Below are 230686 nucleotides of genomic sequence, written 5' to 3'. Positions count from 1 at the left end.
AACGACGTCTCCGCCCGCGACCTCCAGTTCGGCGACGGGCAGTGGGTGCGCGGGAAGAGCCTGGATACGTTCTGCCCGCTGGGTCCGGTCCTGGTCACTCCCGACGAGGTGGCCGACCCGCAGGCGCTCGCGCTGCGCACGCGGGTCAACGGGCAACTCGTGCAGGACTCCTCGACCGCCGAAATGCTGTTCGGCATCGCCGAGTTGTTGTCGTACTGCTCTCGGGCCTTCACCCTCGAACCCGGCGATCTCGTGCTCACCGGCACCCCCTGGGGCTGCGGTGCGTTCATGGACCCGCCGCGCCGGCTGGCACCGGGCGACGTGCTGGAGACCGAGATCGAGGGCATCGGCGTACTGGTCAACCCGGTCGTCGGAGCCGAGGCCCGACCGGGACGTCCGTGACCCTCGGCGGTTCCGTCCCCGGCGCGGGGGCGGGGCCGGTCCCGCTGTCGCCGCCGGCGGCCACACTCGGCGAGAGCCCGTGCTGGGACGCGCGCAGCGGCCGGCTCCTGTGGGTGGACATCCCGGCGGGCCGGGTCCACTACCTGATCCCCGACACCGACCTATACGGCTGGTACGACATCGGCCGACCGGTGACCGCGATCGTCCCGCGCGAGGTCGGCGGCTTCGGCCTCGCCGTGCGTGAGGGGTTCGCCGTCCTGGAGCCGGACGGCACGGTCCGGATCATCGCCCCCGTGGAGGCCGACCGACCCGGCAACCGGATGAACGACGGGGCCTGCGACCGGGCCGGCCGCTTCTTCGCCGGCACCAAGGCGGAGGACGACACCCCCGGTGCCGGCGCGCTCTACCGACTCGACCCGCCCGACAGCGCCCATCCGAGCGAACTACCGCGACTCGTGCGGGTGTTCGCCGACGTGACCAACTCCAACGGGATCGCCTGGAGCCCGGACGAGCGACTTGTCTACTACGTGGACACCGGCACCGGTCGGATCGACGTCTGCGCCTACGACCCGGCCGACGGCACCGTCTCCGACCGCCGACCCTTCGCCGAGATCCCGGCGGAGGCGGGCCTGCCCGACGGCCTGACCGTCGATGCCGACGGCGGCGTGTGGGTCGCGCTGTGGGAGGGCGGGGCGCTGCGCCGCTACACCCCCGACGGCCGGCTCGACCGCACCGTGCCCGTGCCGGTACGGCGGGTGACGAACTGCGTGTTCGGCGGTCCCGACCTGGACGTGCTCTACGTGACCACGGCCGCGACCGACGACCGGGAACCGCTGGGCGGCCGGTTGTTCGCGTTCCGCCCCGGGATCCGCGGCCTGGCCGCGCACCCCTACCGAGGCTGACCTCCCTTCGCGGCCGACCACTACCGCGACCGGCCCACCACCCCGCGACCCGCAGCCCACCACCGCCGCGACCGCGTCCACCACCCCGCGACCCGCGGCCGCGACCCCACGATCGACCCACACCCGCCCCAGGGCGAGATGGAGAGTGCACGTGAAGGCCAACCAGTACACCGGCGACGCGGCGACCCAGGGGGCACGGCGATGAGGGCGCTCGTGTTCACCGGACCCGCCACCGTCGAGATGGACGACGTGGCCGAACCCGAACCGGCCGAGGACGAGGTACTGATCCACGTACGCAGCGCCGGCATCTGCGGCAGCGAACTGCACGGCGTACGCACCCCCGGCTTCCGCGTCCCGCCCCTGGTGATGGGGCACGAGTTCGCGGGCGTGACCGACGACGGAACCTCGGTCACCGTCAACCCGATCCTGTCCTGCGGCACATGCGACCTGTGCCGGGGCGGCCTGCGCCAGGTCTGCCGCGACCGTCGGATCATCGGCGTACACGTGCCCGGCGGCTTCGCCGAGCGCGTCGCGGTACCGCGCTCCGCGCTGCACAAGCTCCCCGACGACATGTCGTGGGAGGCCGCCGCCGTGATCGAGCCCGCCGCCAACGCGGTACACGCCTGGCGGCTCGCCGACGTCGCGCCCGGTGCCCGGGTCGGCGTGATCGGCGCCGGCGCGATCGGCCTGGTCTGCGTCCTGGCCGCCGTCGGCGAGGAGACCGCGAGCATCGCCGTCGCCGACCGCTCGCCCGAACGCCGCCGGATCGCCGCCAAGTTGGGTGCCACCACCGTGGCCGGCGAACTCACCGGCGAGTTCGACGTGGTCTTCGACGCGGTCGGCAGCAGGGAAACCCACGAGCAGTCGGTGCGCCTGCTGCGTCCGGGCGGCGTGGCCATCTGGCTCGGCCTGGCCGGCGCCGAGGCCGGCTTCGACGCGACCGTGCTGGTCCGTACCGAAAAGCGCGTGCTCGGCTCGTTCGCCTACACCAACGCGGAGTTCGAGCGCGCCGTCGACCTCGTCGGCGGCTGGGGCCTGGGCTGGACCGCGAGTTACCCCCTGGAGTCGGGCGCGGAGATCTTCACCGACCTCATGCGCGGCGGCAGCCACCCGGTCAAGGCGATCCTGCGCCCCTGACCGGCCGACCCGCGCGCCCGACCACCCGCGCGCCCGCCCACCCCACCACCCGGGCCCCACCCCGAAGCCGCACAGCGAGGTGACCGCACCATGGCAAGGATCGTGCTCATCGGAGCCGGCAGCATCACGTTCGCCAAGAACCTGCTCTCCGACCTCCTGACCTACCCCGAACTCGCGGACGAGATGACCGTCGTCCTGCACGACATCGACGTCGAACGGCTCGACACCGCCGAGCAGATGACCCGTTGGATGATCGACACGCTGGGCGTCGGCGCCAAGGTGGAGGCCCACCTCGTCCGCCGCCGCGCCCTGACCGGCGCCGACTACGTGATCAACGAGATCGCGGTCGGCGGCGTCAAGGCCGCGCACATCGACTTCGAGATCCCCGCCCGCTACGGGCTGCGCCAGACCATCGGCGACACCCTCGGCATCGGCGGCATCTTCCGCGCGCTGCGCACCATCCCGGTCATGGTCGGCATCGGCAGGGACATGGCCGAACTGTGCCCCGACGCGATCCTGATCAACTACACCAACCCGATGTCGATGATCCCGCGCGCGGTCTACGAGGGCGCCGGCCTGAAGAAGGTCGTCGGCGTGTGCCACTCGGTCCGCGACACCGAGGCCACGCTGGCGCGCCTGGTCGGCATCCCGAAGGAGGAGATCTCCTTCCGCACGGCCGGCGTCAACCACCAGGCGTTCGTCCTGCGCTTCGAACACCGCGGCGAGAACCTCTACCGGCGCCTGGACGAGGTGATCGAGGCCGACCCGGAGATGCGGCGCCGGGTACGGGTCGAGGTCTACCGCCGCTTCGGCTACTTCCCCACCGAGTCCAGCGAGCACGGCTCGGAGTACCTGCCCTGGTTCCTGCCGCACCAGGACCAGGTGGACCGGTTCCGCCTGCCGATCGGCACCTACCTGGACTGGCTCCAGGACAACCTCGACACCTACGAGGCGCTGGTCGCCGGGCTGCGCGCGGGCAACGGCGTGGAGATCGCGCCCGGCAACGAACTCGCCTCGCTGATCATCCACTCCATCGAGACCGGCACCCCGCGCGTACTGCACGGCAACGTGGTCAACGACGGACTGATCGGCAACCTGCCGTCCGACGCGTTCGTCGAAGTCCCGTGCCTGGTCGACAAGGCGGGCGTACAGCCCACCAAAATCGGCGCGCTGCCGCCGCAACTGGCCGCGCTCAACCGGAATTACCTCAACGTCGGCGACCTGACCCTGCACGCCGCCCTGGAGGGCCGCCGCGACCACGTCTACCACGCCGCGATGCTCGACCCGAACGCGTCCGCGACCCTGACGCTGCAACAGATCCAGGATCTGGTCGACGAGTTGATCGTCGCGCACGGTGCCTCGCTGCCCGACGGCATCCGCAACTGATCCGCCCGACCCAGACAGGGAGCGAGTAGATGATCCCGCACTTCCCCCACGAAACCGTCGTGCCGGCGCACCTGAAGGATCTGCCGCTGGCACGGTACACGCCGCGCTCGCGGCTCGTCGTCGGGGCGCACGAGATCGAGCGGGCCTCGCTCCCGGTCGTCGACGCGCACATCCACCTCGGCCGCTGGCTCAGCGAGGACGGCGGCTGGGTGGTGTCCGACGTCGGCGCACTGCTCGCGATGATGGACGAGTTGGGCATCCGCGGCATGGTCAACCTCGACGGTCGTTGGGGCACCGAACTCGACGAGAACCTGGCCCGCTACGACCACGCCCACCCCGGCCGGTTCGCCACCTTCTGCCACGTCGACTGGCGCGAGTTGGCGACCCCCGGATTCGAGAAGCGGATCGCCGCCGGGATCCGCCGCGCCGCCGAGACCGGCGCGGTCGGACTCAAGGTCTGGAAGGACCTCGGTCTGCAACTGCGGGACCACACCGACACCTTGGTCATGGTCGACGATCCGCGCCTGGACACCCTGTGGGCCACCGCCGGCGAGGTCGGCCTGCCGATCTGGATCCACACCGCGGACCCGGTCGCCTTCTTCGACCCCATCGACGAGCACAACGAACGCCTCGAACTGCTCCTGGCCCGCCCGGACTGGTCGTTCGCCGACGACCGTTTCCCCACCTTCGAACGACTGGTCCAGGCGCTGGAGAACACGGTCGCCCGGCACCCCGGCACCACCTTCGTCGGCGTGCACATGGGCTGCTACCCGGAAAACCTGCAATGGGTGGGCCGGATGCTGGACACCTACGCCAACTTCCACGTCGACATCGCGGCTCGGATCGCCGAACTCGGCCGCCAGCCCAGGGCCACCACCGAGTTGATCCTGCGCCACCCCGACCGGGTGCTGTTCGGCACCGACGAGATCCCGCCCGACCGGGCCTCCTACCAGCGGCACTTCCGCTTCCTGGAGACCGCCGACGAGGGTTTCCCGCACTCCGACCAGGACCCGCCGCTGATGGGCCGCTGGGCGATCAGCGGGCTCGACCTGCCCCAGGACGTGCTGGCCAAGGTCTACGCCGACAACGCACTGCGACTCGTCCCCAGGCTGGCCTCATGAGCATGACCCTCGGCCGGCGCAAGGGCAGACCCGCCCGCCCCGCCCGCCCCCAAACCGCCGGCCGCGCGCGGTCGAAGGAGAATCGGGCCGCCGGCCTCTTCCTGCTCCCCGCGTTCATCGGCTTCGCCGTCTTCTACCTCTACCCCACCGGTCGCGGCATCTGGATCTCGCTCACCGACTGGAACCTGCTCTCCGACCCGACGTACGTCGGCGCCGACAACTACGTCGAGGTGGCCAAGGACCCGCTGTTCTGGAACGCCCTCAAGGTCACCGCCTACTTCGTCTTCATCACCCTCGGCGTACAGGTCGGCGTGGCCCTGCTGCTCGCCGCGATCATGGTCCGGCTCACCGGATCCGTCGTGGTCCGCGCCCTGCTCCTGGTGCCCTGGCTGGTGCCGAACGTGACCATCGGGCTGATCTGGCTGTGGATGCTCGACGCCAACCTCGGCTTCGTGAATCACCTGATGGGCAAGACCGGGAGCGACACGCACGGCTTCTTCGCCTCGCCGGACGAGGCCCTGCTGAGCGTGTCCGCGGTCAACATCTGGGCGGGCACCGGATACGTGGCGCTGCTCCTGTACGCCGGGATGTTGCAGATCCCGGGCGAGCTGTACGAATCCGCGTCCCTGGACGGCGCGGGCGAGATCCGGATGTTCTTCAAGATCACCCTGCCGCTGCTCCGGCCGATCCTGGCCCTGGTGATGGTGGTCTCGGTGATCGGCTCGTTCCAGATCTTCGACACGATCGCGGTGACCACCAAGGGCGGCCCGGTCGACGCCACCCGCGTCGCCTACTACTACATCTACCAGGAGGCGTTCACCCACTTCCGCATGGGCTACGCCGCCGCGATGGCGCTGTGCCTGGTGGTCGTGCTCGGCGGGCTGACCTACCTCCAGATGCGCCTGCTGCGCGCCTCCACGTCCGACCTGGCCTGAGGGGTTGACCATGTCCACATCCACCCAGGCTCGACCGAGCGCCCGGGCCGCATCCTCGAATCCGGCCGCCGGCGAGGGCGAACCCCGCCCGCCGCGGCGGAAGTTCGGCCTCGGACGCGCCCTGGCCTGGCTGGTGCTCGGCGTCTCGCTGCTGATCACCCTCTTCCCCTTCTATTGGATGTTGCGCACCGCGCTGACCGACGGCAACCACCTCTACTCCGACAGCACCTCGCTGTGGCCCGAGCACTTCACCTTCGCCAACTTCAAGCGGGTGCTCGGTCTCGCGTCGGACGAGGAGAGCCGCGCGGCCGGCGGCTCCGGCGCCGACCTGGACTTCCTGCTGTACACCCGCAACTCGATCATCTACACCACGGCGATCGTGGTCGGGCAGACCCTCTCCTGCGCGATGGCCGGCTACGCGCTCGCCCGACTGCGCTTCCGGGGACGTGAGTTCGCCTTCGCCGTGGTCGTGGGCGCGCTGATGGTGCCGCCGATCTTCACGCTGCTGCCCAACTTCGTGACGGTCAAGGACCTGGGCATGCTGAACAGCTTCGCCGGCATGGTCGCACCGACACTGCTGATGACCCCGTTCACGGTGTTCTTCCTGCGCCAGTTCTTCATGTCGATCCCGCGTGAGATCGAGGAGGCGGCGATGCTCGACGGCGCCGGCCACTGGCGGATCTTCTGGCGGGTGGTGCTGCCGATGAGCAAGGGCCCGATCCTGACCATCGCGCTGACCACCGCGGTATGGGCGTGGAAGGACTACCTGTGGCCGCTGTTGGTCGGCAACGAACCCGACAACCGGGTACTGACCACCGGCATCGGCGTGTTCCTCCAGCAGTCGCCCAACGCCCGTCCCGACTGGACCGGCCTGATGGCCGCCTCCACGCTCTCGGTCATCCCGATGCTGATCCTGCTGGTGGTCTTCGGTCGACGGATCGTCAACGGCCTCAACTTCACCGGCCTCAAGTGAACCCCCCGAGTTTCCCTCCGAGGAGATGCCCATGTCCCGTTCCGTGATCCGCCGTTCGCTGAGATCGCCCGCCGTCCGCACGTCCGCCGTGGTCGCCAGTGTGGTGCTCGTCGCCGCCGGGTGCGGCTCCGGTGGCTCCTCGGGGGACGGCGGTGGGGGCTCGGTGAAGCTGAAGTATTCGTTGTGGGACGACAACCAGCTCCCGCAGTACAAGAAATGCGCGGAAGCCTTCCACGCCAAGAACCCGAAGATCACCGTCGAGGTCACCCAGACCGCGTGGGCGCAGTACTGGCAGAACCTGACCACGCAGGTCGTCTCCGGGACCGCGCCGGACGTGTTCACCAACTCCGTCCTGTACTTCCCGCAGTTCCAGAAGAACAACCAGATCCAGGACCTGACGTCCTACATCCAGCGCGACACCGTGGATCTGCAGCAGTACCAGGCCAACCTGGCCGACGTGTGGACACGTGACGGAAAGCGCTACGGCCTGCCCAAGGACTGGGGCACCATGGGCGTCGCGTACAACAAGGAGATGGCGCAGCGCGCCCAACTCACCCCGCAGGCACTCGACGCCTGGAACTGGAACCCGGTCGACGGCGGCGACTTCGGCCGCGCGGTGGCCGCGATGACCGTCGACGAGAACGGCCGCACCGGCCTGGAGCCGGGCTTCGACAAGAACAAGGTCAAGACCTACGGTCTGGCCATCGCCTACGAGGGCGGCGCCGTCGGCCAGGACTCCTGGGGCCCGTTCGCGGTCTCCAACGGCTTCCAGTACGTGGACAAGAACCCGTTCGGCACCAAGTACAACTACACCGACCCCAAGCTCACGCAGACCCTCGACTGGTTCGCGGGGCTGATCAAGAAGGGGTACATGCCGGCGTACGACAAGCAGTCGACGGTCGGCGCCGACGGGCTGCTCCAGTCCGGCAAGGCCGCGATGACCATCGCCGGTTCGTGGATGGCCAAGACCTACATGGCCGGCGGCAAGGTCGCCTTCGCCGGCATGCCGACCGGTCCCACCGGGCGCAAGACGCCGATCAACGGCCTGTCCGACGCCGTGTACGCCAATGGCAAGCACAAGGAACAGGCGTGGCAGTGGGTGAAGTTCCTGGCCTCCACCGAGTGCCAGGACATCGTCGCCGGCGAGGCCGTGGTCTTCCCGGCGATCACCACGTCCTCGGCCAAGGCCGAGGCCGCGCAACTGGCCGCGGGCCGCGACATGCGGATCTTCACCCAGCCGGTGGCAACCCCCGGGCAGACCTTCGTACTTCCGGTCACCGACCAGGGCGACCGGATCCTGGACATCGTGCAGAGTGCCGTCGACCGGGTCTGGCTCGGCCAGGCCGACGCCAAGTCCGCGCTCGGTCAGGCGAACAGCGATGTCAACGCCCTACTGAAGAAGTGAGCCACCGTCCCATCCGGAAGGCCATTCCAGAAGGAGTACGCATGCGCACGGATTCTCGTGCCCGCTCGTGGAGAGCGCGCACTGCCGCGGCGGGAACCGCCGCCGCCGCACTGCTCGGCGCCTCGCTGATCGCGACCGCGCCGGCCGCCCAGGCCGACCCCGGCCCGGGTATCAACCAACAGGTCGGTGTACCCGCCTACTTCCACCCGGGCGTCCCGTCCGGCGGGACGGCCTGGGCCACCCTCGCCAGTGGTACGGGCACCCCGGGGCTGACCGTCGTCAACATCGCCAACGGGCCGAACTTCGAGGAGAACGCGCCCAACGAGACGTTCAAGACCGCGATCCGGCAGGTGCGTCAGGCGGGCGGCAAGGTGATCGCCTACGTGGACACCGGCTACTTCGGCACCAACACCATCGGCGCCCCGAAGACCACCCGGCTCGGCGACACGAGCATCGCGGCGTGGCGGATCCAGATCCAGCACGACGTGGACAAGTGGTACCGGCTCTACGGCCCCGAGATCGACGGCATCTTCTTCGACCAGGGCCAGAACAGCTGCGGGCCGAACGGGACGAACGCGTACGCCGATGAGTATCGAGCGTTGACCGCGTACACCAAGCGCAACCACCCGGGCGCGCTGGTGGTGGACAATCCCGGCATCGACATCCCGCAGTGCTACGAGGACGCGGCCGATATCCAGGTCACCTTCGAGGGCAGCTACACGGACTACCAGGCGTTCAATCCGCCGCAGTGGGAACTCGACGCCGACCCGGCCAAGTTCTGGCACCTGATCTACGAGACCACCGAGGCGCAGCTGCCGTCGGCGGTGGCGCAGAGCAAGCAGAAGAACGCCGGCACGGTCTACGTCACCCCGGACCAGCTCGACCCCAACCCGTGGGACAGCCTCCCCGGCCCGTCCTACTGGTCGACGGAACTGGCCGCGGCCAAGGTCGCCCCGACCGCCGCTCCGGCGACGCCGGCGCAACCCGCGGCCGTCACCACCTCGGCCACGTCGGTACAGCTGAGCTGGCCGAACTCGGGCCCGAGTACGGTGGCCGGCTACGACGTCTACCGCGACGGCGTCCGGATCGGTTCGGTACCGCACCGCACCACCGGCACCTCGCAGTTCACCGCGACGGACCTGAACCCGTCGACGACCTACGCGTTCACCGTTCGCGCCCGCAACGACGCGGGGGTGTTGTCGGCCGCGAGCCCGGCGCGCAGCGTCACCACCTCGGCGCCCGGCGCCAACCCGCCGGGGGTGCCGGGGTCCTTCACCGGCGCCACCGCCGGTCCCACCTCGGTGCAGCTGTCCTGGACCGCGTCGACGCCGGGTTCGGCCGCCGTCGTGGCGTACGACGTCTACCAGGACAACGCCCGGATGGCGACGGTGCCGGCGAGCCAGATCTCGGCGCGGCTCGGTGACATGACGCCCGGTACGACCCACACGTTCGACGTGGTCGCCCGGGACGGCACCGGTCGGGTCTCGGCGCACACCGCGCAGGTCTCGCTGACTCCGCCGCCGCCGGTGGGCGGCCCGATCGTGGACGTCTCGGCGACCCTGACCGCCGCTCAGGCCGAGTACAAGGCGACCTACCAACTGCCGTTCGGCACGCACCGGGTCTTCATCGACGCGGACAACAACCCGAAGACCGGCTACGTCACGGGCCCGGTGTGGCCGGGCGTCGGGGCCGATTTCATGCTTGAGAACGGTTTCCTGTACAAAGCCACCAAGGATGGCATGGATTGGACCGGGATGTGGCAGTCGGTGTCCCTGCCGCAGTCACCGCTGATCTCCAGCACCAACGACCAGTACCTGTGGCGGATTCCGACCTCGGTGTTCGGCACGCTGAACGGGGGCACCCAAAAGCTGGCCTTCCAGGGCGGCGAGCCGAGCACCTGGGCGGCCTCCTACCTGACCATCGTCCAGCAGTAACCCCATGAACGGGCATCCCGGCCGCCGTCCTCGGTCGGGATGCCCCCACCGAACGGCGTCACGCCGCGAACCGCCCGCCCCGCCCCCGCCCCGATTCGGGGATGGGGCGGGCGTCGTGCGTCACAGGCCGATGGCGGACAGCGTCTCGAAGTCGTCGTCGGTGAGCCGGATCCGGGCCGCCTCGGTGTTCTCCTCCAGGTGCGCCACGCTGGATGTGCCCGGGATCGGGAGCATCACCGGCGAACGACGCAGCAGCCAGGCCAGCGCCAGTTGCGCCGGGGCCACCCCCCGTTCCTTGGCGAGGGTGTCCAACGGCCCGTCCGGGCGCGCGAGTTGCCCGGTGGCGATGGGGTACCACGGGATGAAGGCGATCCCCTCCGTCGTGGCGTAGTCGAGCACGGCCTCGGCCTTGCGGTTGACCAGGTTGTACAGGTTCTGCACGGAGACGATCTCGACGATCTCGCGTGCCTCGCGCAGTTGCTCGACGGTGACCTCGGACAGGCCGATGTGCCGGATCTTGCCCTCCTCGCGCAGCCGGGCCAGTTCGCCGATCTGGTCCGCGAGCGGGACCTGCGGGTCGATCCGGTGCAGCTGGTACAGGTCGATCCGCTCCAGGCCCAGGTGACGCAGGCTCAGTTCGGTCTGCTGGCGCAGGTATTCGGGGCGGCCCAGCTCGTGCCACTCGCCCGGGCCGGTGCGGGCGAAGCCGCCCTTGGTGGCGATCACCACGTCGTCGGCGTACGGGTGCAGGGCCTCGCGGATCAGTTGTTCGCTGACGAACGGGCCGTAGGAGTCGGCGGTGTCGATGAGGTTCACCCCCAGTTCGACGGCGCGTCGCAACACCCGGATCGCCTCCGGGCGGTCCTTCGGCTCGCCCCAGACACCGGCTCCGGTGAGCTGCATGGCTCCGAATCCGAGCCGACGCACCGGCAGGTCGCCGCCGATCGAAAAGACACCGGACGCCTGGGCGGGGCCGGACGCGGACGAGACGGTCATGGGTTCTCCGTTGGGGTCGGGCGGCCCGGCGGGCCGGACGGCACGGACGAGGTCGAAGCCCATTCTGCCCCCACGGACCGCCCGAACGCGGGATCAGCAACTCTGGTACAGGTACCCGCCCCCGCCGGGCGCCGTCACCCCCTTGTCGCGCAGTACGATCGACAACGTGGCACCCCAACCCCGGCACGCGGTGTCGAAGTCGGCCCTCGTGTACTCGACCACGTAGACCCGGCCACCGAACGCCGCGGTGTACGACCCGCATTCGTGAAAGCGACCGCACTCCTCCGCGACCGCGAAGTCGAAGCCGATGTCGGTGCGACGAGCGGCCATCTCGGCGGCGTTCTTCTGGCCGATGGCCAGTCCGGCCGCGTGTGCGCGCCGGGTGAGCAGCCGGGCGAACGCCACGTCGTGCTCGGCGGTGAGCCGTCCGGCCGAGCGGCTGTACGAATCGAGGTTGTCGGGCTCGATCGCCTGGAATCCGCGACGCGCGCAGTCGTCGATCCACCCGCCGACCACGTCGGCCAACGCGGCGCGCTTGGCCTCGGTGGAGACGTCGAGCACGGCCTCGCCCCACTCCTCGTCCATCACCACCTTCCCGTCCTTGCGCAGCAGCAGGTCGGGGTGTTCCTTCTCCCACCAGGGCAGCGCGTCGGGCTGGGCCTGGAAGGCGTTGACGTAGCAGATGTTGTACAACCCCGGCTCGGGCTGCGCGCCCCGATCGCGCACCACCACGCGCACGTCGGGGCGGGGCCGGTACGGTCCGCCGATCTGGTAGTCGAACCCCGCGTCGGGGGCGGGCAGCACGACCCCCTTGGCGGACGGGGCGGCGGGCGGGGCGGTGGGCGCACCGGTGGCCGGGGCACCCGTCGCCGGCTTGCCGCCGGCACTCGGCGCACCCGGCGCGGTCGTCGCGCTGCCGGACGGCCCCGCCGGGGTGGGGACGGGCAGCGGTGTCTCGGCGAAGTAGGCGGTCGTCGAAGCACCGCCGGTGGAACCGGACGGCGTCGTCGCCGCCGAGTCGGAACCGTCGCCGCAGCCCGAGGCCGCCACGGCCAGGACAAGGGCCAGTGCGGCGGCCGAGCCGCCGGCCGTACGTCGACCGCGGGAAAGGAATGAATGGGGCAACAGATGCTCCTTGCGAGGCGGCGAAACCGACCTATCGCCACCCGATGGATGCGACACCGGTAGATATTTGCTTCCGATAATACTGCGGCGTTCGAATGCCCGGGGTTCGGTTCTCTGTTTCGGACGTTCGATTTCTGGAATTCGCCGACGGAGACCATCATGCCAAAACAACCGTCGATTCGATGATCGACTCGTCCGAAATCCGCCTGCACTCGCCGGAATACGTCGGTTCAGACCCGCACCGGCGCGGCGGAAAGGGACGTCGGGTCGAAGCCGCTCGCGGTGATCGTGCCGGTCTCGTCGATCAGGCCGAACACCGGATATCCGGCGACCGCGAATCCCAGGCCGAGGGGACCGCCGACCGGCTCGACCACGACCTCGGCCACGCCTGCCAGCGCGGCCACCTGCTCACGGGTCTCCGCCTCGTCGCCGTGCACCACGGCGAGCACCCGCCGACCGTGCTCGCCCGCCCGGCGCGCGACCTCCAGGAATGCCGGCATCCGCTCCTTGCACGCCGGGCAATTCGGTGAAAAGAAACCGAACAGGGCGGCGCCGAGCCGCTCCCGGGACACGGTCTTGCCGGCGACGGTGACCGCGGCGAACTCGGGCGCGGTCGAGCCCACCGGCAGCAGCAGGTCCGCCGGGTCGAGGTCCGCGCCCGCGCCCGCCGCGCCCCCGGCACGGAGCTTGCGCACGATTCCGAAGGTGAGCAGCAGGTTCAGCACGGTCAGTGCCGCGAGCAGAACGACGGCGGAAATCAGGATGGGCATGCGGATTCTCCCGACATGGCGAAGGATGCCCGCCGGTACGGAGAGTACGAACCCGGCCGACGCGCGGGGCCGAAGAAATGTAACCCCGACCGCGCCGATTGCAACAGGCCACTTCGGTTTCGCCGTGGAATATCGACCCACGCATCGATTTCGATTTCTCGACTTCTCTTGCCGGCGTGCGCCGAACGGGTTTAGCGTCGCGGTCGGCGGAAGCACGAACCGCTTCCGCCGAATCGACCCGGTAAGGGAAGGTCCACGATGAACCGTGTGATCGGCACCATGGGCGACAAACTGTTGGGATTCGTCCTTCGAGAGCAAAAGGCCGGGGCGTGCATCCCGGAGCACGGGCAGTGGTGCGCCTGTCGGAACAACTACCGCTACGTGCTCAGCTGCACCGGCCAGTGCGTCAACAGCGGTCTCTCCTGTTGGCAGTGATCGGCTCTCCATCCCCACCCCTCACCAAATCTCCGGAGGTATGACATGAAGCGAGCCGTCGACAGGATGGGCGACCGGCTCCTGAGCCTGGTCATGCGGGAAGAGCGCGCGGGAGCGTGCGTCGAGTACGTCAACCAGCTGTGCTACTGCTACCTGGGCTACCAGTGGCGCTACAACTGCAACGGCGTGTGCACCTATCGGCAGGGCTACTCCTGTTGATCCCGCACTCCGACGGGACCCCGGAGGGGAGCACGCCTCCGGGGTCCCGGTTGCGTCCGCGCGCGGTGAAGGTGGCGCTCGCGCTCCAGTTCCGGGCCGCGCCCGTGGGCGCCGTGGCGTTGTTGGCGGGCACCGTGCTGATCGGCGTACTGCCCGCCATGACGGCATGGCTGACCAAACTGCTCTTCGACGAACTGGGTCGAGGCGAGCGGGTCGACTCCGGGCGGGCCGTGGCGCTGAGCCTCGCGATCGCGGGTCTCGCCGCGTTGCTCGCGGTGCTGATGCAGGTGACGAACCACCTCGACGAGGTGGTCCGGCGCCGCCTGGTAATCACCGTAGAGCGTGAACTGTTCGCCAAGGTCAATGAGTTCCGCGGGCTGCGCCGCTTCGAGGACCCCGCCTTCCACGATCGGCTGCGGCTGGCCCAGCAGGCGTCCGAGGACGCGCCGCACAACATCACCATGTTCAGCCAGGAGGTGGTGCGTTCGGCCGCCGCGCTGAGCGGGTTCACCGGCGTGCTGCTCGCGGTGTGGCCGCCGATGGTGGGGCTGCTGTTCCTGGTCGGCGTCGCCGCGCTGCTCGCCCGGTTGTCGATGGCCCGCCGACAGGTGGCCGTACTGGAGCGGACCTCCGGCAGGCAGCGCCGCCGACTGTTCTACCGATCGTTGCTCACCGATCCGCGCGCGGCCAAGGAGATCCGCCTGTTCGGGCTCGGCGACTTCCTGCACGCTCGCCTGGTAAGCGCGCTCGCGGAGGCCACCGACGCCGAACTCGCGGTGGCACGAAGGGCGATGCTGGTTCAGGCCGGCTTCGCCGCGTTGAACGCGGCCGTGTCCGGGCTCGGCATGGTCGTGGTGGTGGCCGGCGCCGCGGACGGCCGGTTCACGGTCGGCGACGTGGTGTTGTTCACCGCCGCCGCGGCGGGCGTACAGGGCGCCTTCACGGGTGTGGTCGTCCAGGCCGGCGTGGCCGCCCAGGCGGTGCGTCTGTTCGGCCACTTCCTGGATCTGATGGACACCCCCGACGACCTGACCGGCGGCACCGACCCGGTGCCGGCGCTGCGCGGGCGACTGGAGTTCGACAACGTGTGGTTTCGCTACGACGAGCACGGGCCGTGGGTGCTGCGCGGGGTCGATCTGGTGATCCCGGCCGGCACGGCGATGGGCCTGGTCGGCCGCAACGGCACCGGCAAGAGCACGCTGATCAAACTGCTCTGCCGGTTCTACGACCCGCAACGCGGCACGATCCGCTGGGACGGCGTGGACATCCGCATGATGGACGTGGCCGCGCTGCGCCGCCGGATCGGGGTGACCTTCCAGGACTACATGACCTACGACCTCTCGGCGGCGGAGAACATCGGCATCGGCGACCTGGCCCACCGCGCCGATGTGAATCGGATTCGGGCCGGCGCGGTCCTGGCGGGGATCGACGCCGACCTGTCCGCACTGCCGGACGGCTACCGGACCCAGCTCAGCCGGGTGCACCTGGACGAGGACGACGAGCGCACCGGCGTCACCCTGTCCGGCGGCCAGTGGCAACGCGTCGCGCTGGCTCGCTCGTTGATGCGCGTGGACGCGGATCTGCTGATCCTGGACGAGCCGAGCTCGGGCCTGGACCCGGAGGCGGAACACGACGTGCACCGCACCCTGCGCCGACACCGGGCCGGGCGGACCGGCCTGCTGGTGTCGCACCGCCTCGGCGCACTGCGCGACGCGGACACCATCGCCGTGCTCGCGGACGGGCGGATCACCGAACTCGGGCCGCACGACCGGCTGATGGCGCTGGCCGACGGGCACTACGCCAGGTTGTTCGGCCTTCAGGCGGCCGGATACGTGGACCGGCGGGACGACTCGACGAGGATCGCGGAGGATGCGCAGTGAACCGGGTCGGACGTGGCGTGTCGGTGGCCGCCGGGTTGGGGGCGGGTGCCCTCCTGGGCGTGTGGTCGGTGCGGTCCCGGATCGCGCTGATCCGGGTGACCGGGATGAGCATGGCGCCCACCTTCGTGGACGGCGAGCGGCTCGTCGTGCGTCGCGCGGCCACCGTGCGGCGCGGCGACGCGATCGTCTTCCGCAACCCCGTGCGCCGCGGCGACACCGACGGGTTGCGCTGGTTGGTCAAGCGGGTGATCGCGGTGCCCGGCGACCCGGTGCCGCACGAGGTGCGGGCGGCGGTGCGGGCGGCGACGGGGGCGATGGTGCCCCCGGGATCCCTGGTGGTGCGTGGGGACGCCCCCCGGTCCCAGGACTCCCGACACTTCGGCTACGTCCCGACCACCTCCGTCCTGGGCGTGGTCCGCGACGCCCCCCGGCGTTCCCGGTCTTGACGCGCTCTCGGTGGGAGACGTACGTTCGCTGCCAGCGATTGAAACGTTTCATTCTTGGTGTCAGGAGCCCCCATGCAGGACATCGAGGCGGTGCGGGCCGCCCTGCGCGCCCAGCGGATCGAGACGCCCTCGTGGGCCTACGGCAATTCCGGTACACGCTTCAAGGTGTTCGCCCAGGAGGGCGTCCCGCGCGATCCGTACGAGAAGATCGCGGACGCGGCCCGGGTGCACGCCCTCACCGGCGTGGCGCCGCTCGTGTCCCTGCACATCCCCTGGGACCGGGTCGACGACTACGCGCACCTGGCCGCGCACGCACACGACCACGGGGTGCGGATCGGCGCGATCAACGCCAACGTCTTCCAGGACGACGCCTACCGCCTGGGCAGCGTGACCAACCCCGACGCCCGGGTGCGCCGCAAGGCCGTGCACCACCTGCTCACCTGTGTGGACGTGCTGGACGCCACCGGCTCCCGCGACCTGAAGCTCTGGTTCGCCGACGGCACCAACTACCCGGGCCAGGGCGACATCGCCACCCGACAGGGGTACCTGGCCGAGGCGTTGGCCGAGGTGTACGCGCGTCTCGGCGCCGACCAGCGCATCCTGCTGGAATACAAGCTCTTCGAACCCGCCTTCTACATGACCGACGTCCCCGACTGGGGCACCGCCTACGCGCACTGCCTCGAACTCGGGCCCCGGGCCGTGGTCTGCGTGGACACCGGGCACCACGCGCCGGGCACCAACATCGAGTTCATCGTCGCGTTCCTGCTGAGTCGGGGCCGGCTCGGCGCGTTCGACTTCAACTCGCGCTTCTACGCCGACGACGACCTCATGGTGGGCGCCGCCGACCCGTTCCAACTCTTCCGGATCATGCACGAGGTGGTGCGCGGCGGCGGCCTCGACCCGGCGGCGGGGGTGAACTTCATGCTCGACCAGTGCCACAACATCGAGCCGAAGATCCCCGCCCAGATCCGCTCGGTCGCCAACGTCCAGGAGGCCACCGCCAAGGCGCTCCTCGTGGACGCCGAGGAGTTGGCCGCCGCCCAGCGGGCGGGCGACGTACTCGCCGCCAACGCCGTGCTGATGGACGCCTACGCGACCGATGTCCGGCCGCTGCTCCGGGAGTTGCGCGAGGAGCAGGGCCTCGCGCCCGACCCGGTGGCCGCCTACCACGCCTCCGGCTACGCGGAGCGCATCCGCGCCGAGCGCGTCGGCGGTACACAGGCCGGCTGGGGCGCCTGATCCCGTCGGGCCCCGCCGACCCATTCCGCTCCATCCCCGTCCCGACCCCGTCCATGTACGAGGAGACCCGCCGATGTCCGGCACCCCACCCGAGGTCGAGCACCTGCTCCGTCGCTCGCACACGCTCGGCGCGGATCCGCGCAACACCAACTACGCCGGGGGCAACACCTCCGCCAAGGGCGTCGGCACCGACCCGGTCACCGGCACCCCGGTGGACCTGCTCTGGGTCAAGGGCTCCGGCGGCGACCTGGGCACCCTCACCGAGGACGGCCTCGCGGTGTTGCGCCTGGACCGGCTGCGCGCGTTGAGGGCGATGTACCCGGGGGACGACCGTGAGGACGAGATGGTCGCCGCGTTCGACTTCTGCGGGCACGGTCGGGGCGGCGCCGCGCCGTCCATCGACACCGCGATGCACGGTCTGCTCGACGCCGCGCACGTGGACCACCTGCACCCCGACTCGGGCATCGCGCTCGCCACCTCCGCCGACGGCGAGAAGCTGACCGCCGAGTGCTTCGGCGACACCGTGCCCTGGGTGCCGTGGCGTCGACCCGGCTTTCGGCTCGGCCTGGACATCGCGGCGATCCGGGCGGCGAACCCGCAGGCGATCGGGTGCGTCCTCGGCGGGCACGGGATCACCGCGTGGGGCGGGACCAGCGCCGAGTGCGAGCGTAATTCGCTGCACATCATCCGCACCGCCGAGGAGTTCATCGCGGCCCGATTCGACCCGGCCCGCCATCCGTTCGGCGAGCCGCTCGCCGAGCCGCTTCCCGGACTCGAACGCCGGGCCAGGGCCGCCGCGTTGGCCCCGCTGCTGCGCGGCCTGGCCTCGACCGACGGCGCCCGGGTCGGGCATTTCACCGACACCGCGCCGGTGTTGGAATTCCTGTCCCGCGCCGAGCACCCCCGCCTCGCCGCGCTCGGCACGTCCTGTCCCGACCACTTCCTGCGTACCAAGGTCCGCCCGCTGGTGCTCGACCTGCCGGCCGACGCGCCGCTCGACGAGGTCGCGGCCCGACTGCGCGAACTGCACGCCGACTACCGGGCCGACTACGCCGCCTACTACGCGCGCCACGCCGAACCCGACTCGCCGGCCATGCGCGGCGCCGACCCGGCGATCGTCCTGGTGCCCGGGGTGGGCATGTTCTCGTTCGGCGCGGACAAGCGCACCGCCCGCGTGGCGGGCGAGTTCTACCTCAACGCGATCAACGTGATGCGCGGCGCCGAGACCGTCTCCACCTACGCGCCGATCGACGAACGGGAGAAGTTCCGGATCGAGTACTGGGCCCTGGAGGAGGCCAAGTTGGCCCGCCTGCCCCGGCCGCGCCCGCTGGCCGCCCGGGTGGCCCTGGTCACCGGCGCCGGTTCGGGCATCGGCCGGGCCATCGCCGAACGCCTGGTCGCGGAGGGCGCGTGCGTGGTCGTCGCGGACCGGGACGCGGCGAGCGCGACGGCGGTGGCCGCCTCGCTCGGCGGCGCGGACCACGCCGTGCCGGTGACCGTGGACGTGACCTCCGAGGCGGGCGTCGCGACCGCGTTCGCCGCCGCCGCGCTGGCGTTCGGCGGCGTGGATCTGGTGGTCAACAACGCCGGACTGTCCATTTCCAAGCCGCTGTTGGAGACCACCGCACAGGACTGGGACGTGCAGCACGACGTGATGGCGCGCGGCTCGTTCCTGGTCGCGCGCGAGGCGGCCCGGACCATGATCGAGCAGGGCCTGGGCGGCGACATCGTCTACATCGTGTCCAAGAACGGCGTCTTCGCCGGCCCGAACAACATCGCCTACGGCGCCACCAAGGCCGATCAGGCGCACCAGGTACGGCTGTTGGCGGCCGAACTGGGCCCGCACGGGATCCGGGTCAACGGCGTCAACCCCGACGGCGTGGTGCGCGGATCCGGCATCTTCGCGGCCGGGTGGGGCGCGCAACGGGCCGCGGTGTACGGGGTCGAAGAGGAGAAGTTGGGCGAGTACTACGCGCAGCGCACCCTGCTCAAGCGGGAGGTCTTGCCGGAGCACGTGGCCAACGCGGTGTTCGCGCTGACCGCCGGCGACCTGTCGCACACCACGGGCCTGCACATCCCCGTCGACGCGGGTGTCGCCGCGGCGTTCCTGCGATGAACACACGCAACCGGAAGGGGCGTTCCCGGGACGTCTTCGCCGCCGTCGATCTCGGCGCCTCCAGCGGCCGGGTGCTGGCCGGGCGCGTGGGCCCCGAGGTGTTGAGCGTCACCGAGGCCCACCGCTTCGTCAACCGTCCGGTGCGCGTCGGCGGCACGCTGTACTGGGACGTCCTGGCCCTGTACGGCGGCGTCCTGGACGGCCTGCGCGCCGCCGGCCGTACCGCGGGCACCCCGACGAGCATCGGAATCGACGCATGGGCCGTCGACTTCGGACTGCTCGACGCGAGCGGCACACTGCTCGGCAACCCGGTGCACTACCGCGACGAGCGCACCACGGGCATCCCCGAACGAGTGCACGCCCGCGTTTGCGCCGAGCGGCTGTACGCCGTGACCGGAATCCAACACGCGAGCTTCACCACCATCCACCAACTCGTCGCGGCCGCCGACACCCCGCAGTTCGGCCCGGCCCGGCGGGCGCTGCTGATCCCGGACCTGATCTCCTACTGGCTGACCGGCGAGGCCGGTACCGAACTGACCAACGCCTCCACCACCGGACTCCTCGACCCGGACACCCGGCGCTGGTCCACCGGGATCATGGCCGAACTCGACCTCGATCCCGACCTGTTCGCCCCACTGCGCGCACCCGGCGCGGCGGCCGGCACGCTCACCGACGACGTGTCGGCGGAGACCGGACTGCCCACCGGGGTCCGGGTCACCGCCGTCGGCTCGCACGACACCGCCTCGGCCGTGGTCGCCGTCCCCGCCCGCGACGAGCGCTTCGCCTACATCTCCAGCGGGACCTGGTCCCTGGTCGGCGTCGAACTCGACGCGCCGGTGCGCGGCGAGGAGAGCCGCCGGGCGAACTTCACCAACGAACTGGGCGTCGACGGCACGGTGCGCTATCTGCGCAACGTGATGGGCCTGTGGCTGCTCCAGGAATGTATGCGGCACTGGGACCGCCTCGGCCGGCCGCAATCCTTGGACCGGCTGCTCGACGACGCGGCGCGGGTGGCGCCGCTGCGCTTCCTCGTCGACGCGGGCGATCCCGTCTTCCTGCCGCCCGGCGACATGCCCGAGCGCATCGCGGCGGCCTGCCGCAGGGCGGGCGAGCCGGTCCCGCGGACGCCGGGGGAGACGGTGCGCTGCATCCTGGACAGCCTCGCGCTCGCCTACCGCCGGGCGGTGCGGGACGCGCAACGCCTGTCCGGGCGCGCCGTCGACGTGGTGCACGTGGTCGGCGGCGGCGCGCTGAACACGCTGCTGTGCCAGGCCACCGCCGACGCGTGCGCCCTGCCGGTGGTGGCCGGCCCCACCGAGGCCGCGGCGCTCGGCAACCTGCTCGTCCAGGCCCGGGCCGCCGGGACCGTGCCGGGCTCGCTCGCGGATCTGCGCGCACTGGTCCGGACCACTCAGCCGCTGCGCCGCCACGAACCCCGCCCCGACGCGGGCGACTGGGCCCGCGCCGCCGATCGCCTGCCGAAGCGCGCCGAGTCGCCGGTCTGACGCCATCGCCGGTCGCGGTTCGGGGATCCGCCCCGGCACCGCATAGGCTGCCCGGGTCGGACCCGCCGGCCCGACCCCGGACCGGCCTGGAGAAGCGGATCGATCCCGGATGACGACGTCGAGCATCAAAGAGGTGGCCCACCGGGCCGGTGTGTCGGTGGGCACGGTGTCCAACGTGCTCAACCACCCCGAGCGGGTGGCCGAGTCCACCCGCAACCGGGTGCTCGAAGCGGTGGAACTGCTCGGTTTCGTACGCAACGACTCGGCCCGGTCGCTGCGTTCGGGCGTGGCCAACACGGTCGGCCTGATCGTCCTGGACGTGGCCAACCCGTTCTTCACGGACGTCGCGCGCGGCGTCGAGGACGTCTGCAACGAGTCCGGTTCGGTGGTCATCCTCTGCAACTCGGACGACTCCGGAACCAAGCAGGAGCGATACCTGCGCGTGCTCCAGGAACAGCGGGTGCGCGGCGTGCTGGTCACCCCCGCGCGTGATGCGGAACTGCCGGTGGCGGACCTGCGCGCCCGGGGCCTGGCGGTGGTGCTGCTCGATCGCGGCGGCGACCGTGCGGACCTGTGCTCGGTGGCGGTGGACGACGTGCTGGGCGGCCGGTTGGCCGCCGAGCACCTGGTGGCGGCCGGCCGGCGCGAGTTCGCGTTCGTGTCCGGCCCGCTGTCCATCCGCCAGTGCGAGGACCGCCGTCGCGGCATGCGCGCCGCGCTCCGCGAGGCGGGACTGCGGCTCGGTACCTCCACCCGCGACGTCACTGTCCCCGCGATGAACGCGAGATCCGGCGCCGAGGCGGCCCGGCGCCTGCTCGACGCGGGCCCCCCGCCGGCGGCGATCTTCTGTGCCAACGACCTGCTGGCCCTGGGCCTGATGCGCGAGTTGCTGCGCGCCGGCGTGCGGATCCCGGAGGACGTCGCGGTGGTGGGCTACGACGACATCGAGTTCGCCGCGGCCTCGGCGGTCCCGCTGACCTCGATCCGCCAGCCCACCTACCGCCTCGGCCGTACCGCCGCCGAACTGCTCCTCGAAGAGAGCGAACACCCCGACACCCACACCCACCGCCAGGTGGTCTTCCGCCCGGAGTTGGTGGTCCGCGAATCCACGATCGACGGCGGCGAGGCCCGGTAGGACCCCGCCGCCGCGGTCCGCCCGGTGCGCGTCGTGGGCGCGCCGGGCGGGGTCGGTCAGTAGCTCGTCGTCACCGAGGTGCCGGCGAACGCCTGCTGTCCGTAGAGGGAGATGTAGTGGTAGCCCTCGGGCGGTGCGGTGATGGTCAGGGTCTCCGCGTTGCCCGACTGGGTGGACTTGGCGGTGTAGGCGGTGGGCGTGGCCCAGTTGTCACTGTTGTAGTAGAGGTCGGCGTTGCCGGTACCACCGGCGGTGACGATGTTCAGGCGCGCGGTTCCCGCCGGGATGTAGATGTAGAACCAGGCCGTTCCGTTCGCGCCCGCCGACACCGAGGTGCGGCTGCAGTTCTTGCCCAGGACGCGGGTGTCGGGGTCGGTGCACTCGGTGGCGCCTCCGCCGCCGGTGACCGTGACGGTGTGGCTGACGGTCGCGGTGGCGCCGCCGTTGTCGGTGACGGTCAGCTTCACGGTGTAGGTGCCGGCCGTGTACGTCTTGGTCGGGTTGGCCGCGGTCGAGGTGGTGCCGTCGCCGAAGTCCCAGGCGCGGGAGGCGATGGTGCCGTCGGAGTCGGTGGAGGTGTCGGTGAAGGCGACCGACGTACCGCTGACCGCGCTGGTGAACTCGGCCGTCGGCGGCCGGTTGGTGGGCGTGCCGCCGCCGCACGCGCCCGCCGCGCAGGCGGCCAGCCAGGTGTACCAGTCGCTGTCGTAGCGGGTGCCGATGGTGGAGGTCAGGAAGGTGCGCGCGCCGGCCCAGTCACCGGTGCGGTAGTAGCCGAGCAGGCGGGTGACGTCCGCCGGGTGCTTCTGCAGCATGTAGCGCACACCGAGGTAGCCCCAGCGGTAGATGCGGGTGGTGTCGTTGGAGTAGGTGGTGTCGAAGACGGTACTCAGCGCATAGGTGTGCTTGCCCGCCTCGGTGATCGCGGCGTCGTAGGGCAGGTTGCGGTAGGAGTAGGAGACGTACTCCGCGAAGCCCTCGATCCACCAGATGGTCGGCGTGCTCACGCCCGCGTTGAAGTCGCCGAACATGTCGAACCGGCCGTCGAGGTAGTGCGTGTATTCGTGGTTGAGGTTCCAGATCTCGAACGCGGGCCGGGTCCACTCGGCCTCGTAGGCGATGAACCGCGGCTGGTTGCCGGCCGCGCTCGGGTCGCCCTCGAGGTACATGCCGCCGTTGTTGGTGTCGATGCCGAAGATGGCGCCGGCGTACGTCTGGTAGTCGGAGCTGGAGTGGAAGACCACCACCTCGATCGTGGTGTTGTGGTCGTTGGCCACCGCGCCGCTGTCCTTGACCACGCCGTGGAAGTACGAGTCCTGGTTGCGCAGGCTCGTGCAGGCGGCGGCGAGGTTGGCCTGGCTGATCTCCTGGGCCCGGATGCGGATGCTCGGGCTACAGGTGTAGTCGATGGTCAGCACCGCCGCGGTCAGCCGCGCCTGGAGGTTGCAGGTGTCGTAGTAGGCGCACTGTGCCTTGTCGTAGTAGTCGGTGCCCTCAGCCAGCGCGACCCACATCGCCGCGGTCGGCCCGGTGATCGAGGTGGCGCTCAGGTGGGCGCGCACCATCGGGCGCACCCGGGCCTGGAGGCTCGCGTACTGGAGGAAGCGGGCCAGTTCGCGGCCGGAGTTGACGGTCAGGTAGGCACGGTCGGTGCCGAGCAGGTCCCGGTGTGCCCTCGCGAAGGCGTCGACCGCGTCGACGGTGCTCGGGTCGGACTGCACGGCGGTGACGAACTCGGGTACCTGGTGGCCGCGGAAGAGCACGGTGAAGACGTTGTTGACCGAGGCCTTCATCCACCACGACGCGTCGTACGAGCTGTTGTAGCCCGCCAACAGCCGCTTGACCATGTACAGATAGCGGGCGTTCTCCTGGGCGCTGTCGATCAGGGTGACCGCCTCGGCCAGCGTCTCGCCGTTGGCGTCGGTGACGTCCGAGGAGTGCGAGTTGGCGAAGAAGGCGTCCAGACCGGAGCGGATCGCGGTCTTGAGCGCGGGACCGTACGTGCCCACCGTGGTCGGGTCGTACCACTGCACGTAGTAGCCCGCGCGCAGGAACAGCACCACCTGCGGCGCGTTCGTGCTGCCGTTGCCGGGGTAGGAGCCGGCGAGGTCGCGCAGAGCGTAGGCGACCGTGGTCATCTGCTCTTCGCGGAAGATCGAGCGGGCGTCGGTCCCGGAGACGGTGAACAGGGTGTTCACGCATTCCGTCGTCGACGACTTGATCTGCGTGACCAGCGCGGCGCCGGTACGGCTCGCGAAGTCGGCGACCGAGCAACCGGCCACGGCCGCCTGCCGGTTCGTCGCGGCCATCGACGGCCGGGTCGGCCGGGCGGCCGACGCCGGGTCGTCGTAGTCGCGCCGGGCGTTGTCGGACACGTTCGCGGACAGCGGCGGCCGGTCGGGGACGGGCAGCGGCTTCGCCTGGGTGTGCGGGGACTGGTCGGCCGAGGCGCTGGGGGGCGCGCCGAGCGGTGCGGCCACGGGGATCGGGGTCGCCGCCGCGCCGGGATCGGCGGGGGCGGCCGATCCGGGCTGGGTGAACAACCCGAAGCCCATGGCGAGTGATATGGCAACCACCGCGACGCGGCGGAGTCTTCCCTGTCGTGGTGCCGAATGGGTCGATCGATTGGTTCGCAAAGACCGTCTCCTTGCGGAACAGAGGGCACGCGCACGCGCGCCTCCGATGAGGGGTGGTGCAACGGCATGAGCGGTTTCGTCGCCGGCCCCGTTTCGGGGAGAGAGGCGGAGCCGGCGCGTGCGTGGTACTGCTCGCTGTCTTGCCGGAAGAGCCAACGGTGGCAAGGCAGTTGGTGCCGCCGTGGACCGGAAGGGGAGCGTCCGGGCCGCTGCGTGACATGTACCATGTCACAAATCACATTTTGCGTGAAGGGGTATCGAAGACCGAGTGCGGCCAACGAAACGGCAGCGGGCGCAGGGGGGTTCGGGCGGACCGATTTTGCCGGGACTTGCCGGCACCTCGCGGCTACTGGTCTAGACCTTGATTATTGGTCCAGACCTTCATTACGCTCGCCCTACTGTGTGAGCCGGACAACCCGGCTCATTGTGGGGCACAGGTTCTCCGTCGGATCCCGAAATCCAGGAGCACCCATGGCCATCGAAACCGTGTGGCGCACCAAACGCACCAAGCCCGGCAAGAGATTCATCGCCATCTGTGCGAGCCTGCTCCTCCCGCTCGCCGCGATGGTCGGTCTGTCCGCCGCACCCGCGCAAGCCGCCGAAGGCGCCACCGCGACCTTCGCCAAAACCTCCGACTGGGGGAGCGGTTTCCAGGGGGAGTGGACGATCAAGAACACCGGTACCACCGCCGTCACGGCCTGGACCGTCGAGTGGGACTTCCCCGCCGGCACCTCCGTGGGCGCGTACTGGGACGCCTTGATCACCTCGTCCGGAACGCACTACACCGCCAAGAACCGTAACTACAACGGCTCGGTCGCGCCCGGGGCGAGCGTCAAGTTCGGCTTCGTCGGCTCCGGCCCCGGAAGTCCCAGTGGCTGCAAGATCAACGGCGGCCCCTGTGACGGCGTACCGCCGACCGACAACCCGCCGAGCGCGCCCGGCGTGCCGAGCGCGACCGCGACCACCTCGACCTCCATCTCGCTGAGCTGGGGCGCGGCCACCGACGACCACGCCGTGAAGAACTACGACGTCTACCGCGGCACTTCCGTGGTCGCCACGGTCACCGGCACCGCGTACACCGACAGCGGTCTGAGCGCCGACACCGCGTACACGTACAAGATCGTGGCGCGGGACAGCATCGACCAGACCGGACCCGCATCGCCGACCGCCACGCTGCGCACGGCGCCCGGCGGCGGCACCGACACACCCCCGACGGCCCCCGGCACACCGACGGCGAGCAGCGTGAACGACACGTCGCTCACCCTCAACTGGACGGCGGCCACCGACGACCACGGCGTCAAGAACTACGACGTCCTGCGCGGCGGCAGCAAGATCGCCACCGTCAACGGGACTTCGTACAACGACACCGGCCTGACCGCGAACACCACCTACACGTACACCGTGGTGGCTCGCGACACCATCGACCAGACCGGCCCGGCCAGTGCGCCGCTCACCGTCAAAACCACCGGCGGCGGCACCCCGGGCGGCGAGTACTTCCGCGTGGGCTACTTCGTGCAGTGGGGCATCTACGGCCGCGCCTACACGATGAAGTCGCTGGACACCACCGGTGCCGCGGCCAAGCTCACGCACCTCAACTACTCCTTCTCCAACATCGACCCGGTCAACCTGACCTGCCTCAACGGCGTCACCAAGGCCACCACCCCGGGTCCGCAGGACCCGAACCAGGGTGACGGCGCGGGCGACTCGTGGGCGGACTACGAAAAGGGCTTCAGCGCCGGGGAATCCGTCAACGGCAGCACCGACACGTGGGACCAGCCGTTGGCCGGAAACTTCAACCAGCTCAAGCAACTCAAGGCGAAGTACCCGAAGTTGAAGGCGCTGATCTCGGTCGGCGGCTGGACGTACAGCCGGTACTTCTCCGATGTCGCCAAGACCGACGCGTCGCGGCAGAAGTTCGCCAAGTCCTGTGTGGACATGTACCTCAAGGGCAACCTGCCGGTGACCAACGGACGCGGCGGCAACGGCGTCGCGGCCGGGATCTTCGACGGCTTCGACCTCGACTGGGAGTGGCCGGGCGCCGAGGGTCACGCGGGCAACCACATCTCCGCGGACGACAAGAACAACCTGACCCTGCTGATGGCCGAGTTCCGCAAGCAGATGGACGCGTACGGCCAGACCACGGGCAAGCACTACCTGCTCACCGCGTTCACCCCCGCCGACCCCGGCAAGCTGGACGTGGGCTGGGACATCACCACGCGCGACGGCACGCCCAGCGTGTTCGACTACATGGACTACGCCAACGTGCAGGGCTACGACTTCCACGGCTCCGGCAGCGACAACAGCTGGGAACCGAACCGCACCGGGGACCAGGGCAACCTGTACCAGGACGCGGGGGACCCGTACCCGACCAAGTTCAGCGTGGAAACCACCGTCAACTACTACCTGAACCAGGGCGTGGACCCACGCAAGCTCGCCCTCGGCCTGGCCTTCTACGGCCGCGGCTGGCAGGGCGTCGCCGACGGTGGGGCGCACGGCGAATGGCAGGAGGCGCACGGCGCCGCACCGGGCCAGTTCCCGGAGGAGGCCGGCACCAGGGGCTACGCCAACCTGATGTCGTCGGTACCGAACCTGACCGTCTACCACGACGAGCAGTCGGTCTCGACCTACGGCTTCACCGGCAACAACGGCCAGTGGTGGACCTTCGACGACGCATGGTCCATCGGGAAGAAGACGGCCTGGCTCCGTTCGAAGAATCTCCTGGGCGCGATGATCTGGGAGATGAGCGGGGACACCGGGGTGTTGATGACCGCGGTCGACAACGGGCTGAAGTAACGGCCCCCTGATCGGAAGGCCGGGAGGCGGTGAGTGGCTGCCTCCCGGCCTTCCTTGTCGTCCGCTGTCGTGCGCGCCTCGTCGTGGGCGGTGCCTCCGGGCGCGCCCGCCGTCGACCCGTCAGCCGGCGTGCGGGGCGTCGGCGGCCGGGAGTTCGGGTGCGGTCCAGTCGGCCAGGATCCGCAGCGCCTCGGCGGTGGGGGAGGCCGGTTCGACGTTGTAGACGCACAAGGTCTGCTCCGTGTCGCCCGGGACCTGGAAGGACTCGTAGGCGAAGTGGAGGTCCCCGACGAGGGGATGGCGGTAGTGCTTGGCGCCGTGGGTGCGGCGCAGCACCCGGTGGTCGTTCCACCAGCCGCTGAACTCGGGAGACTTGAGCGTCAGTTCGCCGACCAGATCGGCGAGCCGGCGATCGTGGGGGTGGCGGCCCGCCTCGAACCGGAGCATGGCGACCGTTTCCGCGGCGAGACGTTCCCAGTCGCCGACGCGCTCTCGGGCCTCGGGGTCGAGGAGGTAGTACCGGGCCAGGTTGCGCCGGGTGGCGGGCAGCGCGTCGAAGTCGGTGAGCACGGACCTGGCGAGCCGGTTGGTGGCCAGCACGTCGGTACGCCGGCCCAGGATGAACGCCGGCACCCGATCGAGGGTCTCCAACATCAGGTACAGCCCCGGCCGCACCCGCTGGGCGGCCCCGGCCGGCGCGCGCCGCACGGTGCGGGCGTCGGAGCCCAGCAGGTCGGTGAAGTGTTCACGTTCGGTGTCGTCGAGCCGCAGCACGCGCGCGATCGCCGCCACGACCTCGGTGGAGGGGTTGTGCGCGCGCCCCTGCTCCAGGCGCGTGTAGTACTCCGTGCTCACGCCGGCCAGGCGGGCCACCTCGTCCCGGCGCAGGCCGGGTACGCGGCGGACCCGGCCGTCGGCGGGCAGTCCGGCCTCCGCGGCGGTGATTCCGGCGCGTCGTGAGCGCAGGAATCCGGAGATTTCCTTGGTGCGGTCCATGGGACCAGTGTGCGCAGGTCGCCGGTGCCGTATCCGCACCGGGCCGGCCCTGTCGGTACCTGTTTCGGCAGGGCCATTCATGGCGTCCACACGGGCTCGTGGGGGTGGTGTGCTGGATGAGCGGTCGAGAGGAACCGACCGCGGCCCACTTTGCTCACCCGTGGAGGGTACGCACCATGTCCATGAACACCATGTCCCGCCCGCTCGCCCGTCGCGTCGCGGTCGTCACCGGCGCCTCCAGCGGTATCGGTGCGGCGTCCGCCGAGAAGCTGGCCGCGCTGGGGGCCCGCGTCGTCGTCCTGGCCCGGCGGGCCGATCGGTTGGCGGATCTGGTCGCCCGCATCGAGCGCGACGGCGGCAGCGCGCTGGCGATCGCCGCCGACGTGACCGACGCCGCGGCGTTGGCGGACGCCGCCGCCCGGGTGGCGGCCGAGTTCGGCGGCGCCGACCTGCTCCTGAACAACGCCGGCGTCATGCTGCCCGCCCCGATCGAGGAGTTGGCGGCCGACCAGTGGAAGCAGCAGATCGATCTGAACATCACGGGGCTGATGAATACGATCGGCGCGTTCACCCCGCAGCTGATCGCGGCCGCCGCCGAGCGTGGGGTGGCCGACCTGATCAACACCTCGTCGATCGCGGCGCAGAACATCTTCCCGAATTTCGCCGTCTACTCCGGGACCAAGGCGTACGTCACCCACCTGTCCCGGCACCTGCGCGCCGAGTTGGGCGCGCGGAACGTGCGGGTCTCGGCGCTCGAACCGGGCATCGTCGGCACCGAGTTGCAGAGCCACGTCACCGACCCGGGCGCGCGGGAGTGGCTGGCGGGCGCCAAGGAGAGCATGGAGTGGCTCACGCCGGAGGACGTCGCGGAGACCGTCGGTTTCATCGCCACGATGCCGCCCCGGGTGAACTTCCAGCAGATCACCATCATGCCCACCGGACAGGCCGCCTGACCTGTCGTGCCGCGGCGGTGTGTCACCGCCGCGGCACGAACGGGTGTACTAGCCGGCGACGATGTTCTCCGCCTGCGGGCCCTTCTGGCCCTGGGTGACGTCGAACGTCACCTTCTGGCCCTCCTGCAACTCGCGGTAACCACTGCCGGAGATGTTGGAGTAGTGGGCGAAGACGTCGGGGCCGCCACCGTCCTGCTCGATGAAGCCGAAGCCCTTCTCACTGTTGAACCACTTCACGGTGCCACTGGCCACGCCGAACTCCTCGTTCAGAAAAATGGAACCGTGCCGCGCAAGATGCGGGCCCGGAGGTGCTCACCGGACCCGAAGCGGCTGTGCACAGCAAAATCGCCCGTGATCGCGATCACGGGCGAACGAACTTCGGGCCACGACTACTTGGGAACCGAAGGTACCCGAGCCCGCCCTCCCGCGCCACGCACCCACCCGAACTCGCCCCCGACGGCCGGACATCGCCCGCCGAAAGCGGCACTGATCCGCGCCCCGGGGCCGCGCCCGCTATCGGGCGGCGGCCCCCGGCTCCGGCGGTGTGGCGTCGCGCAGCGCCCGCTTGAGGATCTTGCCGGTCGGGCCCAGCGGGAGGGCGGGCATCGGGTGGAAGACGCGGGGGTACTTGTGCCGGCCGAGGTGTTTGCGGGACCAGGCGATCAGGTCCTCGGGCGTGGGCGGCTCGGTGCCGGGCGCGGCGGGGCGCAGTACGACGGCCGCGTGGATCTCCTCGCCGAGCGCCTCGTGCGCGGTGCCGTAGACCGCGACCTGGGCGATCGCGGGGTGTCGGGCCAGGACCTCCTCGACCTCGCGCGGGTAGACGTTGTACCCGCCGCGGATGACCAGGTCCTTCTTCCGGTCCACGATGCTCAGGAAGCCGTCGTCGTCGACCGCGCCGAGGTCGCCGGTGCGGAACCAGCCGTCCACGATCGCGGCGGCGGTCGCGTCCGGGTCGTCGAGGTAGCCGGCGAACACGTTGTGGCCCCGGACCACCACCTCGCCGACCGCCCCGGCGGGCAGCAGTTCGATGCGCTCGTCCACCTCGGCGGCGGCGATCGCGACCTCCACCCCGCGAATCGCGTGGCCGACGGTGCCGGGCCGGCGGCCGAGCAGGCGCTGGTTGAACGTGGCCGCCGGGGACGTCTCGGTCAGCCCGTACCCCTCGAACACCCGCGTCCCGAACGTGGCCTCGAAGCGCTCCAGACCGGCGACGGGCAGCGCGGCGCCGCCGGACACGGCCAACCGCAGCGTGGGGGCGCTCGCGCCGGACGCCCGCGCCGCCTCGGTGAGCGCGTGGAACATCGTCGGTACGCCCATGAACACGCTCACCCCCTCCGCGGCCATCAGTTCCAGCGCGGCGGCGGCGTCGAAGCGCGGCATCAGGACCAGCGTCGCGCCGGCGCGCAGCGCGGCGTTCATCGCGCAGGTCTGGCCGTAGCTGTGGAACAGCGGCAGGCAGCCCAACACCACGTCCTCGGGCGACAGTTCGTGCAGGTCCTGGGCGCAGACCGTGGCGTTGAGCACGATGTTGAGGTGGGTCAGCCGGGCGCCCTTGGGCCGGCCGGTGGTGCCGCTGGTGTACAGGATGGCCGCGATGTCGTCGGCCGCGGTCGGGTGCGCGGCGGTCAGCGGCGCGCCGGGGTGTTCGTGGTCGGCGGCCAGCATCGGTATCCCGGCCGCGTCGGCGGCGGCCCGCGCGGTCGGCCACAACGCGCCGCCGCTGATCGTGAGCACCGATCCGCTGTGCCGCAGCACGAATTCGACCTCCTCGGCGACCAGCAGCCCGTGCACCGGCACGACGGTGGCACCGGCGGCGATCACCGCGTGGTAGACGCGGGGGAACGCCGCGATGTTGGGCAACATCACCGCGACCCGATCACCGGGCCGTACGCCCCGCTCGCGCAGCGCGGCGGCGTAGCGCAGCACGTCGGCCCACAGGTCGCGATAGGTGATCCGGGTGTCTCCCTCGACCACTGCGGTGCGGTCGGGGAAGCGCAGCGCGGTGTCGCTCAGCAGAGCGGCCACGCCGAGGTGTTGGTGCACTCGGGACTCCAAAGTTGGGTGGCGGGGCCGACGGGCAGGCCGGACGAGGCCGTCGCTCGGGTGGGAGCGCGGCCGGGCGCGGACGCCGGTGTCCGGTATTTCGTTACGCGTATTGTTAAGTTGGTACCCCGGAATCGTCAATGCCGCGCCCGCCGCGACGGTGCGGCGGGGGTCACACCGGTAGCGCGGCCAGGTCCGCGTCGAAGGTGCCGGCCGGCCGGTCGGTGACGGTGCCGTCCGGGGCCACGAGCCGCACCGGGACCGGGGACTCGACATGCACGCGGGTGCCCTCCACCGCGACGTGGACGAGCCCGTACGGGGTGGGGACCGCGCCCTTGACCCACTCCAGGTCGCCCGGGCGCGGGGCGATGCGGACCGTCGTGTAGCCGGGCTCGGCGGGGGTGATCCCGAGGGTGTACACGAGCAGGTCGCGGGTGGGGGTGGCGGACCAGCCGTGGCAGTAGCTGCCGCCCTCCCAGGTCTCCCGCCACGCGGTGGGGCCGGAGGCGAGCAGGTGCCGCCAGTCGCGGCACAGGTCGGCGATCGTGTCGGCGGCGCCGAGCAGGGCCAGCGCGTCGTGCACGACGTAGCGGAAGAAGGGCTGTGCGCCGACCACTTGGTGCCGCGCGTCCCAGGTCACGGCCGGCGGGGTGAAACGGGCCACCTGGTGCCCCGTGGGTGCGCCGTCCGCGTCCGCGCCGTGCGCGGCGACCGGCGCCAGGGTGAACATCACGTCGCGCGCGAGCAGGAACCTCCGCACCCGATCCGCGCGTTCGGCCGGCACCAGGTCGGCGCACACCGCCGCTGCGGTGGTGTGCTCGCTCATCGCGGGCCGCACCACGTCGTCCACCGCGTGATCCCGGTAGCCGCCCCGCTCCTCGTCCCAGAACACCTCGAAGCCGACCCGCACCGACTCGCGCAACTCCCGTGCCCAGGCGGCCCGGTTGGCATCGCCCAACCAGTGTGCCATCTCCGCGAAGTCGCCCAGGGCCCGTGCCCACAGCGCGTTCAGCGCCGCGCTGGTGCCCTCGACCTGCACCGGCGACCAGTCGATCAGCACCCAGCCGGTCACGTCGTGCACGAGGCCGTCGGCGCCGAGGAAGGCGGTGAACCAGTCGAGCACGGTTTCGGCGGCGGGCAACAGCCGGGCGATCAGCGCCCGATCGCCCGTGTAGCGGTGGAGGTTGTACACCGAACGCACCCAGTGCAGCGACCAGTCGGGAATGCTGACCAGCTCCGGATCACCGCCGTCGCCGGCGGCCACCATCGGCAACAGGCCGTCGCCGCGCGGGGTCGCGGTGAGCACGGGTTGGTGCCGGGCCAGGCTCCAGTCGGGGTTGGTGACCAGGTCGACCGACTGGTGCACGACCGCGTCGCCGGTCCAGGCCCGCTGCTCCCGGCTGGGGCAGTCGATGTAGGCGTCTTGCGCGGTCAGGTCCACGGTGCGCAGGCCCACCCGGTGGATACGGTCCAATAGTGGGTCGGAGCAGGCGAAGTACGGCCCGGCCGGGCGCGGCCGGAGCCGTTCGAGCACGGCGGGCGCGAGCCGCACCGGCCCGGTGGCATCCACCACGAGGACCAGGTAGCGGCCCCCGGCCGGGTCGCCGAGCCGGAACCGCTCGCCCGCCTCGTCCCCGCGCGCGGTGTAGGCGAAGCACGCGGCACCGGCGAGCGCGGCCGGGGTGGGCGACTCGGTGAGCGCGCCGAACACCACGGTTCCCGGGGCCGCTTCGAGGTCCAGGCACACCGTGCCGCCGACCATGCGGCCCAGATCGGCGATCACCAGTCGGCGGCCGGCGGGCAGCGCGAGCGTGGCCGAGGGGGCGGCGTTGCCCGGGTCGGGGACGGTGTCCGGGCATGCCTCGGGCCGGATCGTGGTGAGCGCGCCGTGCAGCGCGGCCTGTACGTCGGCGGACGCCGGCGGGCCCACGGGGCGCGGCGCGGCGGGCAGCGGCGCGGAGTGGAACGCGGCCGGTGTGCGGGTGGCGCCGCCGAGTGCCGGCAGCGGGTTCGGCAGCAGCGCGCCGTACGGTTCGGCCGGTGGCCGGGTGGCGCCGGTGCTGCCGACGTGGGCCGCGGGCAACACCGTCGCGGCGTCCCAGAGTTCGTCGTCGAAGTCCGGGTGCGTCCAGGCCGGGTCCAGCCGGCGTGCGTCCAGGATCTCCGGGATCTGCGGGGACACCGTGGACTGCGGGGCACACGGCGTCCAGGCGTCGGCGACCCGGCAGCGCCAGGCGGCGTCGGTACCGATCCAATGCTCCGCGCCGAGGCCGAACTCGGCGACCAGCGCGCCGCCGCCGAGGCTGTACGTGGTCGGCGAGGGCACCCACCACGCGGTGCGGTGGCCGTAGAACCGGGCCGACACCGCGATCACGTTCCGGCCGGGGCGCAGCGCCGCCGCCGCGTCGCCGAAGTCGTAGTACAGCCGCCGGCCGCCGTGCCGGATCGGACCGCGGGCGAGTTCGACGCCGTTGACGTAGAGCACGTGCCGCGAATCCGAGCTGATCCGGAACGGCGCGTGCTCGGGCATCTCGGCCGGCTCGAACGTGCGCCGGAACAACACGCGGCGGTCGAACCGCTCGGGGTCGAGCGAGCCGTTCATCGGATTCTCCCGGGACGGCGCGCCCACCGCGGTGTGCTCGGCCCAGATCCACTGACCCCGCCATCGACGGTTCGCGAACGTCTCTCGCATGGTGCGTGTCCTTCCGCTCGGCGGCACACACCATAACCGCGTTTTTTACTGACCACTAGATAAAACTGCTAGCCTGCGTTCCGTGACCCCGACGACACGCGAAGACGACGACCCGACGCGCTCCCTCCGCCCGACCCGGCAACCCCGCAGGGGCCCGGGCCGCAGCGAGCGCGGCGCCCGTCGACGCGAGGAACTGGTCACCATCGCCAGTGAGTTGTTCGCGCGCAGCGGCTTCCGGGGCACGGGCCTCGCGGAGGTGGCGGCCCGCGCCGGGATCACCCAACCGGCGCTGCTCTACTACTTCGGCAGCAAGGAGGGCCTGCTCCAGGCGGTGATCGAGCACCGCGGCGCGCAGAGCATCGAGTTCGCGCAGGAGTCGGTGGCCATCGGCGGGCTGCGGGCGATCCGGGAGATGCCCGCCTCCGCGCACCGCAACGCGCGCGAACCGGGCCTCGCGCGCCTGCTCGCGGTGCTGACCATGGAGAATCTGGACCCGCAGGATCCCGCCCACGACTACTTCGTACAGCGCTACCGGCGGCTGCGCGAGTTGATCGCGCGGATCATCACCGACGCCCAGGCGACCGGCGAGATCCGCGCCGAGGTCGACCCGGGCCTCAAGGCCGCCGAACTGCTCGCCACCATGGACGGTCTACAGATGCAGTGGCTCCTCGACCCGGGCGAGGTCGACCTGGTCACCGCCATCGAGTCCTACGCCCTGACCCTGATCCGCGACCTGGCCGCCGACCCGGCGGCCTACGCGACCACCGTCACGAGCGAGACCACGAGCCACGAGTGACACCGGGCCGGCGGGCCCGGGCGCATGAGCCGCCCGGCCCCGCCGCAAGCGGTGTCGCGCGGTGCCGTTCCCGCAGCTGACCGACCGCGAGCGTGAGGTCCTCGACCTGCTCGCGCAGGGGTTGGACAACGCCTCGATCGCGCGGCGGTTGATCCTTTCGGAGAAGACCCTCCGCAATCGGGTGAGCGACGTGCTGACCAAGCTGCGCGCCCGCAGCCGCGCGGAGGCGGTGGCCATCGCCGGCGACGCGGGGTTGGGTGGTTGAGGGCGCACCTCGCGGCCCCCGGCGGCCCGCACGCGCACGGGTCGGGTCGTCCCCCGTGTGGGGGTCGACCCGACCCGTGTGGTCACGCCGTGGGACACCGGGCCGCGCGCCCGACTACTCGCCGTCGTACGCCTTGCGGATCGCGGCGATGTCCAGGCGCTTCATGGTGTACATGGCACTGGTGGCCCGGGTCGCCTTCGCGCCGTCCGGGTCGCCGATCATGTCGATCACCTCGGTCGGCACGACCTGCCAGGACAGGCCGAACCGGTCCTTGAGCCAGCCACAGGGGCCCTCCTCGCCGCCGTCGGCGGTGAGCAGGCCCCAGTAGTGGTCGACCTCGTCCTGGTCGGCGCAGTGGATCTGGAACGAGACGGCCTCGTTGAACTTGAACTGGGGCCCGCCGTTGAGCGCGACGAACTTCTGTCCGTTGATCTCGAACTCGACCACGAGCACCTGGCCGGCCTGGTCCGGGTTGGCCTCGTTGTAGTAGCCGACGCGGCCCTGCTTGCCGTCCTTGAACACGGACAGGTAGAAGTTCGCGGCCTCCTCGGCCTGGCCGTCGAACCACAGGCAGGTGGTGAATCCCTGGGCGGGCATGGAAACCTCCGGTACTCCGTAATGGACGCTCTCACCAGTACCGACCCGTCCCGAGGCACAAACTCATCGGTGTCGGGCGGAGGATTTCCACTTCGGGTCCGGAGGTGCCCGGTCAGCCCTTGCGGGCGGCGTCCAGCACGTCGCGGATGCCGTCGGCGGAGGTCACCCGGCGGGCGTATTCCGGTTGGCGCAGCGCGCCGCCCATGTACGGGTGCGGGTTGCGGTGCGTGGCGGGGCTCTCCAGGATCGCGCCCGCCGCGAAGTGCACCTCGTGCGCGCCGGTGGCGGCCAGTACCCGGTCGATGTTGCGCGCGGTGATGCCGCCGCCGGGCATCACCACGATCCGGCCGGCCGCCTGGGTGACCAGGCGGGCGATCAGCGGCGCGCCCTCCAGCACGCTGCTGTCCTGCCCCGAGGTCAGCACCCGGTCGATGCCCAGCTCGATCAGCTCCTCCAGGGCCGCGTGCGGGTCGCGGGTCATGTCGAAGGCGCGGTGGAAGGTGACCGACAGGTCGCCGGCCGCGGCCAGCAACGCCTCGATCACCGGACGGTCCAGGTCGCCCTCGGGGGTCAGCGCGCCGATCACCACACCCTGCGCACCGGCGGCCCGGATCGCCTCGACGTCCCGACGCATCGCGGCGGCCTCGTATTCGTCGTAGACGAAGTCGCCCCCGCGCGGACGCACGATCACATGGACCCGGATCGCCTCGACGGCGGCCAGGGTGGTCTCGATCAGGCCCAGGCTCGGCGTGATGCCGCCCTCGAACAGGTCCGCGCACAGCTCGACGCGCTGCGCACCCACACGTTCCGCGGCGAGCGCCCCCGGCACGTCGTCGATGCAGATCTCGAAGGCGGGCGCGGGGGTGGGGCCGGCGTTGACGGTCATGACGCGAACTCCTGATGGTGCGAAGGGGGGTGGGGTGGGGTGGCGTACGGTGCGCTACGCCAGATGGGATGTCACGCGGACCTCGCCGACCGGCAGGCCGCCGCCGAGGACCGGTACGGTCGTCCATTCGTGGGCCGCCGAGACGTCCACGCCGAGCGTGTGCAGCGCGGCCAGCGCCAGTGCGGTGGTGGCCCGGGGGCTGCCGTCGATCACCTTGACCGCGACCGCGTGTCCGGCGGTGGTCGCCGCCACGAACACGCCCTCGGCGCCGCCCTTGACCAGGACGCCCGGGAGCAACCGCATCACCTCGGTGTTGGCCTGCCCGTCCCCGCCCACGTACGCCGGGTGTTCGCGCATCGCCTTGGCCACCACGCGCCCGGGCCCGGTGGTCGCGGTGGCCAACGCGCGTACGCCCCGGGCGAGTCCGGTCAGGGTCATCGCGAACACCGGTGCGCCGCAGCCGTCCACGGCGGTGTGCGCGACCGACTCGCCGGCCAGTTCCTCGATGCCCTCGCGGACCAGCACCTGCAGCGGATGCCCTGGGTCGAGGTAGCCCTCGGTCGGCCACCCCGACGCGACGCAGGCCGCCAGCATCGCGGCGTGCTTGCCCGAGCAGTTCATCCGCTCGCGGGTGTTCTCCTCGCCGCGCGCGATCATCTCCCGGTACGTGTTCTCGTCCTCCGGACGGTCGGGCGGACACCCCAGCGCGTCGAAGGTCAGCCCCGAGCGGGTGAGGATGTCCTCGACCGCGTCCACGTGGAAGTCCTGCCCGGTGTGGCTGCCCGCCGCGATCGCCACGTGCGCCCCGGACAGCGGCGCGCCCGCCTGCAGGCAGGCCAGCGCCTGGAACGGCTTGGCCGAGGAGCGCGGTACCACCGGCTCGTTCGGGACGCCCAGTTCGAGCGCCGGCCGGCCGTCCGGCGCGAGTGCGACCAGGCTGCCGAAGTGCCGGCTCTCCACGAACCCGGACCGCACCACCTCGGCGAGTTCGGCGTAGCGCGTGGTCGATTCGTGGGGCACGGTGTCCTCCGGTCGCATGGGGTCCTCCGGGATGGGCCGAGCGGTGCGGCCGTCGAACAGGGAAGTCGTCACAGGGGTCGGCTCGTTGCCGTCACAGCGGTTGGTCCGCCGCCGCCTTGGCCCGGACCAGTGTGCGCAGCCGGCGTCGGCCGGCGGAGCGGAAACCCTGCCGGGCCTCCAGGGTGCGGGCCAGCTTGGACAACGACGCGTTGAGCACGATGTAGACCAGCGCGATGATGATGTAGGTCTGGATCAGCAGCCGGTTGTAGGTGGCCAACACCCGCCCGCTGTACAGCAGTTCCGAGTAGCTGACGATGAAGCCGAGCGAGGTGTCCTTGAGCAGCCCGACGGACTGGCTGACCAGCGACGGCAACAACCGGCGGACCGCCTGCGGCAGCACGATCAGCCGCATCGTCTGACCGTCGGTCAGCCCGACGGCGAGCCCCGCCTCGCGCTGCCCACGATCCAGGGACAGGATGCCCGCCCGGAAGATCTCCGCGAACACCGCCGACGCGGACACCGAGAGCGGCAGGACCAACTTCCAGAACAGCGGCAGATCCACGCCGTAGTGCGGCAGTCCGAACAGCACCAGGTAGACCAGGAGCAGCACCGGAACCGTGCGCATCACCTCGATGTACACGGTGGCCGACCAGCGCAGCGCCCGCTGCCGGGACAACCGGCCCAGGGCGAGCACGATGCCGCCGACCACGGACAGCGCGGTGGCCACGGCGGCGGCCCGGACGGTGGCCCACAACCCTTCCAGCAGATACCGCCACATCGGCCAGGTGGTGTACGGCCGCCACTTGTCCGCGTCCAACTGGCCGTGATCGGCGAACCGCTTCACGGCCACGGCGAGCAGCGCGGCCACCGCGACGCCGACCACGATCGTGGCGATCCGCATCCGGCGCCGCGCGATCGGGCCGGGTTCGTCGAACAACACTCGGGACGCGCTCATCGAACGATCGCCACCTTCCGCTCGATCATGCCGGTGACGATCCCCGCCGTGGCGCAGATGAGCATGTAGCCGATGCCCGCGCCGACGAATACGGGGATGGGTTGCGCCTCCATGAGGTTGACCCGGTTGGCGGCGGAGGTCAGTTCGACCACGCCGACGGCGGCGGCGAGCGAGGTGTTCATGGTCAGCGCGATGAAGATGTTGCCGATCGGCTGCACCACGCCGCGCAGCGCCTGCGGCAGGATCACAAGGCGCAACGACTGACCGAACGTCAGCCCCAGGGCCCGGGCCGCCTCGGCCTGGCCGATCGAGACCGTGTTGATCCCCGAGCGCACCGCCTCGGCGATGTAGGCCGCCTCGTAGAGCGCGATCACGATCACCGCCGTGGTGAACAGCGGGAAGATCACCCCGACTTCGGGCAGGCCGAAGACGAACAGCACGAGCAGGACCAGGAGCGGGGTGTTCTGGAAGGTCTCCACGTACACGGTGCCCACGCCGCGCAGGGCGGCGACGGGGGACACCCGCATGGCGGCCACCACGACGCCGATCAGCAGCGCGCCGAGAAAGGAGAGCGCGGTGAGTTCGAGCGTGGTGACGATGCCGTCGGTGAAGGCGGAGAGATGTCGCAGCACGACATCCATCGGCGAGGACCTTTCGCGAGGGGGTGGGCGGAGACGAGTCCGGGCGAGGCGCGGCGAGCGGGGGGCTCGGCGGGGCGCGCGGCGGGCCGGGCCCAGGGCCGAGGGCTCCTCCGGCGCGAGGGCTGCGGAGGGCGACGAGGGCCGAGAAGGCCGGGAGAGTCGAAGGCCGGGAGGGTCGGGAGGGCGGCACGCCCTCCCGACCCCGGGGCTCAGGAGCCGGGGACGCCGCCGATCGCGGGCGGCGTCGGCGGGTTGCCCTCGACGACCGTGCCGAGCGTCTGCTTCCAGACCGTCTGCCACGAACCGTCCTGGCCGATCTTGCGCAGCCAGTCGTTGACGAACGTCTTGAACGCTGCGTCGTCCTTCTTCAGGCCGATGCCGTACGGGTCGGAGGTGAACGGCTCGCCCACGACGGTGGTGTCGGGGTTCTGCTTCACGTCGGCCACCAGCAACGCCTGGTCCTGCACGTACGCGTCGCCCCGGCCCTGGCGCAGTGCCGTCACGCACTCGGGGTCGCTGCCGAAGGTGACCACCTTCGCGTCCGGCGCGACCTGCTTGATCGCGGCGATCGCGGGCGTGTTGGCGCCGGCGATCACGGTCTTGCCGTTCAGGTCGGCGGGCGTCTTGATCCCGCTCGCGCCCTTCTTGGTCAGGATGGCCTGGCCGGAGGAGTAGTACGGGCCCGCGAAGGCGACCTGCTCGGCCCGCTTCGGGGTGATCGTGTACGTCTGGAAGACCACGTCGACGGTGCCGTTCTGCAGCAGCGCCTCACGGGTCTCGGTGGCCGAACTGACGATCTTCACCTCGGGCTTGCCGATGATGTACTTGGCCAGCAGTCGGCCCATCTCGGCGTCGAACCCGTCGGTCTTGCCGGATATCGGGTTGAGCTGCGACCACAGCGGCGCGTCCTGGGAGCCGCCGACGATCAGGTAGCCGCGCTCCTTGATCTTGGCCATCGTGGAGCCGGGCAGGATCGCGGCGTCGGGCGCACCCTCGGCCTTCTTGGCGACGTCCTCACCGGCCGGCTTGCCGCCGGGGACGGCGTCGGACGAGGAGTCGCTGGAACAGGCGGCCAGCACGCTCAGGGACAATGCGGCCAAAACGGCCGGAACGGCGGTACGCAGCCGACGCGATGACGCGCCGGAGCGCGGGCGACGCAGGGGGAAGCCGGACATCGGGGCCTTCCTTTGCAGCTAGGCAGGGGTACAGAGGGGACGGGACGGACGGGCCCGGCGGAGCGCGGGCGTCAGTGGCTGAGCACCTTGGACAGGAAGTCGCGGGCGCGGTCGGTGGTGGGGGCGGTGAAGAAGGTGTCGGGCGTGCCGACCTCGACGATCTGACCGTCCGCCATGAACACGACGCGGTCGGCGGCCCGGCGGGCGAAGCCCATCTCGTGCGTGACCACGACCATGGTCATGCCCTCGCGGGCCAGGTCGACCATGACGTCCAGGACCTCGTTGACCATCTCCGGGTCGAGCGCGCTGGTCGGTTCGTCGAACAACATCACCTTGGGCTGCATGGCCAGCGCCCGGGCGATGGCGGCCCGCTGCTGCTGGCCGCCGGAGAGCTGGGCCGGGTAGTGGTCGGCCTTGTCGGCGATGCCGACGCGGTCCAGCAACTCCCGGGCCCGGCGCTCCGCGTCGGCGGCGGACAGACCCTTGACCCGGGTCGGGCCGAGGGTGACGTTCTGCAGCACGGTCTTGTGTGCGAACAGGTTGAACTGCTGGAAGACCATGCCCACTTCGGTGCGCAGCCGGGCCAAGGCCCGACCCTCGGCGGGCAGTTCCTCGCCGTCCAGCAGGACCACGCCCGAGTCGACGTTCTCCAGCCGGTTCAGGCAGCGGCACAGCGTCGATTTGCCCGCGCCCGACGGGCCGATCAGGACGACGACTTCGCCGGCCGCGACGGTCAGGTCCACGTCGGTCAGCACGCGGACCGCGCCGAACGACTTGTTGATGGCCCGCGCCTCGACCATGGGCGTCACTACGGCGGAAGAAGGCGACGCGGGCTTCATCAACGCTCCATCTTTGTTCGGAATCGAAGTTTCAGGTGACAGTAGAAGCGAAATTCGAATAAAGTCAATGCCTTGCTGGTTATTACGGGGTGTGCTATTCCTGTCACTGCCGTACCGCAGCAGGTGTGCCTCGAACGGGAGTGGAACGTTGGGTGGAAGCGCGGGTGACCTGGTGCGACTGGTGGCCAAGGGGCACGGTCGATCCCGGGCGGAACTCGCCCGGTTGAGCGGCATGGCACCGTCGAGCGTGTCGCTGCGCGTCGAGGAGCTGATAGAGGCCGGCCTGCTCCGCGAGGACGGCGAGGGCGCCTCCCGGGGCGGCCGCCGGCCCCGGCAGCTGCGCCTGCACGAGAACGCGGGCGTCGTGGTCGCCGTCGACGTCGGCACCCACCACGTGCGCATGGCGGTGCTCGACCTGGCCGGACGGGTGCTCCTGGAACACGAACTCCCGGGCGAGATCGCCGAAGGCCCCGAGCGGGTGATCGAACGACTCCTGGACAACCTGCGCATGACGCTGCGTCAGGCCGAGGTCGAGCACCTGCCGCTGCTGGGCGTCGGCATCGGCATGCCCGGACCCGTCGACCCCGGCGAGGCCAAGGTGGTCGCCCCGTCCCGGATGCCCGGCTGGAACGACTTCCCGATCGGCCGCCGGATGAGCGAACTGCTCGGCGTACGCGTGGTGGTGGAGAACGACGCCAATCTGATGGCGGTCGGCGAACACCGCTACGGCTGGCCGGACCGGGACAACCTGATGGCGGTCAAGGCCGGCACCGGCATCGGCTGCGGCATCATCGTCTCCGGCCGACTGCATCGCGGACGCGGCGCCGCCGGCGACATCAGCCACGTCCCCGTACACGTGCCCGAGCCGGTCACCTGCTCGTGCGGCCACTCCGACTGCCTGGAGGCGCACGCCAGCGGCGCGGCGCTGCGCCGCATACTGCGCGCGCAGGGCATCGAGGTCACCTCCTCGCGCCACCTGGTCGAACTGGTCAACGACGGAGTGCCGGAGGCGACCACGCTGGTCCGCAACGCGGGCCGGCTGGCCGGGCAGGTGCTGGTCCCGCTGGTGAACTTCTTCAACCCCGACGTGCTCGTCCTGGGCGGCGGCCTGTCCGCCGCCGAGCCGTTCGTGGCCGCCGTACGCGGGGCGATCTACGAGCGCTGCCTCCCGCTGGCCACCCGCGACCTGGAGATCGCGACGGCGGTCACCGGCCGGGACGCGTGCATGCTGGGCGCGGGCAGTCTGGTTCTGGATGAGGTGCTCGCGAGCGAGTGGGTGGACGACACACTGGCGGCGCGCTGACTCCGGCTCCGGCTCCGGCTCTGTCCCGGGAACGGATCTTCTCAACCTCGGGATATAGAGCTACTGTGGCGTCCGTCAATTCCACGCCATATCCAGACGGTGTCGAGGAGGTCCGCGTCATGGGCTACCAGGTGAGTACCGTCGATCCGGCGCGCACCGCGCTGATCGTCGTCGACGTGCAGCACGACTTCATCTCTCCCGGTGCGCCGCTGGAATCGCCCGCCGGGCGCGCCATGTTGCCCACCCTCGCCGGCCTGCTCGACCTGTGTCGCAAGGCCGGGATCATGGTCGTCTACACCGCGCACGTACACCGCGCCGACGGCTCCGACCGGGGGCGCTACGGCGACCTGTACCCGCCGATCGCGTCGGGCGAGGCACTGGTCGACGGCACGCCCGGGAGCGAGATCCACCCCGACGTGGCGCCCGCCGAGGGCGAGGTGGTGGTCAAGAAGCACCGCTACAGCGGATTCCACGGCACCGATCTGGACATGCTGCTGCGCGGTCGGGGCATCACCACTGTCGCGGTGACCGGCGTGACCACCGAGGACTGCGTGCACGCCACCGCCCGGGACGCGATGTTCCGCGACTACTGGACGCTGGTGATCGCCGACGCCTGCGCCACCTACGACCACCCCGACCTGGGCTGGGGCGCGATGTCGGCCGAAGAGGTGCACCGCGCGGCGCTGGTGGTGCTGGCCCAGTCCACGGCCGACGTGGTCACCTCGGAGCAGTTCGCCGAACGGGTGCGCGAGGCGGGCGTGTAGGCCCTCTCGGAGTGCTGTGATTTAAAAGTTGCGCAAGTACGCAACTATCGGAGCTTCGTGCGCGTTCCTATCTGCGACCGCACATCTCCGAAAGGAAAGCACCAGATGGTGTTCAACCGTGTTCTCGATGCCATCGGCGTGGGCGCCCCCGACGTACGGACGACGTTGTCGACGCCCGTGACCCGGCCCGGTGAAACCCTCCGGGGCCGGGTCACCGTCGTCGGCGGCAGCCGCCCGGCCGAGGTCGGCGGCGTGACGTTGTCCCTGGTCCTGTCGACGGCGGCCGGCATCGGGCGTCCCGCCGGCGCGGGCGAGGGCCCCATCCCGTTCGCCGACGCCGTGGTGAGCGGCCCGCTGCGGCTGGCCGCGCGGGAGGAGCGGGAGTTGCCTTTCTCGTTCCCCGTGCCCTGGGAAGCGCCGTTCACCACCATCGCGGGGCAACGTCTGGCGAACCCGGCGGTGGGGCTGCGCACGCTGATGGCCCTGGACGGTCGTCGCCAGCGGCAGGCCGCCGACGCGGTCGACATCGAGCCGCTGCCGGTGCAACAGCGGGTCCTGGAAGCGGCGTTGGCGCTCGGCTTCACCTTCAAGGACGCCGATCCGACGATGGGTCGGTTCGACGCCGAGCAGGACCTGCCGTTCCGCCAGGAGGTCGCGTTCCACGCTGCCCCGCGCTACGCCGACAGGTGCGGGGAGGTGGCGTTGTCCTTCCGCTCCAGCCCGAACGCCACCCACGTCTCGGTGCGCGTGGGCCCGCGCGGCGAAACGTTCGGCCCGGGCCCGGGCCTGGGCGTCGACACCGGCACCCGCCTCGACCACACCGACCTGAGCAAGGACCTCGCGGGAACCGTGGACACCTGGATCCGGCGCGCCGTCGAGGAGTACGCGGCACGTACCCCGCACGGCGGTTCGTCGTACGACGCGATGCGGCCGAGCCCCTGGGTGAACACCGGCGGCGAGGCCGGATCGCGGGCCGGCGCGCGCGGCGGCGGCTCCGGCCTGGGCGGGATGGTCGGCGGCATGGCGACCGGCGCGGCGGCGGGCTTCCTGGGCGGCATGTTCGCGGAGGAGGTCTTCGGCGACGACGACGATGACTGAGCCCGAGCCCCGAGCTTGAGCCCCGAGCCTGAGCCCCGAGCCGACGCCGGCCTCGGCCTCGGCGGCCGACTCCTCGGCGCGCAAGCCCCGTATACCCCGGCCGGCGATGGCGCGGGCGGCGTGTCCGAAGTCCTTCGAACCCTCGGTTGATAGCGGCGCGGCTCGATCATGGTTCGACAGGAGACGAGAACCCGAGATCTGAATGTCGCATTAAAGAATCATCCGATTACAGGTAGTGCTGAGACCCTCGGGATGGGGTACCTATCGACGTGCTTGGCGGGCACCTCAAGCGCGTCGGCACAGACTGGGGGCGGACATGATCAGGGTTCTCTTGGTGCACGACACGGAGTTGATGAGATCGGCGCTGACCGCGCTGCTCGATCGGGAGGAGGACATCGAGGTGGTCGCCGAGAGTTGGGAGAGCGCTCCCGACCGGGCGCGCGCCCAACGTCCGCACGTATGCGTGGTGGACGTGGACTGTCCCGGCGCATCCCGTTTACCGAGTCGTCCCGTCGACCGGGACTGCGCATTGCTGGTACTGGCCACCACCGCGCGGCCGGGCAGCCTGCGCCGGGCAGCGGAGGCCAAGGCGCTGGGCTTCGTGGACAAGGACGCCCAACCGCTGCAACTGCCGCGCGCGATAAGACTGATGGCCAATGGCCGCCGCTACGTGGACGGTACGCTCGCGCTCGACCTGCTGCGCGCCGCGACCGCACCGCTGACGCCCCGCGAACTGGGGGTGCTCTCGCTCGCCGCGAAGGGCGCCTCGGCCCCGGAGATCGCCCGCAGCCTGCGGCTGAGCATCGGGACGGTACGGAACTACATGTGCGCGATCACCCGCAAGACCGGTGCCCGCAACCGGATCGACGCGATCCGCATCTCGCGCGACGCCGGGTGGGTCTAGCGTCCGTTTCTCTTGTGGCGGACTTGGCGGGGCCACGCCTCCTGGCCCCGCACGCCGCCGCCCCCGGAGCCCGGACGGCCGATCAGATGCGTTCCGCGTGCCAGTGGCCGACCAGGTCGCGGTACAGCGGTGATCCGTCCAGGAGTTCCCGATGCGTCCCGCACACCGCGTGCGCCCCGTCCAGCACCAGGATCCGGTCGGCCCGATGCGCCGAACTGATGCGGTGAGCCACCACGACCAGCGTCCCGGGCCGTTCGGCGAAGGCCCGTTCGGCCCGATCCTCCGCCGCCGGATCGAGATGGCAGGTGGCCTCGTCCAGGAGCACCAGGGGCGCGGGTGACAGGTACGCCCGGCCGAGTGCGAGCAACTGGCGCTCGCCCTGGGACAGGGAGGCGGGGTCCACCGGCGCGTCGAAGCCGCCCAGCCGGTGGACCAGGGGCAGCAGACCGACCTCGGCCGCGCTCGCGGTCAGCGCGGCGGGCGACGCGCCGTCCGGACACAGGTACAGCAGGTTCTCCCGGACGCTGCCGGTGAACACGTACGCCTGCTGCGGGATGAGCACACGTCGGCGGGAGGGTTCGGCGGCGATCGGCGCGACCGGTCGTCCCGCCACCCGGATCTCGCCTCGGTCGGGTTCGAGCAGGCCGGCGATCAGCGCGGTCAGCGTCGACTTGCCGATCCCGCTGGGGCCGACCACCACGAGGTGCTCGCCGGGTTCGACGGTCAGATCCAGGTCGCGCAGAACCGGCTGGGCGGTCGGACCGTACGCGAAGGTGAGCCCGCGTATCTCGACTCGGGCGGGGGCGCCGCGTTCGGCCGGTGGGCAGTCCGCTTCGACAACCGGCGTGCCGGGCGCGGCACTTCGCGGCCCGGAGGTCAGTCGATCGAGAACCACCAGCAGCCGCGTGCCCGCCGCGCCGAGCGCGTTCATCAGGGTGTGCAGGGCCGGCAGCAGGGCCTGGGTCAGGTAGGTCAGCGCGCCCAGCAGGGCTCCGGCGGTCAACCCCTGCCGCAACAACCAGGGCGCGGTGACCAGGAGCAGCAGCACCGGCAACTGCCCGGCCACACCCAGCGCGACGGTACGGGCCGCGGCCCATCGGGCCAGGACCCGCGCCGCCCGGGCCTCGGCCTCGATCAGGGCACGCGTCCGAGCCGCGACCGACTCCCCGGCGCCCGCCGCCACCACGTCGCGCAGCCCCTCGGCGACCGCGCCGAGCTGCGTCGACAACGCCTCGTCGGCGTCGAGGAATACCCGCTGCCGGGCCGCCATCGGCGCCAGCGTGGCCAGGAACAAGGCCAGGCCGATTACCAGCGGGGGCAGCACCACGATCAGCAACTCCGGGGCCAGCGCACCGAGTCCGAGCAGCACGCCGAGCACGGTGAAGACGAACGAGCGGGCCACCAGGACCAGTCCGGCGAAGCTGTCCCGGGCGAGTTCGGTCTGATTGGTCAACCGCGACACCACCGCGCCGTCCGCCGCACGCGACGGGGCCTCGATCGCTTCGGTCAGGGCCCGGTCGGCCACCCGGCGGATCAGCCCGTCACGCAACGGCTCGACCAGATCGGCCAGTCCGCGAAACACCCCGCCGGTGGCCGCCCCGCCGCAGATCACCGCCACCGCCGCGACCGCCAGCCAGGCGAGGCCGGTACCGGTGTGACCGGCCAGGAAACCGTGGTCGAGCGCCATCGCCACGCCGTAGCCGCCGAGAAAGGTCTGCGCCGATTCCAGGAGGGACCATGCGCCGAGCCGGACCAGCACCCGTTTGCGTCGGGCCAGGAAACGCCGGGCCAGGGCGGGCACCCCGGAACGGTCCTCGGTCACCTGCCCTCCCAGGTCGAATCCCCGTCCCCGGTCGGGCCATACTTCGATGTCCCGGTCGAATCCCGGGTCGAACCAGGCCCCGGCGACGCGTCGTCCGGCTCGGCGGCGACGAACACCGCCCGGTAGTCGGCCTCTTCCCACAACCGCTCGTGTGTTCCGACCGCGCGCACCCGGCCCGCCTCCAGCCACGCGACCAGATCGGCCCGGGCCGCCGAGGACACCCGGTGGGCGATCAGCAGCCGGGTACCCGCGCGGACGTCGTGGACCAGGGCCCGATCCACCCGCAGTTCGGTGACGCTGTCCAGGCTGGAGGTCGCGTCGTCCAGCACCAGCAACCGGCCCGCGTGCGCGAAGGCGCGGGCCAGGCCGAGGCGTTGCAGTTCGCCGCCGGACAACGGCGCGCTCGCGCGCGGCGCGGCGTACCCGCCGGGCAGCAGGCGGATGAAGGTGTCCGCGCCGGCCGCGGCGGCGGCGGCCTCGATCCCGGCGGGCTGCGGTCGGTAGGGCCCGAAGGCGATGCCGTCGGCGATCGTCTCGCCGAACAGGGCGGGCCGTTCGAAGGCGTAGCCGACCTCGCGGCGCAACCGCGCCGGATCGATCTCGGTCAGCGGCACGCCGTCGAGCAGCACCACGCCCGCGTCCACGTCGCACAACCGCCCGGCGACCGCGGCGAGCGTCGACTTGCCCGCGCCGGAGCGCCCGACCACGGCCATCGTGGTGCCGCCGGGCACGACTAGATCCACGCCGCGCAACACCGGCTCGCCGCCCCGGAGTACGGTGACCCCGCACAGTTCGAGCCGACCGGGACCGTAGGCCGGCAACGCCCGGGTGCCGTGCCGCATCGGCGGGATCGCGAGCAGTTCGGCGGTGCGCCGCGCGGCCGAACGGCTGCGCACCAGCGCGTCGAGGCCGCCGACCGCCACGCCCAGCCCGGCGGCGAGCGCGGTGTAGCGCGAGGCGGCGAGCAGTTCGCCCACGGTCAGGTGCCCGCCGGCCAGCCGTACGCCGCCGACCGCGAGCACCGCCGTGCTCAGCAGCGGGACCAGGATGCCCGCACCCGCCATGGCCCGCCCGTACACCTGCCACATCCGCCGCCCCTGCGCGTTCAGCCGGGGCAACGGGTCGAGGATCCGCCCGAGTTCGCGGGCCGAGCCGCCGGCTGAAGCGATACTGCGGGCGCCGCCCAGGGCCTCGACCAGTCGGGTGGCGATCTCGCCCTGGACCTTCTGGTAGCCGGAGACGCTCTCCGAGGAACCGCGGGCGAAGGCACGCAACAGCCAGATCAGCAGCGGTACACCGGCCAGGAACACCGCGAGCAGCCACGGGTCGATCACGCCCAGCGCGACCAGACCGCCGATCGGGACGAAGAGCGCGGCCAGTCCTGCGGCGGCGGTGGTCGGCGCGGTGCTCGCCTCGGCAACGTTGCCGGTGAGTCGGGTGACCAGATCGCCCGGGGCGTGTTCGCCGGCCCGGTGCGGGGCGAGCGAGAGCAGGTGGTCCACGCCGAGTCGGCGCAACCAGGCGGCACTTCGGGCGGTGACGACCCCGCCGAGCAGGGCCTCCAGGGCGGTGCAGATGATCTCGGCGACGATCAGCGCCGCGCACAGGACGACCGCGCCGTGCAGGCCGTCGGCGTCGTCGAGCAGCAGGTCGAGGGTGTGGCCCAGGACGGCCGGGAGCACGATCGCCACGCCGGCGGCGACCGCGCTGCACAGGAAGACGGCCGCGGTGCGACCCGGGCTGTGGCGCACGGCGCCGGCCAGCAGTTGGGCGGTCCCGGGGGGCGCGGCCGATGCGCCGTCGGGGGTGCGGTCCGTGGCGGCCATGCCGGCGCGGTTCCTCGCTTTCGTCGCTGGGGTGTTGGGGGTGTTGGGGGTGTCGGGGTGCGGGGATACTGCACGAACGGCGGTCCCGGGCGGAATGCCGCCGCCCGGGACCGCTGTCGACTCGCCCTGGCTACCTCGGGGTGCTCAGAGGCATGCTCGGAGCCTCCCGAAGAGAGTCAGAGGTCAGTGGCACTGAAGCAGGCTCAGGCTGCTGTTGCCACACAGCAGGAGGCTCACGTTGCTGTCGCCGCCGTGGCCGCCGCCGCCGAGCTCGGTCTCCTCCGCCGCCATCGTCTGCAGGTCGAGAAGTGCCATGGTGATCATTCCTCTCGGTAGTGGAACGGGATGGTGCCGCGGCCCGCCCGATGGGTGGGCCGATTCTGCCTCGGTCCGCGAAGAACGGGACCGGCTTCAGGGCCGCCGAGGCGGCGGGAGGAAGGGCAGGTGCACGGGATGGTCGTGCAGGGAGCTGCCCAGTGCGAGCAGGCAACCGGCGGTGCCGGTGCCCAGGTCCATGGAGAGCCGCATCATCTGGTCGCCGGCGAAGGCGAGTTCGCCCCGGTAGGGGATCGCGCCCCAGGAGAGCGTGTCGGTCAGCCGACGCAGGTCGGCGGCACGGGTGTCGGGTGTGTCCGATGCGTCGGGTGTGTTGGGCGTGTCGGGTTCGTCGGCGGTGGTGCGGCTCAGGTGCAGGATCATCCCCGCGGTACCCCGGAACAGGCCGGGGTGGGCGTAGAACCGGGCTCGGGCGGCACGGGCGATCTCCAGCCGGGCGGCGGCGAATTGCTCGTCAGGCCGGTGTGCGAGGTAGTCGTCGAGGACCATGGCGATGCCGACGCTGCCGGCGCCGAGGTAGGGCATCGTACGGCGGCCCTCGCTCACGTGCAGGGCGCCGCCGATGGCGACCACGCAGCGGGCCAGGTCACTGCGCAGTGCGTCCGCGGCGGCGTCCAACAGGCCCGGGTCGCGCAGCCGTTCGTACAGGCGCAGGAAGAGGAGGGCGCCGCCGGTGGCACCGTACAGGAGGCCGGCTCGGGCCGACGGGGGGCCGGTGCGGATGCGGTCGGCGACCTGTTCGGCCCAGGCCAACGCCCGGTCGTGCAGGGCGTGTTCGCCGGTGGTGCGGGCGAGGTCGTCCAGGGCGAGGCCGAGTCCGGCCAGTCCGCTGTGCAGGTCCACGCCGAGGCCGTGCCGGTTCTGACCGAGGATCAGGTCGACCAGGTCGAGGGCGCGATCGCGGTGACCCAGGCGCTCCATCATCCAGGCCACGCCGGACAGGCCGTCGTAGAAGCCGGGCGGGTTGCCGGCGGGCGGGTTCTTGGTCGCGCGCAACAGCCATTCCTCACCCGCCGGGTGGCGTTCGGCCCCGGTCTCGGCCAGCGCGTACAGCACGCCGGCGGCCCCGGAGCCGAGGCACGCGCCGCCGCCCGGGACGGCGAACTGGGCGATGTCGCCCGGGTAGCAGCGGTCCTCGCGGTCGGGGGTGGCGGACAGGATGATCGCCCGGGCCATCGAGTCGCGGCAGCGCGGCCAGTCGGCGAGGTCTACGGGGAGGTAGCCGGCGGAGGGGGAGGCGGAGGCGGTGGGCGAACTGTTGGGCGTGGTGGTCCCCACCCGGTTCGGCTCGGGGGTCGAGGCGTTGGCGCGGGCGTGTTCGGGCTTGGGGATGTCGGCGCGGGCGTGCTCGGGGGGCGTACCGGATTCCCGCTCGGGAGGCGTACCGGATTCGCGTTCGGGTGCCGGGTCGAAGCCGCGCAGGATCTCCTCGACCGCCGGGTCCAGCCAGCCGGCCGGGATCGGGAACTCCGTGAGCGCGACCTGGGCCAGGTGCCGGGCCTTGTTCCGGTCCACCGCGAACAGGCTGGTGAGAGGCAGGAACAGGGCGATCCGCAGACAGGCGAGCGCATAGCGGTCTATGTCGAAGCCGCGTCGGTCGGCGGGCGCCACGAAGCCGGGGCTGGCGACCACCTGACGGCGCGTGTCGTCGTCGATGGCGGCGGCCTCGAAGTCGAGGAGTGTGACCGACTGTTCGTCCTCGGGGATCATGATGTTGAACAGGTGCAGGTCGTTGAAGACCACGCCCCGCGCGTGGATCGCCTCGACGGCGTCGGCCACGAGGCCGTAGATCCGCATGGCCCACGCGGTGTAGTCGGCCAGGGACTCCGGCGTGGGGTCGGTCTCGATCAGCGGGTGGCGGAGTGCGAAGAGGGTGTTCAGCGGGCGGCCCTCGACGAACTCCAGGACCAGGAACCGGTGATCGCCGAGGGTGAACCAGTCGCGCACCTCGGGTGTGCAGGCCAGTCCGCTCAACCGGCGTAGGGCGTCGCGCTCGCGTTCGAGGCGGGTGACCGCGTCCGCGCCGTCGGCGCCCAGTCCGGCGTGCGGGCGGGCCTCCTTGAGGACGACCTGCTCGTCGGTGCGCGGATCCCGGCCCAGGTAGACCCCGCCGCCGTTGGAGAAGTGCAGCGCACGCTCGATCCGGTACGGGAGTTCGCCGACCGTGGTCGCGGCGCGGGCGGCCAGGTGGGGCTCCAGGAACGCGGGCAGGTCCAGCCACGGCGGTACCTGGAACGAGGGTTCGCGCCGATCCGGGACGAGCGTGCCGGTGTCGTCCTCGATCGCCGGACACAACTCGCCGCGTGCGTCGTGGCAGTTGCGCTCGGTGAAGCTGCCGTAGCGCAGGAACACCGGCCCCACGCCCCAGCGCAGATCGCTCAGGATGTACGGCCCCGGCTCGCCGGCCAGAAGGGCGGACAGCTCCTCCGCGACCACGCGACACTGCTCGTCGTCGGCGGGGTAGACGGTGACGAACTTGCCGCTGGCCGCGCGGTCGGCGTACTTGCCGTTGCGGTTGTGCAGCAGATACGGGCTCGGCATGCACTTGAACGCGATGCCGCGCGGGATGCAGTAGTCCCAGACGACGGTCAACACCCGCTCGGCGTTGGTGTGTACGGCGGAGATGTGGATCTTCCAGCCCTGCTCCGGCAGTTCGCACGGATCGGGCCGGAACGCGAGCCAGTCGCCGGAGGGATTGCGCAGCCAGCCGTCGGGGAGTGCGCGGTTCAGCGCGGCGTAGTGCGTGGCCAGGCCGGCGTCGTCCGCGCGGAGCCGATACGGCGCGTCGTAGAACAGCCGATCGGCGTCGCAGAAGACCGCGTATCCCTGATTCATCGCACTCCTTTTCCATCCGGAAGCCCGGGTGCCAACCGGAACACTGCCGGCGCCCCGAGGCCGCCGAAAGTCGCATTCGTCATCAATGCGGAGTGAGGAATTCATGGGTGAGGGTGTGATGAACTCATGGACAAATCGGGCGAGCTGCTGGGTGGGTGGGGGTGATGTGCAAGCGGCTGGGCCGGGCCGCGAAGGCGGGCTCGGGGCTGCTACCGGCGAGTAGGCGTCCGGGTGGGGAGTGGGGAAGGGGTGGGGAGGGAGTGGGGAGGGGGTGGGGATGTGGCGACGGCGGCGGCTCACCATCGACTCTGACCAGTCCCGCACCGGCCACCCGCAGTCGAACGCGCAACGCTCGTTGGGAACGCCCGACCCACTCGGGAAGGTCCTTCGGAGGACTCGACCCGAGCGCTCTCTCCCCGCCGCTGCCGGCCGGGGTTCGCCGAGCAACACACCCATCTCGCCGGAAGCCCCGGGTCGGCCGCCGTCGGCGTGCCGGGCTCCGGGGCCGGCCCAGGGCTGGTGGCGGGGCGTGCTTGTTGGTCGGGGGGAACCGGCCGGCAGCGGCGGGGAGGGTGCGGTTGCCCCCGCCAGGGGCCTTTCCGGGTGGGTCGGGCGTTCGTGGCGGGGTGCGTCTCGGCTGGGTGGGGCCGGGTTTGGGTGGGCTTGGGTGGCCCGTTTGTGGGGGGCTTTTTTGGGGTTGGAACGGCCGCGTGGGGTTGGGGTTCAGTGGGTGGTGGGGGTGAATCTGACTGGGGTGCCCGGGGTTGCTTGGGCGGCGGCGGGTAGGTGTTCCTCGGGGACGACGCCGATTACCGGGTAGCCGCCGGTGACCGGGTGGTCGGCCAGGAACAGGACCGGGCGGCCGTCGGGCGGGACCTGTACCGCGCCCAGCACCATGCCCTCGCTGGGGAGTTCGTCGGTGCGTGCCCAGGCCAGGGCGGGGCCGTCGGTGCGTAGTCCGATTCGGTTGCTTGCCGAGGCCACGGTGTAGTGGGCGGCGCCGAGGGAGTTTCGGGCGGCTTCGGTGAACCAGTCCTGCCGGGGGCCGAGTACCAAGGGGAGTACCAGTTCGGTGGGCGGGCCCGATCGGCGGTGGACGTCCGCGCCCGGTGGGGCGGGGCCGGTGGGCTCGCCGAGCGGGAGCAGGTCGCCGTCGGCGAGTGGGGGCGGGCCGAGTCCGGACAGGAGGTCGGTGGATCGGCTGCCCAGGACCGGTTCGACCGCCACGCCGCCGGCGAGTGCCACGTACGTGCGCAGGCCGGCGGTGGCCGGGCCGACCTCGAGGACGGCGCCGGCCGGTACCCGGATCGCCGCGCCCCAGGCGACGGGGCGACCGGCGACGCGGACCGGGCAGGGTGCGCCGACCACCGCGGCCACGGTGGTTCGGCGCACCCGCACGGCGGTGCCCGTCAGAGTGGTCTCCAGGGTTGCCGCCTCGGGGGGATTGCCGACCAGGCGATTGGCGAGGCGGTGGGCCGGCTGATCGAGTGCGCCCGAGCGTGGTACGCCCAGGTGTGCGAAGCCGATTCGCCCCAGGTCCTGGACGGTGGTGAGCGCGCCGGCTCGCATCACCTCGATCGTGCGTGATGCGTCACTCACGTGGGTGACCCGAGGCCCCTCCGACCCCGGATCGCGCTGCACCGCCTCACCGCGACCGGCTTCCCGCCGGCGAGCCTCGCCCCGACTCGCCTCGGCCCGGCGCGGCTTGTCCCGCTCCGCCCGCCTCGCCTCGGCTCCGCCCACGCCACCGCGTCCCGTGCTCACGGCTCCACCGCCACGAAGCGGACGCGGACACCGGGAGCGAACAGGGCGGCCGGCTCGCGGTCGGCGTCCCACAGGACCGCGTCGGTGCTGCCGACCAGTTGCCAGCCGCCGGGCGACGAGCGCGGATATACGCCCGCGTACTCCCCGGCGAAGCCCACCGAGCCGACCGGGACCGCGGTGCGCGGGGTGGCCCGGCGGGCCAGGTGATAACGCTCGGGCAGGCCGGTCAGATAGCCGAAACCGGGCGCGAAGCCGCAGAACGCCACCCGGAAGGTGATCGCCCCGACGATCTCGGGGATGCGCTCGACCGGCTCCCGCCACAGTTCGGCGATCTCGGCCAGGTCCGGCCCGTCGTAGCGGACCGCGATCTCGATGTGCTCGCCCGCCTCCGGCGACAGCGGCGGGATGCGCCAGCCCGTGACGTCCGCGGCCAGCGCGGCGGGGTCGGCGAGCCCGTCGAGCAGGACCGTGCGGGCCGCCGGGACGATCTCCCGGACGGCCGGCAGCGTACCCGCCGCGCGCCGCCGCAGCAGTTCGGCGTGCAGTGCCTCGGCCCGGTCGGCCGTGTCCACTTCCAGGAGCAGTGCGTGTCGGCCCACCGGCAAGGTCCTCACGCGAACGGCTCCAGGGACACATCGGCGGCCAGCAGCGCGCGGCGGACCCGCAGCGCCGACTCGGCCGCGCCCGGGGTGTCGCCGTGCAGGCACAGCGACCGGGCCGAGACGGCGACCCGCTCTCCAGTGATGGCGACGACGGCGCCCTCACGCGCCATCGTCAACGAGCGGGCCACGACCCGGTCGCCGTCGTGAACGACGGCACCGGGTTCCGCGCGCGGCACCAGGGTGCCCCGCGCGGTGTATGCGCGGTCCGCGAACGCCTCGGGTACACAAGGCAGTCCGGCGGACTCGGCGGCTTCGAGCAGGCGCGAGCCCGGCAGCCCCAGGACCGGCAACGCGCCGCCGGCCAGGAGTACGCCGGCCACCACCGCGCCGGCCTGGTCCGCATCCCACACGGTGCGGTTGTACAGCGCCCCGTGCGGCTTGACATAGGACACGCGCGAACCGGCGGCGCGCGCGAACACCTCCAACGCGCCGATCTGGTACGCGACTTCGGCGGCCAGTTCGGTGGCGGGCACGTCCATGGCCCGGCGCCCGAAGCCGGCCAGGTCGCGGTAGGAGACCTGCGCGCCGATCCGCACACCGCGCTCGGCGGCCAGCTCGCACACCCGGCGCATGGTGACCGGATCCCCGGCATGGAAGCCGCACGCGACGTTGGCACTGGTGACCACGGAGAGCAACGCCTCGTCGTCGGTGAGCTGCCACCGTCCGAAGCCCTCGCCGAGATCGGCGTTGAGGTCGATCACGACGGAGCCCGAGTTCGAGTTCGAATCCGAGCCGTCGCCCGTCGGGGCCGCGTCGGCGTTCACGCTCATGCGCCGTCCATTCGCATCGCGGTGCAGATCATCTCGCACGCGTCGTCGAGATACCGGTCCAGAACCACCGTCGCGCCGTCGAAGTCGCCGCCCGCGAGCAGGTCCACGATCTCCCGGTTGCGCCGCAGAAACGGTTCGTGCAGCGCTCTCGCCGAGGGCATCGCCAGGAAGGCCAGGCGCAGTTCGGCGATCAGGCGGGTCATGTACTCGTCGAGCCGCGGACTGCCCGCGAGCGCCACCAGGGCCCGGTGGAAACGCAGGTCGGCGGTGCCCACCTCGGCCCAGTCACCCGCCTCGGCCGCCGCCTCGCCGCCCGCGACCGCGGCGTGCAGGGCCGCGATCCGCTCCGGCGCCGCCGTACAGACCGCCCGCAGGCCGGTGCCTTCGAGGGCGCGTCGGACGGCGTAGATGTCGGTCACGTCGTCGGGGTCGAGCATCCGGACGAAGACGCCCCGGTTCATCTCGTGCACCACCAGGCGATTGTCGACCAGCGTGCGGAACGCCTCGCGCAGCGTGTTGCGGGAGACGCCGAGGGCGGCGCCCAGGGCCTGTTCGGAGAGTCGGGTGCCGGGTGGCAGGGCGCCCTCGGCGATCCGATCCCGCAACACCTCCGCGACGCGCTGCGCGGTGCCGGCGCGACCGAGGAGGTCGCGGTCGGCGGCCAGACGGCCGAGTGTATCGTCGCCGGAAGTCCGGGCAAGGTCGACATCTTGGGTCATACGGTGGAGTCCCCCAGAGTGCGACGAGCGGTGCGGGAGGAGTACACCAATTTCCCGCGCCGTTCACAAGGTCTTGTGGGATTGTTCAACAATAGCCTAGCCTCCTCGGCACCTCCTCGTCCCCACTGTTCGAGGACCCGAGCGTGGAAGGCTGCGCAATGATTGTGCTCCTCGGCGTCCTACTGGTGATCGTAGGGTTCGCCACCCGACGCAACCCCCTGTTGGTGGTCGGTGTCTCCGGTGTGGCCACCGGCCTGCTGGGCGACCTGTCGCCGCGTGAAGTGCTGGCCGCCTTCGGCAACGGCTTCGCGTCCAGTCGCGGCGTGACGATCTTCGCCATCACCCTGCCCGTCATCGGGCTCCTGGAACGCAACGGCCTCCAGGAACAGGCCCGTACGCTGATCGCGCGCTTCGGCAAGTTGACCACCGGCCGCTTCCTGGTGCTCTACCTGGGACTGCGCCAAATCACCGCCGCCGTGGGCCTGGTCAGCCTGGGCGGCCCGGCCCAGACGGTACGCCCGCTCGTGGTGCCGATGGCCGAGGGCGCCGCCGAGCGCAGCCACGGCCCGCTGCCCGAGAAGACGCGCGAGAAGATCCGCTCGCACTCGGCGGGCGCGGACAACGTCGGCCTGTTCTTCGGTGAGGACTGCTTCCTGGCGGTCGGTTCCATCCTGCTGATCACGGGCTTCGTGAACACCACGTACCACCAGCACATCGAGCCGCTGCACGTGGCGCTGTGGGCGATCCCCACCGCCGTCTTCGCGTTCCTCATCCACGGCGCCCGACTGCTGCGCCTGGACCGCACGTTGGCCCGGGACTTCGCCGCGGCGCCGGCCGGCACGGGGGCCGTCCCCGCCATGGCGTCCGCCGTCGACTCCGCCGCCGAGGGGAAGCTCAAGTGATCAAGGTCGAATGGTTCTTCTGGCTGGTCGGCGCCGTCTTCCTGGTGATGGCCGCGCAGATGCTGGTGGATCGCAGCAATCCCAAGCGCTTCGGCAGCGCCGCGTTCTGGGGCCTGCTCGGCGCGGGTTTCATCTACAGCACCCGGGTCGTGGAGAAGACCTCCCCGGCCGAACCGCTGGGCGTGGCCGTGCTGGTGATGGTCTGTCTGGCCGGCTTCGGCTTCACCGGCAAGGGCACCGTGCCCACCACCAGCCGTGAGCAGCGGGTCGCCATCGCGTCCCGGCTCGGCAGCCGCATCTTCATCCCGGCACTGACCATCCCGGTGGTGGCGATGGTGTGCGCGGTGTTCGTGAAGAAGTGGCACATCGGCACCGAACCGGTGCTGCAGAAGGGCAGCGAGACCATCCTCGGACTCGGCGTCGGCGCGATCGTCGCGCTCGTCGTGGGCATGTCGGTGGTCCGCGAGAAGCGGATCAGCGTCCCCGTGCACGAGGGCCGGTCGATGCTGGAGGCGATGGGCTGGGCGCTGCTGCTGCCCCAACTGCTGGCCACGCTCGGCTCGATCTTCCAGGTGTCGGGCGTCGGCAAGCAGGTCGGCGTGATCACCTCGAAGGTGTTGCCGGACGGCAAGATCTACGTCGCGGTGATCGTGTACTGCCTCGGCATGTTCCTGTTCACCATGATCATGGGCAACGCCTTCGCCGCCTTCCCGGTGATGACCGCGGCGATCGGCTGGCCGGTACTGGTGGTCGAGGGCGGCGGCGATCCGGCCGTGGTGCTCGCGCTCGGGATGCTCGCCGGCTTCTGCGGCACGCTGTGCACACCGATGGCGGCCAACTTCAACATCGTGCCCGCGGCGTTGCTCGGGCTCAAGGACCAATACGGGCCGATCAAGGCGCAGTTGCCGACGGCGGGTGCGCTGCTTGTGGTCAACATCGGCATCATGTCGGCTTTCGCGTTCTGACCTCGCGTTTCGAGGTTTTGCGTTCCGAACTCGCATTTCGACGCTTCGCGTTGCGGCTTTGCGATTCGTCCTCGCGTTTTGTTCTCGCGTGCTGTTCTCGCGTTCCGATCGGGCGCTTTCGTCACCCGCTTTGCTCCGCCGTTCCAGGAGGCATCACCAATGACCCGCGTACTCCTCACCGGATTCGACACTTTCGCCGGCGAGGCGAGCAATCCGTCGTGGGAGGCGGTGCGACTGGTGGCGGCGAAGCCCGGGGCTGCGGCGGACCTGGAGGTGACGGCGGTGCGGTTGTCCTGTGTATATGGGACCGCGCTCGACGAACTGCGGTCCGCTGTGGAGCGGGTCGACCCGGACCTGGTGGTGTGCGTGGGCCAGGCCGGCGGCCGGCCGGACGTCACCGTGGAGCGGATCGCGATCAACGTCGACGACGCCCGCATCCCGGACAACGCCGGCCGACAGCCGATCGACGTGCCCATCGTCGAGACCGGGCCCGCCGCCTACTTCGCCGGCCTGCCGATCAAGGCGTGCGTCGCGGCGGCGCGCGCGGCGGGTGTACCGGCGTCGGTGTCCTCGACGGCGGGCACCTTCGTCTGCAACCACGTGTTCTACGGCCTGATGCACCTGATCGCCACCGAACGCCCCACCACCCGGGGCGGCTTCGTACACGTCCCCTTCGCCTCCGAACAGGTGGCCGACCGCGCCGTCGCCTCGCTCCCGCTGCCCGCCATCGCCGACGCGCTGCGGGCGATCGTGACCACCGCCGCCACCCGTACCACCGACATCACCGCCCAGGGCGGAAGCACCCACTGACGCTTCCGGACCCGAGCCGTCGCGGCGTCATCCCACACACGGGGGTGGGATGCCGCCGCGACGGCTCGGGCCGGGCATGCACGCGGGTCACCCGTTCGGGTAAGCGGGGGCGGAAATGTGTGACCGGTTCGTCGGGGCCGTGGGGGCGGGGGAACCGGGAATCCCATGCTTACGGAGCGTGGCTGTTCGACCCTGTTTCGGGTGATTTCGGCGTGCGCGAGGGTATCCGCCCGGCTTACCTGGAAGTCGCGAGCACGGCTGTCCCAGCGGTAGGCCGCTACCGCGTCCGCGCTCGCCGGAGGTTCCATCATGCGTTCGATCCATAGGCTGCTCGGCCCGCCGCTGCTCGGCGCGAGTCTCGCCCTGGCCGCCCCGGCGCTCGCCTACGCCGCCCCTGCCTCGTCCCAGAGCGATCCGGCGGAGTGCGCAAAGGCGGTTGCCGCCGCCGCGAAGGCGCAACTGGCGTACGACGCGGCCGTCGCCGACTACGGCAAGGACACCGCCGCGGCCGCCGGCCGACCCGACAAGTCCCACCAGGACCAACTCGAACGCGCCAAGAACGAAATGACCACCACCGCCTCGAACGCCGCCAAGCAATGCCCGGACACCAAGGCCGCCGATGGCAAGGGTGCGGATGGGAAAGCTGCCGACGCCAAGGTTGCGGATGGCAAGGCCGCCGACGCCAAGGCCGCCGATGGCAAGGGCGCGGATGGCAAGCCCGAGTCGGCGCACGACAACGCCCCCGGCCACGAGGACGCACACGCCGCAGCCCCCTCGGGCAGCATGCACACCGGCGCGGGCGGTACGTCCGATGGCTCCGGCGACGCCGACACCAACACCGACATCGCCCTCGGCGCAGGCATGTTCGCCGCCGGCGCGGGCCTGATCGTGCTGCACCGCCGCCGCAGCGCAGGCAAGCCCTGACCCCCACGCACCAGGTGCCCGCGCCGCCCGACCCACATCGGCGACGCGGGCACTCGGACGCCGCGGACGAGGGGGATGTGGCCCGCGCTCGGGTCGGAAGGGCGGGTGCCATCAAATGATGCTTCGCGCGCTTGCCACCAAGGGCCCGCGCGACCAGCGATGCCTTGCCCATGCGACTCGGCGGGCTGCGCTCCCGACGGTGCCCCACTCACCCGGGTCGCTGGAATCGGTGCCACCGAGAGTGCGCAGCCCACCTTGTAGGGGCCTGTGCGGCGGCGCGGCTTGGGCGCCGACGGTGTATCACCCACCTGCGCCCCGTCGACCGCGGATCACCCACTCACGTCAGTGAGGACGTCCAGAAGGCCCGGGGTCGATGTCGACCCACCTCGATCGCAGTGACGGGAGGTTTTGTGGAGCCAGAGGTCGCGGCCGAGGAGCGTGTGGCGAAGCGGGGGATCGGGCCCGTCGGGGCGGGGGTGGTGGCGATGTGTCTGGGGGTCGCGCTGCTCGTCAACGGCACCGGGACTCCGGGGCCGCCGCCGCAGCCCGGTGTCGCGGACGTGTACCCGGACGAGGCCCGACCCGCGCCGCACGATCCGCCGCCGCTCGCCCCGCTGCCCACCGCCGCGCCGACCCGTGTGCGGATCCCGGCCATCGGTGTGGACGCCCCGCTGACCGGCCTGGACCTGGAGAGCGGCGGCAGGCTCGCGGCCCCGCCGACCGACGAGCCCAACCTCGCGGGCTGGTATCGAAAGGGCACGCCGCCCGGCGCCGGCGGCACCGCGATCGTGGCCGGACACGTGGACACCGACCAGGGCCCGGCCGTCTTCTACCACCTCGGGGCGCTGCATCGCGGTAATACGGTCGAGGTCGACCGCGCCGACGGCGGCACCGCGGTCTTCACGATCGACGCGATCGAGGTCTACCGCGCCGAGCACTTCCCCAACCGACGCGTGTACGGCGCCACCGGGACAGCGGAACTCCGCCTGATCACCTGCGGCGGCGGGTTCGACCAAACCACCCGGCGCTACGTGGGCAACGTAGTCGCCTTCGCCCACCTCACCAGCCACCACACATAACCGCCGACGGAAAGGCAACCACGCCCGCCGACGGCGCGCCGTCCGGTGATTCCTCGCGGCGGTGGTTCGACCGGGCCGAGCAGCGCTGGTCGGGCCGCGTGACGGCCTTCGCCCACTGCACCGACCGCCACGGGTGTAGCCGCCGGCGGGGAGGGACCACGGTCCGTCGATGGAGTGCCGCCCGGTGATCCCTCGCGGCGGTGGCTCAACCGGGCCGAGTAGCGCTGCTTGGGCCGCGTGACGGCCTTCGCCCCTCTCACCTGCCCCCATACGTAGTCGCCGCGGGGCGGGGACCACGCTCGTCGATGGAGTGCCGTCGGGTGATTACTCGCGGCGGTGGTTCGACCCGGTGGAGCAGCGTTGCTTGGGCCGCGTAATGGGCTCGCCCCCTCGCCTGCCACCATGCGCAGCCGCCGGTGGGGTTATGGAGTTTCCTGCCGGCGCGGTGACGCCCCAAGGGTCACCTGCTGCGGCGGCTTCGAGCGTTCGACAGGGCTACCCGGCCATGTGGTGGCGCCCGCCCGCACCTTGTCGGGCGGCCGGTGAGCCACCAGCGAGGGGTGGGCATCGAATCCGTCGACGGGGCGGTGTCCCGATGGCCACCTTGGGCGGTGGCCTCGACCGGGCCACGGCGTTGCTTGGGAATGTGGTGGCCTCGGCCCATGTCGCCGGCCGCCACGTGTAGCTGCCGGCTGGGTTGTGGTGGGGCATTCGTTGGCGCAGCGACGTCGCCCTGACATCACCTGCAGCGGTGGGTTGGAGTTGGACCCGGTCGAACAGCGCTTCCGCTGCCTGGGACGTGGGATGGCGTTTGCGCACCTGACCGGGCGGCGTGCGGGTTGCATCCTTGACAGGGCAGCGCTCCGATGGCCGACGTTGGCGGCGGTCCCAATCCCGCCGACAGCGCTGCCTGGGCAATATGTCGTGGCGTTTGCCGGTCTCACCGGGCGCTGTGCGGAGCTGCCGCAGGCAATGGCCTTGAGCGTACTTTGGGCTGCGGCAACGCGGTTGGTCTCCAGCGGCGGGCCTGGGCTGTGACGGTCTCCGCTTGGGTGGGGCCACTTCGAGCCGGCTTCGAACATCTGCGGGCGTTGGGTGGGATCCGTTCAAGTGGGCCAGACCCGGCCGGGCGGCCCAGCCGCCGAACACCCGCTGGGACGTGCGCGAGGTGCTGGACGCCGCGTGGCGTTACGAGGGTTTCACCGGTCGCGGGGTCTCCATCGAGTACGTGCTGGACATCAAGCCCGGCCATCAACCACGGCACGGTTAGCGCGGCCCCGATCAGCACCGCGGCGTATCCGCCGCTCGGGTCGAGTCCGCCGGCGAGCCTTCCCAAGTGGGCCTGGCGCTGCCGGCGCGCTTTGCGCCTTGGGTTGCGGGTTGCGGGTGGCCGGTGCGGGGCCGGTCAGAGTCGGTGGTGGGCCGCCGCCGGCGTGCGGGGCTCCAAGACGTGGGGCTCCCGACGAGACGGGTGTGTTGCTCGGCGAAAACCGGCTGACAGCGGGGGAGCGGGTGGGTGGTCGGGTCGGGTTCTCCGGGGGCCTTCCCGGGTGGGTCGGGGCGTTTCGGGGGTGTTTGGAGGGGAGTTGGGGTTCGAAACCGGATCGGGGTGGGTGGTTGTGGGCTTCAGGCTTGGGTGACCTGCGGTTTTGTGGGGTCGGGGTGGAAAGTCGGGCGTCGAGTGCCGGTTTCGTGTGCTCCGGCCTCTTGCACCGCCGTTGTGGAGACCGAAATTGCCCGGTCGGGGTCGGCTTCGGGCGCTGCGGCCTCGCAGAGGCCATTGAGGAGACCGAAAGTGCCCAGTGGGCGCCGAAACCGGATGCCGAGGCACTGCAGAAGCGCTCTCCGCGCGCTGACCTGCGGTTTTCTATCGCGCTGAGTCCACGGCACCTCACGCCGTCCGGTTTCGTGAACTCCCGCCCCCACACGCCCAACAGCACCTCGAAATGCCCTGCCCGACCGGCTCGGGAAGGTTCTCCGGCGGACCCGACCCGAGCGCCCTCCCTCCCCGCCGCTGCCGGCCGGTTTTCGGTGAGCAACAAGCCCGTCTCGTCGGGAGCCCCGGGTCTCGCGGCCCCGTACGCCGGCGGCGGCCCACCACCGACTCAGACTCGCCCCGCACCGGCCACCCGCAACCGACGGCGCAACGCTCGCCGAAGGCACCCGGCCCACTCGGGAAGGCTCCCCGGCGGACTCGACCCGACCTGTGTCCCTCCCCGCTGCTGCGGCTCGTTCCGCGTCCCAGGACGACCGGGTCGCAGGTTGGTGGGCGGCCGGCTGCGGTTCGCGGGGGAGTGCGATCGCCTTCGGCCCAGGCGCGGTTGAGGATCGGCGGGCCGCAGGTTGGTGGGTAACGGGTGCGGTTCGTTGTGGGGTGTGATTGCCTTCGGCCCGGCCGCGCTTGAGGACCGGCGGGCCGCCGGCTGGTGGGCAACGGCTGCGGTCCGCTTTGGGGAGCGATCGCCTCCTGTCCGGCCGTGGTTGAGGTCCGGCGGGCCGCAGGGGGTGGGCGATGGCTGTGGCTTCGTCCGCAGTGCGCGTGCCATCGGTGCGACCGGCGTTCGATGCGGATCGGTTGTCGGGTGGCGGGTGGGCGTTCGAGTCCAATTGGACCGACTGATGCCACGGCGCCCCGACGGCGGGTGGGCCGTCGGGGCGCAGTGGTGCGAGATCCTCCGGGTGCGGGAGGTCAGTGGGCTACCGCTGCCCAGGCGGGGGCGGGCTCGGCCGACGCCGGTTGGGCTTCGCCGCCCTCCGGGTTCGCAACCTCGGCGGCCACTGCCCCGGCGGCCATGGCCCCCGTACCCTCGCTCTTGCTCGGGGCGTCCTCGGTCCTCGCGCCCACGGCGCCTTCGGCCTCTGCGCGCTTGCCCTCGCTGTGGGCCTTGGCGCTCCCGGCCACGGTGCCCACCGGCCCTGTGGCCACGCTCCCCTCGCTCTGGGCACCTTCGGCCACGGTGCCTACGGCGCGTGCGGCCACAGCCCCCATGCCTTCGGCCACAGCGCCGATGACCTTGACGCTTTCGGCCACAGCGCCCACGGCCTTCACGCTTCCGGCCACGGCGCCCACGGTCCCCGCACCCGTGCCCTGGCCCTCCGCGCCCGTGCCCTGGCCCTCCGCGCCCGTGCGCTCGGTCTCCGCACCCGTCCCCCGGCCCTCCGCGCCCGTGCGCTCGGTCTCCGCACCCGTCCCCCGGCCCTCCGCGCCCGTGCGCTCGGTCTCCGCACCCGTCCCCCGGCCCCCCGCGCCCCTGCGCTCGGTCTCCGCACCCGCCCCCGCGGCCTCGCTGCTCCCCGTCTGGTCGCGGATCAGCAGCAGTGCGAGGGCGGCGGCGGCCAGTATGCAGGTTGCGGCGGTCCAGAAGCCGGCGGACATTGCCGTGGTGAAGGCCTCGCGGGCGGTGTTCGCCAGGTGGTGGTCGCCGGCGGTGTCGGCCATGGTGAGTGCGTCCGAGATGGACTGCTTGGCCTGTTCGGGGGCCGTGTCGGGCATGGCGCCGGTGTAGGTGCCGGACAGGATGCTGCCGAGGACGGCCACCCCGAGCGCCGCGCCCGCCTGCTGCACCGTGTCGTTGAGCGCCGAGCCGACGCCGGCGTGCTCGGCCGGTACCGCACCCATCAGCGCCGCCGTCGCCGCGGGCATCGCCAACCCGCTGCCGATCCCGATCAGCACGGTCGCGGCGGAGAGCAGTGCGAAGCCGGCGTCCGACGGCAGGCTCGCCACCGTGCCGAAGCCGACCGCGATGACCACCAGGCCGACCGCCGTCATCGGCCGGTTGCCGATCCTGTTGCCGAGCGTGGCGCCGATGCCGTTGAACAGCAGCGAGGCGACCGCCATCGGGGCGAAGGCCAGACCGGTCTTGCTCGGCGAGTAGCCCAGCACGAACTGGAGGTACTGGGTCAGGATCAACATCAGGCCGCCGTTGGCGAACGTCAGCAGCACAAGCGAGAAACTGGCGCCGCTGAACACCCGGTTCCGAAACAGCGCGAGCGGGACCATCGGGTGCGCGGTACGGGTCTCCCAGAAGCCGAAGGCCACCAGCGCGACGACCGCGACCACGAGCGAGATCCGCGTACCCGGGTGCGACAGGCCGCCGTTGGCCGACTCGATGATCGTCCACACCAGCGAGGTCATGCCGACCATCGACAGCCCCATGCCCAGCGGGTCGGACCTGCGCCACGGCCCCTTCGACTCCGGCATCAGCACGAGCGCGGCGATGATCGCGACGATCGCGATCGGCACGTTGATCAGGAACACCGCGCCCCACCAGAAGTGCGCGATCAGCACGCCCCCCACCACCGGCCCGCCGACCAGACCCACCATGGCCACCGCACTCCACGCGGTGATCGCCTTCCGCCGCTCCTCGTCGTCGAACACGGTGATCAGGATCGACAGCGTGCTCGGCATGATCAGCGCCCCGCCGATGCCCATCAGCACGCGACCGGCGATCAGCTGCTCCGGGTTGGCGGCGAACGTCGCGGCCAGCGAGGCGCCGCCGAAGATCGCCAACCCGACGATCATGATCCGCCTTCGACCGAACCGATCGGACAGGCTGCCCGCGGTCAACAACAGGCCGGCGAACACCAGTACGTACGACTCGATGATCCATTGGATCTCCTGGGCGTTCGCCCCCAGGTCGGTCGCGATCGGCGGGACCGAGACGGTCAGCACCATGTTGTCCACGACCAGCACCAGCGTGCTCAGGCACAACACGATCAGGATCAGCCAGCGGCGCGGATTGCGGTGGTTCTCCATGGTGGACCCCTCGAGTTCTCGGCTTCACAGCACGGCTTCTCGGCGCAGCGGACGATGCGTGATGCGTACGCCGTGCTCCCGTTGCGAACACCGTACGCATCGTGGAACAGTGTGCGCAAGTAGTGAACACTGTCCGCGTGCGCTCCTGGATCAGGTGTACGCAGAATGCGAACGGTGTGCGCTACGGTGGCTCGGAGACAGCGATTCACGCGGTACGGAGAGACGAGGGGCGCCATGGCGGCCGATGAGAAGCCGATCGAATCCGTCTGGACGCGCCCGCGTCGCCAACGCGAGCAGCTGAGCCGGGAGCAGATCGTGGCCGAGGCGGTGCGGCTGCTCGACACCGAGGGGCTGGAGGCGCTGAGCATGCGGCGCCTGGGTACCCGCTTGGGCGCGGGGGCCACCTCGCTGTACCGGCACGTGGCCAACAAGGACGAGCTGATCGAGCTGGTCGTCGACGAGGTATACGGCGAGTTGACCGTGCCGGAGCCGGGCGATCCGACGAACTGGCTGGCCGGGATCGGGAGTTGCGCGTACAGCCTGCGCGCGATGGTGCTGCGCCATCCCTGGGTGGCCGCGGTGCTCGGCCAGGTGGGACTGGCCTACCTGGGGCCGAACGTGATCCGGCTGTCCGAGCGCATGCTCGCCGTGGTCGAGGGCGCGGGCTTCGCCGTCGAGGAGAGCGATCAGGTGATGAGTACGGTCCTGGCCTATGTGATCGGCATGGCCACCAGCGAGGCGGCGTACCTGTCCATGCTCGCCCGCAGCGGTCGGACCGAACAGGAGTGGATGGAGAGCCTGCAACCCAGCGCCGAGGAGGCGATGCGCGACCATCCCCGGGTCCGGGAGAGCCAGTCGGCGATGCGCGGCAGGGATCCCGAGCAACTGCGCGAGGCGAACTTCGACTACGGCCTCCAGCGCATGCTGGACGGCCTGGCGGTCCGCCTCGAACATCTCGCAACCGGCTGACACGCGAGGGAGTTCGCGGCGGCCGGTGTACCCGCCGCGCCGGATGTCGGGCCCGTCGGGGCGGGTGCCGGAGTCGCCGGCGGGCGGCGGACGGGGGTCGGGTTCCGGCGGCTATCCTGGCCGCTCCGGCCTCGGGTCGAGCGGGCCGGGAATCGTGCTCCTGGTCGCTCGGCCGGTCTGGGGAACCCCTTGTCGTCGTTACCGTCGTCGGCGGACATCAAGTCCGAGCAGATCGCCGCGGAGATCCGCGACGCGATCCGGCTCGGCACACTGCAACGCGGGACGCTCTACTCCGCACGGGAGTTGGGCGAGCGGTTCGGTGCCTCCCGGACGCCGGTACGGGAGGCCCTGCTCAAACTGGCGGACCTGGGACTGGTCCGGATCGAACGCAACCGCGGCGCGCGCGTGCTCGGCCCGGACGGGCGCGGCGTGGTCGAACTGTGCAGCCTGCGCGTGTTGTTGGAACCGCCGGCGTGCCGCAGCGCCGCAGCGGTGATGACCACCCGCGACGACGAGGAACTGGCCGCCCAACTTGCGATCATGGCCGCGCACCCCGACGCCGGCCCCGAGTACTTCGCCGCCGACGAGAAGCTGCACGACGTGATCCTGCGGGCCGGCGGAAATCGGCGACTGGCCAAGTTCGTCGGCGAGTTGCGCCAGACCTTGGCCCTGGACGGGCGGCTCAGCGTACCCAGGTACCAATCGGTGGAGACCGCGCTCCGGGAGCACACCGACATCGTCGAGGCGCTGCGCCGGCGCGATGGGGTGGCCGCGGAGAGCGCGATGCGCAAACACGTCGTGCGTTCGGGGGAGTTGCTGGTGGCCAACACCAGCGAGGACAGCTGGGGCCTGGTCGCGGAGTGGCGCCGCTGGGTGGGCATCGCGGGGACGACGGGCGAGCGCCCGCTCTCCTGATCGGGCGTATGCCCCCGGCTCGGCCTCTTCGTCGACCGCATCTCCGGATCCGATCCGCACCTGCCGGTCGGCGGGCCGAGTGTGCTCGGCCACATGCGGATCCAGGCCCGGACGGGGATCGGGCCCGGACGGGGATCGGGCCCGGATGGGGATCGGGCCCGGATGGGGATCGGGCCCGGATGGGGATCGGGCCCGGATGGGGATCGGGCCCGGACGGGGATCCGGTGCGGATCGCCGGCCGCAGCGGACCGGCCCCTACCGGCGACGGGGTCGACGTCCGGGCAAGGGACGTCGACCCCGTCGCCGCCCCCGGGTCAGTCCCCCCAGTGCGAGCTCTTGACGTCGACGAAGATCGGGTTGCTGTAGAACCAGATGTCGCGCCACGGGTCGCCGTCGTTGTTCGGGTGCTGGATCGGGCCGGCCGGGTCGACGCCCGCGCCGAACGGGCCGACGCCGTGCCGGTTGCCGTCGCTGCCCCGGAGCCGGACGTAGTACGGCTTGTTCCGGCGCGGCAGTTGCACCTTCAGGGTGTAGGTGCCGGTACGGCCGGCCACGTCGATGCGCTTGGTCACCCGCGCGTCGGGGGCCTGCCAGGCGTCGGCGTCGCGGGACTTGCCGGTGACCGTGCCGGTGATCACGTCGACGTGCGCCAGGGTCGGCACCACGCCGTGGTAGTTGGGCCGGCTCGCGGTGGTGACCCGGATGTAGAGCGTGGCGCCCCGGTTCGCCGCCAGCGGCAACCGGCCGCCCAGGGTGACCGGTTCGCTGTGGCCGTTGTCCGCGACCATCCACACGTCGAGGCCGTCGAGCAGCTGGCCGTGGTCGACCCACACACGCCCGGCGCGCAGGCCGTTCATCACATCGCGGTAGCCGAACCGCTCCACGCCCACGTGGGTGCGGCTGAACTGCCCCGGCCAGAAATCGCTGCCGGGCTGCGGGACACCGGTGTCCTTGGGCAGCGGCTTGGAGCCGAGGTCGTCGAAGCCCTTGCCGGGCGGGTAGTCGCCGTCGGCGTAGGTGTCGAACATGGTGCGGTGGTTGTCCGAGTTCGAGGTGACCGACCACAGCCGGCCCTCGGACAGCAGCGCGTCCCACATGCCGCCGACCGTCGCGGTCATCCAGTCGAAGCCGCCGAACGTGCGGTAGCTCTCGATCGGATAGCGCGGCCAGCTCTGCGGCGACGGCGCGTTCTGGTACTCGCCGCGCTGGAAGGTGCCCGGACCCGACTGGCCCTCGCGATACTTCACCCACGCCGGGTCGGCGTTGGCCTGCGAGCCGGGCGCGCCCTCGAAGCCGAGGAAGATCGACGGGTCGGCGTCGTGCCAGGCGCGCAGCTCGTGCGGGGAGACGATGCCGAGCCGGCTGGGGTGGTTGGCCAGCACCAGGACATCCTCGACGAAGCCCTCGCGGCGGCGCTGTCCGAGCCAGCGGATCGCCTCCACCGCCTTGGCCTCGTTGGCGGGCGTCTTGGGGTCGCCCACCGCGCCCACGTCGAACTTGTTCAGCTTGGCGTCGAAGGTCAGCTCGAACTGCCGCAGCAGCTCCACCTCGTTGCGGCCCGGCGCGACCATGATGGTGGCGTGCTCGGCGGCGGGGACGTACCACTCCAGGCCCTGGAAGATCAGCACCCGCGGGTTTTCCTGACGGGCCTTGAGGATCTCCGCGTGCTCGCGCTCCGCGCCGCCGGCGTTGGCGTGGCCGAAGTTGGCGTGTTCGGTGTAGACGATCCAGTCCAGGCCGAACTGCCGCCCCTGTGCCGCCGACTGGGCGAAGCCGTACTTGGCGTCGTGGCTGTAGACGGTGTGCACGTGGTGGTCGCCCACGAGGTAGACGTACTTGCTCGGCGGGCCGTCCTGGCCCGGGCGCGAACTCGCCTGCACCGCGTCGTCGGACTCGGCCGCCGCCGCCACGCCCGCGCCGGTCATCCCGAGTGCCGAGGCACCCAGGAATCCGGCCCCGAACAGCCCGGCTCGACCGATCAGCCCTCGGCGCGACACCCCCTGCGCGTCGAGTCGGTCCTCGGCCACCTCCGGGTCGGCCCACTCGGGCAGCTGCGGTAGGGGCCGATCGGCCGGAAGCGAGTGGTCCTCGGTCGCCATGTGGGTTCCTTGCGCTCGGGGGGAGGGGCGAATACCGGCCAGACGCTATGAGGCAAAGGTGGCGCGCGGGCGACGCGCAGACCTTGATCACATGACGGGCGGGATGATCTTTCGGGGCGCGCGGGAGCGGAGGAGCCATTCGACCACGATCAGGTTGGGCACCCAGCACAGAAAGGGAACGAACGTGTACGCACGGTCGAAGTCGCCCGTCAGCGACAGGAGCAGGATCAGCCACAGGCGCAGCGTCACCGCGGCGTAGGTGAACGCGAAGGCCCGGTGCATCCAGCGGCGATGCAGGGTCGGATCGCCGCGCCGGATCGCCCGCAACCCGAAGCCGGCGCAGCCCATCCACAACACCGCGAGCATGCCGAAGCCGGCGGTGCCCACCGCGCCCGCGTGGTTCATCGGCGCGAGCACCAGGCCGGCGACGCCGCCCACGGCGATGCACAGCAGGACCAGTCGGCCGCAGGCCCGGTGCAGGCGGGGCGCGCGCAGCCGTATTCGGCTCGCGAGCTGGACGGGGGACAGCAGCAGGGCGAGGCCGGCGGCCACGATGTGCGTGTAGAGGAATGCCTGCTGCCACTTCGGCCGGTACGCGTAGTTGCTCGCCATGTCGGAGTCGTCGCGGGCGAGGGCGACCAGGGACTCGGTCAGGTAGGGCAGCGGAGCGAATACGGCGATCGCCAGAGCGCTCAGCGCGAGCCACCAGACGCCCACGGTGCGGCGTCGGGTGGAGTCGGGGCGGCGCGCGGTGGTGGTCGTGGTGGTCGTGGTCATGTCGGGGCGTCCTTTCGCGGCATGTCACCACGCTAGGAAGCGGAGGGGTTCGCGCTCGCCCCCCGGAACGGGGAATCCCCTCCCTCGTGCGAGGGAGATCGTTCTCGGCCGTGCGGGGGTGGACCGGGGTTGGGCGGGCCGGTGCAGGATGGGGCATGCGCACTTCCGACGTTTGGCTCACGCCGGCGTTCGTGGCGGGCGCGGTCGCGGTGACCGTGCTCGCCCCCGCCGACCCGCCCTACCGGGGGCTGGACGCGGTCGGTCTGTGCCTCGCGGTCGGGTCCACGCTGTGTCTGTTCCCGCGCCGGGTCGCGCCGGTGGGGGTGGTGGTCGCCACGTCGTTGCTCGTGGTGGTCAACGCGGCGGCCGGCTATTCCACCACGGTCACCCAGTGGCCGGTGTGGATCTCGCTGTTCACCCTGTTCTCGCTGCGCGGGACCACCGCCCGGGTGACGGGCGTGGCTGTGATGCTCGCCGCGGTGGGCGGCTACTTCGCGGTCGACCGGGCGCCGATCGGGCCCACCGACGTGTTCAACGTGACGGTGTGCTTCCTGGTCGCGATGGTCGCGGGCGACGCCGCGCGCAGCCGGCGGGCCGCGGCGGTCGCCGAGCACGCCCGGGTCCGGGCCGAGGAGCGCACCGAGCTGGCCCGCGAACTGCACGACTCGATCGGGCACGCGGTCAACGTGATGGTGATGCAGGCCGGGGTGGGGCGCCGGGTGTTCGCCGAAGACCCGGCCTTCGCCCGGGAGGCGCTGGGCAACATCGAGAGCGTCGGGCGCGACGCGCTGGGGGAGCTGGACCGGCTGGTCCGGGTGATGCACGCCGACCGGCCGACCACCGACCTGTCCGCACTGGTCGACGGGGTCCGGGCGGCGGGCCGCGAACTGCGGCTGACCACGGAGGAGATACACGTGGGCGCCACGGTCGCGCAGGCGCTGCACCGGATCGTCCAGGAGGCGCTGACCAACGCCCTGCGGCACACCGACAGCGGCCGGATCGACGTCGAGCTGGCCCAGGTCGACGACACCGTGGTGCTCGAAGTGGTCAACGAGGGCCGCCAGTTGCAGGTGGGCCGGCCCGGGCGCGGGCTGGTCAACATGCGCGAGCGGGCCCGGTCGGTCGGCGGTGAGGTGGAGGCCGGCCCGGTGCCGGCGGGTTTTCGGGTACGGGCGACGCTGCCGGCGCAGGTGCGTTCGTGATCCGGATGCTGCTGGCCGACGACGACGCGCTGGTCCGGAGCGGATTGAAGGCCCTGCTGCGGGCCGAGCCCGGGATCACCGTGGTGGGGGAGGCGGCCGACGGCGCCGAGGCGGTGCGGGCCGCGCTGGAACATCGGCCCGACGTGGTGGTGATGGACATCCGGATGCCGGTCCGCGACGGCGTCTCCGCCACCCGCGACCTGATGGCGGTATCGGATCGGCCGCGCGTCCTGGTGCTCACGACGTTCGACCTGGACGAGGTGGTCGACGACGCGATCGCGGCCGGCGCCGACGGCTTCCTGCTCAAGCGGGCCACGCCGGAGGAGCTGATCGCCGGGATCCACGCGGTCGCGGCCGGCGACGCGGTGGTCTCACCGGCGGTCGCCCGCCGCCTCTTCGCCTCGCACGCCGCGCGAATCGGCCCCGACCACATGCGCGCGGGCCGCCTCACCGACCGCGAGGCCGACGTACTGCGCGCGATGGCCCGCGGCCTGTCCAACACCGAAATCGCCCACACACTGCACCTGTCGGTGGAAACGGTGAAAACCCACGTCAAACACATCCTGGCCAAACTGGATGTCCGCGACCGCACCCAAGCCGTCGTCTGGTCCTACCGCACAGGCTTCGCCTACCGAAGCGACCGACCGGGCGGCGGTGCTTGAACGGCGGGGGCGGCGGGGCGGGGGCGCGCTGGGTGATTCGGGGTCGGCCGGGGTCGTGGGATGGGCCGCCGCCGGCGGTGCGCTGGGCGCCGAGACGGGCGCGTTGCCTGGCGAAATCCGGCCGGCAGCGGGTGAGGGGTCGGGTCGAGTTCTCCCGGGGGCTTTCCGAGTGGGTCGGGTGTTCTCGGCGGGCGTTGCGCTTGTGGTTGCGGGTGGCTGGTGCGGGGCTGGTCAGAGTCGACGCTGGGCCGCCGCCAGCGTGCGGGGCTCCAAGACCCGAAGCTCCCGACGAGGCGAGTGCATTGGTCGGCGAAAACCGGCCGGCAGCGGGGGCGGGGAGGGCGTTCGGGTCGAGTCCTCCGGCCGGGCCTTCCCGAGTGGGTCGGGTGTTCTCGGCGGGCGCTGCGCTTGTGGTTGCGGGTGGCCGGTGCGGGGTCGGTCAGAGTCGACGCTGGACCGCCGCCAGCGTGCGGGGCTCAGAGATTCGGGGCTTCTGGCGAGGCGGGTGTGTTGCTTGGCGAAACAGGCTGGCAGCGGCGGGGAGGGTGAGGGGTCGGGTTGGGTGCTCCGGGGGCCTTCGCGAGTGGGTTGGGGTGTTTGGAGGTGTTTGGGGTGGGGTTGGGATTCGGAACCGGATCTCGGTGGGTGGTTGTGGGGTTCGAGCTTCGGTGACCTGCGGTTTTGTGGGGTCGGGGTGGAAAGTCGGGCGTCGAGTGCCGGTTTCGTGCGCTTGGGCCTTTTCGATGCCGGTATGGAGACCGAAACCGCACAGTCGGAGCCGGCTTCGGGCACTGCGACCGCACAGAGGCCATCGAGGAGGCCGAAAGTGCCCAGTGGGAGCCGAAACCGGTTCCCGAGGCACCCGAAACGGCACCCGTCTGCGCTGACCTGCGGTTTTCCTTCGGACTGAGGCTTCGGCAATTCACTCGATCCGGTTCGTGAACCTTCATCACCCGCATGCCACCGCTTGCCGGAAACAGCCGCCCCACTCGGGAGATCGGTCGGAGGACTCGACCCGACCACCCCTCGCCCTGCTGCCGGCCGGTTTTCGGTGAGCAACGCCCCCGTCTCGTCGGGAGCTTCGAGTCTCGGAGTCCCGCACCCTGGCGGCGGCACAGGATCGACTCTGACCAGCCCCGGACCGGTCATCCCGCAGCCCAAGGCGCAGCGCGTGCCGGGAACGCCCAGCCCACTCGGGAAGGCCGGCTGGAGGACTCGACCCGAGCGCCCTCCTGCTCCCGCTGCCGGCCGGTTTTCGCCGACCAATGCACTCGTCTCGTCGGGAGCTTCGGGTCTTGGAGCCCTGCACGCTGGCGGCGGCGCACCATCGACTCTGACCAGCCCCGCACCACCCACCCGCAGCCCAAGGCGCGACGCGTGCCGGGAACGCCCGGCCCACTCGGGAAGGTCGGCTGGAGGACTTGACCCGAGCGCTCTCCCCGCCGCTGCTGCCGGCCGGGTTTCGGTGAGCAATGCACTCGTCTCGTCGGGAGCTTCGGGTCTTGGAGCCCCGCACGCTGGCGGCGGCGCACCATCGACTCTGACCAGCCCCGCACCACCCACCCGCAGCCCAAGGCGCGACGCGTGCCGGGAACGCCCGGCCCACTCGGGAAGGTCGGCTGGAGGACTTGACCCGAGCGCCCTCCCCGCCCCTGCTGCCGGCCGGGTTTCGGTGAGTAACGTGCCCGTCTCGTTGGGAGCTTCGGGTCTTGGAGCCCCGCACGCCGGCGGCGGCCCACCATCGACTCCGACCAGCCCCGCACCAGCCACCCGCAACCACAAGCGCAACGCCCGCCGAGAACACCCGACCCACTCGGAAAGGTCGGCTGGAGGACTCGACCCGAGCGTCCTCCTGCTCCCGCTGCCGGCCGGTTTTCGCCGACCAATGCACTCGCCTCGTCGGGAACTTCGAGTCTTGGAGCCCCGCACGCCGGCGGCGGCCCACCATCGACTCTGACCAGTCCCGGACCGGTCACCCCGCAGCCCAAGGCGGGACGTGTGCCGAGAACGCCCGGCCCACTCGGGAAGGCCCGGCCGGAGGACTCGACCCGAGCGCCCTCCCCGCCCCCGTTGCCGGCCGGGTTTCGCCGAGCAATGCGCCCGTCTCGTCGGGAACCCCGGGTCTTGGAGTTCCGCTCGCCGGCGGCGGTACATCGCCGACTCGGACAGGCCCTGCACCAGCTGCCCGCGACCGCGAGCGCAGCGCATGCCGGAAGCGCCCCCGGGCCGGCGGTGACCCACCCCAGGCCCGTGCCCCGCCCGCCACCCGGGGCGGGGTCCCGGGTGGCGGCGGAGTGGGGGCTTTCCTCCTTTGTTATCGGGCCTCCGTTGGCTTTGGGCTGTGGGTTAGGCCGTGGTCGTTCCCGTGGGGATTTCGGGGGTCAGGTGGGGTGGGACCCTTGTGTAGGAGTGGAATTCCATTGTGTAGCTTGCTCGGCCGGAGGTTCGGCTGCGTAGGTCGCCTACGTAGCCGAACATTTCGGCGAGTGGGACCAGTGCGGTGATCACCTTTGCGCCGGAGCGGTCGGTCAGGGACTCGACCTGGCCGCGTCTGGCGTTGAGGTTGCCGATGACGTCGCCCAAGTGGTCCTCGGGTGTGGTCACCTCCACCGCCATCACCGGTTCGAGCAGGGTTGGGCGGGCCAGTCGCGCGGCCTCCCTGAAGGCCAGTGAGCCGGCGATGCGGAAGGCCGTTTCGGATGAGTCGATCTCGTGGAACGCGCCGTCGAGCAGGGTTACCCGCAGGCCGGTGAGCGGGTAGCCCGCGAGGACCCCGAGTTCCATCGCCGCTCGGCAGCCGGCGTCCACCGAGGGGATGAACTCCTTCGGGACGCGGCCGCCGACGACCTTGTCGACGAACTCGTAGCCGTCTCCCTCCAGTGGTTCGATGGCGATGCGGACCTTGGCGAACTGGCCCTTGCCGCCGTTTTGTTTGCGGTACGTGTAGTCGTGCCCGGGCACCGGCGCGCTCACCGTTTCGCGGTAGGCGACGCGCGGTCGACCCACCGAGGCGGCCACGTCGAACTCCAGCCGCATACGGTCGACCAGTACCTCCAGGTGCAGTTCGCCCATGCCGGAGACGATGGTCTGCCCGCTCTCCCGGTCGGTCTTGACCCGGAAGGACGGGTCCTCCTCGGCCAGTCGTTGGATCGCGACGCCCAGCCGCTCCTGGTCGGCCCGGGACGCGGGTTCGATGGCCACCTCGATCACCGGGACCGGGAAGTCCATCGACTCCAGCACCACCGGGTGCGCCGGATCGCACAGGGTTTCGCCGGTGGTGGTCCGGCGCAGCCCCATCACCGCGACGATGTCGCCCGCGCCCACGGCGGCGATCTCCTCTCGCTTGTCGGCGTGCATGCGGTAGATCTTGCCCACACGTTCGGTGCGGCCCTTGATCGAGTTCTGCACCTGGTCGCCGGCGGTCAGGCTGCCGGAGTACAGCCGCAGGAACGTCAGCCTGCCCAGATGCGGATCACTTGCGATCTTGAACGCCAGTGCCGCGAGCGGCTGTTCGGGTGACGGTGTGCGTACGACGGCCGTCTCGGGCGCGCCGACCGCGTGGCCCTGGATCGCCCCCACGTCCAGGGGCGACGGCAGGTAGCGCGCCACGGCGTCGAGCAGCGGCTGAACCCCCTTGTTCCGGAAGGCGGTTCCGCACAAGACCGGCGTGACGGTGGGACCGTCGCCGCGACCGGAGGCGATGGTGATCCGCCGGATCGCGGCGTGCAGTTGTGCCTCGGTGGGTTCGGTGCCCGCCAGGTACGCCTCCATCATCGCGTCGTCGTGCTCGGCGACCGTCTCGAGGAGCCGTTCGCGCCATCGGCGGGCGTCCGCGAGGTATGCGGCCGGGATCTCGACGTCGTCGTACGCCTCGCCGAGTCCGGTGTCCGCGGACCAGACCAGGGCACGCATCCGGACCAGGTCGACCACCCCGCGAAAGTCCGCTTCGGCGCCGATCGGCACCTGTACGACCATGGCCACCGCGCCCAGTCGTTCGCCGATCATCTCGACGCAGCGATGGAACTCGGCACCGGTGCGGTCGAGTTTGTTGACGAAGCAGATTCGGGGTACGCGGTAGCGGTCGGCCTGGCGCCACACCGTTTCGGACTGCGGCTCGACGCCCGCGACGCCGTCGAACACGGTGACCGCGCCGTCGAGGACACGCAGGCAACGTTCGACCTCGATGGTGAAGTCGACGTGTCCCGGCGTGTCGATGAGGTTGATCCGGTGTGCGACGCCGTCGAGCGTCCAGTCGCAGGAGATCGCGGCGGAGGTGATGGTGATGCCGCGATCGCGCTCCTGGGGCATCCAGTCGGTGGTCGCCGCGCCGTCGTGCACCTCGCCGATCTTGTACGAGACGCCCGTGTAGAACAGGATCCGCTCGGTGGTGGTGGTCTTGCCCGCGTCGATGTGGGCCATGATCCCGATGTTGCGGACGGTGGCGAGGTCGAGGTGGCGTGCGGTTCTGGTCATGACGGCCTGAAGCCCTCTCTTATGTCTCATACGAAGGGGTGCAACGGGTGGTGCCGAAATCCGGGCAGCACACGGCGATCCGTCGACTCCGTACGGGTGTTCGCACACCACGCACGGGGCAGCGGAGAGCACCGGTGAGCACACCGGGGATGGATGGCGAACGGCCGCCGGGGCCGGTCGAGTTGCGACCGAGCACACCCCATCGACCCATGGGCGCACCGCGCGCGCAGGGTTCGACGACACCGGGCAGGCCGAAGGAGGGCGGCATGACGGTACGCCGAACCGCTGCGGCGCGACGGCGCGGCATCGGCGGATCGGTGGGGGATCGGCGTGCGACGGGCGGAGCCGGAACGGATCGGGACTCGGCGCGCGGCGGCGGCCTTTGGGTCGGCTCGGGGGGCGGCGGCGATACGGCCGCGCGTCGGCGGGTGGGTCGACGGTCGCCGACCCACCTATTACCTACGGCCGGGACCGTTTCCGGTCACGACACGACGACGCAACGACACGACGACGCAACTACCTACACCAGCGCAACAGCGCGAAGGTGCAGCCGTGCGATGACGCGACAACGCAACAACGCGTCAATGCGTCGACACGACCACGCGCAACGGCGCAGAACGCGGCTCAGCCGCGAGGCGACCCGGAGCGATCGGGCCAACGGCCCTTCCACGGCTCCCGGTTCGACGTCGGATGGGCGCTCCGCGGTCGGGTGCCGAACGCGTGGCGTCGCGCACCGATTCGCTTGAACGTGACATCCATGCGCCCACCGTAGATCACGAACTCGCCTGCGGTCATCCGGATTTCCGGCGCCCGGTTCAGACCAGGTCGCGCATCCGCCGGATCGGGCCCGCGCCCAGCACCACCGGAGTCAGCAGCGCGACACCGAACATCGTGCCCAGCGCGCCCCGATTGCCCAGCCATGTGGCGGCCAGCCCTGCGGTCAGCGCCCCGAACGGGATCGCGCCCCAGGATACGAAGCGGACCGTGGCCATCACCCGAGGCAGCAACTCCGGCGGGGTCACGGTCTGCCGGTGGGTGCGGGTGATGATGCTCATCATTACGACCGCGGCGCCGAACGCGGCGTTGGCCGCGGCGAAGACGAGCAGTCCGAGCCCGTGGCCGGCGAACGGCATGCAGCCGACCGCGACGGGCGTCAGCAGCCCGGCCCCGATCAGCGTCCGGGCGCTGCCGAAGCGGGCGACCAGGCGCGTGGTCAGCGCGGCGCCGATCAGGCTGCCGAGGCCCTCGGTCGCGATCAGTACGCCCACCAGCGCGGTCGGTGCGTGCAACGTGCGCACGAGCAGGGCCGGGACGAGCGCCATCAACGCCCCGCAGACGAAGTTCACGGCCGTCACCGCCGTGACGCACGGCCGGATCGCCGGATGCCGGCGCACGTAGCGCAGGCCCTCGGCCATCCGCGTCCGCAACGAGGGGCCGCCATCCGAGGGTGCCTGCCGGGCCGGGCGGGGCAGCGTGCGCAGCAGCACCGCGGAGAGCAGGTAGCTGACCGCGTCCACGAGCAAACCGCTTGCCGCGCCGCACAGTTGCACCAGTACGCCGGCGAGCGACGGGCCGCCGAGCTGGGTGGCGGCGACCGAGCCGGAGGTGAGGCTGTTGCGGGACGTCAACTCCTCCTTGCTCACGATCGACGGCAGCAGCGTCGAGTTGCCCACGTCGAACACCACACTCGCCAGGCCGATCACGAACGCGACCACCACCAACTGCCACAGGCCCAGTACGTCCAGCGCCCAGGCGATCGGGACGGAGGCGATCGCGACCGCGCGCACCACGTCCATCGCGACCTGGGTCCCGCGCAGCGGCAGGCGCTGCACGATCACCCCGGCGGGCAGCCCGATCAGGATCCAAGCGGTGTACTGCGCGGCGGTGATCAAACTGACCTGGAGACTCGTCGCGTGCAGGCCGCGAAGCGCGATCAGCGGCAGGGCGACGGCGGTGACCGCGTCCCCGGCGTGGCTGATCGTCAGCGCGGCCCAGTAGCGCCAGAACGCACCACCCCCACCGACCGGCCCACTCCCACGACCCGAACCGACCGGCGCCACGCCGCTCACCGCGCCCGAACCGCCGGCCGCCCCGCCACCTGAACTGCCGCCCAAACCGCCCGCCGCGCCCGGCGCCGCCCCCGCCAACCCCGTCGCATCCACGTTGCCCGACATCCGCACCCCCGTGCCCCGCAGCCATCAAGTGAGTAACCAATGGAAACTCACTATAGTGAGCGCATCGACGCAGGCAAGACGAGGTGACATGCGATATACCGATCTGGCGGACGCCGACTGCGCCATCACCCAGGCGCTCGGCGTCGTCGGCGACTGGTGGACCCTGCTGCTCGTGCGCGATGTGGCGGCGGGCGTACACCAGTTCGGCGCGCTCCACGAACAGGTCGGGATCAGCCGCAAGGTGCTGGCCCAGCGGCTCAAGGCCCTGGTCGAACACGGCGTGTTGGAGAAGCGGCTCTATCACCCGCACCCGCCGCGCTACGAGTACCACCTCACCGACGCCGGGCGCGGCCTGCTCCCAGTCCTGGTCGCCCTACAGAACTGGGGCACGCGGTTCGTGCTCGGCGACGGCACGCTGACCGCCACCGGCGAGGCCGACTCGGCCGAGGCCCGCCAGGCGCACGCCCTGGTCGGCACCAAACTGCCCGCGCTCACCCTCCGCCCCGCCGCCGCGTCCGAGGTCAGCGCCACAGCCCCCGCCAGCGCCGAGCGCGTCGACCCGATCGCCGACACCCCGTGGACGGTCCTGTACTGCTTCCCCGGCGCCTACGCCCCCGGCGTCCAGGGGCATCCCCCCGGCTGGGACCAGATCCCCGGCGCCCCCGGCTGCACCCTGGAATCCGCCACCTACCGCGACCGCCTCACCGAATTCGCCGCCCGCGGCGCCACCGTGCTCGGTGTCAGCACCCAACGCCCCGACCAATTGGCCGCGTTCGCCGCGCACGCGAACATCCCGTTCCCGCTCCTGTCCGACGCCGACCTCGAACTGGCCGCAGCGCTACGCCTGCCCACCTTCCGAGCCGCGGGCGTCGACCGCCTCAAGCGGCTCACCCTGCTCCTCGACGACACCCGCACCGTGCGCGGCGTCCTGTACCCGCTCCCCGACCCGGCCGGCTCGGTCGCCGACGCGCTGGCCCTGATCGACGCCCGAACCCGCCCCACCCCCGCCGCCGGGTAGGAGACACCGGCTCCACCCCGGGGCGGACCCGCAACCACCACCGACACCTGCGGCCTACTGCCCACGCACGACGTACAAGCCGAACGATCCCCCAGGGCGTGTCTTCAATCTCCCGCCGAGCTCCACGACGCCCGGCACCGCACCTGGCCGCCCCGGAGAAACAGGCGAATAGAACCACTATGCACCTGCTTCTCCGGCACGCCGATGCACGGCACCGGACGCCGCGGAGCCCGACGGGAGATTGAAGACACGCCCTAGTCTCGCGGCATGCGACCACGATCCTCGCGAGCGTCCGCATGAGGACGAACTCGCCACGCAGGCCACGATTTCGGTACCCACCGCACCCACCGCGCGGGCGCGCACGCGGCTCGACAGCGCTCGCGACGATCCTCGTCGGCGTGAGCGTCGCCGTGCTCGCCGCCGCCGCGCCCTCCGCCCGCCCCGCAGACCTCGCTGACCCCGCACGCCCCGCACGGGCCGACCTCGCCGCCCCGACCCCCCCGATCGCCTGGCAGCCGTGCCCCCAGGACCCCACCGCCGACTGCGGCACACTCACCCTGCCCGTCGACTGGAGCAAACCGCGCGGCGCGACCTTCGAGATGGCCGTGGCCCGACGCAAGGCGACCGACCCCACCCGCCGCATCGGCTCCCTCGTGCTGAACTACGGCGGCCCCGGCTCGCTCGGCGTCGACGACGTGGTCGGCACGTACAAAAACTTCTTCTCGGCGGAGATCGACGCCCGGTTCGACCGGGTCGGCTTCGATCCGCGCGGCTGGGGCCGCAGCGCCCCGCTCGACTGCCCGCAGGCCGGCCCCCGGCCCACCGCCGACCCCACCACCGCGGCCGGATTCGCCGCGTTCGCCGCCGACAACCGCCGACTGGCGAACGGCTGCCGGGTCGGCACCGGCCCGCTGTACGACCACCTCGACACGCTCGCCGTGGTCCGCGACATCGACGCGCTGCGGGCCGCGCTCGGCGACGCGCGTCTCAGCTTCTGGGGCGTGTCCTACGGCACGCTGATGGCGCAGCAGTACGCCGAACTCTTCCCGCACCGCTTCCGCGCCCTGGTGGCCGACAGCAACATGGACCACTCGATCGACGGCGCCGAATTCCTGGAATCCGAGGCCGCCACCGCCGAGGACTCCTTCACCGAATTCGTGAAGTGGTGCGCGGGCAGCACCGATTGCTCGCTGCACGGCCGCGACGTCGAGGCCCTGTTCGAACGGCTCTACGCCCGCGCGCAGGCCGGCACCCTGTACGTGCCCGGCGACCCGACGCACGGCCTCGGGCCGGACAACCTGCTGTCGGGCGTGCAGTTCCTGATGTCGTACCTGAAACACGATCCCGCCGAGACGCTCGCCGTCGCCCGGAACCGGGTCGCCGACCTGCTCGCGGGCATGGACGCCGCCCCGCCGCTGCCCGCACCGCCCCCGCCGTACGTCCCCGACCTCGACGCCCGCACCTCGCAGGCCGTGCTCTGCTCCGACTGGAGCCTGGACGTCCCCGACCCCGACGCGCTCGCCGCCGTGGACCGGCGGTCGAAGGCGCTCGCACCGCACATGCGCCGCAACATCCAGGCCTGGAAAGCGATGACGTACTGCCTGGGCCGACCCACCCCCGTGACCAACCCGCCACACCCCTACCGCGTGGCCGGCAGCGCACCGATCCTCCTGGTCAACAACCGGCACGACCCGCAGACGCCGCTGTCCTGGGCCGTACACGCGGCGCGACGGATCCGCGGCGCGACCCTGGTCACCGCGGCCGGCTGGGGGCACATGGGCTACGACAAGAACCGCTGCGTGGCGGCGGTCACCGACCGCTATCTCATCGACCCGCGCACACCCGTGCCGACCACCCACTGCGCCCCCGACTGACCGAGCGCGGCACACCGAGGCGACCCGCCCCGCTACAACCCCATCCGGCTCACCCGCGCGGACAGTTCCGCCGCCGACGCGCGGACCGCCGTGACATAGTGCGGCACCTGCTCGTCGGGGATGCGGTGGGACAGCGCGGCGATGCTGACCGCCGCGACGATCGCGCCGTCCTCGCGATGTACGGGGGCGCCGATGCCGAGCAGGTCCGGGTCGAACTCGCCGCGGGCCACCGCGTAGCCCCGGGCCCGGATCCCGGCCAGGCGTACCCGCAGTTCGTCCGGGTGGGTGATGGTCGCGTCGGTGAAGCGCGGCAGCGGGCGGGCCAGTACCCGTTCGATGTCGGCCTCGGGCGCCCACGCCAGCAGGGTCAGCGCGGCGGCGCCGGCGTTGACCGGGAACACCTGGCCGCGCTCGTAGGACAGGCGCAACGTGTGCAGCGCCTCCTCGCGCTCCAGACACACCACCGAATCGCCGGTGCGCCGGGTGAGCAGCACCGGCTGGCCGACCGCGAGCGCCAGTTCGCGCATCACCGGGCGGGCCAGTTCGGACAGCCCGACCCCTTTGCGCGCCAGCCGGGCCAGGTCGAGCACCCGCGGCCCGAGCCGAAAGCCGACACCGCCGTCGTTCTCCTCCAGGAACCCGTTGGCGGTCAGGCTCTGCAGATAGCGGTACGCGGTGGACCGGGCCACCCCCAGATGCCCCGCGACCTGCGACGCGGTCAGCGCGAGCCGGTCGTCGCGGAACAGCAGCAGGATGTCGAGGGCGCGGTCGGCCGTGGAGTTGCGCCCACGATGGCCCGACCCGTGGTCGGCGTCCCGGGGGGTGGTTCCTGGCATCCGGGAACGCTATCAGGGGCCGCCGACACGGGCCGGGGACGGCCGCAGGCACCCGATCCGGGCCGCGTGGCGAGGGGTCGAAAAACGGCCGCGCGCAGCCGCGTGCTCACTCAGCTCCGGACAGCAGCAGTTCCGCCCAGATCGTCTTGCCGTCGGTGGTGTAGCGGGTGCCCCAGCGCTGGGTGAACTGGGCGACCAGGAACAACCCGCGTCCGCCCTCGTCGGTGGTCCGCGCGTGCCGCAACCGGGGTGTGGTGCTGGTCGCGTCGGACACCTCGCAGATCAGCGTGGCGTCGCGGATCAGCCGCAGCCGGATCGGCCCGGAGGCGTATCGGATGGCGTTGGTGACCAGTTCGCTGACCACCAGTTCGGTGGTGAAGGCGATCTCGTCCAGCCCCCATTCGGCGAGCTGCCGGCCCGCCAGGGTGCGGGCCTCGGCGACGAAGGCGGGGTCGGCCGGGAGGTCCCAGGACACCACCTTCGAGGAGTCCAGCTTGCGGGTGCGCGCGATCAGCAGCGCCACGTCGTCCTGCGGCGGGTTCTGCGGCAGGATGCCGAGCACCGACCGGCACAACTCGTCCAGCGGCCGGTCGGGGTCGGCCAGCGATGCGCGCAGCCGGTCCATCCCGGACTCGACGTCACGATCGCGCCCCTCGACCAGGCCGTCGGTGTAGAGCACGAGCAGGCTGCCCTCGGGCAGTTCCAGTTCGGTCGCCTCGAACGGCAGTCCGCCCAGCCCGAGCGGCGGCCCGGCGGGCAGGTCCGGGAACTCCACCGTGCCGTCGGGGTGGACCAGCGCGGGCGGCGGATGCCCGGCACGGGCCATCGTGCACAGCCGGCTCACCGGGTCGTAGACCGCGTAGAGGCAGCTCGCGCCCAGCGCGGTGGTGTCCACGCCGCCCTCGCCGGTGCCCTCCTCGTCGACGAACCGGATGACCAGGTCGTCCAGGTGGGCGAGCAGTTCGTCGGGGGACATGTCCAGGTCGGCCAGGGTGTGGACGGACGCGCGCAGCCGGCCCATGGTCGCCGCCGCGTGCATGCCGTGCCCGGCCACGTCGCCGACCACGAGCGCGACGCGCGCGCCGGACAGCGGGATCACGTCGAACCAGTCGCCGCCGACCCCGGCCCGGTCGTCGGCGGGCAGATAGCGGCTGGCCACCTCGACCGCGGTCTGCCGGGGCAGTCCGTGCGGGAGCAGGCTGCGCTGTAGGGCCAGCGCGGCGGCGTGTTCGTGGGTGAAGCGGCGCGCGTTGTCGATGCACACCGCGGCGCGGGAGACGAACTCCTCGGCCAGGATCAGGTCGTCGCTCTCGAACGGGTCGGGGGTGTCGCGGCGGAAGAAGTGCGTCACGCCGAGGATCGTGCCGCGGGCCCGGATCGGTACGACCATCATCGAGTGCAGGCCCACCCGGCGGGTGCGGTCGGTGGAGACGCGGTCCTCGGCGAGCCACGGCAGCAGGTCCGGATCCAGGAGCGGTTCGAGTACGGCCTTGCCGTCGACCAGGCAGCGGGCGCCGGGGGAGTTGCGGGCCACCGGGGCGCGTTCGCCGATCCGGGCGATCGACTCGACGAGGTCGTCGTCCACGCCGCCGTGCCGGCCCTCGCGCACCGAGCGCTGGCCGACCCGGATCAGGTCGGGGTTGGCCCGGCGGACCGGGCCGGGCTCGGGCTCGACGCCGCCGAGCACCGGTTCGAGCAGGTCCACCGCGACGAAGTCGGCCAGGTCGGGGACGGCGACGTCGGCCAGCTCCTGGGCGGTGCGCGCGACGTCCAGGGTGGTGCCGATCCGGGCGCCGATGTCGCTCAGCAGGGCCAGCCGTTGCCGGGCCCGCCATCGGTCGGTGACGTCGATGACGAGGTAGCAGACCCCGGCCGCGCGCCCTTCGCTATCCTCCAGGCGGAAGAACGAGGTCGAGTAGGCGTGCACGTGCTCCGGATCGCCGGCGGTGCGGCCCTGGTACTCGTGGTCGATCAGCGGCACCCCGGTCGCCAGGACCTCGCGCATCCGCGCCTCGATGTGCTCCGCCGGGAGCCCGGGCAGCATCTCGCTGAGCCGCCGGCCCAGGCGTTTCTCGCGCGGGATGCCGCCGCGCTCCTCGAGCTGGTCGTTGATCCACACGCAGCGCAGGTCGCGATCGACCACCGCCATGCCGATCGGGGCCCGGTTGAGCAGATGGTCGAGGAGTGCCCGGTCCGCGCCCCAGGGCACGGCGGAAGAGGCGTCGCCGGCGTCGTCGGCACCGGCGGTGTGCGGTGTGCCCATCAAGCCCTCCTGTCCTCCTCATTCCATGGTCGCGCGTTTGCCGCTCAGCGCAGATCGGCGACGGGTCCCGTGCCGGGGGCGGGACCGGGGTTCGGGAGGGGGCCCGTGGCCGGGGCGGACCCCATGCCCGGGATCGGTCGCAGTCGGCGGGTCAGCAGAACGGCCACGTCGTCCGCCCGCTCGGTCAGTCGGCCCGCGTCGCGCAACATGCGGTCGGCCACGTCGGAGAGGCTGGCGTCGGCGGCGTGTGAGAGGGAGGCGCGCATGCGGTCGATGCCCCGGTCCAGGTCCACGCCGACCTCCTCGACGAGGCCGTCGGTGTACAGCGCCAGGACCGAGCCGGGCTCCAGGGCCATTCGGGTCACCGGATATTCGGCGGCCCGGTCCACCCCGAGCAGCGGGCCGCCGGGCAGTTCGACCACCCGGGTACGGCCGTCGGCACCGCGCAGCAGCGGCGGCGGATGTCCCGCCCGGACCGCCTCGGCCCGCCCGCTCGCCGGGTCCAGTTCGATATAGCAGCAGCTGGCGAACAGGCCGGGATCCAGATCGGCGAGCAGCCGATTGGTACAGCTCACCACCTCGTCGGGTCGCTGCCCCCCGGTGGCGAACGCCCGTACCGCGCTCCGCAGTTGGCCCATCGTGCCGGCCGCGGCCACGCTGTGCCCCTCGACGTCGCCGATCACCAGGCCGACCGCGCGGCCGGTGTCGATCACGTCGTACCAGTCGCCGCCGATCTCCATGCCCTGGGTGCCGGGCAGGTAGCGGGCCACCACCTCCAGGTTCGGCAGCGTCGGCAGCCGATGCGGGAGCAGCGCGTGTTGCAGGCCCCGGGCGAGGGCGAATTCCGCGTCGTAGAGCCGGGCCCGCTCCAGGGCCTGGGCGATCAGGCCGCTCAGCGCGGTGAGCACCGAGCGCTCCTCGGGGGTGAACGTGTGCCGCCGGTCGAAGCCGAGGATGCAGCTGCCGACCGCCCGGTCGGAGGCGATCAGCGGCAGGAAGGCCCACGCGGACATCTCGTCCAGCGGGATCCCGGGATACGCCGCGGTCAGCTCCTCCGCTGACTCGAAGAAGATCGGTACACCCCGGGTCAGCGCCTCCACACCGGGCAGCGCCGCGTCCAGCGCGACGCCCTCGAAGCGGTCCAGGAACCCCTCGGGGTAGCCGCTTTCGAGGGCCAGGAAGAAACGTTTGTCACGGACCACGTAGATGGCCAGCTCCCGGCCGCCGAACGCGGGCAGGATCTGGTCGGCGACCACCTCGCACACCTCGCCGACGGATACCGCCTCGGTGAGCGCGCCGGCCATCTGGAGCACGTGGTAGATCGCGCCGAGCCGGGGCGGGGCGGCCTCGGCCTCCGGCGCTCCGGTCGGGCGGGCGGCCTCGGCGCCGTCCGCCGCGTCGCTCGCGCCGGGCGGCGGGGCGACCGGGACCACCTTGCCGGTCAGGCCGTACGGGTCGGGGTAGAGCGAGAACGCCAGCCAGCGGTCGCGCGGGGTGCGGGCCAGGAACGAGCCGGGTTGCTGGGAGAGCATCGCGGCCCGGTAGCGGTCCTCGTACGCGGGGTCGGCGAGCCACGGCAGCGCGTCCCACGGGGCGCGGCCGAGCACGTCCTCCAGGCGCACCCCGAGCAGGTCGGCCAGATTGCGGCTGGCGTAGGTGACCCGGCCCTCGCCGTCGAGCGAGAAGACGCCGTCGCGCAGCCGCTCCACGGCCTCCGCGGCGGCGGCCCCGGTGCCGAGGTCCAGGACGGCGCCGACCAGGTGCCGGGCCCGGCCGCCGGTCTCGTCCTCGGGGATGCGCCCCCACACCTCCAGCGGCCGGCGCGTGCCGTCGGGGCCGGCCACCTGGAGGCGCCAGGCCAGTACCCGACCGGTCTCCACAGCCCGATGCGCGGCCTCGCGGAACTCGCGCCCGCCACCGGAGACCACCCGGGCGGCCAGCGTGGCCGCGCGGCGGTCGAAGTCGGCCGGGGCGATGCCGAACAACTCGCACAGTTCCTCGTCGGCGTCGAAGTCGCCGGTGTTCACGTTCCAGTCGAACAGGCCCACCCGGATCAGCGGGAAGGTGTCGGTGGGCAGCAGGGTCACGGTCGGCGGACCGTCGTAGGCGATGTCGGTGCCGGGACCGCTGCGGGCGCTCAGGGCGTTGCCGAGCCGTTTGGCCGCCGCGCGCAGGCGGCGCCTTCGGGCGGCCGGCAGCCCGCGCCCGGGGGAGGCGGGCCACATCAGCGCGACCACGCCGAACGTCTCGCCGCCGTTGCCGTTGCCGCGGCCGCGGACGGGGGCCGAGGCGGACGCGTAGGCGTACGGCATGCCGAGCGCCAGCTGCGGGAAGCGCCGCATGGTGTCGCCGTCGTCGGCCAGGAACACGATGCGGCCGGTGCGGTACGCCTCCGGCGCGGGCAGCGCGCCCGTGACCGGGACCCGGCTCCACGGGCCGAGCAGGGACACGGCCAGGCCCGCGACCTTGGCGAGGACCAGCGAGCGGCGGTCGGGCGAGCGCAGATAGACCACCCCGGCGTAGGCCCCGGTGGCCCGCACCGCCGCGTCCAGGCAATTGGAGCAGTCGGCCAGAATCCCGTCGACGTGGTCGTTACGATCGGCGCCGCTCCGGATCACGGGCAGGGGGAGGGGTCCGGTATGGGCCCCGTGACCGCTTCCGCTCATCGGCGCCTCCCTCGTCCCGTCCGGTGCAGCGACCACTCCGCGGGTTGCGCGCACATAGTCTCGGAGTACGCCTGCCCGGAATCAATGTCAAACGGGCAAATGCGGACAAATTGAACAAACCCCAACTCCGCCGGCAACTCGACCCCGCCCCCACCAGAAGCCCGGTCACCGCTCCCACCCAGGTCACACCCACCCCGCCGGACCTTTCCCCGTCCCCGCCCGGCCCGCCCAGCCCGCCGGGTCCGGCTCGGCCTCGCCCGGCGGTTGCCTGGTTCCATTCGGCCCCACCTGGCCCCCGCCCGGCTCCGTTCGGCCTCCGCTCGGCCCCGCCCGGCCCGGTCCTGGCCGGATCGGCCGCGCTTGGTTCCGTTTGGGCTTTGCCTGGCTTCGGTCGGTTGCGGTTGGGTCCGGGGGGGCTCTGGGGGTGGGTTATTTGGGTGAAAACGGGGCCTGGTGGGGCGTGTCGGCGTGGGAGGGGTGGGTGAGGACTGCACGGTCTGAATGTCCCATTTTCAGGTGATGCGACCTAAGTCGTTCGCCCTCATCGTGGAGTGCCCATCGTGATGCCATCCCTACGCAGTTCGACCACCCGTCTCCGGCGGCCGACCGTCGCGGCGATCGCGCTGGGCGCCGCCGTGTTCGCCGGCGCCGGCCCGGCGTACGCGTTGCCCCTGGCGCCGGGGGACAACGGTGACGTCAAGGTGCACTCGAGCACCACCCCGCCGACCGACCAGCGGGACGAGACCAAGGTCTGCCTGTTCAATCTGGCGGCGTTCAACTTCGACACCGTGCAGCAGGTCACCTACACGATCGCCGCGCAGCCGCCCAAGGCCGACGGCCCCGTCCTCGGGGGATCCATCACCCTCACCGACGGCACCGGACACACCGGGACCCTCACCCTGCCCAACGGCCAGTACAAGCTCGTGTGGACCTTCGCGGGCGAGAACGGGACGGGCAAGCAGAAGGTCTTCAAGGTCGACTGTCCTCCCGGGACGACCGGCGGCGTCACCACGGCCGGCAGCACCGGCGGACGTCCGGCCGGCAGCGTCAACGCCGGTGGCGGCGGCGGTGCCTCGACGTTCGACGCGGGCGAGGTGACCGTCGGCGCGGTGGTGGCCGGTGCCGCCCTCGCCGGCTTCGGGATCCACCTCGTCCGTCGTCGCCGGGCCACGGGCGATGGCACGTCCTGACACACGGTCGGCGCACCGTACCCGTCGCTCCGGCCCGCTGGCGGCCGGAGCGACCGCGCTGGCGCTGATCGCCGGACTGTGGTTGGTCCACCACGGTTCGGGGGACGGCGGCGTCGAACGGCCGCCGGCTCCCGTCGCGGACGTGGCCGCCGTCCCGCACGCCCGGGTGCCCGCCGACGGGCCGCGCCGGGTGGACGCCGCACCGCTGCCCGAGTCGGTGCCGGTCAGGATGCGGATCCCGGCGATCGGCGTGAACGCGCCGATGGGCACGCTCGGCACCGGCCCGGACCGCCGACTGGCCACCCCGCCGGTGAGCAACAGGAACCTGGTCGGCTGGTATCGCGACGGGGTCGCGCCGGGGGCTCGCGGCAACGCCGTCACCGTCGGCCACGCGGACACCCGCTCCGGCCCGGCCGTGTTCTTCAAGCTCGGCCTGCTGCGTGTCGGCGACCGGATCGAGGTCCAGCGCCGGGACCGCAAGACGGCGGTGTTCAGCATCGACGCCGTCCGGTCCTTCCCGAAGGACGCCTTCCCGGACGACGTCGTCTACGGCGCCACCGACGCCGCCGAACTACGCGTGATCACCTGCGGCGGCCACTACGACAAGCGCACCGGCTATGCCGCGAACGTCGTCGTCTTTGCCCATTTGACCGCCACTCGATAGCCCACTTCCGGCTCCTGGTAACCCCACACCGACCCGCACTCACGCCCCCGTGAGGCGGGATCGGGGCAGGGGCGGGTCGTGGGCTCAGGCGGTCGCTTTGCGGAACCAGGACAGGGTTTCGGCGATCGCCGTCGTGTGGGGGGTTGGGGGGAGATCGCCGAAGGTGTCGGTGAAGCTGGTGGAGTCGACGACGAAGGGGCGGTCGCGTTGGTACCAGGTTTCGCCCAGGGCGCGCACCGTCGGGTTCACCAGGCCCAGTAGGCGCTGGGCGGTGTGGCTCACCGCTGCGGACTTGCCGGGGCGGCCCAGTTCCGCGAACAGCAGGTCGAGGAACTGTTTGCCCGTCAGCGGCTCGGCCGTGGGTACGTGCCAGGCCCGGCCGTCGGCCCTGGCGTCCTCGCCGAGCACCGCCAGGCCCTTGGCGAAGTCGGGCAGGTAGCTGAGCGAGTGCGGCTGGTCCAACGAGCCCACCCACCGCACCACCTTGCCCCGCACCGCGGCGCCGAACACCGTGTCGCCCACCGTGCTGTTCACCCCGCGCGGCCCGAAGTAGTCGGAGGCCCGCCCGATCGCCACCCGCAGTTCGCCGGCCTCGTGCGCGGCCAGCAACGACCGTGCCATCGTGGCCCGCACCCGCCCCTTGGGGTTCTCCGCGGCGTAGGGCATGTCCTCCGTCATCGCGCCGCTCACCGGCCCGTACATGTAGAGGTTGTCGGCGAACACCAGCTTGGCCCCGGCCGCCGCCGCGCCCCGGCGGATCGCGTCGGTCAGCGGCGGGAACTCGCTCACCCAGGCCGTATAGGCCGGCGCCGCGCAGTGGTAGACCACCGCGGCCCCGGTGCACGCGGCGGTCGCGCCGTCCGGCGTGGTGACATCGCCGCGCACCACCTCGACGCCTTCGGGCACGGTGAGCCCGCCGCTGCGGTTGACGGCCCGGATCCGCCGGCCGCGAGCGTGCAGTTCGTCGACGAGTGTGGCGCCGACGGCACCGCCGGCGCCGAGGACCACGTGCAGTTCGGACGCGGTGGACATGTGGACTCCCGAGAGTGGCCCCGACGCGGCGGCGGACGACCCGTCCCGGCGAGGGTGACTTTGATTACAGTGTTATGTAACAGCGTTGCGTTACAGTTGTCAACATGGGACGGCCACGTACGCGCGATTGGGACGAACTGCGTCGCGCATTGATCGACGCCGCCGGTCGACTGCTCGCCACCGAGGGTCCACAGGCGCTCAGCACCCGGCGGGTCGCCCACGAGGTGGGCACGTCGACCACCGCCGTCTACAACCTCTTCGAGGACAAGGCGGGCCTGCTGCGCGCGATGTTCCTGGACGGCTTCGCGGCGCTGGAGGAGCGGTTCGCCCGGGTGCCGGTGGACGGCGACCCCGAGGCCGACCTGCTCGCCCTGGGCCACGCCTACCGCGCCGCGGCCCGGGCCAATCCGCACCGCTACGACCTGATGTTCGGCCGACCCATCGCCGAATTCCGCCCCGACGAGGCGGACCTGGCCCGGATCGGCGGCACCCACGACACGCTGCTGCGCGCGGTCGCCCGCTGTGTGGACGCCGGCCGGTTCGGGCCCGCCGACCCGGCGGACATAGCCGCCCACATGAGCGCCCTCGTCCACGGGTTGGCCAGTCTGGAACTGCGCGGCGCGCTGGGCGACGAGGAGTGCGCCGACCGCCGCTGGCGCCTGGCCCTGGAGGCCGCCTGTCGCGGCCACCACCCCGAGCCGGCCGGGTAGGCGGGCCGACCGAACCGAAGCCGAATAATCCGGTCGCCGTTGTCGGTGGGCTTGCCTACGCTCGTCCCATTACCACGCGACCTCACCTCGGGGGAACCCTCATGAGCATGCCGAATTACACCCAGGACCCGCTGGTGCGCCTCGACCGCCACCAAATCGAGTTCACCACCTACCCCGGCGACCACCACGCACTCGGTTTCGTCGCCACGCGCGCCAGGTGCTCGTGCGGTACCTGGGAGTCCAACCGCCCCTGGGCGCGCGCCGATCACCTGCGGGCGTTCGGTCGGCACATGGGCGACGTCCAGGTCATCGCGCACACCGTGCCCAGGGAGTACGAGCGCCTGGCCGTGGTGCCGTTGCGCTGCGTGGACGCCGAGCACGCCGCCGCCGTGGTCCGCGAGTGGCCGGAGCCACAGGACGCCGAACACGGCCTGTTCCGACGCGAGGAAACCATCTACATCGCCTACGGGGACAGCGAGTTCCCCTGCTCCGTCGCGGTCTGGGCACACCTGCGCGGACACGTGAGCGACGTCTACGCCGGACGCATGTTGCGCGATGTGGCCTGACCCGGCCCCGCGTCCGGCCCCCCACCCGATTTCGCGACCGGTGGATAGGCTGCACGACATGCGTTGACGCCTGCCCGCGCCCCGGGCACCCCCGTGACTCCTTCGGACCCGCACGAAACCCGGATCTCACGAAGGAGACAACCGAAATGACCACGTCGACACCCCTCGACGTCCCCGACACGTTCGCCGCGGCGCATGGCAGGACCGCCGCCGGTCGAGCCTGGATCGCCGCGCTGCCGACCCTGGCCGCCGACGTCATGGACCGCTGGTCCCTGCGTCCGGACGGCCCCGTCGCCCACGGCATGGCCGCCGTCGTGCTCCCGGTGACCCGCGCCGACGGTACGCCCGCCGTACTGCGGCTCCAGCAGGTCGCCGAGGACAACGCCGGCGTCGTGCCCGGCCTGCGGGCCTGGCGGGGCGACGGCATCGTGCGCCTGCTCGACCACGACCCGGACACCGACGCCCAACTCCTCGAACGCCTCGACGCGACGCGCACGTTGGCGGCGCTGCCCGACGACGCCGTCGCCACGCAGACCCTCGCCGAGCTGATGGCCCGCCTGGTCGCGGTGCCGGCGCCCGCCGGGATGCGCCGACTGGCCGACATCGCTTCGGCCATGCTCGACGACACCCCCCGCGCGGTGGCGGCGCTGGCCGACCCGACCGAACGCCGGCTCGTGCGCACCTGCGCGTCGGCCGTGGCCGAACTCGTTGACGAACCCGGCGATCGCCTACTGCACTGGGACCTGCACTACGACAACGTCCTGGCCGGCGAGCGCGAGCCGTGGCTGGCCATCGACCCCGAACCGCTGGCCGGCGACCCGGGCTTCGACCTGTGGCCCGCGCTGGACAGCCGCCTGTCCGAGGCCGTCGCGACGGGCGAGGTGGCGCGCACGGTGTACCGCCGCTTCGACCGACTCACCGAGGTGGTCGGCCTGGACCGACAACGCGCCGTCGGCTGGACCCTCGGCCGGATCCTGCAGAACGCGCTGTGGGACGTCGAGGACGGCAACACCGCCCTCGACCCCGCCCAGGTCGCACTCGCCGAGGCCCTGCTGCGTCGTTAAGCCGTGTCCTTCGCGCGGAACGGGCCGTCCAGGGCCGCCCATTGCAGCAGCATGATGGTTTTGGCGTCCGCGATCCGCCCGTCCCGGATCATCGCCAACGCCTCGGTGAACGGCAGTTCCAGGGTGTCGATGTCCTCGCCCTCGGCGGCGATCCCGCCGCCGAGGCCGGCGGCCGTGCCGGGGCCGTACGGGGCGGCGAAGAAGTGCAGCCGCTCGGTGACCGAACCCGGGCTCATGTAGACGTCGAAAACGTGTTCGGGCGTACCGACGACGTGTCCGGTCTCCTCGGCCGCTTCGCGGCGGATGGCCTCCTCGGGGGCGTCGCCGTCGAGGAGGCCGGCGGCGGTCTCGATCAGGAAGCCGTCCGGGTGCTCGTTGACGTAGGCGGGCAGCCGGAACTGGCGGGTCAGCAGCACCGTGCGCTGCTCCACGTCGTAGAGCAGGATCGTGGCGCCGTCGCCCCGGTCGTAGTTCTCGCGCTGCTCGCGGCTCCAGTGACCGTCGGCGTGTCGGTAGTCGAAGGTGGTCTTGCGCAGCACGTACCAGTCGCAGGACAGCACCTCCACGTCGTGGATCCGCACCCTCGGGTTGCGGGTGAGGTCGCGGCCGTAGCGGTCGAGGCCGGTGCGACCGCGCCGGTCGGGGGTGTCGATGCCGTCGGTCATCGGGTGACCTTTCGTCTCGTGCGGTGCGGTGCGGTGCCGTGGAGAGGAGCGAGGCGGGGCGGGGCGTGACGAGGTGGGTCCGGGTGGTCGGGTCGGGGTGCCAGGATGCCGGCCGGACTTCGGGAGACGTGCGGTGGCATTCGGTGGCCAGGGGTTTCCGGAGGCCTGTCTATAGTTGTTAGTGAGATGACTGACTCGGTGCAGAAGAAGAGCCGGAGCCGGGCCGACGGCAGGCCCGGAAAGCGGGAGCGGTTGGTCGCGGCGACCGCGCAGGTCGTGTATCGGCAGGGGGTCGAGCGGACCACACTGGCCGACATCGCCGCCGAGGCCGACGTGCCGGTGGGCAACGTCTACTACTACTTCCGGACCAAGGACCAACTCGTCGAGGCCGCCGTCGGCGACCACGAGCGGCGGCTGCGCGAACTGATCGCGGCCCTGGCCGAACTGCCCACCCCGCGCGAGCGGTTGCGTGCCCTGGTCGAGGGCTGGGTGGGGGAGCGCGAACTCGCGGTGCGGTACGGGTGCCCGTTCGGCACGCTGGTGTCGGAGTTGGACAAGCGCGAGGACGAACCGGCTCGGCTCGCCGCCGACGTCATGCGGCTGCTGCTGGACTGGGCCGGGGATCAGTTCCGGGCGATGGGTCGCGGGGACGACGCGCGCGAGTTGGCGATGACCCTGGTCGGCGCCTACCAGGGCATGTCGTTGCTGACCAACACGCTCCGGGATCCGGAGATCATGGTCGTGCAGGGGGCACGGCTGCTGGAGTGGATCGACGGGTTGGGCGAGGGGTAGCGCACGCGCCAGGGGCGGCGAAAAAAGTTTCGCCGGTCGTGTCGATCCGGCCGTCTCTCGTTCGTCGTTCCGGTGTGCGGCAGGCCGGCCCGGGCTGCCGGGCGGGACACCATCGGACAAAACGGGAGTCGGACCATGAAATACATGTTGCTGATCCACAGCGGTGCGGTCGACGCGGAGGGCGGGGCCCCCGAGTGCGGCGTCGAGGAGTGGATGGCCTACGACAAGGAAGTCAAGGACGCGGGCATCTTCGTGTCCGGGGAGTCGTTGGCGGACCTGGTCACCGCGACCACGGTGCGGGTCGGCGAGGCCGGTGAGCGCACCGTGACCGACGGGCCGTTCGCGGAGTCCCGGGAGGTGCTGGGCGGGTTCTACGTGATCGACGTGCCGGATCTGGACGTCGCGCTGGACTGGGCCGCGCGGTGTCCCGGGGCGCGGGGCAGCGGTGCGATGGTGGTCCGGCCGATCGCCGACTTCTCGGTCTGACCGCGATGGACGAGCGAGCCGCCGGCCCCGACGAACCCGGGAGGGCGGGCGTGGACGCCTCGGTAGAATCGGTGTTCCGCGAGGAACGGGGCCGGTTGCTTGCCTCCCTCGCGCGCCGCTTCGGTGATCTGGACCTGGCCGAGGAGGTCGCCTCGGAGGCGATCGAGGCCGCGCTGGTGCACTGGCCGGTCGACGGCGTACCGACGCGCCCCGGAGCCTGGTTGTTGACCACGGCCCGGCGGCGGGCGGTGGACCGGCTGCGTCGGGACCGGACGTACGCCGCGCGGCTGGCCGTGTTGCAGGTGGAGGCGGACCGGGCCGATCCGGCGCCCTCGGCCGACGCCGACGGCGAGTTGCCCGACGAGCGCCTCCAGCTGTTCTTTACCTGCGCGCACCCCGCCCTGCCCGCCGAGGACCGCGGGGCGCTGACGCTGCGCTGCCTGGCCGGGCTGACCACACCCGAGGTGGCCCGCGCGTACCTCGTGCCGACCGCGACCATGGCCCAGCGGATCGTCCGGGCGAAGAAGAAGATCCGCGAGGCCCGCATCCCGTTCCGGGTGCCCGGCGTCGACGAGTTGCCGGCCCGGTTGCCGGGTGTGCTCCAGGTGCTCTACTCGATCTTCACCGAGGGGTATGCGGCCAGCTCGGGGCCGACGTTGCAGCGGTCGGACCTCGCGGAGGAGGCGATCCGGCTGGCCCGGATCCTGCGCCGGCTGCTGCCCGCCGAACGGGAGCCGGCCGGGCTGCTCGGGCTGATGTTGCTGATCCACGCGCGCCGCGCGGCGCGGGTCGACGCGGCCGGGGCACTGGTGTTGTTGGCCGATCAGGACCGGGGGCGGTGGGACCGGGCGATGATCGAGGAGGGCCGGGAGCTGGTCCGGGTGGCGCTGACGGGTGGGCCGCCCGGGCGGTACGGGGTGCAGGCCGCGATCGCCGCGCTGCACGACGAGGCGGCGGATCCGACCACGACGGACTGGCCGCAGGTGGTGGCGCTGTACGACGTGCTGTTCGCGCTCACGCCGTCGCCGATCGTGGCGCTGAACCGGGCGGTGGCGGTGGCGATGCGGGACGGGCCGGAAGCGGGGTTGGCGCTGCTGGACGCGCTGGCGGACGAGCCGAGGTTGCGGGGGCATCATCCGTATCCGGCGGCGCGGGCGGAGCTGTTGTACCGGTGCGGGCGGTTCGCCGAGGCGGTGGTGGCCTATCGGGAGGCGTTGGAGCACGTGGGCACGGATCCGGAACGGGCGCATTTGTTGCGGGCGCTGGCGGCGGCGGAGGCCGGTTCACGGGACGGGTGAGCTTCGTCCGGCGCGGCTCGGGCGGGTGGCGGCGGCGCCGGCGCGATCATGGAGGCGCGGTCGGGCTCGGCCGTCCCGGGCGGGGATCGCCCCGGGTGGTCGTGGCGAGGGGTGCGGGCGTGGAGGATCGGGCCGAGCGGCTTGCGCGGGTGGCACGGGGCTGGGACGAGGCCGCGGAGGGGTACGACGCCTACTTCGTGCCCCGATTCGCGCCGTGGGTACGGGCGGCGGTGACCGCGGTGGGGTCGTTGCCGGACGGGCCGATCCTGGTGCCGTGTTGTGGCACGTTTCCCGAACTCGAACTGCTGACCGAGGACTTCGACGACCGGGAGATCGTCGGTATCGACCTTTCCCCGGGCATGGTGCGACTGGCTCGGGAACGGGTGGCCGGCCGGCCCGGCGTCACGGTCGTCGAAGGCGACGCCTCGACCCTGGACGCGCGGTGGTCGGGCCGGTGTGCGGCGATCGTGTCGGTGTTCGGGCTCCAGCAGTTGCCCGAGCCGGATCAAGCGCTCGCATCGTGGGTCGGGGCGCTGCGTCCGGGCGGTCGGCTCGCGGTGGTCTTCTGGCCGGACGGGATCGAGGAGACCGGCCCGTTCGCGCTGCTCGGCGAGGTGATGCGGGCCCGGATGCCGGCGTCCGACCGCTCCTGGGAGGGGCGCCTCCTCGCCGCGATCACGGGGCGGGGCGCGACCATCGAGCGGGACGTGGACCTGGTGTACCCGATGTCCCACCCGGACGCGGCGGCCTTCTTCGACGCGTTCACCCGCTCCGGTCCGCTGCGCGCGCTGACCCTGGCCCGGGGCGAGGCGTTCATGGCCGAGCTGCGCGAGGAGTTCCTGCGTCGGGCCGTGGCGGGGGAGTGGCATCACGAGCCTCGGGCGCGGATGTTGGTGGCGCGTCGCTGAGCGGGCTTCGGGGCGGTGTGGGAGGTGGGGTGCGGTGTTGCCCGGTCCCTGCCCGACCCTCGGTCGGTCCTCGCCCGGTCCTCGGTCAGTCCTCGGTGTCGCCGAGGAATTCCATGCCGTCGAGGACCGTCACCACGACGACGACCATGACACCGCGCAGGACGCCGTACTCGATGAGCAGGGCGGGTGCCACCATCGCCTGACGGGTGTCGTCGTCGGGGCCGATCGGGGCGGAGGCCTTGGTGTACGGGTCGCGGGCGAGTACCTGGAGGGCCTTGGTGAGCTGCGCGCGGCGCTCGGGCGGCAGTGAGTCGCGGACGGCGGCGGCCGTCTCGGTGTACTCCACGCGGTACGGGCCGCTCGGATGAGCCTTCACGGCGCTCCCCTCCGTTGGCGTTCCGGTCCTGAGGGGACCGTAGCCGCCGGCCGACGCGCTGACCAGACCGGGGCGGGGACGGGTGGGCGGGCTCCGGTCAGCCCTCGGGTGCCTCGGGGCGGTGCGGGCGGCCGCGGCGGCGGTACTGCTGGACGCCCTTGCGGTCGCGGACGGCGAGACCTCGGGCGCGGAGATCGTCCAGGGCCTGCTCCGCCGCGCCGGGGTGCTTGTCGGTCAGGGCGCGCTTGCGGGTGCGCAGCAGGGCGTGCGCGGCTTCGTCCAGGTCGGGGGTGCCGTCGACCCATGGGGTGAAGTCCGCCTCGCGCGGGTCGGTCGTACCGCGCCAGGGATAGGCGAAGCGGGCGAAGGCGTCGCGCAGGTGTTCGGTGGACAGGTCGCCGGCGCGGACCCGGATCAGTTCGGTCTCGGCGGCGTCGAGGACGACCAGGTCCCGGCCGTCGGTGAACACGGCGTCGATCCGGTCCCGACGCACCTGGAGGCCGGCGCCGTCCACGTGGATCGCGATGTGGTCGGCGGTCACCGTCACGACGGGGCTCTCCCGGTGGGCGACGGCCGCCATCCAGGCGCCGATTGCGGCGCCGAGCAGGGTCAGCGCCGGTACCGCCCACACCGTCGGCAGGCGCGCGGCCAGACGCAGCGGGGCGGGGGCCGAGCCGGTCAGGTCCAACAGGGCGCGTACCAGCGGGCCCACCCCGAATCCCGCGCCGAAGCCGAGCAGGGCGGCGCCGACGCCGATCAGCCACAGCCACAGCCGGGGCATCCGGATCGTGACGGCTTGTTTGTCGACCGCTGTCGCGTCCATGGTCTTACTTCGTCTCGCTTTCTCGGGTGTTGTTCGTCGGGTCGGGATCCGGCTCCGGGGCCAGGTAGCGGGCAACGGTGCGGCGCAGGGCCGGTGTCGCGTCGCGGTCGGGGTGGGCGCCCAGGTAGACCGCGTCGACCAGGTTCCGAATCCAGGTCGCCGTCTCGGCCGGGTCGAGCGCGGCATCGATGGTGCCGTCGGCGATCCCGCGGGTGATCAGGCCGACCAGGCCCTCCTGGACCACGGCTTCGGTGCGGGCGATCACCTCGACCAGTTCGGGGTCCCGGTCGATCTGGCGCAGCAGTTCGACGAGGATTCCGGCCGCGTGCGGGTCCCGGGCGTCGGCCGCGAGGTCGGTGACCAGGTCGAGGATCGCCTCGGCGGGGTGCGCGGCGCCGGCGTGGCGGTCCATCAGCGTGCGCGAGAGGGGCAGGTCGCGTTCGAAGACGGCCCGGAAGACGGCGCGTTTGTCGGGGAAGTAGTAGAAGACGCTCGCCGCGCTCATTCCGGCGGCCCGGGCGATGTCGGCCACGGTGGTCGCCTCGAACCCCTGCTCCGCGAAGCGCGCGGCGGCGGCGACGGCGATGGTTTCGCGCCGCTGGGCGACTCGTTCGGGGTCCGTGGTGCGGGCCACGGGATCGCCGCCTTTCCATGACTGATCGGTCAGTCAGAGAATAGCATCGGTGTTGCCTTCGGCGGCATGGCTCGCCACGTCGATGCTCGCGTGGGGCTCGGATGGGGGCTCGGATTCGGATTCGGATTCGGATTCGGATTCGGCGAGGTAGTCCTCGTAGACGCCGATCTTGTAGCCGATCAGGTCCATGCACTGGTGCAGTTGGGTGATCTGGCCGGCGATTCGGGTCTTGTGCTCGCGGAGGATGGCCAGGCGTTCGCGTTCGGTGCCCTCGCCGGCGCGAGCCAGTTCGGTGTAGTGGCGGATGGCCGGGATGGGCATGCCGGAGCCGCGAAGGACGATGCACATGTTCAGCCAGGCGATGTCGTGTTCGGCGTAGCGGCGGCGTCCGCCCGGGCCGCGCCGGACCCGGTTGGCCAGGATGCCCTCGCGTTCGTAGAAGCGCAGGGTGTCGATGGTCAGGCCGGTACGGGCCGCGACTTCGCCGATGCTCAGGTCGCCGGTGGTGTCCGGGGCGTCGTCGCCCGAGTGCTCGGCCGGCCGGTCGTCCGTGGGGTTGTTTCCGGGGTTCTCCGTCACGTGCCTCAGGATGGGGCTTGACCTGGAGTCGGGTCCAGCTCATAGATTGCCGGGCACCGGAGCGGGCCTCGCGCCGGCCCGCCGAGGGGCGGGTCGGGCCGTACGAGCGTGCCCGCCGCCGGGTATCACCGGCAGTCGGGGGACCCCGGCCGGGAACCCAGGAACAAGGAGCACGACCATGCGATACCGCCCGCTCGGCCGCACCGGGATGCACGTCAGTGTGCAGGCGCTCGGCACGATGATGTTCGGCGCGGTGGGCAACCCCGATCACGACGACTGCGTCCGGATCGTGCACGCCGCGCTGGACCAGGGCATCAACTTCGTGGACACGGCCGACATGTACTCGGCCGGCGAGAGCGAGGAGATCGTCGGCAAGGCGCTGCGCGGTCGCCGGGACGACGTGGTGCTGGCCACCAAGGGGCACTTTCCGATGGGCGAGGGGGTCAATCGTGGAGGCAACTCGCGGCGTTGGATCCTGACCGCGGTCGAGGACAGCCTGCGTCGGCTCGGGACGGATCGCATCGACCTGTACCAGATCCACCGCCCCGACGACTCGACCGACATCGAGGAGACCCTGGCCGTCCTGACCGATCTGGTCCGGCAGGGCAAGATCCGGGCGTTCGGCTGCTCGACGTTCCCGGCCGAGGACGTGGTGGAGGCGTATCACGTGGCGGAGCGGCGTGGGCTGTACCGGTTCCGGACCGAGCAGCCGCCGTATTCGATCCTGGCCCGGGGCATCGAGGCGTCGCTGCTCCCGGTCTGCGAACGGTTGGGCATGGGCGTACTGACCTGGGGCCCACTCGCCTCCGGGTTCCTCACCGGCCGTTATCGCAAGGGCGCGCCGATCGACCTGCCCTCGGGTCGGGCCCGGCTCAACCCCGGGCGGTTCGATCCGACCCTGCCGGTGAACGTCACCAAGCTCGACATCGTCGAGCGACTGGTCGAGTTGGCCGAGGAGATCGGCTGCACGCTGCCGGAGCTGGCGGTGGCGTTTCCGACGGCGCACCCGGCGGTCACCTCGGTCGTCATCGGGCCGCGCACCATGGAGCAGGCGATGGCGGCGATCAATGGCGCCTCGCTGGTGCTGGACGACGCGACGCTGGACCGAATCGACGAGATCGTGCCGCCGGGGACGAATGTCTACCACCCGGACGGCGCGTGGACCCATCCGGCGGTGGCCCGCAGCGCGCTGCGGCGGCGGGCGGTGGGGGAGCGGGCGGCGGGGTGACGCGTGTCGGTGCCGAACTCGCTCTCTTCGGTGTTCGAACCCCCTTTCTCTTCGGTGTCGAACCTCCTGTCTCTTAGGTGTCGAACCCGTTCTCCTCGGGAACTTCCCGGTCGTCCCGCCCGACTGACTCCCCGGGTCCGCCTTCGCGGGCCGCCTGACGGTACTTCTGGGGAGCGAATCTGTGCGGGCGAGCAAGGTGTGCGGCGTGGCCGCCGTGGTGGCGTTGTTCGCGGCGGGGTGTGGCGGTGACTCCGGCAGGACGGCCGAGGTGGGGTCGGGGGCGTCCGCCTCGGCGGCACGGTCGGGCGACGCCGGGTCGGCCGGCTTCCCGGTGAAGGTGACCGACTGTGCCGGGGCCGAGACGACGTTCACCGCGGCGCCGAAGAAGGTGGTCACGAGCAATGCGTCCAGCCTGGAGATGTTGTTCTGGCTCGGCGCGGGCGATCGTGTGGTGGGCACCGGATTCCCGCCGGGCAAGGGCACCATGCCGGCGCCCTTCGCCGCGCAGGCCGAACAGGTCAAGGCGCTCGGCGACATGGTCATCCCCAAGGAGCAACTGCTCGGCTCAGGCGCCGACTTGTACATCGACACCTTCGCCGACATGAGCGGCATGGGGGCGATGGGCTCCGGGCCGTCGCCGAAGGAGTTCGCGGCGGCCGGGATCAAGCACATCTACCTCAAGTCCACCGCGTGTGCGAGCAAACGTGCGGGCGCGCAGGAGGATCTGGCCGAGGTCGAGGCGGACATCAGGCAACTCGGCGCGGTCACCGGCACTTCGGCCCGGGCGGAGGAACTGGTCGCAGGCATGCGGCAGACCGTCGGCACGGTTCGCGGCGCGCTCGCCGGCGTGCCGCAGGACCGGCGGCCCACGTACTTCTTCTTCGACTTCGACGCCGGGACCAAGCAGCCGATCGCGGTCTGCGGCAAGCAGGTCGCCAACGCGGTGATCACCCAGGCGGGTGCGCGCAACGTGTTCGCCGACTGCGCCGGCGACTTCAAGCCCGTGTCCTGGGAGGACGTGGTCGGGAAGAACCCGGACTGGATCCAGCTCGGTGTGCGGGACAAGGGCGGCGCGGACGCCAACGCGAAGGCGTTCGACGAGGCGGAACGTTTCCTGCGCACGTTCGATGCGACGAAGGGGCTGCCGGCGGTCAGGGACGGGAAATTCGTCCGGGTCGGGTCGGAGCGGACGACGATCGCGGGGGTGCGGAACGCGGACACGGTGCGGGAGATCGCGGGCCGGATTCACCCGGACCTGGTCAAGCCGGGCGCGGGGTCCGGAGCCGGGCCCGGGACGGCTTCGGCTTCCGCTTCGGCTTCCGCGCCGGCGGCGGGGTAGGCGCGGGTGCGTTCGGTGTCCGAACTGCGGAGCCGCCGTCGTGCGGGCGGGGGTGTCGTTTCGGCGGGGTCCGCCGATGTCTCCGGCTCCGGCCGTGCGGGTGATTCGGCCGGTCCGACGCGGACGGCCCGTACGGCGTGGGTCGTTGCGGTGTTGGCGGTGTTGCTGGTCGTCGCGTTGACGTCGGCGGTGTCGTTCGGGTCGGTGGACATCCCGTTCGGCGAGGTGTGGTCGGTGGTCGGGCGGCGGTTGCGGGGTGAGCAGCCGGAGGCCGGTACGCGGGACCTGATCGTGTGGCAACTCCGGCTGCCACGCGCCCTGTTGGCCGCCGTGGTGGGTGCGGGGCTGGGCCTGGTCGGCACCGCCGTGCAGGCCCTGGTGCGCAATCCGTTGGCCGATCCGTACCTGCTCGGCATCTCCTCCGGCGCCTCGCTGGGCGCGATCGCGGTGATCGTGCTCGGGGCGGGCACGGGCGGTGTGCTCGGCTGGGGCCTGTCCGTCTCGGCCTTCGCCGGCGCGCTGGCGGCCTTCGCGCTGGTGTGGGCGCTGGCCCGGCGCGGCGGCGGATTCTCCCCGCTGCGCCTGGTGTTGGCCGGGATCGGGGTGGGCCAGTTCCTGTCCGGGTTCACCAGTTTCCTGGTCCTGCAGGCGGGCGACGAACAGCAGACGCGCGGTGTGCTGTTCTGGCTGATGGGCAGTCTGAGCGGCGCCCAGTGGGAGCAGTTGGCGCTGCCGACGGCCGCCGTCGGGCTCGGCCTGATCGTGCTCCAGGCCCGCGCCCGCGCGCTGAACGCGCTCCTGATGGGCGACGAGACGGCCGCCGGGCTGGGTGTGGACGTGGCCCGGCTGCGGCGCGAACTGTTCGCGGTGACCAGCGTGTTGACCGGTGTGCTGGTCTCGGTGTCGGGGGCGATCGGCTTCGTCGGGCTGATGGTCCCGCACGTGTGCCGGTTGCTGATCGGCGGCGACCATCGTCGATTGTTGCCGGTGTCGGCGCTGTTCGGCGCGGTGTTGCTGGTCGCGGTCGACACCCTGGCCCGAACGGCGATCGGCACCCAGGAGTTGCCGATCGGCGTGGTCACGGCCGTGATCGGCGCACCGGTGCTGCTGCTCCTGCTCGATCGACGGTTGGAGACCCGATGAGTGGTGAGGCAACGGCCGCCGCCGACGACGCGATGCGGATCACCGTCGAGGACCTGCGGGTCGTGCTGGCCGGGCGGGACATCCTGGCCGGCGTCGAACTGATCGCCGCCGCCGGGGAGATCACCGGCCTGGTCGGCCCCAACGGCAGCGGCAAGTCCACCCTGCTGCGCACGGTCTACCGCCACCTGAAGCCGCAGGGCGGCCGGGTCCTCCTCGGCGAGCGCGACCTGCGGTCGATGACCCCGGCCGCGGCGGCCCGGCACGTGGCGGCCCTGCCGCAGGAGCGGGAGAGCGACTTCGAGTTCACGGTGCGCGAGGTGGTCGCGATGGGACGCACCCCGTACCAGAAGGCGTTCGCGGGGGACAGCGCCGCCGACCGCGCGGCGGTCCTGATCGCGCTGGTGCAAACCGGCGTGGAGGAGCACCAGGGCCGCCGGTTCGCCACCCTGTCCGGTGGCGAACGCCAACGGGTGCTGCTGGCCCGGGCGTTGGCCCAGGAGCCGGATGTCCTGGTCCTGGACGAACCGACCAACCACCTGGACGTGCGCCATCAGGTCGAACTCCTCACCCTCCTCCGGGCCCAGGACCGCACGACGCTGATCGCCCTGCACGACCTCAACGCGGCGGCCTCGGTCTGCGACCGCCTGCACGTGCTGCACGAGGGCCGGGTCCGCGCGTCGGGCACCCCGAGGGAGGTGCTGACCCCGGCCCTGCTGGCCGAGGTCTTCGGCATCAGGGCGGCCGTTCTGGACCACCCCTTGACGGGTGACCTCCTGATCGCCGTCGACCACCGGAGCACGGCCCCGCCGGCGGCGATGGCGGTCGAATCACCCGGCCTGCGCCGGTGACACCGGGGCGGGGGTGATGTGCAGGTGCGCCGGGCCGTTGACCAGGAGGGAGGGGACCGGGGGCGGGGGAGGTCCCGGTGGGTCAGGGTCAGGTGGGGCAGGCGGTCGAACAGCGTGGTCAGGGCCACTTCGGCTTCCAGGCGGGCCAGGTGGGCGCCCAGGCAGTAGTGCGGGCCGTGGCCGAAGGCCAGGTGGGACTTGTCGGCGCGGGTGGGGTCGAAGGTGTCGGGGGCGTTCGGATGCACGGCGGGGTCCCGGCCGGCGGCGGCGAAGCCGATGATGATCGGGTCGCCCCGGGGGATGGTGACTCCCTCGCCCAGGTCGATGTCCTCGATCGCGTAGCGCATGGGGAGGAACATGACCGGGCCGTTGTGGCGCAGGGTTTCCTCGATGATGTCGTCCCAGTCGATGGCCTTCGCCCGGAGCCGGTCCAGGTGTTCGGGGTGGGAGAGCAGCGAGTACAGGGCGCTGGTGATCAGGTTCACCGAGGTTTCGTAACCGGCGCCGAGCATGAGGAAGAGCGAGTCGAGCAGTTCCTGACGAACGGGTCGGGTCGTGCCGGTGGTGGCGCCGGCGGTCCGGTCCTCCGTCGTGGCCAGGAGGTCGGTGGTCACATCGAGGCCGGGGTTCTGTTGCTTGTAGTCCAGCAACTCGTTCAATCTGGCCTGGAGTTCGATCTGGTAGGCGATTGCCGTGGCGGCGTCGGCCGCGGTGTCCAGGATCGCGTCGATCGCGGCACCGAGGGTGTGGCGCATGCTGTCGGGCACGCCCAGCAGGTCGCAGATGACCGTCATGGTCAGCGGCAGGGACAACGTGCGGCGGATGTCGACGCTCTCCCCGGGCGGCACCGCGGCGATCGCGTCGACCAGGCGATCCGCGGTCGCCTGGACCTGTGGCCGCATCCAGTGCACGCGGCGCGGCGCGAACGACGGGGCGACGTGGGCGCGTCGGCGGCGATGGTCCTCGCCGTATCTGTTGACGAAGCCCTGCTGGAGCGCGACCGGGGCGAGTGGCCATCCGGCGGGTACGTCGGCCAGTCCCGGCCAGTGCCGACGGAAGTCGCGGGAGACTCGGGGGTCGAGCGTCAGCGCCTGGATGACGCTGTGCCGGGTGATGGCCCAGGCCTTTACGCCGCCCGGGAGTTCGATCAGCACGGCCGGGCCCCGCGCGCGCAGCGCGGCGGCCTCCGCGTGTGCGGCTCGGGCGGTGGGGTCGAGAACGGGGCATCGATGGACGGGCTCTGCCGACATGCCTGGCTCCCTTCGCGGGGAACGTCCGGGATCACCGCCGGGCCGAGTGGCACTTGGTGACGGAGTTCGCGAAGCGGAGCGCCAAGCACACCGAATCCCCCCGGCGGTGCGTTGCTCTCTCTTCTACGCCTCGCGGCGAGGTATGACAACCGTGCGAAGACATCGAATCGGTGCGAATCCGGCGGGAGGGGTGGCGAGCGGGGGCGGCCGGGAATCAGGTGAGGGTCGGGATCGCGCCGCCGTCGGTGTGGGTGAGGGTGACGCCCGGCAGGGAACGGGACCAGCGGTCGGTGCACTTGGTCAGGTCGGCGGCGATGGGCGGGGCCGCACCGAGGCCGATGGCGTAGCGGGTGCCCGCGTCGAAGGGGCGGGGCCAGGCGTGGGCGTCCCGGATGCCGGCCTCCTCGAGGAGTCTGAGCAACGAGCGCACGCGGCCCCGAAGTCGCCCGGTCGTGGCGGCGAACTCGTCGGGGGAGGAGGGGAGTACGGTCAGGACCAGCCAGGCCGCGTGGCGGCGGTGCAGCGGGGGTGGTTCGGTCGCCTCGGACCACGGGCCGGTGCCGTCGGACTCCGCGCCGGTCAGGATCTCCCACGCGCGGTACAGCTCGTCGGTCAGGAGGTCGCGGCCGCCGGAGCCCACCTGTTCGGTGCAGGAGCGCACCGGGTGACTCGGTGTCAGGATCGACATCGGTGCTTCGGCGCGGGCGGTGCCGGCCGGTTCCGGGTGGGTGCCGCGGTGGGTGAGGCTTACCGGGGTGCGCCAGTCCCATGCGGCCCAGCCGGCGAAGAAGTCTCGGAGCAGGTCGCCCTCGGTGGCGTCGGGCGCGGCGTCGATGGTGGTTCGGGCGGCGAGTATCGACCAGGCCACGCCCGGGAGTCCGCCGAAGGGGGCCGAGTCCAGGCCGCGTGCGTGCGCCCAGGCTTTGACCTGCCGGGACAGGACGGCGAACCTCGCGTGTGCCGCGCCGACCGCGCTCAGGATCGCGTCGGCGTCGGTGACCGCGCTCAGCGCGACGGCGGCCGGTTCGGGCAGTTCGGCGCGGCGGTCCACCGCGGCGGCGGGCGGGATGCGTCCGGTGCCGACCAGTACGAGGTCGGTGGTCATGGCGCCGACGCCCAGTCGCAGTCCGGGCACGCGGGCGCCGATCACGGGACGGATGCCGCCGGCCTCGGGCAGGGCGGTGGCGACCCGGGCCGCCACCTCGCCGAGGTCGATCGTGCCGGGCAGGGCCAGGACGAGGTCCAGGTCCGCGTCGGGGGCGGCGCAGCCCATCCGCCGGGAGCCGACCACGGACACCACGCCCTCGTCCAACGCCCCCGCGATGCGGCGAGCGATCCGCCGCGCGTGTACGTCCCGTTCGGGATCGGTGGGCAGGGACGGCCCGTGCATGTCGGCGTTGGTGTCCGGGTGTTCCGGTAGCCACCTCAGGGCTCCCGTGCCCAGGGTCAGGAGGGCCCTGGGGCGCATGGGCTCGTCACCTCGGCGGGAGAGGAGGACCAGGGTGTCGACCCGGGCGGACGTCGGGCTCAGGCGAGCCGCGCACGTGGCCGCCGTTTGCCGGGGGTTGTCGCTGCGGCCCAGGGTCAGGTGCGGGATGTAGGGCCTGCCGTGCGCGTGGCAGTTGGGGAAGTGGCGGGCGAAGGTCTGGTGGAGACGCGCCCACGCGTCCTCGTCGGCCGCCGCCGGGTCGAGCCAGACGGTGGCGTCCTCGCGATGGCCGAAGGTGTGTACGCCGGACAACTCCGCGACGAATGGCGCCACTTGCGCTGCCGCGGCGGTGAGCAGCGGGGCGGCGCGGGTGAAGGCGGCCTCCGGGACGAAGCCGAAGAGGATGTTGACGTGCGGCGGCCAGCGGTCCACCTGCGGGTCGTGGGCGCGGCGGAGGGCCTGGAGGTCCGGCCACAGGTGTTGTGGGGGCAGCCACGCCAGTGCGGTGCGTGCCGTCGGGGCCGCGTCGAGGACGGCGGTGCGGGTGTCGGCGCCGGTCACGAGGTCGGCCTGGACGCCGAAGTGGTCGGAGATGTACAGGCCGTCGGGGTCGGGTTCGTCCCCTCGGAGCACCGCCGTTTCGGTGCGCCAGGTGCCCGTGCGGAGCAGGATTCGGTCCAGGCGTGCGGCGCGGCCGGTGCGGGAGCCGATGGCCGCGAGCGGGTTGGTGCCCGGGTCGAAGGTGGGTGTGTGGTCGTCGGGGCCGTGTACCTGCGTCCACGCGTCGGTCAGCCCGAGCGCGGCGGCGGGGCCGGTCGGGCCCGCGGCGCCGTCGTTGAAGTCGCCGACCACGACCAGGTCGTCCGGTACGCCCGCGAACCCGTCGGCGAGCGCGGCGAGTTCGACGCGGCGGCGGCCGGGGCCGTCCTGGGCGTGGTCGCTGGTCAGATGGGTGACGGCGAGGACCAGCGGCGTGGCGCCGGTGTCCACGGTGATCGCCGCCACGGCCTTGAACGGGCCCAGTACGTGCCGTCCGGCCTCGCGCACCGGCAGCCGGCTGAGCAGGACCAGTCCGCTGTCGGCGATGTCCCGGCCGGCGGGGTCGGTGTCCATCGTGTATGCCGCGCGCAGCCACGGCTCCGCGGTGAGCAGCGCGATCAGGTCGGGTTCGGCCTCCTGGAGCGCGATCACGTCCGCGTCGGCCGCCGCCAGTGCGGTGAGCAGGCGCGGTCGGCGGCGGGCGGTGTCGATGCGGTCGGCGTCGTAGCGGTCCCAGAGGGTGTTCCAGGTCAGCACGCGGATGCGGGCGGGGGCACCGGGGTCGGGTGCGGCTGTGGTTGTCGGTGCGGGTGCGGGCAGCCAGCGGCCCTTGGCCGGGTCGAACGTGTACGGTTCGCGTGCGGTGAAGAAGGGTGCGCGCAGGCGGCGCGGGTCGTGTGCGCGGCCGACGGTGCAGGTGTCGATCCGGTCCACACGTTCGGCCCGGTCCCACACCACCTCGCCGTCCGCCTCGATGCGCAACACCCGATGCCACGGGATGTCGCCGCCGGGGACGAACGCGGGCAGCGCGATGCGTTTCGGCTCGGCGCCGCGCCGGCTGACCGCCAGGACGAAGCGGGCCGGGTCGAAACGGGGGTCCCAGCGCACCCGGTGGTAGATCTCCTCGCTGGTACGCATCACGCCTCCTCCTCGTCCAGGGAGCCGGCGACGTCGTCGACGGTGCCGCCGGCACCGATGTACCGGGTCCGGCTCGCCTGTCCGGGGTAGGGCGGGGCGAACCGGCGTCCCTGCGCGGCGAGTACGGCCGGCGGGATCGGGTGTTCGCGCGTGGCGTTGCGAGCGGTCAGCTCGTCCTCGCCGACCAGCACGACGGTGTGTGTGGTCAGCGCGTTGCGGCGGTGCGCGATGGCGGACACCGCGGTCCGTTGCGGGCCGGTGAGCGAGGTGGCGTCCCAGACCACCGTACCCCCGGCGGCGAGCGCGGCGTCGAGGCGATCCAGGCCCTCGCGCAACACGTCGCCGTTGGCGCGCTGGTCGGCCCGGGCGCCGCGGGCCTCGCGCAGGTCGTCGAGGGCGATGTGGGCGGCGACGTCGGGGAGTCGGCGGGCGTAGGTGCTCTTGCCGCTGCCCGAGCGGCCGATCAGGTGCACCAGCCGGGGGAAGTCCCCGGACCAGTGCCGGCGGGTCGCCTCGGGCGGCATGGCCCAGCCCTTGGCGTGGGCGTCGCGCAGTTCGGCCCAGCAGCGGTCGGCCACGTCCGGCGGCAGGTCGGCGAACGCGGCGCGGGCCCGGGTACGCAGCGGGGCCAGGGGGGCCTCGTCGGTGAGGCCGGCGTCGGCGGCGAGCAGCGCCGACCACTCGACCCGCTCGTACTCCGCGGCGGCGTCCGCCGGGGTGGTGTCGGGGTCGGTCCGGGCGGCCGACACGGCGCCGGCGACCGCGTGCAGCACGCCCAGGTCGGCGGCGACCGCCAACCTGGCCAGTCCGCGCGGGCGTTCGTCGTCCGGGAACGGGCGGCGCAGCAGGGTCTGGAGGCCGACCAGGTCGGCGATCCGGCGGGCCGCGGGCATGCCGAGGGCCGCCGCCGATTCGGCGGCGAGGGCGGCGCGGGGCTCGGTGTGCAGGGCGGCGGCGAGTACGCCGGTCAGTCGGGCGTCGCCGGAGCGGCCCAGGACGTCGACGCGGGCGCAGGCGTCGGCTGCCAACTCGATCGTGGCGGGGGTGGGTTCGTCCCGGCCCAGGAGGCGGAACAGGGCCGGGAGGTCGGGCTCGGTGCCGGAACGCACGTCCCAGAGCGCGGCGTTCGGGCCGAGGCCGTTGGGGATCACGGCGGCGTGCATCCAGTGTGTGTCGGTCTGCACGTGGCCGCGGCGCACCCATTTGGTCACGCGTCGGCCGAACTCCGCGCGGGGGAAGCCCTCGACGGAGCGTACGACGAAACCCTCCTGACGCGCGGGGTCGAGCCGGATCGCGCGCAACGCGCGTTCGTCGAACACGCCGCGCCACAACACCGGCGGGGTCGGTATGCCCAGACGGCGCAGGAAGCGCGTGCTCTCGTCCCAGCCGAGGCAGTCGTCGCCGGCCCAGACCGAGAAGCCGTAGAACCAACTCGCCAGCGTGTCGTAGCCGAGCGAGTGGCGTGCGTACATGTTCTCCCCGCACACCCGCCACCCGGCCGGGATCCGCGCGCCGATCCGGCCCTGGAGCCCCTTGACCCAGGTGCGGGAGGGGTGGTGCTGCGAGTCGAGCGAGCGCGCGTGCAGCCCGTCGGAGTAGAGCGTGGTGTTCTCGCCGTCGAGCTTCTCGGTGACCACGACCTCGAGGCCGCGGAGCGCGGACAGATCGCCCGACCGGATGTCGTCGGCGCCTGCGCCCGGGGACCAGGGGACGTGGGGGGTGCGGGGATAGTGCGTACGCATGTCCCCTCCGCTCCTGTATCCCCCGCGCCCGATGCGGTCCCGAGCCTTGCGGGAGCCTCGGTCACTGTAGGAGGCGGGGTGGGGTGGGGCCATCGAATTTCGGCCGGGTGGGGCGGGCGGAGTGGGGCGTGGGGCGTCGGGGCTTGGGGCGGGGGCGTGGTGGGTGAGCGCGCGAAGGCGGGTGCTTCGCGCGCCGGCGCCGTGGGCGGGTGGGGTGGGTGTTGCGGGCTCGCGGGCTCGCGGCTTGCGGCTTGGGGTTGACGGTTTACGGCTTTCCGACCGACGTGAGGAGCTTTTCGGATTCGGAGATCGCGGCGGCTGCGGTCTTGCCTCGGTGCTGGGACATGACCGCGCCGATGATCAGGTGCTTGCGGCCGTTGAGTTGGCGTTCGGCGGCGAAGACCAGGTTGGCGCCGGCGGGGGTGGTGAAGCCCGTTTTGCCGGCTACCACGCCGTCGTGGCCCAGGAGGGAGTTCCCGTTGGGCTTGGTGGCTCGGGCGGAGTCGGTGTAGGAGGGGACGCCGGCGATCGAGGCGAAGCCCGGGTCGCGCATGGCCGCGCCGAACAGCTTGACCTGGTCGGCGGCGGTGCTCACGGTGGCCGGATCGAAGCCGCTGGGGTCGGTGTACGTGGTGTTCGTCATGCCCAACTCGCGGGCGGTGCGGTTCATTCGGGCCACGAATGCCGCGTCGCCGCCGTCGACCCAGCGGGCGATCTCGTGGGCGATGTTGTTCGCCGACACCACCATCAGCGCCTCCAGAGCCCGACGTTGGGTGAAGGTCTCGCCCGCCGTGATCGGGGTCAGGCTCTCCGAGCGACGCAGCCGGTCGGCGGAACGGGCGGCCTCCTCGGCGGAGATGGTGAAGGACGGTCCCGAGCTGCCGGCCGCGAGCGGCTTGGCCTTGAGAAAGACGTACGCCGTCATCACCTTGGCCACACTCGCGGTCGGCGTCGGCTTGGCGGTGCCGGAGGTGAGCGGCGTGCGGGCGCCGTCCACGGACAGCGCCGCCTGGCCGTCCTTGGGCCAATCGGGTTGGAGCGTGAGGTCGCCGTCGGTGGCGGAGACGGTCGCGGTCACCGGCGCGGTACGGGTGGCCGGCCCGGCATCGTCCGCACAACCGGCGACCAGCGCGATCAACGCCCCGACGACGAGCGCGGTGGGACCTCGCAACGACCGACGGCGACCGGCGAGAGCGGCGCGGCGCTTCGCGGAGGCGCGACGGTTGGCGCCGGCGGCGGCGGCCGGGTCGGGGACAAGGGCGGCGGTGACCGGGACCGACGTGGGAGCCGAACCCGCGACGTGGTCGGTGATACGGCCGGCGGCCGCCCCGACCCGGGCGGGGCCGGAGACCCCGGCGTGGTGGGCCCTGCTGTCGTTGCGTGCGTCGGCGCCGGCTTTCGTTGTTTTCGGGGTGGTCGCCTGCGTGGCGGCGATGTCGTGAGGCTTCATGGGGTCGACCATGGCGACCTCGGATGACCGCATTCGGCCGGGAACAAGACCGTTGTGTCACAACCCGCGCGATCGGCCGGTGGTGCGGGAGACGGGGCGGGGAGCTGTTCGATACTGACCCAATGGTTCGTGTGCTCTTGATCGAAGACGACCCCGCGGTGGCCGAGGGGTTGGCCCTCGGGCTGCGCCGGCAGGGCTACACCGCCGAGGTGCGGCACAGCGGCGAGGAGGGGCTGGCCGGGGTGGCCGAATTCGATCCCGACCTCGTCGTGCTGGACGTGATGCTGCCCGGCATCGACGGCTTCGAGGTGTGCCGGCGGATCCGGCGGGCCGGCACGTTGCCGGTGATCATGTTGACCGCGCGCGACGAGGACATGGACATCGTGGTGGGTCTGGAAGCCGGCGCCGACGACTACGTGGTCAAGCCCGTGCAGTCCCGGGTCCTGGAGGCGCGGATCCGCGCGGTCCTGCGGCGCGCCGACTCGGCCACGCCCGCCGGCCGCCGGGAGGTGCACGGCGACCTGACCCTGGACCGCACCGCGCTGACCGTGTCCAAGGCCGGCCGGTCGATCCCCCTCGCCCCTTCCGAACTGCGGCTGCTCCTGGCGCTGTCCGCCGCCCCCGGCCGGGTGTTCAGCCGGGGCCAGCTGCTCGAAGCGGTCTGGGAACACCCGTTCCTGGGCGACAGCCGACTGGTGGACGCGTGCGTCAAACGGCTGCGGATCAAGATCGAGGACGCCGAGCGCCCCGCCCGGTACATCCAGACCGTGCGCGGCTTCGGCTATCGGTTCGGCCCGCTGTGAGTGGGTCCGGTGCCGTACTGCGCGGGCTGCGTGCCACGCCGCGTGCGGTACTGCGCGGGCTGCGCGGCCTGCGGGTACGGCTGGCGGCGGCCTGTCTGCTGGTGGCCATGTTCGCCGCGCTGACGACGGCCGCGCTGACCTACCGCGAGGCGCGCGGCGCGATGTTGCAGCGGGCCCAGGACTCGACGGTGCACTCGGTACGCGACCGGGTCCAGACCGTCGCGCGGTTGACGCCGTACCCGCCCGACCAGGCCGCGCTGGAGCGGATCGCCGCGCTCGTGGACCCCCGCACCCGCACCGACCACTGGGCGGTGGCGGTCGGATACCGGGACCTGTGGGCGACGACCAATCGCGACTTCGGTCCGAGCGAGATCCCCACCGAACTGCGGGGTACCGTCGCCGGGCGCACCGCGACCGCCTTCCAGCGGGTGCACCGCAATGGACGGGTACTGCTCGCGGTCGGTGTGCCGATCGCGTTCAGCGGCCCGGGCCGGACCACCGCCTCCGGGGTGGAGGTCTACGTGATGACGCCGATGCAGACCCAGGTACAGGAGGAGGCCGCCCTGGTCCGCGCCGCGCGCAACGGCGCCATCCCCGCGGTGCTGGCCGCGCTGGTCCTGGCGCTGATCGTCGCGGGCGGCGTGCTGCGCCCGGTCCGGGCCCTGCAACGGGCCACCCGGCGGCTGGCCCGGGGCCGCCTGGACACCCGGCTCCAGGTCAAGGGTGGGGACGAACTCGCCGAGCTGGCCCAGGACTTCAACCACACCGCGGCGGCGCTGGAGGAGCACGACGCGCGGCTGCGCCGACTGGAGGCGCGGGCCCGGGCGTTCGCCGCGGACGTCTCACACGAACTGCGCACCCCGCTGGCCGCGATGACCGCGGTGACCGACGTACTGGACGAGGACGCCGCGGCCGAACACCTGGACCCCGACACGGCCGCGGCGCTGCGGCTGATCTCCTCGGAGACCGGCAAGCTCACCCGGCTGGTCGACGACCTGATGGAGATCTCCCGCTTCGACGCGCGCGCCGCCGCGCTGCACGTGGACGAGTTGGACATGGCGGAGGCGGTTCGCCGCTGCCTGGCCGCGCGGGGATGGCGGGACGCGGTGACGACCAGGCTGCCGGAGGGGATCCGGGCCGAGGTCGACCCGCGGCGGCTGGACGTGGTGGTGGCCAACCTGGTCGGCAACGCGCTGCGCCACGGTGCGCCGCCGGTGGAGGTGGCGCTGGCGGCCGAGCGGCGCGACGACGGCGACTGGGTCGTACTCACCGTCGCCGACCGGGGCCCCGGCCTCGCCGCGGAGACCCTGGATCGGGTTTTCGAGCGTTTCTTCAAGGCCGATGCGGCGCGCACCCGCTCCTCCGGCAGTGGCCTGGGCATGGCGATCACGCTGGAGAACGTCCGGCTGCACGACGGGCTCATCCGGGCGGCGAACCGGCCCGACGGAGGTGCGGAGTTCACGGTGGAACTGCCTCGCCATGCCCGTGTCGGCACCGAAGGTCGGGAGGACGGATGAGGGTGCGGCCGCTGCGGATGCAGGTGCGGATGCGCATGGGTACGAGGCGCGGGAACGGGGTCGCCCGGCTGCGACTGCCTTTCCTGGCGGCGGTGTTGCTGGCGGTCGGGGCCGGCTGCGGGATTCCGGCCACCGGCGCGATCGAGGCGGGTCAGCCGGCCGACGGCATCATTCCGCCCGCCGACGCGAACCATCCGAGTGGGGTGTACGTGTACATGGTCGACGCCCACCGGGTCGTTCCCGAGTTGCGCACCTCGTCCGGCGGCGACAGTCCGCAGGCCGCGATCGACCTGCTGCTCGCGGGGCCGACGCGTGAGGAGACGCTGACGGGTGTGAGTACGGCGATCCCGGCGGGGGTCGGCCCCGCGCGGGTGACGGTGGTCGAGTACGGCACGCTCCGGGTGGAGCTGGCCGGCGCGAGTCCGCTCGGCGAGACCGCGCTGGAGCAGGTGATCTGTACCGCCGCGACGGCCGGCAGCCGCAACCTCCCCGGCGGCGGCTCGGGCGCCGTCTCGGTGATCACCCCCGTCCAGCGCGCCGAGAACCGGGTCTGCCCGACGTCGCTCGTCGGTACCTCCGGCGGCTCCGGGAGCGCGCTCCCGCCTCGTCGGCCCGGCTCGGGGCCGGAGACCGCCGAGCAGGTGGCCCCCGGCCGCCTTCCGCCTGTCCCGCCGGTCGGCTGATCGAAGGGGCCTGCTGTCGCTGCCGGATCCAACGCGAGAATCAACGCGCGTAGATACTGTTGAGGTCGAAAAATATAGGAGTAGGCTCCGAAATCGGAGCCGACTCCGAAAAGAGTGTCTGCTCTCAAGGTGAGTCGAGCCTCGACGAGGGAGCAGCGCATGGGCGCGACGGAAACGGCGGGCGAGGCGACGGGTACCGCGGCGGCGGGCGCGGTCGGTGTCGGGCGGCGCAGGTGGTGGGCGTTGGCCGCGTTGAGTCTGGCCATGTTGGCGGTGGGGCTGGATGGCACCGTGCTGAGTGTGGCCCTGCCGAGGTTGGCGGGGGATCTGGAGGCGACGGCTTCGGATTTGCAGTGGTTTTCGTCCTCGTACCTGCTGTTCCTGGCGGCGGCGATGCTGCCGATGGGGCTGCTCGGCGATCGGCTGGGGCACAAGCGGGTGTTGGTCGCCTCGCTGTCGTTGTTCGCGCTGTCGTCGGCGGGGTGTGCGTACGCCACGACGCCCGGATGGTTCATTGCGGCCCGTGCGGTGCTCGGGGTGGCCGGCGCGGGGATCGTGGTGATGGCGTTGTCGGCGTTGACGGTGTTGTTCCCGGTGCACGAGCGGCCGCGGGCAGTGGGGGTGTGGTCGGCGGCGAACTTCCTTGCGCTGCCGCTGGGTCCGCTGCTCGGCGGGTGGATGCTGACGCATCTGTGGTGGGGGTGGGTGTTCCTGATCAACGTGCCGGTCGCGTTGGTGGGTGTGGTGGTGGTGTCGGTATTGGTCCCGGCGTCGGAGGCCGCTGCCGGGCGTCGGTCGCGGCCGGATCTGGTCGGGGTGTTGTTGTCCACCGCGGGATTGGTGGGTGTGACGCTCGGGTTGATTCGGGCCGGGGAGTACGGCTGGGACGATGCGTGGGCCTGGGGGTCGATCGGCGGCGGCCTGGTGCTGCTCGCCGGGTTCGGGCGATACGAGCATCGGCTCGGGTGCCGGCCCGGGGGCAACCCCTGCTGGATCTGCGGGTGTTCGCGTCGAGGTCGTACACGTGGGGCGTGGTGCTGATCGGTATCGCGGTGTTCGCGAACATCGGGGTGTTGTTCACGATGCCGCAGTACTTCCAGGCGGTGCGGGGCACGGACGCGATGGGTTCGGGGGCGCGATTGTTGCCGATCATCGGCGGGTTGGTGATCGGTGCGGTGCCGGCGGATCGGGTGGCCCGGGTATTGGGGGTCAAGGTCGCGGTGGCGGTCGGGTTCGTGCTGATGGCGGCGGGGCTGCTGATGGGTGGGGCGACGGGGGTGGGGTCGAGCACGTGGTTCGTCGCGTTGTGGATGGGGTTGAGCGGGGCGGGGATGGGGCTGGCGATGGCGACGTCGACCTCCGCGGCGCTGTCGGAGGTGTCGGAGGGGCGCAGCGGGGTGGAGGCCGCGGTGTTGCAGGCGGCGAACAAGGTGGGTGCGCCGTTCGGTTCGGCGATTTTGGGCAGTGTGGCGCTGACCGGGTATCGGGATCGGCTGCGGGTGCCGGATCTGTCCGCCGCCGACCTGCACACCGCCCGTTCCGGGGTGTTCGGCGGCACGGAGGTCGCGGGCAGGCTCGGCTCGGCGCCGATGTCGGCCTCGGTGCGGGGGGCGTTCGTGCACGGGATGGATCTGGCCCTGCTCGTGTCGGGCGGCGTCGCGGTGCTCGGGTTGGTCGTCGCGCTCGTGTTCATGCCGGGGCGGGCGGCGGGGTGATTGGCCACCCCGGATCGAGTAGGGGGCGGTCGGAGGCGGGGTAAGGGCCGGGTCAGGGGTTCCCCCGGTCGTGGTCGGGTTCATACGCTGGCCTGGCCAACCGGTTGACCGCCGGGTCGTCGTGCCCAGCGACGGCCCGGCAAGCCACGACCGGAGCGCGGGGGGTCGCGTCGGCCGCCGGAGGGGATCCGGGAGCGCCGTACGCGCCGGGTCACCGTACGCACCGGATCATCGTCCGCGAACTCCCGTCGAATCGGCGGGGGTTCGCGGGCGCGCGGTCCGGGGCCATCGCCGAAGGGAGCCGCGCCATGCATGTGTCGCGCCGGGACGAGGTCGAGGGGTTTGCCGGGGCCGAAGGGTTGGCGGGGGGTGGGGTGCCCGCCGATGCCGAAGGCTTGGCCGGGGACGAGGGGTTCGCGGAGGTCGCGGCGGGGCTGATCGCCCGGCACTGGGGAGGGGCCGCCGCCGCGCCGACGGGAGATCTGGATCGGCTGTGGGAAATGGGCGCCGGGCACGGCTGGTTCGACCTCGGGCGCGAGGACGATCTCGCCGCCTCGATCACCCTGGCCCGGGTGCTCGGGCGGGCCGCGTGTCCGCTGCCGGTGTCGGCGGGATTTGTCGCGGCACGGTTGTTCGCCGAACATGTCGGGCTGGCAACGGCGATCGGCGACGGCGGCGTCCGGGTGGCGACGGCGTTGCCGGGTGATCCGGGGCTGCCGGGGGCCGGTTGCCTGGTCGAGGCGGGTGACGTCGCCAGCCATGTCCTGCAACTGCCGCCCGGTGGTGGGCCGATGGGGCTGCATCGGATCGAGGCGGTCGACCCGGTCGAGGACTTGGCGGTGCCGGGGTGGACCCGGGCCCGCCTCGGCTCGGCGCTGGCCTACCTCGAACTCTCCGCCGCCGAGGCCGATCGTGCGGTGACGGTGTTGCGGCTCGGCTGGGCCGCGCGGGCGCTCGGCGCCGCGGAACGCGTGGCGGGGGCGGCGCTCGCGCACGCCAGGGTGCGAACTCGGGCCGGCGAGCCGGTGGGTGCGTTTGCCGCGGTGCGGCAGCGGGCCGATCGTATGGAACTGGGCGCGGGCGATCTGTTGATCGCCGACGCGGTGCGGCGCTATGCGGAGGGCGCGGGTGATTGGGCGATCGCCGCCGAGTTGGCCGTCGCGCAGATCCGACGGGTCGCGCCGCGTGTACGGTTCGGCGCGCACCATGAGCCGGCCGTGGCCGGCTGCTCCGACGAACACGAGACGCCGTGGTTGTTCCATCGGGTACGAGCCGACCTGGCCTGCCTGCGCGCATTCGCGGCGCCCGGCGGGGACGCGGCGGATCGGCTGCTGGAGGAGACCCCGAGCGGCGAGACCGCAGCGGGCGCCGCCGTGCACGGGACAGGTGTGCGCACGCCCACCCTGCCGGACCCGTGGCTGGGCCCGGACGGCGAGGCCGTGCGGGAGGCGTGCCGAAAGGTGGCCTCGGGGCGGTGGGGACCGACGGCGTCGGGGGCGGGGTCGGGCCCGGAGGGGGTGCCGGACACGGGATCGGGATCGGAGCGGGGGACGGAACCGAAGCGGGAACCGGGGTCGGAGGAGGCGGAGTTGGAATCGGAATCGGAGCCGCATTCGACTCCGAGGCGGCAGACGGGGTCGGAGTCGGGGTTGGAGGCCACGAACGCGGCGGCGTACTCGTCGGGTTCGGCAACGCCGTCGCTGTTGTCCGCCACCGCGTCCGCCTCGGAGGACCCCGCCACCGCGTCCGCCGCGCCTGTGTCTGCTGCGCCAACGTCCGTGTCGGGCGCGCCGCCGTCCGCCGCGTCCGCGTCTGCTTCAGGTGCGTCCGACTCGGTTGCGGGGGTCTTTGGGCGGGGCGCCTCCGTGGGGTCTGGTTTTGGGTGGGTTGGCGGGGGCTGCCTTGCTGCCTCGGCGGATGGTGAGGGCGTTGATGATCCTGCCGTCGTGGCGGAGGCTGCCGGCCATGGGTGGTTTGCGCTCGGGTGGTCGGGGGCGGACGGTAGGGGTGGGGGAACTGCCTCGGAGCGGTTCGCGCTTCGGCAGGAGGTCTGCCGGCTGCGGCTGCCGATCCTGGACGCGCTGACCACCGCCACCGTGTTCGGCCCGGCGATCGCCCGGTACGGCTCGGCGGAGCAGCGGGCGCGGCTGTTGCCGGCGTTGCGGGAGGGCACGATCCGGATCGCGTTGGGATACCGGTGGTCCGAGGCCGACTTCGATCCGGCCGCGGTGCGGGCGAGTGCGGTCCGTACCGGTGCCGGCGAGCGGGACGACTGGATCCTCACCGGCGCGCGGATATGGACGGCCGACGCACATCGTGCCGACCGGATGTGGCTGGTGGCCCGTACCGACGCCGACGTCGAGTCGCCGCGCGCCGGGCTCACCGTCTTCCTGGTGCCCACCGACGCGCCGGGCGTACTGCTGCGACCGCATCGTTCGCCGGCCGGCGAGCGCGGGTGCATCGTGTTGCTCGACGAGGTCCGGGTGTCGGACTCGGCCAGGATCGGGACCGTGGGCGGTGGTTGGGCGCCGGTCGCCGAGACGTTCACCGCCGAGCCGATCCTGCTCGGCGACGTCGCGGCCACGTTGCATCGTCGCCTGACGGACCTGATCGGACTGCTGCGCGCGGGCGCCGGCACGCGGCCCGTCGCGGGTGCCCGTGGGTCCGCGGCCCGAGCCGCGGTGGCCGAACTGGCCGTGCGGACCCAGGCGGTGCGGCTCCTGGCCACCGCGGCGGCGGTACCCGCACCGGGCGGCCGGGCGGAGCATCCGCGTTTGCACGCCTCGGCGGCTCGGGTACTCGGCGCCGAACTGGCCGCCGACTTCGGCCCGATCGGCCTCGAACTCCTCGGCCCCGCAGCCGTCCTGGGCGCCGGCGCCCCGGGCGCGCCGGGAGCCGGAGGCTTCGAGCCGGAACTGTGGCCCGCCCCGCACTACACCCCCGCCGGCGACACCGACGACCTGCACCATGACCTACTGGCCCACTCCCTCGGCCTACCGGCCCGCGTCTGACACCTTCGGCCACCTCGACGACTGCGAACGATCAGACCCTGTGCAGGCCCGTGCGGAGGTGGGACGGGAGTTCGCGGCGGTTCTTGATGTCGAGCTTTCGGTAGACCCTGGTCAGGTGTTGCTCGACGGTGCTGACCGTGATGAACAGTTCCTCCGAGATGCCCCGGTTGCTGTACCCGCAGGCGGCGAGCGCCGCCACACGCTTCTCCGATTCGCTGAGGTTGGTGTCGCCGGTGGTGGGGGTACCGCCGGTGGAGGCGGTGAGCAGGTCGGCGTAGGCGTGCGCGACGGCGCGGTAGCGCGGGCGGGCGCCGCAGTCGCGGGTGAGGTGCCAGACGCGGCTTTGCAGCGTTGCGGCGCGGGCCGGTTCGGCCCGGGCGCGGTACGACTCGGCCAGGGCTTCGAGGGTGCGGGCCAGTTCCAGGGGGTCCTCGGAGTGGCGCAGTGCCTCGACCGCCTGGGTGAGCAGTTCCGGGCGCTCGGCGACGTCCACCGTCATCGCCCGCAGCCGCAACGCCGTGCCCCGGACCCGGCCGCCCCCGGGACCGCACAGCCGCAACTGCTCGACCACCAACCGCCGGGCCCGCTCGGTCTCGTCCAGGCGCAGCAGCGCCTCGGCGACGTCGGTCCGCCAAGGGATCAGGAACGGCTGGTCCACCCGCCAGGCGTGGACCAGCCAGGCCACGTGCAGGAAGTCGGCGAGCGCCGCGCGGGCCTGGTCGGTGGCCAGATGGAAACGGCCGCGGGCACGGAGGTAGGTGAGGCCGTGCAGGCTGGAGTACAGCGCCTTGGTGACCGGCCGGTTCACCTGACGGGCCGCGGCCTCGTAGTCGCCCATCGCGGTGTACACCGAGATCAGCCCGGCCAGCGGGCCGCCTAGGTACAGGCTGCCGGTGTGCTCGGGCATCGCCGCCATCGCCTGGCGCGCGTAGCCTTCCGCGTCCGGCAACCGCCCCTGATGCAGCGCCGCTTCGGCACACGCGGAGGCGAACACCGCCACCCAGCCGGGGGCTTCGCGCCGGATCGATTCGGCGAGGAAGTCCCGGCAGTGCGCCTCCGCGACGCCCGCCCGGTCGCGGGCGATCAGCAACCGCGCGGCGGTGACGATCGGGAACAGCGTCACGTCCGTCAGCCCCGACACGCGCAGAAGCTGTTCGGCGGCCTCCAGCCGCTCGGCCGGATCGGTCGCCGACGCGCTCGGACCGGGATCGTCCGACCACGGGAACGGCACGTCCGACTCGACGTGTTCGACCCACTCGGCCCGGGGGTCGGTGCGCTTGCGGAGCCGGTCGAACACCTCGCGCGCCGTGTCGAGTCGGCCGTGGGCGCGCAACTGCCGGGCCACCGAGGCCATGCTCGACTCCGGCAGGTCGCCGACCGCGAGCGCGGCCAACGGTTCGCCCAGGCAACGCTGTTCGGCGGCGCTCGGGTTGAGCCGCCAGGAGATCTCGGCCAGTCGCACATGGATCTCGGCCCGGACCGAGGGGTCGCGGCACTGTTCGGCGGCCGACTCCAGGTAGTCGATGGCACGTCGGGCCCGGTCCCGGGACAGCGCCTCCTCGGCGGCCTCGCGCAACACGCCCACCGCCCACGTGTCCGGGACATCGCGCGCGGCGAGCAGGTGCCGGGCCGTCCGCGCCGCCGGGGCGCCCTCGTGCCGCAGGATCGTGGCCGCCCGGCGGTGCAGCGCGCCCTGCTCGGCCGGATCCAGGCTGTCCAGCAGCGCGGTTCGGGCCGCTCCGCGCAGGCGGTCGTCCTCGATCAGGCCGGCGGCGGCCAGGGCGCCCAGGCCCTGTGCGGTGGCCACCGGGGTGGTGCCGGCGAGCGCGCCCGATACCTCGGCGGACGCGGGTGCGCCCAGGATCGCCAGTGCCTTGGCCACCCGCCACATGCCGCCGCCACCGCGCCGCAGACAGGCGCGTACCGCCTGGCTGTACGGGCCGCCGGGCGCGGGCCGCAGCGGGGTCGTGGCGGGGCGTTCGGTCGCCGACCGCAGCTCCTCGACCAGCGCGCGGAGCAACAGCGGGTTTCCGCCGGTGATTTCGTGGACTTCGTGGGCATGCTCCCGACCCGGCGGGTCGAAGCCCACGGCCGACGACTCGGCCACTGCGGCCGGGCTGAGCGGGGCGAGCCGGATCCGGCGCAGTGCCGGTTGGCGCAGGAACTCCGTGTCCAATTGCGGGTCCTGTAGCGCCGGGCCGGGGGAGCGGGCGAACAGCACCAGAACCCGGGCCCGGGCGGAGCGGCGGCCCAGGTGCAGCAGGCAATGGACGGACGCGGAGTCGGCGTGCTGGAGGTCGTCCACGCACACCACGACCGGGTGCCGGTGCGCGACGTCGTGCAGCGCGGTGGTGAGACGGCGGGCCGCGCGCGGCGCGTCGCCGTCGTCGAGCATCTCGGCCAGCGGAGCGGCGAGTTCGACGGGTAGGGGCGGACCGTCCAGGAACTGGCGGAGCACACCCAGTGGTTGCCCGATCGTGCTGCGCGATCCGGTCGCGGTCAGCAGTAGTGCGCCGATGTCGCCGGCCCGTTCGCCGACCCAGGACAACGTCTCGGTCTTGCCGCAGCCGACCCCCGCCTCGATCAGGACGATGCCGCCCTGCGCCTCGGCGCACTCTTTGAGCGCGGTGCGTAACCTGCCGAATTCCGGACCTCGTTCGATGAACTCCATGGCCTCCGCGCGCCCCCAAATGTCGGCCTGCACACGTTCTCCCACCGGTGCATGAAACCCCGGTCACATGGAACAAGTCAACCATCGGTAGTCGGCCATTGACCCGTAGTGACTGTAGGGGAGATCATCCATGGCGGGAAGGTCTGGGCTCGGAATGCCCGCGACGGCCCGCCGAGTTGCGGTGGGCTGGGGGTTGCGGGCTGTGGAGCTGGAGCGGGAGGCCCGCCTCCAGGCGGGCGAGGGCGTCGTCGAGGGTGGCGATCAGATCCAGGTCCGGTTCGTCCGCCCAACGCACCATCGTGTCCAGCATGATGCCGAACGCGGCGCCCGTGAGTGCCCGGATCGCCGGATCGTCGGCGCCGTACCCGGTTCGCTCCGCGAGCAGCGCGGTGACCGTGCGCATGACCTCGACGAAGTTGGCGAAGCTCAGTCCGCGCAGCGTCGGCACCGACAACATCAGGACGGTTCGCCGCCGCGCCTCGGTGAGTTCGTCGGCGGTCAGCGCGGCCAACGTCTCGCGCAGCGCCGCCCGCAGCGTCGGGATCGGTGGCAATTCCGCGGGCCGGCTGCGCAACGACTCCAGGAACACCGGGTCGTAGGCGTCGGAGAGGACCAGGTCCTCCTTGGTGGCGAAGTAGCGGAAGACCGTACTCGGCGCCACTTCGGCCGCCTCGGCGATCTGCTCGACCGTGGTCGCGTCGTAGCCCCGCTCGTCGAACAGCCGCAGCGCCGCGCCCTGGATGGCCGCGCGCGTTCGGGCCTTCTTGCGCTCCCGGATCCCGACCGTCGGCGCTGCGGGGGAGGGCGACGTCATGGGACACCTCATGCTCGGATACTCGGCGTCCGACCAGCGTACTGTTCGCGCCCCGACCGGGCGTCGGGGCCGCGCGGCGTGTCCGGTCAGTTGCGGGCGGGGGCGGCCGGGACCGGGGCGGGGCCCATCGCGACGCAGAACTCGTTGCCCTCGGGGTCGGCCATCGTCACGTGATGGCCGGCGTACTCGGCCAGCACCCGGCCGCCCGCCTCGACCAACTGCGCGGACTTCGCCTGGACGCGCGCCCACCGCTCCGCCGCGTCGGGGTGCCACGGGACCCGGATGTCCAGGTGCAGCCGATTCTTGACCGTCTTCGGCTCCGGAACGGTCAGGATCCCCAGCCGGGGCCCGACGCCGTCGGGGTCGCACAACCAGGCCGCGTCCGTGATCACGCCGCCGACGATCTCCTCGTCGGGGGCGACGTGGGCCATCCACTCCAGGCGGGTCTTGAACGGGGCGGGCGGCGGCTCGTCGATGTAGCCGAGCGCGGTCTTCCAGAAGTCGGCCAGGAGCAGGGCATCGGCACAGTCGAGCGTGAAATCGATACGGGGAGCCATGCGCGCACGCTACCCGGCACCTGTGACAACCAACGCCCACCACGACGACCCGCTCGGGCGGCAACGCCCATCGCCCGCCCCGACCAAGCGCAAGCCACATGCGCGGCGGGCCCCGGCCTGCGCGGTGCGGGTCGGCTCGGCGCTGTTCGTGCGCACGTGGCCGGGTGATGGCCGGGTCGGCGGCGATGTGCCGGTGGGGCCGCCCGTGTCCCCGGCGGCGGCCGGCGGGGCGTGACCTCGGGGCCACCCGCACTGTCGCCAGTTGCGGTGGTTCTTGTGGTGGGTGTGCTTGTGGGATCGAGTGGGTCGGGTGGGAGTGGGTGGTCCGGGGTGGGGGTTGGGCTGCTTGGGGGTGTTGGGGCTTGGGTGGGTGGGTTGGTTCGGGGGCGTTCCGGGTGGCGTGGTCTTCTAGGGTGAGCGCTGTGTGGCGGGTGGCGTCGCGCGGGTGGTTCGGGTGGAGGAGCGGCGCGATGGATGTGGGCCGGCGGGTGGTGTTGGCGGCTGCGCTCGGTGGGCTGCTGGCGGGGTGTTCGGAGTCGGCGAAGAGCGCCGCGCCCACGACGGCTCCGCCCCCGCCCGCCGCCGGGCGGCCCGCGCCGCCCGGCGGCGATACGCCCCGGCCCACCGCGACCGCGCCGACCACCGCCGGTCCGACCCGCGCGGAGATCGTCGCCCGGTACGGGAAGCAGACACCCACCGGCTGGGGCCTCGAGGTCCCCGGGTCGTTGTCCCGGCTGCCGGGCAACGCCAAGGTGGCCGCGCTGACTTTCGACGCCTGTGGCGGCAAGGGCGGCAGCGAATACGACCGGACCCTGATCGACTTCCTGCACGAACGATCCGTGCCCGCGACGCTGTTCGTCAACTCCCGCTGGATCGACGAGAATCCTGCCGTGCTGCGGCAACTGGCCGCCGATCCGCTGTTCGAGATCGCCAATCACGGCACCCGGCACCTGCCGCTGTCCGTGTCCGGGCGCGCGGCGTACGGGATCCCCGGGACCAAGGACGCGGGCGAGGTCTATGACGAGGTCTCCGGAAACCGGGCCAGGCTCACCGAACTCCTCGGCCACCCACCGAAGTTCTTCCGCTCAGGGACGGCATATTGCGACGACGTGGCGGCGAGGATCGTCACCGACCTCGGTGAGCGGTTCGCGAGCTTCCACGTGAACGCCGACGGCGGGGCCACCTTCACCCCCGAACAGGTCCGCAAGGCCATGCGCGACGTACGCCCGGGTTCGGTGGTGATCGGCCACTTCAATCACCCACGCGGCGGCACAGCGGCCGGGATCCGCCTGGCCGTACCCGAACTCCTCCAGCAGGGATACAAGTTCGTCCGCCTGTCGGACGCCCCACAGCCCTGAGCCGGGACGGCCCCCCGAGCCGCCGCCGGGCGCAGCCAGGAGCCGTGGCCGCCCCCCCGGAGTGGTGCCGGCCGGCTAGTTGTTTGTGTCGGGTCGGTGCCAGCGGTAGATGTACTCCGGGCGGCCGGCGCCGCCGTAGCGGGGTTCGCGGGTTACCAGGCGGCGGGCGGACAGGTGGTCCAGGTAGCGGCGGGCGGTGGGGCGGGAGATGCCCAGTGCGGTGGCGACGTCGGCGGCCGAGGTGGCTGTGCCGGTGCCGAGTTGGGCCACGACGGCTTCGAATGTGGCTGCGGCCAGACCCTTGGGGAGCGGGGGCGACTCGGAGGTGCCGCGTAGGGCGGCGAAGGCGCCGTCGACCGCGTGTTGGCCGCCCGCCGCCGCCGGGGCGTCGACCTCGGCGATGCGGCGGCGGTATTCCGCGTAGCCGTCCAGGCGTTCGCGGAACGCGGCGAACGAGAACGGCTTGAGCAGATACTGCACCACGCCCAGTGACACCGCCGAGCGCACCAGGCGCAGGTCGCGCGCCGAGGTGACCGCGACCACGTCGGCCTCGTGGCCCTGCGCGCGCATGCTCCGGCACAGGTCGAGGCCGTGCAGGTCCGGGAGGTACAGGTCGAGCAGGACCAGGTCGACCCGGCGCGTGGACAACAGTCGCAGCGCCTCGGTGCCGCTGCCGGTGACGCCGGCGATCTCGAAGCCGGGCACGCGGCCGGTGAACACCGCGTGCGCGTCGGCGAGTACGGGGTCGTCCTCGACCACCAGGGTGCGGATCACGCGTCCTCCTCCGATCGCGGTCGCGGTACGGCGGCCGGCAGCCGGACGGTGAACACCGCGCCGCCGTCGGGGCCGCGCGCCACCTCCACACTGCCCGCGTGCCGGGCCACCGTGGCACGGACCAGGGCCAGGCCGAGCCCCCGTCCCTGCGATCCGTACGCCTCCTTGGTGCTCCAGCCGCGTTCGAACACCCGGGTGGTGAGCGGTTCGTCGATCCCGGGCCCGCTGTCCGCCACCCGCAGCAGCAACGCGCCGTCGGTGTCCGGGTCGACGCCCACCGTCACCTGCACCGTGCGCGGCGGCGGCGCGGACACCGCGGCGTCGATCGCGTTGTCGACCAGATTGCCCAGCACGGTGACCAGATCGCGCGGATCGAAGCGGGCGGCCAGCGCGTCCAACGGGTCGGCGTCCGTGTCGTCGGTGGCCGGCCCACCCGTCACGGTCAACTGCACGCCGCGCTCGGCGGCCTGCGCGTGCTTCCCGAACAACAGTGCGGCCAGGGCCGGTTCGGACACCGCGTTGGTGAGTTCGTCGGCCAGGTCCTGCGCGGCGGCCAGTTCCCCGGTGGCGAACCGGATCGCCTCCTCGCCGCGCCCCAGTTCGACCAGCGCGACAACCGTGTGCAGCCGGTTACCCGCCTCGTGGGCGGACGCGCGCAGTGCGTCGGCGAAGCCGCGTACCTGATCCAACTCTCCTACCAGCGCCCGCAGTTCGGTGTGGTCCCGGAAGGTGGCCACCATCCGACCGTCGCGCCCGGTCGGGCTGACGTTGACCGCGAGCGCACGGGTACCGCACAGGTGGATCTGGTCCGCTACGGTGCGGCCCGAGGCGAGGGTGTCGGCCAGCGACTCGTCCAGGTCGAGCGTGCCCACGTGCCGGCCCTCGAAGTCGGCCGGCAGCGCGAGCAGGCGCACCGCCTCGTCGTTGGCCAACACCAGCCGACCGTCCGCGTCCACCACCGCCAGCCCCTCGCGCACCGCGTGCAACACCGCGTCGTGGTGCTCGTACACCCGCCGCAGCTCGACCGGCCCGAGCCCCAGCGTCTGCCGGCGCAGCCGATGGTGCACCGCCATGCTCGCCGCACAGGCCAGCGCCAGCGCGGCGGCCGCGACGGTGAGCACGAGCGGGATCTCCGCGCCGACCAGCGCATCGACCCGGCGATTGGTCACGCCGACCGAGACCAGCGCCACCGGCCGCCCGTCGGGGCCGAGGACCGGGACCACGGCTCGTACCGACGGGCCCAGGGTGCCGGTGTACGTCTCCGTGGTGGTGCGCCCGTGCGCGGCGCCGTCGATGTGGCCGAGGAAGGTCTTGCCGATCCGGGTCGGGTCCGGATGGGTGTACCGGATGCCCCCGACGCTCATCACCACCACGAAGTCGACCTTGTTCTCTCTGCGAATGGTCTCGGCCATCGGCTGGAGGCGGGCGGTCGGGTCCGCCGAGCCGGCCGCCTCGGCCAGCCCCGGGGATCGGGCCAGTGTGCGCGCCACGTCGAGCGCCCGCTCCCGGGCGGTCTGCGCGCCCGACCGATGCACGGCGTGCAGCGCCACGCCGGAGCCGGTCGCGACGAGGAGCAGGACGAGGGCGAGCTGCCACAGCAGGACTTGCCGCGCGATGCTCTGGTTGGCCATGCCGGAGATTATCGACGCACGTCCCGGGTGCGGGGCAAGACGTCCATTACCGAGGTTTCACCCACTTCGGTGGCATTCGGCGGAATTCTCGCCATGCGCGTAATGCGCGTAAGTCCCGATCGGCGCCACGACCACGCCACGCTACGACGCGTATCGCGCCGACATGCCGGCATGCCGATGTGTCCGATGCGTCCGAGCCCCGACGGGGCGCGCACCGGACCGCCGGCGGCGCCACACCCGTCCCCGACCGGGAGGCCCCCATGCCCCAGGCCACCACACCCGACCACGACGCCGGTACGACCGGCGCGCCACCCACCGAACCGCCGCCCGCGCGCCGCCCCTGGTACACCCTGCTCTACGTCTGGGTACTCGTCGGGATCCTCGCCGGTGTCGTGGTCGGCGCCGCCTGGCCCGGCACCGGCGAGTCGCTGCGCCCGCTCGGCGACACGTTCGTCAACGCGATCAGGATGGTGATCACGCCGATCATCTTCGTCACCGTGGTCACCGGCATCGCGGGCGTGGACAGCCTGCGCGGCGCCGGCCGGATCGGCTGGAAGTCGCTGGTGTACTTCGAGGCGCTGACCACGATCGCGCTGCTCCTGGGGCTCGTGGTGATGAACGTGCTGCGCCCCGGCGACGGCGTACACGCCGACGTGGGCTCGATGAAGGTCTCCGCGACCGCGCAGGGGTACATCGACAAGGGTCAGGCGCAGTCCTGGTGGCACTTCCTCACCGACCTGGTACCGAGCAGCGTGGTGGGTGCCTTCGCCGAGGGCGACGTGCTCCAGGTGCTCTTCTTCGCGGTCCTGTTCGGCGTCGCGATCAAGCTGGTCGGCCCGGCGGCGACGGGCGTGGCGGTCGGGGTGGAGAAGACCGGCCGGGTGTTGTTCGCGGTGTTGCGGGTGGTGATGTACGCGGCGCCGGTGGGCGCGTTCGGCGCGATGGCGTTCACCGTCGGCAGGTACGGACTCGACACGCTGACCAGCCTGGGCAAGCTGGTGGCGATCTTCTACGGCACCAGCCTGTTCTTCGTGGTGGTGGTGCTCGGCGCGGTGCTGGCGGCGATCCGGCTGAACATCCTGCATCTGCTGCGCTACATGAAGGACGAGTTGTTGGTCGTGCTCGGTACCTCCTCCAGCGAGTCGGTGTTGCCGAGGGTGATCACGAAGATGGAGAACCTCGGTGTGCCGCGCCAGGTGGCCGGGTTGACCGTGCCCAGCGGCTACTCCTTCAACCTGGACGGGACGTGCATCTATCTGACGCTGGCCGCGCTCTACGTCGCCCAGGCCACCGACACACCGCTGTCCCTGGGGCAACAACTGAGCCTGATCGCCGTGCTGTTGCTGACCTCCAAGGGCGCGGCGGGGGTGACCGGTTCGGGGTTCGTCGTGCTGGCCGCGACGTTGTCCACGGTCGGGCACGTGCCGGTGGCGGGGATCATGCTGGTGTTCGGCATCGACCGGTTCATGAGCGAGTGCCGGGCGCTGACCAACGTGTGCGGGAACAGCGTGGCATCGCTGGTGGTGGCCTCGTGGGAGGGCGTATTGGATCGGGAACGGGCCCGGAAGGTACTGGCGGGGGTCACCCCGATCGAGCCGATCGCACCACCGGAGCCGGAGCCGGAGCCGGAGCCCGCGCCGACACCGACACCGGAGCAGGCGCCGGCCTTGGTGTCGACGACGAAGCCGACTCCGGCCTGAGCGCCGGCGCCGCCGCACCGCGCGTCGTGGCGTGGCGGTCGGCCCCGGGTTCCCCTCCGTCACGCGGTGCGACCCTAGACTGAGTGTTCTTTCGCGGGACCCGGGCGCCGCGCGGCGGCGATGACCCGACGGCCGCGCACGTGGACGGGAGTACGACTGTGGCCTCAGCGGTCCACGACTTCGAGGACCCGCCGGCCGAGGTGTTGGCCGAGGCCGCCGCGGCCTTCGGACTGCTGGCCTCGCCCGCGCGCCTGCACATCGTGTGGGCGCTGGCCGCCGGCGAGAGCGACGTCACCGCGCTGGCCGAGCGGGTCGGCGGCGCGCTGCCCGCCGTCAGCCAGCACCTGGCCAAGCTCAAACTGGCCGGCCTGGTCCGCTCCCGGCGCGAGGGTCGGCGCGTGGTGTACCTCGTCGACCACCCGGACGTGGTGACCATGGTGCGCTGGTTGATCGAACGACTCGCCGAACGCACCGAGTCCGGGGCGGTGCCGGGACGGTCCCGTGGCCTGGGCGCCTGAGGCCGTACCCGGATCCGGTTCGGCGGGCCCGGCCGCCGACCTCGACGACCCGGTCGCCGGGGTACCCGGCCCCCGGCGGCGTGAGGTCACCGGACCGGACCCGGCCCGGGCCGCCGCCGACGCGCCCACGTTGGAGGTGCTGCGCCTGCTCGGCAGCGGCCCGCGCGGGTTGACGGAGGCGCAGGCCGACGCCCGACTGGTCCGGTACGGCGAGAACACCGTCCCCGGCCGACGCCCGCCCGGTCCGCTCCGCCGCTTCGCCCGCAGCGCCCGCGACCCGTTCACCGCCGTCCTGCTCGGCCTCGGCCTGGTCTCCGCCGCGGTCACCGCCTGGGCCACCGCCTGCGTGATCGTGGTCCTGGTGGTGGTCAGCTGCGCCCTGCGCGCGACCGGCGAGCACCGGGCCGAGCGGGCCACCGCCGCACTGCGCGAACTCGTCGCCGGCACCGCGAGCGTCCGCCGCCGGGAACACTCGGGCGGGCCGCCGCGCGCGGACCCGGCGCCGCGCGAGGTGCCGGTGGACCAGCTGGTACCGGGCGACGTCATCCGGCTCGGCCCCGGCGACCTGGTCCCGGCCGATCTGCGGCTGCTGCGCGCGAGCGGCCTGACGGTGTACCAGTCGGCGCTCACCGGGGCCTCCGCGCCGGTGGCCAAACACCCGGTGGACGTGCCGCCGGACGAGCCCGGCGCCGACGACCCGTTCGCGCGGCCCCACCTGTGCTTCCAGGGCAGCAGCGTGGCGGCCGGCAGCGGCACCGCGGTGGTCTACGCGACGGGCGCCGACACCCGATTCGCCGGTACCCGCGTTCGTTTCCCCGGTACCCCGCGCACGCGCCTGGCCCCACCCCGCCGGGAGACCGCGTTCGACCGCTCGGTGCATGGGATTTCCTGGACGCTGATCCGCTTCATGCTGGTCACCCCGGCCCTCGTACTGCTCGCCGACTCGATGGTGCGCGGTCGGGGCCTGGCGACGCTGCCGTTCGCGGTGGCGGTGGCGGTCGGGCTGACCCCCGAGATGCTGCCGGTGATCGTGACCACCACGCTCGCCCGAGGCTCGCGTCTGCTCGCCCGCGAGCACGAGGTGATCGTCAAGCGGCTGCCCGCGTTGCACGACCTCGGCGCGATGGACGTGCTGTGTACCGACAAGACCGGCACCCTCACCCGGGATCAGCCGACTCCGGGCTGCCACGTGGACCCGGCCGGCCGGGCCGACCCCGACGTGTTGCACTGGGCCGCGGTGAACAGCTGGTGGACGCTGCACCTGGCCGATCCGCCGGTGCCGGACGCGCTGGACGAGGCGGTCCTGACCGGGTACGAGGAGGCCGGCGCACGGGAGGCGGCGGCCGCCGAGCGGGAGCCGGACGCGCCGTGGACCGGGCTCGTCGCACTGCCCGACCACCCGGACCACCCCGCCGACCACGACGGGCTCGCCGCGTCGCCGTTCGACCCCGTCCGCCGCACCTCGTGCGCGGTGGTCCGGCGCCCGGGACGTCCGGGCCCGCTGATCGTGGTGGTCAAGGGCGCGGTGGACGATGTACTCGACCGCTGCGCGCGGGTCCGGCTCGACGGCCGGGAGCAGCCCCTGGACGCCGCCGCCCGGGCCGACGCGTTGCGCCTGGCCGAGGAACTGGCCGCCGACGGCCTGCGGCTGTTCGCGGTCGCGCTGACCGAGCGGCCCGCCGACACCGAACCCGAGGCCGCCCTCGACGCGGGCGCACTGACCCTGATCGGCTTCGTCGGCCTGCGCGACGCGCTCGCCGACACCGCCGCCGACGCGCTCGCGGTCCTCGCCGATCGCGGCGTCGCGGTCAAGGTGCTCACCGGCGACCTGCCCGGCACCGCCGCCCGGGTCTGCCGCGACCTGGGCCTGGACCCCGGCGAGGTGGTCACCGCCGAGCGGATCGACGCGCTCGACAACGCCGAACTGGGCCGGCTCGCCGCCGCGCACACCGTGTTCGCCCGCTGTACGCCCGCGCACAAGGCCCGCATCGTCGGCGCGCTGCGGGCCGCCGGCCACACCACCGGATTCCTCGGCGACGGGGTCAACGACCTGCCCGCGCTGCACGCCTGCGACGTGGGCATCTGCCCCCGGGACGCGGTCGACGTGGCACGCGAGGCGGCCGACGTGGTGCTGGTGTCCAAGGACCTCGGCGCCATCGACGAGGCGATCGTGGCCGGTCGGCGCGGCACCGGCACGATCGCCGGCTATCTGCGGATCACCCTGTCCTGCAACCTCGGCAACGTGATCGCGATGCTGATGGCCGGACTGCTGCTGCCGTTCCTGCCGATGCTCCCCGCGCAGGTCCTGGTGCAGAACCTGTGCTTCGACGCCGCCCAGGCCGCCTTCGTGTTCGACCGCCCGGCCGCCGGCACGCTGCGCCGCCCCGGCGCCCTGCACCCGCGCGACCTGATGCGCTTCATCACCGGCTTCGGCCTGCTCAACGCGGTCGCCGACCTCGCCACGTTCACCGTCCTGGTGCTGATGGTGCGGCACGGCGGGGAGGTGGACCAGGAGGCGTTCCACGCGGGCTGGTTCACCGAGAACCTGCTCACCCAGGCACTGGTGATCCTGCTCCTGCGCACCGGACGCGGCGTCGCCGGGCGGCGGGCGTCGAGGCCGATCCTGATCGCCTCCGCCGGTCTGGCCGCGATCGGCGTGCTGTTGCCGCTGACCCCGGTGGCCCCCGCGCTGGGCATGGCGTCGCCGCCGATCGGCTACTACCCGGTGCTCGCGGGTGTGCTCGCGCTGTACGCGGGGGCGTTGACGCTGGTGCGCCGGCACTACGACCGGCGGCGGGCGGCGCACGGCTGACCCTCGACAGTACTAAAGTTGTACAGTTGCGCAAGGCGGCAAGTATGGTGTCCTCATCGGGCTGCCCGGCGTCGGGCGCGGCGGCGGGCCCGCGACGTGGAAGTAGGCGAGTGGCGATGTTGCGCAACGGGTTGGAGCCCGGACACCTGCTGGTCCTGGCGATCGTGGTGATCGTCCTGTTCGGATCCCGGAAACTGCCGGACACCGCACGGGCGTTGGGCCGGTCCATGCGCATCCTCAAGAGCGAGACCAAGGCCATGCGCGAGGACGACACGACGCAGCCGGCGCAGACCTCGGCCCGCGCGGTACGAAGCGCGCCCGGCGCCGCCGACACCGTCCGCACGACCGCCGAGCGCGAGCCGACCAATCCCAACGTCCGCTGAGGCGCCGGACCCGGCGCCCGCCGAACGGGGCGGACACCCGGACGCCACCCGTGCCGCGTCGACGACGCCGCACGGGTGGCCCGTGGTGAAGTACCCGCTGCCGCGCGGGGATCCGAACCTAAAGCGTGCAGCTGTCGACCTTGTCGGTGCCCGGCGCGGGCGCCGGAACGGTCCGGCTCGGCGGCGGGGGCGTACCCCGCGTGGTCCAGGCGGACAGCGCGTCGAAGGCCGTCGCGAAGCACGGTGACATCGGCCGGACCAACTGCTCCAGCCCCTGGTACAACCCGTCGGCGTGCGTCCCACCGGTGACCCGGTAGTAGCGGTGCATCCGGCCGCGCCCGGAGTCGTCGACCATCTTCGCGTACACGTCACCGCTGCGGCTGATCGGCAACAGCGCGTCGAGCGTGCCCTGGAGGGTGATCAGCGGACGCTTGATCCTCCCGCTCAGTGACAGCCGGGCCACCGCCTCGTGCACGGCGGCCGGCCGCTCGGCGTAGACGTAATCGGTGTCGCACCCCTCGATGGTGTTCGGCGGGCAGAACGGCGTACCGGCCTCCTCGGGGCCGTCGTAGTCGGGGTCGATCTCCTCGCGCATCGTGCGTTGCTCTCCCGGATCCTGTCCCGCCTCGGCCTGCGCGACCGCACCCACGCGGCCATCTACGCCCACGACCACGGCCTGCTGTGACGGGGACGGGTATCAACCCTCGCCGGGCCGGAGCGACTTCGGCAGGAACAGCACCGAGTTGACGTAGCGGCGACTGAACGGGGCCAACGTCCGGCGCAGCAACCCGCGTTCGGCCACATGCGCGGTCCGGGACTGATGACCGGCCAGGTCGAACCCGGCCAGCGGCAACCAGTCCCGTCCCGGCAATACCCAACCCGCGTAGTCGAGTTCGGCGAGCAGGTCGAGCACGGGCGCCGGTGACCCGATGCGCGTCTCCAACTCGATGAACAGCGCCGGGCGATCGCGGCGCAACATCTGCTCCGCCCCGCGCAGTACCGCCGATTCGCTGCCGTCCACGTCGATCTTGACGAAGACCACTCCGGTCAGCTCCAGATCGTCGAGCCGCACGCAGGGCACCTCCAGCGCCCGGTCGTGGATCTCCCGGCGGACCAGCGACGACACGCCCCGATCGCCCCGGTCGCCCGGCGGCAACCACAACGACACGGTGTCCGCGGCCCGATCGCCCGCGGCGGCGGCCACCACCCGCATGTTGGCGGGGGCGCCCTCGGCGAGCAGCCGGGCCAGGTGCGGCACGGGTTCCACGGTCACCACCCGGTCCGCGCGCCGCGCCAAGCGCCGCGACCACGGCCCGTACCAGCCGCCCACGTCCACGGCCGTGCCACCGGCCGGGACGAAGTCGGCGAGCCGGCGCAACTCCGGTTCGAAGCGCGGATACAGCACGTCGACGGCGGTGGTGACCAGCTTCGGCGGCACCCGGGGACCGATCCGGGCGGCGAGCGTCACGGCGCGCTCCGGCGGGTGATCCGCGCGTGCTCGTCGTCGGAGACCGGGACGCCGGACGACGGCAACAACTGCGGGATGCCCGCCACGATCGGATAGCGCCGGCGCAACCTCGGGTTGTACAACGCGTCCTCCGCGACCAGCAGGGTCAACGGGCCCTTGTCCAGCGGGCAGGCCAGGATCCGGAGCAGCGGATTGTCGGGTTCCATCGGGCGACTCCTCTTCCGGGACGGGGACTCGGTCGTGCCGGGGCAGAACGAGCAGGACGGCGCCGACGAGCACCGTGCCGGCCACGCGCAGTGCCAGCCGCGGCGGATCGTGCGGCGGCGCCTCGTCGAAGGCGACACTGCCGAGCACGGCGGTGAACAGGGCGGACACCGTGGTGCACACGGGCACGATCAACGATGCCCGGCACCGTTGCAGCGCGGTCTGGGACAACACCAAACCGGCCGCCCCGGTGCCGACGAGCAGGTACGGGTAGGGCGAGCGAAGCAGTTCCAGCACCCGGCCGCCGGGGTCGTGTGTGCCCATTCGGCCGGAGACGCCCTTGATCGCCAGCGAACTCACGCCGTACAGCAGGCCCAACGCCACGCCGTACTCGACGCCGGTGGCGGGCGGGCGACCCGGATCCCGGGCCCGGCGGCCCGCCGCCGCGTACAGCCACGCCGACCCGACCAGGGCCGGCAGGCACACGGCCAGGAGCCGGCCGACCGGGGCGTGGTCGCCGACGGTGTCCGAGGACCGCAGCGAGCCGACCACCATCGCCAGTGCGACGAGGACGGCGAGCACGCCCGCGCGCTCCCGAGCGGAGGGCCGCTCGCCCAGCACCACCGATGACAACACGAGCAGCAGCACCAGGCCGGCAACCAGGATGCCCTGTGCGGCGGCGAGCGGCAGGGCGCGGTAGACGGCGAGTTGGGCGGCGAAGCCGGCGGCGAGGGCGAGCGAGCCGACCAGCCACGGCGCACTGCGCAGGAGCAGCCCGATCGTGCGCAGCGGGCGGCCGACGGTGAGCGTGGGCAGACCACTCAACGCCCGCTTTTCCAGCACGAATCCGCCGCTGTAGAGCACGTTGGCGAGCAGCGCCGCGGCCACGCCCCACCACACGGCTACCGCCGCCGCGCGTGCACGAGCAGGATCGAGGCGAGCGAGGGGGCGGCGCAGGCGATCCGGTCCAGCGGGCGCAGCGGGCGGGGCACGCCGTGGAAGGGCGCGCCGGCGACCCGGACCACCTCGAAGCCGGCCGCGACCAGGAACTCCCGGAGCGCACGGGCGGTGTACAGCCGCAGGTGGCCCACCACCTCGGTGCCCGGGCGGCCGTGGATGCCGCGCAGGCTGACCTCGGAGAAGACCGGCTGGACACCCACGAGCAGCAGCGCCCGGTTGTACCAGGCGGCGAGGTTCGGGGTGGACACCATCAGGTGGCCGCGCGGTTTGAGCACCCGGCGCAGCTCGTCCAGCGCGGCGTCGGGGTCGACCAGGTGCTCCAACACCTCGGCGAACATCACCGCGTCCACCGCGCGGTCGACCAACGGCAGCCCGCCGTCGGTGAGTTCGCCGCGCACGGCGTGGTCGAGCCGGGGCGCGGCGCGGCGCAGCGCGTCCTGGGACCAGTCGAGGCCGACCAGCGTATGGCGGGCGAGCAGCGGTCGGGCGATCGCCGCCGCCGAGCCGTCGCCGCAGCCGATGTCCACGATCAGCGCCGGTTCGGGGCCGAGCGCGCGGGCCAGCATGGCGGCCTGCCGGCGGCTGCGTTCCGGGCCGGAGGCGACCGGGACGGCGGGGTTCTCGTAGAACGCGCGCAGGCCGGTGGGGCGGGTGGCGGTCATCACGAACCACCTCCGGGTGGTGGCGGGTTCGGTGCGGCGGCGACGGTGGCCAGGTATGTGTCCAGGAGGCCGTACAGCTGCCGGGCCGCCGCGTCGTCGAGCAGCGCTCGGGACCAGCGCAGGCTCACGTGCAGGCGGTCGGCGGTGCCGGTCGTGGTCAGGGTCAGGCCCCTGGGCATCCGTGTGGGTGCGGACACCCACACGGCGCTTGCCCGGCCCGCGTCGCCGAAGTCCAGCGGGTAGGGGATGCGGCCGAGGTTGCTGAGCAGGGTGGTCGAGGTCCACGGTCCGACCGCACGGCCCAGGGCCCGGGTGAACGCGGCGCGCACGCCGACGGGCAGTACCGGCGCGGTCAGCAGGGCGGCGCCCCGACCGAGCGGGGGTCGGCGCGCGGCGCGGAGTTCGCGGGTGCGGCGGGCGGTGCGGCGCAGCAGGTCGGCAATGTGGTCGGGGCTCGGGGGTGCGGCGTGCCTGCCGTCGTGTTCCGGGGCGTATTCGCGCGGGCCGAAGCAGACGTCGACCAGGCGGGTGCCGTTGCCGATCGGCATGTCGGGGCCGCGAGGGCGGTCGTCCACGGGCATGGTGATCCGGATCGGTCGGAGCGGTGCGTCGTGCAGGCGGTTCCAGTGCGCGATGGTCAGGCACGTGGCGACCAGGAGGCGGTCGTTGACGGTGTGGTCGGCGCGGGACGGGCGGGCGTGCAGGGGGAGTTCGCCGAGCAGGACGCCGTTGCCCGTGCGCCGGTTCGGGTCGGCCGAGGGCGCGGGCGCGACCCGGGCGGAGCGGGCCGCCGGGCTGCCCGGGTCGAGGCCGGGCCCGTCGGGCGGCGCGCCGGCGGCGGCTCGATCCGTCGTGGGCGGCGCGGCCGGCGGGTCGTTGCCGGCGCCGCCGTAGAGTTCCGCCGCCGTCGCCAGCACGCGCAGGAAGGCGGGGCCGTCCAGGGCGGTGTGGTGAATCGTGCACAGCAGGACACACCCGGGCGCGGTCGGCGACGAGCGGATCACCTCGATCCGGATCGGCGGCGCCAGGTCCAGCGGCGGCGCCTCGGCCAGCGCCGCCGCCCGGGCCCGGACCAGCGCGTCGGGCCCGGGTGGCGGGAAGCGGACCGGCTCCACGTCCGGGGCGTCGGTGAGTTCCCACGCGTAGCGGCGTGCGTACCAGGGCGCGGGTGCCTCGCGGACCAGCGCGCGGGCGTGCGTGCGTAGTGCGGCCCGGAACGCGGGGCGCAGCCGGGCCGGATCCGGGTGTCCGGGCAGCCGGATCTCCATGTGCACCGAGATCGCCTCGCCCGGCCGTACACACTGCCGGGACACCTCGTCGACGACCGGGAACGGGATCCGGGTCGGGGTCGGTTCGGCCGGGTGCTCGCGCCGAGCCGGGCGCACCGCGCTCATGGTTGGTCGGTCTCCTCGGCGTGGGACTGGTCGGGGTGGGTCGCCCCGGGGCCGGTCTTCTTGTGCCCGGGCTTCGTGTCATGGCCCTCCCCGGGCTCGGCCCGCCGCGCGTCCGACGCCACGGTGGGCAGTTCCGCCGTATCGGCCTCCCGATCGGGCGGCCCCCCGGCGGGCGTCTGCCCGGTGCTCCGGTGCGTGGGATCGACGACGGGGTCCCGCCGGGTCCGGTCGCCGCCGCTGTCCCGATCCGGCGGCGGAGCCTCGGACTTGGTCGTGGAGACGGTCCCGGCACGGCCCGGCGGCGGCTCGGCCGGGGCATGCTCCGGCGGTCCGAAGAGCCCGAAACTCCCGTGCCCCTCCCCGGAGTCGTGGCGAGACGCGGCCTCGCCCCCGGGCCCACCGGCATCCCGATCGGCCCCGCCCCTCCCGCCGTCCCGATCCGGCCCGCCCACCGTCACCAGCGCCGCGATCAGTGCGATCAGCGCCAGGATCTGCGCGGCCGGCCCGAACGCGCCCTCGCCGGCGCCGACGGGCTCGCCCGCTCCGGAGACCGCCGCGATGCCCGCTCCGACCATCGCCACCAACGCGATGGACACCAGCAGGTGTTGCCATCGACGCGCCACCACCGCGAGCGCGAGCACCAGCAGCGCCAACGGTCCCGCGACCAGCACGATCACCGCCGTCAGCGCCACCACACCCAGGATCGAGCCGGGCGCGGGCGGTTCGACCCGCGACTCGCTCGCCCCGACCGGGAGTTCACCGCGCCGCCGGATGAACGCCAGGGCGAGCAGCGCGGCCAGGGCCACGGCGCCGCCGATCAGTCCGCCCCGGTAGATCCCGCCAGGCTCGTAGTCGAGCCGCACGGTGCCGGCCGCGCCCGCCGGGACCAGCCAGCCCTGCTGCCAGCCGTCGATCCGGACCGGGCGCAGCTTCTTGCCGCCGAGTGTGGCCTTCCAGCCGGAGTTGCGGTTCTCGTACATCTGGAGGTAGGTGGCCTCGCCCGCCCCCACGCGTACCGTCCGGTGGTCGCCGCTCCAGTCGACGGCTGTGGCCACCCGCGCCGACTGCCGGTTCGTGGGAGGCAGTTGCCCGCCGGTCAGGGTCACATCGGTGATCTCGACGGGTCCCCGGTTGTCCGCCTCGACCGTATGCGTGCCCCGGGGCAGGGACAGCGTGGCCCCCGAAGTGTCGCCGTCGCACAGCCGCACCCGGACACTCCGACGCTCCGTCAGATCGCGCACCGTGCCCGACACGCTCGTCGGGTGCGGCACGTTGTCCACCTTCAGCGTCGGGCCCTGGCCGCACGGCAGTTGGAAGGTCTGCCCCGGATCGGCGGGCCGCTGCCGCAGGTCGGCCACCGCCGGGATGTAGACCTCGCTCAATCCCACGGGCAGTTGCAGCCGCTGGTCGGCGAGCGGGTTGTGCAGGGTCAGCGGCGCGACCTTGCTGATCGTGATGGTCAACCGGTCGGTGAAGATCGAGGGGAACCGGGCCGTGCCGTTCTCGTCCACCGAGGCGGTGGCCGAGCCGAACGGCGAGGAGATCTCGATACGTTCGGGCCGCGCGGACAACCCGCCGGCCGCGCCGAGCACGATCTGGTCCACGGACCTGGGCTGTCCCCAGTTCAGATGCAGCACGGGTCGATCGCCCGCGACCCACGCGGTGGTCAGGTCCCCGTCCACAAGATTGCGCGCGTCGAGCCGACTGCCGGTGTATCCGGTCGACTCGGCGGTCACCGTGATGCCCGACGGCCGGCCCGGTACCGCGTTCTGCACGAGCCGGTCCAACTCGGCTCCGGTGACCCCGGCGGCGCGCACGTCTACGGTGAATGTGCCGTCGGCGGCGGTGTCGAACCGCCGGTGCAGCCCGTTCTCGGCGTTCACCGGGGACAACCCGCCGGGATCCTCGTCGCGGTGCAGCGAGTAGACCCGGGTCGAGGCAGCGGCGCCGGCCGCGTCGGTGGGCAGCCGCAATACCCGCGAGACCTGCACCCCCGGGACGGACACCTCGGCGAATCCGGCGCCGGACAGACCCGAACGTGGGGACTGCGCGCCCAGGATGGTGATCTTCAACCAGGTCGCCCGGCCCGCCGGCGCCAGTACGTTCTGCGCCGTGCCGTCCGGTTGCAGCGAACTCTCCCGGAAGCCCCGCTCGGTCTCCACCCGCACCCGGGTCGGCGCGGCGCGCATGGCGCTGCCCGCCAGCGGCGTCAGGCGCAGCGTGTCGGGCAGATCGATCGGCCCGGTGAAGGCCACCCGCACCCACTGGCCGACCGGCCCGTCCGCGCTGCCCTCGGTCCAGGCGGTGTTCGGGTCGCCGTCGAACGCGTTCACCGGGTCGAACTGCGGCAGATGGAACAGCCAGTTGCCGCTGCTGGACGCGGTCACCGTCTTCGCGCCGGCGAACACCGCCGTGGTCTGGTGCTCGGTGCCGGTCGTCGGCAGGATCTGCTTCGGCTTCTCGCCGGCGGCCTGCGTGCTGTCGGACGGATTCCGCTCGGTCGCGGTGTAGGTGTACGACGTGTTGTTGTTCACCAGCCCGAACCGGGTGTCCGCACGCCGCAGTCCGTCCGCCACCACCTGTACCCCCGGCCGGTCGATGCCGGGGTGGTCGTCGCCGGTGAGCACGGTGGGTCGGTCGCGCATGCCGGGATCGGCGGACAGTTGCAACAGCGCCTCGGAACCGCCGCTGAGAACCGCGGTATCCGCGACGGCGCGCGTGCCGACCCGGCCGGGTCGCGGCGTGTCGGCGGGCGGCGCGTAGATCTCCACCGCCTGCCGGCGACTGAACAGGCCCTGTACCTGGACCGGGGTGTTCTCCGGGATGCGCCCGCCGGTGATCTCCGGACCGAACGCGGTGACCCGGTGGTATCCGGAGGTGACCAGGGTGCGTTCGACCACGTTCGGCGGGACGTAGCCGATCTGGTCCGGATCGAGGTCGTTGCGCACCACCACGTTGTAGAGCCCGGCGCGGAGCAAAAAGTCGCGCAGGCCCGGTACTTCACCGCCGGTGAGCAGCGCCTGCTCGATCGCGTCCGTCGCCCGGCGCTGCCCCGGCGTGCCGAACGGGACGAAGTCCCGCTGCGCCCACGGGGAATCGGCGAGCGGATCGAGCGGATCGTCGATCGGCGACCCCCACGTGTACAGCCCGTGCGCGGTGGCGGGCACCACCAGGGCCCGGCTGTCGGCGGAGTTGTGCTTGAGCCAGTCGGCGGTCTGGTGCCAGTGGTGCGGCAACTCCTTGAAGGCGCCGGGCTGGAGGATCGTGCCGTTGAGGTACGGCCAGGCCAGTCCGGGCAGGACGAGCACGGCGGCGATCAGCGGCGCGTAGGGGCGCCCGGAGCGCGGCCCGTGCCGGGCCGGCGGGGTGGTGCCTCGGGCGGCGGTGCTCGTCGTGCCGACCAGGTGGGCCAGGCCGAGCACCAGGGCCAGGGCCAATCCGGGTTGGAACTTGTAGATGTTGCGGAACGGCCGGATCGGGCCGTCGAGCCAGTCGCGGATCGTGCCGTGGAACGGCGCGCCGAACGAACCGGCGTACCCGGCAAGCGCGATCGCCGCCATGACCAGCACGGTCAGCGTCAACCAGCGCCGCTCGGGTAGGTCGCGGCGGGCCAGTCCGGCCAGGCCGAGCGCGGCGGCGAACGCCGAGCACACGACGGTGATCACGGCGGCGACCACCGTCCGGCCGGCGGGCAACCACGGTTCGCCGAAGTCGAGATAGGCGACCCAGTTGCCCGCGCCGCGCAGCAGTTCGGTCGCCGACATGGTCGTCGTGGTGGTGTCGGCCTGTTCGACGTACGGCAGGAAGTTCTCGCCGTACACACCCAGCAGGATCAGCGGGATCACCCACCAGGCGGTGGCGAGCAGCACCCCGAGAACCCACCAGGCGATCAGCCGCCACTTGCGCGGCCCGGCCGGCCGACTGAGCAGGTACAGCCCCACCGGGAGCAGTGCGGCCAGCGTGGAGGCCGCGTTGACCCCGCCCATGAACGGGATCAGCACCGCGGACCGCGCCGCCGTACGCCCAGGGCTCAGCCGGTCGGACACCAGCGGCAGCAGTACCCACGGCAGCGCCGCACCGGGCAGTACGCCGGCCGAGGTGGAGCCGATCACGATGGTGAACGTCGGCCACAGCGCGTAGCTCGCCGCGCCGAGCAGGCGGCTGCGCGCGGTGCCGATCCGCAGCGCCTCGGCCAGCCGCAGCGCGCCCCAGAAGGCGGCGGTGACGATCAGCGACAACCACAGCCGCTCGGCCAACCACACGGGCAGCCGGACCAGGTCGGCGAGCGCGTAGTAGGGCAGGATCGGGAACGCGTAGCCGATGTACTGGTCGGCGAGGCCGCCGAAGCCGGCCCGGTCGTGCCACAGGCTGCCCAGGTCGCCGATGAAGTCCCAGGGGTCGGTGGCCACGCCGAGTTTGGTCTCGAACGTGGTCTTGCCGGGGGACTTGGCCAGGAACGCGACCAGGACGACCACCCAGAACGCCGGCACCCACACCCGATGCCGCACCCGCTCGGCCGGTGGTTCGACGGCCGGCGGCGCGGCGGGCGGGCGACCGGGCCGGGCCGGAGGGAGGGACAGGGTCGTCTCAGCCACGGGTGCCTCCTGCGGGGCGCGCGCGATACCGGGCGTCGGGAAAGCCGGCGGCGGGACCGACGGATGCGTCGGGCGATGGCCGCGCCGTCACGGGCACCGCCGAAGAATGAGGAGCAGGTTCCACGTGATCACCTCGCGCAGCCCGGGGATCCGGGTGACCGTGCCGGCGAGGAAGGGCCAGTAGCGGGAGCGGGCGCTGACCACCACCACGTCGGGCCGGGCCCGCACATACCGCAGGGTGGGGCCGACGTGTACGGCGAACAGGTTCTCGCCCAGGATGTGCTTGGGCGCGCGGCCGGTGCGGCGCGCGTAGCGGGTGCGGGCCCGCTCGGCGCCCAGGTAGTGCCACGGCGCCCACTCGTGACCGCCCCACGGGGAGTACCAGTTGGTGAAGGACACGTAGATCAACCCGCCCGGGCGGGTGACCCGCACCAACTCGCTCAGGAACGTGCGCGGATCCGCGACGTGTTCGAGCACGTTGGACGAGAAGCACACGTCGGCCACCCCGTCCGCGAGCGGCAGCAGGTAGCCGTCGGCCAGCACCGTGCCCTCGGGCGGGGTGCCGCGTGCGGCCAACTCCCGGGGATCGGGCTCGAAGAGGTACCCGTGCGCGCCGCGCCGACGAAACTCGCGGGTGAAGTGCCCACTGCCGCCGCCGACATCGACCACCACCCGCCCGCGCAGCCGCATGTGCCGCTCGACCTGGTCGGCGGCGTCCCGGGCGAGCAGCCCGTAGCAGCCGTCCGGGTCGCTCTGTTCGTGCCGGAAGGCGCGGAACAGCGCGAGGGACCGGCGCAACGACGGGTCCTTCACACGATCACCACCGGCTGCTCCGTCCGGTCCCCGACGCCGCCGCCTCGGCGGCCACCGCCCGGAACTGCCGGACGGTGGCGCTCCATCGGTAGCGGGCGGCGCGCAGCCTCGCCGCGCGGGCCATCGCCTCGCGGCGCCTCGGGGCCAGCGCCAGCGCACACCACGCGGCGGCGAACGAGCTTTCGCCGCGCGCCAGTACGCCGGTGACGCCGTCGTCGATCGAGTCGCGCAGCCCGGGGATGTCGAAGCCGACGGCGGGCGTGCCGCGCGCCGCGGCCTCGGTGACCACCAGACCCCAGCCCTCGACCTGCGAGGGATGCAGCAACAGCCAGGCCGCGCACAGGAGTCGGTGCTTCTCCGCCTCGGACACCCAGCCGGTGAAGCGCACCCCCGGCCCGGCCATGGCACGCAGCCGATCCCGTTCGGGACCGTCGCCGACGATCACCAGCCGACCGCCCGTCACCGGCCGGACCTGCTCCCACAGCCGCAGCAGCAGATCGATGCGTTTGTAGTCGACCAGCCGGCCCACGGCCACGAACAGCGGCTCCGTCGAGGTGGGCGCCGGCGGGGCGGGCTCCTCGACACCGTTGTGCACCACCCGGATGTGCTCCGGCGGCACGCCGATCTCCCGCAGCGCGGCGGCGGTCGAGCCGGACACCGCGACGATCAGGTTGCCCCGATGGGTGCCGGCCAGTCCCCAGCGCTCCAGGCGCCGGCCGATCCGGGCGGCGGGGCCCGGGAAGCGCATGCCCCACTGGTCGGTGTGCACGTGGTTGACCAGGCACACGGTGGGGCCGCGATGCCACAGCGGGGTCAGGTACGGCATTCCGTTGCACACCTCGACCAGCAGGTCACAGCCGCCGATCCGGCGATCGAGGGTCCGACGGGCGCGCAGGTAGTGGTCGGTGTCGCCGCCCGCCGAGACCACCCGGTAGTCCCGGTCGGCGGCCGGGCCGCCGCACAGCAGGGTTACCCGGTGGCCGTGCGCGGTGAGTCCGTCGGCCAGCCGGTCGACCAGCAGCTCGGAGCCGCCGGCGGCGGGGTTGGCCAGGTCGCGGCGGGCCAGGAAGACGATGCGGTGGGGGTGCGGGGAACGGTTGGACGAGCGGGTGGGCGGGACGGGTCGGCGCGGCGATACGGGCGTCACCGCACGCAACGCGGGCACGTGCTGGGGCATCTGAGCTCCAACTCGTTCTCGATCTCGGTCTCGTTCTCGGTCCTGGAGCGAGCGAGCGTTCGGTGCGCGGGGTCGGGCCGGATCCGGGGGAGGGACGGGCTGCGTGGTCGCCGCGATGGGAACGGCGGTGCCGGTGCTGCGGGACGGGCGGGATGTGCGGGGTGAGTTCGTAGTTTTCGCCACCGCGTCACCGGTCGGCTACTCACCGAGGTGACAATTTTGCTCCCGGGTGAGGCCGCGAACCGTCAATGCGGTGCCGGTTCCGCGTGCCGTTCGGGCAGCGGACGGGTGTCGCCCTCGGGGTCGCGGCCGTCGGCCGTACCGCCGGCCGCGGCGCCGCCGGACGCGCGGCGCGGGCCTCGGACCAGGAATACCACCCCGAGCGTCACCAGCACGACCCCGAGGCCGGCCGCCGAGAGCGGTGCGATCCACCCGATGGCGATCAGCTTGCGGTCGTCCCGCTGCGCCAAGTCGACCTGGTGGCGCCGGGTTTGCGGGGTGAAGACGATCCGGTCGCTGCTCAGCAGGGTCACCGAGGCGGTCGCCGCGCCGGGCGCGCGCAGGGTCTTGCGCGGGGCGATCTTCGCGTCGATCACCCGGCCCGTGCGCTGATCCACGACCAGTTCGACGCCCGCGTTGGCGTACCACTCCTCGGCGAGCACCTGCGGCTGCGCGCGCAGGTCGACCAGTGCGCCCGGGACCTGGCGTACGCCGATCCGGGTGTCCGGCACCGTACCGGTGAAGCGGTAGCCGCGATGCCCCAGAACCTTGGTGGTGCCGCGGTAGTCCAGCGGGATCGCCGCCCCCAAGGTCTCGTCCCACCAGCGGTATTGCCGCTTCTCCAGGTCGAACGGGAACTTCAGGAACGCCTCGCCCTCGATCCGCGGCGTCTCCCCGCAGCAGTGCACGGGGGCGTTGGTGCGGCGGTCGGTCACCCAGCGGGCCACCGTCCACTGGTACGACCGGCGTGGGTCCCCCCAGGCCAGCGTCTCGGGGGTGTCGATGGTCGTCGACACGTCCCACACCGCGCGGCCGCTGCGTTTGGCCTCCGCCACGTCGCCGAGTACGCGGCGGGTCACGGTGATCGTCTTTCCGTCCACCGGTTTCAGCGTGGCGGTGTCGAAATAGCTGCCGCTCCCGGCGAAGACCACGGTGTCGTCGATGTCGACGGGGGTGCGCTTGGCGTGTGGTTCGACGTACCAGGCCAGCATCGCGGCCAGCACGAGCAGGAACACTCCCACACCGAGCAGGAGCAGGGACGGGATCGAGGGGCGGGACGAGGTGGGGCGGGGCGAAGTGGGGCGGCGCATCCGGCACTCCTGACGGCGTTCGGCCTCGGGCACGTGCACGTCTGTCTCGGTTCCGGGCGGCTCCGGCGTGGGTTCCGACGCAGGTCGGCTCGGGTCCGTCCCAGGCCGGGAACCGTAGGCGCACCCTTGACGGAGTGTCAATACACCTCGCACACTGTGCTGATACAGAGCCGGTGCACGGGAATGGGCGGGGTGCCCTCCGATCGAGAGGCTCGTCGAAGCATGCACAGACTGCTCGCCGCCGGGTCGACCGTGATCCTCGCCGCCGCACTCGCCGTGGGTGCCGGGCTCGGGATCGTCGCCGCGTTGAACTCCACCCCCGACCAACCCAATTCGCCGCTCGTCTCGTTCCGTACCGACCCGACACCGGCGCCGACCGCGCAGCCCTGATGCCGAGCCCGTACGCCGGGAGACGGGTCCGGTCCGGCATCGGCCGGCGGTCCCCGAAGACGGCGCCGGACGTCCGGCGCGAGGGAGGGGCGAGGTGACGGTGCGCACTGCCTGGCGGGACGTACCCCGGCCGCAATTGCGGCGGTTCGCCGATCTGGCCATGGCCGAGGTACCCGAACTGGCGCAGGGAATCCTGCGCGACATCCGGATCGAATACCCCGGCGTGCCGCTGGTGCCGGACGAGTCGGGCGAGCCGATGGCGCTGGTCGCCATTCGGCGCGCCCTCGTCGACTTCGTCGAGCACTTGGCCGCGACCGGCGATCGGCGGCACGAACGCCTGGAGATCTTCGAGCTGTTCGGCCGCGCCGAAGTGCTCCAGGGGCGCAGTCTCGACTCGTTGCAGGCGATGTACCGGCTCGGCGTGCGGCTGGCCTGGCGGCGGCTGGCCGAGATCGGCCAGCGGGTGGAGATCCCGCCTCCCGCGATGTACGAACTCGCCGAGGCGGGCTTCGAGTTCCTCGATGGCCTGGTCGCCCAGTCCGTACACGGCTACGCCGAGGCCGCGGCCCGCCAGGTCGGTGAACGGCTGTGGGCGCAGAAGCGGTTGATCAAACTGCTGCTCACCGAATACGGCACCGAACCCGCGAGCGCGCTGGCCGAACACGCCGCCCGCATCGGCTGGACGGTGCCCGAACAGGTCGCCGTGGGCGTGTTGTTGCGCCCCGCGCCGGACGCGGTGGCGCCGGCGGTGGGGCGGGACGTGCTCCTGGACATGGAGTGCGAACGGCCCCGGATGATCCTGCCCGACCCGGACACGGCCGGACGCCCCGAACTGGTGCGGCGGGCGATGGCGGGCTGGTCGGGCGCGATCGGCCCGTCGGTGCCGATCGCCGACGCCGCGAAGTCGCTGCACTGGGCGTGTACGGCGCTGCGTCTGGTGGAGCGCGGACACCTGCCCGAGGGGCGGCTGATCCGATGTACGGAGCACACCGAGGCGTTGGTGCTGCTTCCGCCCGAGGAACTGATCGAGGACCTGGCCCGCCGCTGCCTGGCCCCCCTGGACAGCTGCTCGCCGGCGCACGCCCGCCGGCTGGAGGAAACCCTGCTGGCGTGGTTGGAAACCCGGGGCGGCGCACCGGAGATCGCGGCCCGGTTGGGCGTCCATGCCCAGACGGTCCGCTATCGGCTGCGGCAGATCCGGGATCTGCTCGGCGACGAGATGAACGAGCCGGATCGCCGCTTCGAACTGGAACTGGTGTTGCGGGCCCGGCGGTTGCGTGAGGAGGGGGATTGAGGGGACCGGAGGGGGGCTGTTGGGACTGCTGGGACCGGGGGCTCAGGGGCTCAGCGGGCCGACGTCGGCGCGTGCGACCCGCTCTGCGGGAGCGTCGGTCCGGGCCGGGCGGGGGAGTCGGCGAAGGGTCCGGTGTGGGTGGCCATCAGGAACATGAAGACGCCGGTGACGGTCAGCGCGAGCACGGTCAGGACGCGGCCCACCGGGTTGTGGACGTTGTAGACGTAGCGGCCTCCCCGGAGGCGGCTGCGTCGGAAAACCGGCTCGTATCCGTCGTTGTTCGGCATGTCCGAAAGCCTAGCCAGGCCGCTGCCGCGCCTTCGATGCCGCTCGGGAACTGCTGCCCGGGAACTACCGTGCGGGGATGCGGATCGTGGGTGGTGGGGTGGAGGCGGTGACCGAGGTCGGGTATCGCCGGGCGCGGGTCGGGGGCGGGAGCGAGGCGGCGCGGTTGCCGGTGGGGCGGTTGCGGGTGGATCGGCTGCCGGCGGGGTGTGACGCGGTGTTGGTCGCCGGCGACCTCCAGGGGGTCGCGCCCTCGCCCTGGGGTGGGCCGCCGGTGCTGTTGGGTGTCGCGCTCGCCGACTTCCTGACGGTGTGGGCGCAGGAGGGGTCGGCGCCGGTGCCGGAGCGGGTGGGCGTGGTGTTGGCGGGCGACCTGTACGCGGCGCCGGCGGCGGATCGGCGCGGCGCGAGCGGGGCGGTCCGGGACGTGTGGTGGGCGTTTGCGGCGGCCGGTTGCCCGTTCGTGGTCGGCGTGGCCGGCAACCATGACGAGGTGTCGACGGCGGACCTGGCCGAGGCCGGCCCGCACGTCGTGCTGCTCGACGGCGCGCACGTCGACGTGGGCGGGGTCCGCTTCGCCGGTGTGGGTCGGATCATCGGCGACCCGAAGCGGCCGGGCCGCCGGGCCGAGGAGGCGCAGACCGCCCTCGTCGACCGCGTCCTCGGCGCCACCCCCGACGTGCTGATCCTGCACGAGGGCCCACCCGGCGCCACGCCCACCCAGCCGGGCCGCGCCGAGCCGGCCGCCCGCATCCGGGCCGCCCCGCCGCCCCTCACCATCTGCGGCCACGTGCACTGGCCGGTCCCGGTCGCCCCCGCCCCCGGCGGCCACACCCTCAACACGGACGCCCGCGCGATCCTCCTGACGGTCTGACCCCGACACGCTCACGCGGCCCCCATGTCGCTGCGGCGACCGGACCACCCACCGCCCACCGCGTCGGCCACCCACCGCGCTGGCCGCCCGCCGCCCGCCGCCCACCGCGTCGGCCGCCCACCGCGCTGGCCGCCCGCCGCCCGCCGCCCACCGCGCTGGCCGCCCGCCGCCCGCCGCCCACCGCGTCGGCCACCCACCGCCCGCCACCCACCGCGCTGGCCACCCACCGCGCCGGCCGCCCACCGCCCGCCGCCCGCCACCCACCGCGCCGGCCGCTCGCCACCCGCTGCCGCTGCTCGCCGCCTGCTGCTCGCTGCCCATCGCGTCGGCTGCTCGCTACCTGCTGCCCGCCGCTCGCTGCCCGCTGCTCGCCCGCCCGCCGCGCGACGCATCGGCTGCCCGCCGCGCGTGCGCCCGCCGCATCGCCCGCCCGCCGCGCCGGCGGGTCCGGCCGGGGCGACGGCCGCCGGCAGGGCCGCCGGGCAGGGGCCGCCACGGTGAGCCCATCCCCGGTGCTTGCCCACGACCCCGCCGCGGTGCGACGCTGCGAGCGATGAGAGGACGGCATCGATGGTGGATCTCGCGGCCATGCTGGACGATCTCCGCGCGGAGGGCGCCGAGTCGGACCGGCTCGTCGCCTCGTTGTCGGCGGCCGAGTGGGCGCTGCCGACGCCCGCGCCCGGGTGGACCATCGCGCACCAGATCGCCCATCTGGCCTGGACCGACGATCAGGTCCGGCTCGCCGCGACCGATCCCACCGCCTTCGCGGGCGCGGTCGCGGTGGCCGCCGCCGACCCCGACGGCTTCGTCGACCGAGGCGCGGAAGCCGGCGCGACGGCACCGCCGAAGGACATCCTGGCCCGCTGGCGGGACGGCCGGCACGCGGTCCCGGAACTGCTGGCGGCGCTGCCGGCCGGCGCCCGACTGCCGTGGTATGGGCCGCCGATGAGCGCCGCGTCGATGGCCGGCGCCCGAATCATGGAGACCTGGGCGCACACCCAGGACATCGCCGACACCCTGGGCGTGCTCCGTACCCCCACCACCCGCCTCCGGCACATCGCCCGACTCGGCGTCCGGGCCCGTGACTACGCCTACACCGTGCACGGACTGCGGCCACCCGAGCGGGAGTTCCGGGTGGAACTGATCGACCCGGACGAGCCGGGCGGCACCTGGACCCACGGCCCCGAGGACGCCACGGAGCGGGTGACCGGCCCACTGCTCGACTTCTGCCTCCTGGTCACCCGCCGCCGGCACCCCGCCGACCTCGCGGTGCGCGCCGAGGGCGCGGAGGCGATCCGCTGGCTGACCATCACCCAGTCCTACGCCGGCCCGCCCGGAGCGGGCCGTACGCCCGGCCAATTCGCCTGATTCGGTCCGCTCCGCGACCCGCCCCAGGTGATCGAGGGCACGCACGCACGCACCTTCGTTCCCGCGTCCAGGCACCCACCCGCCTCCCGCCCGGCCCGAATTGGTCCAGACCTATTGACAGTTCCGCCGTCACGGCGGTCAACTCGTCCTGCACACAGGCACCCCGGCACCTCCGGGTGCGCCCGGACGGCCTGCGCACGTCCCGCACCGAGGGAGCCTGACGTCCCATCAGGCGACGCGGCGCCGATCCGGGTTCACCCTCCACGCACACCCACGCCCGCAGGCAACCGCCCGGGCCGGTACGGGAGGCACACCACCATGGCACCCCCACGTCCCCCCAACACCCCCGCCGATACCCCGACTTCGCGTCGAGCCCGGCCCGGCCCGCGCCGCTGGGCCGCGCTCCTCGCCGCGGCTTGTACAACGGCCGCGGCGAGCCTGCTCGTCCTCGCCCCGTCCGCGCCCGCCGCCGGCACTGCCGAACTCGTGGTGAACGGCGGCTTCGAGACCGGCCTCTCCGGCTGGACCTGTTCCGGCAGCACCGGTCGCGCGACCACCACCCCCGTACACACCGGAACCGGCGCCCTCCAGGCCACCCCGGCCGGCGGTGACAACGCCCGCTGCAGCCAGACCGTGGCCGTACAACCCGACTCCGACTACACCCAATCCGCCTGGGTCCAGGGCGCCTACATCTACCTCGGCGCGAGCGGCACCGGCACCACCGACGTGTCCACCTGGACCTCCTCCGCCACCACCTGGCAAAAGCTCACCACCACGTTCCACACCGGAGCGCACACCACCAACGTCACGATCTACCTGAACGGCTGGTACGGGCAGCCCGCCTACTACGCCGACGACGTCTCGCTCGTCGGCCCGGGCGGATCCACCACGATCCCGGGCGTACCCACCGGCCTGACCGTCGCCGGCACCACCGCGCGCAGCGCCTCGCTGTCCTGGACCGCGGTGCCCGGCGCCACCTCGTACGACGTCTTCCGCGCCGACACCAAGGTGGCCACGGTCGCCGGAACCTCCGCCGAGATCCCGGGACTCACCCCGCAGACCAGCTACACCTTCTCCGTCGCCGCGACCAACAGCGCCGGATCCTCCGCGCGTTCCGCCCCCGTCACCGCCACCACCGCGCCGGACGGCCCCACCGGCCAGGACCCGACCGGACTGCCCAAACGGGTGATGACCGGCTACTGGCACAACTTCGTCAACGGCTCCACGAACCTGCGCCTGCGGGACGTGCCCACGTCCTACAACCTGGTCGCGGTGGCGTTCGCCGAGGCCGACCGCAGCCGCTGGGGCGCGATCACGTTCGGCGTGGATCCGGGCCTGTCCACCGCGCTCGGCGGCTACACCAACGCCGACCTCAAGGCGGACATCGTCGCGATGCACGCCCGGGGACAGAAGGTCATCCTGTCCGTCGGCGGCGAGTTGGGCGCGGTCTGGGTCGGCGACAACGCCTCCGCCGACATGTTCGCGAGCACCGCCACGGCGCTGCTGCGCGAATACGGCTTCGACGGCGTGGACATCGACCTGGAGAACGGGGTCAGCCCCACCTACATGGCCACCGCGCTGCGCGCCATCCGGGCTCAGGGCGGCACCTCGCTGATCATCACGATGGCCCCGCAGACCCTGGACATGCAGACCACCCAGACCGCCTACTTCCAACTCGCCCTGGGCATCAAGGACATCCTGACCATCGTCCACATGCAGTACTACAACTCCGGCACCATGTTCGGCTGCGACCAGAAGTTGTACGCCCAGGGCGGCGTCGACTTCCTCACCGCGCAGGCGTGCATCCAACTCCAGGGCGGCCTGCGCCCGGACCAGGTCGCCTTCGGCGTACCGGCCACCGGACGCGCGGCGGGCAGCGGATACGTCTCGCCCGGCGTGGTGAACAACGCGCTGGACTGCCTGGAGTCGGGCACCGGTTGCGGCACCTACCGACCCGCGACCACCTGGCGCGGCATCCGGGGCGCGATGACCTGGTCCGTCAACTGGGACGCGACCGCCGGGTACGCGCTGGCCAACACCATCTCGGCGCACCTGCGCACGATGCCCTGATCGACGCGCACGGTCGACCGGCGCTACACCGGGCGGATGTCCGCCCACAGCGCCACCGAGCCGGGTTCGAGCGGCGCCGCCTCGTCGGCGGCGCCGCTCGTCCACCACAGGCCCCGCCCCGGTCGCAGCGCCGGGCCGGGGCCGCCGTGCGTTCCGTGCCCGGACAGCAGGTACAGCACGCCGGCGTGCCCGGCGGGCAGCGGCACGGGAGTGTCGATGCGCCGCACGTCGGCGGTCCATCGGCCGCGCCGGGTCATGATGTTGAGCACCCGGACCGCGCCGTCGCCGTCGCCGCCGCCGAGCAGGCGGGCGCGGAGCGTCAGGTCGCCGGAGAAGGCGAACGGCACGCCGGGGCGGTCGAGCCGATGATCGAGCGGCGGGGTCCCGGGCGCATCGCCGCCGTCCGCGATCAGGTGCACGCCGTCGCCCGCCAGCAGGGTGATGGTGCGGTCGACGCCCGGGAACGGCGAGAACGGCCCGTCGGCGGCGATCGTCGCGATGCTCGCCCGCCAGCCGAAGTCCGCCGAGTCGCCGCCCGGACCCGCCGACCCCTCGCACGCGATCTCCCGGGTGTCGCCGCCCCCGTTGCGCCACGGGCCGACGGGCAGCGTCTCGACGTCGAAGAGATGCGTCAGCGTCACGTACGGGCCTGCTTCCATGGGATCGGGACGGCCGGGGGTCGGCCGGGCCCGCCATGATGCCGGCCGCTGTGCGGGGCATGTCCGCGCCGTGATCCCGACGCCGTCGCTCACCCGTGCTTGGCGACGGTGAGCAGCACCGCCGAGTCCTCCAGGGCGTCCAGGCTGTGCCGGGACTTCGGTACGACCAGGAAGTCGCCCGTCCGTCCCTCCCACGACGTCTCGCCTTCGATCAGGACCACCCGTCCCCGCAACACCAGCAGGGTCGCCTCGCCGGGATTCTCGTGCTCGGACAGTGAGGTCCCCGCGTTCAGCGCGATCAGCGTCTGCCGCAACACGTGTTCGTGTCCCCCGTACACGGTGTGCGCGCTGCGCCCCGTAGAGGCGGTGGCGGCCAGCTTGAGCAGTTCGCGGACCTGGGCATCCAAGGAGAGCTTTTCCATAGGCACAGTGTGCACACGACCGCTCACAAAACCCCGAACGACCGCACCCGCGTCACACCGGCAGTTGCGCCGCCACACCGGGCCGCACCCGGTCCAGGCTCAGCCGCAGCACCATGCAGGCCAGCGCGGCGAGCGCGAAACCGGCGCCGAGCCAAGCGAGTTGCCGGGGTCCGGTGATGGAGAGCAGCCAGCCGCCGATCGTGGTGCCCGCGGTGATCCCCAGGTTGGAGAAGGAGATGAACAGACTGTTCCCGAACTCGGGGGCATCGCGCGCGTCGCGCCCGAGCCAGTCCTGGCCGACGATCAGCCCGCCCGAGTGCACCAGGCCCCAGATCGGTATCGCCACCAGCATCGGCGCGACGTGCGGACCGACCGCGTAGAGCAGGACGTACACGGCCAGGCACAGGACGGGAAAGGCGAGCGCGGTGCGGGTCGCGTCGCGCCGTAGCAGCGCGCCGAAGGCGAAGTTGCCGAGGATCATCACGAGGCCGAACACCATCAGCAGCGCGCCGACCCACGAGCCGTCCATCCCGGTGACCTCGTCCAGATACTCGGCGAAGTAGCCGTAGACCGAGAACATCGCCGCGAAGACGAAGACCACCGACAGGATGCTCAGCCACATCCGGCCACTGCGCAGCACGCCGACCTGGGCGCCGTACGACAACCGACGCTGGACCGGCATGGTGGGCAGAAAGCACAGGATGCCCAGGAAGGCGAGCAGGTTGATCGCGGCGCCGAACCAGAACGCCGCCTCCAGGGACAGGTGTTCGGCCAGATAGGAGGTCAGCGGCACGCCGAGGGCGAAGCCGACGGTGACGCCGGCGAACACGCGGGTCGTGGCCCGCGTGGCGTCCGCCGCGGGGACCAGGCGGGCCGCGGTGGTCAGGGCGACGGAGAAGAACACGGGATGGACGACGGCGGGCAGGATCCGGAAGGCGAGCATCACGTCGAACCTGGTGGTGAGCGCGTACACGGCGTTGGAGATCGCGAACACCAGGATCGCCGAGGCCAGCACGGTCCTGCGGTCGATCCGCGACGCGAACAGCGTCATGAACGGCCCGGAGACCGCGATCACCAGGGCGAACGCGCCGACGAGGAGGCCGGCGGTCGAGGTGCCGACGTGCAGCCGGTCGGCCACCTGCGGCAGCACGCCGACGATGCCCATCTCGGTGGTGATGATCCCGAATACGCCGAGGGCGAGGGTCGCGATCGTGATGGTGGTGGTTCTCATCGTGGCCTTGTCAGTCGGTGTTGGTTTTACATATCGAGATATGTAGATGCGTTTGCCCGTGCGTGTACATGCGACGGGCCGGAGTGTCCGGGTCAGAGTTCCGTGCGGACGTGTTCCGCGAACTCGGCGATCGTGCGTTCGTTGCGCCGGTAGTACGTCCACTTGCCGATCCGCTCGGATTCGAGCAGACCCGCGTCCTTGAGGGTCTGGAGGTATCCGGACACCACCGACTGGGCCAGGCCGGCGCGGGACTGGATGTCGCCGACGCAGACGCCGATGTGGAAGCCCAGGCCCTGCTGTCGGTAGGAGTCCTCGTCGAAGTACTTCGCGGGCTCCTTCAGCCACTGCATGAACCGGAGACGGGCCGGGTTGGCGAGCGCCTTGTGTACGGCCAGGGGGTCCACGGCGGGCTGCCTTCCGGGGAGGTGGGCGCCCGATGGGCGCGGGATCGCATCCAGTTTTCTCGATATGTAGTGGCCGTGTCAATCGGGTCGAACGAAATGTCGGTAAATATTGAGGTTTGAACGGATTAGTCGCAGGTGGGAGGGCTATCAACCAAGGGACTGCGATTCTCGGAAAGAGGGTGGTGGACGTGTCCACGTCGACATCGACACCGACAGCGCCATCGATAGAGCAGCACCCCGACATAATCACCATGCGACTTCGTTCCGAACGCGCCACCACCGGTGCGGTGGCGCAGGCCGCGGAAGCGTTGGGCGTGCTGTGCGGTGTGTACCTGGCGGCCTCCCCCTGGATCGTCGGGTTCAACGGCTTCACGACTCTGACCACGAACAACCTGATCACCGGCGTGGCGCTTGCGCTGCTGATGATGGGCGCCTTCGGGTCCGCCTACGAGCGCACGCACGCGATGAGCTGGGCGGCGTTCGGCATCGGTGTGTGGACGATCGTCGCACCCTGGGCCGTGAGCGGTTCCTTCGACACCACGCGGACCATCACCAGCAACGTGATCGTCGGTGCGGTGGCGTGCCTGATGGCGCTGGTTCTCGCGCTCAGGGGTGTCATCGGGATTCACCGTTTGTGAGTGATCCCGTCTGTGAGTGATCCGAGTCCGAGACCGGGCCGCCGGTGGGTCCGGTCGGCGCACGGTTCGCCCCGGCGACCATCGTCGGGCGTACCCCGTCGGCAGGTCCCGCCCCGCAGCTCCGGCTGGGAGGTGGATGTGGTGAGCGGACCTTCGCTTTCGGGCCGTGAACGGCGCACCCTCGCGCGCATGGAGGAATCCCTGGCGCAGGACGAGCAGTTGGTCGAACTGCTGCGCGTGTTCGACGACCCACCCTCTGTACCGGCTCCGAAACGCCGTCGATTCGGCACCGGCGTGCGCATCGGCGCGCCGCATTGGCCGACGATTGTGAAGTGGACGGCGCTGCTGCTGTCCGGCACCTCGATCGGGCTGCTGATCGCCGCGATCCTCACGGGCGCGCCCGTGGTGGTCCTGGTGGCGGTGGCCGTGTCGGTGCCGGCATTGCTCCTGATCGGCGCCTTCGCCTACCTGAAACGGCACGCGGACGGCCCGGCGAGGACCCATGCGGTACGTCGTGGCCGGCGTGCCCGTACGCACGGGTGGCTGCGGGCGCACGGCGCGGATCGGGTCGACGGCACGGGCGGCACGGGCGGCACGGAGCGTCGCGACAGCGACGGCCGGCGCCGCGAACCGTAACGGACCGTCGACGCGTGTGGTGGCGATGTGACCCGGGCGGTTTTGGCGTGCTCGGGTTGATTTGGTGAGGCTGTTTGGGTGTTGCCCTGTCACATTCGGGGCGCACCATCCGTCAGGGTGTACGGATCGCCGAGGGGATGCGACCCGACGTGCGCTTCTGAGTCCTGCGGCACCCGGCCGGTCGCATATACGCCGCCGTATACGTGGCTCGTATGCTCGTGTACGGTGGCGTATATGGGGGGCGGCGTACGGCGTCCCGACGCCGGAAAGGTGGCAGCGGGCATGAGACTTCCTCGCACGGCGCATATCGAGCAGCCTTGGCGGCTCCACGAGTTCGCTCACGACTTCCGAGTCGAGGACGTGTGGTCCTACCGCACTCCGGGCGCCGGGCCGGACGACTTTCCCGTGATGCTCGCGGCGATGCGGGCGAGCGGCGGCCGGCAGGCGGCGCCGACGCGGTTCCTGCTCGCGGTACGCCGAAAGCTCGGCGTCCTGCTCGGCTGGGATCGGCCCGGGGCCGGGCTCGGGGAGCGTGTGGTGCCGCTGCGCGATCGCCTACCGGACGAACTTCGCGACACCGTCGACCCCGCCGACTCCGGCGGCATGCCGCTCACGCCCGTGTACGGGCTCGACCGCGAGTTCGTCGGCGAGCTGGGGAACAAGACCGCGCACGCCCTGATGCACCTGGGCTGGGTGCCGACCGGGGACGGCGGCCACGAGCTGCGGATGGCGGTCCTGGTCAAGCCCAACGGCTGGTTCGGCCGGCTGTACATGGCCGCCATCGCACCGTTTCGGCTCCTGATCGTCTACCCGGCGCTGACCCGCCAGTGGGAGCGCGTCTGGCTCGACCGCGCGCAACTGCTCGCCGCCGCCGAGGCGCACGCAGCCGGCGCAGCCGCCGGGCCCGCCACGCCCGCCGGCCCCACCGACCGCCCCGGGGCGGCCGTCACCTCATGACCCGGATCGGGTCGCCGGTGAGGAAGGCGGCGATGTCCTCGACCGCGTCGCGGTAGAAGGTCTCGTACAGCTCGCGCGTGACGTAGCCGATGTGCGGGGTGAGCACGACGTTGTCCAGTGTGCGCAACGGGTGGCGGGCGGGCAGCGGTTCGACGTCGTACACGTCCAGCGCCGCGGCGGCGATGGCCCGGCGGCGCAGCACGTCCAGGAGGGCGGACTCCTCGACGATGGGGCCGCGCGAGGTGTTGACCAGGATCGCGGTCGGCTTCATCCGGGCCAGTTGGGCGGCGCCGACCAGGCCCCGGGTGCGGGAGCCGAGGACGAGGTGGATGGACAGCACGTCGGACCGGGCGAACAACATCTCCTCGGTCACCGCCGTCACGTTGTGCGCCGCGGCCCGCTCCGGGGTCAGGTGCGGGCTCCAGGCCACACACTCCATGCCGAACGCGTGGCCGATCCGGGCCACTTCGCTGCCGAGCCGGCCCAGGCCCAGCACGCCGAGCACCTTGCCGCGCAGGCCGACGCCGAGCCCCACCTGCCAGCCGCCGGCCCGCATCGAGCGCTCCTCGACCGGCAGGTTGCGGGCGGCGGCCAGGATCAGCGCCCAGGTCAGCTCGGCGGTCGGATGGGCGACATAGCCCGTCCCGCAGACCACCACACCACGCCCGCGCGCCGCCGCCACGTCGATCGCCGCGTTCACCGGCCCGGTACTCACCAGCAGCCGCAGCCCGGTCAACCGGTCCAGCACCTCCGCCGGAAACCGGGTGCGCTCGCGCATCGCGACGATCACCTCGAACCCGGCGAGCGCGGCGACCACCGCGTCACCATCGGCGAACGGCTCGGTGAACACGTGCACCTCGGCGTCGAGCGAACCCCAATCGGCCAGCCCCCGAGCCACGTCCTGGTAGTCGTCGATAATGGCGATCCTCATGAGCCCCGAGGCTAATGCCACCCCCACCCCCCAACCCCCCGACGCGCCCCAACCGGACACCCGCGTGGGTCCGAGGGTCGGTCCGCGTGGGTTCGCGGGTCAGCCCGGGAGGCGGCCGATTCCGCCCACGGACAGGTGGCCTTCGGGGGTGAGCGGGCGGGTGACCGGCTCGTCCGGGTGCCAGAGGGGGAGGAGGACCACGCCGGGGTCCACGAGTTCGAGGCCGTCGAAGTAGCTCTCGATTTCCTCCAGGGGTCGAAAGCGACCGCTGCCCAACTGGGTCAGGAAGATCTTTTCCAGCGCGCGTCCCTCCGGCGTGGAGTCGCAGAAGTGGGTGATGAAGATGTAGCTGCCCGGCGGCAGTGCGTCGCGGTAGGCGCGGACCACGCCCGCTGGGTCCTCGTCGTCGGCGAGATGGTGCAGGACGGCCACCAGGAGCAGGCCGACGGGCCGGGTGAAGTCGATGAGTTCGCGCAATTCCGGGCGGGCCAGCACGTCGGCCGGATCGCGCAGGTCGGCGGTCACCACGCGGGTGCGGTGATTGTCCGCGAGCAGCGCCCGCCCGTGCGCGAGCACGATCGGATCGTTGTCCACGTAGACGACGGCCGCGTCGGGGTTCACCTCCTGGGCGACCTCGTGCGTGTTCTGCACGGTCGGCAGGCCCGAACCCAGGTCGACGAACTGGTCGATGCCCTGGGCCGCGAGGTAGCGCACGCCCCTGGCCAGGATGTGCCGGTTGTGCCAGGCGCCCTCGTTGGACAGGTTCGCCAGCGCCTCGTCGGCGATCCTGCGGTCCACCGCGAAGTTGTTCTTGCCACCCAGAATGGCGTCGTAGACCCGCGCGATGCTGGGCACGGTGACGTCGATCCCGGTCGGTGCCCAGTCCTCGGGCGACTCCCCCTCCGGCAGGGCGTCGAAGCCCCACTCGTCCTGCTCCCGCTCGACCACGGCTGCTCCTCGTCGATGTCTCGCGCGCTCACCCATGGCGTCTTACGGGCGTACGGAGCCTATCCGAGTCCCTTCGTCACCGACCGGCAACTTCCGTAACACGTGCGGGGATTGGCGCCGGCGGGGTGGAACCGCGCAGTGCGGGGCGGGCGGACATGCCGACGGCCACCGCCCGGAACGGGGAGCGGTGGCCGTCGGTGTGAGGTACCGGGAGCGCGGGTGCGTCAGTCCATCCGGACGATGGCCGCGACCGGCCCACCGCCCGAGGGGCCCTGGTGCACGGCGGCGACCGAGACGAACACGGCCGGGTCGCCGGTGACGGCCGCGGTCACGCCGCCGACGGTGGCCTTGATCTGCCGGTGCCAGTGCACGTCCGAGTCGTCCAGCATGATGTTGCGCCGGCCGCGCACGCTGCCGCTCGGGTCGGCCTCGCACTTGAGGAACACGTTGACCAGGCGGTCGCCGAGGTCGGAGGTGTGCGGACGCTCCGGCAGGTCGATCCCGGCCGAGCGGATCGCCGACCAGATGCCGTCCGCGTCGAGCGCGTCCTTCATCACGCCGTGACCGACCCGGAACGGGCCTCCGACGCCGCGCACGTTGCCGACCACCACGATCTGCGCGCAGTCGAGTTCCACGCCGGAGGAGCAGGACGCCACCGACGAGTACAGCGACAGGTCGCGGTGGATCTGGTCGGCCGTCGGCAGGTCGATCTCGCCCAGCGCGACGGCGATGCCCAGCGCGGTGGTCGAGTTGGAGACGTCCATGGACTTGAGGGTGTCCTCGGTCCACACGTCGAACCCGCGCGACTTGGCGTCGTTGATGGTGTCCAGGACCAGGAGCGGAGTCTTGGTCTGTACGTAGTGCACGTCGGCCGGGTCGGTGATGCCCGCGACCGCCATCGCCGCACGCACGCCGGCGGCGACCTTCTCCACCATCGGCACCCGGCCGATGTCCTCGGGCAGGATCGTCTCGCTCATCGCCACGCCGACCGACACGCGCGGCTCGTCGGTGGGCTCGTACCGGTTCTCCGGCGCGTAGGCGAAGACCGTCGCGTGGGGGGAGATCACGCCGTCGGTGCCGCCGGACCAGACCAGCGGTACCTTGCCGGCCTCCTCGACCGAACGCTTGCCCTTGGCGACCAGCACCTCGCGGAAGGCGCGGTCGGCCAGGATGCGGGTGTAGTCGTTGACCCCGCCGTTGCCCTCGGTCTTGCCGATGACGGCGAGCACGTCGTCCGCGGCGAACACGCCGTCGTCGATCAGCTTGGCCAATCCGGACGCGTCGGTGACGCTCTCGATGGCGACCTTGTGAACCTCGATCGGCCTGGGCACTCGTTCCACCTCGTTCATTGGAGTTCGCTGAATTACCGATACTGACCGATTTTGCGACCGTTGCGGCCGGTTGCACCGCTTCGGCCGCGTCGGATGTTGTGGCCGATCCGGAGGCTGTGGCCGCTCCGGACGCGTTGCCCGCGTCGCAGGCCCGCGCGTCGGGGCGCGTGGGCCGACGGGGCGCTACCCGGCGTCCGCCGCCGCCACGGCCGGTGCCGCAGCCGCGACCGCCGCCGCGTTCGCCTCCACCACCGTGCCCGCCTCGCCGGCGACCGCGGCGGTGATCCGGTCCAGGGACGTGATCACCGAGCGCCGGCCGCCCGCCTCGACGAAGCGCACCGCCGCCTCGACCTTGGGCCCCATGCTGCCCCCCGCGAACTGCCCCGCCGCGGCGTGCTCGCGCAGCTCCTCCGGGGTGACCCGGCCCAGCTCGCGCTGGTTCGCGGTGCCGTAGTCGAGCATCGCGTTCGGTACGTCGGTGGCGATCACCAGCACGTCCGCGTCGACCGACGCGGCGAGCAGGGCCGCGGTGAGGTCCTTGTCCAAGACCGCCTCCACGCCGCGCTCGGCGCCGTCCGCGTCGCGCACCACCGGGATGCCGCCGCCACCGGCCGCGACCGTGGTGAAGCCCGCCGCGACCAGGGTGCGGATGGCCGGCGCGTCGACCACCTCCAGCGGATCCGGCGACGGAACCACCCGACGCCAGCCCTTGGCGCCCCGGTCCTCCCAGTGCTGGCCGAGCGCGACGAAGCGCTCCGCCTCGGCCTGCGGCAGATGCCGGCCGACCGGCTTGGTCGGGTGCTCGAACGCCGGGTCGGCGGCGTCCACCAGGGTCCGGGTGACCACGGCCGCCACCCGGGCCGGCTGCCCGCGGCGGCGCAGCGCGGCCTCCAGGGCGGAGACGACGGTGAAGCCGAGGGTGCCCTGCGTCTGCGCGCCGCACCAGTCCAGGGTCACCGGAGGTACGACATGCGCGGTCAACTCGTTCTTGACCAGCAGGTTGCCCACCTGGGGGCCGTTGCCGTGGGTGAGCACGACGTCGACGCCGGAGACGATCAGGTCGGCCACCGCCTCCATCGCCACCGCGACGGCCGCCCGTTGGGCGTCGGGGGTGGCGCTCCCGTCCGGCCCCGTCATGGCGTTGCCGCCGAGGGCGATGAGCACTCTCCCGGTGCCGTTCGTGCTCCGGGTGCCGTTCGCGGTGCGGGGAGTTGTCATGTGTCGAACTCTCCTGTCCTGTCGTACGCGGGAGTCCCGATGCACCCGTCGCGGTTCGGCCCGTTGGGCCGTCGTCCGTCCGGGAATTGGGACTCTAGGTGGGGAACCGGGTCGATGGCTTGAGAGTCATTTGACTACAAACACCGATCGATCTGGCAGAAATTGCCGAGTGACGCGCGCCCGGGTTCGGGGGTCTACGCCGGGCGCGCGCCCGTTTCAGCAGCCGAGGTGGGCGTACCGCTCCAGCCGCGCCGCGCGGCGTTCCTCGGTCGGTCGGCGCAGCAGGCCGACCAGTTCGTACTCCAGGACCTGCGCGAGCCGGGCCAGGAACGCCATCGGCTCGTCGGCCGCGTCGGGCCGCTCCGCGACGATCCGGTCCACCACGCCGTCGCGCAGCAGGTCGAGCGAGCGAATGCCCTGCGCCGCCGCGATCTCGGCGCCGCGGGTGGGCGTGCGATAGCGCAGCGCCGAGGCGCCCTCGGGCGGAAGCGGGGACAACCAGCCGTGCTGGGCGCACAGCACCCGGTCGGCGGGCAGCAGGGCGAGCGCGCCGCCGCCCGCGCCCTGGCCGAGCAGCAGGCACAGGGTCGGCGTGGGCAGGGTGACCAGTTCGGCCAGGCAGCGGGCGATCTCGCCGGCCAGTCCGCCCTCCTCGGCCTCCGGGCTGAGCGCCGCGCCGCCGGTGTCCACGACGCTGACCAGCGGCAGGTCGAGTTCGGCGGCCAGGCGCATGCCGCGGCGGGCCACCCGCAGGCCGGCCGGGCCGAACGGGCCGTGGCTGGACTGGCGGGCGCGGTCCTGGGCGAGCACGACGCAGGGCGCGCCGCCGAACCTGGCCAGCGCGAGCAGCAGGCCGGGGTCGCTCTCCCCCTGGCCGGTGCCGTGCAGGGGCACCACGGCGCTCGCCGCGTGCCGGAGCAGGGCGCGCGCGCCGGGGCGTTCGGGGCGACGGGAGAGTTCGACCGAGGTCCACGCGGGTACGTCGGCCAGGTCCTCGACGGGCAGCGGGGCCACGTCGGGCAGGTTCTCGCGCGGCGCGGTGACGATGTCCAGGACCCGGGCGGCCACGTCGCCGAGCCGGTCGGGCTCGACGACGGCGTCCACCAGGCCGTGCGCGTACAGGTTCTCCGCGACTTGGACCCCCTCGGGGAACGGCCGGCCGTACAGCGCCTCGTAGACGCGCGGGCCGAGGAAGCCGATCAGCGCGCCGGGTTCGGCGGCGGTGACGTGGCCGAGCGAGCCCCAGGAGGCGAGTACGCCGCCGGTGGTCGGGCCGCGCAGGTAGACGAGGTAGGGCAGGCCGGCGCTCTTGTGCGCGGCGACGGCGGCGCTGATCCGGACCATCTGGAGGAACGCGACCGTGCCCTCCTGCATCCGGGTGCCGCCGGAGGTCGGCGAGGCGACCAGGGGCAGGCCCTCGGCGGTGGCCCGTTCGATCGCGGCGACCAGGCGCGAGGACGAGGCGACCCCGATCGACCCGGCCAGGAAGCCGAATTCGCAGGCCACCACGGCCACCCGGCGGCCCCGGATCCGGCCCTCGCCGGTGACCACGGACTCGTCGACGCCGCTCTTGGCCTCGGCGGCGCGCAACTCGTCGCGGTAGCCGGGGTCCAGGCGCTCGGGGCGGTGCGGCGGGGCGTCCCAGCTCGTCCAGGTGTCGGGGTCCAGGACGAGGCGGATGAGGTCGTGCGCGCCGACGCGGGGGCGGCGGGGCTTCGTGGGGGGAGCGGGAGCGGGCTCGGCGGTCACCGCTTCCGCCCCCACCGGTTCGGCCCTCACGCGCGCCGCGCGGCGTGCAGGGCGCGGGCGTCCTCGGCGTCGAGCCAGGCCTGCACGCTGTCCGTGTGCTGGCCGAGCGTCGGCGGGGCGTCGTGCCGCCGGCGCCCGTCGTCGCTCGTACCGTCGACACCGTCGAGGCGGATCGGCGGGCCGGGCAGCGTGATCGGGCCGAGCGTGCTGTGCATGACGTCGAGCAGCAGGCCCTGCGACTTCGTCTGGTCCCAGTCGTAGACGCGGTCGATGGTGCGTACCTCGCCGGCCGGGATGCCGGCGGCGGCCAGCTCGGGCAGCAGGTCGTCCACGTCGCGCGCGGCGAACGCCGCGTTGATCGCCTCCGCGAGTTCGGCCCGGTTGACCACGCGGTCGGCGTTGACCGCGAACCGGGCGTCGTCCACCGCGAGGCCGACCATCGGGGCGAACTTGGCCCACAACTTGTCGCTGCCCACCGCGACCTGGATGATCGCGTCCTTGCAGCGGTAGGAGCCGTACGGCTGGAGCGAGGGGTGCAGGTTGCCCTGCGCGCGTCCGACCTGGCCGGCGACGGTGTAGTTGGTGCCCTGGAAGGCGTGTACGCCGACGATCGCGGACAGCAGCGAGGTGCGCACGACCCGGCCCAGGCCGGTGCGCTCGCGCTCGTGCAGCGCGGCGACCACACCGTAGGCGCCGTACATCCCGGCCAGCAGGTCGCCGATCGGTACGCCGATGCGGGTGGGGTCGTCGGGGCCGGGGCCGGTCAGGCTCATCAGGCCCGCCTCGCCCTGGGCGATCTGGTCGTAGCCGGGCCGGCCGCCCTGCGGACCGTCGTGGCCGAAGCCGGTGATGGACAACACCACCAGGCGCGGGTTGAGCCGGGTCAGCTCCTCCATCGGGAAGCCGAGCCGGTCGAGTACGCCGGTGCGGAAGTTCTCCACGAGCACGTCGCTGTGCCGGATCAGCCGGGCGAGGGTGGCCCGGCCCTCCTCGGTCTTCAGGTCGAGGACTATCGACTCCTTGTTGCGGTTGCAGGAGAGGAAGTAGGTCGACTCGCGGGCGTCCTCGGCGCCGACGAACGGCGGGCCCCAGCCTCGGGTGTCGTCGCCGCCGTCGGGGTTCTCCACCTTGATCACCCGGGCGCCCATGTCGCCGAGCATCATCGCGGCGTGCGGGCCGGCGAGGGCGCGGGAGAGGTCGAGCACGACGAGATCGCAGAGCGGTCCGCTCACGTCGAACACCCCTTTCTGCATGTGTGCGGCGGTGCGCAGTCCGGCGTCGAATGCGTCCAAGTTAGGCGGCGACGCGGCGTTGCTCGCCGTCAGTTACTGCCCAAGGAATCGCGCTCGCTTGGCAATACTTGGTGTTGGAAGCCCGGGGCGTAGTGGGCGTCGTCGGGGGCGAACACCCGTCGGGCGAAGTCCTCGAAGCGGGCCGGCGCCCGGCCGAGCAGCATCGCCAGGGTGCGCGGATTGCCGGTCAGGCCGTGCCGGTCGTAGAACGCGAACATCGCGGTCAGCGTGTCCAGGGCGTAGCCGGACAGGCCGCCCGCGCGGGCGTTCTCGCACCACTCGCGCGGGTCGATCCGGCGCGCGGTGACGGGGCGATCGAGTACGGCGGCCAGGTGCGCGGCCATCAGCCGGGGGGTCAGCGCCTCCGGGCCGGCCAGCTCGTACACCGCGTTCTCGTGGCCGTCCTCGCACAACACGACCGCCGCAGCCTGGGCCACGTCGCGCAGGTCGACGGCGGCGAACGGGGCGTCCACCCGGTACGGCACGACGTAGTCGCCGATCCGCACGATCGCGTCACGGGCGTCCAGGATGTTCTGCTGGTACGGCCCGGGCTGCAGCACGGTCACCGCGAGGCCCGACTCGAACAGGGCCTCCTCGACCCGGGCCTTGGCCTCGTGATGCGGCATCGCCCGCAGCTGGGGCCGCAACACGGAATGGAACACGAACCGGTCCACGCCGGCCCGCTCTGCGGCGGCGATCACGGCGCGCCCGATGGCCGGCTCGTCCGGGTGCACGTTCGGCGCGATGTGATAGATCGCCTCGCACCCGGCGAGCGCCTCGGCGAGGTCGGCCGGCGCGGTGACGTCGCCCACCACCGCCTCGCTCGCCCCGGCCGCGACCGCCACCGCGACCTGCTCGGGCCGCCGCACCAACGCCCGCACCCGCACCCCACGCTCGGCCAACGCCCAGGTCAACGCCCGCCCGGTCTTCCCCGCGGCCCCGGTAATCACGATCATGCACCCACGCTAGGCAGCACCCGCCCGGGGTTTCACGGTGCGCCCTCGCCAACACAGCCCCGGTGAATCGGGCACATAGTGCCGAAGCCGGGGTGCGTGGGGCGGTGGCGGTGGAGGCGGCCCCGGGTGCCGTGGACGCCGACGGGATCCGGGAGGATCCCGTCGGCCGCCGGGCGGGGCGGGGCGTCCGGGTGGAGGAGGGTCGCGGTGCGGCCTGAGCGGCACAGGTCGAGCAGGAACAGCGTGCGCGTGTCCAGGCGTTGCGCGTCGTTCACCGCCGACCGCAGCGCGACGGAGTCGGGGTCCATCCGCGCGTCGGTGGTGTACCCCAGTCGGTCCGGCGTCGCCGCCACCTGAGGGACGACCTCGGCGACGAATGGCAGGTCGGACCACGTCGGCGCGCCGACCGGAGTCTCGTCCGGGCGGTCATCGGCGTCGAAGCGGCCGATCCCGATCACCAACGTGCGCTCGGCGCCCACCGGTACCCCCGTTCTCCGGACGCCAGGACGCCAAGAAACCCGCGCGCGCGCCGGGAACAGCGCCGATCACATGCGCTTCACCCGCGTCGGGGGCGCATGCAGGCGGGCCGGTCCGGCGATCGGGTCCCCGGAGCCGGCCGACCTCTCGCCACCATGCCCGGAACGCGAAGTGTCCCGCCGGGCCTGGGCTCGGCGGGACGGTTCGCGTGCGGCGGGTCGGTTCACGCGAGGGTGTGGACCCGTGTTGCGCTTCGGGTCAGGAGGCGCGGTTGCCGCGGCGCTTGCGGAGGATCATGCCGCCGCCGACGAGGGCCGCGGCGGTGGCGAGGAGGCCGCCCACCGCTACGCCGCCGGTGCTGGCGAGCGAGCCGCCGCCACCGCTGCCGCCGGTGGTCGCCGGCTGGGTGGCGGTCGCGGTCGCCGAGGTGGAGGGCGACGAGGACGCGGACGTCGACGGGGTGCCGGTCGGCGGGGCCGTGGTCGGCGTCCCACTGGTGGGCGGCGCCGTGGTCGGCGGGGCCGTCGTGGGCGGCTTGGTGGTCGGCGGGGTCGTGGGCGTCGACTTCGCCGGGCAGGTGTGGGACAGGTTGAAGAACTTGACGCTGCCGCCCTTGACCTGGGCCACCGCCGAGGTCAGCTTGGCACCGGCCGGCGAGGCCACGTACGCGTGCTTGTCGGTCGGCGGACCGAACGTGGTGACGACCTGCCGGCCACCCGGCTGGAACGTCACGGTCAGCTTGACGAACGCCGCCTCGTTGGTGGGCAGTACGAAGTGCCAGCCGTCCTGGTCGGCCGGGGCCGGGCATCCGCCCTCGTGCGAGACACCGGGGTCCGTGGCGGACACCGGCGTCGTCTGGTGCAGGTCCACGGTGTACGTGTTGCCGGAGGCGAGCGCGGGCGCCGCCCCGACCGCCACGGCCAGTGACGGTATGGCCAATACGGCCGCCCAGCGGGCGAGCGTTGAGGACGAAGACATGGAGATACCTCTTGGGCAGGAGTGAATCGCATCCCGGAAGATCACTCGCGTCACCCGAAACGAGAATCGCCACCGAGACGGTTCGCTGCACTCGCCCGAAGACCGCTTCGTCCCCCCCAGGACCGAAAAGACCCTCGATGAGGGCAGCCGAGATTCCCACTCCGGCGAGTTCCCCGTCAAGATCGAACTGTCCATATTGGCAGCTGATTTCCGCTTTGATCGGCAGGCTCGGGTGTAACAATTTGTGCCATCGCTGCACAGTCGGGACGGTTGGCCCAAGTCGGGATGAACTCACGGTGATCAAGGGGTCGCCGGCCGTCGACGGGGTGGCGGTCGTGGCCGGAAATGGGGGCTCGGCCGGCCGGTGCCGTTTGGCGTGGTGGGAGCGGGACTTCGCCCGGGTGCGGTGCCGGGGTGCGGTGCCGGGTCGGGTGTGGCGCTAGGTCGGGTTCGGGCCTCGGGTGGTGAGGAGGTCGCGGGCGGTGAGGGCGGCGCGTAGGGGGCCCTGGCGGTCGGGGGCGTCGGGGCTTACGTGGAGCAGGGATTCGATCAGGGCGAGGCGCTGGTGGACCGATTGGCGGCGGAGGAACAGGACGCCGGCGGTCTCGGTCTTGGAGCAGCCGCAGCGCAGGTACGCCTCGAGGGTGTCCACCAGGCCGGTGCCGCGGGTGGCGTCGGCGGCCAGGAGCGGGCCGAGTTGGTCTTCGACGAGGTCGGCCAGTTCCTCCGGGGGCAGCCCGTCCAGGAGGCGTTCCAGGGCCCAGTCGTCGGCGAGTACGGTTTCGGCGACACCGGTGGGCCGGATCGGGTGCACTCGGCGAGCCAGGCGCAGGGTGTCCCGCGCGGCGCGCAGGCTGTGTCCGACGCGGGCCACGTCCCGCACGAGCGGGCCGAGGGCGGCGGTCGGCTCGTGGTCGGTGGCCCCGGGCAGGCCGAGGCGGTCGGCGAGTTCGGCGATGTGGGTGGGGCGGTCCAGGGCGATCAGGGCGTACGCGCCGCCCGGGCCGTCGCTGACCAGGCCGCGGCCGCCGCATGCGCGCAGGCCCTCGTACAGGGTGGTCACCGCCTGCACCTGGTCGGGCCGGTTCAGGGCGATGGTCGCCCACACGGCGGCGCCGGCCGGGACGAGGCCGCACACCGTCAGGCGCGCGGCGACCTCGCGCGGGGGCAACGCGTCGCCGAGCAGCCCTTCGACGAGTTCCCGCCGCTCGCGGCCCACCCAGCCACCACGGTCGGCGAGGCGCAACAGGGCGGGCGCGAACACCTGCGCGGCGTGCTCGGCCACCTCCCGCGCGATCGCCGCTCCCGCGGTCGACCAGGGCCCGTCGGCGGGGGCGGTGGTCGGGGTGGCCGCGCCCGGCGTCACCGCCCTGCCCGCGGTCCTCGTTGCGCTGGTCGTGGGGTCGGCCGTGTTGGGGTTGGCCGCGCCTGCCGCGCCCGGCATATGGGTGGCACCTGTCGTGCCGGTCGTGCCTGCTGTCCCGGCTGCGTTGGTCGTGGTGTTGACGGTCTTGGGGTTGGCCGCGCCTGCCGCGCCCGGCACATGAGTGGCGTCGGTCGTGCCGGTCGTGCCTGCTGTCCTGGTCGCGCTGGTCGTGGGGCCGGTCGCGTTGGGGGTGGCCGCGCCTGCCGCGCCCGGCACATGAGTGGCGTCGGTCGTGCCGGTCGTGCCTGCTGTCCTGGTCGCGCTGGTCGTGGGGCCGGTCGCGTTGGGGTTGGCCGCGTCTGCCGCGCCCGGCGAAGGGTTGGCGTTCGTTGTGCCGGCCGTGTTGGTATTGGCTGCGCCCGCTGCGCCCGCTGCGCCCGCTGCGCCCGGCGATTGGTTGGCGGCCGCCGTTTCTGGCCTGTCCGCTGTCCTGGTTGCGCCCGTCGCGGTGTCGGCCGTGTCGGCGTCGGCCGCGCCACCCACGCCCGGTGACGGAGTGGCGGCCGCCGTTGTCGCGCCCAGGAGTAGCCGCCCCCACAGTGCGCCCCTGAGTTCGACGCCGGCTTCGGCTGTTGGGGTTTTTACGACGGAGGTCGGGTCGTCCGTGCCCGCGTAGGCGGTGAGCGTTCCGTCGAGGGCCGCCAGGACCACCGGCCGGTTGGTGAGCGTGGACAGCGTGGTCGTGAGTTCTTCGACGCCCGCGCCCCGCGCCAGGACGCCGGACAGGGTCCGCACGATGCGGTTGACGTGGCGCAGTCGCGTCACCGCCGAGTCGAGGATGGCCGCGTTGACCGCCTCGGCGATCTCGACGAACGGCACGACGCCGCGCAGGACGACCAGCGGCAGACCCGCGTCCGCCGCCGCGCGAACCACGTCGTCCGGGACCTCGCGGAACGTACGGCCGACCTCCAGGGCCACCCCCGCCACGCCCGCCGCCGCCAGCTCCGTGACATAGCGTCGCCGCTCGCCCGCATCCCGTCCGGCCAGGCCCAGACCCGTCGTGAGCAGCAGTTCGTCGCCGCGCAGCAGCGGGGCGATCTCGTAGATCTCGCTGGAGTGCACCCAGCGCACCGGGCGATCCAGGTCCGCGTGCGGATCCGGTACCGCCGGGTCGGCTCCGCGCATCAGCGGATGGTCGAGGACCGCGCGCAGGGACAGCGTCATGGACACTCCGTCCGGAAGATCCGTCAGTATGGCGGTCACGGTGTCCGTTGTCACGACCCGTCCGGCCGAGGAACCTTCGGTGATCACCCCACCGTAGCTCTCACCGCAGACCGCATCGCATCGCACCGCATTCCCCACCGCAGTGCTCCGCTCCGTCCCACCGGAGGTCTCCGTGGCAACCCTCGACCACCCCGCGCACCCCGCGCAGCCGGCCCGCCCCGAGCGCGCGGTCGACCACACCCAGTCCCTCGAACCGGTACCCGACGAGGCCCGCGACTCGACACCCGCGCACCAGTTCTGGATCTGGGCCGGCGCCAACATCGCGCCGATCAACTGGGTCCTGGGCGCCCTCGGCATCGTGCTCGGCCTGGGACTGGTCGACACCGTACTGGTCCTGATCGTCGGCAACCTGATCGGCATGGGCGTCTTCGGCCTGTTCGTACTGATGGGCCAGCGCACCGGCGTGACCCAGATGGTGCTGGCCCGGGCCGCGTTCGGTCGGCGCGGCGCCTATCTGCCCGCCGCCGTCCAGGGCGTGATCTCCGCCGGGTGGTGCGCGATCAACACCTGGATCGTGCTCGACCTCGTGATGGCCCTCCTCGACAGCGTCGGCTACGAGGGCGGCAACGGCACCAAGGTCGTGGTCGTCCTGGTGGTGATGGCCGTCCAGATCGCGATCGCCGCGTCCGGCTTCGCCGCCATCGCCGGCTTCGAGCGCTGGACCGTACCCGCCACCCTGGTCGTGCTGGCCGCGATGACCGCGGTGGCCTGGACCCGGCTCGACATCGACTGGGGCCACGCGAGCACGTTGAGCGGCGGCGACCGCTGGTCGGCGATGAGCACGGTGATGACCGCGATCGGCGTCGGCTGGGGCATCACCTGGTTCGCCTACGCCTCCGACTACTCCCGCTTCGTGCCGCGCACCACGTCCCGCCGCAAGCTGTACGCGGCCAGCGTGCTGGGCCAGTTCGTCCCCGTGGTCTGGCTCGGCGTGCTCGGTGCGTCACTGGCCACGGTCAACGCCAAGGCCGACCCGGGGCAACTGATCGTCGACTCGTTCGGCCCGCTCGCCATCCCCGTGCTGCTGCTCGTGCTGCACGGGCCGATCGCCACCAACATCCTCAATCTGTACAGCTGTTCGCTCTGTGCGCAGACCCTGGACATCAGGGTCTCGCGGCGCGTGTTGTCCTGCCTGGTGGGCGTGTTCGCCACCGTGTTCACGCTGTTCCTGATCTTCCGGGCGAGCCTGGCGCACACCCTGGACACCTGGCTCGCGGGCATGGTCACCTGGGTCGCGCCGTGGGCCGCGGTGATGCTGGTGCACTTCTACGTCTTCGCCCGACAGCGCGTGGACATCGCCGCGCTGTACGCCGCGCCGCGTCGCGGTCTGCTCGCCGACGTGCGCTGGTCGGCGATCGTCGCGCTGCTGTGCGGCATGGTCGCCACCTGGTGCTTCGAGTACGGCGTCCCCGAGGCGCTGCGCGGTCCGGGCGCCAGGGCGATCGGCAACGTGGACCTGTCGTGGTTGGCGGGCGCGATCGTCGCGGGTGGGCTGTACCTGGTCCTGGGCCGCCACGAGCGCAAGCAGGAGCGGATGCCCGAACCCGCCCGATCGTGAACCCGATCCGATCCCCGAACGATCCCTGGAGCGACCGAACATGCACAGCAGCCTCACCGTGACCGACTGCCGGCTCCTCGACCGAGCCGACCGAGCCGACCGAGCCGACCGGACCGACCGGGTCGACATCGTGGTGACGGACGGCGTCGTCACCGACATCACCCCCGCCGGGACGCGAGCCGTCGCGCCGACCGGTCCGGTCGTGGACGCCGCCGGCGCGCTGGTCACGCCGCCGTACGTCGAGCCGCACATCCACCTCGACACGGCCCTGACCGCCGGCCAACCCCGCTGGAACACCTCCGGCACGTTGTGGGAGGGCATCGAACGCTGGTCCGAGCGCAAGGCGATGCTCACCCGCGAGGACGTACTGGCCCGCGCCGAACAGGTGTTGCGCTGGCAGGTCGCCCACGGCGTACTGCACGTACGCAGCCACTGCGACGTCACCGACCCCGAACTCACCGCGCTGCACGCCCTGATCGAACTGCGCGAGCGGGTACGGGATGTGCTCGACCTCCAGGTGGTGGCGTTTCCCCAGGAGGGCATCGTGTCCTTCGACGGCGGGGAGGCGCTGATGGAGCGGGCGGTGGCCGCCGGGGTGGACGTGATCGGGGCCATCCCGCACTTCGAGGACACCCGCGAGGACGGTGTGCGGTCGTTGGAGATCGCCTTCGAACTCGCCGAGCGACACGGCCTGATGGTGGACGTGCACTGCGACGAGATCGACGACGAGCAGTCCCGATTCGTCGAGGTGGTCGCCACACTGGCCCGGCGCGGCGGCCTCGGCTCCCGGGTGACGGCCAGTCACACCACCGCGATGGGCTCGTACAACGGCGCGTACAGCCGCAAGTTGCGCCGGATCGTGGCCCGTTCGGGCATCAACCTGGTGAGCAACCCGATGGTGAACCTGACCCTCCAGGGCCGCTTCGACGACTACCCCAAGCGCCGCGGCCTGACCCAGGTCAAGGAAATGTCGGCGGCCGGCGTCAATGTGGCATTCGGCCACGACGACGTGATGGACCCGTGGTTCCCCCTGGGCACGGCCAACCCGATCCAGGTGGCCCACGCCGGCATCCTGGCCGCGCAGCTGTCCGGGCAGGCGGAAATCGACGAGGCGTTCGCGATGGTCACGACGCGGGCCGCCGGGGTCCTGGACCTGGGCGAGCGATATGGCGTCGCGATCGGCCGCCCGGCCAACTTCCTGCTCCTGCCCGCCGATTCCCCCTTCGACGTCCTCCGCCGCCAGGTGCGCCCGAGCCACGTGATCTCGCGGGGCCGGGTGGTGGCGGAGACCCCGGCCGCGCCGACGCGGCTGACGTGGCCGGGACGGGAGGCGGAGGAGGTGGACTTCGGGCGACGCTGACATATGGTCCGGCGCACACGGCGAACTCAGGGCACCTCCACCATGATCACGCAATGCATCGATTCGGCGTCGACGCGTGAGTTTCGGCCACTAGCATGGCGATGGGATTACGGGCCGAGATGAGCCGAAATGCGCTCGCGCACGGTAATTCCCGCTGTGACGCAGAACGTTCTTGCCGGGGTGGGACGTTCGCCGAGACACTGAAATCGTGTGCGGAGGAACGAAAGACGATGGAAGAAATCGAGTCGGCCACGCCTGCCCTGTGCCGTCTGCAACTCGGCGCGGAACTACGCCGGTTGCGTCGAGGCGCCGGCCTGAAATCCAGTCAGGTGGCAAGGCGACTCATGTGGAGCCCGTCGAAGGTGACCCGACTGGAGTACGGGGACAACGTCGTCGTCGAACCGGATGACGCGGCGATGCTGTGTGGTCTCTACAAGGCCGATGCCGCGACAAGGTCGCTGCTGATCGACTACTCCCTGGTGACCAAGACGAAGCAGGATCGATGGGCATCGGCCTGGGAGCACCCCACGGTCCAGCCGACCGTCCATGCCTTCCTCGGACTGGAGGCCTCGGCGACTGTAGTGCGTGACTACGAATCGGATTACGTGCCGGGGCTGCTGCAAACGGAAGCCTACGCAAGGGCGATTCACCGGACCGAGTTGAGGAATTACAGCTCGGAAGAGATCGAGCTGCGAGTCGCCGCCCGGATTGCCCGGCAGGCAGTGTTGTATCGAGCGGAAGCGCCCCTGGAACTCTTCGTAATCCTCAGCGAGTCGGTATTGCGTCGCCGTGGAGGGGATTCGACGGTGACGGCCGAGCAGCTCAAACACATCGCCGAGGTCTCGACGTTGCGGAACGTCCACGTGCAGGTGGTGCCGTTCAGCCTGGGGATTCACATCGGCATGAGCGGCCCATTCACCATCCTCCGGTTCGCTAGGGCATCGCTTGCGAGGCCGATCGTCTACTTGGAAAGCATGGCCGCAAGTTGGGTCGCCGCTCGGGACGGCATCGTCGACACCTACGAGCAAAACTTCCGCGAGCTCCAAGTTCTTGCTCCGGGGCCCCAAGAAGCCCGGGACATGATCCACGAGGCGATCAAGGAGATCTGATTCATGACCACGAGCGAATGGTTCAAGTCCACTTACAGCAACCCGGATGTGAACTGCGTCGAGGGAGCCCGTTCTCCCGGCCGCGCCATCTCCATACGCGACTCCAAGGACCCAGCCCAGGGCGCCTTCCTCTTCCACGAAGCCACCTGGACCCCCTTCCTGGCCGCCCTGAAGACCACCGAGCCTCCGCTCCGCGCCTAGGTGTATTACCCACGGAGGTTGGTGACGGATTGCATGGTGGGTTGATCTTGAACGAGTGAGGGCCTTTCGGGTTCGGTGTGGATTGCGACATCTGCACCGACCAACGAAAGGCCCTCATGCCCCACCGTAATGCACCCCTGACCGAGACCGGACGCCTGCGCCTGGCCCGTTGCGTCGTCGACGACCGATGGCCCCTGCGACGCGCGGCCGAACGCTTCCAGGTGTCGGTGACCACCGCCGCCCGATGGGCCGCCCGCTACCGCGAATCCGGCGAGGCCGGGATGGCCGACCGCTCCTCCAGGCCGCACCGCAGCCCACGCAGGACCCCGACCCGCACCGAACGCCGCATCGTCAAGGTCCGCGTCCTGCGCCGCTGGGGACCCGCCCGGATCGCGTACCTCCTCGGCCTGAACCCGGCGACCGTCCACCGCGTCCTGACCCGCTACGGCCTCGCCCGCCTGGCCCACCTCGACCGGGCGACCGGCCGGGTGATCCGCCGCTACGAACACGCCGCCCCGGGCGACCTGGTCCACGTCGACATCAAGAAACTCGGCAACATCCCCGACGGCGGCGGCCACAAGGCCCTCGGCCGCGCCGCCGGACGCAAGACCCGCTCCGGCGCCGGATACGCCTACCTCCACAACGCCGTCGACGACCACTCCCGCCTCGCCTACACCGAAATCCTCACCGACGAGAAGAAGGAGACCGCCGTCGGATTCTGGGCCAGGGCACACGCCTACTTCGCCTCGTGCGGCATCACCGTCCGACGCGTCCTCACCGACAACGGCTCCTGTTACAAGTCGTATGCCTGGCGCGACTCCCTTGCGGCACAAGGGATATCGCACAAGCGCACGCGCCCGTATCGGCCGCAGACCAACGGCAAGGTCGAACGCTTCAACCGCACCCTCCTCGACGAATGGGCCTACGCGCAGCCCTACCGCACCGAGACGGAGCGACGCGAAGCCTTCCCCGCCTGGCTCCACTCCTACAATCACCACCGCGGACACACCGCACTCAAGGGCCAACCACCCGCAAGCCGCGTCACCAACCTCACGGGTGAATACAGAAACACCGTTTTACGACGTTGCGTTCGCGGTACGCCTGCCGGTCGAACGCCGGGGGGCGCCCGCCGGCTCGACCCCGACGGCGACGAGACGATTCGCCCGTTGATCGGCCCGTTCGGGGATCACCACCCGAACCCCCGCCGCCCGCAACCGGGCACGGATGGCCCGCGAGGAGTACGCCCGATCCGCGATCAACCGGGTCGGCCGCACCCGCGGCCGACCCGGACCGAGCCGCCGCACGCGAATCCCGGCGAGCACGGCGTCCAACGCCGGCGCGCCCCCCGCCTGCCCCGGGGTGACCACGATCGACAACGGCAACCCCCGCCCGTCCACCGCGAGATGCAGCTTGGTGGTCAGGCCGCCCCGCGAGCGGCCGAGACCCTCGCGGCCCGCATGATTCGGGCCCGACGCCGCACGCCCCACGTCGCCCGGTTCGTCCCCGTCCGCAACCCCTTTTTCCGCGCCCCGGCCGCGTGCTGGTGCGCGCGGACGACCGTCGAGTCCACCGACACCGACCAGTCGACCCGACCGACCGCGTCGTCCCGCACCCGCACGTGCTCCAACAAGGCGGCCCACGTCCCGTCCGCCTCCCACCGCGAGTACCGCTCGTACACCGTCTGCCAAGGCCCGTACCGCGCCGGAACATCCCGCCACGGGGCACCGGTCCGCAACCGCCACAACGCCCCGTCGATCACCTGCCGATGATCACGCCACGGCAGACCACGACCGTCCACCTCCGGCAACAACGGCTCGATCCGAGCCCACGCCGCATCCGTCGACCCACCCCGAGACACCACAAGATCATTATCAGACAGGCCTTAGTCTGCGGTGCATGACGGATGAGTACAGACGTTGGTCTGCGGAGCAGCGGTTCGAAAGCCTGCTGGAGCAGTTGGCGCCGCTGGACCTGGGCGGATGGCGGATGGCGGAGGTTTCGTCCGTTCTGGGCGGCCTGGGGTGGCGGTTGCTCGCCACGGGGCCGAACGGCGGGCAGGCGGACCCGGTCCGGGGTCGGCTGGAGGGGGTGCGGTGGCGGTTGGACGATCCGCCGGGCGGCCCCAGGCAGGGGGTCGGCGTCGTGGCCGTCGACGAATTCGATGCCGACCAGGCGATCTCCCTGGAGTTCAACCTGAGTTACGGCATCCGGTACAGCGACGCGGTGGAATTCGTACAGACGGCCTGGGAGCTGACCGAGGACATCCTGGGCGCACCGCCGATGGTGTGCGCCGGGCCCGGCCCGACCATGCTCTGGCGTCGCCCGGGTACCAGCCTGGCCGTGCGGTTGCACGGGGACAGCGCGATCATGGCGATGCTGAACACCACGTTCGACAACGACGCCGCCGGTCTGCCGCATGGGATCTGGCGCGCCGCCGCGCCGATCGACCTGCGCTCCCCCGAGCCGCGCCCGACCCCGCCTCGGACGTGGGAGCGAGTACGTACGCAGCTCGCCATCGCGTTGCGTGCCCTGTGCACGGACGCACCGCGCATCCCCGCCGAGTTCATCCTCCATCTGCAATCCGGCCGCGACCGACTCCGACGTGTCAGCGCCTGGAACGACGGAGTCGACCTGTGGATCGAGGCGTCCGACCACGGCGACCCGATGGCCGATCCCGACCGGTTCGTGCAATTCGGTTGGCCCCGGGCCGACTTGCTGTGCGAACAGCGCTTCCCCAACGCGTTGCGCCACCCCGAACACGCCGACACTGCGGCGACCATGCTCGTGAACGCGATCGAGAGCATGGGCGTGAAGGTGGACGATCTCGCCTACCAGGGAACCGTCACCGGACGCCGCCTGTCCCTCGAACTCGAGCTCCCCGACCTGGCATTGCTGCGCGTCGTCGACCCGGACGACTGACCGGGACCCCGTACGCGGCGGCGAGCGTGGTCGCCGGCCGGTGTCACCCGTGTGGCCGATCGTACAACGCCCACGGCCGCGCATCCGGGGCCCGTTCTCACAGGCCCCTGCCCGCCACGCCCTAAGCTTGACTCTGTCGGTGATCTTGGTGATTCCCGGTGCGGCAGCCTGATCATCGGGCATGCTCGGGCTGTTCGTGGCTCCCGCCCGAACAGACCCCGCCGCACCTGCCGCGGCCACCCCGGCGGCGCGGCCGTTCTCCCGGCTTCGGCGAAGTCGCGTCAGGAATGCTGTTGTTGCGTGAAATAGGGGGCCAGGATGGACACGATCACAACGCTGCTCCCGGGTGGCCGGGACGCGCTCGTGATGGCTTGGATATCGATGCGCGCGGTCGTGCTGGTCGTGGAGTGATCGGCCGCATCTCGCAACTGGGAGGGAAAGCGCGCCGGAACGAGGCCCTCGGCCCAGAATTCCGCGTACAGACTCACGCGCGACGGCAGGATCGCGTCGATGCGGCATGCCGGTTCGTGGCCGATCGGCGTGGAGGGGGCGTCGACGGCGGATGACGCGGGTGCGGGACACGGGGGCGTACCCGGATTCACGGAGGCCGGCCCGTTCCGTGCCCAGCCGGCGGCTTCCAGCGCGACGGCAACGACCGTCGCGTTCTCCGCCTGGGGACCGTCGAGCACATAGGCGCGCACCACCTCGCGTTCGCAGTTGACGTCGCTCCAGCCGTCCGGGTGCCACAGCCCCCGATCGCGGAACGAGGCGCCGCACACGTCCGACACCGCCTCCGCATGCGGCCGGGCGCGCCCGCCCATGGCCTGTTCCAGCGTCGTGTACGCGGCTTCGAGGTCCCCCACGGCCGTCCGCTGGGCCGCACGAACCTTGGGAGCGTTGGCCACCTTGTCGATGTCGGCCCGATCCGGAGGCTCTCCGTTGTAGACGAGCAGGAAGACGACCAACCCGATGAGAGCGAGTATCACCAGAAAGACCGATACCACCGCGCCCAGGAACCACTTGGCCAGACGCTTCGCCACGGTATTCACGGCCCCATGGTGGCTCATGGCCGGGCCCCGGGACCATGGAGAAACAGGTCCGATCCGGTTTGTCTGCCTCTAAGCTTGACTCTGTCGGTGATCTTGGTGATTCCCGGTGCGGCAGCCTGATCATCGGGCATGCTCGGGCTGTTCCGAGGGCCGAATGAGTTCGAGGTGTCTGTTGTCCCTCCGCCCTGTCCCGGTGAGCAGGTCCCTTCTCTGACCGCGCAGGTCGCGCGGGCGAGCAACCCGGGCGGTACGACGGCGATATGGGTGCGGGACCGCCTCGACGGGTTGTGGAACGACGAGGACTTCGCCGACTGGTACCCAGCGGCGTCACTGCCGCGACCACAGCCGGGCGTCCGAAGAACTCGAACGGGGGAAGACGGTTTCCCCGCGATCCACAATCCAAGATCATGTCCGGTGCGCCGTGAAACGAGCGCACACCGACCGAACTCGCCGGAAACGGCAACGAGACACTCAGGAATTTTCGATGCGTACTTTGATCAGCACCGCCTTCGTCTCGCTCGACGGCGTCGTGGAGGGCCCGGGCGGGGAGCCCGGCTACCGCAACTCCGGATGGACCTTCAAGGACATCGAGTTCCTCCCCGAGGCGTTCGAGATCAAGGGCCGGGAACAGCGGGAAGCCGCGGCGATGATGATGGGCCGGGGCAGCTATCAGGCGTTCAGCGCGGTGTGGCCGGAGATGTCCGACTTCGCCGACTACAAGGTGATGCCGAAGTACGTCGTCTCCACCACGTTGTCCGAGGGCGACCTGGTGTCGAACTGGGGCGAGACCACGATCTTGCGCTCGCTCGAGGACGTCGCCGCGCTGAAGCAGACCGACGGCGGTCCGATCATCGTGCACGGAAGCGCCACGTTGAACCAGGCCCTGTCGGACGCCGACCTGATCGACCGCTACCACCTGCTTGTGTTCCCGCTCCTGCTCGGCGCAGGCAAGCGCCTGTTCAGCGCCACGGACAAGGACACCCAGAAGCTGAAGCTGGTCGAGCACGAGGCGTACGCCAACGGTGTGCAGAAGAACGTCTTCGACGTCGTCCACTGACCGAGGTTCCACGGTCACCGCCGCCAGACCGCGCGCGATCCGGATCGCCTCGCGAACATGCCCGCGGGCGGTCCGGCCCGGTGCGCGCGGACATCCGGGAAAGGGTGACGTGTTCTGTCACTATTGGCGTGGATGATCAATGGCATGAGTCAGAAAACGTCGCTTCCGAACAGCGCTCGGAATGCCTCCCAGGAACGCCCGCTCGTGGGCCGAATCGCACTCGTGGCCGGGGCCACCCGCGGCGCCGGGCGTGCCCAAGCCGTCGAACTCGGGCGGGCCGGGGCCACCGTCTATGTCACCGGACGCACCACCCGCACGCAGAACAGCGAGGTCGGCCGGGCGACGGAGACCATCGAGGAGACCGCGGAACTCGTCACCGCGGCCGGCGGCACGGGCATCGCCGTCCCCACCGACCACCTGGACGAGGAGCAGGTCCGCTCCCTCGTCCGGCGGATCGACCAGGAGCAAGGGCGGCTCGACATCCTCGTCAACGACCTCTGGGGTGGCGAACACCTCCTCGTCGCCTCGGTCTTCGGCAAGAAGAGCTGGGAGACCCCGCTCGCCGACGGCCTGCGTATCCTGGATCTCGGTGCCCGCTCGCACGTGATCACCGCGGCGCTCGTGCTGCCGCTCCTGATCCGCTCGGACGCGCCGCTGCACGTGGAGATCACCGACGGCACCGCGGTCTCCAACCGCCGCTACCGCGAGAACATGTACTACGACCTCGCCAAGAACGCCCCGATCCGGCTCGCCTTCGGGCTGGGCCAAGAACTGGCGCAGTACGGTGGCACGGCGGTCGCCGTCTCGCCGGGGTTCATGCGCTCGGAGCAGATGCTCGCCCACTTCGGCGTGACCGAGGAGAACTGGCGCGACGCCATCGCCCGGGAACCGGCCTTCGCGATCGCCGAGTCCCCGTACTTCCTCGCCCGCACGGTCGCCGCCCTGGCCGCCGACCCGGACCGGGCCGAACGCTGGAACGGCAGGTCCACCTCCAGCGGGGAACTCGCCAGGATCTACGGCGTCCGTGACGTGGACGGCAGCCGGCCGGACGCCTGGGCGTACTTCGAGGACGTGACCCACGGCGGGAAGGACGCCTCGGCGGACGACTACCGCTGATCCTGCGGCTCCGTCCCGTACAGCGCGGCAAGGGCGAGTGCGCGCTCGCGGAAACGGGCGCGCAGGCCCGCCGGCGCCGGCACCTCCACGTCGGCGCCGAGCCTGCTCAGCTGGTCGAAGGCGACATCCGGTGACTCCGCCGGCAAGTCGAGCGTCACCAGCCCGGTGGCGTCCGGCTCGCTCGCGCCGGCCAACGCCTCCTCGACACCGGCCTCGTCGACCACGGCGGGCAGGCGGCGCAGCCCCTGCTCCGTCAGGCGCACCGTGACGCTCGTGCGCAGCAGGGTCCGGGCGAACCCGGCCGCGTGCGTCGCCCAGTGCGCGGCCAGGTCGAAAGCCGCATCGCGCACGAACGGTTCCGGCGCGCCGGGAGCCAGTGCCGTGACACGGTCGACGCGGTAGGTACGCCAGGCCCCGTCACGGCTCGCCCCGTCGGCCGGGTGCCGGGCCACGAGGTACCAGAAGCCCGCTTTGAGGACGAGCCCGTACGGCTCGACCACACGGGACACGGTGGAGGGCGGCGAGCCGTCGCGGCCCGGCCGCGCATAGGCCAGTTCGACAGTGCGGTCGGACCACACGGCGCGGGCCAGTTCCGGCAGCAGTGCGGGCGTGCACGGCTCCCGAAACCAGGCCGGCGCATCGAGATGGAACCGGCGCACCGACGACTCGGCCGCCGCCCGCACCGACGGGAGCAGGGTGGCCGTCAACTTCAGGCGGGCGCTGTCCGCCGCATCCGACAACCCCAGATCCTGTAGCGCCGTGGGCAGACCGGAAAGGAACAGCGTCTCCGCCTCCGAGGGGTGCAGTGTGGCGAGTCGGGTTCGGTAGCTCGGTGCCAGGTGGTACCCGCCCACTCGGCCGCGCTCCGACCTGACGGGGATGCCGGCCTCCTGCAACGCCTGGACGTCGCGGATCACCGTGCGCTCGGAGACGTCAAACTCGCGGGCGATGGCGGAGGCGGTCAGGCCGGGGCTCAACTGGATGAGCAACGCCATACGGATCAGGCGGGCGGCACGCATGGCCCAATGATCGTGGAAGCCGCCCCCGATACGGCGTCCGGTGGACGGATTCGGCCCGCCGCACCCGCCGTTCGCGGGATCGGCCGGAGCGGGTGGCCTCTCGGCTCCCACCGGGCCGCGAACCACCCGAGTACCGCTCCCGGAGTACCGCCTTCACATCCCACGTGCAGGTCCGGGAATTCGTGAACCGGGGGCAATACGCGCCGACCGTTCAGCCCACGGTGTGATGTGCTCGCGCAACTCGCTTACTGCCGTGACGTTTTGGTATGTCGTCATGGTTCAGGCGAGGTCGTACAGGGGCCAACGGCTCGCTGTGGGCCGATGTGGGCGGTCACGTCGTAGCGTCGGTGCTCGCTTGCGTGCGCCGGGAGTCGCGAGATGTCGATCGGACCATGCCAGCGCCGCGTCGGACCGAGTCCGCCTGCGAGGCGGGTGTCCATGACGCGGGACCGGAGGTCAGCGGCGTCCCGCCTTGATGGCGTCGACCACGTCTTTCGCCTCTTTGAGACTCGCGCCGGTGGTCTCCCGGTGGACCTTGATCGCCTCCATGGTCCTGCCCTCGTCCACGAGCGCCCGGACCTGGGCGAGTTCCGATTCGTCCTCCTCGATGCCGAGGTGACGCAGGATCAGATCGAGTTTCCGCTCCACCCGGACGAGCCGGCTCTCCACGGTGCGATCGGCGCCGAACATCATGCCCCGGAGTCTAGCCAGAAACTGCAACGGTGTTTGTCCGTCGGGGTGGGAGCCGGAACTGTGGGTCTTGGCCGCGGGCTTCGTCGCCGGTCACCACGGATGCCGAGTCTCGCCGGTCGCCGTCGTGGGTGCGCGGCTGACCGGTGCTCACCGTCAGTCCTCGATGTCCTCCAGCTTCCGGGCGATGCGTTCGAGGGCGCCGAGGTCCTCGGGCGGGAGCCGGTCGATGAAGTGGCGTCGCACCGAGGCGACATGCGCCGGGGCGGCGTTTTCGAGCGTCTCCAGGCCGTGGTCGGTGAGAATGAGGAAGCATCCTCTGCCGTCCGCCGGGTCGGGTGCCCGTCGCAGGAGACCGCGCGCTTCCATCCTGGTGGCGTGCCGGGAGAGCCGGCTGCGGGACCATCGCATCTTGGCGGCCTGTTCCCGCAGGGTGCTGGTGTGGTCGGGCCGCTCCGACAACGTGCTGAGCACCTCGTAGTCGGGCTCGGAGAGTCCGACCGCGGCCAGGTCACGCGCCGTGGCGGCCTGCACGGCGACCACCATGCGCCGGTAGGCCCGCCACGCCCGCTCTTCGTCCGGGTTCAGCCAGCGCACATTCTCAGCCGAGGACTTCTTTGACATGTAATCAATCTAGCGGTTATTTTCATTTCCATGTCAACGAATACGGCGCGTGTCCTCGTCCTGGTGTGCAGCACCCGACCCGGCGCCCTCGGCCCGGCGGTCGGCACGTGGTTGATGGAGACGATCACGCCTCGCGCCGGGGAACTCGACGTCGAACTCGTGCCCATCGCCATCGGCGACCTCGAACTGCCCTTCCTGGACGAAGAGGAGCATCCGTCGTCGGGTCTCCACGCGCACGAACACACCAGACGATGGAGCGCGCTCGTGGACGCCGCGGACGGCTTCATAGTGGTGACGCCGGAGTACAACCACGGAATGCCGGCGACTCTGAAAAACGCGCTCGACTACCTCGGTCGCGAATGGGCATGGAAACCGATCGGCTTCATCAGCTACGGGAACACCTCCGCGGGCACGCGCTCGGTCCAGCACGCCAAGCAGGTGGTGACCACACTGCGCCTGGTGCCGTTGGGGCGCACGGTCGCGATACGCATCGGTGACGCGGTCGAAGACGGACGGATCCGCCCGAGCGCCACCCTCGCCGCCGCGGCCGTCGGTGTCCTGGACGAACTGGTCCGGATCGCCCACGCCCTACGTCCGATGCGCGAAGGGGCACGCCCCGACCTGCGGCCCGGCCCGTTGCCGGGTTCCTACCTGAGGCGGCTGACGCCTGATGACGCTCCCGAGGTCACGGTGGTGCAGCGGTGTTGCTGGGTGGACGAGGCCCTCGCCAACGACACCCTGGCCATCCCGGCCCTGCACGAGTCACCGGAGCAGATAGGCGAGTGGCTGGCGACCTGGCACGCCATGGGATTGTGGCGGGATGGCCGGCTGCTGGGCATGGTGCGGGCCCGACGTGTCGACACCGACTGGCACCTGGGCCGCCTCGGCGTCGTACCCGACCTGCGGGGCCGGGGACTGGGCCGTTGGCTGTTGCGCACCGCCGAAGCCGCGGCCGAGCCGAGCTGCCGCCGCCTCGTGCTGCACACCGGCGTCCACAGCCGGCGGAACATCGCCCTCTACCAGGGCGAGGGATACCAGTCGGCGTCACACACCGACGATGACGGAACCGCCCGCCTCACCAAGGACATAACCCCGCCGGCCGTAGCGTAGACCCCGCCCGCCGGCGAGCGATGTTCGACCAGGTCACGGCTCGAATCGCGGGCCGTTCCGGTCGAGTCGCGCCCCGGGCCGGTGTCCGCGCCCACCTGATCGCGCTGCCATCGAACGTCGAGCGCAAGAACCGCAGGCAGCCGGCCGAACAGCCCGATCACGCCCGCCCCGGACCGATGCAGCGGCTGCCGGGCACGCACATCGGGACGCCGACGCCATCCGGGCGTGCTCAGCGGGAGTGCAACGGCAGTACACCGGCACCGCAGGACACGTCGAGAACTCCCGGGTCGGAGCTTTACCGGCCTACGCCACCAGCCGCGGAAGGGTACTGATCGACCGCCGGCCCCACCTGCCCGAGCACCCCTGGCGTGGTGATCCCGAACGCCGTCACGCTGCCGGGATACCCGACAACGTACGGTTCGCGACCAAGCCCCGCCTGGCCCAGGAGCCAGGTCCGCAACCGGACCTCGTGGCACCGACACATCACCCTCGCCATGCTCGCCCTGATCTTCCGTGCAGCCATCGCCGCAGGTCAGGCCGCCCACAACCGGCCGGCCGAACCCACCACTTGGCCCGCAACCTCGAACCGCTCCCGCCGACCGTCCCGGAGATCCGTCGGCCTCTCGCGATCGTCTTCGGCCCACCGGGCCGGTCGGCGACCGGGCTGCTGCACAGGTCCACTTGGCGCAGACGCCACCAGACACCAGCCCGGCACAGCCACGAAACCAGCCGGCCGGGCCGGGGCGGGCCGGGCCGGGCCGGGTGCTTGCGGCAGGCGTTGCGTTTCGGTCGGGAGGTCGGGGCTGACCAGAGCCGCGGAGCGGGCCGCCGCCGGCGTGCGGGGCTCCGAGACTTGGGGCTCGCGGCGAGGAGTGGGCTCTGCTCGGCGAAAACCGGCCGGCAGCGGGGGCAGGGGAGGGCTCGGGTCGGGTTTGCCGGGGTGCCTTCCCGGGTGGGTCGGGCGTGTGCGGCGGGCGTTTGCGCTGTGGTCGGGTTGCGGGGCTGGTCAGAGTCGTCTGGCCGGCCGCCGCCAGCGTGCGGGGCTCCAAGACACAAAGCCCCGACGAGAATTGCGCATTGCTCGGCGGAAACCCGGCAGGCAGCGGCGGGCGGGAGGGGGCTCGGGTCGGGTTTGCCGGGGTGGCTTCCCGGGTGGGTCGGGCGTGTGCGGCGGGCGTTTGCGCTGTGGTCGGGTTGCGGGGCTGGTCAGAGTCGTCTGGCCGGCCGCCGCCAGCGTGCGGGGCTCCAAGACACAAAGCCCCGACGAGAATTGCGCATTGCTCGGCGGAAACCCGGCAGGCAGCGGCGGGCGGGAGGGGGCTCGGGTCGGGTCCGCCGGGGTGGCTTCCCGGGTGGGTCGGGCGTGTGCGGCGGGCGTTTGCGCTGTGGTCGGGTTGCGGGGCTGGTCAGAGTCGTTTGGCCGGCCGCCGCCAGCGTGCGGGGCTCCAAGACACAAAGCCCCGACGAGAGTTGCGCTTTGGTCGGCGGAAACCCGGCCGGCAGCGGGAGGCGGGCGAGGGGTCGGGTTGGGTCTTCCGGGGAGCCTTGCCGAGTGGATCCGGCGTGCTTCGGGGGGAGTGGGGTTCGAAGCCGGATCGCGATGGGTGGTTCGAAGCCTTGAGTTTCGGTGACCTGCGGTTTTGCGTGGTCGGGGCGGAGAATCGGGTGTCGAGTGCCGGTTTCGTGCACCTCGGCCTCCTCAACGCTGGCGGAGAGATCGAAACTGCCCGATCGAGTCGGTTTCGCGCGCTTCGGCCTGACGCAGACCGGCGAGGACGACCGAAACTGCCCAGTGAGGGCCGGTGGGGGCCGAACCCGGATCCCGAGGCACCCGAAACGGCTCTCCTTCCGCTCCGACCTGCGGTTTTATCTTGCTTCGGCGCTGCGACACCCAACGCCGTCCGGGTTCAGAAGCCTTCGTCACTCACAAGCTCACTGCACACAGAAACGCCCCGGCCACTCGCAAAGGCCCCCGGCGAGCCCGACCCGACCCCGCTCCCCTCCCCGCCGCTGCCAGCCAGCCCTTCCGCCGAGCAATGCGCAACTCTCGTCGAGGCTTTGGGTCTTGGAGCCCCGCACGCTGGCGGCGGCCGGCCAAACGACTCTGACCAGCCCCGCACCGGTGCCACCCGGCCGAGGCGCAGCGCCTGCCGCACACGCCCGACCCACCCGGGAAGCCACCTCGGCGGACTCGACCCGAGCCCCCTCCTGCCCGCCGCTGCCAGCCAGCCCTTCCGCCGAGCAATGCGCAACTCTCGTCGAGGCTTTGGGTCTTGGAGCCCCGCACGCTGGCGGCGGCCGGCCAAACGACTCTGACCAGCCCCGCACCGGTGCCACCCGGCCGAGGCGCAGCGCCTGCCGCACACGCCCGACCCACCCGGGAAGCCACCTCGGCGGACTCGACCCGAGCCCCCTCCTGCCCGCCGCTGCCAGCCAGCCCTTCCGCCGAGCAATGCGCAACTCTCGTCGAGGCTTTGGGTCTTGGAGCCCCGCACGCTGGCGGCGGCCGGCCAAACGACTCTGACCAGCCCCGCACCGGTGCCACCCGGCCGAGGCGCAGCGCCTGCCGCACACGCCCGACCCACCCGGGAAGCCACCTCGGCGGACTCGACCCGAGCCCCCTCCTGCCCGCCGCTGCCAGCCAGCCCTTCCGCCGAGCAATGCGCAACTCTCGTCGAGGCTTTGGGTCTTGGAGCCCCGCACGCTGGCGGCGGCCGGCCAAACGACTCTGACCAGCCCCGCACCGGTGCCACCCGGCCGAGGCGCAGCGCCTGCCGCACACGCCCGACCCACCCGGGAAGCCACCTCGGCGGACCCGACCCGAGCCCCCTCCTGCCCGCCGCTGCCAGCCAGCCCTTCCGCCGAGCAATGCGCAACTCTCGTCGAGGCTTTGGGTCTTGGAGCCCCGCACGCTGGCGGCGGCCGGCCAAACGACTCTGACCAGCCCCGCACCGGTGCCACCCGGCCGAGGCGCAGCGCCTGCCGCACACGCCCGACCCACCCGGGAAGCCACCTCGGCGGACCCGACCCGAGCCCCCTCCCGCCCGCCGCTGCCAGCCAGCCCTTCCGCCGAGCAATGCGCAACTCTCGTCGAGGCTTTGGGTCTTGGAGCCCCGCACGCTGGCGGCGGCCGGCCAAACGACTCTGACCAGCCCCGCACCGGTGCCACCCGGCCGAGGCGCAGCGCCTGCCGCACACGCCCGACCCACCCGGGAAGCCACCTCGGCGGACCCGACCCGAGCCCCCTCCCGCCCGCCGCTGCCAGCCAGCCCTTCCGCCGAGCAATGCGCAACTCTCGTCGGGACTCCGGGTCTTGGAGCCCCGCACGCTGGCGGCGGCCGGCCAGTCGACTCTGACCAGCCCCAACCCTCGGCCACAGCGCGACGCCCGCCGCAAGCGCCCGACCCACTCGGGAAGCCACCCCGGCGGACCCCACCCGAGCCCCCTCCAGCCCGCCGGGTTTTCCGCCGAGCAACGCACCCGCCTTGTCGGGAGCATCGGGTTTCGGAGCCCCGCACGCCGGCAGCGGCCGGCCAAACGACTCTGACCCGCCCCGCGCCGGTGCCACCCGGGCGAGGCGCAGCGCTTGTCGCGCACGCCCGGCCCATGCGGGAAGGCACCCGGCGGACGCGACCGCGCCGCCCTCTCCGCCCGCCGCTGCCGGTCGGGTTTCGCCTTGTCTATTGGGTGAGTTGGGCTTGGAAGATGGCGGGGTTGAAGTATGCCTTGGCTTCGCGGATCAAGCCGGTGGTGTCGTCGAGGTCGTAGATGTTGATGCCGGACCAGTTGACGGGTTTGCCGTCCGGGGTGACGGCGGCGCCGTACCAGGTGACGGCGACGTGGTTGCCGACGGTGTGGGCTTGGGTGGGGGTCAGGCCCAGGAAGGGGTGGAAGTTGGGTATGACGGAGGCGATGAAGGTGCGGATGGCGGTGCGTCCGGTGATCGGCGGAGTGCCGATGGGGTCGTGGAAGACGCCGTCTTCGGCGAAGGCGGCGGCCCAGGTGTCGGCATCGCCGTCCTGGGAGGCGCGGAAGAACTGGAGGACGGCGGGGGGCATTGCCGGGAAGGTCATGATGGGATCCTTGTTGGTTGTTGGTTGTTGGTTGTTGGTTGTTGGTTGTTGGTTGTTGGTTCTGGCTTGTGGCTTGTGGCTTGCGGATCATGTGGCGGTGGGCGCGCGGTGGTCTGCCCCGTGGAGTGGGGAGGCCGGGCGGTGTTCGGGGGCCTCACCGTGTTGTGGTCGTCGGTTGGGGAGCGGGCGGCTTCGCCGGGGCTCGGGTCCTTCCGGGGCGGTGTGAGGCGACGTGGATGAGCAGCACGATGGTTGCGGCGAGTGCGGTGAGGGCGCAGATGCCTGGCCAGCCCAGTCGGGTATAGGTGTGGATGCCCAGCCAGGAGCCCGCGCTGCCGCCGAGGAACGAGCAGGTCATGTACGCGGTGTTGAGCCGGCTGCGCGCTTCCGGGCGCAGCGCGAAGATGCGGGCCTGGTTGGCGACTTGGCCGCATTGGATGGCGACGTCCAGCAGGAGCAGGCCGGCCGCCAGGGAGATGAGTCCGATGACGCCGGCGAGGGTTCCGAGGATCAGGATCGCGGCGGCGGCGAGGGTGGCCAGTGCGCAGGCGAGGTTCACGCGGGCGGGGCCGTGGTGGTCGACCAGGCGTCCGGCGGCCGGTGCGTAGAACATGCCGGCGGCGCCGATCAGGGCCAGTAGTCCGACGGTCTGGGTGTCCAGGTCGTAGCGGGGGCCGGTGACCAGCAGGGCGAGTGCGGTCCAGACGGCGCTGAAAGCGCCGAAGAGGATGGCCTGGTAGAGCGCGGAGCGGCGCAGGGCGGGCTCGGTACGCAGCATGCGCAGGGTGTCCGCGAGCAGTGTCGGGTAGCTCTCGTGCCCGGACGCGGCGGTGGCCGGGAGGGCGCGAGCGAGGACGACTGCCAGGAGCGCGGTGAGTGTGGCGGCGATCAGGTACGGCGCGCGCCAGCCCAGGTGTTCGCCGGCGATGCCGCCGAAGGTGCGGGCGAGCAGGATTCCGCCGATCAGGCCGCCTTGCAGGGTGCCGATGATTCGGCCCCGGTGCTCGGGGGCGACCAGGCCCGCGGCCATCGGCAACAGCACCTGGGGGACGACGGTGGCGATGCCGACCGCGGTGCCGGCGGCGAGGAGTACGCCGAACGCGGGGGCGAGGCCCGCGACGAGCAGCGCACACGAGGTCACCGCGAGCAACGTGGTGATCAGCGGCCGGCGCGGCAGTCGGTCGCCGAGGGGGACCAGCAGGAAGATCCCGAGCGCGTAGCCGAGTTGGGTCAGCGTCGCCACCGCCGCCGCCGTGCCGGGGGTGAGGTCGAGGCCGTCCGCGACGAGCGGGCCGAGGGCCTGCGGGAAGTACACGTTGGCCACCGAGACGCCGCAGGCCAGGGCCATCAGCAGGGACAGTCGCCGGCGCGGCTCGCCGGACGGTGAGGACTGATCGGTCGGGGACATCACATTCCTCCAAACGAACGAACCAGATAGTTCGGAAGCTCGTAGGAGAGCCTTGCACGCCGCCGCGCGCTCGTCAAACGAACCGGTTCCTTACAATCGCTCCATGGCCTACGACTCTGCGGCAACCAAGGAACGCATCCTGGCGGCGGCGACCGCCGAATTCGCCGCGCACGGCGTCGCCGGCGCACGGGTGGATCGCATCGCAGCCCAGGCCGAGGCCAACAAGCGGGCCATCTACGAGTACTTCGGCGACAAGCAGCAGCTCTTCGCCGCCGTCCTCGAACGCCTCATGGCCGACCTCGCCCGAGACGTCCCGCCCGGCGACGACGACCTGCCCGCCTACGCGGAACGCCTTTTCGACCACCACCGCGCCCACCCCGAGGCGCTACGCCTGCTCATGTGGGAAGCCCTCGAACTCGGCGACCGGCCCGTCCCCGCCGAGGACGCCCGCACCCGTCACTACCAGGACAAGATCCGGGCCGCCACCACCGCACACCCCGACGACGACCCGCGCAGCCGCCTCTTCTTCACCCTCGGCCTGGTGGCATGGACCCTGACCATGCCGCACCTGCGGCGCATGATCCTCGGCCCCGACACGACCCTCGACCACCTCCGCCCCGCCATCGCCAACGCGGTCGAGGCGCTGCCCACCGAACGCACACCCGGCGAACCGGCGTAGGGACGCCCACGGCTTCGCCTCGCTGCCGGGCGGATGGGAGGCGGTTCCCGCCGCGAACGGCCGCTCCGCGGTGGGCGGTTCCGGGGCCGCCCCGGAACGGGGTTCCTTGCCGAGGGCGGTGTTTGCGCGGGAGTCGTCCCGCCGTGCGAGGCTGCATGCCATGGCGCCTGCGACCGTCCGAGGACTTGTTCTTCCCGCCCGCCTGGCCTCGCTCTTCGAGCGTGGCCTCTGGCGGCACCCCGGGGACGCGGTGTTGGCGGAGGTCATCCCGTGGTTCGAGGATCCGCTGGTGTTCGTGTCGCATCCCGAGCAGATGGAGTTCGAGTCCCGATCGATGGACATGTTCGCGGACGACCCGCGCTGCGCCTTCTTTCGCGAGGCACGCGGAAGCACCGCCACCGAACCGCTCGAACTTCCCTGGCTCGACGTCGAACAGGCGGTGCTGGTCGCAGTCAATCGCAACCCTGGGGATGACGTTGCCCTGGCGCTCGACTACCGGACGGATCCAGCGGATCCCCGTGTTGTCGGCAGCGACTTTTGGACGGATCCCGGCCTGTGCCGGTGGCGGGTTGTGGCACCCACCTTCTCGGCCTTCGCCGCGCGATTGGGCCTGTAGATCCCGGGCCGTCCCGGATCGGGGCGACGCATGGGCGGGCGCCAACGGCAACGGCGACGCCAACGGCCCCGACCGTCGAGACGGTCGGGGCCGGGGTGTTCGGGGGCTCGGGGCGGGATGGGCCGGGGCTGGGCCGCGCCTCCCGATCGCGGAGGGAGGCGCGGCTGCTCGGGGTGCTTTTCGGGCATCGGCCGAGGGGGCGGGCCAGTGCGGGGCCCAGCGGTACGGGCCCTCGGCCCCGCACCCGGCCCGCCCCCTGCGGCCCCGGCGCCGCCGCCTACAGCAGGTCCACCGCCGCGTAGGCCTGCCCGCCCGACAGCAGTGCGTAGCCCGGGCCGCGGTCGAAGAAGGGCTCGACCTCCGGCCGGGCCGCGCGGATCGACTCGCGCAGTGCTTCCGTTGCCGCCTCGTCGACCGCCAACTCGTCGCCCTCGCCCGTCAGGACGACGCCGTAGTCGTCCGCCGCCGCCGCCCGCGAGACCTTGCCCCACTGGACGTCGCGCAGGACCGACTCGGTCTTGCGGTTGAGCGGGTCGCCCCAGCCGCCGCCGCCCGTCGTGCGGATCCGGATGACCTCGCCGGCCTTGACCGGCTCGTCGTCGACCAGGCCCTCCATCTCGCGCTCGTTCGGGCCGCCCGGGTCGATCACGACCTGGAAGGGACGGCCGGCCTTGCCGCCCTTGACGCCCCAGCAGGACAGGATCGAGCGGTCGGCGATCGACATGAACGACGCGTCGAGCAACATCCGGATGTGCTTCTCGTAGCCGAGGCCGCCGCGGAACTCGCCCGGGCCGCCCGAGTCGGCCGCCAGGCCCAGGCGTTCGACCAGGAACGGGAAGCGCGACTCGGTGAACTCGGTCGGCAGGTTGCGCGAGTCCGGCACGACGTGGATCGTGTCCTCGCCGTCCGCGTAGTAGCGCCCGCCCGAGCCGCCGCCGAGCACCTCGCGCATCAGGTACGAGCGGCCCTCCGCGTCGTGCCCGTACACGCCGGTGTAGCGGATCGTCTCCTGGTCGGCCGGCATCCGGCCGTCGACGGCCTTGGCCAGTACGCCGGAGAGCACGCCGAGCAGGCGCAGGATGACGAAGGTGCGCGCGTTGGTCGGCGCCGGGAAGATCGGCGTGAGCAGCGTGCCCTTCTCCGGGAACTTCATCTCGATCAGCGGCACCACGCCCTCGTTGACGTCGAGTTCGGCCATCCGCTCGGGGGTGTCCGCGAGGTTGCGCAGGATCGGGGCGAGCCACTTCTTGAGGAAGTTGCCGTCCGCGTAGTCGCCGCAGTGGTTGATCGGGCCCTTGGCCTGCTTCGACGTACCTGTGAAGTCGATCAGGATCTTGTCGGGCGTCTTGGTCAGGGTGATCCGCTGCGTGTGCAGCATCGGCTCGTCCACGCCGTCGTGTTCGGCGTAGTCCTCCCAGACGTACTCGCCGTCGGGGATCTTGGACAGGATCTCGCGACGGTAGGTCTCGGTGGTCTTGTCCAGGATCGCGTCGAAGCACGCCTCGACCGTCTCGCGGCCGTAGCGCTCGAAGAGTTCGCCGAGCCGGCGCGAACCCATCAGGCACGCCGAGCACTCGGCGTCCAGGTCGGCGGCGAGCGAGTCGGGCATCCGCGAGTTGCGGGTCATGATGCGCAGCGCGGCCTGGTTCGGCACGCCCTGGTCCCACAGCTTGATCGGCGGGACCATCAGGCCCTCTTCGTACACCGTCGTCGCGCCCGAGGGCATCGACCCGGGGCAGCAGCCGCCGATGTCGTCGTGGTGCCCGAAAGCCTGGACGAACGCGACCACTTGCCCGTCTGCGAAGACCGGGACGGTGACGCACAGGTCGGGCAGGTGGCCGATGCCGCCCTCCGACTCGTACACGTCGTTGTGGAAGAACACGTCGCCCGGACGCATCGTCTCCAGCGGGAAGTCGCGGGCGATGGGGTGCACCAGCGCGGAGTACGAACGGCCCGTGAGCTTGCGCAACTTGCGGTCGTGGATACCCGCCCGGAAGTCGTGCGCGTCGCGGATCATCGGCGAGCGCGAGGTGCGCCCGATCGCGGTCTCGACCTCCATCTCGACCGAGGCGAGGGTGCCTTCGACGATCTCCAGGAGCACGGGGTCGACGCCGTGCAGCGCGTCCTGCGGAGTGGTGGCGGTGGTGCCGGCGCTCATGTTCAGGCTCCCTTCGAAGCGGTCGAGGTGGTGTCGGTGTCGCGGGTGACCACGACGTTGCCGTAGGCGTCCACGCGGGCGGCGAAGCCCGGGTGGATCGGGATGGTGGAGCCGAACTCCTCGATGATCGCCGGGCCGACGACCAGGTCGCCCGGGGCGAGTTCGGGCCGCGCGTACACGGCGGTGTCCACGTAGCCGTCGCGATCGACGAAGCAGACCGCGCGGGTGCCGGTGCGGGCGCGCTCGACATCGCCCTCGCGGCCCGGGAGTTCGCGCAGCTCGGGGCGGCGGATCGGGCCGACGCCGGTGACGCGCAGGTTGACCCACTCCACCGGCTGGCTCGCGTCGCCGCGGAAGTTGTACCCGTAGAGCTGCTCGTGCGCGGCGTGGAAGGACTCGGCGACGGTGTCGGCGAGTTCGGCGGTGAACGGGCCGTCCGGCACCGGCACCCGGACCTCGAACGCCTGGCCGAAGTAGCGCAGGTCCGCGGTGCGCACGTAGCGGTGGTCCTCGGCCGCGAAGCCCTCCTTGTCGAGGGCGTCGCCCGCCTTGCCCGCCAACTCGTCGAAGATGCCCGCCACCTTGGGGTGATCGAGCTCGGGGTGGCTGCCGACCGCGGTCTGCACGTAGTCGCAGCGCACGTCGACGGTGAGCAGGCCGAACGCGGAGACGTTGCCCGGGTCGCGCGGCACGATGACGCCGGCGAGGCCGAGGATGTCGATGAGGCGGCACAGCAGCAGCGAGCCGGAGCCGCCGAAGGTGGCCATCGTGAAGTCGCGGACGTCCAGGCCGCGCTTGACGGTGATCTGGCGCAGCGCGTTGGCCTGGTTCCAGGCCGAGATCTCCAGGATGCCGTTGGCCAGCTGCTCGATGCCCATGCCGAGTTCGGCGGCCATCTTGGTCAGGCCCTCACGGGCGGCGTCCACGTCCAGCGGGATCTCGCCGCCGAGCAGGTGCGGGGGGATGCGGCCGAGCAGGACGTGCGCGTCGGTGATGGTCGGCTCGGTGCCGCCCTTGCCGTAGCACAGCGGGCCCGGGTCGGCGCCGGCCGAGCGGGGGCCGACCTTGAGCGTGCCCTCGGGGGAGATCCAGGCGATCGAGCCGCCGCCGGCGCCGACGGTGACCACGTCGATCATCGGGATCTTGGACGGGAAGCGCCCGACCGTGCCTTCGGTGGTCAGCGTCGGCTCGCCGCCGAGCACCACCGACACGTCGGTGGAGGTGCCGCCGCCGTCGCAGGTCAGGACCTTGTCGAAGCCGGCCTTCTCGGCGATCAGCGCGGCGCCCAGGGCGCCGGCGGCCGGGCCGGAGAGCACGGTGGTGATCGGCTGGTGCACGACCTCCTCGGCGGAGAGCACGCCGCCGTTGGACTTCATGATCGCGAACGGCACGCGGCGGGGGGCCTCGCCCGCGGTGGTGAACGCGTCCAGGCGCTGCCGGATGCCGCCGACGTAGCGGGCCACGCGCGGCTTGACCGCGGCGTCGACGAGCGTGGTCATCGAGCGCTCGTACTCGCGGTACTCGCGCAGCACCTCGGAGCTGATCGACACGATCGCCTCGGGGTGCTCCTCGCGCAGGATCTCGCGCATGCGTTCCTCGTGCGCCGAGTTGGCGTAGGAGTGCAGGAAGCAGACGCCGATGGTGAGGATGCCCTGCTCGCGCAGTCGACGGGCGGCGGCGCGGGCGCCCTCCTCGTCGAACGGGCGGACCTCGTTGCCCTTGTGGTCGAACCGGCCGCCCACGGTGTGCACCAGGTCGACCGGGACGATCCGGTCCGGCTTGACCCAGAAGTAGGAGTTGCCGTAGCCGTCCGGGACCGCCTGGCGGGCGATCTCCAGGATGTACTCGTAGCCCTCGGTGGTGATGAACCCGAGGCGGTCGATCTTGTCTTCCAGGAGCTGGTTGGTGGCCACCGTGGTGCCGTGCGCGACGGCGGTGACGTCGGCCCCGGTGCATCCGAGCAGGCCCAGCACCTTGTCGATGCCGTTCATGAAGCCGTCGGCGGGGTCGCTCGGCGTGGACGGCGTCTTGGTGGTGACCAGCTCGCCGGACTCCTCGTCCAGCGCGACCACGTCGGTGAAGGTACCGCCGGTGTCGATGCCGATTCGGATCCGTCGGCGGGGTCCCGCCGCTGCGGCAGGCGTCATCAGCGCGCTCCAATCGGAGGGGAGGTGATTCGATCACATTCGTGGAGGGCTGTTCGCCCGGCTGCTGACAGCGATTCAACTCGCCGGGCGATCCTGCGGAATCGGCAACATCTGCCAAGCAGCTCGGCAACAGTTGGTGAATCGCTCTCGGTTGATCCCGTCTTGGTCCCCGCCTGATTCCGTCTGCCGACACGTGGGTCCCCGTCTGCCGACGCGTGGCCCCCGTCTGCCGACGCGTGGGTTCCCGTCCACCGAAGCGTGTGTCCCCGTTTTGCCGAAGCGTGCACGACCCCGCCGAATCACTTTCGGTAGCCGCGCGACCCCGCGAGACTGGCCGGATCGTGCTCGGCGGTGCCCCAGGGCGGGGCCGGGACGCCCGGCGCGGAGGAGGCGCGATGAGCGACTGGACGAGCCGGCCGACCGTACGGGGGACCTTCGGCGTCGTGTCGACCACCCACTGGCTCGCCTCGCAGTCGGCGATGGCGGTACTGGAGGACGGCGGCAACGCGTTCGACGCGGCGGTGGCGGCCGGGTTCGTGCTCCAGGTCGTACAGCCCCACCTGAACGGGCCGGCCGGAGAGGTGCCGATCATCCTCGCCCCGGTGGGCGGCGCGGTCCGGGTGTTGTGCGGCCAGGGGCCCGCGCCGCAGGGGGCCACGATCGGGCACTACCGCTCCCTCGGCCTCGACCTCGTGCCCGGGACCGGGCCGCTGGCCGCCGCCGTGCCGGGCTCCTTCGACGCGTGGCTGACGCTGCTGCGCGACCACGGGACGAAGCCGCTCGCCGAGGTGCTGACGTACGCGATCGGCTACGCCGAGTCCGGACACCCCGTCTCGCCGCCGCTCGCCGCGACCGTGGCGCGGATGCGCGAGCGGTTCGAGACCGAGTGGACCAGCTCGGCCGAGGTGTACCTGCCCGCGCCGCAGACCGGGGCACTCTTCCGCAACCCCGCCCTGGCCCGCACCTGGCGCACGCTGCTGCGTGAATGCGCGGGCGGCACGCGCGAGGCGGAGATCGAGGCGGCCCGGCGCATCTGGCGCGAGGGCTTCATCGGCGAGGCCGTCGCCGACTTCGCCGCGAAGCCCGCGATGGATACCTCGGGACGGCGCCACGCCTCCACCCTCGTGGGTGACGACCTCGTGCGATATGCGGCCCACTACGAGGAGCCGGCCGGCCACGACTGGCGGGGCTGGACCGTGTACAAGCCCGGCGCGTGGAGCCAGGGCCCGGTCTTCCTCCAGCAACTCGCGCTGCTGCCCGACGGGTTCGACTACGACGACCCCGAGTACGTGCACACCCTGGTCGAGGGCACCAAGCTCGCCATGGCCGACCGGGAGGCCTGGTACGGCGACGCCGCGCCGGTGCCGCTCGACGACCTGCTGGCGGGCGGATACAACGCCGGCCGGCGCATGCTGATCGACGCACGGGCCTCCCACGAGCTGCGCCCCGGCGGCCCCGGCGGCCGGGTCCCGCGCCTGCCCGGCCTGCCGGTGGCACAGGGCGAAGGGCCGGGCGCGTCGACCCGGCCGCCCGGCACCGGCGAGCCGACCGTCCGCGCCGACGGGGCCACCCGGGGCGACACCTGCCACCTCGACGTCGCCGACCGCTGGGGCAACCTGGTCTCCGCGACGCCCAGCGGCGGCTGGCTCCAGTCCAGCCCGGCGATCCCCGGACTCGGCTTCCCGCTCGGCACCCGGCTCCAGATGGCCTGGCTGGAGCCCGGCCTGCCCAACTCGCTCACCCCGGGCCGTCGCCCCCGGACCACCCTGTCCCCGTCGATCGCCGTGCGCGAGGGCATACCCGTGCTGGCCTTCGGCACGCCGGGCGGCGACCAGCAGGACCAGTGGTCCCTGCACTTCTTCCTCGCCGTGGCGCTGGGCGGCCTCGACCTCCAGGCCGCGATCGACGCCCCCAACTGGCACACCGCGAGCTTCCCCGGCTCGTTCCACCCCCGCACGATGAGCCCCGGCAGCCTCACGGTCGAATCCCGCCTCGGCGACAAGGCCGTCGCCGCGCTGCGCGAGCGGGGCCACCTGGTCACGGTCGACGAACCGTGGTCCCAGGGCCGCCTGTGCGCGGTCGCGCGGGATCCCCACACGGGCGTGCTGTCGGCGGCGGCGGATTCACGCGGCGTACAGGGCTACGCGGTGGGGCGCTGAGCGGGGGCCAGCCGGGGTCGCGGTCAGCGCGCGGCGGCGCGTTCCAGGCGGATCGTGAGAAGGGTGGGCACCAGGGCCACCCAGAACAGGATCTGCGGGACCAGTCGGTCGGACCACGGGGTCAGCACGACCACCACGGCGGTGGTGGTGATCCACGCGGATTGCCCCACCACCAGGCGGGCCCAGCCGACCCGACGCACCAGCGACCACATGCTGAGCCGTACGCCCGTGCGCAACCGGCGGTAGCGGCGCCAGGCGCCGAAGGCCCAGGCCAGGGCCATCAGGGTCAGCGCCCAGACGCGGGTGCCGAGCGGGGCGGGCAACGACGTGGCGTCGTCGCCGGTGGGGAAGATCCGGGCCGCGAGCGCGGCCAGGACCAGGCAGACCAGGGCGATCCAGCGGGTCCCGCGCAACATGCGGAACACGGCCGCGTCGACCTGCTTGCGGAAGCGCTCCGAGGTCGGGTCGGCGACCAGCGCCGTGGCGGCGGCGTCGGCGGAGGCGGTGAGCTTGGCGCCGGCGCCGATCAGGGGTGCGCGGGCGGCGTCGTACTCGGCCTGGTCGGCGAGTTCGGCCAACGCCCAGGCGTTCTGCGGGTCCAGGCGCAACACTTCGCGCACGGCCCGGGCCCGTACGTCGCTGCGGCCGACCAGCAGGGACGCCTTCCACAACGCGCGGTGGGCGTTGACCGCCTCCGGGCCGAACCGCACCGCCATCGAGGCCGCGTCGAACGCCTCCGGCCAGCGCTCCTGCCACGCGGTCAACACCTCGGACAGCGCCGCGTACCCGTTCCACCACTCGGGGGCGAGCCCGATCGCGGTCCGGGCGGCGGCCTCCGCCTCCTCACGCCGCTTCGACCGGCGCAGCGCGTACGCCCGCACGATCAGCGCCTCGTAGTCGTCCGGCGCGAGGGCCAACGCCGCGGCGGTGGCGGTCAGTACCTCCTCGTCCCGCCCCAAACCCTGGTGTACGTAGGCCAGTTGCACCCACGCACGGACATCGTCCGGATCCTCGGCCAACCGCCGGGCGAGCAGTTCGCCCGCCTCCTCGTCCCGGTCGAGCGTCAGCAGCGCCCTGGCCTGTTCGACGAGCGGGTGCTCGGTCACAGCTTGCCGTTCCTTCGCAGGTAGGTGAGCAGGTCGTCGTAGGTGCCGCCGTCGTTGGCGAACATCGCGACGTTGCGCGCGGTGGCGAACCAGGCGTCGGTGGACGGCCGGATCGCCTTCGCCGCCGCCAGCAGGTCGGCCATGCCGATCATCCGGACCGAGCCGGTTCGCGCGGAGTCGAGCAGCGCGGACTCGGCGGCGCTCTCGCAGACGTGCGCGAGGTCGGCGCCGGAGAAGCCGTCGGTGATCTTGACCAGCTTGCCCAGGTCGACCGAGGCGATCGGGCGTTGGCTCAGGTGGTAGCGCAGGATCGCCTCGCGCGCCGGGCGGTCGGGCGGCAGGACGAGCAGCGTACGGTCGAGCCGGCCGGGGCGGCGCAGCGCGAGGTCGACGTCCCAGGGCACATTGGTCGCGGCAAGCACGAACACGCCCTCGTTGACGTCGCCGACGCCGTCCAGTTCGGTGAGCAGTTGGTTGACGGTGTTGCGCAGGCCGCCGTGTTGGGTACGGCTGCGCTTGGCGCCGAGCGCGTCCAACTCGTCGAGGAAGACCACGCACGGCGCCTTGCGGCGGGCGGTGGCGAACACCTCGTGCATGTTGCGCTCGGAGTTGCCGATCCACATGTCCAGGACGTCGCTGATCGACACCGAGATGAAGTTGGCGCCCAGTTCGCCGGCGACGGCGCGGGCGATGAACGTCTTCCCGCAGCCGGGCGGCCCGTACAGGAGCAGGCCGCCGCGCAGGCTCTTGCCGTAGAGCCGGCGCAGTTCGGGGTTGCGCATCGGGGCCAGGAACGCGGCCTCCAGGCGGTCCTTGACCTCCTGCATGCCGCCGACGTCGGCGAGCCGCAATCCCTCGGGGGCCTCGACGTCCCACGCGCTCGCGCCGCCGGGGTCGCCGGTGCCGTCGGCGGCGAGGGGGGCGTCGGGGGCGAGGGGGGTGCCCGGGGCGTCCGGGCCCTTCGGCGCGACGAAGCGCGGCGGGACGACGCCCTCGACCTCCTCCTCGGCGGCGGCCCAGTCGAAACCGGCCGGGCGGGGCGGCTGCGGGGGAGCGGCGGGGGATGCGGCAGGGGCCTCCGCGGTGGCCGGTGCCTCCGCAGCCGCCGGCGCCGCGCCGCCCATCGCCCGCGCCATCAGCGCCCGTGCCTCCGGGTCCGCCGGAGCCTGGCTGAGCGCGACCGCCGCCTCGCCGACGGCGGCGTCCAACTGCCCGGCGTCGAGCAGCAGTTGGGCCAGATGCAGGCGCAGCGGCAGATCTCGGGGCGCCGCGTCGACGGCCGAACGCAGGCTTCGAATCAGCGGGGAATCCCGCACCGCCTCGGATTCGGGCGACGGGGAAAGCTCGTCGGACATACGCCCAGATTACGATCTTGGCCCGTACCCACCCCGACCGGGTTCAGGTCGAGGCCTTCTCGGCGGGACACGGGATCGGGGCGGTTTCGTCCGCGCTGTGCAACCGGCGCAGCGCCATGACCAGGCGTACGCCGAACAGCACGAGGAAGCCGGCCAGGATCGCGGTCAGGAAGCTCAGCGAGCCAGCCATACCGTCGTTGACCTGCGGATCCGTGGCGGTCTCGGCTAGGACGCCGACCAGCGCCGCGCACACGATCAGGGCAACGTGGTTGGAGGCCCAGAACACCACGGGCGTCATCCGGCGCGGGTCGTGGTCGGCGAGCGCACCGGACCGCAGTCGGCCCACCAGCCACACGGACAGCGGCGCCGTGCCCGCCATCGCCGCGCAAACCGGCCAGGGCACCCATCCCGCAAGCGCGAACACGACGAGCGCCGCATAGGCCGTGATCTGACACAGCGTGAAGATCACGATGACTCGGCGCGGTCCGAGCAGGACCGGCAGGGTGCGTTTGCCGACCCGGGCGTCGGACTCGATGTCGGCGAGGTTCATCACCATCATCCGCGCCGCCTGCAACAGCGCGGTCGGGGCCAGGATCAGCAGGATCAGCCCGGGGACGCCGCCCGCGAGCAGCGAGACCGCCACGATCGGCCAGATCCCGTTGAGGCCGACGGCCACGGTCAGTTCGCCCAGTCCGCGATAGTTCAGCCGCAGCGGCGGCGCGGTGTAGAACCACGCGAGCGTGATGCCGGCGGCGGCCGTCAGACGGGTGGGCAGCGTGGGCATCGCGACGGCGACGAACACGGCGCCGGCGAGCAGTACGAAGGCGGTGGACAGCGACACGATCGGCCGGACCAGGCCGTCGACCAGGGCACGGCTGCCGCCGGTCCAGGGTGTGTGGTAGCGGTTGGCGCGGTCGGCGTCGAGATCGAAGTATTCGTTGCAATAGTGCGTCATCAGGTGGGTGACCCACGCGAAGCCTTGGGCCAGTGCGTACCAGCCGAGGTCGATCCGGTGCCCCTCGTGCACCGCCACCGCCCCACCGAGCGCGACGGGCAGCATGTTGTAGAGCAGGAACCGTAACCGGGCCAGCCGAACGAAGCCGATCCACTCGGTGCGATTCACGGTTCCCCCTCGACCCGGTGCGCATGTCCGGGCCGAAGTCCGGCTGTGGCACCGGGACATGCGCATACGACGTTCCCTGCCCCGGCGCGACCCGTCCAACGTACGAGAGGAACCCACCCTCACGGAAGCCACGTTCGAGCCGGCCGGTGAGAGCCGCCGCCGTCGGCCCGCGAGGTCGGTACCAGAGGTACGAACAGTGTGGCCGGTCTACCGGGCAGGCAGGGCCTGTGGTTCCGCATCGGTCGTCGCGGTATCGGTATTGGTATCGCCATCGGTGTCGGACGGGGTCCGCTCGGCGGCGCGGCGGGTGGTGAGGGTGAGGGCCAGTGCGGCCGTGGTCAGGGCTACGCCGAACCCGACGGCGCCGGCGACGCCCACATGGTCGGTGAGCAGGCCGCCGAACAGCGCGCCGAGGGCGATGGACGTGTTGTAGCCGAGGGTGTTGATGGACATGGCCGCCTCGAAGGTGTCCGGCGCGGCGGCCAGCGTCAGGTTGATCTGGCACAGGTTCACCGCGCCGAAGCAGACGCCCCACAGGGCCAGGGCGATGATCGCGCCGGTGCGCGACCGGCCGATGGTCAGCAGGAGTACGAGGGCCACCACGATTCCGGCGAGGGCGACGACGAAGGTGCCGTGCAGGCGTTTGCCGACGGTGTACCCGGCGGCGAAGTTGCCTGCCGCGCCGCCGATTCCGTACACGATCAGCAGCGCGGTGACGAAGCCCGGCGTGGCCGACGACTTCTCCTCCAGGAACGGCCGGACGAAGGTGTACGCCCCGAAGTGCCCGAGGACGTACAGCACAACGGTGATCATCACCAGCCGCAGCGGAACGTTCTTGACCGCCAGGCCGAAGACCTCCCGGGCCGGCACCGCGTTCTGCGACGGCAACGACGGGACGGTGACCGCGACGGCGAGGAAGACGACCGCGCTCAGGCCGCTCCAGATCAGGAACGTGGTCCGCCAACTCGTGAGGTCCTCCAGGAAGGTGCCCAGCGGGATGCCGACCACCGTGGCGATCGAGATGCCGGAAAGCGCCACCGCCGCCGCGCGGTTGGCTTGGTGTTCCGGGACCAGACGCATGGCCATGCTCACGCCGATGGCCCAGAAGACGCCGTTGGCGAAGCCCATGACGAGCCGTGCGGCCAGTACGAGCGGGTAGTTGGGCGCGATCGCGGTGACCAGGTTGCCCAGCGCCAGTACCGCGAGCAGCACGGTGAGCAGCGTGCGCCGGTTGACGCGGCGGGTCCAGGCCACGATGAACGGGACGCCGAGGCCGGCCGAGACGCCGTACAGCGTGACCATCAGCCCGGCGACGCCGACCGAGATGTCCAGACTGGAGCCGATCGGGGTGAGCAGGCCGACGGGCATGAGTTCGGTGGTGACGAAGGTGAACAGGCTCGCGGTGATGACCGCGACGCCCAGCCACGACCGCAGGGCCGAGTGGGGGTGTGCGTTCGTTGACATTTCTGCTTTCCGGTGTGGATTTCGGGGGTTTCGGGATTTTCGGGCATGCCGAGAAGGGCGCCGCACGGGTGGGAGGAAGGCGGGGAGGGGAGGGTCGCCGATTTGTGTCCAGGCGTGACGGCCTAGATACTTTCCATGGAAAGCAGATTACTTTCCACGGAAAGGACCGTCAAGCATGACCCAGGACTCCGCCGAGCCCGCCCCCGTCTCCGCCCCCGTTTCGCCCGAGGACGCCGATGCCCTCGATCGCATCGTCGGCCAGTGGCGTCGCGAGCGGCCCGATCTCGACCCGAGCCCGATGCATGTGATCGGCCGGATCTCGCGCCTGCACTGGGCGTTGGAGGAGCGGCTGCTCCGGGTCTTCGGCCGATACGACATGGGCCGGGGCGAGTTCGACGTCCTGGCCACGCTGCGCCGCTCCGGCGCGCCGTTCGAGCTGAACGCCGGCGAGCTGAGCGGTTCGACGATGGTCACCTCGGGCGCGGTGACCAAACGTGTCGACCGCCTCGAACGCGCCGGCCTGGTCACCCGCCGCGCCGCCGAGGGCGACGCCCGAGGCCGCCTGATCCGACTCACCGACCGCGGCCGGGAGTTGATCGACGCCCTGATCGGCGAACACCTCCACAACGAGTCGAACCTCCTCGCCGGCCTGACCCCCGACGAACAGGCCACACTCACCGACCTGTTGCGCAAACTCGGCCGCACACTGCCGGACTAGCACGCGTATCAGGGCGCGCCGCGCCGTCACCGAGGTGGTCCCTGTACGTCGAACGCGGATTTCGTCGCGCCGACCGGCCGGATAGCGCGGGAGCGTCGTGCCGGGCCTCGCCGTGCGGATAGGTTCCTGCGGAGTCCACGGAGGGAATTGCATGTCGGTCGCAGGTTCTTCCGGGAGTCCGCTGATAGAGGCACTGCGGCAGGCGGTTGCGGCGGCGCCCGATCGGCCCGAATACCGCCTGCATCTCGCGGAAGCCCTGATCGCCGGGGGTGCCGCGGTGGACGCCGTCATGGAGATCGCCGAGGCGCTGAAGCTGGATCCGGGTTCGGTCGCGGCGCGAGATCTGATGGCCGTGGCCGTTGGTCGGGCCGCGGGCTCCGCGCCGACCGAGGCCACGCGGCCCGCCGCCCCCGAGCCGTCCCCGCCCCCGGCCGACGCGCGGACGGCTTCCTTCGACTGGTCGGCCGCCGAGAACGATCTGGGCGACACCCCGCAGCCCGAGCGCTTTCGGGTCGCCAACCATGACGAGCACGGCCCCGCCGACACGTTCGAGACCGAGCGCCCCACCGTCACGCTCGCCGACGTGGGTGGCCTCCAACACGTCAAGGACCGCCTCGACAGCGCGTTCCTCGCCCCCATGCGCAACCCCGAACTACGCCGCATGTACGGCAAGTCGCTGCGCGGCGGCCTCCTGCTGTACGGCCCGCCGGGTTGCGGCAAGACGTTCATCGCGCGGGCGGTGGCCGGCGAACTGGGCGCGTCGTTCGTCTCGGTCGGCATCTCGGACGTACTGGAAATGTGGATCGGCAACTCCGAGCGGAACATGCACGAGATCTTCGTGGCCGCGCGCCGCCACGCCCCCTGCGTGCTGTTCTTCGACGAGATCGACGCCCTGGGCAGGCGCCGGAGCCAACTGCACAGCAGCGCCATGCGCACCACCGTCAACCAGTTCCTCCAGGAGTTGGATTCCGTCGACGCCGGAAACGAGGGCGTGTTCGTACTCGGCGCCACCAACAGCCCGTGGGATGTCGATCCCGCGCTGCGCCGCCCCGGCCGCTTCGACCGCACCCTGCTGGTCCTGCCCCCGGACTCGCCCGCCCGTGAGGAGATCCTGCGCTTCCACCTCCGAGACCGTCCGATCTGCGAGATCGATGTGCCGTCGCTCGCCGGGCGCACCGAGGGCTATTCCGGAGCGGACCTGGCGCACCTGTGCGAGTCGGCCGCCGAGAAGGCGCTCGTCGACTCGATCCGCACCGGCGAGGTACGGCTCATCGGCATGCCCGATTTCGACGCCGCTCTGGGCGAGTTGAAGCCCTCGGTCACCGCCTGGTTCGAGGCGGCCAAGTCCGTCGCGCTGTTCGCGAACGAAGGGGGCGCGTACGACGATTTGGCTGCCTATCTCCGCGAGAAAAGGCTGCTCTGATGCCGGTCGGCGGGGCCGGCGACGTACTGGGCAAGGACGTCGCGCGGGCGCGAAATCTGATCGACATCCACAGGTACGGCGACGCGGAGGCCGTACTGCGCCGCGTCCTCGCGGCCGATCCCGACCACTTCGGCGGTCTGTCGTACCTTGCGTGGTTGTTGGATCTCGACAACCGTCTGACCGAGGCCGCCGAGGTCGCCGCCCTGCTCGTCGCCCGCTACCCCAACGACCGGGAAGGCCATCGGCGCCTCGGGTGGATCCGCTTTTATCAGCGACGCAGGGTCGAGGCCGAGGCGCACGCCCGCCGCGCCGTCGAACTCGCCCCCCACGCCGCCAACACGTGGACGTTGCTGGGCAGGATTCTGGCCCTGTTTCCGGGCCGCACGGACGAAGCGCTCGCGGCCGCCGACGAGGCCATTCGGCTGGATCCGGACAGCGGTACGGGGTACCAGGTCCGCGCTCGCATATACCGTGCGAGCAAGCGCTGGTCGGACGCGGAGGCCGCGTTGGCCGAGGCCCTCGCCCGCGCCCCGCACAGTACCGACAACCTGGCGGACATGGCACTGGTGAAAGTGCGGCTCGGGAGGGTCGAGGAGGCGCGCGGCCTGCTGACGAGCTGCCTGCGTCTGGATCCGTCACCGAGGGCCGTCCGCGGGGTGATCCGAGACATCGAGACCAACGGCCTGTGCGAGCAGTTGGCCGATGTCCACGCACTGGCCTGCCTCGCCGTCGGGCGCCCCCGTCTCAACGTGCCGGGAGCCGCCGGGGACGACGGCGAACTCCTCACCGAGCAGGCGCGGTTGGCCCAGACCCTGTGGGGGGAGGCGAAGGTGTCGGGACACACGTGGCCCAGGGCGGCGGGCGAGCAGGCCCGCGCACTGGTCGCCGCGATCCTGGCGGCCGACCCGACGCACCGCGTGGGCCGCGAAGCGGCGATGACCATCGCCGACGAGGACGGGGACCACGTCGGTGCGGACGCCCTGGCGACCGGCCTGCTTGCCGAAGGGTACGACGACGTACCGCGCACGTACCTCGTCGCCATCGACGCCGCCGTGAAGCTTGACCGGGCCGCCGATGCCCTGGATCTCGCGCAGGCCGCCGCGGCCCGGCATCCGGACCACCTCGACCTCTGGTGTTGGCATTGGCGCATGCTGCTCACCGCTGGGCACCGCACGGAGGCGGTGGCCGCGGCCGTACACGCGACACGGCTCGCGGCCGAGAGCCCCCGCCGTCCGCTCATCGAACTCGCCCGCGCGGCAACCGAGTCCGGCTCCAGTCAGGACGCGGTGCAGCTCTTGGACGCGGTCCTGACACCGATTACGGGCGCCCACGTCGGCCGGATGCACCGCGCCGCACTGCTCGTACGGGCCCACAGGTTCGTCGATGCCGAAACGTTGTTGGCCTCGGGCCCGCCGTCGGCCGACGGGCTGACACACGCGATGCTCGCCTCGGTCCGTCTGACGCAGGGCAAGCGGACGCAGGCACTCGCCGACTTGGAGAGGGCGTTCGCCGCGCCTTTGCGGGGTTTGACGGTACCTCGGCTGATTCGGGACCAGGTACGGAGCTGGGGGGTGCCGTACGCGCTTCGCGAGGTCTACCTCCAAGCGCTGACCCTGTTGGGTGAGGCGGACTCGTCGAACGCCACGGCCCCGTCGGACAGGGCGACCCTCTGGTACGGACTCGTGGGTCTGTTCATGATCGCGGCGACAGAGGACAACCCGGAGGCGCTGCGGTGGGCACGAGCCGTCGCGGCGGATGCGCGCGCGCTCGACCCGAAGCACGCGTCCGGCTCCGCGATCGAGGCGATCCTCGCCGACCCGGAATCCGCCGACGCGCGCACGTTCGTGGAGACGGTACGCACGGGCTTGGCTGCCGCCGTGACGTGACCGGGTGAGCCCGGACCGGCGACGCGACCCCGGTCGTTCTCGCTGCACCACATCCCCGCACGACCTCAGGTTGCCGACGGCTTGTTCAGGAGTTCGGCGACGGCTTGCGGGGCCTCGCGCATGGCGTTGTGGACTGTCGGGATGTCGTGGACCTGCCAGGCCGGGTCGGCTTGTAGGCGGCTGCGGAGGTGGGTGAAGGGGGTGCCGTCTTCCCAGCCGGAGCAGTACACGAACTCGCGGTGGGGGACGCGGTCGACGGCGCCGGTGAGGCGGATTGCCTGGGTGAACGAGGCGAGGGGGTGGGGGCGGCGGCGGGGGTCGCCGCCGGCGGGTGGGAGTACGGCGTAGCCGTTGGTCGCGGCGCCGGCCAGAAACTTCTGTCGGTAGCCGTCGCTCGTCGACGACCAGCACGATTCGCCGTCGCGCGGGACGTAGGCGTCGAGGTGGACGAGGCGCGCGACCCGGCCGTCGGCTCGGTCGGCGGCGGCCGAGATCACCATGCCGCCGTAGCTGTGGCCGACCAGTGTCGCGTCGGTGAGGTGGGCACGGTCGAGGAGGCGCAATACGTCGTCGGCGTGCGTGTCGAGGTTGGTGGTCGCCACCGTCGCGGCGTCGTCGTGGGGCCGCAGGCCGGTCAGGGTGAGGGCGTGGACGGTGTGCCCGGCACGCTCCAGGAGCGGTGTCACCGGGTCGAAACACCACGCGCCGTGCCAACCGCCGGGTACGAGGACGAATGTCGCCATGGGCTTTCCTTTCTTCGACCGCGGCGGCATTGCTGGGGTGCGCCGTCTGCGGCTCGGGACCACTCCAGATCACCACGTCGGGCCCTGGCCGACCACCGATAAACTGCCGCATCATGCCCGATCACCGCCAACCGCGTGGAAGCGCCGAAGTGACGTCGGAGGTGTGGCCGTCCGGTGGGCGCCACCTCTGGCCGTCCGGCGGAGCGAGCGCGCCGCAGTCGCATTCGCGCGGGCACCTGGTGTACGCGGCGACCGGCGTCCTGACGGTGCACACCGATCGAGGCACCTCGATCGTCCCGGCCGACCGGATCGCCTGGACGCCCGCCGGATGCCCCCACCGGCACCGCGCCCACGGCGACACCGACATGCGCATCGTCTTCCTCGCCCCGTCCCTGGCCCGGCGCATCCCGGACCGGCCTGCCGTGTTCCTGGCGTCCGGCATCGCGCGCGAGGTCCTGCTCGCGCTGACCGCGCCGCGCGAGGACGGCGGCTCCGCGGCGCAGGCGTATGGCCGCGGTGCCCGTTCCCGCCTGCTTCGTGTGCTCGTCGACGAACTCCGGGAGACGCGCGAGCAGCCACTGCACCTGCCGGAGCCCCGGGACGACCGTTTGCGATCCCTCGCGCGGATCCTGTCCGAGACCCCGGCGGACAACTCCACGCTGGCCGAACTCGGACGTGCGGTCGGCGCCGGCTCGCGTACGCTCAGCCGCCTGCTGCGCGACGAACTCGGCATGACCTTCCACGAGTTGCGCACCCAACTGCGCATCCACCACGCACTCGTACTCCTCGCCGCCGGCCACGACACCACCCGAACCGCTCACGCGTGCGGATGGGCCAACCCCAGTAGCTTCATCACCGCCTTCACCCACATCATCGGCACCACCCCGGGCCGCTACCGCACCGGCGGTGCGGACCGACGCGATCGGTGAGGATGGGCGGCATGTGGATCCGCATCGACGCCGACAACCTCCCCGGCCGCACGTGCCCGCCGCCGACCGGCACGGGTCCCGCCGAGGGCCCGCAGTACACGAACGTGCACGTCGCCGTGCAGGGCCGCCGCCCGACCGACCTGCTCGACCCGGTCCCGGGCGACGCCGCCTCCGCCTCGTGGACCTTCGCGTGCACCACGGTCCCGAGGTCGGACACCCCGAGCGGGATCGACCTGCGCGGCGCGCACATCCAGGGGCGACCCGGGGACCGGTTCGTCTACCTGACGTGGGGCACCGTCGACGCGGCCGGGTCCTTCACGATGTTCCGCCGCGCCAAGCTCATGCTCGCCGCCGTACCCGACGACGTCCTGATTCGCGCCGCCGCGTCCGGAGTACTGACCGCGCACCTGGGCCTGACGGACGGCCGCGGCGAACCGGTATGCGCCCGCGTCGTCCCACCGGGCATCACCTGGTCCCACGCGAGCGGAACGCCCTGATGCGGTAGGGGGCCTCGCCTATCGTCGATGGACACCCTCCGCCCGAGCAACGGAAGTTCGTGTCGATATCGGCTCACTTCGAGGGCTGGTCGTCCTGGAGCGTTTGACGTCGTTCCTGTTCACGCTTGGAGTAGGCGGCGGCCCGGATCGCCTCGTCGCTCTCCAAACCTGATCCCAGCGCGCCGCCCACGGTGGCGACCGAAGCGACGAACCAGGACAACGTCCAGTACTCCGCGGCGTGCAGCGGGGTTTGTGTCATGGAAGCGAACACCCGGCCGTTGAGGATGAACAGTGCCCACAGCAAGTTGATGACGAGCAGACCCACATAGCAGACCAGCACCCCGATACCCACAGTCACGACCGTGGAGGCGTTGTAGAGCCGCGCCCTCTGCTTCGCCTCCGGTGAGCCCTCCGCTGTGCGATGCCACAGCTCCCCGTCCACGATCAGCCAACCGATCATGAGCCCGACGGACCCGACCATGGCGATCACGAGGCGTGGCACGCTCAGGGCCGCGGCAAGGCTCCAGACGTTGGAGTCCAGGGTGGCGATGGCCCCCGTGGCGAGTGCGGCCGCCAGGGCTTTCGACAAGCCCGTCACCAACCGCCACGGCCGGTTGGCGCGGACCATGCCGAGGAGCACCCTCAGGTAACCGCGCGGGCCGCTGACGACGTACCGAAGGTCGGCGGTCTCGCTCCCACCGACCGGACCCGGGTGGATGGAGGCGAAACGACGGGCAAAGGGCTCTCGCAGCGGCTGAATCCCCGGAGGTACTTCGGCCCCGGTGGCCCGCGGACCCGCCAAGCCGAGTACGGCCGCTTCCACGGCCCGCCCCGCCATCGTCCGCAGCCGCAAGCCCCCCAGCGAAGGAAGAGACAGCAGTGCCAAGCCGTGTTCGTGACTCAGATTCGCGACGAGCTTGCGCCCGTGCGAGTGCAGCGGAAGGTCGGTGAGGGCCACGACGATGTCCCAGCCCTCCGCACTGCCGCGATCCATGATCCGGTGCATCAAGGTGGACGGGTCCTCGGTACCCGCGGTGAACGGTTCACTGACCACCTCGACGTCGAACCGATGACCCGGACCCGACGCGTCGGCGAGCCGATCGGGAAGGGTCCGGGCCAAGCGCCGGGCGATCTCCGTCGGCACGTCCGGATCCGCCAACAGACCCACCACCGTTACGCCCTGAGATGACACCCGCATGACTGGACCCTCCTCGTCGGCTGCCCGGCGATCCCACCCACGCGGGCAGTACGGCCGGATCTCCTCGTCTTCCCGGCACCGGGCCCGCCGCACCTGCGGGCGATCTCCGTTCACCACCACGAACACGCCCGCTCCGGCCTCGTCCCGGCCCGCACCGCACGCCCTGCGCGTCCCCCGCCGTCGTAGAGGAGGGAGTCACCGCCGGGACACGTGCCGGACCGCCGTCGGCGGATGCTCCTCGGGACCGGCGACGCGGCCCAGGTTGCCGGTCTGCTGTCGGTGCTCGTGCACGAGGTGGATCGCCATGGCGCCCTCGCCGGTCGCCGAGGTCACCCGTTTGACCGAGCCGCTCCTGACGTCGCCGGCGGCAAAGACCCCGGGAAGGGTTGTCTCGAGGGGCAATGGCCCACGGCCGAGCGGGTCCCACCGGGTCCTGTCGGCTGCCGCCTGGGCATCGGCGCCGGTGAGGACGAAGCCCTTCTCGTCCAGGGCCGGCACGCCGTTGAGCCATTCCGTGCGTGGGCGGGCCCCGATGAAGACGAACAGCGCCGCGGCTCGCAACTCCCGGCGTTCACCGCTCGCCTTGTTCTCCACGGTCAGGGACTCCAGTTTGTCGTCCCCGGTGATGCCCCGGACTTCGGTGCGGAGCAACACCTCGATTTTCGGGTGGCGTTCGACACGGTCCACGAGGTATCGCGACATGGCCGCGTCGAGCTCGCCGGCCCGGACGAGGAGGCGGACCCGGGAGGCGTGGTCCGCGAGGAACAGCGCCGCCTGGCCGGCGGAGTTCCCGCCGCCGACCACGGCGACCGGATCCGCCTGGCACAGACTCGCCTCGTGGATCGTCGCGGCGTGGTGGACGCTGATGCCCTCCAGGCGGTCGATGCCGGGCACGTCGAGCCTGCGATAGGACACTCCCGAGGCGAGCACGACCGCGCCCGCCCGAACCTGGGACCCGTCCGTGAAGGTGACCGTGTACCCGTCGTCCTGCGGGATGAGCTCGCCGACCTGGGCCGGCACCATGAGGTGGGCGCCGAACTTGTGGGCCTGGAGTACCGCGCGTTCGATGAGCTCGCCGCCGGAAATGCCCGACGGGAAACCGAGGTAGTTCTCGATGCGAGACGAGGTGGCGGCCTGGCCTCCGGCGGCCACGGCGTCGACGGCGACCGTGGTGAGGCCGTCGGAGGCGCCGTACACGGCGGCGGCGAGTCCCGCGGGCCCGGCACCGATCACCATCACGTCGCATCGCTCGGCCTTCGGCGAGGGGGCGGGCAGTCCGATGAGCCGGGCGAGTTCGGCGTTGGTCGGATTGCGCAGCACCCGCTCGAACTTCCAGAGGACCACCGGGGTCTCCTCGGGGCGGATGGCGAACCGGCGCAGCAGTGCCTCCGCCTCCTCGTCCTTCTCCAGGTCCACCCAGCGGTGGGGCAGCCGGTTGCGGGCGGCGAACTCGCGCAGCCGTACCGTGTCCGGCGAATAGCACGACCCCAGGATCCGAAAGCCCGCGCCCAGCCCGATGAGCAGATACCTCCGGCACAGGTAGGCGCGGAGGATCAGGTCGCCGAGGACGGGGTCGCGGCCGACCAGGGTGCGTTGCCGCTCCACCGGTACGGCCAGGATCTCGCCCGCCTCGCGCACCACGGCGGTGTCGAACGCCGCCTGGCCTTCCAGCAGCCCGAGTTCACCCAGAAATCTGCCGGGTCCGTGCACCGCCACCGTGCGCTCGTCGGGTCCGCCGCGGTCGTGGAGGATCTCGACGGTTCCGCCGAGGATCACGAGGAACTCCCGGAATGGCTCGCCCTCGTGATACAGGACCTCGCCCTCGGCCGTTTGCCGGCGTTCACCGTGCGCGGCCAAGTCCCGGAGCTGCTCCGGTGTCAGGCGCGGGAACGCCCCGTATCGGTCCGGTGTCTCGCGAACCGCACCAGTGCCCTGCTCGTCGGTGCCCATCAGGTCAGGGCCTCGTGGACATGGCACCAGCGCCAGTCCTCGCCCGGCTGGAACGATCGCACGATGGGGTGGCCGACGCCGGCCGCGTGCCGCCTGGCGTGCTTGAGGGGCGAGGAGTCGCAACAGCCGACGTGCCCACAAGTGAGGCAGAGCCGTAGGTGCACCCACGGGGAGTGCAATCCGAGGCACTCCTCACAACCCTGCGGGGTACGCGGTGTCACCGGACGCACCATCGCCAGGTGTGGGTCGGGGATTGTGGTCATGAGGGGCTCCTTCGGTGTTGGGATGCCGGCCGGCTGTCGCCTGCTCGACCCACGAGCGCAGGACGTGCGCGGGTGCCGCGCCGGCCTGCCGGGCGACCGTCCCGCCCTGGTCCAGGACGAGCAGGGTCGGCACCGCCTGCACCTCGAAGCGGCGGCCGACCCGCGGGTTCTTGTCGACGTCGACCTTGACGAGTTTGATCCGTCCGGCGAGGTCCCGGGCGACCTGTTCGAGGGCAGGGCTGACCATGCGGCAGGGGGCGCACCAGGTGGCCCAGAGGTCGACGAGGACGGGCTGGGTGGCGTTGTCGGCGATCTCGGCGAAGTCGTCGTCGCCTGCGTCGACGATCCAGGGCAGGAACTGCTTGCAGTGGCCGCATTTGGGACGCCCCCGGGCGGCCACCGGAATTCGGTTGTCGCGCCCGCAGTTGGGACAGGTCACCGTCGTCGTCCGGGTGGTGTTCATGTCGCTCTCTCCTCCCGGGCTCCTCCCTCCTGTTGCTCGTAGCTCACCATCAGCTCTCCGTGCCGGGCGTCGACGCGTACCGTCGCGCCGTCCTGGACGTCTCCGCTCAGCAGGGCGCGCCCGACCAGCGTCTCGACCTCGTGGGAGATGTAACGCCGCAGCGGCCGGGCCCCGTACACCGGGTCGTAGCCTTGGTGGGCGATCAATTCGCGCGCGGTGTCGGTGAGTTCGACGGTGATGCGACGTTCGGCGAGCCGCCGTCGCAGCTCGTCGAACTGCAGTTCCACGATGCGCTCGATCTGCTGCTCGCCGAGCGGCTTGAACAGCACGATGTCGTCGACGCGGTTGAGGAACTCCGGGCGGAAATGCCCGCGCAACTCGCCCATCACCAGGGCGCGCGCGTCCGGCTTGATCTCGCCTTCGGTGGTGGCCCCGTCGAGGAGGTGCTCGGAGCCGATGTTGGACGTCATGATGATCACGGTGTTGCGGAAGTCGACGGTGCGGCCCTGGGCATCGGTGATGCGGCCGTCGTCGAGAACCTGCAGCAGGGTGTTGAAGACATCGGTGTGCGCCTTCTCGATCTCGTCGAACAGCACGACCGAGTACGGCCTGCGGCGTACGGCCTCGGTGAGCTGGCCGCCCTCCTCGTAGCCGACGTATCCGGGCGGGGCCCCCATCAGCCGGCTGACGGTGTGCCGTTCCTGGTACTCGCTCATGTCGAGGCGGACCATGTTCTCCTCGGAATCGAACAGAGCCCGGGCGAGGGTCTTGGCCAGTTCGGTCTTCCCGACACCGGTGGGCCCGAGGAAGACGAACGACCCGATGGGCCGACGCGGATCGCGGATGCCGGAGCGGGCGCGGATGACCGCGTCGGCGACGAGCTTGACCGCCTCGTCCTGGCCGATGACGCGCTCGCGCAGGATCTCGTCCAGCCGCAGCAGCTTCTCGCGTTCGCCCTCCTGGAGGCGGGCGACGGGGATGCCGGTCCAGGCGGCGACGACCTCGGCGATCTCCTCCTCGGTGACGACCTCGCGCAGCAGCCGGTTCCGGCCCTGCTTGGCAGCCAGTTGCTCCTCCTCCGCGGAGAGCCGGCGCTCCAGATCCCGGAGGCGGCCGTAGCGGAGTTCGGCGGCGCGGTCGAGGTCGTAGGCGCGTTCGGCCTCCTCCGCCTCGTGGCGGACCCGCTCCAGTTCCTGGCGCAGTTCCTGCACGCGCCGGATCGCCTGCCGCTCCGCCTCCCACTGCGCGTGCTTGGCGTCGGCATCGCCGCGCAGATCGGCCAGTTCCCTGCGCAACTCCTCCAGGCGGGCTTCGCTGGCGGGATCGCTCTCCTTGGACAGGGCCGCCTCCTCGATCTCCAGCCGGGTGACGCGGCGGGTGATCTCGTCGAGTTCGGCGGGCATCGAGTCGATCTCGGTGCGCAGCCGGGCACACGCCTCGTCGACGAGGTCGATCGCCTTGTCGGGGAGGAACCGGTCGGTGATGTAGCGCCGGCTGAGCGTGGCCGCGGAGACCAGTGCGGTGTCCTGGATCTTCACGCCGTGGAAGACCTCCAGACGTTCGCGTAGTCCGCGCAGGATGGAGATGGTGTCCTCCACGCTCGGCTCGTCGACCAGGATCTGCTGGAACCGGCGTTCGAGGGCGGCGTCCTTCTCGATGTGCTTGCGGTACTCGTCGAGGGTGGTCGCGCCGATCATGTGCAGTTCGCCGCGCGCGAGCATCGGCTTGAGCATGTTGCCCGCGTCCATGGCCCCTTCGGCGGCGCCCGCTCCCACGACGGTGTGCAGTTCGTCGACGAAGAGCAGGATGCGCCCCTGGGCGGCCTTCACCTCGGACAGCACGGCCTTGAGGCGTTCCTCGAACTCGCCGCGGTACTTGGCGCCGGCGACCAGGGAGCCCATGTCGAGGGCGAACACGATCTTGTCGCGGAGTCCTTCGGGCACGTCGCCGCGGACGATGCGCTGGGCGAGTCCCTCGACGACGGCGGTCTTGCCGACGCCGGGGTCGCCGATGAGGACGGGGTTGTTCTTGGATTTGCGGCTGAGGATCTGGGTGACACGGCGGATCTCGGCGTCCCGGCCGATGACCGGGTCGAGCCTGCCGTCGGTGGCTTCGGCGACGAGATCGCGGCCGTACTTCTCCAGTGCCTCGTAGGCCACTTCGGGGTTCGCGGAGGTGACGCGCTGGTTGCCCCGCACCCGGGTGAGCGCGCCGAGGAACGAGTCCGCGGTGATGCCGGCCTGTTCGAGCAGTCGCCCGGCGGTGGTCGAGGGGCCCTCCCGGGCCAGGGCGAGCAGGAGGTGCTCCACGGAGACGTATTCGTCCTTGAGGCGTTTGGCCTCCTGTTCGGCGGCATCGAGCAGGCGGGCGAGGCGTTGGGTGACGAAGACCTGGCCTGGCGTCGCGCCGGGGCCGGTGACCTTCGGGCGGCGGGAGAGTTCCTCGCGTACGGCCCCGCGCAACTCTTCCGGCCCGGTGCCGGCCTGTTGCAGCAACCTGGGGATCAGGCCGTCCTCCTGATCGAGGAGGGCGAGAAGCAGGTGTTCCCCGTCGACCTCGGTCTGGCCCATGCGGACGGCCGCGGTCTGGGCGTCCTGGAGGGCTTCCTGGGATTTTTGGGTGAGGCGGTTCATGTCCATGGGGGTGGTTCACTCCTCGTGCCGTGCCCGCGCAGGGCGGCTTCGAGCAGGCTGATGCGGTCGAGCAGGTCGAGCACCAGGCCGATGGATGCGTAGTTGAGGCAGAGTCCGGAGCGCAGCCGCTGGATGCGGGCGAGGACCGCCGGGGCCTCGGGGGCGAACACCAGGTGCCCCGCGGCGTCGCGTTCGGCGTCGACCAGGCCGAGGGCGACGAACCGGCGAACCAGCACGGGGTGGAGGCCCGAACGACGGGCCACGGCGTGCAGCGAGAGCCTGGGGACGGGCACGAGCGCGTACCGGACGGCCGTCGACGCGGTGGCATGGGAACTCGTCGGTATCGAACGGTCGCCGACGTCCGCCCGGCCGGCACCTGCCGTTCCCGCACGTTGGTCGTTCATGGTGTCCTCCTGGGGTCGAACGAGGAGGTGGCGGCGAGTTCCTCGAACAGTTCGCGCTCCCGGTCGCCGAGGGTGGGCGGCACCATGACGCGGAGTTCGGCGTACAGATCGCCGTCGGCGCCGTGCGGGTTCGGCATGCCCTCGCCGCGCAGTCGCAGCCGCCGGCCACTGGACGAGCCCGCGGGCACCGTGACCTTGGCCGTGCCGCCACCGGGGGTGGGCACCGGCACGGTCGCGCCCAGGGCCGCCTCCCAGGGGGCGACCGGGACCTGGACGCGCACGTCGCGGCCGTCCAGCCGGAACCGGGGGTGAGGCCGGATACGCACCCGCAGGTACAGGTCGCCCGCGGGGGCGTCGCCACCGCCCCGGCCGCCCTCGCCCGTCAGTCGGATGCGCTGCCCGTCGGTGACGCCCGACGGCACCGCGACCTCGTACCGCCGCGGCTTCCCGGTGGGGCCGGCGAGTGTGACGGTGCGCCGGCCGCCCCGGTACGCCTCCTCGACGGTGAGGGGCAGTTCGGCCTCCTGGTCGGCTCCCGGTACGCCGGAGCGGGCGGCGCCCGCCCCGAAGATCGAGCCGAGCAGGTCCTCGATGTCGACACCCTCTCCGGCGAAGTCGTCGCCGAAGCCGGTGGTGTATCGGCCACGCGGGCCGCCGGCGCCCGCGGTCCCGCGAGCGCGGAAGCCACCGCCCGCGCCGGCCGCGACCCGTTCGTCGAAGTCCTCGGGGATCTTGCGGAAATCCGCACCGAAGCGGTCGTAGCGGGCTCGGGTCTTCGGATCCGACAGGACGCTGTAGGCCTCGTTGAGGTCCTTGAAGCGTTCCTCCGCCCCCGGGTCCTTGTTGACGTCGGGGTGGTGCTTGCGCGCGAGCTTGCGATAAGCCTGCTGGATCTCGTCCTGGCTCGCGGTCCGTGACACGCCCAGCACCTCGTAGAAGTCCTGTGCCATGACCGCTCACTCCCGCTTCGCGACGGTCACGGCCGCGGGCCTGAGCTGCCGTTCGCCGTCTCCGTAGCCCGGGCGCAACACGTCGACGACCGTGCCCGGTTCGGTGTCGGGGGCCTGGACGACGCCGACCACCTCGTGCCGGGCCGGGTCGAAGGCGACGCCGGACTCCGCCCGCCGCGGGTAGCCGAGCCGTTCGAAGACGTGCACTGCCTGATCGCGTACGGCGCGGATGCCCTCCACGACCGCGCCCGGTTCGGCGTCGGCGTGGGTCAGGGCGAGTTCGAGGTTGTCCAGGACGGGTAGGAAGGCTGCCGCCGTACCGGCGCGCTCGGCCGCCCGTTCCCGCTCCAGTTCCCTGGCGTGGCGTTTGCGGAGGTTGGCGAGGTCGGCGAGCGCGCGACGCCGGCAATCCTCCAGTTCCCGTATCGGGTCCTCGGCGGGCGCGGGGTCGGTGGTGTCGGGGCCGGGTTCGTCGTTCGCGGCTTCCGGGGGGTCGGATCGCGGCGAATCCCCGCGAGGAGAGCGCACGGCGCCGTCCGGGACCTGTTCGACCGGATCCGACGCGTCCCGGTCCGGTTCCTGGGAGTGGCTGCGCATGGCGCACCTCACTCCTTGTCGAACTCGGCGTCGATGACATCGTCGCCACCGTCGCTCGTGGGACCGTCCGGGGCGGCGTCCGGGCCTGCCCCGCCAACGGCCGCCCCGGCTCCCTGATGGGCCGCCAACCCGGCGAGCGCCTGCTGGAGTTCGGAGGTCAGGGGGCGCACCCGCTCCACCCCCGCCTCTTCCTCGACCGCCGCCCGCGCGTCGGACACCAGCATCTCGGCGCGCGCCTTCTCGTGCGCGGGCGCCCCGTCGCCCAGTTCGGCGAGGCGCTTTTCGACCTGGTAGGCGACGGCGTCGAGTTCGTTGCGGGCATCGACGGCCTCGCGGAGTGCCCGGTCCTCGTTTTGGTTGCACTCGGCCTCCTGGACCATGCGTTCGACCTCGCCACGGTCCAGGTTGGAACTCTCGGTGATGGTGATGCCCTGTTCCTTGCCGGTGTCCCGGTCGCGGGCCGTGACGTTGAGAATGCCGTTGGCGTCGATGTCGAAGGTGACCTCGACCTGCGGTTCGCCCCGCGGCGCCGGCCGGATGTCGGTGAGCTGGAACCGGCCGAGCACCCGGTTGTCGGCGGCCCGCTCGCGCTCGCCCTGAAGGACGACCACATCGACGGCAGGCTGGTTGTCCTCGGCGGTGGAGAACGTCTCGGTACGGCGCACCGGGATCGTGGTGTTCCGCTCGACGATCTTCGTCATCACTCCGCCGCGCGTCTCCACGCCCAGCGACAACGGTGTGACGTCGAGCAGCAGGACGTCCTTGACGTCGCCCTTGAGTACCCCGGCCTGGATCGCGGCGCCCAGGGCCACGACCTCGTCGGGGTTGACGCTCATGTTGGGTTCCTTGCCGCCGGTCAGCCGACGGACCAGGGCCTGGACCGCCGGGATACGCGTGGAGCCGCCCACCAGGATGACCTCGTCGATGTCGCTGTCACCGACCTTGGCGTCGGCCATCGCCTGCTGGACCGGGCCCAGGCAACGCTCCACCAGGTCGGCGGTGATCTGCTCGAACGTGGACCGCATGACCGAATCGGTGAGGTGTTTGGGGCCCGAAGCGTCCGCGGTGACGAACGGCAGGCTGACCTGCGTCTGCGTCACCGAACTGAGCTCCGTCTTGGCCTTCTCCGCCGCCTCGAACAGCCGTTGCAGCGCCTGCGGATCCTTGCGCAGGTCGATGCCGTTCTCCTTCTGGAAGTCGTCCGCGAGGTAATCCACCAGACGCCGGTCGAAGTCGTCGCCGCCCAGGTGGCTGTCGCCGGCGGTCGAGCGCACCTCCACCACGCCGTCGCCGACGTCGAGGATGCTTACATCGAAGGTGCCGCCGCCCAGGTCGAAGACGAGGACGGTCTCGTGCTGCTTGTTGTCCATGCCGTACGCGAGGGCGGCGGCCGTCGGCTCGTTGATGATCCGCAGCACCTCCAGCCCCGCGATGCGCCCGGCGTCCTTGGTGGCCGTGCGCTGGGCGTCGTTGAAGTAGGCGGGCACCGTGATGACCGCCTCCGTGACCCGTTCCCCCAGTTGCTTGGAGGCGTCGTCGGCGAGTTTGCGCAACACCTGAGCGCTGATCTCCTCAGGCGCGTACAACTTGTCGCGTACCTTGAAGCGCGCCGCCCCGCCGTCGCCCTCGACCACGTCGTACGCCACCGCTTTGGCCTCGTCGGAGATCTCGTCGAAGTGCCTGCCGATGAACCGCTTGGCCGAGTAGATGGTGCCCTTGGGGTTGAGGATCGCCTGCCGCCGGGCCAGTTGGCCCACCAGGCGTTCGCCGGTGTCGGTGAAGGCCACCACGGACGGTGTCGTGCGATTGCCCTCGCTGTTGGGTACGACGGACGGCTCGCCGCCCTCCCATACGGCGATCACCGAGTTGGTGGTGCCCAGGTCGATGCCCACTGCCTTGGCCATGAGGAACTTCTCCCTTCCGGCGCGGCGGCCCGCGCCGGCTCTCCGGATCAGATGCGCCCGGGTACGGATGAAACCTCCGCCGGGCGGTCCGCATCGCGCTGCGGCCACGCCGGCGACCGCTCCGCGGGGCGTGCGCCGACACGCCCGAAAGCCGGCCGCCCCGCGGGTGCGCCCGGTGGGTTGCGGACGCCTCCCAGGGTCGCGAGCCGAATGGCGCCACGCCTGCCCCTGGCGAGCCGGAAATGCACGGGCCCGGTCGTCCCACGAGGATGAGAGGGAGCATCCGAACGTCTCGGACACCCGGGCCGGGGAGGGGTGCCCGAAACATCTCCAGCCCTCTCGATGCCCGGGAAGAACGGAGTGATCCCATGGGTGACAGCCGGGTGCACACCCTGTATCGCCGCCGCTCCGACCGGGAGGGCAGCGTTACCCGGGGCGGCGGCGGGCGGCACGCCACGGCCACCCGGAGAGGGCGCCGCCCACCTGCCCTCGCCTCGACCAACCGTGCCCTCCACGAACTGACCGCGCTCTCCCGCGCCCAGTTCGACGCCCGGGACGGAGGCGAGATCCTGCGCCTGGCCATGGATCACACGGCCGCCGCGGGGCCGTACAGCGCCGAAGCCGGATACCTGAGGGTGAACGGCGACCTGGTCCCCAGTCCGAGGACCGCGCAGATCCATACCTCGGCCGTTGATCGAACAGTGCGGGAGCTGGCCGGGCGAGACGGCCCTGTGACCGTACCCGGGAGGCCCTGGAGCCGGGCCCTGGGGCTTCGCGGACCCGAGGGTCTCCACGGCTACCTGGTGGTGACGTCCCACTGCCGGCCCAGCGAGGCCGAGCGATCCCTGCTGGCGACGCTCGTCCGGCACACCGCGGCCGCTCTGTCGCTCGTCCACGCCCACCGCCGCCGACGCGAGGACGCGGTGGAACTGCACCGGCTCAAGGAGGAGCGCACAGCCCTCCGGCAGCAACTGGTCTCCGTCGTCGCCGAGCTGGGGTACCAGCGGGACATCCACGCGCTCATGACCGATGTGGCCGCCTCGGGCGGCGGCGAGGAGGCCGTCACCCGTGCACTGCACGGACTCACCGGACTCCCCGTGCTGGTCGAGGACCGCTTCGGTCGGCTGAGGTCCTGGACCGGCCCCGACCGACCCGACCCCTATCCGGAACCGGACCGCGTGCGCCAGGACGAGATGTTGCACGCCGTTGCCCGGGGGGTCGGACCCGTGCGGATAGAGGACCGGCTGATCACCCTGGTCCGCCCGCACGGCGAGATCCTGGCCGTACTGGCCCTGGTCGATACGGAGAGCGAGGCCGACGAACACACCGTGCTCGCGTTGGAAAACGCCGCCACGTCACTGGCCTGGGAGCTGGCGCACCTGCGCAACCTGGCCGAAGTGGAGCTGAGGCTGCGCCGGGAGCTGGTCGACGATCTCCTGGCAGGGACGGACGAGGAGAGCGCCTACGCCCGATCCGAGGCCGTGGGACACGACCTGCGCCGCAGCCACTACGTCGTCGTGGCGCAGTGGTCGAACCGGGCTGCGGACGATTCCTTCGCGCAGACGGTGGACCGGGCGGCCTCCGCCGTGGGCATGCGGTCGCTGCTGACCCGGCGCTCCGACCACGTGGTCCTGGTCGCCGAGGACCGGCCTGACGCCCACGCGTTGTACAAGGCTCTGGCCCGGGAGACCGGGTCACTGTCCGGGGCGATCGGTGTGAGCGGCCCGTGCGACTCCCCGGACGACATCCCCCACCGCTACCAGGAGGCGCGGCGCGCCCTGGAGGTGCGCCGCGCCTCTCGCGAACGTTACGGCACGACGTTCTTCGACCAGCTGGGCCTGTACCGGATCCTGGGACCCGGCAACGATCGCCGGGAACTGGAGATGTTCGTGCGCGAGTGGCTCGGGCAGCTCATCGACTACGACTCCCTGCACCACACGGCCATGGTGGAAACCCTGTCGCGGTACTTCGACTGCGGCGGCAACTACGACGAGACCGCCGAGTCCCTCGTGATCCATCGCAGTACGCTCCGTTACCGCCTCCAGCGCATCCGCGACATCAGCGGCAACGACCTCGCGAACGTCGAGGACCGGCTCAACCTCCAGGTGGCCACCCGAGTGTGGAAGATCGTGTTGCACGGCCGCGGCTGACACCCTGCCGAAAGTGCGGTGGCGACGGGAAGGGAGCCCGCCCTGAACGGGCGTCGCCGATCTGCGGCGTGTAGGCGTGAACTCTAGGCTGCCGACCGCGTGTTCTTGAGGGCGGTCAGGAACGGGGCCCAAGTGGCCTCACGGAAGAGGAAGGTGCCCCGGTCGGGGGCCTTGGAATCGCGTATCGCGGACCCCCTCATCTACCAGGGCACCACCTCGCCGTTCAGGTCCAGGAACTGGAGCCCGGGGGCGCCTGCTTGCGCCTCCAGGACGTCGACCACCGCCGGGATGCTCTCCTCGGGGGCCAATGGTGCGTCGAAGCCGCCCAACCTCGTCCGGTTGTGGCCCGGGTCGATGAGGAGCTTCGTGTGGTTGTCGTCGGCGTGGCGGGTCGTGTAGCTGCGCATCAGCTGGTTGAGCGCGGCCTTGCTGGCCTTGTACAGCTCGTAGCCGCCCTCGGTGTTGCGCGAGATGCTGCCCTGGTCGGACGACATGACCGCGACCGTCCCGCCCGGCGCGACGAGTTCGCGCAGTGCTTCGAGAGCGCGCAGCGGGCTGAACGCGTTGGTGATCATCACCTCGGTGAACATCTCCGTCGGGACCTGATCGATCGGCAGATCGCCCCGGTCGATCGCGGCGTTGACGAAGAGCAGATCGAGTCGCGTGCCCGCCAGGTGCTTGCGCAGCGACGCCAGGTCCTCGGCGCTGTTCATCTCCAACGACTCGACCGTCAGCCTGCCTCCCGAGCGGCGGGCCATCGCGCGCAGTTCGTCGCCGTCCGCGCGCACGGTCGCGGTGACCTGCCAGTCGCGGCGAACCAGTTCGTCGGCGAGGACGAGGCCCAAGCCTCGGGAAGCGCCGATGACGAGGGCCTGGCGCGGGGTTGTGGTGGTGCCGGACACATTCGCTCCTTCATGGGGTCGATGGCTTTAATCTAGACGCGACGTCGTGTCTAGACAAGACGTTGCGTCAAGACTGGATCGCGGCGGCGCCGCCCGGTACGGTGTCCGCATGTCCGCCGCAAGCTCTCCGCCCCCCAGGGCGCACTCCGGGAATCGGCGCGACGAGGCCGCGCGTCTGGCCGTGCTCCACGCCGCAGACGACCTGCTCGTCGAGCACGGCTTCGGTGCGCTGACCATCGAGTCCATCGCCCGCCGGGCCGGTGTCGCCAAGCAGACGATCTACCGCTGGTGGCCGTCGAAGGTCGAGATCCTGCTCGATGTACTCGTCGAGGACAGCGAGAAGCGTTTCCCGGTGCCGACGGAGGAGCGGCCGACGGCCGACGACATCCGGCGTTATCTGCGGGCCTTCGCGCGCTTCGTCACCCGCGATCCGGCGGGCCGGGTCCTGCTCGCGCTCCTGGCCGAGGCCCAGCACCACTCCGCCACGGCCGCCTCGCTGCACGAGCGCTATCTCGACCCCCGTCGCGCCGCCGAGCGGGACCTGCTCGCCCGCGCCACCGCCGCCGGCGAGATCGCCCCCGTCCTGGCCCCCGACGCCACGATGGACGCCCTCGTCGGCCCGATCGTCTACCGCGCGATGACCGGCTCGACCATCCCACGAGCCCTGGTCGACACCCTCGTCACGGACCTGCTCAAGCCCCGCCGTCCCCCAGCCTGAGCAGCGGGCGCCGGCACAGCCTGAGCAGCGGGCCCCGTCACCACCGGGGGACGAGCGGCGTGCCCGGCGTGTGCCGCCGCCATGCCTCGGTGAGGCGGGTCAGGCGGACGGGGGCGGCGATGCCGCGCACGGTCGCGATCCGGCCGCCGGTGAGGTCGAACGTCACCGCGCCGACGACCCGGTCGTCGACGACGAAGAGCATGGCGGGGGCGCGGTTGACGAGTGCGAAGTGCACGGTGGGCGTGCCTCCGGCGAGTCGCCGCTTCGCCGGTGTGGGATTGAACCCGGCGCGGGCGACGGCGGCGATGCGCTGCGGGGTGTCGTACCGCACCAACTTCTCGACCAGGCCGGCGCCGTCGGAGATCGCGGTCGCGTCGTCGGTGAGCAGCGTCACCAGGTGTTCGGTGCGGCCCGACGCGGCGGCGGCGAGGAATTCCTCGACGATCCTGCGGGCGGTCGCGGGGTCGACCTCGCCGGCGGGGCGGTGCGCGGCGGTGAGGCGGCGCCGGGCCCGGTGGAGGTGCTGCTGGCTTGCGGACTCGGTGATGTCGGTGATGTCGGCGATTTCGGCATGGCTGTACGAGAACGCTTCGCGCAGGATGTACACGGCCCGTTCGACGGGGGACAGGCGCTCCATCAGGGTCAGTACGGCCAGGGAGACCGATTCGCGCTGCTCGACGGTGTCGGCCGGGCCGAGCATCGGGTCGCCGTCCAGGAGCGGTTCGGGCAGCCAGGCACCTACGGCGCGTTCGCGGCGGGCCCGTGCCGAGCGGAGCCGGTCCAGGCACAGGTTGGTGACGACCTTGGTCAGCCACGCTTCCGGCACCTCGATCCGCCGCCGGTCCGCGGCCTGCCAGTGCAGGAACGCGTCCTGCACGGCGTCCTCGGCGTCGGCGGCGGAGCCGAGCAGCCGGTACGCCAACGAGGCCAGTCGGGTGCGGCCGGCCTCGAACCGATCGGTGTCGAACCGATCCGTGGCGGTGCTGTCCATGCGCATCACCCTAGGGTCGGCTACGCGACGGCCTGCGTGGCGCTCGGGTCCGGCACGACAGCCAGGCGGTGCCGGCGCCTGGGCAGACCGAAGGTCGGATGCATGGTGGCCCACAGCGACATCCGGATGATGCCCGCCTTGAGCCGCGCCGCCTTTCGGCCGCCCACGTACTTCGGCTTCGCCCGCCCTTCGTCGTCGACCGTCTGCAGGATGCCGTCCCGCCGCCCGAGGCTGATGTGGTTGTACGCGTAGACCAGCTTGGTGTTCGTGACCTCGCGGCCGGTCAGGCGGGCGACGATCGTGTCGATCGCCTGGCCGGCGGTGTAGCCGGCCGAGGCACAGGACATCGGCAGCGGCCGGCCGTTGTCGCCGATGGCGTGGGCGCTGTCGCCGATGGCGTGGACGTCCGGGTGCGAGACCGAGCGCATGGTGCGATCGACCACGATCCGACCGCTCGCGGTGACCTCCAGTCCGCCGGCGGCGGCGATGGGGGCGACCGCGAACCCGGCCGTCCATACCGTTGCGTCGGAGGCCAGGGCGGTGCCGTCGGCGCACAACACCCGTGTCGCCTCGACGGTTTCGACCTCGGTGCGCTCCAGGACCGTGATGCCCAGTCGGTCGCAGGCCCGGCGCAGCCGGCCTCGGGCTCCGGCGGAGAGCCGGGCACCCAACTCGCTGCGGGCGATCAGCGTCACCGTGAGGCCGGGGCGGGATTCGGCGATCTCGGTGGCGGTCTCGATGCCGGTCAACCCGTCGCCGACGACCAGTACCCGCCCGCCCCCGCCCAGGCCGGCCAGGCGCTCGCGCAGGCGCAGCGCCGAGGGGCGGGCGGCGACGTCGAAGGCGTGCTCCGCCGCGCCGGGGACGCCGTGGGCGTCGCCGTGGCTGCCGAGTGCGTATACGAGCGTGTCGTAGGCGAGTTCGTCGCCGTGAGCGCCATGGTCGCCGCCATCGGCGTCGGCCATGGCGACGACCCGGCGCTCGGGGTCGACGGCGGTGACCCGGGCCACGCGCAGCCGTATCCCCGTGCCCGCGAAGACGTCGACGAGCCTCGGGGCCTCGATCCTGCGGCCGGCCGCGAGCTGGTGCAGCCGCATGCGCTCGACGAAGTCCGGCACGGCGTTGACCACGGTGATCTCGGTGTCCGCCGGGGACAACCGACGGGCCAGGACCCCGGCCGCGTAGGTCCCGGCGTAGCCGGCGCCGAGGACGACGGCCCGGTGCTTCATGGACGGCTCCTGTCGGTTCGCCTGCTCTCGGTGGCTTGAGCGGGACAGCGCCCCGATTGCTGACAGGAGTCGCATGTGGCATGGGTCACAGCACATCGGGGTCGGGCCGTGGGGCGACGTGCGGGAGTCACGGTCGCGCGCCGCCGGGTGTGAGAATGCGGGCATGGAGGAACTGCGTGGGGATCGGGTCGTGTTGCGGGCGGTTGTCGAGGCGGATCGGGCGATCCTCGATCGCATCGTCGCCGAGCCGGAGGTGGCGGCGTGGTGGGCGCCGCCGGAGGACTACGAGGACATGTGGGCGGTCGTCTTCGAGGGCGAGGTCATCGGGGCCGTGCAATGCGACGAGGAGACCGATCCCGAGTACCGCCACGCCGGCATCGACCTGTTTCTGACGACGAGCCGGCACGGGAAGGGGCTCGGCTCCGACACGGCCCGCACCCTCGCCCGGTGGCTGCTGGAGGAACGCGGCCACCACCGGCTGACCATCGACCCGGCGGCGGCCAACGCGGCCGCGATCGGCTGCTACACCAAGGTCGGCTTCAAGCCCGTCGGAATCATGCGGCGCTACTGGCGCGACCACCGCACGGGCGACTGGGAGGACGGCCTGCTGATGGACCTGCTCGCGGAAGAACTGACCTGAGCCGCCGGCGGTCGTCCGGGCGGGTGGTTGACTGCGTCGTATGGACCCCACGCGTACCTTCGGAGCCGCGCCGCCGTTCGACCCCGAACCGGGCGGCGGGGCGTCGGCGCAGCCGCTGACGCCGGAGAACCTCGCGGAGCGGCAGGCCCGGGACGCGGCCGTGCGGCCCAGGCCGACGCCCGAGCAGTTGCGCGACGGCGGACGCTTCGAAGTGGACGAACTACGCGTGCCGGGCCCGCCGGACGGGCCCGACGTCACGCTCGTGAGCGCCCGCCCCGCCGGGGTCGCCCGCCCGCTGCCGCTCCTGTACTACATGCACGGCGGCGGCATGGTCTCGGGCAACGCGTGGTCCGTACTCCCGCGCCTCCTGCGCGCGTGGGCCCACCGACTCGAACTGGCCGTCGTCTCCGTCGAATACCGCCTGGCACCCGGAACACGCCACCCGGGACCGGTGGAGGACTGCTACGCCGGACTCGTCCACGTCGCCGAACACGCGGCCGACCTCCGTATCGACCCGGACCGCGTCGTCGTCGGCGGCAAGAGTGCCGGCGGCGGACTCGCGGCGGCCCTCGCCCTGCTCACCCGCGACCGAGGCGGCCCCGCGCCGATCGGCCAACTCCTCCTGTCCCCGATGCTCGACGACCGCAACGACAGCGTCTCGGCCCGACAGATGGCCGGTCTCGACCCCTGGGACCGCACCTCCAACGCAACCGCCTGGCAGGCCCTCCTCGGCGAGCGCGCCCACGACCACGACGTCTCCCCCTACGCCGCCCCCGCCCGCGCCGTCGACCTGTCCCGCCTGCCCCCGGCCTACCTCGACGTCGGCTCCGCCGAAACCCTCCGCGACGAGGCCGTCACCTACGCCGACGCCATTTGGCGAGCCGGCGGCCGAGCCGAACTCCACGTCTGGCCCGGTGCCTTCCACGGCTTCGATACCCACGCCCCCCAGGCAGCGACAAGCCGAGCCGCACACGAAACCCGCACCCACTGGCTCCACCGCACCCTCACGCCGGCCCGAGACCACCCACCCGCCGACTGATCGCCCCGAACCACGAGGCGCGACGCGACCCGGCACCGGGGAAGGTCGCGTTGGCGGCGGGGATCGCCGAGCGGGCGGGCGCGTCAGGCCCGTGGCACAGCCTCGACACGATCAACGGCCACGCCGCGTGGTAGCGGCCGTTCCCGCGGTTCGCCCACGCCCGTCGGCCGTGGGTGACCTCGGTCGAGGCGATCACGCCGGTCGGGTGGCGGGAGTGGCGGCTCGCCTCGACTACACCAGGCGCGACCGCGTCGAGCAGTTCCACCCCGAGTCGACGACTCCACGCGCCGCTGCGTAGCGCCTGCGGCGCGCAGCAGGACGCCCAGGGACGGGCACCGTCGAGCGCCCGAGGCGGTACAAGTCACCGAAGGCGACGCGGTCACCATGCCGCGCGAGGCGCGAGGCGCGAGGCGCGAGGCCACGGACAGGCGGGCCCGAACCCGCGGGACTCGACTGATGCCGTGGGCACTTCGTGGCGCTGCTACATCCTTCCCGGGTGTCGGGGTGTGTCGCGGAGGATTTCGCCGAGGCGTGGGTGGGCGAGGTAGTTCTTGGCGAGGTGGAAGTCGAAGGTGTGGATGAGGGTGTGTTCGTCCGTGTCGACGCCGGTGAAGGTGCGGCCGATGCCGCCTTTGGGGATGGCGACGATGTCGCCGGGGTCGGCGAGGTTGACCCAACGGGCGACACCGGGCGGGCGGGCGCCTCGGCCGTCGACGAGCGCCGGTTGTAGGCGGGGCAGGACCGCGTGGGGCAGGGCGAGCGGTGAACCGAGGGTGACGAGAAGGTCGACGGGCAGGTCCGGGCGGGCCCACAGAGCCTCGTAGGCGACGACGGAGCCGAGGGAGTGGGCGATCACCGCGCGGGCGCCGGTGGTTTCGACGGCGTCGGTGACGCGGGTCCGGGCGGCGGCGCGGGCGGCGCTGTGCGGGTCCTTGAGGTAGGCGGGGACCTCCCGGCACAAGAGCGCGACGAACCACCTGGTGGCCGGCGCGCCCAGGCCGCGCATACGCGCGAGGGTCTCGGCGGCTTGGCGCACCTCGATGGTGGACCGGCCCGCGGCGACGCCGGTGGGCAGGTCGAACGCGTCCATCCATTGGCGGGCGAACTCGGCCTCGGCCGGGTCCAGGTCGTCGAGGTCGTCCCCGGCGCCTTGGCGGCCGGGCTTGCGGAGCAGGTCGGCGTAGTAGGCCACGGACACCTCGGGTGGCGGACCGCCGTCTCCGGCGCGGCGCAGGGCGGTGGCGAGGTGGTTCTGCCAGATGCGTCCCAGGGTTCGGGCGGCTTGCTCGGGGGTTTCGCCGCGGCGGAGGTTTCCGATGCCGTGGACTCCCACGACGGGCTGGATCACGCATCCTCCTGAGTGGTGGTGTCGGCGTGCCCGGGGGCCGGCCGTGCCGGCGATGGGGAGGAGGCGCGTGTCAGGAGCGCGACGTCCGCGCCGAATCCGACGAACAGCCGATTTCCGTCTCCGACGGCGAGCGCGTGGCAGGGAGCGGGCAGGAGGATCCGGTCGATGCATCGTCTCGAGCCCAGGTCCCACACCCGCACCGTGCGATCGTCGGAACCGGTCACCGCGACGGGGCGCCCGTCCACGACCGTGCACGCCACAGCTCTCACCGAGTGGGTGTGTCCGGTGAGGGGTTCGCCGCGTGGCCGGCCGCTGGTCAGGTCCCACACGCGCACCGTGCGGTCCTCGGAGCCGGTTACCGCGATGGGGCGCCCGTCCACGACCGAACATGCCACCGCATTCACCGAGCCGGTGTGTCCGGTGAGGGGTTCGCCGCGTGGTTGTTCGCTGGTCAGGTCCCACACGCGCACCGTGCGGTCCTCGGAGCCGGTTACCGCGATGGGGCGCCCGTCCACGACCGAACATGCCACCGCATTGACCGAGCCGGTGTGTCCGGTGAGGGGTTCGCCGCGCGGCCGGTCGCTGGTCAGATCCCACACCCGCACCGTGCAGTCGCTGGAGCCGGTCACTGCGACGGGGCGCCCGTCCACGACCGTGCATGTGACCGCAATCACCGCGTCGGTGTGTCCGGTGAGGGGTTTGCCGTGCGGCTGACCGCTGGTCAAGTCCCACACCGGCACCGAGAGGTCGAAAGAGCCGGTCACCGCGACCGGTTGCCCTTCCACGACCGCGCACGCCACCGCAATCACCGAGCCGGTGTGTCCGGTGAGGGGTTCGCCGCGCGGCCGGTTTCTGATCAGATCCCACACCCGCACCGTGCGGTCGTCGGAGCCGGTCACCGCGACCGGTCGCCCGTCCACGACCGTGCACGCCACCGCATTCACCCAGCCGGTGTGTCCGGGCAGGGGTTCGCCGCGCGGTTGTTCGCTGAACAGGTCCCACACCCGAACGCTGTGATCCCGGGAGCCGGTCACCGCGACCGGTCGCCCGTCCACCACCGTGCACGCCACCGCAATCACCGCGTCGGTGTGTCCGGTGAGGGGTTCGCCGCGCGGTCGGCCGCTGGTCAGGTCCCACACGCGCACCGTGCGGTCGTCGGAGCCGGTCACGGCGACGGGGCGCCCGTCCACGACCGTGCACGCCACCGCAAGCACCCAGCCGGTGGGTCCCGTAAGGGACTTACCGCATGGTTGTTCGCTGGTCAGGTTCCACACCCGCACCGTGTCGTCGTCGGAGCCGGTCACCGTGACGGGGCGCCCGTCCACGACCGTGCACGCGACCGCGATGACCGCGTCGGTGTGTCCGGTGAGGGGCTTGCCGCGCGGCCGGCCGCTGGTCAGGTCCCACACCCGCATGGTGTGGTCGTCGGAGCCGGTTACCGCGACGGGGCGCCCGTCCACCACCGTGCACGCCACCGCGATGACCGCGTCGGTGTGTCCGGTGAGGGGTTCGCCGCGCGGCCGGCCGCTGGTCAGGTCCCACACCCGCACGGTGTGGTCGTCGGAGCCGGTCACCGCGACGGGGCGCCCCTCCACGACCGCATACGCCACCGCATTCACCCAGCCGGTGTGTCCCGTGAGGGTGTCGCGCCACGCCGGGTCCAGGTGCCCGCCCGCTGCCGCGATTGCCGTCCACGTGCCCGCGTGGGTCCTGTCGGTGAAGGCGGCCACGAGCGGGGCGGCGTTGTGGCGTGCCGCGTCCAGGGTGAGGATGCGGCGGCGGGTGGTGGGGTCGGTGTGCCGGTGCCGGCCGATGGAGGTGCGGTAGACGGCCCGGGCCGTTCGGGCGTCGTCGGTGTGTGCGTGGGGGAAGGCGGGGACGAGGGCGGCCGGGTCTCCGTGGACCAGGTACTCGCTGTGGGCGAGGAGTTCGTCGAGGCGGCCGGCGGCGTCGGCGTGCTCGAGGGCGTGGCGCAGGAGGTAGGGGGGTGCGGTTCCCCAGTCGCGGACGTGGCCGTCGTGGGTGGTGTGGGTGGCCAGGAGGTGGTCGAGGACGTCGTCGGGTGTGGGGGTGGTGGACGAGTCGGTGAGGTGGTCGACCAAGGCCTGGTGGAAGAGGCGGTGGAGCAGGGCGCCGTCGGTGTCGGGGGTGGCGCGCAGGTAGAACAGGGCGTCGGGCAAGAGGATGCGTGCGCGTTCGGGGTCCAGGTCGGCGAACAGGCCGGCGAGCGGCAGTGCCACCTCCAGGGGCATGCCCTCCCCCCGGGCCAGGGCCGTGGCCGCGAGGATGGCGCGGATGTCGCGGCCGTGGGGGTGTGCGGCCAGGTCCAGATCGAGGACGGCGGGCAGCGTCGTGGGCGCGCCGGCACCCAGTCGCTCGGCCGCGTCGACGCTGTTCGGGGCGGGGATTCGCGCCAGGTGTCGGGTGAAGATCCCGGCCACCAGGAACGCCCCCCACTGCGCCCGCTGCCCGCCGGGCGGGGAGAGGCGATCGGCGACGGCGCGCGCCAGGCGCTCGCGGATCGCGCGCATCCGAGGCGGGGCGTAGCCGGGCGTCGTCGCGAGGATGCCGGCCAGGTGGTCCGCGACGTCGGCGCGGACCTCGTCGGGGTCGGCGTCGTCCAGGTCCACCAGGCCGCCCGCCGCCTCCGCAAAGTCGAACAGCGTGGCGAACTGCGGCCAGGGACGGGTGCCCACCAGCAGGCGGACCGCCGGGCGGCCGTCGGCGCGGACCGTACCGGCCAGGCGCACCAGCTCCGCGCACAACCCCACCGGGTCCGACGCTTCGTCCAAGGCGTCCACGACGACCGCCGGTACCTCGCCCGCGCCGGGGAGCAGGCTCGTGAGCCCGGCGGCGTCCAGCGGTTCGTCCGGTGCGGTGGTGGGGTCGAGTTGGCGCGCGATCGAGGTGAACACCTCGGTGGTGGTGCGGTTGCGGGCGTGGACCGCCGCCAGTCGGTCATTGACCGAGGGGCAGCCCTGCGGGTCGCGGGCCAACCGCGCCCGAACGTGCGGCGCGACCGGGACCAGCTCGGGGTGCGCGGCACACGCGAGTGCGCCCAGCAGCGCCGACTTGCCCACCCCGGGATTGCCCACCACCACCCGCAGACCGCCCGCGTCGACGTCGTCCAGCCACGGCGCGAGCGCGCGCAGCTGGGAGCGCCGGCCGGTGAACTGCGTACCGGCCTTGTCGGCGAAGTGCCGCGCGTCACCCGGGTCGAGGAAGACGCGCAGCGCCGGATCGACATCGGCCACGCTCGCCGCGGCCGGATCGTGAAAGGGGTTGGGGAAGAACGGCAACGCCGGTTCGTCCTCGGCCAGGACCATCGCGGTGCTCTGCACGCTCTGCACCGGCCCCGGCATCCGCTCCACCCGCCGGCGCACGCGCCGGGTCACCGTCGAGAACGGCCGCCGCCCGACGCGGCGATCACCCACGCGTTGGCCGGCGCGTGCGAACCGTGGACCAGGTGCGGAAGCGCCGCCGCCCGACCCGACCGGCACAGATCGAACAGGAACAACGTCGCCACACCGCACTCCTGCGCGTCGTCCACCCACTGCGCCGCGTTCGTCCCGTGCCCCACCAGCGCGTCCGCCGGCACCACGTCCACCCGCCCCGGATTCGAACCGCTCGCCTTCCCGTGCGAGGCCACGTACACCACCCGCGCGGTCCCGATCGCACCCGCCACCGCCGCACGCAACGCGGCCGAGCCGACGTCGCGGTGCACCCGCGTCGCATACCCCAGACGCTCCAGCGCCGCCGACACCCGCGGTACCACCTGGTCGACGAACGGCAACTCCGCCCACGCCGAACCGCCGACCGCGACCTCTTCATCCGAGGCGTCCGCCTCGAAACGCCCGATCCCCACCACCACCGCACGCTCCACACCCACCCGTGCCCCCTCGTCCACAGGCGATCCAGCCTGCCAGGCACCGACCGGCCCCACCCGCCGAACACAAGGGTTCCCGCGCTGTGGCCGGCGAGCGTGCGCTCCGCCCGGTCGAAATGGCACGGGGTAGCGAGTAGCCGATATGCCGTAATAGTTCGATATATGACACATGCGCTACAGTGGCCCCGATGCATCCGCGGGTGTGGCACCCGGCCAAGTAGCCTGTGTGGTAACGGCTTTGGGGACGCTTGGCGAAGCGGGTGAGGTAACCCCCCTGGTAGGGTCCGCCGAGGCTGCCACGACGTGATGCGACGGAGAAGGTCATGAAGCTGCTCCCGCTGTTCATTCGACGGCCGATCGAGGCGGTGTACGAGCGCCGGCTGGCCTCGACCCTGGTCGGGCTGCCGCGTCCGCAGAACGTCGGGA

At 72.1% G+C, this 230686-nt stretch carries 189 protein-coding genes and 4 pseudogenes (2 of these 193 only partly in view); 93 read left to right on the top strand and 100 right to left on the bottom strand.

Annotated features, from left to right (window positions below; translation table 11 throughout):
* The 9 genes from ACMXN5_RS38525 to ACMXN5_RS38485 all read left to right on the top strand — a co-directional run.
* Nucleotides 1-402 carry the final stretch of a fumarylacetoacetate hydrolase family protein gene (locus ACMXN5_RS38525; protein ID WP_439679545.1) on the top strand. It extends 450 nt beyond the left edge of the window, so 402 of the gene's 852 nt are visible here — the last part of the coding sequence; its start codon lies off the left edge, out of view; it ends in the stop codon at nt 400-402.
* Complete coding sequence (locus tag ACMXN5_RS38520) at nt 399-1304, top strand: SMP-30/gluconolactonase/LRE family protein (RefSeq protein ID WP_439679544.1); 906 nt, start codon at nt 399-401, stop codon at nt 1302-1304. The genes ACMXN5_RS38525 and ACMXN5_RS38520 overlap by 4 nt, the downstream gene beginning before the upstream one ends.
* A 201-nt stretch (nt 1305-1505) precedes the next feature.
* Nucleotides 1506-2441 carry a zinc-dependent alcohol dehydrogenase gene (locus ACMXN5_RS38515; protein WP_439679543.1) on the top strand — a complete coding sequence of 312 codons (936 nt, stop codon included), beginning with the start codon at nt 1506-1508 and terminating at the stop codon, nt 2439-2441.
* Nucleotides 2442-2531: 90 nt separating this feature from the next.
* Nucleotides 2532-3827, top strand: coding sequence for an alpha-galactosidase (gene melA / locus ACMXN5_RS38510; RefSeq protein ID WP_439679542.1), 1296 nt, complete (start codon nt 2532-2534; stop codon nt 3825-3827).
* A 29-nt stretch (nt 3828-3856) separates the two neighbouring features.
* Nucleotides 3857-4948, top strand: coding sequence for an amidohydrolase family protein (locus ACMXN5_RS38505; protein WP_439679541.1), 1092 nt, complete (start codon nt 3857-3859; stop codon nt 4946-4948).
* On the top strand, nt 4945-5883 hold the full coding sequence (locus ACMXN5_RS38500) for a carbohydrate ABC transporter permease (protein ID WP_439679540.1): 939 nt from the start codon (nt 4945-4947) through the stop codon (nt 5881-5883). Before ACMXN5_RS38505 ends, ACMXN5_RS38500 begins: the two co-directional genes overlap by 4 nt.
* 10 nt (nt 5884-5893) lie before the next feature.
* A complete protein-coding gene (locus ACMXN5_RS38495; RefSeq protein ID WP_439679539.1) occupies nt 5894-6856 on the top strand; it encodes a carbohydrate ABC transporter permease in 963 nt (320 codons plus the stop codon).
* A gap of 31 nt (nt 6857-6887) precedes the next feature.
* A complete protein-coding gene (locus tag ACMXN5_RS38490) occupies nt 6888-8261 on the top strand; it encodes an ABC transporter substrate-binding protein (RefSeq protein ID WP_439679538.1) in 1374 nt (457 codons plus the stop codon).
* A 41-nt stretch (nt 8262-8302) separates the two neighbouring features.
* Nucleotides 8303-10195: a spherulation-specific family 4 protein gene (locus ACMXN5_RS38485; RefSeq protein ID WP_439679537.1), complete on the top strand. Its 1893-nt coding sequence runs from the start codon at nt 8303-8305 to the stop codon at nt 10193-10195.
* Between the two features lie 120 nt (nt 10196-10315).
* Here the strand turns inward: ACMXN5_RS38485 and ACMXN5_RS38480 are convergent, their stop codons facing one another.
* The 3 genes from ACMXN5_RS38480 to ACMXN5_RS38470 all read right to left on the bottom strand — a co-directional run bounded on the left by ACMXN5_RS38480 (nt 10316) and on the right by ACMXN5_RS38470 (nt 13086).
* Nucleotides 10316-11191, bottom strand: a complete 876-nt coding sequence (locus ACMXN5_RS38480; protein WP_439679536.1) for an aldo/keto reductase — start codon at nt 11189-11191, stop codon at nt 10316-10318.
* A gap of 93 nt (nt 11192-11284) precedes the next feature.
* A complete protein-coding gene (locus tag ACMXN5_RS38475; protein WP_439681369.1) occupies nt 11285-12139 on the bottom strand; it encodes an endo alpha-1,4 polygalactosaminidase in 855 nt (284 codons plus the stop codon).
* A gap of 407 nt (nt 12140-12546) precedes the next feature.
* A complete protein-coding gene (locus ACMXN5_RS38470; protein ID WP_439679535.1) occupies nt 12547-13086 on the bottom strand; it encodes a TlpA family protein disulfide reductase in 540 nt (179 codons plus the stop codon).
* Nucleotides 13087-13344: 258 nt separating this feature from the next.
* Between ACMXN5_RS38470 and ACMXN5_RS38465 the strand changes: the two genes are divergently transcribed.
* From ACMXN5_RS38465 to ACMXN5_RS38430, 8 genes are all read left to right on the top strand, one after another.
* The gene (locus ACMXN5_RS38465; RefSeq protein WP_439679534.1) at nt 13345-13521 is read left to right on the top strand and encodes a hypothetical protein; all 177 of its coding nucleotides are present in this window, start codon (nt 13345-13347) and stop codon (nt 13519-13521) included.
* Nucleotides 13522-13566: 45 nt separating this feature from the next.
* The gene (locus tag ACMXN5_RS38460; RefSeq protein ID WP_439679533.1) at nt 13567-13740 is read left to right on the top strand and encodes a hypothetical protein; all 174 of its coding nucleotides are present in this window, start codon (nt 13567-13569) and stop codon (nt 13738-13740) included.
* Nucleotides 13737-15620 (top strand): ABC transporter ATP-binding protein, encoded by a 1884-nt coding sequence (locus ACMXN5_RS38455; protein ID WP_439679532.1) that lies wholly within the window; start codon nt 13737-13739, stop codon nt 15618-15620. The genes ACMXN5_RS38460 and ACMXN5_RS38455 overlap by 4 nt, the downstream gene beginning before the upstream one ends.
* A complete protein-coding gene (locus ACMXN5_RS38450; protein WP_439679531.1) occupies nt 15617-16066 on the top strand; it encodes a S26 family signal peptidase in 450 nt (149 codons plus the stop codon). Before ACMXN5_RS38455 ends, ACMXN5_RS38450 begins: the two co-directional genes overlap by 4 nt.
* A 72-nt stretch (nt 16067-16138) precedes the next feature.
* Entirely contained in the window at nt 16139-17305 is a 1167-nt protein-coding gene (gene rhaI, locus ACMXN5_RS38445; protein ID WP_439679530.1) for an L-rhamnose isomerase, read from the top strand.
* Between the two features lie 73 nt (nt 17306-17378).
* The gene (locus tag ACMXN5_RS38440) at nt 17379-19421 is read left to right on the top strand and encodes a bifunctional aldolase/short-chain dehydrogenase (RefSeq protein ID WP_439679529.1); all 2043 of its coding nucleotides are present in this window, start codon (nt 17379-17381) and stop codon (nt 19419-19421) included.
* Complete coding sequence (locus ACMXN5_RS38435) at nt 19418-20926, top strand: rhamnulokinase (protein WP_439679528.1); 1509 nt, start codon at nt 19418-19420, stop codon at nt 20924-20926. The genes ACMXN5_RS38440 and ACMXN5_RS38435 overlap by 4 nt, the downstream gene beginning before the upstream one ends.
* Before the next feature lie 109 nt (nt 20927-21035).
* A complete protein-coding gene (locus tag ACMXN5_RS38430) occupies nt 21036-22061 on the top strand; it encodes a LacI family DNA-binding transcriptional regulator (protein ID WP_439679527.1) in 1026 nt (341 codons plus the stop codon).
* Between the two features lie 56 nt (nt 22062-22117).
* Here the strand turns inward: ACMXN5_RS38430 and ACMXN5_RS38425 are convergent, their stop codons facing one another.
* Complete coding sequence (locus ACMXN5_RS38425) at nt 22118-24616, bottom strand: collagenase (RefSeq protein ID WP_439681368.1); 2499 nt, start codon at nt 24614-24616, stop codon at nt 22118-22120.
* Nucleotides 24617-25168: 552 nt separating this feature from the next.
* On the opposite strand from ACMXN5_RS38425, the gene ACMXN5_RS38420 reads away from it, so the two are divergent.
* On the top strand, nt 25169-27490 hold the full coding sequence (locus ACMXN5_RS38420; RefSeq protein ID WP_439679526.1) for a glycosyl hydrolase family 18 protein: 2322 nt from the start codon (nt 25169-25171) through the stop codon (nt 27488-27490).
* A gap of 120 nt (nt 27491-27610) precedes the next feature.
* Here ACMXN5_RS38420 and ACMXN5_RS38415 read toward each other — a convergent pair whose 3' ends face one another.
* On the bottom strand, nt 27611-28486 hold the full coding sequence (locus ACMXN5_RS38415; RefSeq protein WP_439679525.1) for a helix-turn-helix transcriptional regulator: 876 nt from the start codon (nt 28484-28486) through the stop codon (nt 27611-27613).
* 176 nt (nt 28487-28662) lie between these two features.
* Here ACMXN5_RS38415 and ACMXN5_RS38410 point away from each other — a divergent pair, with 176 nt between their 5' ends.
* The gene (locus ACMXN5_RS38410; RefSeq protein ID WP_439679524.1) at nt 28663-29439 is read left to right on the top strand and encodes an SDR family oxidoreductase; all 777 of its coding nucleotides are present in this window, start codon (nt 28663-28665) and stop codon (nt 29437-29439) included.
* Between the two features lie 48 nt (nt 29440-29487).
* Here ACMXN5_RS38410 and ACMXN5_RS38405 read toward each other — a convergent pair whose 3' ends face one another.
* From ACMXN5_RS38405 to ACMXN5_RS38395, 3 genes are all read right to left on the bottom strand, one after another.
* Complete coding sequence (locus tag ACMXN5_RS38405; RefSeq protein ID WP_078980715.1) at nt 29488-29691, bottom strand: cold-shock protein; 204 nt, start codon at nt 29689-29691, stop codon at nt 29488-29490.
* 261 nt (nt 29692-29952) lie between these two features.
* Nucleotides 29953-31485, bottom strand: coding sequence for a long-chain-fatty-acid--CoA ligase (locus ACMXN5_RS38400; RefSeq protein ID WP_439679523.1), 1533 nt, complete (start codon nt 31483-31485; stop codon nt 29953-29955).
* Nucleotides 31486-31657: 172 nt separating this feature from the next.
* Complete coding sequence (locus ACMXN5_RS38395) at nt 31658-34177, bottom strand: alpha-L-rhamnosidase-related protein (RefSeq protein WP_439679522.1); 2520 nt, start codon at nt 34175-34177, stop codon at nt 31658-31660.
* Nucleotides 34178-34259: 82 nt separating this feature from the next.
* Between ACMXN5_RS38395 and ACMXN5_RS38390 the strand changes: the two genes are divergently transcribed.
* A complete protein-coding gene (locus ACMXN5_RS38390) occupies nt 34260-34973 on the top strand; it encodes a TetR/AcrR family transcriptional regulator (protein ID WP_439679521.1) in 714 nt (237 codons plus the stop codon).
* Nucleotides 34974-35034: 61 nt separating this feature from the next.
* Nucleotides 35035-35238, top strand: coding sequence for a LuxR C-terminal-related transcriptional regulator (locus tag ACMXN5_RS38385; protein WP_439679520.1), 204 nt, complete (start codon nt 35035-35037; stop codon nt 35236-35238).
* A gap of 114 nt (nt 35239-35352) precedes the next feature.
* Here ACMXN5_RS38385 and ACMXN5_RS38380 read toward each other — a convergent pair whose 3' ends face one another.
* The 7 genes from ACMXN5_RS38380 to ACMXN5_RS38350 form a co-directional block, all read right to left on the bottom strand.
* Nucleotides 35353-35835, bottom strand: a complete 483-nt coding sequence (locus ACMXN5_RS38380; RefSeq protein WP_395793709.1) for a VOC family protein — start codon at nt 35833-35835, stop codon at nt 35353-35355.
* Between the two features lie 112 nt (nt 35836-35947).
* Entirely contained in the window at nt 35948-36721 is a 774-nt protein-coding gene (locus ACMXN5_RS38375; RefSeq protein WP_395793711.1) for a copper homeostasis protein CutC, read from the bottom strand.
* 54 nt (nt 36722-36775) lie between these two features.
* A complete protein-coding gene (locus tag ACMXN5_RS38370) occupies nt 36776-37759 on the bottom strand; it encodes an asparaginase (protein WP_439681367.1) in 984 nt (327 codons plus the stop codon).
* A gap of 73 nt (nt 37760-37832) precedes the next feature.
* Nucleotides 37833-38696, bottom strand: a complete 864-nt coding sequence (locus ACMXN5_RS38365) for an amino acid ABC transporter permease (protein ID WP_439679519.1) — start codon at nt 38694-38696, stop codon at nt 37833-37835.
* Nucleotides 38693-39337, bottom strand: coding sequence for an amino acid ABC transporter permease (locus ACMXN5_RS38360; protein ID WP_078980330.1), 645 nt, complete (start codon nt 39335-39337; stop codon nt 38693-38695). The genes ACMXN5_RS38365 and ACMXN5_RS38360 overlap by 4 nt, the downstream gene beginning before the upstream one ends.
* 209 nt (nt 39338-39546) lie before the next feature.
* On the bottom strand, nt 39547-40512 hold the full coding sequence (locus tag ACMXN5_RS38355; protein ID WP_078980331.1) for a glutamate ABC transporter substrate-binding protein: 966 nt from the start codon (nt 40510-40512) through the stop codon (nt 39547-39549).
* 71 nt (nt 40513-40583) lie between these two features.
* A complete protein-coding gene (locus tag ACMXN5_RS38350; RefSeq protein ID WP_380003703.1) occupies nt 40584-41351 on the bottom strand; it encodes an amino acid ABC transporter ATP-binding protein in 768 nt (255 codons plus the stop codon).
* Nucleotides 41352-41499: 148 nt separating this feature from the next.
* Between ACMXN5_RS38350 and ACMXN5_RS38345 the strand changes: the two genes are divergently transcribed.
* The 4 genes from ACMXN5_RS38345 to ACMXN5_RS38330 all read left to right on the top strand — a co-directional run bounded on the left by ACMXN5_RS38345 (nt 41500) and on the right by ACMXN5_RS38330 (nt 45420).
* On the top strand, nt 41500-42654 hold the full coding sequence (locus tag ACMXN5_RS38345; protein ID WP_380003704.1) for an ROK family transcriptional regulator: 1155 nt from the start codon (nt 41500-41502) through the stop codon (nt 42652-42654).
* A gap of 119 nt (nt 42655-42773) precedes the next feature.
* Nucleotides 42774-43418, top strand: a complete 645-nt coding sequence (locus tag ACMXN5_RS38340) for an isochorismatase family protein (RefSeq protein WP_395793714.1) — start codon at nt 42774-42776, stop codon at nt 43416-43418.
* A 105-nt stretch (nt 43419-43523) separates the two neighbouring features.
* Nucleotides 43524-44516, top strand: coding sequence for a sporulation protein (locus ACMXN5_RS38335; protein ID WP_439679518.1), 993 nt, complete (start codon nt 43524-43526; stop codon nt 44514-44516).
* 316 nt (nt 44517-44832) lie between these two features.
* Nucleotides 44833-45420: a response regulator transcription factor gene (locus ACMXN5_RS38330; protein WP_380003707.1), complete on the top strand. Its 588-nt coding sequence runs from the start codon at nt 44833-44835 to the stop codon at nt 45418-45420.
* Between the two features lie 82 nt (nt 45421-45502).
* On the opposite strand, the gene ACMXN5_RS38325 is transcribed toward ACMXN5_RS38330, so the two are convergent.
* The 8 genes from ACMXN5_RS38325 to ACMXN5_RS38290 form a co-directional block, all read right to left on the bottom strand.
* The gene (locus ACMXN5_RS38325; protein WP_439679517.1) at nt 45503-47242 is read right to left on the bottom strand and encodes an ABC transporter ATP-binding protein; all 1740 of its coding nucleotides are present in this window, start codon (nt 47240-47242) and stop codon (nt 45503-45505) included.
* Nucleotides 47239-49068, bottom strand: coding sequence for an ABC transporter ATP-binding protein (locus ACMXN5_RS38320; protein WP_439679516.1), 1830 nt, complete (start codon nt 49066-49068; stop codon nt 47239-47241). Before ACMXN5_RS38320 ends, ACMXN5_RS38325 begins: the two co-directional genes overlap by 4 nt.
* A 183-nt stretch (nt 49069-49251) precedes the next feature.
* Nucleotides 49252-49383: a SapB/AmfS family lanthipeptide gene (locus ACMXN5_RS38315; RefSeq protein ID WP_380027352.1), complete on the bottom strand. Its 132-nt coding sequence runs from the start codon at nt 49381-49383 to the stop codon at nt 49252-49254.
* Between the two features lie 96 nt (nt 49384-49479).
* Nucleotides 49480-52239 carry a class III lanthionine synthetase LanKC gene (lanKC, locus tag ACMXN5_RS38310; protein WP_439679515.1) on the bottom strand — a complete coding sequence of 920 codons (2760 nt, stop codon included), beginning with the start codon at nt 52237-52239 and terminating at the stop codon, nt 49480-49482.
* Nucleotides 52240-52962: 723 nt separating this feature from the next.
* Nucleotides 52963-53808 carry a biotin-dependent carboxyltransferase family protein gene (locus tag ACMXN5_RS38305; RefSeq protein ID WP_439681366.1) on the bottom strand — a complete coding sequence of 282 codons (846 nt, stop codon included), beginning with the start codon at nt 53806-53808 and terminating at the stop codon, nt 52963-52965.
* A 191-nt stretch (nt 53809-53999) separates the two neighbouring features.
* Complete coding sequence (locus ACMXN5_RS38300; protein ID WP_439679514.1) at nt 54000-54617, bottom strand: 5-oxoprolinase subunit B family protein; 618 nt, start codon at nt 54615-54617, stop codon at nt 54000-54002.
* Nucleotides 54614-55435 (bottom strand): LamB/YcsF family protein, encoded by an 822-nt coding sequence (locus tag ACMXN5_RS38295; RefSeq protein ID WP_439679513.1) that lies wholly within the window; start codon nt 55433-55435, stop codon nt 54614-54616. The genes ACMXN5_RS38300 and ACMXN5_RS38295 overlap by 4 nt, the downstream gene beginning before the upstream one ends.
* Nucleotides 55432-56154, bottom strand: a complete 723-nt coding sequence (locus tag ACMXN5_RS38290) for a GntR family transcriptional regulator (protein ID WP_439679512.1) — start codon at nt 56152-56154, stop codon at nt 55432-55434. Before ACMXN5_RS38290 ends, ACMXN5_RS38295 begins: the two co-directional genes overlap by 4 nt.
* 158 nt (nt 56155-56312) lie before the next feature.
* Between ACMXN5_RS38290 and ACMXN5_RS38285 the strand changes: the two genes are divergently transcribed.
* The 5 genes from ACMXN5_RS38285 (at nt 56313) to ACMXN5_RS38265 (ending at nt 60834) form a co-directional block, all read left to right on the top strand.
* Entirely contained in the window at nt 56313-57056 is a 744-nt protein-coding gene (locus tag ACMXN5_RS38285) for a DUF969 domain-containing protein (RefSeq protein WP_439679511.1), read from the top strand.
* Nucleotides 57053-58021: a DUF979 domain-containing protein gene (locus tag ACMXN5_RS38280; RefSeq protein WP_439679510.1), complete on the top strand. Its 969-nt coding sequence runs from the start codon at nt 57053-57055 to the stop codon at nt 58019-58021. The genes ACMXN5_RS38285 and ACMXN5_RS38280 overlap by 4 nt, the downstream gene beginning before the upstream one ends.
* A gap of 159 nt (nt 58022-58180) precedes the next feature.
* Nucleotides 58181-58831 (top strand): pyroglutamyl-peptidase I, encoded by a 651-nt coding sequence (pcp, locus tag ACMXN5_RS38275; protein WP_395793733.1) that lies wholly within the window; start codon nt 58181-58183, stop codon nt 58829-58831.
* A 309-nt stretch (nt 58832-59140) separates the two neighbouring features.
* Complete coding sequence (locus tag ACMXN5_RS38270; RefSeq protein ID WP_439679509.1) at nt 59141-59755, top strand: hypothetical protein; 615 nt, start codon at nt 59141-59143, stop codon at nt 59753-59755.
* Between the two features lie 485 nt (nt 59756-60240).
* A complete protein-coding gene (locus tag ACMXN5_RS38265; protein ID WP_439681365.1) occupies nt 60241-60834 on the top strand; it encodes a class F sortase in 594 nt (197 codons plus the stop codon).
* Nucleotides 60835-63523: 2689 nt separating this feature from the next.
* Here ACMXN5_RS38265 and ACMXN5_RS38260 read toward each other — a convergent pair.
* Entirely contained in the window at nt 63524-65590 is a 2067-nt protein-coding gene (locus ACMXN5_RS38260) for a DHA2 family efflux MFS transporter permease subunit (RefSeq protein WP_439679508.1), read from the bottom strand.
* Nucleotides 65591-65824: 234 nt separating this feature from the next.
* Here ACMXN5_RS38260 and ACMXN5_RS38255 point away from each other — a divergent pair, with 234 nt between their 5' ends.
* Entirely contained in the window at nt 65825-66559 is a 735-nt protein-coding gene (locus tag ACMXN5_RS38255) for a TetR/AcrR family transcriptional regulator (RefSeq protein ID WP_439679507.1), read from the top strand.
* A gap of 189 nt (nt 66560-66748) precedes the next feature.
* Nucleotides 66749-67474 carry a GntR family transcriptional regulator gene (locus tag ACMXN5_RS38250; protein WP_395793741.1) on the top strand — a complete coding sequence of 242 codons (726 nt, stop codon included), beginning with the start codon at nt 66749-66751 and terminating at the stop codon, nt 67472-67474.
* A 314-nt stretch (nt 67475-67788) separates the two neighbouring features.
* Here ACMXN5_RS38250 and ACMXN5_RS38245 read toward each other — a convergent pair whose 3' ends face one another.
* Both ACMXN5_RS38245 and ACMXN5_RS38240 read right to left on the bottom strand, forming a co-directional pair.
* Nucleotides 67789-69573, bottom strand: a complete 1785-nt coding sequence (locus ACMXN5_RS38245) for a histidinol-phosphatase (RefSeq protein ID WP_439679506.1) — start codon at nt 69571-69573, stop codon at nt 67789-67791.
* Between the two features lie 87 nt (nt 69574-69660).
* Nucleotides 69661-70350 carry a DUF2306 domain-containing protein gene (locus ACMXN5_RS38240; protein WP_439679505.1) on the bottom strand — a complete coding sequence of 230 codons (690 nt, stop codon included), beginning with the start codon at nt 70348-70350 and terminating at the stop codon, nt 69661-69663.
* 155 nt (nt 70351-70505) lie between these two features.
* Here ACMXN5_RS38240 and ACMXN5_RS38235 point away from each other — a divergent pair, with 155 nt between their 5' ends.
* Entirely contained in the window at nt 70506-71552 is a 1047-nt protein-coding gene (locus tag ACMXN5_RS38235) for a sensor histidine kinase (protein ID WP_439679504.1), read from the top strand.
* 5 nt (nt 71553-71557) lie between these two features.
* Nucleotides 71558-72214 carry a response regulator gene (locus ACMXN5_RS38230; RefSeq protein ID WP_439681364.1) on the top strand — a complete coding sequence of 219 codons (657 nt, stop codon included), beginning with the start codon at nt 71558-71560 and terminating at the stop codon, nt 72212-72214.
* A 2346-nt stretch (nt 72215-74560) separates the two neighbouring features.
* Here the strand turns inward: ACMXN5_RS38230 and fusA are convergent.
* Together fusA and ACMXN5_RS38220 are read right to left on the bottom strand one after the other, a co-directional pair.
* Nucleotides 74561-76687 (bottom strand): elongation factor G, encoded by a 2127-nt coding sequence (gene fusA / locus ACMXN5_RS38225; RefSeq protein ID WP_439679503.1) that lies wholly within the window; start codon nt 76685-76687, stop codon nt 74561-74563.
* Between the two features lie 815 nt (nt 76688-77502).
* Nucleotides 77503-78861 carry an MFS transporter gene (locus tag ACMXN5_RS38220; protein WP_439679502.1) on the bottom strand — a complete coding sequence of 453 codons (1359 nt, stop codon included), beginning with the start codon at nt 78859-78861 and terminating at the stop codon, nt 77503-77505.
* A gap of 88 nt (nt 78862-78949) precedes the next feature.
* Between ACMXN5_RS38220 and ACMXN5_RS38215 the strand changes: the two genes are divergently transcribed.
* Both ACMXN5_RS38215 and ACMXN5_RS38210 read left to right on the top strand, forming a co-directional pair.
* Nucleotides 78950-79879, top strand: coding sequence for a winged helix-turn-helix transcriptional regulator (locus ACMXN5_RS38215; protein ID WP_439679501.1), 930 nt, complete (start codon nt 78950-78952; stop codon nt 79877-79879).
* Nucleotides 79880-80277: 398 nt separating this feature from the next.
* Complete coding sequence (locus ACMXN5_RS38210) at nt 80278-81753, top strand: alpha/beta hydrolase (protein WP_439679500.1); 1476 nt, start codon at nt 80278-80280, stop codon at nt 81751-81753.
* A 32-nt stretch (nt 81754-81785) separates the two neighbouring features.
* Here ACMXN5_RS38210 and ACMXN5_RS38205 read toward each other — a convergent pair whose 3' ends face one another.
* The 3 genes from ACMXN5_RS38205 to ACMXN5_RS38195 form a co-directional block, all read right to left on the bottom strand.
* Nucleotides 81786-82589: an IclR family transcriptional regulator gene (locus ACMXN5_RS38205; protein ID WP_395799413.1), complete on the bottom strand. Its 804-nt coding sequence runs from the start codon at nt 82587-82589 to the stop codon at nt 81786-81788.
* A 106-nt stretch (nt 82590-82695) separates the two neighbouring features.
* Nucleotides 82696-84852 (bottom strand): SpoIIE family protein phosphatase, encoded by a 2157-nt coding sequence (locus ACMXN5_RS38200; protein ID WP_439679499.1) that lies wholly within the window; start codon nt 84850-84852, stop codon nt 82696-82698.
* Nucleotides 84853-84896: 44 nt separating this feature from the next.
* Nucleotides 84897-87518: a SpoIIE family protein phosphatase gene (locus ACMXN5_RS38195; protein WP_439679498.1), complete on the bottom strand. Its 2622-nt coding sequence runs from the start codon at nt 87516-87518 to the stop codon at nt 84897-84899.
* Between the two features lie 563 nt (nt 87519-88081).
* Between ACMXN5_RS38195 and ACMXN5_RS38190 the strand changes: the two genes are divergently transcribed.
* Nucleotides 88082-88708 (top strand): hypothetical protein, encoded by a 627-nt coding sequence (locus ACMXN5_RS38190; RefSeq protein ID WP_439681363.1) that lies wholly within the window; start codon nt 88082-88084, stop codon nt 88706-88708.
* Nucleotides 88695-89372 (top strand): class F sortase, encoded by a 678-nt coding sequence (locus ACMXN5_RS38185; protein WP_439679497.1) that lies wholly within the window; start codon nt 88695-88697, stop codon nt 89370-89372. Before ACMXN5_RS38190 ends, ACMXN5_RS38185 begins: the two co-directional genes overlap by 14 nt.
* An 84-nt stretch (nt 89373-89456) precedes the next feature.
* Here the strand turns inward: ACMXN5_RS38185 and ACMXN5_RS38180 are convergent, their stop codons facing one another.
* Nucleotides 89457-90404 carry an NAD-dependent epimerase/dehydratase family protein gene (locus ACMXN5_RS38180; RefSeq protein WP_439679496.1) on the bottom strand — a complete coding sequence of 316 codons (948 nt, stop codon included), beginning with the start codon at nt 90402-90404 and terminating at the stop codon, nt 89457-89459.
* Nucleotides 90405-90508: 104 nt separating this feature from the next.
* On the opposite strand from ACMXN5_RS38180, the gene ACMXN5_RS38175 reads away from it, so the two are divergent.
* The 3 genes from ACMXN5_RS38175 (at nt 90509) to ACMXN5_RS38165 (ending at nt 92744) form a co-directional block, all read left to right on the top strand.
* Nucleotides 90509-91114: a TetR/AcrR family transcriptional regulator gene (locus tag ACMXN5_RS38175; protein WP_439679495.1), complete on the top strand. Its 606-nt coding sequence runs from the start codon at nt 90509-90511 to the stop codon at nt 91112-91114.
* 101 nt (nt 91115-91215) lie between these two features.
* Nucleotides 91216-91680, top strand: a complete 465-nt coding sequence (locus tag ACMXN5_RS38170; RefSeq protein ID WP_380027299.1) for a hypothetical protein — start codon at nt 91216-91218, stop codon at nt 91678-91680.
* Nucleotides 91681-91826: 146 nt separating this feature from the next.
* Nucleotides 91827-92744, top strand: a complete 918-nt coding sequence (locus tag ACMXN5_RS38165) for an aminoglycoside phosphotransferase family protein (RefSeq protein ID WP_439679494.1) — start codon at nt 91827-91829, stop codon at nt 92742-92744.
* Here ACMXN5_RS38165 and ACMXN5_RS38160 read toward each other — a convergent pair.
* The gene (locus ACMXN5_RS38160; RefSeq protein ID WP_439679493.1) at nt 92741-93409 is read right to left on the bottom strand and encodes an NUDIX domain-containing protein; all 669 of its coding nucleotides are present in this window, start codon (nt 93407-93409) and stop codon (nt 92741-92743) included. The two genes, ACMXN5_RS38165 and ACMXN5_RS38160, sit on opposite strands and share 4 nt — an antisense overlap.
* A gap of 186 nt (nt 93410-93595) precedes the next feature.
* On the opposite strand from ACMXN5_RS38160, the gene ACMXN5_RS38155 reads away from it, so the two are divergent.
* The 4 genes from ACMXN5_RS38155 to ACMXN5_RS38140 all read left to right on the top strand — a co-directional run bounded on the left by ACMXN5_RS38155 (nt 93596) and on the right by ACMXN5_RS38140 (nt 96893).
* Complete coding sequence (locus ACMXN5_RS38155; RefSeq protein WP_439679492.1) at nt 93596-94201, top strand: TetR/AcrR family transcriptional regulator; 606 nt, start codon at nt 93596-93598, stop codon at nt 94199-94201.
* A gap of 135 nt (nt 94202-94336) precedes the next feature.
* A complete protein-coding gene (locus tag ACMXN5_RS38150) occupies nt 94337-94687 on the top strand; it encodes a YciI family protein (protein WP_126637106.1) in 351 nt (116 codons plus the stop codon).
* A gap of 5 nt (nt 94688-94692) precedes the next feature.
* Nucleotides 94693-95985: an RNA polymerase sigma factor gene (locus ACMXN5_RS38145; protein WP_439679491.1), complete on the top strand. Its 1293-nt coding sequence runs from the start codon at nt 94693-94695 to the stop codon at nt 95983-95985.
* Nucleotides 95986-96104: 119 nt separating this feature from the next.
* Entirely contained in the window at nt 96105-96893 is a 789-nt protein-coding gene (locus tag ACMXN5_RS38140) for a class I SAM-dependent methyltransferase (RefSeq protein WP_439679490.1), read from the top strand.
* A gap of 85 nt (nt 96894-96978) precedes the next feature.
* On the opposite strand, the gene ACMXN5_RS38135 is transcribed toward ACMXN5_RS38140, so the two are convergent.
* The 4 genes from ACMXN5_RS38135 to ACMXN5_RS38120 all read right to left on the bottom strand — a co-directional run bounded on the left by ACMXN5_RS38135 (nt 96979) and on the right by ACMXN5_RS38120 (nt 99305).
* Nucleotides 96979-97269, bottom strand: a complete 291-nt coding sequence (locus ACMXN5_RS38135; protein ID WP_380003743.1) for a type II toxin-antitoxin system RelE family toxin — start codon at nt 97267-97269, stop codon at nt 96979-96981.
* A 97-nt stretch (nt 97270-97366) separates the two neighbouring features.
* Nucleotides 97367-98092, bottom strand: a complete 726-nt coding sequence (locus ACMXN5_RS38130; protein ID WP_439679489.1) for a YqeB family protein — start codon at nt 98090-98092, stop codon at nt 97367-97369.
* 4 nt (nt 98093-98096) lie between these two features.
* Nucleotides 98097-98726 carry a TetR/AcrR family transcriptional regulator gene (locus tag ACMXN5_RS38125; protein ID WP_439679488.1) on the bottom strand — a complete coding sequence of 210 codons (630 nt, stop codon included), beginning with the start codon at nt 98724-98726 and terminating at the stop codon, nt 98097-98099.
* Between the two features lie 33 nt (nt 98727-98759).
* Nucleotides 98760-99305 (bottom strand): MerR family transcriptional regulator, encoded by a 546-nt coding sequence (locus ACMXN5_RS38120; RefSeq protein ID WP_439679487.1) that lies wholly within the window; start codon nt 99303-99305, stop codon nt 98760-98762.
* A gap of 178 nt (nt 99306-99483) precedes the next feature.
* Here ACMXN5_RS38120 and ACMXN5_RS38115 point away from each other — a divergent pair, with 178 nt between their 5' ends.
* From ACMXN5_RS38115 to ACMXN5_RS38100, 4 genes are all read left to right on the top strand, one after another.
* Entirely contained in the window at nt 99484-100533 is a 1050-nt protein-coding gene (locus ACMXN5_RS38115) for an aldo/keto reductase (RefSeq protein WP_439679486.1), read from the top strand.
* A gap of 196 nt (nt 100534-100729) precedes the next feature.
* Nucleotides 100730-101872: an ABC transporter substrate-binding protein gene (locus ACMXN5_RS38110; protein WP_439681362.1), complete on the top strand. Its 1143-nt coding sequence runs from the start codon at nt 100730-100732 to the stop codon at nt 101870-101872.
* 150 nt (nt 101873-102022) lie between these two features.
* A complete protein-coding gene (locus ACMXN5_RS38105; protein ID WP_439679485.1) occupies nt 102023-103015 on the top strand; it encodes a FecCD family ABC transporter permease in 993 nt (330 codons plus the stop codon).
* Between the two features lie 32 nt (nt 103016-103047).
* Nucleotides 103048-103863, top strand: a complete 816-nt coding sequence (locus ACMXN5_RS38100; RefSeq protein WP_439681361.1) for an ABC transporter ATP-binding protein — start codon at nt 103048-103050, stop codon at nt 103861-103863.
* Between the two features lie 122 nt (nt 103864-103985).
* Here ACMXN5_RS38100 and ACMXN5_RS38095 read toward each other — a convergent pair.
* The 4 genes and pseudogenes from ACMXN5_RS38095 to ACMXN5_RS38080 all read right to left on the bottom strand — a co-directional run.
* Nucleotides 103986-104210, bottom strand: a pseudogene (locus ACMXN5_RS38095) (cytochrome P450); the annotation flags it as partial.
* A 1117-nt stretch (nt 104211-105327) separates the two neighbouring features.
* Entirely contained in the window at nt 105328-108219 is a 2892-nt protein-coding gene (locus ACMXN5_RS38090) for a poly(A) polymerase (protein WP_439679484.1), read from the bottom strand.
* Complete coding sequence (locus tag ACMXN5_RS38085) at nt 108219-109961, bottom strand: RNA ligase family protein (protein WP_439679483.1); 1743 nt, start codon at nt 109959-109961, stop codon at nt 108219-108221. The genes ACMXN5_RS38090 and ACMXN5_RS38085 overlap by 1 nt, the downstream gene beginning before the upstream one ends.
* A 265-nt stretch (nt 109962-110226) precedes the next feature.
* Entirely contained in the window at nt 110227-111411 is a 1185-nt protein-coding gene (locus ACMXN5_RS38080; protein WP_439679482.1) for a D-alanyl-D-alanine carboxypeptidase family protein, read from the bottom strand.
* 122 nt (nt 111412-111533) lie between these two features.
* Here ACMXN5_RS38080 and ACMXN5_RS38075 point away from each other — a divergent pair, with 122 nt between their 5' ends.
* The 6 genes from ACMXN5_RS38075 (at nt 111534) to ACMXN5_RS38050 (ending at nt 119140) form a co-directional block, all read left to right on the top strand.
* Complete coding sequence (locus ACMXN5_RS38075) at nt 111534-112214, top strand: response regulator (RefSeq protein WP_439679481.1); 681 nt, start codon at nt 111534-111536, stop codon at nt 112212-112214.
* Nucleotides 112211-113731, top strand: a complete 1521-nt coding sequence (locus ACMXN5_RS38070) for an ATP-binding protein (protein ID WP_439679480.1) — start codon at nt 112211-112213, stop codon at nt 113729-113731. The genes ACMXN5_RS38075 and ACMXN5_RS38070 overlap by 4 nt, the downstream gene beginning before the upstream one ends.
* Nucleotides 113728-114414, top strand: a complete 687-nt coding sequence (locus tag ACMXN5_RS38065) for a GerMN domain-containing protein (protein WP_439679479.1) — start codon at nt 113728-113730, stop codon at nt 114412-114414. The genes ACMXN5_RS38070 and ACMXN5_RS38065 overlap by 4 nt, the downstream gene beginning before the upstream one ends.
* A gap of 159 nt (nt 114415-114573) precedes the next feature.
* A complete protein-coding gene (locus ACMXN5_RS38060; RefSeq protein WP_439679478.1) occupies nt 114574-115455 on the top strand; it encodes an MFS transporter in 882 nt (293 codons plus the stop codon).
* Nucleotides 115446-116129 carry a hypothetical protein gene (locus tag ACMXN5_RS38055; protein ID WP_439679477.1) on the top strand — a complete coding sequence of 228 codons (684 nt, stop codon included), beginning with the start codon at nt 115446-115448 and terminating at the stop codon, nt 116127-116129. Before ACMXN5_RS38060 ends, ACMXN5_RS38055 begins: the two co-directional genes overlap by 10 nt.
* Nucleotides 116130-116437: 308 nt before the next feature.
* On the top strand, nt 116438-119140 hold the full coding sequence (locus ACMXN5_RS38050) for an acyl-CoA dehydrogenase family protein (protein ID WP_439679476.1): 2703 nt from the start codon (nt 116438-116440) through the stop codon (nt 119138-119140).
* Nucleotides 119141-119171: 31 nt separating this feature from the next.
* On the opposite strand, the gene ACMXN5_RS38045 is transcribed toward ACMXN5_RS38050, so the two are convergent.
* The 3 genes from ACMXN5_RS38045 to ACMXN5_RS38035 form a co-directional block, all read right to left on the bottom strand.
* Nucleotides 119172-121844, bottom strand: coding sequence for a LuxR C-terminal-related transcriptional regulator (locus ACMXN5_RS38045; protein ID WP_439679475.1), 2673 nt, complete (start codon nt 121842-121844; stop codon nt 119172-119174).
* Between the two features lie 91 nt (nt 121845-121935).
* Nucleotides 121936-122625 (bottom strand): acyl-CoA-like ligand-binding transcription factor, encoded by a 690-nt coding sequence (locus ACMXN5_RS38040; RefSeq protein ID WP_439679474.1) that lies wholly within the window; start codon nt 122623-122625, stop codon nt 121936-121938.
* 86 nt (nt 122626-122711) lie between these two features.
* A complete protein-coding gene (locus ACMXN5_RS38035) occupies nt 122712-123182 on the bottom strand; it encodes a VOC family protein (protein WP_439679473.1) in 471 nt (156 codons plus the stop codon).
* A gap of 22 nt (nt 123183-123204) precedes the next feature.
* Between ACMXN5_RS38035 and ACMXN5_RS38030 the strand changes: the two genes are divergently transcribed.
* Complete coding sequence (locus ACMXN5_RS38030) at nt 123205-123417, top strand: hypothetical protein (RefSeq protein WP_439679472.1); 213 nt, start codon at nt 123205-123207, stop codon at nt 123415-123417.
* Nucleotides 123418-123652: 235 nt separating this feature from the next.
* Nucleotides 123653-124540, top strand: coding sequence for a polysaccharide deacetylase family protein (locus ACMXN5_RS38025; protein WP_439679471.1), 888 nt, complete (start codon nt 123653-123655; stop codon nt 124538-124540).
* Nucleotides 124541-124615: 75 nt separating this feature from the next.
* Here the strand turns inward: ACMXN5_RS38025 and ACMXN5_RS38020 are convergent, their stop codons facing one another.
* Together ACMXN5_RS38020 and ACMXN5_RS38015 are read right to left on the bottom strand one after the other, a co-directional pair.
* Nucleotides 124616-125314 (bottom strand): response regulator, encoded by a 699-nt coding sequence (locus tag ACMXN5_RS38020; protein ID WP_439679470.1) that lies wholly within the window; start codon nt 125312-125314, stop codon nt 124616-124618.
* On the bottom strand, nt 125311-126945 hold the full coding sequence (locus ACMXN5_RS38015) for a sensor histidine kinase (RefSeq protein ID WP_439679469.1): 1635 nt from the start codon (nt 126943-126945) through the stop codon (nt 125311-125313). Before ACMXN5_RS38015 ends, ACMXN5_RS38020 begins: the two co-directional genes overlap by 4 nt.
* Nucleotides 126946-127205: 260 nt before the next feature.
* On the opposite strand from ACMXN5_RS38015, the gene dctA reads away from it, so the two are divergent.
* From dctA to tatA, 4 genes are all read left to right on the top strand, one after another.
* The gene (gene dctA, locus ACMXN5_RS38010; RefSeq protein ID WP_439679468.1) at nt 127206-128645 is read left to right on the top strand and encodes a C4-dicarboxylate transporter DctA; all 1440 of its coding nucleotides are present in this window, start codon (nt 127206-127208) and stop codon (nt 128643-128645) included.
* A 158-nt stretch (nt 128646-128803) separates the two neighbouring features.
* Nucleotides 128804-129163: an ArsR/SmtB family transcription factor gene (locus ACMXN5_RS38005; protein ID WP_235619079.1), complete on the top strand. Its 360-nt coding sequence runs from the start codon at nt 128804-128806 to the stop codon at nt 129161-129163.
* On the top strand, nt 129147-131975 hold the full coding sequence (locus tag ACMXN5_RS38000; protein WP_439679467.1) for an HAD-IC family P-type ATPase: 2829 nt from the start codon (nt 129147-129149) through the stop codon (nt 131973-131975). The genes ACMXN5_RS38005 and ACMXN5_RS38000 overlap by 17 nt, the downstream gene beginning before the upstream one ends.
* A 116-nt stretch (nt 131976-132091) precedes the next feature.
* Nucleotides 132092-132358, top strand: coding sequence for a Sec-independent protein translocase subunit TatA (gene tatA, locus ACMXN5_RS37995; RefSeq protein ID WP_439679466.1), 267 nt, complete (start codon nt 132092-132094; stop codon nt 132356-132358).
* Between the two features lie 118 nt (nt 132359-132476).
* On the opposite strand, the gene ACMXN5_RS37990 is transcribed toward tatA, so the two are convergent.
* Genes ACMXN5_RS37990 through ACMXN5_RS37980 form a run of 3 tightly spaced genes read right to left on the bottom strand, consistent with a single transcriptional unit; the run spans nt 132477 to nt 134032 of the window.
* On the bottom strand, nt 132477-133007 hold the full coding sequence (locus ACMXN5_RS37990) for a 3-hydroxybutyrate oligomer hydrolase family protein (RefSeq protein ID WP_439679465.1): 531 nt from the start codon (nt 133005-133007) through the stop codon (nt 132477-132479).
* A gap of 48 nt (nt 133008-133055) precedes the next feature.
* The gene (locus ACMXN5_RS37985) at nt 133056-133826 is read right to left on the bottom strand and encodes an FkbM family methyltransferase (protein WP_439679464.1); all 771 of its coding nucleotides are present in this window, start codon (nt 133824-133826) and stop codon (nt 133056-133058) included.
* Nucleotides 133823-134032, bottom strand: a complete 210-nt coding sequence (locus tag ACMXN5_RS37980; protein WP_395799339.1) for a Trm112 family protein — start codon at nt 134030-134032, stop codon at nt 133823-133825. Before ACMXN5_RS37980 ends, ACMXN5_RS37985 begins: the two co-directional genes overlap by 4 nt.
* A gap of 338 nt (nt 134033-134370) precedes the next feature.
* Between ACMXN5_RS37980 and ACMXN5_RS37975 the strand changes: the two genes are divergently transcribed.
* Nucleotides 134371-134730 carry a hypothetical protein gene (locus ACMXN5_RS37975; protein WP_439679463.1) on the top strand — a complete coding sequence of 120 codons (360 nt, stop codon included), beginning with the start codon at nt 134371-134373 and terminating at the stop codon, nt 134728-134730.
* Nucleotides 134731-134932: 202 nt separating this feature from the next.
* On the opposite strand, the gene ACMXN5_RS37970 is transcribed toward ACMXN5_RS37975, so the two are convergent.
* The 6 genes from ACMXN5_RS37970 to ACMXN5_RS37945 all read right to left on the bottom strand — a co-directional run bounded on the left by ACMXN5_RS37970 (nt 134933) and on the right by ACMXN5_RS37945 (nt 144941).
* Nucleotides 134933-135652 carry a class I SAM-dependent methyltransferase gene (locus ACMXN5_RS37970; protein ID WP_439679462.1) on the bottom strand — a complete coding sequence of 240 codons (720 nt, stop codon included), beginning with the start codon at nt 135650-135652 and terminating at the stop codon, nt 134933-134935.
* Nucleotides 135652-137046: a condensation protein gene (locus ACMXN5_RS37965; protein ID WP_439679461.1), complete on the bottom strand. Its 1395-nt coding sequence runs from the start codon at nt 137044-137046 to the stop codon at nt 135652-135654. The genes ACMXN5_RS37970 and ACMXN5_RS37965 overlap by 1 nt, the downstream gene beginning before the upstream one ends.
* Complete coding sequence (locus ACMXN5_RS37960; protein ID WP_439679460.1) at nt 137043-141641, bottom strand: alpha-(1->3)-arabinofuranosyltransferase domain-containing protein; 4599 nt, start codon at nt 141639-141641, stop codon at nt 137043-137045. The genes ACMXN5_RS37965 and ACMXN5_RS37960 overlap by 4 nt, the downstream gene beginning before the upstream one ends.
* Nucleotides 141642-141728: 87 nt before the next feature.
* The gene (locus ACMXN5_RS37955) at nt 141729-142454 is read right to left on the bottom strand and encodes a class I SAM-dependent methyltransferase (RefSeq protein ID WP_439679459.1); all 726 of its coding nucleotides are present in this window, start codon (nt 142452-142454) and stop codon (nt 141729-141731) included.
* A gap of 4 nt (nt 142455-142458) precedes the next feature.
* Nucleotides 142459-143631, bottom strand: coding sequence for a glycosyltransferase family 4 protein (locus ACMXN5_RS37950; protein ID WP_439679458.1), 1173 nt, complete (start codon nt 143629-143631; stop codon nt 142459-142461).
* A gap of 245 nt (nt 143632-143876) precedes the next feature.
* Nucleotides 143877-144941: a DUF3068 domain-containing protein gene (locus ACMXN5_RS37945; protein WP_439679457.1), complete on the bottom strand. Its 1065-nt coding sequence runs from the start codon at nt 144939-144941 to the stop codon at nt 143877-143879.
* A gap of 222 nt (nt 144942-145163) precedes the next feature.
* Between ACMXN5_RS37945 and ACMXN5_RS37940 the strand changes: the two genes are divergently transcribed.
* Both ACMXN5_RS37940 and ACMXN5_RS37935 read left to right on the top strand, forming a co-directional pair.
* Entirely contained in the window at nt 145164-145331 is a 168-nt protein-coding gene (locus tag ACMXN5_RS37940; RefSeq protein WP_170222150.1) for a hypothetical protein, read from the top strand.
* A gap of 94 nt (nt 145332-145425) precedes the next feature.
* Complete coding sequence (locus ACMXN5_RS37935) at nt 145426-146625, top strand: helix-turn-helix domain-containing protein (protein WP_380003777.1); 1200 nt, start codon at nt 145426-145428, stop codon at nt 146623-146625.
* A 50-nt stretch (nt 146626-146675) separates the two neighbouring features.
* Here ACMXN5_RS37935 and ACMXN5_RS37930 read toward each other — a convergent pair whose 3' ends face one another.
* Nucleotides 146676-146912 carry a hypothetical protein gene (locus ACMXN5_RS37930; RefSeq protein ID WP_439679456.1) on the bottom strand — a complete coding sequence of 79 codons (237 nt, stop codon included), beginning with the start codon at nt 146910-146912 and terminating at the stop codon, nt 146676-146678.
* A gap of 77 nt (nt 146913-146989) precedes the next feature.
* On the opposite strand from ACMXN5_RS37930, the gene ACMXN5_RS37925 reads away from it, so the two are divergent.
* From ACMXN5_RS37925 to ACMXN5_RS37915, 3 genes are all read left to right on the top strand, one after another.
* Nucleotides 146990-147784 (top strand): metallophosphoesterase family protein, encoded by a 795-nt coding sequence (locus ACMXN5_RS37925; RefSeq protein WP_439679455.1) that lies wholly within the window; start codon nt 146990-146992, stop codon nt 147782-147784.
* Nucleotides 147785-148354: 570 nt separating this feature from the next.
* Nucleotides 148355-149152 (top strand): TIGR03084 family metal-binding protein, encoded by a 798-nt coding sequence (locus ACMXN5_RS37920; RefSeq protein ID WP_439679454.1) that lies wholly within the window; start codon nt 148355-148357, stop codon nt 149150-149152.
* A gap of 318 nt (nt 149153-149470) precedes the next feature.
* On the top strand, nt 149471-151222 hold the full coding sequence (locus tag ACMXN5_RS37915; protein ID WP_439679453.1) for a chitinase: 1752 nt from the start codon (nt 149471-149473) through the stop codon (nt 151220-151222).
* Nucleotides 151223-151245: 23 nt separating this feature from the next.
* Here the strand turns inward: ACMXN5_RS37915 and ACMXN5_RS37910 are convergent, their stop codons facing one another.
* From ACMXN5_RS37910 to ACMXN5_RS37895, 4 genes are all read right to left on the bottom strand, one after another.
* The gene (locus tag ACMXN5_RS37910) at nt 151246-151863 is read right to left on the bottom strand and encodes a HutD/Ves family protein (protein ID WP_439679452.1); all 618 of its coding nucleotides are present in this window, start codon (nt 151861-151863) and stop codon (nt 151246-151248) included.
* A gap of 107 nt (nt 151864-151970) precedes the next feature.
* Entirely contained in the window at nt 151971-152303 is a 333-nt protein-coding gene (locus tag ACMXN5_RS37905) for a cupin domain-containing protein (RefSeq protein WP_439679451.1), read from the bottom strand.
* Between the two features lie 52 nt (nt 152304-152355).
* Entirely contained in the window at nt 152356-153534 is a 1179-nt protein-coding gene (locus tag ACMXN5_RS37900) for an MFS transporter (RefSeq protein WP_439679450.1), read from the bottom strand.
* Between the two features lie 92 nt (nt 153535-153626).
* Nucleotides 153627-153938 carry an ArsR/SmtB family transcription factor gene (locus ACMXN5_RS37895; RefSeq protein ID WP_380003787.1) on the bottom strand — a complete coding sequence of 104 codons (312 nt, stop codon included), beginning with the start codon at nt 153936-153938 and terminating at the stop codon, nt 153627-153629.
* A 188-nt stretch (nt 153939-154126) separates the two neighbouring features.
* On the opposite strand from ACMXN5_RS37895, the gene ACMXN5_RS37890 reads away from it, so the two are divergent.
* The 3 genes from ACMXN5_RS37890 to ACMXN5_RS37880 all read left to right on the top strand — a co-directional run bounded on the left by ACMXN5_RS37890 (nt 154127) and on the right by ACMXN5_RS37880 (nt 156169).
* Nucleotides 154127-154576, top strand: a complete 450-nt coding sequence (locus tag ACMXN5_RS37890; RefSeq protein WP_439679449.1) for an SPW repeat protein — start codon at nt 154127-154129, stop codon at nt 154574-154576.
* Nucleotides 154577-154765: 189 nt separating this feature from the next.
* The gene (locus ACMXN5_RS37885; RefSeq protein ID WP_439679448.1) at nt 154766-155212 is read left to right on the top strand and encodes a hypothetical protein; all 447 of its coding nucleotides are present in this window, start codon (nt 154766-154768) and stop codon (nt 155210-155212) included.
* Nucleotides 155213-155494: 282 nt separating this feature from the next.
* Nucleotides 155495-156169 carry a DUF2867 domain-containing protein gene (locus tag ACMXN5_RS37880; RefSeq protein WP_439679447.1) on the top strand — a complete coding sequence of 225 codons (675 nt, stop codon included), beginning with the start codon at nt 155495-155497 and terminating at the stop codon, nt 156167-156169.
* On the opposite strand, the gene ACMXN5_RS37875 is transcribed toward ACMXN5_RS37880, so the two are convergent.
* The 10 genes from ACMXN5_RS37875 to ACMXN5_RS37830 form a co-directional block, all read right to left on the bottom strand.
* Complete coding sequence (locus ACMXN5_RS37875) at nt 156159-157100, bottom strand: D-2-hydroxyacid dehydrogenase family protein (protein WP_439679446.1); 942 nt, start codon at nt 157098-157100, stop codon at nt 156159-156161. The genes ACMXN5_RS37880 and ACMXN5_RS37875 overlap by 11 nt on opposite strands.
* Before the next feature lie 99 nt (nt 157101-157199).
* A complete protein-coding gene (locus tag ACMXN5_RS37870) occupies nt 157200-158048 on the bottom strand; it encodes an SAM-dependent methyltransferase (RefSeq protein ID WP_439679445.1) in 849 nt (282 codons plus the stop codon).
* Nucleotides 158049-158272: 224 nt separating this feature from the next.
* Complete coding sequence (locus ACMXN5_RS37865) at nt 158273-159379, bottom strand: ring-opening amidohydrolase (RefSeq protein ID WP_439679444.1); 1107 nt, start codon at nt 159377-159379, stop codon at nt 158273-158275.
* A 183-nt stretch (nt 159380-159562) separates the two neighbouring features.
* Complete coding sequence (locus ACMXN5_RS37860) at nt 159563-160597, bottom strand: carbamate kinase (protein WP_439679443.1); 1035 nt, start codon at nt 160595-160597, stop codon at nt 159563-159565.
* A gap of 216 nt (nt 160598-160813) precedes the next feature.
* The gene (locus ACMXN5_RS37855; protein ID WP_439679442.1) at nt 160814-162346 is read right to left on the bottom strand and encodes a carboxyl transferase domain-containing protein; all 1533 of its coding nucleotides are present in this window, start codon (nt 162344-162346) and stop codon (nt 160814-160816) included.
* 26 nt (nt 162347-162372) lie between these two features.
* Nucleotides 162373-163638 carry a CaiB/BaiF CoA transferase family protein gene (locus ACMXN5_RS37850; RefSeq protein ID WP_439679441.1) on the bottom strand — a complete coding sequence of 422 codons (1266 nt, stop codon included), beginning with the start codon at nt 163636-163638 and terminating at the stop codon, nt 162373-162375.
* Between the two features lie 29 nt (nt 163639-163667).
* Nucleotides 163668-164594: an SDR family oxidoreductase gene (locus tag ACMXN5_RS37845; protein WP_439679440.1), complete on the bottom strand. Its 927-nt coding sequence runs from the start codon at nt 164592-164594 to the stop codon at nt 163668-163670.
* 32 nt (nt 164595-164626) lie between these two features.
* Nucleotides 164627-165073 (bottom strand): hypothetical protein, encoded by a 447-nt coding sequence (locus tag ACMXN5_RS37840; RefSeq protein ID WP_439679439.1) that lies wholly within the window; start codon nt 165071-165073, stop codon nt 164627-164629.
* Between the two features lie 256 nt (nt 165074-165329).
* Nucleotides 165330-166049, bottom strand: a complete 720-nt coding sequence (locus ACMXN5_RS37835) for an LPXTG cell wall anchor domain-containing protein (protein WP_439679438.1) — start codon at nt 166047-166049, stop codon at nt 165330-165332.
* Between the two features lie 439 nt (nt 166050-166488).
* Nucleotides 166489-168639, bottom strand: coding sequence for a PucR family transcriptional regulator ligand-binding domain-containing protein (locus ACMXN5_RS37830; protein WP_439679437.1), 2151 nt, complete (start codon nt 168637-168639; stop codon nt 166489-166491).
* Nucleotides 168640-168811: 172 nt separating this feature from the next.
* Here ACMXN5_RS37830 and ACMXN5_RS37825 point away from each other — a divergent pair, with 172 nt between their 5' ends.
* The 5 genes and pseudogenes from ACMXN5_RS37825 to ACMXN5_RS37805 form a co-directional block, all read left to right on the top strand.
* Entirely contained in the window at nt 168812-170257 is a 1446-nt protein-coding gene (locus ACMXN5_RS37825; protein WP_439679436.1) for a purine-cytosine permease family protein, read from the top strand.
* Nucleotides 170258-170297: 40 nt separating this feature from the next.
* Nucleotides 170298-171617 (top strand): cytosine deaminase, encoded by a 1320-nt coding sequence (codA, locus tag ACMXN5_RS37820; protein ID WP_439679435.1) that lies wholly within the window; start codon nt 170298-170300, stop codon nt 171615-171617.
* A 230-nt stretch (nt 171618-171847) separates the two neighbouring features.
* Complete coding sequence (locus tag ACMXN5_RS37815) at nt 171848-172726, top strand: helix-turn-helix domain-containing protein (RefSeq protein ID WP_439679434.1); 879 nt, start codon at nt 171848-171850, stop codon at nt 172724-172726.
* A 3-nt stretch (nt 172727-172729) separates the two neighbouring features.
* Nucleotides 172730-172927 carry a DUF397 domain-containing protein gene (locus tag ACMXN5_RS37810; RefSeq protein WP_439679433.1) on the top strand — a complete coding sequence of 66 codons (198 nt, stop codon included), beginning with the start codon at nt 172730-172732 and terminating at the stop codon, nt 172925-172927.
* A gap of 116 nt (nt 172928-173043) precedes the next feature.
* A pseudogene (locus ACMXN5_RS37805) lies at nt 173044-173991 on the top strand (IS481 family transposase); the annotation flags it as partial.
* Nucleotide 173992: 1 nt separating this feature from the next.
* Here the strand turns inward: ACMXN5_RS37805 and ACMXN5_RS37800 are convergent.
* Nucleotides 173993-174788: pseudogene (locus ACMXN5_RS37800) on the bottom strand (IS5 family transposase); the annotation flags it as partial.
* 35 nt (nt 174789-174823) lie between these two features.
* Here ACMXN5_RS37800 and ACMXN5_RS37795 point away from each other — a divergent pair.
* On the top strand, nt 174824-175846 hold the full coding sequence (locus tag ACMXN5_RS37795; protein ID WP_439679432.1) for a hypothetical protein: 1023 nt from the start codon (nt 174824-174826) through the stop codon (nt 175844-175846).
* Nucleotides 175847-176127: 281 nt separating this feature from the next.
* On the opposite strand, the gene ACMXN5_RS37790 is transcribed toward ACMXN5_RS37795, so the two are convergent.
* Nucleotides 176128-176895 (bottom strand): hypothetical protein, encoded by a 768-nt coding sequence (locus tag ACMXN5_RS37790; protein WP_439679431.1) that lies wholly within the window; start codon nt 176893-176895, stop codon nt 176128-176130.
* A 484-nt stretch (nt 176896-177379) separates the two neighbouring features.
* On the opposite strand from ACMXN5_RS37790, the gene ACMXN5_RS37785 reads away from it, so the two are divergent.
* On the top strand, nt 177380-177952 hold the full coding sequence (locus tag ACMXN5_RS37785; protein ID WP_439679430.1) for a dihydrofolate reductase family protein: 573 nt from the start codon (nt 177380-177382) through the stop codon (nt 177950-177952).
* Between the two features lie 144 nt (nt 177953-178096).
* Nucleotides 178097-179068 (top strand): SDR family oxidoreductase, encoded by a 972-nt coding sequence (locus ACMXN5_RS37780; RefSeq protein WP_439679429.1) that lies wholly within the window; start codon nt 178097-178099, stop codon nt 179066-179068.
* On the opposite strand, the gene ACMXN5_RS37775 is transcribed toward ACMXN5_RS37780, so the two are convergent.
* The 3 genes from ACMXN5_RS37775 to ACMXN5_RS37765 all read right to left on the bottom strand — a co-directional run bounded on the left by ACMXN5_RS37775 (nt 179059) and on the right by ACMXN5_RS37765 (nt 181401).
* Nucleotides 179059-180087: a helix-turn-helix transcriptional regulator gene (locus ACMXN5_RS37775; protein WP_439679428.1), complete on the bottom strand. Its 1029-nt coding sequence runs from the start codon at nt 180085-180087 to the stop codon at nt 179059-179061. The genes ACMXN5_RS37780 and ACMXN5_RS37775 overlap by 10 nt on opposite strands.
* 456 nt (nt 180088-180543) lie before the next feature.
* On the bottom strand, nt 180544-180780 hold the full coding sequence (locus tag ACMXN5_RS37770; protein ID WP_439679427.1) for a hypothetical protein: 237 nt from the start codon (nt 180778-180780) through the stop codon (nt 180544-180546).
* Between the two features lie 153 nt (nt 180781-180933).
* On the bottom strand, nt 180934-181401 hold the full coding sequence (locus tag ACMXN5_RS37765) for a MarR family winged helix-turn-helix transcriptional regulator (protein WP_439679426.1): 468 nt from the start codon (nt 181399-181401) through the stop codon (nt 180934-180936).
* 30 nt (nt 181402-181431) lie between these two features.
* Here ACMXN5_RS37765 and ACMXN5_RS37760 point away from each other — a divergent pair, with 30 nt between their 5' ends.
* Together ACMXN5_RS37760 and ACMXN5_RS37755 are read left to right on the top strand one after the other, a co-directional pair.
* Complete coding sequence (locus ACMXN5_RS37760) at nt 181432-182511, top strand: GNAT family N-acetyltransferase (protein WP_439679425.1); 1080 nt, start codon at nt 181432-181434, stop codon at nt 182509-182511.
* A gap of 238 nt (nt 182512-182749) precedes the next feature.
* Complete coding sequence (locus ACMXN5_RS37755) at nt 182750-184132, top strand: transposase (RefSeq protein ID WP_439681360.1); 1383 nt, start codon at nt 182750-182752, stop codon at nt 184130-184132.
* A 2059-nt stretch (nt 184133-186191) separates the two neighbouring features.
* Here ACMXN5_RS37755 and ACMXN5_RS37750 read toward each other — a convergent pair.
* The gene (locus ACMXN5_RS37750) at nt 186192-186584 is read right to left on the bottom strand and encodes a nuclear transport factor 2 family protein (protein WP_439679424.1); all 393 of its coding nucleotides are present in this window, start codon (nt 186582-186584) and stop codon (nt 186192-186194) included.
* 154 nt (nt 186585-186738) lie between these two features.
* The gene (locus ACMXN5_RS37745; RefSeq protein ID WP_439679423.1) at nt 186739-187992 is read right to left on the bottom strand and encodes an MFS transporter; all 1254 of its coding nucleotides are present in this window, start codon (nt 187990-187992) and stop codon (nt 186739-186741) included.
* A gap of 103 nt (nt 187993-188095) precedes the next feature.
* Here ACMXN5_RS37745 and ACMXN5_RS37740 point away from each other — a divergent pair, with 103 nt between their 5' ends.
* Both ACMXN5_RS37740 and ACMXN5_RS37735 read left to right on the top strand, forming a co-directional pair.
* Entirely contained in the window at nt 188096-188671 is a 576-nt protein-coding gene (locus tag ACMXN5_RS37740; RefSeq protein ID WP_395797531.1) for a TetR family transcriptional regulator, read from the top strand.
* 253 nt (nt 188672-188924) lie between these two features.
* Complete coding sequence (locus ACMXN5_RS37735; RefSeq protein WP_439679422.1) at nt 188925-189287, top strand: hypothetical protein; 363 nt, start codon at nt 188925-188927, stop codon at nt 189285-189287.
* 277 nt (nt 189288-189564) lie between these two features.
* Here the strand turns inward: ACMXN5_RS37735 and ACMXN5_RS37730 are convergent, their stop codons facing one another.
* Together ACMXN5_RS37730 and ACMXN5_RS37725 are read right to left on the bottom strand one after the other, a co-directional pair.
* On the bottom strand, nt 189565-191445 hold the full coding sequence (locus tag ACMXN5_RS37730) for a hydantoinase B/oxoprolinase family protein (protein ID WP_439679421.1): 1881 nt from the start codon (nt 191443-191445) through the stop codon (nt 189565-189567).
* Nucleotides 191446-191447: 2 nt separating this feature from the next.
* Entirely contained in the window at nt 191448-193592 is a 2145-nt protein-coding gene (locus ACMXN5_RS37725) for a hydantoinase/oxoprolinase family protein (RefSeq protein ID WP_439679420.1), read from the bottom strand.
* A gap of 395 nt (nt 193593-193987) precedes the next feature.
* Between ACMXN5_RS37725 and ACMXN5_RS37720 the strand changes: the two genes are divergently transcribed.
* Complete coding sequence (locus ACMXN5_RS37720; protein WP_439679419.1) at nt 193988-195751, top strand: gamma-glutamyltransferase family protein; 1764 nt, start codon at nt 193988-193990, stop codon at nt 195749-195751.
* 23 nt (nt 195752-195774) lie between these two features.
* Here ACMXN5_RS37720 and ACMXN5_RS37715 read toward each other — a convergent pair whose 3' ends face one another.
* The 4 genes from ACMXN5_RS37715 to ACMXN5_RS37700 all read right to left on the bottom strand — a co-directional run bounded on the left by ACMXN5_RS37715 (nt 195775) and on the right by ACMXN5_RS37700 (nt 200799).
* Nucleotides 195775-196857, bottom strand: a complete 1083-nt coding sequence (locus tag ACMXN5_RS37715; RefSeq protein ID WP_439679418.1) for a tetratricopeptide repeat protein — start codon at nt 196855-196857, stop codon at nt 195775-195777.
* Nucleotides 196854-198212 (bottom strand): ATP-binding protein, encoded by a 1359-nt coding sequence (locus tag ACMXN5_RS37710; protein WP_439679417.1) that lies wholly within the window; start codon nt 198210-198212, stop codon nt 196854-196856. The genes ACMXN5_RS37715 and ACMXN5_RS37710 overlap by 4 nt, the downstream gene beginning before the upstream one ends.
* 43 nt (nt 198213-198255) lie before the next feature.
* Entirely contained in the window at nt 198256-199335 is a 1080-nt protein-coding gene (locus ACMXN5_RS37705) for a prenyltransferase (RefSeq protein WP_439679416.1), read from the bottom strand.
* Nucleotides 199336-199542: 207 nt separating this feature from the next.
* Entirely contained in the window at nt 199543-200799 is a 1257-nt protein-coding gene (locus ACMXN5_RS37700) for an MFS transporter (protein WP_439679415.1), read from the bottom strand.
* 175 nt (nt 200800-200974) lie between these two features.
* On the opposite strand from ACMXN5_RS37700, the gene ACMXN5_RS37695 reads away from it, so the two are divergent.
* The 3 genes from ACMXN5_RS37695 (at nt 200975) to ACMXN5_RS37685 (ending at nt 204826) form a co-directional block, all read left to right on the top strand.
* Entirely contained in the window at nt 200975-201517 is a 543-nt protein-coding gene (locus ACMXN5_RS37695) for a MarR family winged helix-turn-helix transcriptional regulator (protein ID WP_439679414.1), read from the top strand.
* A gap of 151 nt (nt 201518-201668) precedes the next feature.
* Nucleotides 201669-202940 (top strand): AAA family ATPase, encoded by a 1272-nt coding sequence (locus ACMXN5_RS37690; protein ID WP_439679413.1) that lies wholly within the window; start codon nt 201669-201671, stop codon nt 202938-202940.
* Nucleotides 202940-204826: a tetratricopeptide repeat protein gene (locus tag ACMXN5_RS37685; protein WP_439679412.1), complete on the top strand. Its 1887-nt coding sequence runs from the start codon at nt 202940-202942 to the stop codon at nt 204824-204826. Before ACMXN5_RS37690 ends, ACMXN5_RS37685 begins: the two co-directional genes overlap by 1 nt.
* A 65-nt stretch (nt 204827-204891) precedes the next feature.
* Here ACMXN5_RS37685 and ACMXN5_RS37680 read toward each other — a convergent pair whose 3' ends face one another.
* Nucleotides 204892-205569: an alpha/beta fold hydrolase gene (locus tag ACMXN5_RS37680; RefSeq protein ID WP_439679411.1), complete on the bottom strand. Its 678-nt coding sequence runs from the start codon at nt 205567-205569 to the stop codon at nt 204892-204894.
* Between the two features lie 113 nt (nt 205570-205682).
* Between ACMXN5_RS37680 and ACMXN5_RS37675 the strand changes: the two genes are divergently transcribed.
* Both ACMXN5_RS37675 and ACMXN5_RS37670 read left to right on the top strand, forming a co-directional pair.
* Nucleotides 205683-206498 carry an AraC family transcriptional regulator gene (locus tag ACMXN5_RS37675; protein WP_439679409.1) on the top strand — a complete coding sequence of 272 codons (816 nt, stop codon included), beginning with the start codon at nt 205683-205685 and terminating at the stop codon, nt 206496-206498.
* A gap of 11 nt (nt 206499-206509) precedes the next feature.
* A complete protein-coding gene (locus tag ACMXN5_RS37670) occupies nt 206510-206995 on the top strand; it encodes a DUF5990 family protein (protein WP_439679408.1) in 486 nt (161 codons plus the stop codon).
* A 73-nt stretch (nt 206996-207068) separates the two neighbouring features.
* Here ACMXN5_RS37670 and ACMXN5_RS37665 read toward each other — a convergent pair whose 3' ends face one another.
* The 9 genes and pseudogenes from ACMXN5_RS37665 to dnaK form a co-directional block, all read right to left on the bottom strand.
* Nucleotides 207069-208193 carry a hypothetical protein gene (locus ACMXN5_RS37665; RefSeq protein ID WP_439681359.1) on the bottom strand — a complete coding sequence of 375 codons (1125 nt, stop codon included), beginning with the start codon at nt 208191-208193 and terminating at the stop codon, nt 207069-207071.
* A gap of 195 nt (nt 208194-208388) precedes the next feature.
* Nucleotides 208389-210143: an FAD-dependent oxidoreductase gene (locus tag ACMXN5_RS37660; protein ID WP_439679406.1), complete on the bottom strand. Its 1755-nt coding sequence runs from the start codon at nt 210141-210143 to the stop codon at nt 208389-208391.
* Nucleotides 210143-210406 (bottom strand): UBP-type zinc finger domain-containing protein, encoded by a 264-nt coding sequence (locus tag ACMXN5_RS37655; RefSeq protein ID WP_439679404.1) that lies wholly within the window; start codon nt 210404-210406, stop codon nt 210143-210145. Before ACMXN5_RS37655 ends, ACMXN5_RS37660 begins: the two co-directional genes overlap by 1 nt.
* Nucleotides 210407-210413: 7 nt before the next feature.
* Nucleotides 210414-210869: pseudogene (trxA, locus tag ACMXN5_RS37650) on the bottom strand (thioredoxin); the annotation flags it as partial.
* A complete protein-coding gene (gene clpB / locus ACMXN5_RS37645; protein ID WP_439679403.1) occupies nt 210866-213508 on the bottom strand; it encodes an ATP-dependent chaperone ClpB in 2643 nt (880 codons plus the stop codon). The gene clpB and the pseudogene trxA, both read right to left, overlap by 4 nt.
* Nucleotides 213499-213906 (bottom strand): chaperone modulator CbpM, encoded by a 408-nt coding sequence (locus ACMXN5_RS37640; protein ID WP_439679401.1) that lies wholly within the window; start codon nt 213904-213906, stop codon nt 213499-213501. Before ACMXN5_RS37640 ends, clpB begins: the two co-directional genes overlap by 10 nt.
* Complete coding sequence (locus ACMXN5_RS37635; RefSeq protein WP_439679399.1) at nt 213903-214856, bottom strand: DnaJ C-terminal domain-containing protein; 954 nt, start codon at nt 214854-214856, stop codon at nt 213903-213905. Before ACMXN5_RS37635 ends, ACMXN5_RS37640 begins: the two co-directional genes overlap by 4 nt.
* 6 nt (nt 214857-214862) lie before the next feature.
* A complete protein-coding gene (locus ACMXN5_RS37630; protein WP_439679397.1) occupies nt 214863-215453 on the bottom strand; it encodes a nucleotide exchange factor GrpE in 591 nt (196 codons plus the stop codon).
* 8 nt (nt 215454-215461) lie between these two features.
* On the bottom strand, nt 215462-217357 hold the full coding sequence (gene dnaK, locus ACMXN5_RS37625; RefSeq protein WP_439679395.1) for a molecular chaperone DnaK: 1896 nt from the start codon (nt 217355-217357) through the stop codon (nt 215462-215464).
* A gap of 368 nt (nt 217358-217725) precedes the next feature.
* On the opposite strand from dnaK, the gene ACMXN5_RS37620 reads away from it, so the two are divergent.
* Nucleotides 217726-219507, top strand: coding sequence for a PucR family transcriptional regulator (locus ACMXN5_RS37620; protein ID WP_439679393.1), 1782 nt, complete (start codon nt 217726-217728; stop codon nt 219505-219507).
* An 83-nt stretch (nt 219508-219590) separates the two neighbouring features.
* Here the strand turns inward: ACMXN5_RS37620 and ACMXN5_RS37615 are convergent, their stop codons facing one another.
* A complete protein-coding gene (locus ACMXN5_RS37615; RefSeq protein ID WP_439679391.1) occupies nt 219591-219707 on the bottom strand; it encodes a DUF397 domain-containing protein in 117 nt (38 codons plus the stop codon).
* Entirely contained in the window at nt 219708-220409 is a 702-nt protein-coding gene (locus ACMXN5_RS37610) for an SDR family NAD(P)-dependent oxidoreductase (protein WP_439679390.1), read from the bottom strand.
* A gap of 109 nt (nt 220410-220518) precedes the next feature.
* Between ACMXN5_RS37610 and ACMXN5_RS37605 the strand changes: the two genes are divergently transcribed.
* Nucleotides 220519-221127, top strand: a complete 609-nt coding sequence (locus ACMXN5_RS37605; RefSeq protein WP_439679388.1) for a TetR/AcrR family transcriptional regulator — start codon at nt 220519-220521, stop codon at nt 221125-221127.
* A gap of 37 nt (nt 221128-221164) precedes the next feature.
* On the opposite strand, the gene ACMXN5_RS37600 is transcribed toward ACMXN5_RS37605, so the two are convergent.
* On the bottom strand, nt 221165-222118 hold the full coding sequence (locus ACMXN5_RS37600) for a sigma-70 family RNA polymerase sigma factor (protein ID WP_439679386.1): 954 nt from the start codon (nt 222116-222118) through the stop codon (nt 221165-221167).
* 20 nt (nt 222119-222138) lie between these two features.
* Nucleotides 222139-223347 (bottom strand): NAD(P)/FAD-dependent oxidoreductase, encoded by a 1209-nt coding sequence (locus ACMXN5_RS37595; protein ID WP_439679384.1) that lies wholly within the window; start codon nt 223345-223347, stop codon nt 222139-222141.
* 163 nt (nt 223348-223510) lie between these two features.
* Here ACMXN5_RS37595 and aac(6') point away from each other — a divergent pair, with 163 nt between their 5' ends.
* Together aac(6') and ACMXN5_RS37585 are read left to right on the top strand one after the other, a co-directional pair.
* Nucleotides 223511-223987: an aminoglycoside 6'-N-acetyltransferase gene (gene aac(6') / locus ACMXN5_RS37590; RefSeq protein ID WP_439679382.1), complete on the top strand. Its 477-nt coding sequence runs from the start codon at nt 223511-223513 to the stop codon at nt 223985-223987.
* Between the two features lie 40 nt (nt 223988-224027).
* Nucleotides 224028-225026 (top strand): alpha/beta hydrolase, encoded by a 999-nt coding sequence (locus ACMXN5_RS37585; RefSeq protein ID WP_439679380.1) that lies wholly within the window; start codon nt 224028-224030, stop codon nt 225024-225026.
* 481 nt (nt 225027-225507) lie between these two features.
* On the opposite strand, the gene ACMXN5_RS37580 is transcribed toward ACMXN5_RS37585, so the two are convergent.
* From ACMXN5_RS37580 to ACMXN5_RS37570, 3 genes are read right to left on the bottom strand one after another with little or no spacing between them, the layout of a single operon-like run.
* Complete coding sequence (locus ACMXN5_RS37580; RefSeq protein WP_439679379.1) at nt 225508-226374, bottom strand: hypothetical protein; 867 nt, start codon at nt 226372-226374, stop codon at nt 225508-225510.
* The gene (locus ACMXN5_RS37575) at nt 226371-229769 is read right to left on the bottom strand and encodes a WD40 repeat domain-containing protein (RefSeq protein ID WP_439679378.1); all 3399 of its coding nucleotides are present in this window, start codon (nt 229767-229769) and stop codon (nt 226371-226373) included. The genes ACMXN5_RS37580 and ACMXN5_RS37575 overlap by 4 nt, the downstream gene beginning before the upstream one ends.
* Nucleotides 229766-230263 (bottom strand): hypothetical protein, encoded by a 498-nt coding sequence (locus tag ACMXN5_RS37570; protein WP_439679376.1) that lies wholly within the window; start codon nt 230261-230263, stop codon nt 229766-229768. The genes ACMXN5_RS37575 and ACMXN5_RS37570 overlap by 4 nt, the downstream gene beginning before the upstream one ends.
* Before the next feature lie 320 nt (nt 230264-230583).
* Between ACMXN5_RS37570 and ACMXN5_RS37565 the strand changes: the two genes are divergently transcribed.
* A protein-coding gene (locus ACMXN5_RS37565; RefSeq protein ID WP_126641854.1) for an isoprenyl transferase crosses the window boundary here: on the top strand, nt 230584-230686 show its beginning. The gene runs 680 nt beyond the window's last position; 103 of the gene's 783 nt are visible here — the first part of the coding sequence; its start codon is at nt 230584-230586; its stop codon lies off the right edge, out of view.

The sequence above is a fragment of the Embleya australiensis genome (assembly GCF_051903075.1).
Classification (GTDB): domain Bacteria; phylum Actinomycetota; class Actinomycetes; order Streptomycetales; family Streptomycetaceae; genus Embleya.
Note: the sequence above shows the minus strand (reverse complement) of the source record. Positions and strands in the feature narration are given on the sequence as shown.

Bases quoted from the DNA above. Each gene is read 5' to 3' on its own strand.
- ACMXN5_RS38515 (WP_439679543.1), top strand. From the start codon at position 1,506: ATGAGGGCGCTCGTGTTCACCGGACCCGCCACCGTCGAGATGGACGAC.
- melA (WP_439679542.1), top strand. From the start codon at position 2,532: ATGGCAAGGATCGTGCTCATCGGAGCCGGCAGCATCACGTTCGCCAAG.
- ACMXN5_RS38505 (WP_439679541.1), top strand. From the start codon at position 3,857: ATGATCCCGCACTTCCCCCACGAAACCGTCGTGCCGGCGCACCTGAAG.
- ACMXN5_RS38500 (WP_439679540.1), top strand. From the start codon at position 4,945: ATGAGCATGACCCTCGGCCGGCGCAAGGGCAGACCCGCCCGCCCCGCC.
- ACMXN5_RS38495 (WP_439679539.1), top strand. From the start codon at position 5,894: ATGTCCACATCCACCCAGGCTCGACCGAGCGCCCGGGCCGCATCCTCG.
- ACMXN5_RS38490 (WP_439679538.1), top strand. From the start codon at position 6,888: ATGTCCCGTTCCGTGATCCGCCGTTCGCTGAGATCGCCCGCCGTCCGC.
- ACMXN5_RS38485 (WP_439679537.1), top strand. From the start codon at position 8,303: ATGCGCACGGATTCTCGTGCCCGCTCGTGGAGAGCGCGCACTGCCGCG.
- ACMXN5_RS38480 (WP_439679536.1), bottom strand. From the start codon at position 11,191: ATGACCGTCTCGTCCGCGTCCGGCCCCGCCCAGGCGTCCGGTGTCTTT.
- ACMXN5_RS38470 (WP_439679535.1), bottom strand. From the start codon at position 13,086: ATGCCCATCCTGATTTCCGCCGTCGTTCTGCTCGCGGCACTGACCGTG.
- ACMXN5_RS38465 (WP_439679534.1), top strand. From the start codon at position 13,345: ATGAACCGTGTGATCGGCACCATGGGCGACAAACTGTTGGGATTCGTC.
- ACMXN5_RS38460 (WP_439679533.1), top strand. From the start codon at position 13,567: ATGAAGCGAGCCGTCGACAGGATGGGCGACCGGCTCCTGAGCCTGGTC.
- rhaI (WP_439679530.1), top strand. From the start codon at position 16,139: ATGCAGGACATCGAGGCGGTGCGGGCCGCCCTGCGCGCCCAGCGGATC.
- ACMXN5_RS38440 (WP_439679529.1), top strand. From the start codon at position 17,379: ATGTCCGGCACCCCACCCGAGGTCGAGCACCTGCTCCGTCGCTCGCAC.
- ACMXN5_RS38435 (WP_439679528.1), top strand. From the start codon at position 19,418: ATGAACACACGCAACCGGAAGGGGCGTTCCCGGGACGTCTTCGCCGCC.
- ACMXN5_RS38430 (WP_439679527.1), top strand. From the start codon at position 21,036: ATGACGACGTCGAGCATCAAAGAGGTGGCCCACCGGGCCGGTGTGTCG.
- ACMXN5_RS38425 (WP_439681368.1), bottom strand. From the start codon at position 24,616: ATGGGCTTCGGGTTGTTCACCCAGCCCGGATCGGCCGCCCCCGCCGAT.
- ACMXN5_RS38420 (WP_439679526.1), top strand. From the start codon at position 25,169: ATGGCCATCGAAACCGTGTGGCGCACCAAACGCACCAAGCCCGGCAAG.
- ACMXN5_RS38415 (WP_439679525.1), bottom strand. From the start codon at position 28,486: ATGGACCGCACCAAGGAAATCTCCGGATTCCTGCGCTCACGACGCGCC.
- ACMXN5_RS38410 (WP_439679524.1), top strand. From the start codon at position 28,663: ATGTCCATGAACACCATGTCCCGCCCGCTCGCCCGTCGCGTCGCGGTC.
- ACMXN5_RS38395 (WP_439679522.1), bottom strand. From the start codon at position 34,177: ATGCGAGAGACGTTCGCGAACCGTCGATGGCGGGGTCAGTGGATCTGG.
- ACMXN5_RS38380 (WP_395793709.1), bottom strand. From the start codon at position 35,835: ATGCCCGCCCAGGGATTCACCACCTGCCTGTGGTTCGACGGCCAGGCC.
- ACMXN5_RS38375 (WP_395793711.1), bottom strand. From the start codon at position 36,721: ATGACCGTCAACGCCGGCCCCACCCCCGCGCCCGCCTTCGAGATCTGC.
- ACMXN5_RS38370 (WP_439681367.1), bottom strand. From the start codon at position 37,759: ATGCGACCGGAGGACACCGTGCCCCACGAATCGACCACGCGCTACGCC.
- ACMXN5_RS38365 (WP_439679519.1), bottom strand. From the start codon at position 38,696: ATGAGCGCGTCCCGAGTGTTGTTCGACGAACCCGGCCCGATCGCGCGG.
- ACMXN5_RS38360 (WP_078980330.1), bottom strand. From the start codon at position 39,337: ATGGATGTCGTGCTGCGACATCTCTCCGCCTTCACCGACGGCATCGTC.
- ACMXN5_RS38355 (WP_078980331.1), bottom strand. From the start codon at position 40,512: ATGTCCGGCTTCCCCCTGCGTCGCCCGCGCTCCGGCGCGTCATCGCGT.
- ACMXN5_RS38350 (WP_380003703.1), bottom strand. From the start codon at position 41,351: ATGAAGCCCGCGTCGCCTTCTTCCGCCGTAGTGACGCCCATGGTCGAG.
- ACMXN5_RS38340 (WP_395793714.1), top strand. From the start codon at position 42,774: ATGGGCTACCAGGTGAGTACCGTCGATCCGGCGCGCACCGCGCTGATC.
- ACMXN5_RS38335 (WP_439679518.1), top strand. From the start codon at position 43,524: ATGGTGTTCAACCGTGTTCTCGATGCCATCGGCGTGGGCGCCCCCGAC.
- ACMXN5_RS38330 (WP_380003707.1), top strand. From the start codon at position 44,833: ATGATCAGGGTTCTCTTGGTGCACGACACGGAGTTGATGAGATCGGCG.
- ACMXN5_RS38320 (WP_439679516.1), bottom strand. From the start codon at position 49,068: ATGGCCGCCACGGACCGCACCCCCGACGGCGCATCGGCCGCGCCCCCC.
- ACMXN5_RS38315 (WP_380027352.1), bottom strand. From the start codon at position 49,383: ATGGCACTTCTCGACCTGCAGACGATGGCGGCGGAGGAGACCGAGCTC.
- lanKC (WP_439679515.1), bottom strand. From the start codon at position 52,239: ATGAATCAGGGATACGCGGTCTTCTGCGACGCCGATCGGCTGTTCTAC.
- ACMXN5_RS38305 (WP_439681366.1), bottom strand. From the start codon at position 53,808: ATGCGAGCCGGCGCGCTCACCACCGTCCAGGACCTGGGGCGAATCGGC.
- ACMXN5_RS38295 (WP_439679513.1), bottom strand. From the start codon at position 55,435: ATGAGCGTGAACGCCGACGCGGCCCCGACGGGCGACGGCTCGGATTCG.
- ACMXN5_RS38290 (WP_439679512.1), bottom strand. From the start codon at position 56,154: ATGACCCAAGATGTCGACCTTGCCCGGACTTCCGGCGACGATACACTC.
- ACMXN5_RS38285 (WP_439679511.1), top strand. From the start codon at position 56,313: ATGATTGTGCTCCTCGGCGTCCTACTGGTGATCGTAGGGTTCGCCACC.
- pcp (WP_395793733.1), top strand. From the start codon at position 58,181: ATGACCCGCGTACTCCTCACCGGATTCGACACTTTCGCCGGCGAGGCG.
- ACMXN5_RS38270 (WP_439679509.1), top strand. From the start codon at position 59,141: ATGCGTTCGATCCATAGGCTGCTCGGCCCGCCGCTGCTCGGCGCGAGT.
- ACMXN5_RS38265 (WP_439681365.1), top strand. From the start codon at position 60,241: ATGTGTCTGGGGGTCGCGCTGCTCGTCAACGGCACCGGGACTCCGGGG.
- ACMXN5_RS38260 (WP_439679508.1), bottom strand. From the start codon at position 65,590: ATGGAGAACCACCGCAATCCGCGCCGCTGGCTGATCCTGATCGTGTTG.
- ACMXN5_RS38255 (WP_439679507.1), top strand. From the start codon at position 65,825: ATGGCGGCCGATGAGAAGCCGATCGAATCCGTCTGGACGCGCCCGCGT.
- ACMXN5_RS38245 (WP_439679506.1), bottom strand. From the start codon at position 69,573: ATGGCGACCGAGGACCACTCGCTTCCGGCCGATCGGCCCCTACCGCAG.
- ACMXN5_RS38240 (WP_439679505.1), bottom strand. From the start codon at position 70,350: ATGACCACGACCACCACGACCACCACCGCGCGCCGCCCCGACTCCACC.
- ACMXN5_RS38235 (WP_439679504.1), top strand. From the start codon at position 70,506: ATGCGCACTTCCGACGTTTGGCTCACGCCGGCGTTCGTGGCGGGCGCG.
- ACMXN5_RS38230 (WP_439681364.1), top strand. From the start codon at position 71,558: ATGCTGCTGGCCGACGACGACGCGCTGGTCCGGAGCGGATTGAAGGCC.
- fusA (WP_439679503.1), bottom strand. From the start codon at position 76,687: ATGACCAGAACCGCACGCCACCTCGACCTCGCCACCGTCCGCAACATC.
- ACMXN5_RS38220 (WP_439679502.1), bottom strand. From the start codon at position 78,861: ATGTCGGGCAACGTGGATGCGACGGGGTTGGCGGGGGCGGCGCCGGGC.
- ACMXN5_RS38215 (WP_439679501.1), top strand. From the start codon at position 78,950: ATGCGATATACCGATCTGGCGGACGCCGACTGCGCCATCACCCAGGCG.
- ACMXN5_RS38205 (WP_395799413.1), bottom strand. From the start codon at position 82,589: ATGCCAGGAACCACCCCCCGGGACGCCGACCACGGGTCGGGCCATCGT.
- ACMXN5_RS38200 (WP_439679499.1), bottom strand. From the start codon at position 84,852: ATGGGCACACCGCACACCGCCGGTGCCGACGACGCCGGCGACGCCTCT.
- ACMXN5_RS38195 (WP_439679498.1), bottom strand. From the start codon at position 87,518: ATGAGCGGAAGCGGTCACGGGGCCCATACCGGACCCCTCCCCCTGCCC.
- ACMXN5_RS38190 (WP_439681363.1), top strand. From the start codon at position 88,082: ATGCCATCCCTACGCAGTTCGACCACCCGTCTCCGGCGGCCGACCGTC.
- ACMXN5_RS38185 (WP_439679497.1), top strand. From the start codon at position 88,695: ATGGCACGTCCTGACACACGGTCGGCGCACCGTACCCGTCGCTCCGGC.
- ACMXN5_RS38180 (WP_439679496.1), bottom strand. From the start codon at position 90,404: ATGTCCACCGCGTCCGAACTGCACGTGGTCCTCGGCGCCGGCGGTGCC.
- ACMXN5_RS38175 (WP_439679495.1), top strand. From the start codon at position 90,509: ATGGGACGGCCACGTACGCGCGATTGGGACGAACTGCGTCGCGCATTG.
- ACMXN5_RS38170 (WP_380027299.1), top strand. From the start codon at position 91,216: ATGAGCATGCCGAATTACACCCAGGACCCGCTGGTGCGCCTCGACCGC.
- ACMXN5_RS38165 (WP_439679494.1), top strand. From the start codon at position 91,827: ATGACCACGTCGACACCCCTCGACGTCCCCGACACGTTCGCCGCGGCG.
- ACMXN5_RS38160 (WP_439679493.1), bottom strand. From the start codon at position 93,409: ATGACCGACGGCATCGACACCCCCGACCGGCGCGGTCGCACCGGCCTC.
- ACMXN5_RS38155 (WP_439679492.1), top strand. From the start codon at position 93,596: ATGACTGACTCGGTGCAGAAGAAGAGCCGGAGCCGGGCCGACGGCAGG.
- ACMXN5_RS38150 (WP_126637106.1), top strand. From the start codon at position 94,337: ATGAAATACATGTTGCTGATCCACAGCGGTGCGGTCGACGCGGAGGGC.
- ACMXN5_RS38145 (WP_439679491.1), top strand. From the start codon at position 94,693: ATGGACGAGCGAGCCGCCGGCCCCGACGAACCCGGGAGGGCGGGCGTG.
- ACMXN5_RS38130 (WP_439679489.1), bottom strand. From the start codon at position 98,092: ATGGACGCGACAGCGGTCGACAAACAAGCCGTCACGATCCGGATGCCC.
- ACMXN5_RS38115 (WP_439679486.1), top strand. From the start codon at position 99,484: ATGCGATACCGCCCGCTCGGCCGCACCGGGATGCACGTCAGTGTGCAG.
- ACMXN5_RS38100 (WP_439681361.1), top strand. From the start codon at position 103,048: ATGCGGATCACCGTCGAGGACCTGCGGGTCGTGCTGGCCGGGCGGGAC.
- ACMXN5_RS38090 (WP_439679484.1), bottom strand. From the start codon at position 108,219: ATGCGTACCAGCGAGGAGATCTACCACCGGGTGCGCTGGGACCCCCGT.
- ACMXN5_RS38085 (WP_439679483.1), bottom strand. From the start codon at position 109,961: ATGCGTACGCACTATCCCCGCACCCCCCACGTCCCCTGGTCCCCGGGC.
- ACMXN5_RS38080 (WP_439679482.1), bottom strand. From the start codon at position 111,411: ATGAAGCCTCACGACATCGCCGCCACGCAGGCGACCACCCCGAAAACA.
- ACMXN5_RS38075 (WP_439679481.1), top strand. From the start codon at position 111,534: ATGGTTCGTGTGCTCTTGATCGAAGACGACCCCGCGGTGGCCGAGGGG.
- ACMXN5_RS38065 (WP_439679479.1), top strand. From the start codon at position 113,728: ATGAGGGTGCGGCCGCTGCGGATGCAGGTGCGGATGCGCATGGGTACG.
- ACMXN5_RS38060 (WP_439679478.1), top strand. From the start codon at position 114,574: ATGGGCGCGACGGAAACGGCGGGCGAGGCGACGGGTACCGCGGCGGCG.
- ACMXN5_RS38050 (WP_439679476.1), top strand. From the start codon at position 116,438: ATGCATGTGTCGCGCCGGGACGAGGTCGAGGGGTTTGCCGGGGCCGAA.
- ACMXN5_RS38040 (WP_439679474.1), bottom strand. From the start codon at position 122,625: ATGACGTCGCCCTCCCCCGCAGCGCCGACGGTCGGGATCCGGGAGCGC.
- ACMXN5_RS38035 (WP_439679473.1), bottom strand. From the start codon at position 123,182: ATGGCTCCCCGTATCGATTTCACGCTCGACTGTGCCGATGCCCTGCTC.
- ACMXN5_RS38025 (WP_439679471.1), top strand. From the start codon at position 123,653: ATGGATGTGGGCCGGCGGGTGGTGTTGGCGGCTGCGCTCGGTGGGCTG.
- ACMXN5_RS38015 (WP_439679469.1), bottom strand. From the start codon at position 126,945: ATGGCCAACCAGAGCATCGCGCGGCAAGTCCTGCTGTGGCAGCTCGCC.
- dctA (WP_439679468.1), top strand. From the start codon at position 127,206: ATGCCCCAGGCCACCACACCCGACCACGACGCCGGTACGACCGGCGCG.
- tatA (WP_439679466.1), top strand. From the start codon at position 132,092: ATGTTGCGCAACGGGTTGGAGCCCGGACACCTGCTGGTCCTGGCGATC.
- ACMXN5_RS37980 (WP_395799339.1), bottom strand. From the start codon at position 134,032: ATGGAACCCGACAATCCGCTGCTCCGGATCCTGGCCTGCCCGCTGGAC.
- ACMXN5_RS37970 (WP_439679462.1), bottom strand. From the start codon at position 135,652: ATGACCGCCACCCGCCCCACCGGCCTGCGCGCGTTCTACGAGAACCCC.
- ACMXN5_RS37965 (WP_439679461.1), bottom strand. From the start codon at position 137,046: ATGAGCGCGGTGCGCCCGGCTCGGCGCGAGCACCCGGCCGAACCGACC.
- ACMXN5_RS37950 (WP_439679458.1), bottom strand. From the start codon at position 143,631: ATGCCCCAGCACGTGCCCGCGTTGCGTGCGGTGACGCCCGTATCGCCG.
- ACMXN5_RS37945 (WP_439679457.1), bottom strand. From the start codon at position 144,941: ATGCGCCGCCCCACTTCGCCCCGCCCCACCTCGTCCCGCCCCTCGATC.
- ACMXN5_RS37940 (WP_170222150.1), top strand. From the start codon at position 145,164: ATGCACAGACTGCTCGCCGCCGGGTCGACCGTGATCCTCGCCGCCGCA.
- ACMXN5_RS37930 (WP_439679456.1), bottom strand. From the start codon at position 146,912: ATGCCGAACAACGACGGATACGAGCCGGTTTTCCGACGCAGCCGCCTC.
- ACMXN5_RS37925 (WP_439679455.1), top strand. From the start codon at position 146,990: ATGCGGATCGTGGGTGGTGGGGTGGAGGCGGTGACCGAGGTCGGGTAT.
- ACMXN5_RS37920 (WP_439679454.1), top strand. From the start codon at position 148,355: ATGGTGGATCTCGCGGCCATGCTGGACGATCTCCGCGCGGAGGGCGCC.
- ACMXN5_RS37915 (WP_439679453.1), top strand. From the start codon at position 149,471: ATGGCACCCCCACGTCCCCCCAACACCCCCGCCGATACCCCGACTTCG.
- ACMXN5_RS37905 (WP_439679451.1), bottom strand. From the start codon at position 152,303: ATGGAAAAGCTCTCCTTGGATGCCCAGGTCCGCGAACTGCTCAAGCTG.
- ACMXN5_RS37900 (WP_439679450.1), bottom strand. From the start codon at position 153,534: ATGAGAACCACCACCATCACGATCGCGACCCTCGCCCTCGGCGTATTC.
- ACMXN5_RS37885 (WP_439679448.1), top strand. From the start codon at position 154,766: ATGGAGGAATCCCTGGCGCAGGACGAGCAGTTGGTCGAACTGCTGCGC.
- ACMXN5_RS37880 (WP_439679447.1), top strand. From the start codon at position 155,495: ATGAGACTTCCTCGCACGGCGCATATCGAGCAGCCTTGGCGGCTCCAC.
- ACMXN5_RS37875 (WP_439679446.1), bottom strand. From the start codon at position 157,100: ATGAGGATCGCCATTATCGACGACTACCAGGACGTGGCTCGGGGGCTG.
- ACMXN5_RS37860 (WP_439679443.1), bottom strand. From the start codon at position 160,597: ATGACAACTCCCCGCACCGCGAACGGCACCCGGAGCACGAACGGCACC.
- ACMXN5_RS37845 (WP_439679440.1), bottom strand. From the start codon at position 164,594: ATGATCGTGATTACCGGGGCCGCGGGGAAGACCGGGCGGGCGTTGACC.
- ACMXN5_RS37835 (WP_439679438.1), bottom strand. From the start codon at position 166,049: ATGTCTTCGTCCTCAACGCTCGCCCGCTGGGCGGCCGTATTGGCCATA.
- ACMXN5_RS37830 (WP_439679437.1), bottom strand. From the start codon at position 168,639: ATGACGCTGTCCCTGCGCGCGGTCCTCGACCATCCGCTGATGCGCGGA.
- codA (WP_439679435.1), top strand. From the start codon at position 170,298: ATGCACAGCAGCCTCACCGTGACCGACTGCCGGCTCCTCGACCGAGCC.
- ACMXN5_RS37815 (WP_439679434.1), top strand. From the start codon at position 171,848: ATGGAAGAAATCGAGTCGGCCACGCCTGCCCTGTGCCGTCTGCAACTC.
- ACMXN5_RS37810 (WP_439679433.1), top strand. From the start codon at position 172,730: ATGACCACGAGCGAATGGTTCAAGTCCACTTACAGCAACCCGGATGTG.
- ACMXN5_RS37795 (WP_439679432.1), top strand. From the start codon at position 174,824: ATGACGGATGAGTACAGACGTTGGTCTGCGGAGCAGCGGTTCGAAAGC.
- ACMXN5_RS37785 (WP_439679430.1), top strand. From the start codon at position 177,380: ATGCGTACTTTGATCAGCACCGCCTTCGTCTCGCTCGACGGCGTCGTG.
- ACMXN5_RS37780 (WP_439679429.1), top strand. From the start codon at position 178,097: ATGAGTCAGAAAACGTCGCTTCCGAACAGCGCTCGGAATGCCTCCCAG.
- ACMXN5_RS37775 (WP_439679428.1), bottom strand. From the start codon at position 180,087: ATGCGTGCCGCCCGCCTGATCCGTATGGCGTTGCTCATCCAGTTGAGC.
- ACMXN5_RS37770 (WP_439679427.1), bottom strand. From the start codon at position 180,780: ATGATGTTCGGCGCCGATCGCACCGTGGAGAGCCGGCTCGTCCGGGTG.
- ACMXN5_RS37765 (WP_439679426.1), bottom strand. From the start codon at position 181,401: ATGTCAAAGAAGTCCTCGGCTGAGAATGTGCGCTGGCTGAACCCGGAC.
- ACMXN5_RS37760 (WP_439679425.1), top strand. From the start codon at position 181,432: ATGTCAACGAATACGGCGCGTGTCCTCGTCCTGGTGTGCAGCACCCGA.
- ACMXN5_RS37750 (WP_439679424.1), bottom strand. From the start codon at position 186,584: ATGACCTTCCCGGCAATGCCCCCCGCCGTCCTCCAGTTCTTCCGCGCC.
- ACMXN5_RS37745 (WP_439679423.1), bottom strand. From the start codon at position 187,992: ATGTCCCCGACCGATCAGTCCTCACCGTCCGGCGAGCCGCGCCGGCGA.
- ACMXN5_RS37740 (WP_395797531.1), top strand. From the start codon at position 188,096: ATGGCCTACGACTCTGCGGCAACCAAGGAACGCATCCTGGCGGCGGCG.
- ACMXN5_RS37730 (WP_439679421.1), bottom strand. From the start codon at position 191,445: ATGAGCGCCGGCACCACCGCCACCACTCCGCAGGACGCGCTGCACGGC.
- ACMXN5_RS37725 (WP_439679420.1), bottom strand. From the start codon at position 193,592: ATGACGCCTGCCGCAGCGGCGGGACCCCGCCGACGGATCCGAATCGGC.
- ACMXN5_RS37720 (WP_439679419.1), top strand. From the start codon at position 193,988: ATGAGCGACTGGACGAGCCGGCCGACCGTACGGGGGACCTTCGGCGTC.
- ACMXN5_RS37710 (WP_439679417.1), bottom strand. From the start codon at position 198,212: ATGTCCGACGAGCTTTCCCCGTCGCCCGAATCCGAGGCGGTGCGGGAT.
- ACMXN5_RS37700 (WP_439679415.1), bottom strand. From the start codon at position 200,799: ATGTCAACGAACGCACACCCCCACTCGGCCCTGCGGTCGTGGCTGGGC.
- ACMXN5_RS37695 (WP_439679414.1), top strand. From the start codon at position 200,975: ATGACCCAGGACTCCGCCGAGCCCGCCCCCGTCTCCGCCCCCGTTTCG.
- ACMXN5_RS37690 (WP_439679413.1), top strand. From the start codon at position 201,669: ATGTCGGTCGCAGGTTCTTCCGGGAGTCCGCTGATAGAGGCACTGCGG.
- ACMXN5_RS37685 (WP_439679412.1), top strand. From the start codon at position 202,940: ATGCCGGTCGGCGGGGCCGGCGACGTACTGGGCAAGGACGTCGCGCGG.
- ACMXN5_RS37680 (WP_439679411.1), bottom strand. From the start codon at position 205,569: ATGGCGACATTCGTCCTCGTACCCGGCGGTTGGCACGGCGCGTGGTGT.
- ACMXN5_RS37675 (WP_439679409.1), top strand. From the start codon at position 205,683: ATGCCCGATCACCGCCAACCGCGTGGAAGCGCCGAAGTGACGTCGGAG.
- ACMXN5_RS37670 (WP_439679408.1), top strand. From the start codon at position 206,510: ATGTGGATCCGCATCGACGCCGACAACCTCCCCGGCCGCACGTGCCCG.
- ACMXN5_RS37665 (WP_439681359.1), bottom strand. From the start codon at position 208,193: ATGCGGGTGTCATCTCAGGGCGTAACGGTGGTGGGTCTGTTGGCGGAT.
- ACMXN5_RS37660 (WP_439679406.1), bottom strand. From the start codon at position 210,143: ATGGGCACCGACGAGCAGGGCACTGGTGCGGTTCGCGAGACACCGGAC.
- ACMXN5_RS37655 (WP_439679404.1), bottom strand. From the start codon at position 210,406: ATGACCACAATCCCCGACCCACACCTGGCGATGGTGCGTCCGGTGACA.
- clpB (WP_439679403.1), bottom strand. From the start codon at position 213,508: ATGGACATGAACCGCCTCACCCAAAAATCCCAGGAAGCCCTCCAGGAC.
- ACMXN5_RS37640 (WP_439679401.1), bottom strand. From the start codon at position 213,906: ATGAACGACCAACGTGCGGGAACGGCAGGTGCCGGCCGGGCGGACGTC.
- ACMXN5_RS37635 (WP_439679399.1), bottom strand. From the start codon at position 214,856: ATGGCACAGGACTTCTACGAGGTGCTGGGCGTGTCACGGACCGCGAGC.
- ACMXN5_RS37630 (WP_439679397.1), bottom strand. From the start codon at position 215,453: ATGCGCAGCCACTCCCAGGAACCGGACCGGGACGCGTCGGATCCGGTC.
- dnaK (WP_439679395.1), bottom strand. From the start codon at position 217,357: ATGGCCAAGGCAGTGGGCATCGACCTGGGCACCACCAACTCGGTGATC.
- ACMXN5_RS37620 (WP_439679393.1), top strand. From the start codon at position 217,726: ATGGGTGACAGCCGGGTGCACACCCTGTATCGCCGCCGCTCCGACCGG.
- ACMXN5_RS37615 (WP_439679391.1), bottom strand. From the start codon at position 219,707: ATGAGGGGGTCCGCGATACGCGATTCCAAGGCCCCCGACCGGGGCACC.
- ACMXN5_RS37605 (WP_439679388.1), top strand. From the start codon at position 220,519: ATGTCCGCCGCAAGCTCTCCGCCCCCCAGGGCGCACTCCGGGAATCGG.
- ACMXN5_RS37600 (WP_439679386.1), bottom strand. From the start codon at position 222,118: ATGGACAGCACCGCCACGGATCGGTTCGACACCGATCGGTTCGAGGCC.
- ACMXN5_RS37595 (WP_439679384.1), bottom strand. From the start codon at position 223,347: ATGAAGCACCGGGCCGTCGTCCTCGGCGCCGGCTACGCCGGGACCTAC.
- ACMXN5_RS37585 (WP_439679380.1), top strand. From the start codon at position 224,028: ATGGACCCCACGCGTACCTTCGGAGCCGCGCCGCCGTTCGACCCCGAA.